Annotated in this window: 229 protein-coding genes, 9 pseudogenes and 3 riboswitches (2 of these 241 cut by a window edge); of the genes and pseudogenes, 85 read left to right on the top strand and 153 right to left on the bottom strand. The window is 37.1% G+C overall.

Going from position 1 to position 230,686, the window contains the following annotated elements; translation table 11 throughout:
• On the top strand, positions 1–534 hold the 3' portion of the coding sequence (locus NP781_RS04135) for an enoyl-ACP reductase FabI (protein WP_004232559.1). 249 nt of this gene lie to the left of the window's left edge; only the last 534 of its 783 coding nucleotides appear in the window; the start codon falls outside the window, past its left edge; its stop codon occupies positions 532–534.
• 52 nt (positions 535–586) lie between these two features.
• Here NP781_RS04135 and NP781_RS04130 read toward each other — a convergent pair whose 3' ends face one another.
• Both NP781_RS04130 and NP781_RS04125 read right to left on the bottom strand, forming a co-directional pair.
• Positions 587–1,315: a sulfite exporter TauE/SafE family protein gene (locus tag NP781_RS04130; RefSeq protein ID WP_221680588.1), complete on the bottom strand. Its 729-nt coding sequence runs from the start codon at positions 1,313–1,315 to the stop codon at positions 587–589.
• Positions 1,316–1,329: 14 nt separating this feature from the next.
• Positions 1,330–2,529, bottom strand: a complete 1,200-nt coding sequence (locus NP781_RS04125) for an MFS transporter (RefSeq protein WP_221680587.1) — start codon at positions 2,527–2,529, stop codon at positions 1,330–1,332.
• A 299-nt stretch (positions 2,530–2,828) separates the two neighbouring features.
• Here NP781_RS04125 and NP781_RS04120 point away from each other — a divergent pair, with 299 nt between their 5' ends.
• Positions 2,829–3,653: a methyl-accepting chemotaxis protein gene (locus tag NP781_RS04120; protein WP_004232551.1), complete on the top strand. Its 825-nt coding sequence runs from the start codon at positions 2,829–2,831 to the stop codon at positions 3,651–3,653.
• A 17-nt stretch (positions 3,654–3,670) separates the two neighbouring features.
• Positions 3,671–4,216 (top strand): GNAT family N-acetyltransferase, encoded by a 546-nt coding sequence (locus NP781_RS04115; protein ID WP_257521443.1) that lies wholly within the window; start codon positions 3,671–3,673, stop codon positions 4,214–4,216.
• A 48-nt stretch (positions 4,217–4,264) separates the two neighbouring features.
• On the opposite strand, the gene NP781_RS04110 is transcribed toward NP781_RS04115, so the two are convergent.
• Both NP781_RS04110 and NP781_RS04105 read right to left on the bottom strand, forming a co-directional pair.
• Positions 4,265–5,797, bottom strand: coding sequence for a flotillin lipid rafts scaffold protein FloT (locus NP781_RS04110; protein ID WP_257521442.1), 1,533 nt, complete (start codon positions 5,795–5,797; stop codon positions 4,265–4,267).
• 15 nt (positions 5,798–5,812) lie between these two features.
• Positions 5,813–6,343: an NfeD family membrane protein gene (locus NP781_RS04105; protein ID WP_004232545.1), complete on the bottom strand. Its 531-nt coding sequence runs from the start codon at positions 6,341–6,343 to the stop codon at positions 5,813–5,815.
• A 154-nt stretch (positions 6,344–6,497) separates the two neighbouring features.
• On the opposite strand from NP781_RS04105, the gene NP781_RS04100 reads away from it, so the two are divergent.
• Positions 6,498–6,875, top strand: a complete 378-nt coding sequence (locus NP781_RS04100) for a hypothetical protein (protein WP_221680585.1) — start codon at positions 6,498–6,500, stop codon at positions 6,873–6,875.
• Between the two features lie 147 nt (positions 6,876–7,022).
• Here the strand turns inward: NP781_RS04100 and NP781_RS04095 are convergent, their stop codons facing one another.
• From NP781_RS04095 to NP781_RS04075, 5 genes are all read right to left on the bottom strand, one after another.
• On the bottom strand, positions 7,023–7,757 hold the full coding sequence (locus NP781_RS04095) for a hypothetical protein (protein WP_221680584.1): 735 nt from the start codon (positions 7,755–7,757) through the stop codon (positions 7,023–7,025).
• A 317-nt stretch (positions 7,758–8,074) separates the two neighbouring features.
• On the bottom strand, positions 8,075–8,866 hold the full coding sequence (locus NP781_RS04090) for a GNAT family N-acetyltransferase (RefSeq protein WP_257521441.1): 792 nt from the start codon (positions 8,864–8,866) through the stop codon (positions 8,075–8,077).
• On the bottom strand, positions 8,859–10,658 hold the full coding sequence (abc-f, locus tag NP781_RS04085) for a ribosomal protection-like ABC-F family protein (protein ID WP_257521440.1): 1,800 nt from the start codon (positions 10,656–10,658) through the stop codon (positions 8,859–8,861). Before abc-f ends, NP781_RS04090 begins: the two co-directional genes overlap by 8 nt.
• 104 nt (positions 10,659–10,762) lie before the next feature.
• Complete coding sequence (locus NP781_RS04080; RefSeq protein WP_004232534.1) at positions 10,763–10,903, bottom strand: RAxF-45 family protein; 141 nt, start codon at positions 10,901–10,903, stop codon at positions 10,763–10,765.
• A gap of 156 nt (positions 10,904–11,059) precedes the next feature.
• On the bottom strand, positions 11,060–12,088 hold the full coding sequence (locus NP781_RS04075) for an AbrB family transcriptional regulator (protein ID WP_221680581.1): 1,029 nt from the start codon (positions 12,086–12,088) through the stop codon (positions 11,060–11,062).
• A 204-nt stretch (positions 12,089–12,292) separates the two neighbouring features.
• Here NP781_RS04075 and NP781_RS04070 point away from each other — a divergent pair, with 204 nt between their 5' ends.
• The 6 genes from NP781_RS04070 (at position 12,293) to NP781_RS04045 (ending at position 16,198) form a co-directional block, all read left to right on the top strand.
• Positions 12,293–12,742, top strand: coding sequence for a LytTR family DNA-binding domain-containing protein (locus NP781_RS04070; RefSeq protein ID WP_221680580.1), 450 nt, complete (start codon positions 12,293–12,295; stop codon positions 12,740–12,742).
• 1 nt (position 12,743) lies between these two features.
• Positions 12,744–13,145 (top strand): DUF3021 domain-containing protein, encoded by a 402-nt coding sequence (locus NP781_RS04065; RefSeq protein ID WP_257521439.1) that lies wholly within the window; start codon positions 12,744–12,746, stop codon positions 13,143–13,145.
• Between the two features lie 6 nt (positions 13,146–13,151).
• Positions 13,152–14,072, top strand: a complete 921-nt coding sequence (locus NP781_RS04060) for an ABC transporter ATP-binding protein (protein WP_221680578.1) — start codon at positions 13,152–13,154, stop codon at positions 14,070–14,072.
• Positions 14,072–14,947: an ABC transporter permease gene (locus NP781_RS04055; protein WP_221680577.1), complete on the top strand. Its 876-nt coding sequence runs from the start codon at positions 14,072–14,074 to the stop codon at positions 14,945–14,947. The genes NP781_RS04060 and NP781_RS04055 overlap by 1 nt, the downstream gene beginning before the upstream one ends.
• A 135-nt stretch (positions 14,948–15,082) precedes the next feature.
• On the top strand, positions 15,083–15,838 hold the full coding sequence (locus NP781_RS04050) for a DUF2087 domain-containing protein (protein ID WP_221680576.1): 756 nt from the start codon (positions 15,083–15,085) through the stop codon (positions 15,836–15,838).
• An 18-nt stretch (positions 15,839–15,856) separates the two neighbouring features.
• Positions 15,857–16,198 (top strand): GIY-YIG nuclease family protein, encoded by a 342-nt coding sequence (locus NP781_RS04045; protein ID WP_257521438.1) that lies wholly within the window; start codon positions 15,857–15,859, stop codon positions 16,196–16,198.
• 39 nt (positions 16,199–16,237) lie between these two features.
• Here NP781_RS04045 and NP781_RS04040 read toward each other — a convergent pair whose 3' ends face one another.
• From NP781_RS04040 to NP781_RS04005, 8 genes are all read right to left on the bottom strand, one after another.
• Positions 16,238–16,618 carry an MmcQ/YjbR family DNA-binding protein gene (locus tag NP781_RS04040; RefSeq protein ID WP_221680574.1) on the bottom strand — a complete coding sequence of 127 codons (381 nt, stop codon included), beginning with the start codon at positions 16,616–16,618 and terminating at the stop codon, positions 16,238–16,240.
• 79 nt (positions 16,619–16,697) lie between these two features.
• The gene (locus tag NP781_RS04035) at positions 16,698–17,516 is read right to left on the bottom strand and encodes a YitT family protein (protein ID WP_257521437.1); all 819 of its coding nucleotides are present in this window, start codon (positions 17,514–17,516) and stop codon (positions 16,698–16,700) included.
• Between the two features lie 87 nt (positions 17,517–17,603).
• Entirely contained in the window at positions 17,604–18,902 is a 1,299-nt protein-coding gene (locus NP781_RS04030) for a M48 family metallopeptidase (protein WP_306832325.1), read from the bottom strand.
• Between the two features lie 157 nt (positions 18,903–19,059).
• Positions 19,060–19,866, bottom strand: a complete 807-nt coding sequence (locus NP781_RS04025) for a hypothetical protein (protein ID WP_257521435.1) — start codon at positions 19,864–19,866, stop codon at positions 19,060–19,062.
• Positions 19,859–20,929, bottom strand: a complete 1,071-nt coding sequence (locus tag NP781_RS04020; protein ID WP_257521434.1) for an MBL fold metallo-hydrolase — start codon at positions 20,927–20,929, stop codon at positions 19,859–19,861. Before NP781_RS04020 ends, NP781_RS04025 begins: the two co-directional genes overlap by 8 nt.
• Complete coding sequence (locus NP781_RS04015) at positions 20,922–22,583, bottom strand: ABC transporter permease (RefSeq protein ID WP_221680569.1); 1,662 nt, start codon at positions 22,581–22,583, stop codon at positions 20,922–20,924. Before NP781_RS04015 ends, NP781_RS04020 begins: the two co-directional genes overlap by 8 nt.
• A 57-nt stretch (positions 22,584–22,640) precedes the next feature.
• A complete protein-coding gene (locus tag NP781_RS04010; RefSeq protein WP_257521433.1) occupies positions 22,641–23,666 on the bottom strand; it encodes an ABC transporter substrate-binding protein in 1,026 nt (341 codons plus the stop codon).
• Positions 23,663–24,628: an ABC transporter ATP-binding protein gene (locus tag NP781_RS04005; protein ID WP_221680567.1), complete on the bottom strand. Its 966-nt coding sequence runs from the start codon at positions 24,626–24,628 to the stop codon at positions 23,663–23,665. The genes NP781_RS04010 and NP781_RS04005 overlap by 4 nt, the downstream gene beginning before the upstream one ends.
• Before the next feature lie 138 nt (positions 24,629–24,766).
• On the opposite strand from NP781_RS04005, the gene NP781_RS04000 reads away from it, so the two are divergent.
• The 8 genes and pseudogenes from NP781_RS04000 (at position 24,767) to NP781_RS03965 (ending at position 33,113) form a co-directional block, all read left to right on the top strand.
• Positions 24,767–25,678, top strand: a complete 912-nt coding sequence (locus tag NP781_RS04000; protein WP_221680566.1) for a LysR family transcriptional regulator — start codon at positions 24,767–24,769, stop codon at positions 25,676–25,678.
• A 61-nt stretch (positions 25,679–25,739) separates the two neighbouring features.
• Positions 25,740–26,198 (top strand): PTS sugar transporter subunit IIA, encoded by a 459-nt coding sequence (locus tag NP781_RS03995; RefSeq protein ID WP_257521432.1) that lies wholly within the window; start codon positions 25,740–25,742, stop codon positions 26,196–26,198.
• Positions 26,195–26,458 carry a PTS sugar transporter subunit IIB gene (locus tag NP781_RS03990; protein WP_257521431.1) on the top strand — a complete coding sequence of 88 codons (264 nt, stop codon included), beginning with the start codon at positions 26,195–26,197 and terminating at the stop codon, positions 26,456–26,458. Before NP781_RS03995 ends, NP781_RS03990 begins: the two co-directional genes overlap by 4 nt.
• Positions 26,459–26,490: 32 nt before the next feature.
• A pseudogene (locus tag NP781_RS03985) lies at positions 26,491–27,758 on the top strand (PTS ascorbate transporter subunit IIC).
• A gap of 242 nt (positions 27,759–28,000) precedes the next feature.
• The gene (locus NP781_RS03980; RefSeq protein ID WP_257521430.1) at positions 28,001–28,987 is read left to right on the top strand and encodes a BMP family lipoprotein; all 987 of its coding nucleotides are present in this window, start codon (positions 28,001–28,003) and stop codon (positions 28,985–28,987) included.
• Positions 28,984–30,645: a methyl-accepting chemotaxis protein gene (locus NP781_RS03975; RefSeq protein WP_257521429.1), complete on the top strand. Its 1,662-nt coding sequence runs from the start codon at positions 28,984–28,986 to the stop codon at positions 30,643–30,645. Before NP781_RS03980 ends, NP781_RS03975 begins: the two co-directional genes overlap by 4 nt.
• A gap of 531 nt (positions 30,646–31,176) precedes the next feature.
• On the top strand, positions 31,177–32,175 hold the full coding sequence (locus tag NP781_RS03970; protein WP_257521428.1) for a permease: 999 nt from the start codon (positions 31,177–31,179) through the stop codon (positions 32,173–32,175).
• Between the two features lie 11 nt (positions 32,176–32,186).
• Entirely contained in the window at positions 32,187–33,113 is a 927-nt protein-coding gene (locus NP781_RS03965; RefSeq protein ID WP_257521427.1) for a TIGR03943 family putative permease subunit, read from the top strand.
• Positions 33,114–33,147: 34 nt separating this feature from the next.
• Here the strand turns inward: NP781_RS03965 and NP781_RS03960 are convergent, their stop codons facing one another.
• Positions 33,148–34,410 (bottom strand): NtaA/DmoA family FMN-dependent monooxygenase, encoded by a 1,263-nt coding sequence (locus tag NP781_RS03960; protein ID WP_257522494.1) that lies wholly within the window; start codon positions 34,408–34,410, stop codon positions 33,148–33,150.
• A gap of 201 nt (positions 34,411–34,611) precedes the next feature.
• Between NP781_RS03960 and NP781_RS03955 the strand changes: the two genes are divergently transcribed.
• On the top strand, positions 34,612–35,079 hold the full coding sequence (locus NP781_RS03955) for a hypothetical protein (RefSeq protein ID WP_257521426.1): 468 nt from the start codon (positions 34,612–34,614) through the stop codon (positions 35,077–35,079).
• A gap of 5 nt (positions 35,080–35,084) precedes the next feature.
• Here NP781_RS03955 and NP781_RS03950 read toward each other — a convergent pair whose 3' ends face one another.
• From NP781_RS03950 to NP781_RS03905, 10 genes are all read right to left on the bottom strand, one after another.
• Entirely contained in the window at positions 35,085–36,215 is a 1,131-nt protein-coding gene (locus tag NP781_RS03950; protein WP_221680557.1) for a CamS family sex pheromone protein, read from the bottom strand.
• 374 nt (positions 36,216–36,589) lie between these two features.
• A complete protein-coding gene (locus NP781_RS03945) occupies positions 36,590–36,985 on the bottom strand; it encodes a VOC family protein (protein WP_221680556.1) in 396 nt (131 codons plus the stop codon).
• 288 nt (positions 36,986–37,273) lie between these two features.
• Entirely contained in the window at positions 37,274–38,191 is a 918-nt protein-coding gene (locus tag NP781_RS03940; RefSeq protein WP_257521425.1) for a D-alanyl-D-alanine carboxypeptidase family protein, read from the bottom strand.
• An 88-nt stretch (positions 38,192–38,279) separates the two neighbouring features.
• Positions 38,280–39,461, bottom strand: a complete 1,182-nt coding sequence (locus NP781_RS03935) for a sensor histidine kinase (RefSeq protein ID WP_257521424.1) — start codon at positions 39,459–39,461, stop codon at positions 38,280–38,282.
• The gene (gene vanR, locus NP781_RS03930; RefSeq protein WP_221680877.1) at positions 39,397–40,089 is read right to left on the bottom strand and encodes a VanR-ABDEGLN family response regulator transcription factor; all 693 of its coding nucleotides are present in this window, start codon (positions 40,087–40,089) and stop codon (positions 39,397–39,399) included. Before vanR ends, NP781_RS03935 begins: the two co-directional genes overlap by 65 nt.
• A gap of 221 nt (positions 40,090–40,310) precedes the next feature.
• Positions 40,311–40,898 carry a pyridoxamine 5'-phosphate oxidase family protein gene (locus tag NP781_RS03925; protein WP_257521423.1) on the bottom strand — a complete coding sequence of 196 codons (588 nt, stop codon included), beginning with the start codon at positions 40,896–40,898 and terminating at the stop codon, positions 40,311–40,313.
• 188 nt (positions 40,899–41,086) lie between these two features.
• The gene (locus NP781_RS03920; RefSeq protein WP_257521422.1) at positions 41,087–41,869 is read right to left on the bottom strand and encodes a DUF817 domain-containing protein; all 783 of its coding nucleotides are present in this window, start codon (positions 41,867–41,869) and stop codon (positions 41,087–41,089) included.
• A 204-nt stretch (positions 41,870–42,073) separates the two neighbouring features.
• Positions 42,074–43,501: an amino acid permease gene (locus tag NP781_RS03915; protein WP_257521421.1), complete on the bottom strand. Its 1,428-nt coding sequence runs from the start codon at positions 43,499–43,501 to the stop codon at positions 42,074–42,076.
• A gap of 268 nt (positions 43,502–43,769) precedes the next feature.
• Complete coding sequence (gene rocF / locus NP781_RS03910; protein ID WP_221680551.1) at positions 43,770–44,675, bottom strand: arginase; 906 nt, start codon at positions 44,673–44,675, stop codon at positions 43,770–43,772.
• Between the two features lie 375 nt (positions 44,676–45,050).
• The gene (locus NP781_RS03905) at positions 45,051–45,638 is read right to left on the bottom strand and encodes a TetR/AcrR family transcriptional regulator (protein WP_257521420.1); all 588 of its coding nucleotides are present in this window, start codon (positions 45,636–45,638) and stop codon (positions 45,051–45,053) included.
• A gap of 129 nt (positions 45,639–45,767) precedes the next feature.
• Here NP781_RS03905 and NP781_RS03900 point away from each other — a divergent pair, with 129 nt between their 5' ends.
• The gene (locus NP781_RS03900; protein WP_221680876.1) at positions 45,768–46,757 is read left to right on the top strand and encodes an NADPH:quinone oxidoreductase family protein; all 990 of its coding nucleotides are present in this window, start codon (positions 45,768–45,770) and stop codon (positions 46,755–46,757) included.
• A gap of 288 nt (positions 46,758–47,045) precedes the next feature.
• A complete protein-coding gene (locus NP781_RS03895; protein WP_257521419.1) occupies positions 47,046–48,173 on the top strand; it encodes an acyltransferase in 1,128 nt (375 codons plus the stop codon).
• A gap of 749 nt (positions 48,174–48,922) precedes the next feature.
• Here the strand turns inward: NP781_RS03895 and NP781_RS03890 are convergent.
• Together NP781_RS03890 and NP781_RS03885 are read right to left on the bottom strand one after the other, a co-directional pair.
• Positions 48,923–51,394 (bottom strand): S-layer homology domain-containing protein, encoded by a 2,472-nt coding sequence (locus NP781_RS03890; protein ID WP_257521418.1) that lies wholly within the window; start codon positions 51,392–51,394, stop codon positions 48,923–48,925.
• Positions 51,395–52,060: 666 nt separating this feature from the next.
• On the bottom strand, positions 52,061–52,597 hold the full coding sequence (locus NP781_RS03885) for a TetR/AcrR family transcriptional regulator (RefSeq protein ID WP_257521417.1): 537 nt from the start codon (positions 52,595–52,597) through the stop codon (positions 52,061–52,063).
• A gap of 133 nt (positions 52,598–52,730) precedes the next feature.
• Between NP781_RS03885 and NP781_RS03880 the strand changes: the two genes are divergently transcribed.
• Positions 52,731–53,471, top strand: coding sequence for an SDR family oxidoreductase (locus NP781_RS03880; RefSeq protein WP_257521416.1), 741 nt, complete (start codon positions 52,731–52,733; stop codon positions 53,469–53,471).
• 95 nt (positions 53,472–53,566) lie between these two features.
• Here the strand turns inward: NP781_RS03880 and NP781_RS03875 are convergent, their stop codons facing one another.
• The 3 genes from NP781_RS03875 to NP781_RS03865 all read right to left on the bottom strand — a co-directional run bounded on the left by NP781_RS03875 (position 53,567) and on the right by NP781_RS03865 (position 55,816).
• A complete protein-coding gene (locus tag NP781_RS03875) occupies positions 53,567–53,878 on the bottom strand; it encodes a cupin domain-containing protein (protein ID WP_257521415.1) in 312 nt (103 codons plus the stop codon).
• A 41-nt stretch (positions 53,879–53,919) separates the two neighbouring features.
• Positions 53,920–54,906: an ABC transporter substrate-binding protein gene (locus NP781_RS03870; RefSeq protein WP_257521414.1), complete on the bottom strand. Its 987-nt coding sequence runs from the start codon at positions 54,904–54,906 to the stop codon at positions 53,920–53,922.
• 82 nt (positions 54,907–54,988) lie between these two features.
• On the bottom strand, positions 54,989–55,816 hold the full coding sequence (locus tag NP781_RS03865) for a helix-turn-helix transcriptional regulator (RefSeq protein WP_221680545.1): 828 nt from the start codon (positions 55,814–55,816) through the stop codon (positions 54,989–54,991).
• Between the two features lie 596 nt (positions 55,817–56,412).
• Here NP781_RS03865 and NP781_RS03860 point away from each other — a divergent pair.
• On the top strand, positions 56,413–57,033 hold the full coding sequence (locus NP781_RS03860) for a flavin reductase family protein (protein WP_257521413.1): 621 nt from the start codon (positions 56,413–56,415) through the stop codon (positions 57,031–57,033).
• A 175-nt stretch (positions 57,034–57,208) separates the two neighbouring features.
• Here NP781_RS03860 and NP781_RS03855 read toward each other — a convergent pair whose 3' ends face one another.
• The 5 genes from NP781_RS03855 to NP781_RS03835 all read right to left on the bottom strand — a co-directional run bounded on the left by NP781_RS03855 (position 57,209) and on the right by NP781_RS03835 (position 61,785).
• A complete protein-coding gene (locus tag NP781_RS03855) occupies positions 57,209–58,150 on the bottom strand; it encodes an alpha/beta fold hydrolase (RefSeq protein WP_255600979.1) in 942 nt (313 codons plus the stop codon).
• Between the two features lie 269 nt (positions 58,151–58,419).
• The gene (locus NP781_RS03850; RefSeq protein WP_257521412.1) at positions 58,420–59,352 is read right to left on the bottom strand and encodes an EamA family transporter; all 933 of its coding nucleotides are present in this window, start codon (positions 59,350–59,352) and stop codon (positions 58,420–58,422) included.
• A gap of 385 nt (positions 59,353–59,737) precedes the next feature.
• Positions 59,738–59,947: a hypothetical protein gene (locus tag NP781_RS03845; protein WP_257521411.1), complete on the bottom strand. Its 210-nt coding sequence runs from the start codon at positions 59,945–59,947 to the stop codon at positions 59,738–59,740.
• 231 nt (positions 59,948–60,178) lie between these two features.
• On the bottom strand, positions 60,179–60,832 hold the full coding sequence (locus NP781_RS03840) for an MBL fold metallo-hydrolase (RefSeq protein WP_257521410.1): 654 nt from the start codon (positions 60,830–60,832) through the stop codon (positions 60,179–60,181).
• A gap of 29 nt (positions 60,833–60,861) precedes the next feature.
• On the bottom strand, positions 60,862–61,785 hold the full coding sequence (locus tag NP781_RS03835) for a DMT family transporter (RefSeq protein WP_221680540.1): 924 nt from the start codon (positions 61,783–61,785) through the stop codon (positions 60,862–60,864).
• Positions 61,786–61,898: 113 nt separating this feature from the next.
• Here NP781_RS03835 and NP781_RS03830 point away from each other — a divergent pair, with 113 nt between their 5' ends.
• Positions 61,899–63,317: an aminotransferase-like domain-containing protein gene (locus NP781_RS03830; RefSeq protein WP_257521409.1), complete on the top strand. Its 1,419-nt coding sequence runs from the start codon at positions 61,899–61,901 to the stop codon at positions 63,315–63,317.
• Between the two features lie 439 nt (positions 63,318–63,756).
• Positions 63,757–64,227: an inner membrane protein YiaA gene (gene yiaA, locus NP781_RS03825; RefSeq protein ID WP_221680538.1), complete on the top strand. Its 471-nt coding sequence runs from the start codon at positions 63,757–63,759 to the stop codon at positions 64,225–64,227.
• Positions 64,228–64,348: 121 nt separating this feature from the next.
• Here the strand turns inward: yiaA and NP781_RS03820 are convergent, their stop codons facing one another.
• Both NP781_RS03820 and NP781_RS03815 read right to left on the bottom strand, forming a co-directional pair.
• The gene (locus NP781_RS03820; protein ID WP_221680537.1) at positions 64,349–65,398 is read right to left on the bottom strand and encodes a 2,3-butanediol dehydrogenase; all 1,050 of its coding nucleotides are present in this window, start codon (positions 65,396–65,398) and stop codon (positions 64,349–64,351) included.
• Positions 65,399–65,417: 19 nt separating this feature from the next.
• Positions 65,418–66,056 (bottom strand): GntR family transcriptional regulator, encoded by a 639-nt coding sequence (locus tag NP781_RS03815; RefSeq protein WP_048391171.1) that lies wholly within the window; start codon positions 66,054–66,056, stop codon positions 65,418–65,420.
• Between the two features lie 279 nt (positions 66,057–66,335).
• Between NP781_RS03815 and NP781_RS03810 the strand changes: the two genes are divergently transcribed.
• Entirely contained in the window at positions 66,336–67,733 is a 1,398-nt protein-coding gene (locus NP781_RS03810) for a hypothetical protein (protein ID WP_221680536.1), read from the top strand.
• A 36-nt stretch (positions 67,734–67,769) separates the two neighbouring features.
• Here NP781_RS03810 and NP781_RS03805 read toward each other — a convergent pair whose 3' ends face one another.
• The 5 genes from NP781_RS03805 to NP781_RS03785 are packed head-to-tail and all read right to left on the bottom strand — an operon-like array spanning position 67,770 to position 70,112.
• The gene (locus tag NP781_RS03805) at positions 67,770–68,168 is read right to left on the bottom strand and encodes a GntR family transcriptional regulator (protein WP_257521408.1); all 399 of its coding nucleotides are present in this window, start codon (positions 68,166–68,168) and stop codon (positions 67,770–67,772) included.
• A gap of 21 nt (positions 68,169–68,189) precedes the next feature.
• The gene (locus tag NP781_RS03800) at positions 68,190–68,765 is read right to left on the bottom strand and encodes an ABC transporter permease (protein WP_257521407.1); all 576 of its coding nucleotides are present in this window, start codon (positions 68,763–68,765) and stop codon (positions 68,190–68,192) included.
• A complete protein-coding gene (locus tag NP781_RS03795; protein WP_257521406.1) occupies positions 68,726–68,968 on the bottom strand; it encodes a hypothetical protein in 243 nt (80 codons plus the stop codon). The genes NP781_RS03800 and NP781_RS03795 overlap by 40 nt, the downstream gene beginning before the upstream one ends.
• Before the next feature lie 6 nt (positions 68,969–68,974).
• A complete protein-coding gene (locus NP781_RS03790; protein WP_221680533.1) occupies positions 68,975–69,877 on the bottom strand; it encodes an ABC transporter ATP-binding protein in 903 nt (300 codons plus the stop codon).
• Positions 69,861–70,112: a PLD nuclease N-terminal domain-containing protein gene (locus tag NP781_RS03785; RefSeq protein ID WP_004232404.1), complete on the bottom strand. Its 252-nt coding sequence runs from the start codon at positions 70,110–70,112 to the stop codon at positions 69,861–69,863. Before NP781_RS03785 ends, NP781_RS03790 begins: the two co-directional genes overlap by 17 nt.
• Before the next feature lie 183 nt (positions 70,113–70,295).
• Here NP781_RS03785 and NP781_RS03780 point away from each other — a divergent pair, with 183 nt between their 5' ends.
• Together NP781_RS03780 and NP781_RS03775 are read left to right on the top strand one after the other, a co-directional pair.
• Complete coding sequence (locus tag NP781_RS03780; RefSeq protein WP_257521405.1) at positions 70,296–70,835, top strand: transcriptional regulator; 540 nt, start codon at positions 70,296–70,298, stop codon at positions 70,833–70,835.
• 32 nt (positions 70,836–70,867) lie between these two features.
• Entirely contained in the window at positions 70,868–71,728 is an 861-nt protein-coding gene (locus NP781_RS03775) for a YitT family protein (RefSeq protein WP_004232402.1), read from the top strand.
• Between the two features lie 40 nt (positions 71,729–71,768).
• Here NP781_RS03775 and NP781_RS03770 read toward each other — a convergent pair whose 3' ends face one another.
• On the bottom strand, positions 71,769–72,932 hold the full coding sequence (locus NP781_RS03770; protein ID WP_257521404.1) for a YbfB/YjiJ family MFS transporter: 1,164 nt from the start codon (positions 72,930–72,932) through the stop codon (positions 71,769–71,771).
• Between the two features lie 100 nt (positions 72,933–73,032).
• Here NP781_RS03770 and NP781_RS03765 point away from each other — a divergent pair, with 100 nt between their 5' ends.
• Entirely contained in the window at positions 73,033–73,911 is an 879-nt protein-coding gene (locus NP781_RS03765; protein ID WP_257521403.1) for a LysR family transcriptional regulator, read from the top strand.
• Between the two features lie 128 nt (positions 73,912–74,039).
• Here the strand turns inward: NP781_RS03765 and NP781_RS03760 are convergent, their stop codons facing one another.
• Complete coding sequence (locus NP781_RS03760) at positions 74,040–75,641, bottom strand: Na/Pi cotransporter family protein (RefSeq protein WP_221680874.1); 1,602 nt, start codon at positions 75,639–75,641, stop codon at positions 74,040–74,042.
• Between the two features lie 278 nt (positions 75,642–75,919).
• Here NP781_RS03760 and NP781_RS03755 point away from each other — a divergent pair, with 278 nt between their 5' ends.
• Complete coding sequence (locus NP781_RS03755) at positions 75,920–76,225, top strand: hypothetical protein (protein ID WP_221680528.1); 306 nt, start codon at positions 75,920–75,922, stop codon at positions 76,223–76,225.
• Positions 76,226–76,229: 4 nt separating this feature from the next.
• Here NP781_RS03755 and NP781_RS03750 read toward each other — a convergent pair whose 3' ends face one another.
• The 5 genes and pseudogenes from NP781_RS03750 to NP781_RS03730 form a co-directional block, all read right to left on the bottom strand.
• Positions 76,230–77,741, bottom strand: coding sequence for a HAMP domain-containing sensor histidine kinase (locus tag NP781_RS03750; RefSeq protein WP_221680527.1), 1,512 nt, complete (start codon positions 77,739–77,741; stop codon positions 76,230–76,232).
• A pseudogene (locus NP781_RS03745) lies at positions 77,725–78,425 on the bottom strand (response regulator transcription factor). Before NP781_RS03745 ends, NP781_RS03750 begins: the two are co-directional and overlap by 17 nt.
• 53 nt (positions 78,426–78,478) lie before the next feature.
• Positions 78,479–79,066, bottom strand: a complete 588-nt coding sequence (locus NP781_RS03740; protein WP_221680525.1) for a DedA family protein — start codon at positions 79,064–79,066, stop codon at positions 78,479–78,481.
• Positions 79,066–79,638, bottom strand: coding sequence for a class I SAM-dependent methyltransferase (locus NP781_RS03735; RefSeq protein ID WP_221680524.1), 573 nt, complete (start codon positions 79,636–79,638; stop codon positions 79,066–79,068). Before NP781_RS03735 ends, NP781_RS03740 begins: the two co-directional genes overlap by 1 nt.
• Before the next feature lie 510 nt (positions 79,639–80,148).
• Entirely contained in the window at positions 80,149–80,526 is a 378-nt protein-coding gene (locus NP781_RS03730; protein ID WP_257521400.1) for a hypothetical protein, read from the bottom strand.
• Between the two features lie 284 nt (positions 80,527–80,810).
• On the opposite strand from NP781_RS03730, the gene NP781_RS03725 reads away from it, so the two are divergent.
• From NP781_RS03725 to NP781_RS03710, 4 genes are all read left to right on the top strand, one after another.
• A complete protein-coding gene (locus tag NP781_RS03725) occupies positions 80,811–81,710 on the top strand; it encodes a hypothetical protein (protein ID WP_257521399.1) in 900 nt (299 codons plus the stop codon).
• Positions 81,711–81,847: 137 nt separating this feature from the next.
• Positions 81,848–82,483 carry a TetR/AcrR family transcriptional regulator gene (locus tag NP781_RS03720; RefSeq protein WP_221680522.1) on the top strand — a complete coding sequence of 212 codons (636 nt, stop codon included), beginning with the start codon at positions 81,848–81,850 and terminating at the stop codon, positions 82,481–82,483.
• Between the two features lie 21 nt (positions 82,484–82,504).
• Entirely contained in the window at positions 82,505–83,392 is an 888-nt protein-coding gene (locus NP781_RS03715; RefSeq protein WP_255601033.1) for an ABC transporter ATP-binding protein, read from the top strand.
• Positions 83,389–84,186, top strand: a complete 798-nt coding sequence (locus NP781_RS03710; RefSeq protein ID WP_257521398.1) for an ABC transporter permease subunit — start codon at positions 83,389–83,391, stop codon at positions 84,184–84,186. Before NP781_RS03715 ends, NP781_RS03710 begins: the two co-directional genes overlap by 4 nt.
• 40 nt (positions 84,187–84,226) lie before the next feature.
• Here NP781_RS03710 and NP781_RS03705 read toward each other — a convergent pair whose 3' ends face one another.
• Entirely contained in the window at positions 84,227–84,823 is a 597-nt protein-coding gene (locus NP781_RS03705; RefSeq protein ID WP_221680519.1) for a TetR/AcrR family transcriptional regulator, read from the bottom strand.
• Positions 84,824–84,939: 116 nt separating this feature from the next.
• Between NP781_RS03705 and NP781_RS03700 the strand changes: the two genes are divergently transcribed.
• The 6 genes from NP781_RS03700 (at position 84,940) to NP781_RS03675 (ending at position 90,631) form a co-directional block, all read left to right on the top strand.
• Positions 84,940–85,668 carry an ABC transporter ATP-binding protein gene (locus NP781_RS03700; RefSeq protein ID WP_221680518.1) on the top strand — a complete coding sequence of 243 codons (729 nt, stop codon included), beginning with the start codon at positions 84,940–84,942 and terminating at the stop codon, positions 85,666–85,668.
• The gene (locus NP781_RS03695; RefSeq protein WP_221680517.1) at positions 85,665–86,681 is read left to right on the top strand and encodes an ABC transporter permease; all 1,017 of its coding nucleotides are present in this window, start codon (positions 85,665–85,667) and stop codon (positions 86,679–86,681) included. The genes NP781_RS03700 and NP781_RS03695 overlap by 4 nt, the downstream gene beginning before the upstream one ends.
• Before the next feature lie 159 nt (positions 86,682–86,840).
• A complete protein-coding gene (locus tag NP781_RS03690; protein WP_257521397.1) occupies positions 86,841–87,713 on the top strand; it encodes an ABC transporter ATP-binding protein in 873 nt (290 codons plus the stop codon).
• Between the two features lie 18 nt (positions 87,714–87,731).
• Positions 87,732–88,430 carry an ABC transporter permease gene (locus NP781_RS03685; protein WP_221680515.1) on the top strand — a complete coding sequence of 233 codons (699 nt, stop codon included), beginning with the start codon at positions 87,732–87,734 and terminating at the stop codon, positions 88,428–88,430.
• A 32-nt stretch (positions 88,431–88,462) separates the two neighbouring features.
• Entirely contained in the window at positions 88,463–89,182 is a 720-nt protein-coding gene (locus tag NP781_RS03680) for a response regulator transcription factor (RefSeq protein WP_257521396.1), read from the top strand.
• A gap of 9 nt (positions 89,183–89,191) precedes the next feature.
• A complete protein-coding gene (locus NP781_RS03675; RefSeq protein ID WP_257521395.1) occupies positions 89,192–90,631 on the top strand; it encodes a sensor histidine kinase in 1,440 nt (479 codons plus the stop codon).
• Between the two features lie 13 nt (positions 90,632–90,644).
• Here the strand turns inward: NP781_RS03675 and NP781_RS03670 are convergent, their stop codons facing one another.
• The gene (locus tag NP781_RS03670; RefSeq protein ID WP_257521394.1) at positions 90,645–91,403 is read right to left on the bottom strand and encodes a DUF4184 family protein; all 759 of its coding nucleotides are present in this window, start codon (positions 91,401–91,403) and stop codon (positions 90,645–90,647) included.
• 158 nt (positions 91,404–91,561) lie between these two features.
• On the opposite strand from NP781_RS03670, the gene NP781_RS03665 reads away from it, so the two are divergent.
• A complete protein-coding gene (locus tag NP781_RS03665; protein ID WP_221680511.1) occupies positions 91,562–92,320 on the top strand; it encodes an ABC transporter ATP-binding protein in 759 nt (252 codons plus the stop codon).
• A 3-nt stretch (positions 92,321–92,323) separates the two neighbouring features.
• Positions 92,324–94,708 (top strand): ABC transporter permease, encoded by a 2,385-nt coding sequence (locus NP781_RS03660; protein WP_257521393.1) that lies wholly within the window; start codon positions 92,324–92,326, stop codon positions 94,706–94,708.
• A gap of 39 nt (positions 94,709–94,747) precedes the next feature.
• On the opposite strand, the pseudogene NP781_RS03655 reads toward NP781_RS03660, so the two are convergent.
• Positions 94,748–95,091: pseudogene (locus NP781_RS03655) on the bottom strand (DUF523 domain-containing protein); the annotation flags it as partial.
• 89 nt (positions 95,092–95,180) lie between these two features.
• Between NP781_RS03655 and NP781_RS03650 the strand changes: the two are divergent.
• A protein-coding gene (locus NP781_RS03650) for an IS3 family transposase (RefSeq protein WP_257521392.1) occupies positions 95,181–96,322 on the top strand; the annotation gives its coding sequence in 2 pieces (ribosomal slippage) (positions 95,181–95,454 and positions 95,454–96,322; 1,143 coding nt in all).
• A 40-nt stretch (positions 96,323–96,362) separates the two neighbouring features.
• Here the strand turns inward: NP781_RS03650 and NP781_RS03645 are convergent.
• Positions 96,363–96,473 (bottom strand): annotated as a pseudogene (locus tag NP781_RS03645) (DUF523 domain-containing protein); the annotation flags it as partial.
• Between the two features lie 84 nt (positions 96,474–96,557).
• Between NP781_RS03645 and NP781_RS03640 the strand changes: the two are divergent.
• Both NP781_RS03640 and NP781_RS03635 read left to right on the top strand, forming a co-directional pair.
• Positions 96,558–96,971, top strand: coding sequence for a GrpB family protein (locus NP781_RS03640; RefSeq protein ID WP_257521391.1), 414 nt, complete (start codon positions 96,558–96,560; stop codon positions 96,969–96,971).
• A 148-nt stretch (positions 96,972–97,119) separates the two neighbouring features.
• Positions 97,120–97,605, top strand: coding sequence for an NUDIX hydrolase (locus tag NP781_RS03635; RefSeq protein WP_257521390.1), 486 nt, complete (start codon positions 97,120–97,122; stop codon positions 97,603–97,605).
• A gap of 48 nt (positions 97,606–97,653) precedes the next feature.
• On the opposite strand, the gene NP781_RS03630 is transcribed toward NP781_RS03635, so the two are convergent.
• From NP781_RS03630 to NP781_RS03620, 3 genes are all read right to left on the bottom strand, one after another.
• Entirely contained in the window at positions 97,654–98,169 is a 516-nt protein-coding gene (locus tag NP781_RS03630) for a DUF6886 family protein (protein WP_257521389.1), read from the bottom strand.
• Positions 98,170–98,182: 13 nt separating this feature from the next.
• Positions 98,183–98,923, bottom strand: coding sequence for a class I SAM-dependent methyltransferase (locus NP781_RS03625; RefSeq protein WP_257521388.1), 741 nt, complete (start codon positions 98,921–98,923; stop codon positions 98,183–98,185).
• Between the two features lie 185 nt (positions 98,924–99,108).
• Positions 99,109–100,293 (bottom strand): YbfB/YjiJ family MFS transporter, encoded by a 1,185-nt coding sequence (locus NP781_RS03620; RefSeq protein ID WP_257521387.1) that lies wholly within the window; start codon positions 100,291–100,293, stop codon positions 99,109–99,111.
• A gap of 117 nt (positions 100,294–100,410) precedes the next feature.
• Between NP781_RS03620 and NP781_RS03615 the strand changes: the two genes are divergently transcribed.
• The 4 genes from NP781_RS03615 to solA all read left to right on the top strand — a co-directional run bounded on the left by NP781_RS03615 (position 100,411) and on the right by solA (position 105,506).
• Complete coding sequence (locus NP781_RS03615; RefSeq protein WP_221680503.1) at positions 100,411–101,301, top strand: LysR family transcriptional regulator; 891 nt, start codon at positions 100,411–100,413, stop codon at positions 101,299–101,301.
• 194 nt (positions 101,302–101,495) lie between these two features.
• Positions 101,496–102,863: a guanine deaminase gene (guaD, locus tag NP781_RS03610; RefSeq protein WP_257521386.1), complete on the top strand. Its 1,368-nt coding sequence runs from the start codon at positions 101,496–101,498 to the stop codon at positions 102,861–102,863.
• 50 nt (positions 102,864–102,913) lie between these two features.
• Positions 102,914–104,263, top strand: coding sequence for a uracil-xanthine permease family protein (locus NP781_RS03605; RefSeq protein ID WP_221680501.1), 1,350 nt, complete (start codon positions 102,914–102,916; stop codon positions 104,261–104,263).
• A 127-nt stretch (positions 104,264–104,390) separates the two neighbouring features.
• A complete protein-coding gene (solA, locus tag NP781_RS03600; RefSeq protein WP_257521385.1) occupies positions 104,391–105,506 on the top strand; it encodes an N-methyl-L-tryptophan oxidase in 1,116 nt (371 codons plus the stop codon).
• A gap of 42 nt (positions 105,507–105,548) precedes the next feature.
• Here the strand turns inward: solA and NP781_RS03595 are convergent, their stop codons facing one another.
• The 4 genes from NP781_RS03595 to NP781_RS03580 are packed head-to-tail and all read right to left on the bottom strand — an operon-like array spanning position 105,549 to position 109,070.
• Positions 105,549–106,112: a 5' nucleotidase, NT5C type gene (locus tag NP781_RS03595; protein WP_257521384.1), complete on the bottom strand. Its 564-nt coding sequence runs from the start codon at positions 106,110–106,112 to the stop codon at positions 105,549–105,551.
• 16 nt (positions 106,113–106,128) lie between these two features.
• On the bottom strand, positions 106,129–107,214 hold the full coding sequence (locus tag NP781_RS03590; protein ID WP_257521383.1) for an FAD-dependent monooxygenase: 1,086 nt from the start codon (positions 107,212–107,214) through the stop codon (positions 106,129–106,131).
• Entirely contained in the window at positions 107,211–108,323 is a 1,113-nt protein-coding gene (gene ribD, locus NP781_RS03585) for a bifunctional diaminohydroxyphosphoribosylaminopyrimidine deaminase/5-amino-6-(5-phosphoribosylamino)uracil reductase RibD (RefSeq protein ID WP_221680873.1), read from the bottom strand. Before ribD ends, NP781_RS03590 begins: the two co-directional genes overlap by 4 nt.
• 15 nt (positions 108,324–108,338) lie before the next feature.
• Complete coding sequence (locus tag NP781_RS03580; RefSeq protein WP_221680497.1) at positions 108,339–109,070, bottom strand: GTP cyclohydrolase II; 732 nt, start codon at positions 109,068–109,070, stop codon at positions 108,339–108,341.
• 269 nt (positions 109,071–109,339) lie between these two features.
• Between NP781_RS03580 and NP781_RS03575 the strand changes: the two genes are divergently transcribed.
• The 4 genes from NP781_RS03575 (at position 109,340) to NP781_RS03560 (ending at position 113,148) form a co-directional block, all read left to right on the top strand.
• Positions 109,340–109,975, top strand: a complete 636-nt coding sequence (locus tag NP781_RS03575) for a GntR family transcriptional regulator (protein WP_004232302.1) — start codon at positions 109,340–109,342, stop codon at positions 109,973–109,975.
• A gap of 158 nt (positions 109,976–110,133) precedes the next feature.
• The gene (locus NP781_RS03570; RefSeq protein ID WP_221680496.1) at positions 110,134–111,333 is read left to right on the top strand and encodes a quaternary amine ABC transporter ATP-binding protein; all 1,200 of its coding nucleotides are present in this window, start codon (positions 110,134–110,136) and stop codon (positions 111,331–111,333) included.
• Complete coding sequence (locus NP781_RS03565; RefSeq protein WP_016991840.1) at positions 111,326–112,180, top strand: ABC transporter permease; 855 nt, start codon at positions 111,326–111,328, stop codon at positions 112,178–112,180. The genes NP781_RS03570 and NP781_RS03565 overlap by 8 nt, the downstream gene beginning before the upstream one ends.
• 83 nt (positions 112,181–112,263) lie before the next feature.
• Entirely contained in the window at positions 112,264–113,148 is an 885-nt protein-coding gene (locus tag NP781_RS03560; RefSeq protein ID WP_257521382.1) for a glycine betaine ABC transporter substrate-binding protein, read from the top strand.
• 42 nt (positions 113,149–113,190) lie between these two features.
• Here the strand turns inward: NP781_RS03560 and NP781_RS03555 are convergent, their stop codons facing one another.
• The 3 genes from NP781_RS03555 to NP781_RS03545 form a co-directional block, all read right to left on the bottom strand.
• Positions 113,191–113,505: a DMT family transporter gene (locus tag NP781_RS03555; RefSeq protein WP_221680494.1), complete on the bottom strand. Its 315-nt coding sequence runs from the start codon at positions 113,503–113,505 to the stop codon at positions 113,191–113,193.
• Complete coding sequence (locus tag NP781_RS03550) at positions 113,505–113,846, bottom strand: DMT family transporter (protein WP_221680493.1); 342 nt, start codon at positions 113,844–113,846, stop codon at positions 113,505–113,507. Before NP781_RS03550 ends, NP781_RS03555 begins: the two co-directional genes overlap by 1 nt.
• A gap of 125 nt (positions 113,847–113,971) precedes the next feature.
• Positions 113,972–114,068, bottom strand: a riboswitch (guanidine-I (ykkC/yxkD leader).
• A gap of 30 nt (positions 114,069–114,098) precedes the next feature.
• On the bottom strand, positions 114,099–115,241 hold the full coding sequence (locus NP781_RS03545; RefSeq protein WP_221680492.1) for a PstS family phosphate ABC transporter substrate-binding protein: 1,143 nt from the start codon (positions 115,239–115,241) through the stop codon (positions 114,099–114,101).
• 251 nt (positions 115,242–115,492) lie between these two features.
• Between NP781_RS03545 and NP781_RS03540 the strand changes: the two genes are divergently transcribed.
• Positions 115,493–115,966, top strand: a complete 474-nt coding sequence (locus NP781_RS03540; RefSeq protein WP_221680491.1) for a YbaK/EbsC family protein — start codon at positions 115,493–115,495, stop codon at positions 115,964–115,966.
• A gap of 593 nt (positions 115,967–116,559) precedes the next feature.
• Here the strand turns inward: NP781_RS03540 and NP781_RS03535 are convergent.
• The 3 genes from NP781_RS03535 to NP781_RS03525 all read right to left on the bottom strand — a co-directional run bounded on the left by NP781_RS03535 (position 116,560) and on the right by NP781_RS03525 (position 119,679).
• Complete coding sequence (locus NP781_RS03535; RefSeq protein ID WP_257521381.1) at positions 116,560–117,810, bottom strand: glutathionylspermidine synthase family protein; 1,251 nt, start codon at positions 117,808–117,810, stop codon at positions 116,560–116,562.
• A 26-nt stretch (positions 117,811–117,836) separates the two neighbouring features.
• Complete coding sequence (locus NP781_RS03530; protein WP_257521380.1) at positions 117,837–118,493, bottom strand: hypothetical protein; 657 nt, start codon at positions 118,491–118,493, stop codon at positions 117,837–117,839.
• A 136-nt stretch (positions 118,494–118,629) separates the two neighbouring features.
• The gene (locus NP781_RS03525; RefSeq protein WP_257521379.1) at positions 118,630–119,679 is read right to left on the bottom strand and encodes a DUF418 domain-containing protein; all 1,050 of its coding nucleotides are present in this window, start codon (positions 119,677–119,679) and stop codon (positions 118,630–118,632) included.
• A 182-nt stretch (positions 119,680–119,861) separates the two neighbouring features.
• On the opposite strand from NP781_RS03525, the gene NP781_RS03520 reads away from it, so the two are divergent.
• On the top strand, positions 119,862–120,125 hold the full coding sequence (locus tag NP781_RS03520) for a phospholipase A2 family protein (RefSeq protein ID WP_257521378.1): 264 nt from the start codon (positions 119,862–119,864) through the stop codon (positions 120,123–120,125).
• 40 nt (positions 120,126–120,165) lie between these two features.
• Here NP781_RS03520 and NP781_RS03515 read toward each other — a convergent pair whose 3' ends face one another.
• Positions 120,166–120,936 carry a GNAT family N-acetyltransferase gene (locus tag NP781_RS03515; RefSeq protein WP_257521377.1) on the bottom strand — a complete coding sequence of 257 codons (771 nt, stop codon included), beginning with the start codon at positions 120,934–120,936 and terminating at the stop codon, positions 120,166–120,168.
• 132 nt (positions 120,937–121,068) lie between these two features.
• Between NP781_RS03515 and NP781_RS03510 the strand changes: the two genes are divergently transcribed.
• The gene (locus NP781_RS03510; RefSeq protein ID WP_257521376.1) at positions 121,069–121,575 is read left to right on the top strand and encodes a GNAT family N-acetyltransferase; all 507 of its coding nucleotides are present in this window, start codon (positions 121,069–121,071) and stop codon (positions 121,573–121,575) included.
• Between the two features lie 50 nt (positions 121,576–121,625).
• Here NP781_RS03510 and NP781_RS03505 read toward each other — a convergent pair whose 3' ends face one another.
• The 3 genes from NP781_RS03505 to NP781_RS03495 all read right to left on the bottom strand — a co-directional run bounded on the left by NP781_RS03505 (position 121,626) and on the right by NP781_RS03495 (position 123,936).
• On the bottom strand, positions 121,626–122,129 hold the full coding sequence (locus NP781_RS03505) for a pyridoxamine 5'-phosphate oxidase family protein (RefSeq protein WP_257521375.1): 504 nt from the start codon (positions 122,127–122,129) through the stop codon (positions 121,626–121,628).
• A 167-nt stretch (positions 122,130–122,296) separates the two neighbouring features.
• A complete protein-coding gene (locus NP781_RS03500) occupies positions 122,297–123,160 on the bottom strand; it encodes an AraC family transcriptional regulator (protein ID WP_221680485.1) in 864 nt (287 codons plus the stop codon).
• Between the two features lie 581 nt (positions 123,161–123,741).
• Positions 123,742–123,936 carry a hypothetical protein gene (locus NP781_RS03495; RefSeq protein ID WP_257521374.1) on the bottom strand — a complete coding sequence of 65 codons (195 nt, stop codon included), beginning with the start codon at positions 123,934–123,936 and terminating at the stop codon, positions 123,742–123,744.
• Positions 123,937–124,102: 166 nt separating this feature from the next.
• On the opposite strand from NP781_RS03495, the pseudogene NP781_RS03490 reads away from it, so the two are divergent.
• Positions 124,103–125,433, top strand: a pseudogene (locus tag NP781_RS03490) (IS3 family transposase).
• 53 nt (positions 125,434–125,486) lie between these two features.
• Here the strand turns inward: NP781_RS03490 and glnA (NP781_RS03485) are convergent.
• A complete protein-coding gene (gene glnA, locus NP781_RS03485; protein ID WP_221680483.1) occupies positions 125,487–126,821 on the bottom strand; it encodes a type I glutamate--ammonia ligase in 1,335 nt (444 codons plus the stop codon).
• A 584-nt stretch (positions 126,822–127,405) separates the two neighbouring features.
• Between glnA (NP781_RS03485) and NP781_RS03480 the strand changes: the two genes are divergently transcribed.
• The 4 genes from NP781_RS03480 to NP781_RS03465 are packed head-to-tail and all read left to right on the top strand — an operon-like array spanning position 127,406 to position 131,115.
• A complete protein-coding gene (locus NP781_RS03480; protein ID WP_004232231.1) occupies positions 127,406–128,539 on the top strand; it encodes a response regulator in 1,134 nt (377 codons plus the stop codon).
• A 6-nt stretch (positions 128,540–128,545) separates the two neighbouring features.
• On the top strand, positions 128,546–128,965 hold the full coding sequence (locus tag NP781_RS03475) for an ATP-binding protein (RefSeq protein WP_221680482.1): 420 nt from the start codon (positions 128,546–128,548) through the stop codon (positions 128,963–128,965).
• A 27-nt stretch (positions 128,966–128,992) separates the two neighbouring features.
• Positions 128,993–130,690 (top strand): methyl-accepting chemotaxis protein, encoded by a 1,698-nt coding sequence (locus NP781_RS03470; protein ID WP_257521373.1) that lies wholly within the window; start codon positions 128,993–128,995, stop codon positions 130,688–130,690.
• Between the two features lie 38 nt (positions 130,691–130,728).
• Entirely contained in the window at positions 130,729–131,115 is a 387-nt protein-coding gene (locus NP781_RS03465) for an STAS domain-containing protein (RefSeq protein WP_009370722.1), read from the top strand.
• Between the two features lie 55 nt (positions 131,116–131,170).
• On the opposite strand, the gene NP781_RS03460 is transcribed toward NP781_RS03465, so the two are convergent.
• The 14 genes from NP781_RS03460 to NP781_RS03395 form a co-directional block, all read right to left on the bottom strand.
• The gene (locus tag NP781_RS03460; protein ID WP_255600956.1) at positions 131,171–132,517 is read right to left on the bottom strand and encodes a sodium-dependent transporter; all 1,347 of its coding nucleotides are present in this window, start codon (positions 132,515–132,517) and stop codon (positions 131,171–131,173) included.
• Positions 132,518–132,737: 220 nt separating this feature from the next.
• Positions 132,738–133,325, bottom strand: coding sequence for an ECF transporter S component (locus NP781_RS03455; protein WP_221680480.1), 588 nt, complete (start codon positions 133,323–133,325; stop codon positions 132,738–132,740).
• 217 nt (positions 133,326–133,542) lie between these two features.
• Positions 133,543–133,728: riboswitch (FMN riboswitch) on the bottom strand.
• A 143-nt stretch (positions 133,729–133,871) separates the two neighbouring features.
• On the bottom strand, positions 133,872–135,158 hold the full coding sequence (locus NP781_RS03450) for an RNA polymerase subunit sigma (RefSeq protein WP_257521372.1): 1,287 nt from the start codon (positions 135,156–135,158) through the stop codon (positions 133,872–133,874).
• A complete protein-coding gene (gene sigX / locus NP781_RS03445; protein WP_009370717.1) occupies positions 135,155–135,688 on the bottom strand; it encodes an RNA polymerase sigma factor SigX in 534 nt (177 codons plus the stop codon). Before sigX ends, NP781_RS03450 begins: the two co-directional genes overlap by 4 nt.
• Before the next feature lie 78 nt (positions 135,689–135,766).
• Positions 135,767–137,542 carry an ATP-binding protein gene (locus tag NP781_RS03440; protein WP_202341593.1) on the bottom strand — a complete coding sequence of 592 codons (1,776 nt, stop codon included), beginning with the start codon at positions 137,540–137,542 and terminating at the stop codon, positions 135,767–135,769.
• Complete coding sequence (locus tag NP781_RS03435; protein WP_004232215.1) at positions 137,535–138,251, bottom strand: response regulator transcription factor; 717 nt, start codon at positions 138,249–138,251, stop codon at positions 137,535–137,537. Before NP781_RS03435 ends, NP781_RS03440 begins: the two co-directional genes overlap by 8 nt.
• A 115-nt stretch (positions 138,252–138,366) precedes the next feature.
• Positions 138,367–139,548 carry a c-type cytochrome biogenesis protein CcsB gene (gene ccsB, locus NP781_RS03430; protein WP_305068587.1) on the bottom strand — a complete coding sequence of 394 codons (1,182 nt, stop codon included), beginning with the start codon at positions 139,546–139,548 and terminating at the stop codon, positions 138,367–138,369.
• On the bottom strand, positions 139,545–141,221 hold the full coding sequence (locus tag NP781_RS03425; protein WP_221680478.1) for a cytochrome c biogenesis protein ResB: 1,677 nt from the start codon (positions 141,219–141,221) through the stop codon (positions 139,545–139,547). Before NP781_RS03425 ends, ccsB begins: the two co-directional genes overlap by 4 nt.
• 6 nt (positions 141,222–141,227) lie before the next feature.
• The gene (gene resA, locus NP781_RS03420) at positions 141,228–141,767 is read right to left on the bottom strand and encodes a thiol-disulfide oxidoreductase ResA (protein WP_004232210.1); all 540 of its coding nucleotides are present in this window, start codon (positions 141,765–141,767) and stop codon (positions 141,228–141,230) included.
• A gap of 317 nt (positions 141,768–142,084) precedes the next feature.
• A complete protein-coding gene (locus NP781_RS03415; protein ID WP_004232209.1) occupies positions 142,085–142,816 on the bottom strand; it encodes a pseudouridine synthase in 732 nt (243 codons plus the stop codon).
• Positions 142,817–143,116: 300 nt separating this feature from the next.
• Positions 143,117–143,689, bottom strand: coding sequence for a hypothetical protein (locus NP781_RS03410; RefSeq protein ID WP_255600954.1), 573 nt, complete (start codon positions 143,687–143,689; stop codon positions 143,117–143,119).
• 118 nt (positions 143,690–143,807) lie between these two features.
• Positions 143,808–144,878, bottom strand: a complete 1,071-nt coding sequence (locus NP781_RS03405; protein ID WP_221680477.1) for a D-alanyl-D-alanine carboxypeptidase family protein — start codon at positions 144,876–144,878, stop codon at positions 143,808–143,810.
• Positions 144,879–144,949: 71 nt separating this feature from the next.
• On the bottom strand, positions 144,950–145,543 hold the full coding sequence (gene scpB, locus NP781_RS03400; RefSeq protein WP_221680476.1) for an SMC-Scp complex subunit ScpB: 594 nt from the start codon (positions 145,541–145,543) through the stop codon (positions 144,950–144,952).
• Positions 145,515–146,294: a segregation/condensation protein A gene (locus NP781_RS03395; RefSeq protein ID WP_004232198.1), complete on the bottom strand. Its 780-nt coding sequence runs from the start codon at positions 146,292–146,294 to the stop codon at positions 145,515–145,517. The genes scpB and NP781_RS03395 overlap by 29 nt, the downstream gene beginning before the upstream one ends.
• Before the next feature lie 55 nt (positions 146,295–146,349).
• Between NP781_RS03395 and NP781_RS03390 the strand changes: the two genes are divergently transcribed.
• Entirely contained in the window at positions 146,350–146,856 is a 507-nt protein-coding gene (locus NP781_RS03390; protein ID WP_221680475.1) for a DUF309 domain-containing protein, read from the top strand.
• Here the strand turns inward: NP781_RS03390 and NP781_RS03385 are convergent.
• The 12 genes and pseudogenes from NP781_RS03385 to NP781_RS03330 all read right to left on the bottom strand — a co-directional run bounded on the left by NP781_RS03385 (position 146,853) and on the right by NP781_RS03330 (position 157,577).
• Positions 146,853–147,222: pseudogene (locus NP781_RS03385) on the bottom strand (GNAT family N-acetyltransferase). The gene NP781_RS03390 and the pseudogene NP781_RS03385 sit on opposite strands and share 4 nt — an antisense overlap.
• A 199-nt stretch (positions 147,223–147,421) precedes the next feature.
• Entirely contained in the window at positions 147,422–148,741 is a 1,320-nt protein-coding gene (gene lysA / locus NP781_RS03380) for a diaminopimelate decarboxylase (protein WP_004232188.1), read from the bottom strand.
• 212 nt (positions 148,742–148,953) lie between these two features.
• The gene (locus NP781_RS03375; protein ID WP_221680474.1) at positions 148,954–150,402 is read right to left on the bottom strand and encodes a spore germination protein; all 1,449 of its coding nucleotides are present in this window, start codon (positions 150,400–150,402) and stop codon (positions 148,954–148,956) included.
• A 15-nt stretch (positions 150,403–150,417) separates the two neighbouring features.
• Positions 150,418–151,209, bottom strand: coding sequence for an RNA polymerase sporulation sigma factor SigF (sigF, locus tag NP781_RS03370; protein ID WP_257521371.1), 792 nt, complete (start codon positions 151,207–151,209; stop codon positions 150,418–150,420).
• A gap of 10 nt (positions 151,210–151,219) precedes the next feature.
• Positions 151,220–151,660 carry an anti-sigma F factor gene (gene spoIIAB, locus NP781_RS03365; RefSeq protein WP_004232182.1) on the bottom strand — a complete coding sequence of 147 codons (441 nt, stop codon included), beginning with the start codon at positions 151,658–151,660 and terminating at the stop codon, positions 151,220–151,222.
• A complete protein-coding gene (spoIIAA, locus tag NP781_RS03360; RefSeq protein ID WP_004232181.1) occupies positions 151,653–152,006 on the bottom strand; it encodes an anti-sigma F factor antagonist in 354 nt (117 codons plus the stop codon). Before spoIIAA ends, spoIIAB begins: the two co-directional genes overlap by 8 nt.
• 239 nt (positions 152,007–152,245) lie before the next feature.
• Positions 152,246–153,496 (bottom strand): thymidine phosphorylase, encoded by a 1,251-nt coding sequence (locus NP781_RS03355; protein ID WP_221680473.1) that lies wholly within the window; start codon positions 153,494–153,496, stop codon positions 152,246–152,248.
• A gap of 14 nt (positions 153,497–153,510) precedes the next feature.
• Complete coding sequence (gene deoB, locus NP781_RS03350; protein WP_016992981.1) at positions 153,511–154,692, bottom strand: phosphopentomutase; 1,182 nt, start codon at positions 154,690–154,692, stop codon at positions 153,511–153,513.
• A gap of 98 nt (positions 154,693–154,790) precedes the next feature.
• Positions 154,791–155,693 (bottom strand): site-specific tyrosine recombinase XerD, encoded by a 903-nt coding sequence (gene xerD, locus NP781_RS03345; RefSeq protein ID WP_257521370.1) that lies wholly within the window; start codon positions 155,691–155,693, stop codon positions 154,791–154,793.
• Between the two features lie 174 nt (positions 155,694–155,867).
• Positions 155,868–156,332 carry a ferric iron uptake transcriptional regulator gene (locus NP781_RS03340; protein WP_004232171.1) on the bottom strand — a complete coding sequence of 155 codons (465 nt, stop codon included), beginning with the start codon at positions 156,330–156,332 and terminating at the stop codon, positions 155,868–155,870.
• A gap of 265 nt (positions 156,333–156,597) precedes the next feature.
• Entirely contained in the window at positions 156,598–156,966 is a 369-nt protein-coding gene (locus NP781_RS03335; RefSeq protein WP_257521369.1) for a hypothetical protein, read from the bottom strand.
• A gap of 53 nt (positions 156,967–157,019) precedes the next feature.
• On the bottom strand, positions 157,020–157,577 hold the full coding sequence (locus tag NP781_RS03330) for an NUDIX domain-containing protein (protein WP_004232168.1): 558 nt from the start codon (positions 157,575–157,577) through the stop codon (positions 157,020–157,022).
• Between the two features lie 76 nt (positions 157,578–157,653).
• Here NP781_RS03330 and NP781_RS03325 point away from each other — a divergent pair, with 76 nt between their 5' ends.
• Complete coding sequence (locus NP781_RS03325) at positions 157,654–158,553, top strand: aldo/keto reductase (RefSeq protein WP_221680470.1); 900 nt, start codon at positions 157,654–157,656, stop codon at positions 158,551–158,553.
• The gene (locus tag NP781_RS03320) at positions 158,550–159,029 is read left to right on the top strand and encodes a VanZ family protein (protein ID WP_221680469.1); all 480 of its coding nucleotides are present in this window, start codon (positions 158,550–158,552) and stop codon (positions 159,027–159,029) included. The genes NP781_RS03325 and NP781_RS03320 overlap by 4 nt, the downstream gene beginning before the upstream one ends.
• A 16-nt stretch (positions 159,030–159,045) precedes the next feature.
• Here NP781_RS03320 and NP781_RS03315 read toward each other — a convergent pair whose 3' ends face one another.
• The 3 genes from NP781_RS03315 to NP781_RS03305 form a co-directional block, all read right to left on the bottom strand.
• Positions 159,046–159,552 carry a GNAT family N-acetyltransferase gene (locus NP781_RS03315; RefSeq protein WP_257521368.1) on the bottom strand — a complete coding sequence of 169 codons (507 nt, stop codon included), beginning with the start codon at positions 159,550–159,552 and terminating at the stop codon, positions 159,046–159,048.
• A gap of 178 nt (positions 159,553–159,730) precedes the next feature.
• A complete protein-coding gene (locus tag NP781_RS03310) occupies positions 159,731–159,997 on the bottom strand; it encodes a YqkE family protein (protein WP_257521367.1) in 267 nt (88 codons plus the stop codon).
• Positions 159,998–160,019: 22 nt separating this feature from the next.
• On the bottom strand, positions 160,020–161,204 hold the full coding sequence (locus NP781_RS03305) for an acetyl-CoA C-acetyltransferase (protein ID WP_221680468.1): 1,185 nt from the start codon (positions 161,202–161,204) through the stop codon (positions 160,020–160,022).
• A 207-nt stretch (positions 161,205–161,411) separates the two neighbouring features.
• On the opposite strand from NP781_RS03305, the gene NP781_RS03300 reads away from it, so the two are divergent.
• The gene (locus tag NP781_RS03300) at positions 161,412–162,383 is read left to right on the top strand and encodes an alpha/beta hydrolase (protein ID WP_257522492.1); all 972 of its coding nucleotides are present in this window, start codon (positions 161,412–161,414) and stop codon (positions 162,381–162,383) included.
• 48 nt (positions 162,384–162,431) lie between these two features.
• Here NP781_RS03300 and NP781_RS03295 read toward each other — a convergent pair whose 3' ends face one another.
• From NP781_RS03295 to sirA, 3 genes are all read right to left on the bottom strand, one after another.
• Positions 162,432–162,935 (bottom strand): S-ribosylhomocysteine lyase, encoded by a 504-nt coding sequence (locus tag NP781_RS03295; RefSeq protein WP_221680467.1) that lies wholly within the window; start codon positions 162,933–162,935, stop codon positions 162,432–162,434.
• 110 nt (positions 162,936–163,045) lie between these two features.
• Complete coding sequence (locus NP781_RS03290; protein ID WP_004232154.1) at positions 163,046–163,264, bottom strand: YneF family protein; 219 nt, start codon at positions 163,262–163,264, stop codon at positions 163,046–163,048.
• Positions 163,265–163,363: 99 nt separating this feature from the next.
• Positions 163,364–163,789 carry a sporulation inhibitor of replication protein SirA gene (gene sirA / locus NP781_RS03285; RefSeq protein ID WP_004232148.1) on the bottom strand — a complete coding sequence of 142 codons (426 nt, stop codon included), beginning with the start codon at positions 163,787–163,789 and terminating at the stop codon, positions 163,364–163,366.
• Between the two features lie 340 nt (positions 163,790–164,129).
• On the opposite strand from sirA, the gene NP781_RS03280 reads away from it, so the two are divergent.
• The 5 genes from NP781_RS03280 (at position 164,130) to NP781_RS03260 (ending at position 167,578) form a co-directional block, all read left to right on the top strand.
• Positions 164,130–164,504 (top strand): lmo0954 family membrane protein, encoded by a 375-nt coding sequence (locus tag NP781_RS03280; protein WP_257521366.1) that lies wholly within the window; start codon positions 164,130–164,132, stop codon positions 164,502–164,504.
• Positions 164,501–165,139: a PspA/IM30 family protein gene (locus tag NP781_RS03275; protein WP_009370701.1), complete on the top strand. Its 639-nt coding sequence runs from the start codon at positions 164,501–164,503 to the stop codon at positions 165,137–165,139. Before NP781_RS03280 ends, NP781_RS03275 begins: the two co-directional genes overlap by 4 nt.
• Before the next feature lie 111 nt (positions 165,140–165,250).
• On the top strand, positions 165,251–165,934 hold the full coding sequence (gene liaF / locus NP781_RS03270; RefSeq protein WP_255600943.1) for a cell wall-active antibiotics response protein LiaF: 684 nt from the start codon (positions 165,251–165,253) through the stop codon (positions 165,932–165,934).
• A complete protein-coding gene (locus tag NP781_RS03265) occupies positions 165,931–166,971 on the top strand; it encodes a sensor histidine kinase (protein WP_221680465.1) in 1,041 nt (346 codons plus the stop codon). The genes liaF and NP781_RS03265 overlap by 4 nt, the downstream gene beginning before the upstream one ends.
• Positions 166,946–167,578, top strand: coding sequence for a response regulator transcription factor (locus NP781_RS03260; RefSeq protein ID WP_257522491.1), 633 nt, complete (start codon positions 166,946–166,948; stop codon positions 167,576–167,578). Before NP781_RS03265 ends, NP781_RS03260 begins: the two co-directional genes overlap by 26 nt.
• A gap of 45 nt (positions 167,579–167,623) precedes the next feature.
• Here the strand turns inward: NP781_RS03260 and NP781_RS03255 are convergent, their stop codons facing one another.
• From NP781_RS03255 to NP781_RS03245, 3 genes are all read right to left on the bottom strand, one after another.
• A complete protein-coding gene (locus tag NP781_RS03255; protein WP_257521365.1) occupies positions 167,624–168,271 on the bottom strand; it encodes an HAD family hydrolase in 648 nt (215 codons plus the stop codon).
• 109 nt (positions 168,272–168,380) lie between these two features.
• Positions 168,381–170,375 (bottom strand): transketolase, encoded by a 1,995-nt coding sequence (tkt, locus tag NP781_RS03250; protein WP_036080190.1) that lies wholly within the window; start codon positions 170,373–170,375, stop codon positions 168,381–168,383.
• Positions 170,376–170,502: 127 nt separating this feature from the next.
• The gene (locus NP781_RS03245; RefSeq protein WP_004232132.1) at positions 170,503–170,736 is read right to left on the bottom strand and encodes a DUF896 domain-containing protein; all 234 of its coding nucleotides are present in this window, start codon (positions 170,734–170,736) and stop codon (positions 170,503–170,505) included.
• Between the two features lie 187 nt (positions 170,737–170,923).
• Here NP781_RS03245 and NP781_RS03240 point away from each other — a divergent pair, with 187 nt between their 5' ends.
• The 5 genes from NP781_RS03240 (at position 170,924) to def (ending at position 173,371) form a co-directional block, all read left to right on the top strand.
• On the top strand, positions 170,924–171,457 hold the full coding sequence (locus tag NP781_RS03240) for a GNAT family N-acetyltransferase (protein WP_221680462.1): 534 nt from the start codon (positions 170,924–170,926) through the stop codon (positions 171,455–171,457).
• Position 171,458: 1 nt separating this feature from the next.
• A complete protein-coding gene (locus NP781_RS03235; RefSeq protein ID WP_255600939.1) occupies positions 171,459–171,599 on the top strand; it encodes a hypothetical protein in 141 nt (46 codons plus the stop codon).
• Between the two features lie 20 nt (positions 171,600–171,619).
• Positions 171,620–171,991 (top strand): DJ-1/PfpI family protein, encoded by a 372-nt coding sequence (locus NP781_RS03230; RefSeq protein ID WP_257521364.1) that lies wholly within the window; start codon positions 171,620–171,622, stop codon positions 171,989–171,991.
• A gap of 620 nt (positions 171,992–172,611) precedes the next feature.
• Entirely contained in the window at positions 172,612–172,803 is a 192-nt protein-coding gene (locus NP781_RS03225; RefSeq protein ID WP_066036592.1) for a helix-turn-helix transcriptional regulator, read from the top strand.
• Positions 172,796–173,371: a peptide deformylase gene (gene def, locus NP781_RS03220; RefSeq protein ID WP_257521363.1), complete on the top strand. Its 576-nt coding sequence runs from the start codon at positions 172,796–172,798 to the stop codon at positions 173,369–173,371. Before NP781_RS03225 ends, def begins: the two co-directional genes overlap by 8 nt.
• 28 nt (positions 173,372–173,399) lie before the next feature.
• On the opposite strand, the gene NP781_RS03215 is transcribed toward def, so the two are convergent.
• Together NP781_RS03215 and NP781_RS03210 are read right to left on the bottom strand one after the other, a co-directional pair.
• Positions 173,400–174,065, bottom strand: coding sequence for a YneB family resolvase-like protein (locus tag NP781_RS03215; RefSeq protein WP_257521362.1), 666 nt, complete (start codon positions 174,063–174,065; stop codon positions 173,400–173,402).
• Positions 174,062–174,376 carry a cell division suppressor protein YneA gene (locus NP781_RS03210; protein WP_066036589.1) on the bottom strand — a complete coding sequence of 105 codons (315 nt, stop codon included), beginning with the start codon at positions 174,374–174,376 and terminating at the stop codon, positions 174,062–174,064. Before NP781_RS03210 ends, NP781_RS03215 begins: the two co-directional genes overlap by 4 nt.
• A 167-nt stretch (positions 174,377–174,543) precedes the next feature.
• On the opposite strand from NP781_RS03210, the gene lexA reads away from it, so the two are divergent.
• Positions 174,544–175,161 carry a transcriptional repressor LexA gene (lexA, locus tag NP781_RS03205; protein WP_004232118.1) on the top strand — a complete coding sequence of 206 codons (618 nt, stop codon included), beginning with the start codon at positions 174,544–174,546 and terminating at the stop codon, positions 175,159–175,161.
• A gap of 107 nt (positions 175,162–175,268) precedes the next feature.
• Here the strand turns inward: lexA and NP781_RS03200 are convergent, their stop codons facing one another.
• From NP781_RS03200 to NP781_RS03150, 11 genes are all read right to left on the bottom strand, one after another.
• A complete protein-coding gene (locus tag NP781_RS03200) occupies positions 175,269–175,991 on the bottom strand; it encodes a gamma-glutamyl-gamma-aminobutyrate hydrolase family protein (protein ID WP_257521361.1) in 723 nt (240 codons plus the stop codon).
• Positions 175,992–176,024: 33 nt separating this feature from the next.
• Complete coding sequence (locus NP781_RS03195; RefSeq protein ID WP_257521360.1) at positions 176,025–176,777, bottom strand: prepilin peptidase; 753 nt, start codon at positions 176,775–176,777, stop codon at positions 176,025–176,027.
• A gap of 65 nt (positions 176,778–176,842) precedes the next feature.
• Positions 176,843–177,535, bottom strand: a complete 693-nt coding sequence (locus NP781_RS03190) for a hypothetical protein (protein WP_257521359.1) — start codon at positions 177,533–177,535, stop codon at positions 176,843–176,845.
• Positions 177,532–178,125, bottom strand: coding sequence for a PilN domain-containing protein (locus NP781_RS03185; protein WP_257521358.1), 594 nt, complete (start codon positions 178,123–178,125; stop codon positions 177,532–177,534). The genes NP781_RS03190 and NP781_RS03185 overlap by 4 nt, the downstream gene beginning before the upstream one ends.
• The gene (gene pilM, locus NP781_RS03180) at positions 178,125–179,099 is read right to left on the bottom strand and encodes a type IV pilus biogenesis protein PilM (protein WP_016991996.1); all 975 of its coding nucleotides are present in this window, start codon (positions 179,097–179,099) and stop codon (positions 178,125–178,127) included. The genes NP781_RS03185 and pilM overlap by 1 nt, the downstream gene beginning before the upstream one ends.
• 112 nt (positions 179,100–179,211) lie before the next feature.
• A complete protein-coding gene (locus tag NP781_RS03175) occupies positions 179,212–179,661 on the bottom strand; it encodes a prepilin-type N-terminal cleavage/methylation domain-containing protein (protein WP_257521357.1) in 450 nt (149 codons plus the stop codon).
• A gap of 56 nt (positions 179,662–179,717) precedes the next feature.
• Entirely contained in the window at positions 179,718–180,194 is a 477-nt protein-coding gene (locus NP781_RS03170; protein WP_054550585.1) for a prepilin-type N-terminal cleavage/methylation domain-containing protein, read from the bottom strand.
• 125 nt (positions 180,195–180,319) lie between these two features.
• Entirely contained in the window at positions 180,320–181,525 is a 1,206-nt protein-coding gene (locus NP781_RS03165) for a type II secretion system F family protein (protein ID WP_257521356.1), read from the bottom strand.
• Positions 181,522–182,568 (bottom strand): type IV pilus twitching motility protein PilT, encoded by a 1,047-nt coding sequence (locus tag NP781_RS03160; RefSeq protein WP_257521355.1) that lies wholly within the window; start codon positions 182,566–182,568, stop codon positions 181,522–181,524. Before NP781_RS03160 ends, NP781_RS03165 begins: the two co-directional genes overlap by 4 nt.
• 11 nt (positions 182,569–182,579) lie before the next feature.
• Positions 182,580–184,250, bottom strand: a complete 1,671-nt coding sequence (locus tag NP781_RS03155; protein WP_373880536.1) for a GspE/PulE family protein — start codon at positions 184,248–184,250, stop codon at positions 182,580–182,582.
• A gap of 17 nt (positions 184,251–184,267) precedes the next feature.
• Positions 184,268–185,599: a G5 domain-containing protein gene (locus NP781_RS03150; RefSeq protein ID WP_257521354.1), complete on the bottom strand. Its 1,332-nt coding sequence runs from the start codon at positions 185,597–185,599 to the stop codon at positions 184,268–184,270.
• A 552-nt stretch (positions 185,600–186,151) separates the two neighbouring features.
• On the opposite strand from NP781_RS03150, the gene NP781_RS03145 reads away from it, so the two are divergent.
• From NP781_RS03145 to NP781_RS03130, 4 genes and pseudogenes are all read left to right on the top strand, one after another.
• Positions 186,152–186,514, top strand: coding sequence for a type II secretion system protein (locus NP781_RS03145; protein WP_257521353.1), 363 nt, complete (start codon positions 186,152–186,154; stop codon positions 186,512–186,514).
• A 96-nt stretch (positions 186,515–186,610) separates the two neighbouring features.
• Positions 186,611–187,782, top strand: a pseudogene (locus NP781_RS03140) (IS256 family transposase).
• 179 nt (positions 187,783–187,961) lie between these two features.
• A complete protein-coding gene (locus tag NP781_RS03135) occupies positions 187,962–188,396 on the top strand; it encodes a prepilin-type N-terminal cleavage/methylation domain-containing protein (RefSeq protein WP_257521352.1) in 435 nt (144 codons plus the stop codon).
• A complete protein-coding gene (locus NP781_RS03130) occupies positions 188,396–189,685 on the top strand; it encodes a hypothetical protein (RefSeq protein WP_257521351.1) in 1,290 nt (429 codons plus the stop codon). Before NP781_RS03135 ends, NP781_RS03130 begins: the two co-directional genes overlap by 1 nt.
• Positions 189,686–189,756: 71 nt before the next feature.
• Here the strand turns inward: NP781_RS03130 and NP781_RS03125 are convergent, their stop codons facing one another.
• The 5 genes and pseudogenes from NP781_RS03125 to NP781_RS03105 all read right to left on the bottom strand — a co-directional run bounded on the left by NP781_RS03125 (position 189,757) and on the right by NP781_RS03105 (position 195,523).
• Complete coding sequence (locus NP781_RS03125) at positions 189,757–191,838, bottom strand: DUF2339 domain-containing protein (RefSeq protein WP_257521350.1); 2,082 nt, start codon at positions 191,836–191,838, stop codon at positions 189,757–189,759.
• An 81-nt stretch (positions 191,839–191,919) separates the two neighbouring features.
• Positions 191,920–192,171, bottom strand: coding sequence for a phage holin (locus NP781_RS03120; RefSeq protein ID WP_048391360.1), 252 nt, complete (start codon positions 192,169–192,171; stop codon positions 191,920–191,922).
• Between the two features lie 351 nt (positions 192,172–192,522).
• Positions 192,523–193,878 carry a YjiH family protein gene (locus tag NP781_RS03115; RefSeq protein ID WP_257521349.1) on the bottom strand — a complete coding sequence of 452 codons (1,356 nt, stop codon included), beginning with the start codon at positions 193,876–193,878 and terminating at the stop codon, positions 192,523–192,525.
• Between the two features lie 381 nt (positions 193,879–194,259).
• Positions 194,260–194,586, bottom strand: coding sequence for a monooxygenase (locus NP781_RS03110; RefSeq protein ID WP_004225776.1), 327 nt, complete (start codon positions 194,584–194,586; stop codon positions 194,260–194,262).
• Between the two features lie 14 nt (positions 194,587–194,600).
• Positions 194,601–195,523 (bottom strand): annotated as a pseudogene (locus tag NP781_RS03105) (DsbA family protein).
• 166 nt (positions 195,524–195,689) lie between these two features.
• Here NP781_RS03105 and NP781_RS03100 point away from each other — a divergent pair.
• Positions 195,690–196,262 (top strand): TetR/AcrR family transcriptional regulator, encoded by a 573-nt coding sequence (locus tag NP781_RS03100; RefSeq protein ID WP_257521348.1) that lies wholly within the window; start codon positions 195,690–195,692, stop codon positions 196,260–196,262.
• Positions 196,263–196,323: 61 nt separating this feature from the next.
• Here NP781_RS03100 and NP781_RS03095 read toward each other — a convergent pair whose 3' ends face one another.
• The 5 genes from NP781_RS03095 to NP781_RS03075 all read right to left on the bottom strand — a co-directional run bounded on the left by NP781_RS03095 (position 196,324) and on the right by NP781_RS03075 (position 201,140).
• On the bottom strand, positions 196,324–197,085 hold the full coding sequence (locus NP781_RS03095) for an IucA/IucC family C-terminal-domain containing protein (protein ID WP_257521347.1): 762 nt from the start codon (positions 197,083–197,085) through the stop codon (positions 196,324–196,326).
• Positions 197,082–197,909, bottom strand: coding sequence for an ABC transporter ATP-binding protein (locus NP781_RS03090; RefSeq protein WP_221680440.1), 828 nt, complete (start codon positions 197,907–197,909; stop codon positions 197,082–197,084). The genes NP781_RS03095 and NP781_RS03090 overlap by 4 nt, the downstream gene beginning before the upstream one ends.
• A gap of 47 nt (positions 197,910–197,956) precedes the next feature.
• Positions 197,957–198,997, bottom strand: a complete 1,041-nt coding sequence (locus NP781_RS03085; RefSeq protein WP_221680439.1) for a FecCD family ABC transporter permease — start codon at positions 198,995–198,997, stop codon at positions 197,957–197,959.
• Positions 198,990–200,006, bottom strand: coding sequence for a FecCD family ABC transporter permease (locus tag NP781_RS03080; RefSeq protein WP_221680438.1), 1,017 nt, complete (start codon positions 200,004–200,006; stop codon positions 198,990–198,992). Before NP781_RS03080 ends, NP781_RS03085 begins: the two co-directional genes overlap by 8 nt.
• A 123-nt stretch (positions 200,007–200,129) precedes the next feature.
• Positions 200,130–201,140, bottom strand: a complete 1,011-nt coding sequence (locus tag NP781_RS03075; protein WP_257521346.1) for an ABC transporter substrate-binding protein — start codon at positions 201,138–201,140, stop codon at positions 200,130–200,132.
• A gap of 558 nt (positions 201,141–201,698) precedes the next feature.
• Here NP781_RS03075 and NP781_RS03070 point away from each other — a divergent pair.
• Complete coding sequence (locus NP781_RS03070; protein WP_004225802.1) at positions 201,699–202,010, top strand: CotD family spore coat protein; 312 nt, start codon at positions 201,699–201,701, stop codon at positions 202,008–202,010.
• Between the two features lie 98 nt (positions 202,011–202,108).
• Here NP781_RS03070 and glnA (NP781_RS03065) read toward each other — a convergent pair whose 3' ends face one another.
• From glnA (NP781_RS03065) to NP781_RS03055, 3 genes are all read right to left on the bottom strand, one after another.
• A complete protein-coding gene (gene glnA, locus NP781_RS03065; protein ID WP_004225810.1) occupies positions 202,109–203,443 on the bottom strand; it encodes a type I glutamate--ammonia ligase in 1,335 nt (444 codons plus the stop codon).
• A gap of 55 nt (positions 203,444–203,498) precedes the next feature.
• On the bottom strand, positions 203,499–203,876 hold the full coding sequence (locus NP781_RS03060; protein WP_004225812.1) for a MerR family transcriptional regulator: 378 nt from the start codon (positions 203,874–203,876) through the stop codon (positions 203,499–203,501).
• Between the two features lie 154 nt (positions 203,877–204,030).
• Positions 204,031–205,284 (bottom strand): methionine gamma-lyase family protein, encoded by a 1,254-nt coding sequence (locus NP781_RS03055; RefSeq protein WP_257521345.1) that lies wholly within the window; start codon positions 205,282–205,284, stop codon positions 204,031–204,033.
• 341 nt (positions 205,285–205,625) lie between these two features.
• Here NP781_RS03055 and NP781_RS03050 point away from each other — a divergent pair, with 341 nt between their 5' ends.
• Entirely contained in the window at positions 205,626–206,231 is a 606-nt protein-coding gene (locus NP781_RS03050; RefSeq protein ID WP_257521344.1) for a trimeric intracellular cation channel family protein, read from the top strand.
• A gap of 97 nt (positions 206,232–206,328) precedes the next feature.
• Here the strand turns inward: NP781_RS03050 and cobT are convergent, their stop codons facing one another.
• The 6 genes from cobT to NP781_RS03020 all read right to left on the bottom strand — a co-directional run bounded on the left by cobT (position 206,329) and on the right by NP781_RS03020 (position 213,922).
• Positions 206,329–207,384 carry a nicotinate-nucleotide--dimethylbenzimidazole phosphoribosyltransferase gene (cobT, locus tag NP781_RS03045; RefSeq protein WP_257521343.1) on the bottom strand — a complete coding sequence of 352 codons (1,056 nt, stop codon included), beginning with the start codon at positions 207,382–207,384 and terminating at the stop codon, positions 206,329–206,331.
• A gap of 91 nt (positions 207,385–207,475) precedes the next feature.
• Positions 207,476–207,652, bottom strand: a riboswitch (cobalamin riboswitch).
• Between the two features lie 96 nt (positions 207,653–207,748).
• The gene (locus tag NP781_RS03040) at positions 207,749–209,443 is read right to left on the bottom strand and encodes an ABC transporter ATP-binding protein (protein ID WP_257521342.1); all 1,695 of its coding nucleotides are present in this window, start codon (positions 209,441–209,443) and stop codon (positions 207,749–207,751) included.
• Positions 209,444–209,482: 39 nt separating this feature from the next.
• Positions 209,483–210,745, bottom strand: coding sequence for an ABC transporter A family member (locus NP781_RS03035; protein ID WP_257521341.1), 1,263 nt, complete (start codon positions 210,743–210,745; stop codon positions 209,483–209,485).
• A gap of 676 nt (positions 210,746–211,421) precedes the next feature.
• A complete protein-coding gene (locus tag NP781_RS03030; RefSeq protein ID WP_221680431.1) occupies positions 211,422–212,285 on the bottom strand; it encodes an ATP-binding cassette domain-containing protein in 864 nt (287 codons plus the stop codon).
• Positions 212,269–213,681, bottom strand: a complete 1,413-nt coding sequence (locus NP781_RS03025; protein ID WP_257521340.1) for a PapB family radical SAM/SPASM ranthipeptide maturase — start codon at positions 213,679–213,681, stop codon at positions 212,269–212,271. Before NP781_RS03025 ends, NP781_RS03030 begins: the two co-directional genes overlap by 17 nt.
• A gap of 82 nt (positions 213,682–213,763) precedes the next feature.
• Positions 213,764–213,922, bottom strand: coding sequence for a freyrasin family ranthipeptide (locus tag NP781_RS03020; protein WP_156113266.1), 159 nt, complete (start codon positions 213,920–213,922; stop codon positions 213,764–213,766).
• A gap of 283 nt (positions 213,923–214,205) precedes the next feature.
• Here NP781_RS03020 and NP781_RS03015 point away from each other — a divergent pair.
• Positions 214,206–214,400, top strand: a pseudogene (locus NP781_RS03015) (response regulator transcription factor); the annotation flags it as partial.
• A gap of 182 nt (positions 214,401–214,582) precedes the next feature.
• Positions 214,583–216,156, top strand: a protein-coding gene (locus NP781_RS03010) for an IS3 family transposase (RefSeq protein ID WP_257521339.1) whose coding sequence is annotated in 2 segments (ribosomal slippage) — positions 214,583–215,225 and positions 215,225–216,156 — 1,575 coding nt in all. Because the reading frame shifts where the segments join, the coding sequence is not laid out codon by codon here.
• 125 nt (positions 216,157–216,281) lie between these two features.
• Here NP781_RS03010 and NP781_RS03005 read toward each other — a convergent pair.
• The 12 genes from NP781_RS03005 to NP781_RS02950 all read right to left on the bottom strand — a co-directional run.
• Positions 216,282–216,584 (bottom strand): rhodanese-like domain-containing protein, encoded by a 303-nt coding sequence (locus NP781_RS03005; protein WP_009371183.1) that lies wholly within the window; start codon positions 216,582–216,584, stop codon positions 216,282–216,284.
• A 95-nt stretch (positions 216,585–216,679) separates the two neighbouring features.
• On the bottom strand, positions 216,680–216,910 hold the full coding sequence (gene hfq, locus NP781_RS03000) for an RNA chaperone Hfq (RefSeq protein WP_004225825.1): 231 nt from the start codon (positions 216,908–216,910) through the stop codon (positions 216,680–216,682).
• A 97-nt stretch (positions 216,911–217,007) separates the two neighbouring features.
• Positions 217,008–217,910 carry a tRNA (adenosine(37)-N6)-dimethylallyltransferase MiaA gene (miaA, locus tag NP781_RS02995; RefSeq protein WP_255601689.1) on the bottom strand — a complete coding sequence of 301 codons (903 nt, stop codon included), beginning with the start codon at positions 217,908–217,910 and terminating at the stop codon, positions 217,008–217,010.
• Positions 217,897–218,814, bottom strand: a complete 918-nt coding sequence (locus NP781_RS02990) for an alpha/beta fold hydrolase (protein WP_257521338.1) — start codon at positions 218,812–218,814, stop codon at positions 217,897–217,899. The genes miaA and NP781_RS02990 overlap by 14 nt, the downstream gene beginning before the upstream one ends.
• A gap of 3 nt (positions 218,815–218,817) precedes the next feature.
• The gene (locus NP781_RS02985) at positions 218,818–220,464 is read right to left on the bottom strand and encodes a glycerol-3-phosphate dehydrogenase/oxidase (RefSeq protein WP_221682700.1); all 1,647 of its coding nucleotides are present in this window, start codon (positions 220,462–220,464) and stop codon (positions 218,818–218,820) included.
• Positions 220,465–220,482: 18 nt separating this feature from the next.
• The gene (glpK, locus tag NP781_RS02980; protein ID WP_221682701.1) at positions 220,483–221,976 is read right to left on the bottom strand and encodes a glycerol kinase GlpK; all 1,494 of its coding nucleotides are present in this window, start codon (positions 221,974–221,976) and stop codon (positions 220,483–220,485) included.
• A gap of 18 nt (positions 221,977–221,994) precedes the next feature.
• Complete coding sequence (gene mutL, locus NP781_RS02975) at positions 221,995–223,857, bottom strand: DNA mismatch repair endonuclease MutL (RefSeq protein WP_257521337.1); 1,863 nt, start codon at positions 223,855–223,857, stop codon at positions 221,995–221,997.
• A gap of 15 nt (positions 223,858–223,872) precedes the next feature.
• Entirely contained in the window at positions 223,873–226,443 is a 2,571-nt protein-coding gene (gene mutS / locus NP781_RS02970) for a DNA mismatch repair protein MutS (RefSeq protein ID WP_257521336.1), read from the bottom strand.
• A gap of 128 nt (positions 226,444–226,571) precedes the next feature.
• Entirely contained in the window at positions 226,572–227,225 is a 654-nt protein-coding gene (cotE, locus tag NP781_RS02965) for an outer spore coat protein CotE (RefSeq protein ID WP_221682704.1), read from the bottom strand.
• Positions 227,226–227,359: 134 nt separating this feature from the next.
• Positions 227,360–227,797, bottom strand: coding sequence for a YlbF/YmcA family competence regulator (locus NP781_RS02960; RefSeq protein WP_004225842.1), 438 nt, complete (start codon positions 227,795–227,797; stop codon positions 227,360–227,362).
• Positions 227,798–229,342, bottom strand: coding sequence for a tRNA (N6-isopentenyl adenosine(37)-C2)-methylthiotransferase MiaB (miaB, locus tag NP781_RS02955; RefSeq protein WP_257521335.1), 1,545 nt, complete (start codon positions 229,340–229,342; stop codon positions 227,798–227,800).
• Positions 229,343–229,546: 204 nt separating this feature from the next.
• On the bottom strand, positions 229,547–230,686 hold the 3' portion of the coding sequence (locus NP781_RS02950) for a carboxylate--amine ligase (RefSeq protein WP_257521334.1). Its footprint extends 129 nt past the window's final position; only the last 1,140 of its 1,269 coding nucleotides appear in the window; its start codon lies beyond the right edge, outside the window; it ends in the stop codon at positions 229,547–229,549.

Here is a 230,686-nt window from a genome sequence, read left to right as displayed (position 1 = left end):
ATCGGCTCAAAGGTTGGCGTTATTCATGGGATTGTCCATTCAGTGGCTTTTGCGCATGCAGAAGATTTACACAACCGCTTCCTTGAAACAACTCGAGAAGGCTATGCATTCGCACAAGATACAAGCGCCTATTCACTTATTTCCACAGCAAAAGCAGCTCATCCATACATGACAGAGGGTGGCTCTATCGTTACGATGAGTTACTTAGGTGCAGAACGAGTACTTGATGGCTACAATGTGATGGGCGTTGCAAAAGCTGCATTAGAGGCTTCTATGCGCTACCTTGCTGCTGATATTGGCCAAGATAATATTCGCGTCAATGCTATCTCAGCTGGTGCTATTCGTACACTTGCTGCAAAAGGTGTTCCTTCCTTTAACACAATTTTACACAAAATTGAAGAAACAGCTCCTTTAAAACGTAATGTTCAACAAGATGAAGTAGCAGATATGACGATTGTTATGCTATCTCACCTATCACGTGGTGTGACTGGTGAGACGATCTACATCGACGCTGGCTACAATATTATGGGTTAACAATAAAGAAGTATGGGAGGATGTATCATCCTTCCATACTTCTTTTTGTTGTTTATAGCATTGACCATAAACTTTGGATCAACAAAATTAAGCCTGCTGCTACTAATAGAAAATAAATTAAGATTTTAAACAATTTTTGATTTAATCGAGTAAATAGCATTTGTCCAAAAATAAGTCCTAAGAAAACAATTGGCAAAGCATACATACTATATACCCAAACCATTTTACTTGTACCCTCAAAAATGACTTGAGAAAGTAAGCTAATAAGATAGATAAATATATAGTAGGCTAGTGAAACAGCTCTAATGGTTTCTTTATTTCTATGTGTGCTCGCAAAATAGAGCAACAGTGGTGGTCCAGCCATCCCAATACTTGTTGTGAACATTCCTGATATAAAACCAACGCCATAATCTCTACTCCTTGTTTGTTGAATAGAGAGATTTTTAATCAACAGAATCGTAAGCCCTATAAGAAGGATGGCGATGAGCAGCTTAAATGTCGTCACATCGACTAAGGCAAAGAGTATACTACCAAAAGGAGCACCTACAACACTACCGATCATCACCTTTTTAAGCAACGCTACATCAATATCATGTCTCACCTTCCATATGAGAGAAAACGAAATAACAAGGGACAGTATTATATTTATTTGCATCGCCTCTTGTGGTGTAAAAAGCAACAGTAAAAAAGGCGTAGCCATAACGGAAAAGCCAAAACCTGTACTGGTTTGTAAAATAGAAGCTGCTAGGATAATGAAAAAGTATAAAAATAATTCCTGCAAAATGACACCTCACATCATGTTGTGATACGTTGTCTAACAATGAATCTTTTTAATAAAAATGATAGGACACAAGCAATGAATAAAAACAGAGCAATCATCACGATAACACCCATCCACCCATATTTCATCCAAAAAACGCCTCCTACCGTTCCTCCAACACTTGAACCAAAATAATAGAAAAATAAATAGAGAGAAGATGCTTGTGCTTTATCGTGGGATGCTCGTTTGCTCACCCATCCACTTGCGATTGAATGAGCTGCAAAAAAGCCAAAGGTAAAAACTGTTATCCCTATAACCTTTAAGGTAAGGAGCCCATTAAGCGTTACTATAGCTCCAGCTAACATAATGGCAATGGCCAGTAAAAGCATTCGTTGGCGACCAAAACGATCGGCTAAACTGCCAAACCATGCTGAGCTAAATGTCCCAACTAAATAAATGACAAATATCCAACCTACAATTGTAGCACTTAAATTATAGGGAGGCGCCATTAGTTTAAAGCCAATATAATTATAGAGTGTGACAAAGCTTCCCATTAAAAGAAACCCCATCCCATAAAGACACAGCATAGAAGGATCTCTTAAATGTTGCAGTAGGGTTTTGGTTAATGCTTTTAATTGTAAAGGTCGCGCGCTGAAATGTTTGGAGCTTGGTAACATCCAGACAAACAACAAACTAACTAGCAGGCTGATTCCTCCTAGTACTATCATGCCTGTATGCCAGTTATAATGGTCCGTTAAGGTACCAATAATAACGCGGCCACTAAGTCCCCCTACTGAATTACCGCTAATATATAAGCCCATAGCAACCCCTAAGCTTGCTGGTTCCATTTCTTCTCCCAAATAAGCCATAGCGATTGCAGGTAAACCAGCAAAAACGATGCCTTGTACAACACGCAAAACTAAAATTGTTTCAAAGTTAGGTGAAAATGCAAGAGCTAGGGTCAGGACAGAAGCTGCAAAAATAGAAATCGTCATCAATGATTTTCTTCCCCATGCTTCTGATAACGAACTGACAATGATTAAACTCACCGCTAATGCAAAGGTAGTTACCGAAAGAGATAAACTTGCTACAGCTGGTGAGACGTCAAATGCTTCTGAAAACGTTGGTAGTAATGGTTGCGTTACATATAGGTTAGCAAACGTAATAAAGCCTGCTAAAAATAAGGCCCAATTCGCTTTATGAAACGCCCTCGTACCCTTTTGTATATAGTCCATGAAACTCTCTCCTTAGCTTCTTCCACATGCTACTATTATTCTAATACAATATTTCGCAAAACACACGTCTCCTTGTCAAATTTCAGACAAAAAGACCCACATTTCCACCTATGAATCACAAAAAATAATTGACAAATAAAAGCATATCAAATTTGTATAAACGTCTTTTAATAAAAAAATAAATAGTTATTTTGACTTGGCAAATATTGTGCTACAGTAAAAGTAATCATCTAGAACCATTGTCACAATGAAGATAGATGACACAACCATTTTCATTGACGAGACTTGGAGGAATTTTTATGAAAATTATTGAAGCTTTAGCCCTCGCAACACCTTATATTCATCTAGCATTAAAGCAAGAAGCCATTGTAGCTGTTGTTGAAAAGGAAAGTGAAACAGTCGTTAAATATTTAGCAGGTAAACGTGTGGATTCCGGCTACCATGATGGACAAAAAGTTAACGCCAATGACCAAAATGTTTTCATCGCCTTTAATGGACAAAATGCAGATGTGGTGATACCAGAGGATGTTTATGGTGTAGCAATCAATGCTTTTTCATTCCCCATTCGTGAAAATGGTCAAGTAGTAGGCGCATTAGCTTTTGGCTTACCAATAGATAATGAGCTCAAACTTGAAGATTATATGGCTACGATGGATAAGATCGTCAACAGTCTACAGGATAAAGTACATACAATCGCTTCCCATTCTGAGGAATTAGCGGCCACTAGTGAGGAAATTAATAAGCAAGCACAGCATGCCCTAGAAGACTCTGAAAAAACAAATGCCGTGACAGATTTAATTAAAAGTATATCTCGCCAAACTAATTTACTAGGTTTAAATGCATCCATCGAGGCTGCACGTGCTGGACAGCATGGCGCTGGCTTTAATATTGTGGCACAAGAAGTTCGAAAACTGTCCTTTGAGACATCTAGTGCTACCGAAAATATAGAATCATCATTACGAAATATCAATAGAAATCTTGATAATCTCAAGCAAAATATGGGACAAATCAATGATGCAACAAATGAGCAAGCACAGCTCGTACAGGATTTCAGCGAAATTATAGAAGAATTAACTTTACTTAGCCGAGAAATGAAAGGCTTTATGCACAATGCATTAAAATAAAAATGAGGTGAACAATAATGCAGATTACCATTAACCAAGATTTAGTTTTACGGATGATCACACCTGAGGATGCAGAGAAGGTTTTTGCATTAACGGATGCCTCGAGGGAATATCTGAAAGAATGGCTACCATGGCTGGATTTTACGAAAGAACTGGCGGATACAAAAGCCTATATTGATAGCTGTATTAAGGGGCATGAAGCGAACAGTAGCCTCTCCCTGGTCATTCTCTTTAAAAATGAAATTGTTGGCATTGCGGGCTTTAACGCGATTAACCCGAGCAATAAAATAGGCACTATTGGCTATTGGTTGAGCGAAGGAGCACAAGGACATGGCATCATGACGAAAACGGTAAAAGCTTTATTACAATATGCCTTTGAAACATTTAAGCTTCATAAGGTTGAAATTCGCGTTGCTGAAGCCAATCACAAAAGTCGCGCAATCCCAGAACGTCTTGGTTTCATGCAAGAAGGAACAATTCGAGCTGCAGAATGGCTCTACGATCATTATGTAAATCACGTTATTTATGGCATGCTTGTAAGTGAATGGCAGCAACAACAATAAAAAAAACGACCTGATGATCTCATCAGGTCGTTTTTTGTTAGGATTGTTCTACCGCTTCTTTCGTTTCTTCAGGTGCCTGCTTTTTTCAAGACCTAAAGCAATCTGCTCTAATTCTGGACGCAATGTGTGCTTCCCAGCATAGCTTTCGATCAGCTCTTTTACATCAAGACCAGAAGTTTCCTTTAATGTTTCTTGAAGTGTAGACATTAAATTGGTTGCATAAGACGTCACCTTATTTGCTCCGCTACCTTCTCCACCACCAGTATCGACCACTGTAATCTTATCGATATTGCCAAGTGGGCTTGCAAGCTCTTTTGCATACTCTGGCATCATGCGCACAACCATATCCAGCACAGCTGCTTGACCATAGTATTCAAAGGCTTCGGCAATCTTACGTTTAGCTTCAGCTTCCGCCAGACCGCGTAAACGAATGATATCTGCCTCCGTTTCCCCTTGTGCTCGCTCTGCATCTGCTTTGGCAAGACCATCCAAACGAATTTTCTCTGCCTCTGCTTTTGCTAATGATTCAATACGATATTTTTCCGCATCAGCCTGTGCAAGCTCGCGCATCTTTTCAGCTGCGGCATTTTGCTCCACTGCATAGCGATCTGCATCTGCTTTCTTTTTAACCTCAGAGTCATATTGCTTTTCTCTACGTAAAATTTCTTTTTCTTCTAATTCAATTTGCTTTTGACGCTCGATAATGCGAATTTGCATTTCTTGCTCTGTTACTTCCTGCTTGGCACGAGCAGTTTCAAGCTCATACGCTTGGTCAGCACGGGCTTTCGCAATATCCTGCTCACGTCGGAACTCAGCTACTTTTAACTGATTTTCTTTTTCTGCTTCTGCAATTTCCGTCGCACGCTCAAGTTCTGCCTTTTGTGCTTCCTTAGACGCTTCTGCACGTTTAATACGTGTTTCTTTTTCTGCATCTGCTGTCGCAATATCAGCATCTCGCTTTACCTGTGCGATTCTCGGTTTCCCTAGTGAGTCTAAGTAGCCATTTTTATCTCGTACATCCTTGATCGTGAAGGATACAATGACAAGACCCATCTTTGCTAAATCTTGTGAAGCAACACGTTGAACTTCCTGTGAGAATTTATCGCGATTTTTGTAGATTTCTTCAACCGTCATAGACCCTAAAATGGAACGTAAATGACCTTCTAATACTTCACGTGCTTCCCCTTCGCGCTCCGCTTTTTGCTTTCCTAAAAACTGCTCTGCTGCTGTCGCAATTTCTGAAATGGAACCGCCAATTTTAATAATGGCTGTACCGTCTGCCATAACAGGAACACCTTGCTCTGTATATACCTCAGGCGTTGTCACTTCTAGTTTACTAGAAAGTAAGCTTAACGGCTGTGCTTGTTGGAAAATAGGGAATACAAATGTACCGCCCCCACGTATGATTTTAATGCGATTTCCCGACTCATCCTTATGTACATTTTTAGAGCCGAGATAGCTACCTGTCACAATCAGTGCTTCATCAGGACCCGCCGTACGATACTTTGTCACATATAAGCCGACTAGGGCAATTAATACAAATGCTACAATTCCTAAAACAATTAAGATATCGGTTGACATAGACATATCTCTCCTTTAAACAAATTTTTTCTCATACGTTCTAACAAAAAGTGTTCCGTCCTTCACATCCACAACAAGAACCGTTTCATCATAGTCAATGGCTTCATTATCATAGCCCGTTGCCCGTTTTGAAATCATGCCACTTGTCGTTTCGATAACAACCTCGCCAAAACCATCTACTGGAATTGGCACAATAACTCTTCCTAATTGCCCGCCTAGCGATTCCTCTGTGTAAGCTAAAGAAACATCAGCGGAGCGGAGCGGAACGAGAACAAATAAATAAAAGATGGAACTTAAAATAGCACCGATGATACATGCAGCAATAATGTTCCAAACGCTAGAGAACCAGGCTAGTTTTTCTAAAATAAAACCTGCTGCTGACATCAACGTAATGAAAGATAGAATGACACTCGGATTAAAAATGGGTAGTCCTTCCCCAATACCTTCGACTGCATCACCAAAAAACATAACCAATACTGTGGCAAGGCCAGCGAAAATCAAAACCACCAAAAAGATCTGCTCGAGTGAATAGCCAAATAGCGTCAAGTTGCTCACCCCTTTTCATCATATTACCTACTATACGGATGTACCTCAGGAAAAGTTTCAAAATTTTTCAAACTCTTCTTTAAAGTATTATTTTTTGCTTTCATTAGAACCATGTTACAATAGAAAAGTATTCTGACAACTAAGGAGAAACGGCATGAAGCTTTCGACAATCTTAAATTTTGTAATTCTAGTATTTTTCACGTTATTATTCGTTAATGATTTCTTCCCTGATACAGCTATTGCTGCGATGCTGACTAAAAAAATAATATTGCTTATATTAGTTGTGCTTGTCATCATTCAGCTAGCCTTCGACAAGGGTAGATATAAAAAATTATCAAAAAAGGCTTATATCGGATTAACATTGTATACAGTTGGATTATGGATTGTTTTAACATTACTTGGCGGTCAGTCACAAATTGGCCTATCGTTCACAAGTCCTCTATTCTATATTATTGTTGTGCTGCTTGGATTGGATTTAATCCGCCTTTCACGCCAAACTAAGCGGGATCAAACAGAGGAGAAAGCGAAGTAAAGCATAGCTATCCGTCAATCTTACGAAGCTATCCACCACTTTCGCACTGCTAACCGCTACATTCACAGCACTAACCGTCACTTTTGTCCTTCTATCCGACAACAACATAAAAAGCATGTCTCCGATTTTGACAGAGACATGCTTTTCTTATGATTCTAATACATTTAAAATGGCATCCAGTTCATGGACAGCTAGATCTAAGCGTTCCTTCGCTTCGATATTTTGCTGTTTTAAGTGACTAAACTCTAGTAAATTTTTCTCATGTTTTAACTTAATAGATGATAAACGTTCGATTCGTGCTTCTACTTTTTCTATTGCTTGCTCACAGACTGTTGTCCATAGCTTTTCTGATTGTTGCATTTCCGTAGTAGATGGGTTGTGCTGACGCATAATTCGTGCGTAAACCATTTCTATTTGTTCAATTAGCTCCGAATAAAAATGGCGCTCGACGCGTGTTGTTTGGAATGTTGGATGCTCTACCTCTTTGGCATATGGCGTTATTTGACGAAGTAGCTTGCCAGCATTTTCTCCAAAAGCATGGGATAAATTCAAGACATTCATTAATTGCAATAATAAGCGTATTTCTTCTAGATTAATAAGTTGAGAATCGATGCTTTCCTTTAACTTTAATGACTCCATGTAGCGTCGATCAAAATGTTCAATTTCACCGTTGCGCTGCTCTACTAAATGGACACTTGCATTGTCTTTCAAGCTTTTAATATAGCGAATGGCATGGTTTTTTAGCTCCTCTTTTGACAGCAAGTTATCATTGTCTTGTTGTGGTTTTCCTCGTTGAACATACGCAAATGCATCCATTTTTTTGGGCCATTGTGCTGCTGGGGTTTCATCTGAGACATTATAGCGTATATAAATTCCGTGCATTTCATATCCTCCAAGTCCATTAAACAAGTATCTCTAAAGACAATAAATCGAATACGGCATTTTTTCAAGTAAAAAACTTTTAATAATTGAAAATCCTTCTTTTTAACAATAAAACAAAAATCCCGAATAGTCGATACTATTCAGGATTTTACTAGTTTTCATTTATTCCTACTTATCCTTTAACACCTATCCACCTGCTCCAACTAAGCCATGTATAGTTGCATCTCGCAAATTCATATCAAAGCGATAGATGACAATGGATAAACAATGCTGTTAACTGAGACCTGAGGAATTTGGCGAGCTTTATGTGTAGCTATTTAAGCCTGTTGGCGGATGTCTTGAATGCTCTTCCCTTCTGTAAACGCATGAATCGATGCTATGGAGCCAACTGATTTAAAATTTGCCTTTTCATATACTTTGGCAACCTGTTCACTAATCGGTAATATCCAAAGATCGTCCAATCCCAGCTTGACTGATTGCTGTTGGATATACTGCAGCATATAGCCAATTAAACCACGACCACGATAGCTTTCAGTGGTTGCTACACTTTCAATCCTTCCTTGATTTCCTGACACAAAAATAGTTGCTGAGCAGCACGCCACCCCATCTAGTCTTAGTAGATAATACGTAAAATGTGACGAATGATAGGTTTGCTCAAATGCCTTTTTTATTAATGAAGGCTCCCCAAATGCAGAAATACTCATTTCTACTGCTAATGCTTCCTCCATATTTGCATCCGTTACACGCTCAATTTGAATGGCAGGGTTAGGTGGAAGTATCGCATATTCACCGTCCCAATATTGAATTTCATTGACAAAATGCTCATATTGAAAGCCATGCGTCTCTAATGCCTCTATACATAGCTGATTTTCTTCCAGATTATATAAATAAATCCGCGGAATCAGAGACTTTGATTGGTAGAAATCTTTGATGTCTTGTAAAAATAAATCAGGTTGTTCAATCTTTCTCCAAATCTGTGCATGATTTGCATCATAATAGGATGGGATAGCCTGATTATAAAATAAGATCCCCTCCCTACAAACCTCCACTTCACTGAAACTCTTCACATACTCTATATCAAGCTGCATAATGCGTTCTAAATTAAACATGCTCTGTGCCTCCTTCTAACCATCTTTCATATAAATTTTCTAATTGAAGTTCAAGCTTCTGCCGCTGTTCTTTAGCAAGCGATGGTTGTTGTAGTTTTGTCTCTAATTTTTCAATTTGCTGTTCAATCGGTAATTCTTTTTTAGGTGGCTGCGTTTTATTGGCTGGTTGTTTTTCAATCGTTTTCATTGCAAGTTCCTGTCGTTTTTCTCTAGCCCACTCATAATCTCCCTCAAAAACCTGAATAGCCTGGTTTTCAATCCACGCTGTTTTCGTAAAAATTTTCTGTAAGAAATAGCGGTCATGTGAAACTCCAATAATCGTGCCTTCAAAGGATTCTAGTGTCTCTTCCAATACTTCTCTTGCTTCAATATCTAAATGGTTCGTTGGCTCATCTAAGATTAAGACATTGATATCCTCATGCATTAATTGTGCTAAACGAAGACGCATTTTTTCTCCACCACTTAAGTCCTTCACTTTTTTAAAAACATCATAGCCATAGAACAAAAATCGTGCGAGTATATGGCGAGCTTCCGCCTCAGACACGGCGACACTTTCACGAAAGGCATCGATTAATCGAATAGCAGGATTTGGATGTTCAAATTGCTGGGAAAGGTAGCCAAATTTCACATTGCTTCCAATCTGACACATTCCCTGATTAGGAATGATTTCCCCTAACATCATTTTTAATAATGTAGATTTTCCACTACCATTGCCCCCAACAATTGCTAATCTTTCGCCAAAATAAATAGCTAGATTGCTGTCCTTCAATAAAGGCTTATCAAAGCCATGATCAATGGCTTGCAATAGCACAACCTCTTTACCACTGCGTTCAGCCATCGTTAACGCTAAATTCATTTTCTTTTTAGTGAGGGGCTTCTTTACTCGCTCGATACGTGCTAATGCTTTTTCCATACTCTTAGCACGTCGATGCATCGATGCGTTTGGTGGATTCGCCTCATTTGCCCACTGCTTTAATCGTTTAATTGTTTCTTGCATCTTTTTAATTTTCTTTTGCTGCTCTTCATAATTTGCAAACTGTTGCTCAATTTTTGCTTCTTTTTGTGCTATAAAAGCATCATAATGGCCGTTATACGTAAAAGCCTCCCCATCCTCAATTTCAATAATCTTCTGGGCTACTTGATTCATGAATTGACGATCATGGGATACGACAATGACAATCCCCTCAAAGTTTCGCACATAATGTTCAAGCCACTCAATGGCTTGCATATCCAGATGGTTAGTTGGTTCATCCAATAACAAAATAGAGGGCTTTTTCAATAAAATTTGTCCAAGCATAACCTTTGTTTTTTCCCCACCACTTAAACTACTAAATGGCTGCGCTAGCATATCTGAAATACCCAGTCCATTTGCAATCATTGCCAGCTGCGCATCTACTTCATAGCCCCCTAATAGCATAAATTGCTCCTGCAATTGTCCATATTGCAGTAATATTTTATCCGTGACCGTCGACTGCATCTCTTGCTCAAGTGCCGTCATTTTTGCCTTTATTGCATAAATATCCGCAAATGCTTCCTCCAGCACTTCTTTCACAGCATGTAGTGGATAATGTGGAATCTGATGTAAATAGCCAATCGTCGCTTCTTTACTTTTAATTATTCGTCCCTTGTCAGGTATCTCTACCCCTGCAAGCAGTTGTAATAAAGTCGTTTTACCACTGCCATTTACACCAACAATCGCCACGTGTTCGCCACTATTTACCTCTAGCTGTAAGTTCTCGAATAATATATTTCCACCCATAATTTTTTGGATTTGTTCAGCTTTCATTTGCATCGTTTTTTCCTCCAATGAAACGTGCGAAAACATCTTTAGAACACAAAAAAGACTGCTCATTAACAAGCAGTCCTCTTCTCAATTAAATGTGTGAAAAAGAATGGTTAATTCGCTACGTTTGTTATTTGATTTTGCTTAAAAATGGACAGACCTATCCCGTTGTTCGCAAAATCGAAAGTAATCACACGTGCAAAATACATAGCCGTATCCACTTTTACACATGTTTTCGTAGCGTTTTTATTCATTCCTTCTCACCTCCGTTCATAGTAGTTATGGCTATCATAACATTATTCGGATTATTTGGAAAGGGAAATTTTAACGTTCGTTTATCATTATTCAAAAGTTCTATTTGATCGAAATTCGCACAAAGAAAAACATAAGAGATTGATTCGTAGCCCCCCTCATGTTTTCACTTTTTTCACAAACATTTTTACCACAGGCACCAGGAAAATCGAGACAACTAGTACACGAAAAAGCTGAAAGGCCGTGACAATCGTGACATTTGCATGGACCGAAGCGGCAATAATCCCCATTTGATCAAGACCACCAGGAACAATACTTAAAAAGCTTGTCCTAAAATCAAGGCTGTACAACGCTGCCATCACAAATGTTAAACCATAGGCTGCCCCTATAAAAATGCCCGCTGAAACAAACGCATAAAAGATATGCTTCTTCGATAAATGTAAATCCTCTTTTTTCAATAATAATCCGATATAAATTCCTAGCATGAGTTGAGCAATATGCAGAAGTGATAATGGTAATTTTGGTACTTCTATCCCTGCCATATTAATGCCCATTAGTAAAAACACTGGGCCTAGCATATAGCCTGTTGGAATTTTTAGCTTTTGTGCTAGCCATCCTGCGCCACCACATACCACAAGTATGCCAACAAGGTTCCATGTGTATGTTCCATCAATCATAGAACTATTGCCACCTGCTCCTGCCACCATTAAAGGAACAAAGCCAACGATTAAAAGAACGCGAAGGATTTGAAAGAATGTGATGACCACCATATCCATCTCTTGTTGCTCTTCCGCAAATGCCACAACCTGCGACATGCCCCCAGGAACACAACACGTTAAGGCAGTCGCAAAATCTAAATCTGTACGCTTGGCAACAAGGAAACTTACCGCAAAAAACAATAAAATAAATATGATATTTAACACGACCATGCTTCCTAAAAAAAGCTTGATGTCCTGTACAGCTTCTGGTGTAAAGGCATAGCCGATAGAATAACCTGCTACGACTAAACCAAAATTGCGGAAAGAATGATGCCATTTTAATTGGACATTGGTGGATAGCTGCACGATGAGCACCGCTGTAATCGCTCCTAACAGCCAAGGCATCGGTATATGGAAAAATTGAAAAAATACAGTACCTATTAAACCAATGCATAATGTGATGAACATATGCTTATCAAAAATAAACATGGTAGCAACCCCTTCAACTCGATAAGCCTATTATGACCTTTATAAACCGCTTTTTCTACTGGACCGACTTTTGAGCTGTTTGCTATCGTTGAAAAAGAACCTGTTATCCATCAAATAAAACCTCTTATCGAACAATTTATCCTTGCTAAAATTTTCTATGCTACATTAGTAATACCTGATTCAGCGTTTTTAAGGAGGCCTCCTATGAAAATTCATTTAACCATCAATCATGAGCTCGAGGAAACTGAGGTTCATATTCATGTCAAGGAATATAATGAGCAAATTGAAAGATTGATGAGACAGCTTCAAACATCCCAAACTACGATGCTAGATGGGTATGACCAACAAGAAATTCATCTCTTAAAAATTTCCGATATTTATTCCATTTACGCAGAGGATGCCAAAGTATTTTTACAGACAGATGAGCAAGAGTTTGAGTCCAAGCGAAAATTATATGAGCTTGAGGCTCAGCTAGCCAAAGATTTTGTGCGCGTGAGTAAGTCTACACTCGTCAATATCCATAAAATATCCTCTATTCAAATGGGCAAAATCGGCACTACACAGCTATTACTTGAAAATGACGTAGCCATTCATGTCAGCCGAAAATATTTAAAAGAATTAAAGAGACACTTAGGTATTGGGAGGGATTCATAGCATGAAGTATTTACGTATGATGATTATCGGTCTACTCATTTCCCTTAGCTCTTCTTATGTCTTAGTGACGTTTAGCCTCCTATCAAATAATGCGGGGGCGTCAGGAACAGAATTATTGGAGCAAATTGTTATCGCGGCCATTCTTGGTATTGCCATTGGTTTGCTATCCGTCATTTTTGATATGGAGCAATTGCCTTTTACAGTTCAGATTCTTCTACACTTAGTAGCGGTGACAGCATGTGTATTAACAGCAGGCTATTTTGGTAGTTGGTTTGATTCAGGTGTATGGTATGTACTTATTGCGGAAGCCATTATTTACTTGATTGTTTGGTGTATTCTGTATGTTTTTCAATTAAATGATATTGAAAAAATCAATAAAGAAATTCAAAAGAGAAGGGATTAAACACTTATGACGTTTGCGATAAAAGTTGAAAATTTATGTAAACAATATGGAAAACAGCAAGCTGTCAAAGGCATTTCTTTTACAGTCGAACAAGGCACCCTATTCGCTTTTTTAGGTGAAAACGGTGCAGGTAAATCTACAACGATTGAAATACTTTGTACTTTACTAAAAAAATCGAGTGGTCAAGTAACTATTAATGGTTTCACACTCGACGCAAGCAATGATAACGCGGATATCCGTAAATCTATTGGTGTCGTTTTCCAGCAAAGTCTATTAGATGAGCGCTTAACTGTACGTGAAAATATCCTCCATCGAGGGAAAACATATGGTTTATCGAAAACACAGCTTACCGATAACTATCAATTTGTTTCCACCTATTTGCATTTAGAGGATATTGAAAAGAAAAAATATGGAACATTATCAGGTGGACAAAAAAGGCGAGCAGATATTGCTCGGGCACTGATTCACCGTCCAAGTATTTTATTTCTGGATGAACCTACAACGGGTTTAGATCCACAAACACGTCAATTTGTTTGGCAGGCAATTAAGCAGCTTCAACTGGAAACCAATATGACTGTTTTTTTAACGACCCATTATATGGAGGAAGCGGCAGTCGCTCACCAAGTCACTGTCATAAAGAAAGGAAAAATTGTCGCACAGGGAACGCCCGATGCACTAAAAACAAAATATGCCTATGATTCAATGGCTCTCGTTTTTCAAAATGCACAGGAGGGTGTAAAGTTTCTTGAAGAAAATGCAGTCTCCTACACAGAGAATCAAGGGATATACACCATCCGTTTATCTTCTACCTTACAAGCACTTCCCCTTTTAAAAAAAGCTGAGCCACTTATCGCCTCCTTTGAAGTCATTAAAGGATCAATGGACGATGTCTTTCTTCATATTATGGCAGAGGAGGAGGTTGCATAGTGGAAGCATTATTTAGTTTAGTTCTGCGTAATAACAAAATTTTTAGACGGGATAAAACACAGGTGTTCTTCTCCCTACTGTCAGTCATTATTGTCATTGTGCTGTACGCTGTTTTTCTCCAAAAAATGCAGGTAGATGCCATTGAACAACTAACAGAAGCTACACCTGGATTGATCACCATGGTCAATGAATGGCTAGTAGCAGGCTTACTCTCCATGATTGCTGTTTCGACTACACTTGGTGCTTATGGTATCGCTGTTAAAGACCAAGAATCCAAGGTACAAGCCGACTTTTTAACAGCTCCCCTTTCTCGTGCAACCATTCAGTTGAGCTATGTGCTCAATGCATTTATTATCGGCTGTATTTTTTCCTTTATCGCGCTCATCGGCTGTGAAATCTTTATTGTCACAACGGGAGGTAAGCTTCTAAGTTTCGGAGATTTTGTTCAGGTATTGAGCATATTGTTTTTATCTGTCTTGCTTGCAAGTGTTTTTAATTTATTTCTTTCGTTATTTGTGTCGACCCAAAATGCTTTCTCAACACTTGGCACAATTGTTGGTACATTACTTGGATTTTTATGTGGTGTTTATGTACCTCTTGGAGCTCTACCAAGCTTTGCACAACATGTAATCATGTACTTCCCAATTAGCCATACAACACTATTATTACGCAATGCATTTATGGAGAGCTCTATTGCAAATGTTTTTGATGGTGTGCCCGTTTCTTATGTGGAGGATTATAAAATGAATTATGGCATTGTTTATGAACTAAATGGACATATACTTAGCTCCACAACAAGTCTAATTGTGATTGCCTGCACAATTGTAGTTCTTTCTCTAGCATCTATGATCTTATTTAAGAGAAAATATAACTAAATATGAGCCAACAATTTTACACATCGTTTAGTATACGATGTGTTTTTTATTGCATTATAACAAACAATTTGTTATTTTAAATATTAAATAACAAACAAATTTAAAATTCGTTTGTTTTACCAAGGAGGGGTTGCAATGGATGTAAATGAATTATTTTGGCAAGCTCCTATCGATGATCTTAAAAAGGGATATATCGATCAAGCGACACACTTCACCTGCCTACTATGCGGTGAAAAAGTAGAAAAAGGCATTATTTATCCTCAAGAGGGCTTATTATATGAAGCAGAGAAAATGATGCAACACCATATTACATTGGCTCACCATTCTGTTTTTCATTATTTAAACGGTCTCAATAAAAAAATGACAGGCTTAACAGAACATCAAAGTCATATTTTACGCTTATTTTATGAGGGAAAATCAGATCAAGAGATAAAAGAAGAATTAGAGATTGGCAGCGCCACAACGATTCGCCATCACCGTTTTGCTTTAAAGGAAAAGGAACGCCAAGCTAAAACATTGATGGTGATGATGGAGTTACTAAAAGAACAAGATCAGAAGGAGGAACCATTTGTGCCTATTCATAAAACAGCTACTATGGTTGACGATCGCTATAACGTAACCCTCACGGAAGAACAGCAATTATTAGAGAAGCTATTTCCAAACGGTGTTGGCAAGGAACTGGTACGCTTTCCAAAGCGCGAAAAACAGAAAATTGTAGTACTGCGTGCAATTGCAAATCTTTTTGACGAGGAAAAGCATTATACTGAAAAAGAATTAAATGAAGTGATTAAACCGATGTATGAAGACTATGTTCATATACGTCGTTACTTAATTGAATACGGTTTTCTTGACCGGAAAGCAGATGGCAGTGCCTATTGGGTAAAAAAATAAGAAAGTAGGTTAATAATAATGGATCATAAAAAAGAGTTAAAAGAAATGTATAAAGAGCTGAAAATTGAAGCTGGCGTCTTTACAATGACCAATACACAAACAGGCAAAGTTTTTGTGGGGAGCTTTAATAATTTAAAGCGTTTAAATGGCTTTCAATTTATGCTAAAAACCAATACACATACGAACAAGGAGCTTCAGGCAGATTACAATTTATATGGTCAAGAAGCTTTTGAGGTGGAAATCGTTGAATATTTAAAGAAAAAAGAAGAAGGCTATTTCGATGAAAAAAAAGAACTCGAAAAGCTGGAGCAAAAATGGCTTGAGACACTAAAGCCTTATGGTGAGCGTGGTTATAATTAGTCATTAGCGCATTTGCCAAAAAGGTAAATGCGCTATTCATTACTTGTTTGATGCATTGCCAATCAATTGAATTTCCTGCTGTGCTTTCTTCGTTAGTTTATTGAAAACAAGCTCATAGGAATGTTGGATAAGATTCTCTACCAAATCCATCGGGACATCCTCAGCATCCATATAAATGGAATTCCAATGGGTTTTATTCATATAGTAACCAGGTATAATGCTTGCATAGGCTTCTCGTAATTCCTCCGCTCGAGAAGGCTCACATTTCAATGTAAGAACAGGTTTACCTGTTCTATTTCCTCCAAGCATGGCATACATTTTTCCACCGATATGATAGCGATCTGCTTGCCACTCCTCTTGGTAGTCATACGTTGTTCCATGAAGCTGTATACAGTAAGCATGAATTATTTCTTTTTCCATCTTTACGTTCCCCTTCCCCAAATAAAAACACACGTTCGATTATGGTAAGTATAACCTAAAACGTGTGTAGAGAATAGCATTATTTAGTTGTACCACGATCAAACATCCCGATTACTTCCGTCGTCTGTAAAATATTCACAAACGACTTTGGATCAGTTTCCTTAATCGTGCTTTTCACATCAGCTAGTTGGTAACGCGTAATAACAGTAATTAATACTTTCCTACCCTCGCCTGAATACGCTCCCTTTGCATCGATAATCGTTACCCCACGATGTAGCTTTTCTAATAGCTGCTGTTTGACCTCGTCCCCTTTACTCGTAATAATCATCAGCGTTAATTTAATATGGCTCGTATGAATTGTATCCACTACTTTTCCAGTTGCATAAATGGACACAAGGGTTAACAACGCCGCATCCCAGCTAAAGACAAAGCCAGAAGCAGCCACTACGATTCCATTCATAGCGGCAATTAACGTACCGAGCGGAAAATCACGTTTCCGACTAAGTAGCATAGCAATAATATCAAAGCCCCCTGAGGAGCCAGCTGCTCGGAAAATCATGCCCATTGCAAACCCTACAATAACACCGCCAAATAAGGACGCTAGGATCGGCTCTTGTGTCGTTTTGTGTATTGGAATAATATATAAACTCACTGACAACACAGCCACAGAAAGAATGGTGTAGCTAATAAATCGCTTGCCGAGCTTCATCACACCTAAAATCAGTAAAGGCAGGTTAAGCAGTAAATTTAACACGCCTGTATTCAAAGGGGTAATAATCCCAAGCATGATGGCAATACCACTCAACCCACCACTCAAAATTTCATGGGGAATCAATAAATAATTATAGGCAAAGGCCACTAAAATGGAAGAAAGTGTAATTATAATCACATTTCGCATATTGCTATCCCCTATCAATCAACGACCAAATTTTGATACATCTTTGTCATAGACTACCCAATTTACTCTCCTGAAAAACCTATCCTCTTACTTTTTCTTCTGTTCTTCCTTTAAAGGCATATTTTGTTTAAGTTCCCCGGTATCCGCAACTTTATAGATTCGCTCAAGCATCGGTGGATGTGTATAACGGAACCACTTCACTAAAAGTGGTGGGTTCACTTCACTTAAGCCTGAAATCGTTAGCTTTTGAAATGCTGTTACAGCCGCTTCTCGATCATTCATAAGGTTAATCGCATATTGATCGGCTCTCGTTTCCTGATATCTCGATATAAAATTGGATACTGGATTGGAAGCAAATAGTAAAATAGAAGTAATGAGTAAAAATAATGGATAGGAACGAATGCTACTGATTTTATTAATTTTTAAAACCTGTCCATATCGTGAAATCAAGCGACGCATAATTTTCGCTGTTAGCCATAGCCCTATTAACATTAAGAATAAATAGCCTGCAATGCCAAAATAAATATGCTTCTCTACATAATGTCCCATTTCATGTGCCATGATAAATAAAATTTCATTGTCCGTTAGTCTATTTAATGTAGTATCCCATAGCACAATTCTCGAATTGCTCCCAATTCCTGTCACATAAGCATTTAAGGCATTGGTCTTTTCTGCCATGTTGACCTCATAAACATGCTCTGCCGGAATATTGGCCTGTGTAGCAAGTGTAAGTATCTTTGTTTCCAGCTCTTTATTTTTTAGTGGATAAAAATCATTGTACAAAGGATCAATGACAACAGGCTGAATGAACATCACAAAGATTGTAAAAGGGATAGTTAAAAGCCAAGCATAGAGCCACCATCTTTTTTCGCTCTTTTTAATGAGCCAATAAATCACTGTAACAATAATCAAGCTAGTGCCAAAATTCACCCAAAAATCAATGACACCATCTTTCATCCAAGATGCAAATGCTTGTGTACTAATGCCATAGCTTTTGCTAAGATGATAGCGATAATAATCAAGCGGGAATAGCACAATATAGAGCAATAAAGATAATAAGAATAAGTAACCTGCATTTTGCAACAGCTTCCACTTCGTTTGGGAGGTCGTCACTTTTTCAAAATAACGAGATACGCCCAATAGTAAAATCAAGAAGTAGATAAGCCATTCTAAAGGTGTGGCTACAAAGAATACAAAGTTCCGTATTTTTGAATATTCACCACTTAAAAAAAGCTCCTTGCCAGACATAAACATCACGGGATCTGCCGCCGTTCCTTGTAAGGCACTTGGTATTTTACCACCACCGCTGTGGAATATATACCAGTACATACAAAGCACGTAAACACCGAAAAGTAGTAGTGTAACAATGCCCATTTTTTTCGCTATGTTATTTCCCCCTCATATCACCCAAAGTTCGTCCTATAGTAAGTGTAAGCGAAATTATCAAAGTTAGAACAAACATGGACCTACTTTTTTAATCTCTCTGTTGCCAAAGAAAAATTTCGCCTCATTTCTATATGAGGCGAAATCATTATTGTCCTATTCATTTATCCATAACAAATGCCGTTTTACCTCGTTGATCCGCGCTTAAATAGCCAGTGGATAATAGTTGCTCATACCATTGCTTTTCTATAGTAGCTGCTTGAGCCACATCATCTACCTTCGTAGAAAGTTCAACCATAATGTCTCCTTTGTACTGCCACATCTCTATATCCGCTTCATGTCCTAAAAAGCTTCCTTTATAGGTCATAGCATTAGCAGGCCCATATACGACAACTTGAGACAACGTATTTTTATACCATGCTTCAGAATTCCAATTTACAATTTTCTTTGGCGCATTTTCAAGAATGAGTTTTTTCGCAACATTTGTAGGAACTGAATCATAAGAGACCTCAGCTGATGTCTTCAAGGATTCCTTCCGGCTAATCGTAAATGTACGATGGTCTCCCTTAATATCTAGCTCAAACTTATAATTTGATTCAGAACCAGTAAAACCATGATTCATTGTTTCTGCTATTGCTTCACTTAAGGGTGTGTTTAAAAAACGCTTTTTGTAGGTTATATCCATTTTATTACTGCCCTTATAGACACGTAAGCGATGTATATAATCATTAAGAAGAAACGATTGGTCAAGCGTATCATAAAAATAAACTTTTACATCATCCTTTTTAGTTGCTTGAAAAACCTGGACAATAGTTGATTCCTTAAAAATCTCAGGTTTAATATTGAATTTAATTTCATGGCCTGGCACAATGGCTGCTTGCGCTTGTGTTGTATTCACACTCATCATACTAATCAACATCAAGCCCAAGACACACAGATAAAATGCCCATTTTTTTAGTTTAGTCACGCTTTAATTCCTCCTTCGGAAATGTGGTTGTTAAATTTGTATGTGTACTGTGAAAATAGATCGTTTGTCGTGCACGAAGTCTCTGCGACAGTGCCACTATATCCCAATAGTCTGGATGTGTTTTATAAAAGAACTCCTCAGAGAAATGCTTTAAACTAGCTGAATTGTATGCATGACGAGAATAGCCTGTATGAACAAAAATTGCTGTAGGATACTCCTTTGCAAGCGCCTCCACTTGAGCCTCATCCTGCTCTGAGACAAAATACAGTACATGATCACTGTCCTGTTTTTGCTTGAGTCGTTCTAAAAGCATCACTTTATTCGGCCAAATATTTTCATGTTCTTCATCATAATACGCCAATAAAGGTTGTAGCTTGGCATCTACCCTAATTGCTCGAGTTGTATGTTCGGAAAGATACGTCATAATATCGACTGTTTTGCCCGAAAAAGAGGAGGGGAATATAAATGAATGATTGGGATGAGCCTTTACATACATAGCCATTTGCTGTAACACCTCAAGATTTCGAATGCATTTTTCCGCATGTCCACTATCAATAAGCGCTACATCATAAACCGTTCCATCCCCCTCTGGCAAGGTCGCCTTTAATAAATACGAATCGACTACATAATCACCAGAGAAAAAAATCATTTCCTCAAAGAAACGAATTTTGTACCACACGCTTCCAATTAAATGCCCACTATATCCCCATTGAAAGGCAAGATATTCATTGACCTCTATCCATTTTCCAATCGTATCTGGATAGAAAGTTCGGATTTGTGGAATAGGCAGTGGAAGCTGCTGAGCAGTTGTATGACTCATTAGTATCGGTCCGGTATAGCCCATGTTCTTTAGTAATGGCAATGCCCCCACATGATCAATATGTGAATGAGAAATAAAGACAGCAGCTAGCTTTTCAATATGATTAGATGTAATATTTGGTGGCGTTTTTTGTGTATTTTTCATAATGCCACAATCCAATAAAATGGCCTGTCTCTGATTTTCAATATAAAAACAATTGCGCCCATATTCGCCTACACCACCTAAAATTTCAACACTAAGCATTTGCCTGCCCTCCTCGTTTTTGCAGCCAACCCAATAGCAACATAAAAATGACAGTCATAAGGACGGTTATAACAGCTACTGCCATTCCAACTCCTACATTACCTTGCTCAAATTGGCTATAGATAAAGGTTGCCCCAGTCTCTACGGATGGTGGCAAAATTAAAAGGCCAGCTACAAGCTCTCGCATTGATATAATAAAAGTCATCATCATTCCTGTTAAAATACCCTGCATCAAAAGTGGTAGGATGATACGACGGTAAACCGCAATGTTACTACGCCCAAAAATAGCAGCTGATTGAAAAATAGAGGCATCTAATTGTGAAAAAGAAGATTTTATATACTGCACCGAATAAGGTAAAAACAGTACACAGTATGTGACTACTACCATTGCCTTTGTGTTATAAATTGTTGCGGGAAGCCAAGGAGCATTCCAAAACATAATTAAACCTACAACAAAGACAATCCCCGGAATAATATTAGGCATTAAACTAAAGAAGTCTAATATTTGCTGCTTTCTAGTTTCTCCTTTTTTAATATAAAGAGCGATGAATAAACCTATTATGGCGGTTATCAAGGCTGTCATGATAGAAAAAACGATGCTATTTAAAAATGCTGTCAATCCTGCACTTCCACTGGTGAAAACCTCTTGATAAGAAGCCAAACTGAAATTCCCTGCCTGTAAACCATCTCCCCGAACCTTTTGCAAAGAGGTCACGATAATAGAGAAATAAGGAATGCCGATCGATAATAATAGGACAAGCCCTACAAAAGTCCACGAAGCTGTTTTTATATACCATTTATCTTTGATCTCACGTCTAGCAGGCGTTTTTCCTGATAGCACACCATATGTATACTTGCGTCCAATGAGATTCTGGAAATACCAAATGACTAAGCAAACAGACAATAAGAATAAGGATAGCGAGGTTGCCATGCGAATATCGACTGGCCATCTTGATAAATAGGAATGAATTTCGGTTGTAAACACTTGAAACCCAATCCGACTGCCGAATGTAGCTGGCGTTCCAAATTCAGCAAGCGTCTTAATAAAAATAAGCAGACTTCCCAAAACATAGCTTGAAAGTAAAAGGGGTAACACAACCTTTAGCCAATTTTGCCAAGAGCTTCGCCCAAAAATCAGCGTTGCATCTAGAAATGAACCATTTATGCGAAGCAATGTATTTTTCAGCATTAAATACAAAAACGGAAACAGGTGTAGACTCATGATCACTACCATGCCAAATAAGGAAAAGAAGGAATCTGTCATCCAAGCAGCACTTGGAATAAGCTGCTGTAAAAAACCATTGTGCTGCATAAACAAAATCCAGCCCATTGAACCAATATAGGGAGGTGTCATAAATGGAATCGTTAACACAATATCAAGCCATTCATATTGATATAAACTTGTTTTCGTGCGAATGAAAGCCATAGGTAATGCGATAATTGTTGTCCCAATTATCACGAAAACCCCTAAAACCATCGAATTTCCAAGCGTTTTCCATAGTCTATCATGTGCAAACAATCGACTAAACTGTGATATATCAACATGTCCCTCTTTTATAAAGGTATAAAATAAAATGGCCATCAACGGAGCGATAGCAAATATGATGACAATTGTCAGTAAAAATCCAAAAGCTCGTCTTCCTTCCATTATCATGACGATTTCAACCCTTCTCTCTGAAAACTAGAAGGAGGTATATCAACCTCCCTTTATTTAACGAAATAAATCCGTAAACTTTGTTAGTACTTCCAGCTGTTTCGCTTCCGCACCCATCCAATCAACTGTTAACTGTGGAATCTCATCTAATGCTGCACGATTTTTCACAGCAATATCTTTATTCCCTGGTAATAAGTAAGCATCTGCTACTAGCTTTTGCCCTTCATCTGACAATAAAAAATCAACATAGGCTTGCGCAGATTCTACATGTTGCGCATCCTTTAAAATACCTACTGCTCTTGGACTAACCACTGTCCCACTCGTCGGATAGATAATTTCCACTGGCTCACCGTCTGCTTTTGCTTTATAAGCCATATAATCTACACCTGCAATCGTGGCATTTTTCTCGCCTGTAATAACCGCATCCAAGGCTTCTTTATTCGCACCATTGACTTGTAAGCCATTTTTCTTCCAACTATCAATCGTGCTCCAAGCTGTTTTTTCTGCTGCTGTGTAACCAAATAAGAAATCAACAGCAGAGCCTGACAGACTTGGATCGGGAATATTAATTTTATTATGCCAATCAGCTTTTGCTAAATCAGACCAATCCGTAGGCGCCTGTGTCGTATTTTTCGTATTATAGGCAATCCCTAAAGCAGAGGCACTGTAGCCATAAAAATATCCATCTTGATCCGACCAATCACTGTTGATTTTGTCCTTGTTTTTAGCCTCTTCGTAGCTTTGCAATTGATCTGTTGCTTTTAACCCATCCATTGAGGCAACAGAGGCAAGTACAACAATGTCAGCTACAGGATTATTTTTTTCCGCTTCTAAACGAGAGAGAATTTTACCCGTAGTTCCTTGAAACATTTCCACTTTAATCCCTGTTTTTTCTTCAAATGCTTGCTGAATATTTGCAGCTAAACCATCTGGCCCAGCAGAATACACTGTCAGTACTTTCTCCTCCTGTGTCTTTGCACTTGCTTCATTCGTCTCTTTTGCCTCTTTATTACCACAGCCAGCTAATGCTAAGGTCAATAAAATGCCAGCAGTTGCCCATAATTTAAAATGTCGTTTCTTCAATGTAAACCCTCCAATTGATAGATTTGTTTTTCATCAATAAAAACTTGCAATCTTTTTCCATGCTCTAATGGCTGCTTCTCATAAAAGCTCCAAGACTGTCCTTCTACCTGTGCTTGTACTAAATAACGATCGCCAACAAATGTACTTTTCACAATCTGCGCTTGTTTAGCAATCGTCCCAGGACGCGATACTCTCGAAACACCTTCAGGTCGCACAATTGATTGTCGATTGTGAAGCCAATTCACTTTGCCAATAAAATCTGCCACATAGGGCGTTGCCGGAGCACGATAAATTTCCTCAGGCGAGCCAATTTGAGCAATTCTTCCTGCCTCCATAACGATAATTTGATCAGACATTGTCATAGCCTCTGTTTGATCATGTGTTACGAAAATGGCTTGGCAATTAAGCTCATGAATGAGGTGCATAATTTCATCTTGCATTTGCTCTCTTAGAACAGCATCAAGAGCAGATAAAGGCTCATCAAATAAAATCAATTGCGGTTTGGTTGCTAAAGCTCTTGCTAATGCCACTCGTTGCTGTTGTCCACCCGATAATTCACCTGGCTTTCGTTGCTCATAGCCTTGCATTTTTACCAATCGCATCACATGCTCGACTCGTTCAGGAATAGCTGATTTTGGAATAATGCCCTTTAAGCCAAAGGCAATATTTTGGAAGATGGTCATATGTGGCCATAGAGCAAAATCTTGAAAAACCATGGCAATATTACGCTTATTTGGTTTGACATTTTTACGAGACGCCGAAGAATAAATGACGGTGTCATCAAATCGAATTTCTCCTTTTGTTGGTTGTTCAAGACCAGCCATCAACTTTAATAAGGTTGTTTTGCCACAGCCTGATTGTCCTAGGATCGTAATAAATTGCTGATCTAACTCCACATCAATCGGCCATAATGCTTGAAACTGCCCATATTTTTTCTCGATATTTTTTAATGAGATTTTCATAAGTATCCTCCTCGTTACTTACAACTATAAATTCCAGATATTTAGAAAATATTAATCTACTATTAATAACACGTTAAAAAAAATCTAATAAACTAAAGCAAATACAAGATTTTTTCTAATTTCCTTTAGGAGGATAAAATGAACAATAGTAAATTACAGGCATTTTGCTTACTTGTAGAATTAAAAAAATTAGCCCCTGTCGCCAAAGCACTTGGCATTACAGCCCCCACCGTATCCTTTCATATTCGCTCTATAGAGGAGGAATACGGTATTCGTTTATTTCGAACAAATGCAGGAGGATATCGTTTAACAGAAGCGGGCGAAGGTGTGTATCATTACGCTCGTCAAATGGTTCAACTTCAAAAGGATATGGATCGTTTTATTGAAAATCTTTTAGCAGGCCATATCGGTTCATTACGACTTGGGGCGAGTGGCTTACCTGCCCATATTTTTATGCCAGATTTAATTCATCAAGTTTCAACGACCTATCCTGAGATTCGCATTTCACTAGAAGTAAAAACAGCACCCGAAATTGAAAGAAAGGTAGCACTACAAGAATTAGATTTCGGGCTCATCATGGAGACTAAGCAGGAAAATCCTTTACTTCAGTACGAAACTATCGGTGAAGATGCACTTGTATTGGCATTTAGCCCATCTCACGAGCTAGCAGCACAAAACGACATCACCAAAGAAGATATTCTTAAGTACAAGCTATTGTTGCATACATCCTCTAGCTCCACGAATCACTTCATTGAAAAGTGGATGGACCCATTTCAGCCTTCTATTTACACAATTGAGCTAGATTCTGTGAGCACGATTAAAAAGATGCTGACCTTTGGCAAAAACTTGGCGTTTCTATCTGTTTCCTTAATAGAAGAAGAATTAAAATCAGGTGTACTGATGAAGAAAGATCTACATGATGTAACACTGAATAGAAAAATTCAATTGATTTATCCGAAAACGCGCTTAGACCATAAAATGGATGAATTTGTCAAAGTGTCGGTTTATGAAATAGCAAAGCAATTAAAAATGTCTTCTACGATGACATAATTCCACATACAGTCGTAATAACATGGAATGGGAAGATATTTTTATGAAAGGAGGGTTGTCCTTGCTAACCAAGCTGTTGACAAAAGATTGTATACAGCTTGCAAACTTTGTCCGATCATGGCAAGAAGCAATTCATTTAGCGGCTAGCCCATTAGTACAACAACACAAAATTGAACAGCGCTATGTCGAAGCCATGATTCGATCTATTGAACATTATGGTCCTTACGTTGTCATCACACCCAAAGTAGCCATTCCTCATGCACGGCCATCTGATGGAGTTCATGAACTAGCTATAAGCTTGCTACGTTTACAAAAGCCTGTTTTTTTCAGCCCTAATCAGCCCGTCTACCTACTAATTGTGTTAGCTGCCATTGACAATGCTTCACATCTACAGGTGTTGGCTGATTTGGCATTAGTCTTACAAGAACCCGATCAGATTGATGACCTAATCGCCTGTCAACATGCGGACATGATATGGGAGAAAATCAAACAATATACGACAAAGGAGTCAACAGAATGAAAATTTTAGTCGTGTGTGGAAGCGGTTTAGGAAGTAGCTTTATTTTAGAATTGAATGTTAAAAAAGCATTAGAAGTATTGGGGAAAGATGCAGAGGTAACGCATACAGATTTAGCGTCTGCCAAGGCGGAGAAAGCAGATATTTATTTAGGGGCAGCAGATATCGTGAATGAATTAGCGAAAGACAAAGGAATCATTGTGAGCATCATTAATATGATGAGTATTTCAGAAATAAAAGAAAAGCTTGAACCGTTGCTTTAAGCATAAAAATTTGGATAGGATGAGGTGTTGGTATGTTAGATGTTATCATGCATGACATTTTAGGAACACCAGCTATATTAGTCGGCCTATTCGCTTTTATTGGTTTACTCATTCAAAAAAATCAAGTTCCACTGTTCTGTCAGGTACATTAAAAACGATAATGGGCTTTGTCATCCTCGGAGCTGGTGCCACTGTCTTAATTGGCTCTTTAGATCATTTTAGTAAAATGTTCGATCATGCCTTTCAAGTACAGGGAGTCATTCCCAACAATGAAGCCATCGTGGCAGCTGCTCAGACTAATTTTGGTACAGCTACTGCATTAATCATGGTATTTGGTATGATTATGAATCTACTATTTGCGCGATTTACGCCATTAAAATATATCTTTTTAACTGGACATCATACATTATTTATGGCTTGTTTAATCGCTGCTTCATTGTCAGTTGGAGGGATGAGTGGTACACCACTTATTCTTGTCGGGTCTATTATTCTTGGGCTTTGTATGGTCGTGTTCCCTGCCATTTTACAGCCGACAGTTCGGCAAATAACAGGTAGTGACGACTTTGCTGTTGGTCACTTTGGCAGTGTTGGCTATTATGTTTCAGCAAAGATTGGTAAGCTCTTTGGTAATAAAATGAAATCCACAGAGGATATACAGGTTCCGAAATCATTAGGCTTTTTACGAGATACCTCCGTTGCTATTTCTTTAACAATGAGTGTGTTCTTTGTGATTGTTGCCCTTTTCGCTGGCCCTTCCTATATTGAGACTCAATTATCTGCAGGCTCTAATTTTATTATTTTCGCTATTATGCAAGCGATTACATTTGCAGCAGGTGTTTATATTATTTTAGCAGGTGTACGGATGTTAATTGCTGAAATTATTCCAGCCTTCAAAGGCATTGCAGATAAACTTGTACCAAACACAAAACCAGCACTTGATTGTCCAACCATCTTCCCTTTTGCACCAAATGCCGTTATTATTGGTTTCATTTTTAGTTTTATAGCAGGACTGGTTTCCATGTTTATTCTCCCCTTCATCGGACTAAAAGTCATCGTGCCAGGTCTTGTTCCACATTTCTTCACAGGTGCTGCGGCGGGTGTCTTTGGAAATGCTACTGGTGGTAGAATTGGTGCGATGTCCGGAGCCTTTGCCAATGGTTTATTAATTAGCTTTATTCCAGCCATACTCCTTATCTTTATGGGAGACATTGGTTATGAGGGCACAACCTTCGGCGATTCAGACTTTGGGGTAATTGGCATTATTATTATAAATTTATTAAAATTATTCGGCGCTGTTTAGAACATGTAGTAAAGCCTAACGCTATTTTCGTTAGGCTTTTATAGTACTGTACATAGAAGAAGTGCTACGGAAACCTTTTATTAGTAATCTTGCTTTATATTATTAACTTATTATGTATATAGAAATGAATCATTATTCTTAGACATGCTAAAAAATTTATTTTTATGGATGTCTGACATCAGACTAAAAATATTAAGTTTTTGCCGATATATATTTTATACACAACAGGAGGTACACATAATTTGAAGAAATTAATCACTAGCTTTCTTTTGATCACACTGTTGATAGCAGGCTGTTCCTCAGCACCGACAGAAACATCAACGAAAGGATATAAGATAGGGATTTTACTATCAGATGCAGGACTAGGAGATGAATCATTTAATGATTCTGCTTTTAAAGGCTTAGAAAAGGCGCGCGATGAGCTAGGTATTTTGTTTGATTACAAAGAGGCTCCTGATGGTAAATACGAGGAAAAGCTGAATGAGCTTGTAGCAGAAAAATATGATATCATCATTGGTCTCGGGTTCTCTGTGCAAGAAGCACTAGAAAAGACAGCGAAACAAAATCCCTCTCAGCAATTTATACTGATTGACGGACAATCTGAAATTGACAACATCATATCAATTACTTTTAAAGAACAAGAAGGTAGTTTTTTAGTTGGGATGATTGCCGCTATGACAAGCAAAACAGGAAAAGTTGGCTTCATTGGTGGAGCAGATGCTCCTGTTATCCACCATTTTGAAAATGGTTTTATCGAAGGAGCTCGTTATGTAGAGCCATCGATTGAAATTATGAGTGATTATGCTGGTACCTTTGACGATACCCAGGCTGGTGCAGCAATAGCAGAAAGGTATATCAAAAATAACGTTGATTTTATCTACCATGCAGCAGGCTTTACTGGCTTTGGGGCGATAAAAAAGGCCGAGGAAATGGGGATCTATGCAGCGGGTGTTGATATCGATCAGTTTTTTGTTGCAGAAAAAACAGTTGTCACATCCATGCTTAAAAATGTTGACCTTGCCGTCTATCAACTTGCAAAGACATTAGTCGAAAATGGAAAAATTACGGAAAAATCCTTTGCATTAGGTTTAGCGGATCAAGGTGTGGGACTAGCAGATATTCGTGTAATTCAACTGACAGCTGAGCAACAGACAGCCATCGAAAAAGCCAAAGAAGCCATTATTTCAGGTACGATAAAAGTTACTGCGGAAAAGGGGAATGACCAGTGACACTACGTAAGAAATTATTTATGAACACATTGATTCCAATCGTACTGGCTATGGCTATGATTGGCTTTATTATCCTACAAACATTTACGATCCAAACAACAGCACAGGATGATACGAAACTTTTACTTGCAGTAAAAGAACTAGAGCAAAGCTTAGTTGTTGCCAGTCAATCTTTAAATAATTTTACCTACTTAGATAGTGAGGCCAATAAAAATGAAGCGCTCGCTATTTTACAAGAAACAAAAAGTAATTTAGAGGCATTAGCCTCTCTAACGAGATTACCTGAACATCAGAAAATCGTCGAAAAAATAGCTAGTAAATTTGAAAATCTAGAAAAGGCGACTGAAAGCGGGTTTCAAGAAAACAATCGCTCTGAAATTAAAAAGCAGTCCATCCGAATTAAAGGAATTTTAAACGATATGCATTTGCTCAAAAAAGAAACAAACGAATGGTATCAAGAAATGATCCAAGTAACGAAGCAAAAAATAGGTTTCATTACAACCACTACCATCATAGGTAGTGTGCTATTAATTATTGCTACGATACTTTATTCCTATGTGGCTGCGAAAAGAATTACCAAACCCATTAATCAGATTGTAGATTGCGCACAGGCCGCAGCAACAGGAAACTTAACTATTGATACCTCCACCCTTTCCTATCAAGCTAACAGTCGATATGAGATTGATCAATTAACAAAAAACTTTGCAGACATGATGAATAATTTAAAAAGTACCGTACAATCCATCGATTATATTGGAAAGGATGTTAATTTGTTTACACAAGAAGTAACGAGCCATATGAACAATATTCATGAAAGTAGTAATCAAGTCGCTACCTCAACCGACGAATTAGCAAAAGGCAGCTATACGATGTCAGAAGACATTCAATCAGTGGCACTCCAAATGAATACTATGGCAGATCAATTTAAGGATGTAATGCGTACAAGTGAGCAATCGGCTGACACTGGCAAACAAGCTCTGGAGGCTGTTCAAAATGGTCAATATTCATTAGAAAAACAATCTTCCATTGCAAAGGATATTTCAACGACATCACTTGATATTAAGGAAGCTGTAACTCAATTCTCTCAATTTACTTCGGAAATTGAAGGCGCAGCCAATGCTGTCCATACGATTGCCAGCCAAACAAATTTATTAGCCCTAAATGCTGCCATCGAGGCTGCACGAGCTGGAGAAGCAGGCAAAGGGTTTGCCATTGTTGCCGAGGAGGTTAAAAAGCTCTCTACTGAAACGGAGAATGCTACGAATTTAATCACCTCAATGGTCTCGCATATTCAAGATGGCATTATGCACATCCTTACTACGGCTGAACGAGGTTATCTGCTATCAAATGAGCAATCTCAATCCATGGTAGAAACAGAACAATCATTCTCAGTTATTACCATGCACATAACAAATATCTATCGCGATTTACAAAATCTCACAAAAGAAATGGCACAAACGAATGAAATGAGCCAACAAGTAAATAGTACTATTGAAAATATTTCTGCTATTACAGAAGAAACGGCTGCTGGCACAGAAGAAATATCGGCATCAACGCAAGAGCAGCTACTATCCTTACAAAAAATTAGTACTAAAATAGACGAGCTTCAAGCTATGACGGATACATTGATGAATGAGCTCAAAAAGTTCACCCTATAGCATATTAATTCATTACCTAAAGAAATCCAGTGAAAATGTTTCACTGGACTTCTTCATGTTGTTAAAAAAGCTCATGTCTCTAACAGAAAAAACCCTTTAGCAAGGTGAGGGATTGATTTCCGTTCCGCCAGCGTCCTTTCCAGGGGGCGTCCGTTGAGCCGCTTTACTCCAATCAACATTTCTGCAAAAGTGTCTTTTCTTATCTTTCGCACTAGCTGTAGAAAACAAAATAGCCATGATTTGTATAATTAGAGTAAGAATAGGCTCTTATTTCAATTTGGAGAAGCGATGAATGACACCACCCTTCAAAAAAAGAACAGGGAAAATCTTTGCTAAAAAGATACATTTTTCTAGGATTACCCCTAAACAATATAGAACTAAGTATTCTCATAAATAATTCGATATAGAGGGAAAGTAAAAAGATGGTAGGTATCAATTTTTACTTTCTCTTTCCTTTTTTGAAGTACTAACAATATCATCTATGTCATATCTTAAATTAAAACGTAACCATTACACTTTAAGGAGGTCTATGTGGAACGTCTCCATTTTTCCAAATATGTATTGAATTTTTGGTTGCTCTTCATTCTATTCATAGGCATGCTACCACTACTGTTATTCAATGTTTCAGCACTAAACGACCTTAGTTCCTCTCTACTCAATTTAAATACAATATTTTTAAGTATTTTAATTGAAGCATTACCATTTGTCTTAATTGGAATACTGATTGCTGGCTTTATTCAGATTTTTATAACAGAGGAACATATCCAAAGGTGGATTCCTCGAAACCCTGTGATGGCCGTTATCATGAGTTGTCTTGTAGGTGCATTATTTCCAGCCTGTGAATGTGGGATTGTTCCGATTGTTAGAAGATTGATTGTCAAAGGTGTACCTATACATGCAGCTATAGGCTTTATGTTAACTGGTCCACTTATTAATCCCGTTGTTATTCTTTCTACTTATATGGCATTTGGAAATGATTTAAGAATAGCGAGCCTTCGAATGCTTGTTGGCTTTGTCATCGCTATTGTAGTAGCATTACTTATCAGTTTATTTTTTAAAGGCTCCCAATTTAAGAGCTCTTTACAGCCCTACTCATTAACAACCTCTAGTCAACAGATATCCTTCTTCACCAAATTATTAAATATGGTAAAACATGCCATCGATGAATTTTTTGATATGGGTAAATACTTAATTATCGGGGCATTTTTAGCTGCCTTTGTACAAACCTATGTATCTACCAAAACACTTGTAGCCATTGGAGAAGGTGAACCCTCCTCCATTCTAGTTATGATGGGCTTAGCCTTCATTCTGTCACTTTGCTCTGAGGCAGATGCCTTTATTGGTGCATCCTTTAGTGCCATTTTCTCCACCCCATCCATTCTGGCCTTTCTTATTTTTGGCCCTATGATCGATTTGAAAAATACCATTATGTTGATGAGCGTATTTCGTTTAAAATTTGTTTTTTGGTTAATCGCCTTAGTGGCTATAGTTGTCTACATTAGTATATGGATTCTTTCAGCGTATCTCTAAGGGGGAAAACCATGAAATTTCACGTTCAACAAGCGCTAAGAGCCTTAATGTTACTCGCCTTTTCGGCTATGATTGCCAACCTGCATTGGACCGGAGAACTAGCAAAATTTATCAACCCTAAATATGAAGGGCTGAGTAAAACAGCCGCCATTTTATTTTTTATACTATTTCTTGTTCAAGTGACAAGAGTTATATCTTTTTCAAAGGTTCCCCATTCATGTGATCAAACGGGACAAGCATGCTGCTCCCATCACGATCATGGTCACACAGCCTTTACCCGAAAAAAAATAATAGCCTACCTCATTATTATGACACCAATAATGACAGGCTTCTTCGTGCCAGCAAAAATTTTAGATGCATCCATCGCTGATAAAAAGGGTGGTGCATTTATTCTCACTCAGCAAAACCGATCAACTAAAATTGAGGATTACCTCACTTCAAATGAAACGATTGATGAAAACATCTATGATGAGCATGATGCTGATCCCAGACTGATGGAAGAAAAACAGGAAATGACAAAAAAGCAATATGACAAATTAAAGCAACAGTTATCCCAACAATCTATGCTGAAAATGACTGATGAGGACTATACGATCTATTACGAGGAAATTAATCAACATTTGGCTAACTATTTAGGGAAGAAAATACAGTTGAAGGGCTTTGTTTTAAAAGAAGAAAGTTTTACAGAAAAGCAACTAGTGATTTCAAGGTTTCTTATTACGCATTGTGTCGCCGATGCCAGTATCGTTGGCTTTCTGACAGAGTTTTCGGACGCTCCTACACTCACAGAAGATACATGGATTGAAGCGGTCGGTACAATTAGTCAAACAACATATGAGGGTGCAAGCTTACCTGTTATCCATATTGATGATTGGGTAACAATCGAACAACCCGAATCACCTTATCTTTATCCTATTAATATTCGAATGAGTTTCTAGCAACAAAAGGGCAAAGCTTATGGCTTGCCCTTTCTCAGCTATTAATGGGAGAGCGCACATCTAAGCCTAAATGGGAACGTAATGTGCTACCTTTATATTCAGCTCTGAATAACCCCCGCTCTACTAACATGGGAATAACGTTGCTAAAGAACAAATCCAAAGATTTTGCAGGTCCACCTGGTATGGCAATAAAGCCATCCAATGCACCCTCTTCATAAAAAGTAACGATTTGATCGACAATATCCTGTGGTGTACCGATTGCTACAAGGTGGGCTGAGCCAATTACCTCTGGACGTGCTAACAATACTGCGACAGTTGGTTCATTGTTTATAATATAACGACGTACCAATTCTGCATGTGTTTTACTACGTACTTGTTGATCTTTTGATGGCAGCATATCAACCGTTACCTGATCTTCAAGTGCCAAATGACGAACATCCATACCAATCACAGATTCTAAAGCTCTGTAGCGTCGCTCAAGTGTTAAATGTGCATATGCTTGTCGGTGCATTTCGAGTGCTTCTTCATATGTATCCCCTATAAAGAAATAGAGTCCAGGTAATAAGCGAATATCGTCGGCTGAACGACCTACTTCTATAGCCTGCTGACGTAAATCATTACGCATCTCAATACCCACCTCCATGGCTGGTGTAGCCGCAAAAATCGCATTGGAAACCGTAGCCGCAAATCGCCGCCCAACATCCGACGCACCTGCTTGGAAGAGCGGAATCTCTCCTGCTGGATGCATAGGTAGATTTAGGGGACCCTTTATATGGAAAAATTCGCCCTCATGCTCAATTGGCTTAACAAGCTCTATTATTTTCTCTAATTTTCCATCCATTTCTAATGTTTCATAGGGATGACTATGCCATAGCTGCTTGACCACCGCTGTACATTCTGCAGCTTTAGCATAACGCTCCTCGGAAGAAGGCATGGGCTCATTGCTGAAATTATGGGCGCCATCTATAGAGGTGACGATATTCCATCCAACTCGTCCTTCGCTAATCCAATTTAAGGATTGCAATTGACGCGCAATCAGATAAGGTGGCGTAAAGGATGTGGAAATCGTTGTTACTAAGCCAATCTGTTTCGTTTCTCTTGCCACCATCGCCATTAAAAAGCTAGGATCTAAGCCAACTGTTCCTTTCATTTTAGCCATTAATTCTGGATGAGCTATTAAATAATCCGCTTTAAATACAAAATCTAATTTCGCTGCCTCAGCACGCTGCGCAAATGCAATATGTTCGTCTATCAAGGCGCCCTGTTTGCCATGATTCCCGTAAACAGCTAAATGCATTCCAATAATAAGGTGTCTTTTCATTGCTACTCTCCTCCTCTATAATTGAAAATGATTATCATTTTCATAATAACTATTCGTGGCAGAGATTGCAATAAAATACACTTTACAAATGAAAAATGCATATACAAAATAATATTTACTACAAAGTTAAATAAAGGTATTATTGAGATAATTTAATAATATTTAAGCGGAGGAATCATGAGAAAATTTGCCTCTTTATTTATAGTTACTCTTTTAATATTTCCAATTGGTGGAGCATCTTTTATAGAAGATCCTATACACAAATCATCTATTCCGCCAAACCTTGGTGCTTCTGCTGAGGAATCTCATTCTACCCTCACAGCTGAAAAAAGTGATTCTCTTCTTACAACGTCTTCTACCTTTCCAACTGGCCAGGGTTCGATGAGCTTTAATTTTAAAGCGCCTAGTAATGGCACTGCTACAATTCAAATTTATGTGAAAAATAACAGCTCACAATCTATTAGGTTTATATTAACTGCACCTAATGGAACGGTTTGGATAGACGGAGAGATCATTAAATCTGGACAATCATTGACTTCAACTTACGAGTTGGATGCAAGCCAAGCTGGTCAATGGTTCATGAAATTTGATAATAATGATGGTTCTTCAATTACAGTCGATATAAATACAAGTTACGAAATTTAAAATATTCAAATAGGTGATGCAAAAATTTGTTTTTCCGTTGGGTCCCAGAGAACAATTCCAACATCCTGCTTCTGATCGATTACCCGAATGGTAATGGGGATATAGTCAAATAAAATTGTATTTATTTTTGTACTAGTGAGCTGTAACAAGCCAATTAATTCAATATCGTTAACCAGTGGTACATGTATTTCTAGATTAATATCTGTTAATTTACCATCTTCATAACGAAGTTTTCCCATGATTTTAGGATTTAAATGTTTAAATCCACCTTGAATATCCTCTTTAAAAATTAATAATTTATTATACATATTTTGGTCCAAACTATATAAAGCATCTGATGGGAATACATAATGCTTTTTATCTATATCAAGCCATTTTGTTATGGTATCTGCATCTTTAGGTATAAAGGTTTCAGCTAAAAATATGCCCGGAATAATATCGTTTATATTAGATTCTTGATATAAAGTTAAATAAATAGGAACTCTCGGATATTTTTCATTTTTTCTAATATCCTCAAGAATCCTTTTAGCTACTTCCTTACCGTAATTTTTAACGTCGTTGATATCATCATCATTTTGGTCTACTTTCACTTGGCCTGTGTAAATTAAACCATTGGCATCGGAAACTCGTATATCATAAAACTCATTTAATGAGATGGCGATTGACAGCCCCTCTACTTTGTTATTTTCCTTATTAATAAAATTTTGTTCTAACACATGTGAGAGAATCAAAGGATACTTTTTTTCATCCTCTAGTACATTGTCACTTCTAGTTTCAATGGCTGGATTTAACCCAATACCTTCCTCTGTCTTTCTACTTAACCATTGGTTGATCGTTTTCTCTTCTAAATATTGGCCTTGCTGCATATAAAACTTGTCTGTTGAGAAATGATTCACCGATAAATTCATGAGTCCTCTTTCTATTTCATTAATATTTAAAGCATTATTCATATTTTTGATAAATGAACCTCTAGCAATATTGACTTTTGCAGGCTGTTGAATCTCATATACTTCCTTTTTCTGAATCGATGAAATATACTTTTTCTCATTAGCAGTAACACTTTCGTCCTCACTACTACAAGATGCTAAAATCAATATTGGTGCGAATAAAAATAACATACGCCTTCTTTTTTTCATTGCTATTTCTCCTTGCATATTATGTATCATTTGATAACTTACCTCATTTAACGATACCAAATTTACCAAAATAAAACATTACATATTTACAAATCTCCACATTTACCTATCGGATGATCAAAAAAGACCTATGCTCGTTTTCTCGAACATAGGTCTTACTGCTTTATAGTTTTTTCAACTTATGAGTGGGTTTTTCACTACTTTGGAGCGGCTCTCAACTCTTTAAGAGCGAGTTCCCGCTTCTTTGGAGCGACTCTCACACTTTTAGGAGCGGGTTCTCGCTTCTTTGGAGCGGCTCTCACACTTTTAGGAGCGGATTCCCACTTCTTTGGAGCGGCTCTCAACTCTTTTAGAGCGGATTTCCCCCCTCAATACTATTTGGCATTTTTATCGGGCTGGTGAATACCAAATACATTGCCTTCCGTATCAAGATAGTAGCCTTGCCATGCCATTCCTGGTAGTGCGTACTTTGGCATGGCTACTTTGCCCCCGTTTTCAAGAATTTTTGCTTCCGTTACATCATAACTTTCAACACCCATTGTACAAGCAAAGCCATTCAACGCTTGGTTTGTTTCTGGTGAAGGACCTTGACGTTGCATTAAAGCACCGTTAATCCCAAGTTCATCATCTTCACCTGTCACAGCACCGAAGTAAGGCATTCCTGCATATTCACTCCAGTCCTGAAATGACCATCCAAAAACTTCCCCATAAAAATCCTTTGCCCGCTCCATATCACTTACATGAATTTCAAAATGAACTAATCTCCCCATAGTATCCTCCTTAAAGATGAATGTATTTGATCATATTTACTATATATCATTTTTCTGAAAATTAAAATTAATAAATTATCTATCTATTAATGTACCTTCCGATTCGAATGATTCCACAATAAATCAGATACTACTCCTTTAAACGGCTGTCAGAGGCATCTTTATTTCTGCAATACCAACAACAAGTTGGTTTATAGAGAATTATTATAACTACAAAAAAATGTGTGATTAGAAAATGAAATATTCTCCAATCACACTCTATTAGGGGCTAGCAATTTAGTAATGAAGTTATAATTGACTAAAAACCGAAATGGCATCGGTAATATTATATTGCTCCGTTCTAGGGCTACCGTCCGCTCCTACTGTCACTAGCACATATTCTTGTCCATTTATAAGAGCTAAGCTTGCTAAACATAAGCCTGCAACTTCTGTATAGCCAGTTTTTCCACCTAAAAATTCCCCTCCTGGCAATGCACTTGATGTCATATGTTGAAACATGCGACTGGTAAAAGTAATGCCTTCAGGATGAAGGTTTGTTGATTTTATAGAATATCTTTCTGCTGTATAAACATTTCGAAAATCATCGTTTGTTAAGGCGTATTGTAAAAGTAAAGACATATCCTTTACAGTTGTATAATGATCTGAATGGTGCAGTCCAGTTGTATTCACAAAGTGCGTATTTTTCATGCCTAGTTGCTGCGCCTTTTCGTTCATCAGTTTCACGAATCCACGTTCTGACCCGGCAACATATTCAGCTAAACCTAGTGATGCCTCTGCACCTGATGGCAACATAGAGCCATACAACAAATCTTCTACTGTCAGCTTTTCATTTGGGAGAAAGCCCGCCACTGACGCATTTTCCTCTAATAAATCCCGAAAGATATGTTTAGGTAAAATGATTTCTTCTTGTAAATTGGATATCTGCTCAATCGCGACTAGAACCGTCATCATTTTTGTCAAAGAAGCAGGATAAATCTTTTCCTCACTTTTTTTATCTAAGAGAATTTGATTTTCATCCAAATTCACTAAAATTGCATTCGAACTGTATAAATCAAAATCGAGCATATGCTGACTGGCTGTTTGAACTACTTTTGATGCTTGATCTGTTTCCTGACGTAAAGTCATTGGCGATTCTTTCAATTGAAAATAAATAAATATCATCATGAATAAGAACAATAAACTCAAAATACCTTTTCTCTTGAACATAAAAACAACTCCTTCTCTTTATGCTTTTATTCAACCATAAAAAAAGGAGCTTATTTTTAATTTACTATTAGTGAATTCTTAAGGTTTCTTAAGAATTGGTTGGAATCATCACGGTGAATACGGTTGTATCATTACTAGAAGTTGCGGTAATCGTTCCGCCATGGGCCTGTACAATTTCATTAGAAATGGCTAAACCAAGCCCAGCACCTCCTGTTTGGGTAGACCTTGCACTATCTAAGCGGTAAAACTTTTCAAATATCATTTTTAATTTTTCAGGAGGGATCGTCTTCCCTGTATTCGTAAACGAAATAAATGTCTGATTATTTTCGCTTTGCGCACTAATTTCAATTGTACTATTTGGATCACTGTAGGCAATTGCATTTTTTAAAATATTATTAAATACCCTTGCTAATTTATTACCGTCTGCATAGATAGTAATAGCTTCATCTAATTTGACGATGGCTTTTTGACCCTTTGGTGCGAGCAATGGATAAAACTCGTCGGCCACTTGCATTAACATATGATGTAAAGGAATAGAATCTTTCTCTAAAATGATGGATTGTAAATTAAATCTGGTTATTTCAAAAAATTCATTGATTAGTTGTTCCAGTCTATAAGCTTTTTCTAATGTAATCGTCACATATTTTTCCTTCTGCTCTACAGGCATATCCCTCGCTTCATCTAAAAGACTTAAGTAGCCAATAATGGATGTTAAGGGTGTTTTAATATCATGCGCTAAATAGACAACTAAATCATTCTTTCGTTGCTCAGCTTCTTGCGCATCCCTTGCACGCTTTTCTAATTTATATTTCACGTTATTTAATTTTTTCTCCAAAAAATCGAGTTCGGCTGGGAGCTCAATTTCCTTTCCTGACTCATCTGCAAGCATGGTAATACTTGAACTAATTTGATGAAAATATCGGGTAAATCGAGACAAGGCGATATAGAAAATAATCAATAATAATAAAATAAATCCTATCGCTAGCCAAAGCGATTTATTTTGTCGAAATAACACATGATAGGCATTGCTTGCAGCATAATAATCAAGTTGCAAGACATTTTCACAAAAAGCAATAAAAGCATCTGCAAAGGGAGCTTGTAAGACCCCATCAATAAATGCAAAATTGATAAAAAGGCCTATGATGCTAGCTATGACAAGTATCGAAATAATTTGTAAAACCATTTTCCTTTTCAGTTTGCCAAACTCATTTTTCAATGGTATACCCCACTCCCCAAACCGTTTTAATATACTTTGGGTTCTCCGCAGCATCCTTCATTTTTTCCCGTAAATGTCGAATGTGAACCATTACCGTGTTATTACTGCTAAAGTACTTTTCCCCCCAAATTTCTTGGAATAATTGCTCTGAGCTAATAACTGTCCCTCGATTTGCGCATAAATACCAAAGAATAGCGAATTCCGTAGGTGTAAGGGATATGGGCCTTTCATTTAAAAAGACTTGTCGTGTGTTTTTATTAATCACCAAGCCAGCAAAATCAATGATATCTTCTTGCTGCTTCGAACCTTGGTTGTAGAAAGTAAATCTTCGTATTTGTGCCTTTACACGAGCAACCAACTCTAATGGACGAAATGGCTTTGTTATATAATCATCTGCTCCCAGAGAAAAGCCATTTATTTTATCGATTTCTTCTTCCTTTGCCGTAAGCATTATCACTGGAAAATTCAATGTTTCTCGGATTTTTCGTAAAATAGTAAAGCCATCTATATCAGGCATCATAATATCCAGAACAGCTAAATCTACTTTCTCATGCTCAATACATGCCAAAGCCTCTTGAGCTGTATAAAACTTAAATACATGATAGTTTTCATTTTTTAAGTAAAGTTCTATTAAATCTGCAATTTCCTTTTCATCGTCAACAACTAAAATATTCAACCGTATTGCCCTCTCCTTCTTCCCACTTGTTTTCCAATGATTTTTCACTGGGATTATAGCACTTACGCATGACTATATCTATTATTAAGGTAGTTAGATGAAAACATCTTTCCAACTCTACTTTTGATAGGTTTATGTTAGCAAACTCATAGATAGTTTCATAATGAACTATAACTACATCAAAAATAGGCTTAGGTAAAATCCCAAGCCTTACATTTTTCCGATAATTAATTTGTTGGATTGTTTGCTGTAGCAGTAGATTTTTGACTCATATCCTGTGTCACCACTCTGCCTGCGTAATATAGCATTTGTTTATTTAATTTATTCTCCTTTGCAGTTATACTGCTCGGTTTCACTTTCAGAATAAGGGTCGCACTCCCTAAAGATGATTGATATTTTTCGATATGCTTTTTTGATAAAGGTGCTTGGTAATAATTTGGCACATATTTATCAAGCATTGCCTGCATAGCAGCAGTAGCTTCATTTAAATCTGTAACAATTTCCACTAAACCATTTGCAACTACACTCATATAAGCAGTATCAGTCTTAGCAGGAATAGGGTCTACCGTAGTTCCATAATTTTCACTTATTGTAATACATGCATTTTGATTGGTTGTTAAAATGTCTATTTTTCTTCCCTCGTTGGCACCATGGAAATAAAAGCTTCCATCTTTGTAGACATAATTTAGCGGAATAACATATGGCATATGTTGATCCACTAAACCAAGAAATGCAGTTTGTGCACCTTCTAAAAATTGCTTAATTTGCATTTCATCTGTACAAGCTCGTTTTTTCATTCGAATATCTGTTACCATCCTATTTCCCCCTATCCTCTTCTAAAAAGGAGTCTACAGCAGTGTTGCACGCTAAAAAAGGGACAGTTTGATGAAAGGACATGGGTACAAGGTAAAAAAATACTAGTTTATCAGAAGCCCATACTATCTTTCTTAGACGCTTTGCAATTCTCTAGTTCTACAAATGAATCTCATATATTGAATGATTTCTACTCCAAATTTCCCTCTACATCACGATAGAATAATTTAAGTTGTGCAACAATCATAATGCTAATGACTACAAGTAAAAACCATGAACTGATTTTACCAAAATGAACAATCGACCAAGACGCCTCTTGATTCGGATATGACCAAGCTCCAAAGAACGTCGCAATATTTTCAGCAATCCAAATGAAAAAGCCAATCAAAAAGAACGATGCAACGATGGGCATTTTAAAGATTTTGTTCCGTACTGTAAATTTTACAATAGTACGATAAAACACAATAAATAGTAGTGCCATTAACAGCCATCTAAAATCATAAATAAAATGGTGTGTGAAAAAATTCAAGTAGATTACGGCTCCAAGTGGAATAGCTACATAACTTTTTGGCCAACTTACAATTTTTAAATCAAACCTACGCCAGGCTTGGCAAATATAACTTGCCACACTCGCATACATAAATCCACTATATAAAGGCACACCCCCTATTTTTGTCCACGCCTCTTCAGGATATGACCATGAATTGAAATTCACTTTATATAATTCGAGCACGAGCCCAATAATGTGAAACAAGCAAATGACTTTTATTTCATCCTTTGTTTCTAAACCAAATTTATACATCAAGTACTGAGTCAATAGACAGATTGCCAGAATAAAGTCATATCTTCCTACCCCAGGTATTTGAATGGCTTTAGATAGCGCAAGTGTAGCAAATATCACAACAGGAAAAATACACGATAATGATTGATGATACGTAAAGACTCCTAAGTTTTTAATAAAATTCTTCAACATGAATCCACCTCAAATAAACTTGTTCAATTATTTAATTGCTTCTTGTATGAAGAATAAACGATAAATTATCTTATTTCAATATTTTTTTATCGAAAAACAATAAATTTTTTCTCTTAACACTGGAACAATTCCTTGTTAAATACGTCTTTGCTGTTGCTTATCTATAAAGAAAAGAGTAGCCATATAAGTGGCTACTCTTGGATATTAAAGATATATTTTTTGATTTAATTTTAATTGGACTTCTTGTTGGTTTATTTCTAGGTTTGTCACTTTTTTCACTTTTAAATAATAAACGATATAACAACCAATGAAGAATGCTCCACCACAGTAGAGTGCTAAACGTTGAGCTGGATCAAAAGCCAAGCTTGCCATAACAATACAGTTCGCTAATAAACCTAAAATAGGGATTACTGGATACAATGGCGCTTTGAATTTTAAATCCTCTACTTTTCCTCCTTGGCGTATATAGGAGCGTCTAAATGCAATTTGAGATGCTGTAATCGCAATCCAACCAATTTGTGCACCTAAGCCTGCTAGAGATAATAACCACACAAAGACTGTATTAGCAGCAAATACACTTGACAGTAATGACAGACCTGCTACAGCGAGTGTGATTAATAACGCATTCATTGGAATACCTCTTTTATTAACTTTCCCTAAAACGGGACTTGCCATCTTTTCGACAGATAGTGAGAACAGCATACGTGTTGCAGCATAAAGACCAGAGTTTGCGACAGATAATAAGGCTGTTAGGATAACAAAATTCATAATATCTGCTGCATATGGAATACCAATGCTATCTAATACGACTACAAATGGACTTTCCACCACCCCTGCTTTATCCATTGGTATCATTGCTGCAAGTACAAATACGGATAACACAAAGAAGAACAACGTACGCCAAACAGTTTGCTTAATAGATTTAGGGATAGTCTTTTCAGGATTTTCACTCTCCCCAGCAGCAATACCAATCAATTCTGTACCCTGAAATGAAAAATTCACGGTAATCATTGTAATAAGCAGTGCTGTTACACCATTAGGAAATAATCCTCCCTCATAAAAATGTGTAAGGAATGGGGCATTTGTTCCATCTTTCATATCGATTAGCCCAAACATAGCTGCTCCACCAACCGCTAGGAACATAATAATTGCCAATATCTTAATGCTGGAGAAAACAAATTCTGCTTCACCAAATGCTTTTGCTGATAAACCATTCAATACAAAGAGTAGTGCAGCAAATACTAGGCACCACATCCATACCGGTGAATCAGGAAACCATCTTTGCATAAGTTGTCCAGCCCCTAAAAACTCAAGAGCAACAGTTACTGCCCAACCTAGCCAGTATAGCCATCCAACGGCAAAACCAGTAGCAGGACCGATAAACTTTGTTGTATACGTTTGGAATGAGCCTGATACTGGCATAGCAACAGACAATTCACCCAAACATAGCATTGTTAAATACATAACTGCTCCGCCTACTAAGTAAGCTAGGATGGCACCAGTTGGCCCAGCTTGGTTAATCGTGTAGCCTGATCCAAGAAAGAAACCAGTTCCAATACATCCGCCAAGTGAAATCATAAATAAGTGTCTTGCTTTCATACTTCTTTTTAATTCATATTGTTCTGCTGCCATAAAAAACTCCTTACATTCATTATCTGTGTAAGCACTTTCTTTTTTTCGTGCAAAAAAGATAACAATCAAAATTTGAATGATTAATAGATAAACTGTTTTATATATTTTATGAACTGTCAATTTTCTGACAAAATAAAGGCTATTGATTAGCTAAATTATATTGTAAACTTACTATAGGGAGAGCTACTTTCTTATAGTTGGTTGTCGCGACCTAATTTTCTAAGAAAAGTTCTTCCTTTTGAGATACCAAATGACTTCTATTCATGGCTTAAAGTAATGTATCGCCAAATAGTGAGCTGATTAAAGCTACCGCAGCAATAGCCGTTTTATTGTATTGATCTAATACTGGGTTTGTCTCAACAAATTCTGCTGAAGTAATAATATTTGCTTCTGATAGCATTTCCATAGCCAAATGACTTTCACGATAGCTAATACCACCTGCTACTGGCGTGCCTACGCCTGGTGCATCATTTGGATCAAGTCCATCTAAATCTAATGATAGGTGAACACCGTCTGTGCGCTCCTTTAAATAGTCAATCGTTTCGGACATCACTTTCGTCATTCCTAAACGATCAATTTCATGCATCGTGTATACTTTAATACCAATTTCCTTAATAAGCTTTTTTTCTCCTGGATCTAAATCACGAGCACCAATAATAACAACGTTTTCAGGCTTTACTTTTGGAGCATAGCCTCCGATATTTGTAAGTGCTGGATGACCAAGACCCAAGCTTACAGCTAAAGACATGCCATGGATATTTCCTGAAGGAGATGTTTCACCAGTATTTAAATCGCCATGGGCATCATACCAAATGACACCTAGATTCTCATAATGCTTGGAAACTCCTGCTAATGTTCCAATAGCAATACTATGATCTCCACCTAATACTAAAGGAAAACGATTTAAAGAAATTTCATGGTCTACTTTTTGGCCTAGCTTCTCGTTACTTTCTGTGACAGTTTTTAAATTTTTTAAGTTTGTCTTTCCTTCTGCGTCTTTATCTTCGTGTACAAAGTCAATAGTTAAATCCCCTTCGTCATAAATCGAATAACCAAGGCTCTCAAGTCGTTCAGTTACCCCCGCATATCTGATAGCACTTGGTCCCATGTCTACGCCTCTTCTTGTTTGACCTAAATCCATGGGCACCCCAATAATTGTCACTTCTTTATTCATGATGTTTTCTCCTCTCCAATAATTACTTTCACAGTATAAAGAAATTGCAACATTGACTCAACTCGACATTATTTTAAATTTTTATACAGTTTTAATTATTAAAAACATAGATTTATTCTTGTATAAACGAATGCATAAACGCTATTTCAATGCATAACAAAACATTTTTTCCCTATTAAATACGTTTTTTTGTAAGAAATTACTAAACAAAATATTAAAACTGTTCTTTTTTTATAGTTTTTTCCGAAAATTTTGACGGTAATTTTATCTATAAATGCAATATGTTCATAATTATTTTCCAAAATCACTCAATTATTCTTCTTTTTAACGGCAAAAAAAAGCCTTACTACAATAGTAATAAGGCTTTTCAATTACCTATTTTAATAATCGCACAATACTATTCAAACAGGTTTCTTTATAAAATTTATGTTGTTCTTCTAAATCGCAGGTTAACCACTGAATTAATGAACCATCAATCATTGCCCGCATCATTTTTGCATAGGTTAAGGAATCAATGTCTGAACTAAAGACCCCTTCTTTTTTTCCTAATTCAATAATTTCTTCTCCAATTCCCCAGCAATTCTCATAAAATTTTAAGTTAATTCTTTTGTACTCTTCATTGCTATTTGCCTGAGCTAAAAAATCTAAATAAACTCTGTAAAATTTTTTATTTTCTATAGGGGATACAAATACAGCACTTAAGTAAGCATGAAGCTTGTCTATAGCTGTTTGATGCTGGCCTATTTCTTGTATTTCATAGCTGTAGATTTTGTTCGTAGTGGATTCAAGTAATTCTAATAAAATGTTTTGTTTGCTTGTAAAGTAGTAGTGAACTACTCCTTTTGAGACACTGGCATGATTGGCTATGTCTTGTAGTGTAACCTTATCATAACCTAATTGTGAAACAGCGTTAAACGCTGCTTTCATAATCTGTTTTTTACGTTCTTCCTCTTTCTTTTTCATAGGAGCCTCCGATGACTTGATAGAAGTTATTATACATGAAGAGTAGCAACAATCCAATTTTATATTGACCGGTCAGAATAATTTTGGTACTGTTTAATGGAATAAAATTGTAGGGGGACGTTTACGATGATGGCAGAAAATTTTAGTGCACTAGTAGTCAATAAAGATGATACATTTACAGTGAAAGTGAACAAATTAACTTTAGAAGATCTACCAAAGGGTGAGGTATTAATTAAAGTTAGTTATTCAGGTATTAATTATAAAGATAGTCTTGCCTCTATTCCTGATGGTAAAATCGTTGCGTCTTATCCTTTTGTCCCTGGTATTGATTTAGCTGGGACTGTTGTTTCTTCAGAGGATCCACGCTTTAAAATTGGTGACGAGGTCATTGCAACTAGCTATGAAATAGGTGTTTCCCATTTTGGTGGCTTTAGTGAATATGCCCGCATCCCAGCACAATGGATTGTACCGCTTCCAAAAGGACTTTCCCTTAAAGAGGCTATGGTAATTGGTACTGCAGGATTTACAGCTGCATTATCTGTTCAAAAGTTAGAGGAAAATGGTATTCATCCTGAAAAAGGGAAAATTCTTGTGACAGGGGCTACAGGTGGTGTAGGTAGCTTTGCCGTCTCTATTCTTTCAACACTGGGTTATCAAGTTGAAGCGAGCACAGGAAAAGAATCTGAACATGAATATTTACAATTACTCGGAGCTACTACAATCGTAAATCGTGAAGAGGTTTATGATGGAAAAATTAGAGCATTAGGAAAACAAAAATGGGCTGCTGCTGTTGATTCTGTTGGTGGAGAGCCACTTGCCTCATTATTAAGCCAAATTCAATATGGTGGGGCTGTTGCAAGTAGTGGTTTAACAGCAGGTACACAGCTTCCTACAAGTGTATTTCCCTTTATTTTAAGAGGCGTAAATTTACTTGGAGTTGATTCTGTTTATTGCCCAATGGACATTCGATTGAACATTTGGCATCGTTTAGCGACTGATTTCAAACCAGCCAACCTTAATGATTTCATTCAGCAAGAAGTAACACTACAACAACTTCCTGATGTTTTACCTATTTTACTGAAGGGTCAAGCAAGAGGTAGAATCCTTGTTGCATTATAAGGAGTTTCATCAAGCTCCCTTCTCCATTCTATTTCCCAGAAAATAATTCTAGTTGTCAAATAACAACATAAAGCTTCTACGCATAGCGAGCGTGGTAGCTTTTTTTATTGTTGACATCTCCCTGACATATAAGCACTTTATAGTAACTCATGAACGCCCAGCCTGTTTCCTTTAGACAAATTTAGGCAACAAAACTTGTCTAAATTTGTACGAACAAGCATACCAATAGAGTATGTAGGCAGTATTATGGGAATTCAATACTATAATTAATAATTTGGAGATGATCGTATGAAGCGAGCACATATTAATGAATTAGCTATTACACGGGCTTTAGCCATTCTAGCTGTTCTTCTTATTCATTCTACTAGTACACCTGTAACGGCTTTATCTAGTGACTCAAAATTATATCCATTTTATGTATTTTTCAATATCGCCCCAAAATTCGCTGTCCCTGCTTTTATTTTTTTAAGTGGCTTTGTATTATTTTACAATTATATACAAAAGGATTTAACAAAGGAGCTTATCATTCATTTTTATAAAAAAAGAGTGACCCAAATACTCATTCCTTACCTCGTTTTTTCTATTTTTTATTATGCAGCTATGCAATTTTATGGAACACATGATTTAGCAGACACTTGGCGCTCCCTATTTAGTGTCGAATTTCTTGAAAAACTATTGCTAGGCAAAGCATATACCCATCTATACTATATATTTATAATCGTCCAATTCTATCTTATGTTTCCATTATTCCTATATATTTTAAAGAAAAAACCAGCCCTATCTCCTTATTTAATTTGGATTGGGTTTGTTCTTCAATGGGTCTTTATTCTATTAAACGCAGAGTTTTGGCAGTATCCCTATAGAGGGAGTATCGCTTTCTCTTATCTCTTATATTTCTTAGCAGGGGCATTTTTAGGAATTTATTTTGAAAAATACAAAGGATGGCTTCAAGTAAAAAAAGAAAATTTTCCAATCACGATACTTTTTCTTTGGTGTATATGGCTAATTTCTACTATGTATAATGTTTATTTATATTACTTTGTTTATTCATCCCAATCCTATTTAGTGAACAGCAACGTATTTGAATTAGTTTTTCAGCTACAATCTTTTACAGCCTGTATTGTCTTCTTACAGCTTTCTTTCTGGATCTATGATAAATGGAACCAAGCTGTTGTAAATGGCTTAATCAATCTGGGAACAGTATCATTTGGCATCTATCTACTACATCCATTTTTCCTTTTCCTTTATAGACAATTAAATACTGGTGGTAATAGTATTATGTATCATCTTTGGAGCATGGGGGGCTTTATTTTTGCCCTTTTCGTTCCATGGATGGTCGTGCTATTGATGGGCAGATTCTTTAAGTACCATTGGATTGCCTTTGGTCCTATCCCGAGCAAATTCCCTTACAAATAGCTGTTCAATATGCACAGCCAGTCGTCGATTAGTTTCCGTCAACTGGCTGTGTATTTAGTTGAGAACCTGTTATTTTGTGCTTACCGTTACTGAAATACTAGTGTTTCTTCTGTGGTACATTATTAAACTAAGAAGAAACTAATTAAAAAGGCCCTGTGGAAATCTCCCAAGGGGTTTCATAGTGTTAAAAAAACAATCAATAAAATTTTTGTATAAAGTGAAAATGAATTTCCGTTGCAGGCTACTTACTTTCCTGTGGGCGAGCGCCGAATTGCTTCCTCCGCTACCACTCCGTTTAGAGTTTTGCCTGTCTTGCTATCCCAAGAGAGTCAAGTAGCCCTCCCCTCACCCACAAAAGTGTTACCTTTTTAGCAAAGGTTTTCAAATAAAGTGAAGGTTTATGAAGAGGTGTTGTCACGCATCACTTCTCTACATTGAAAATAAAAACCTATCCTTTCTCTAATCATGCAAATCATGGGCTATTTTGATCGCTACCGCTAGTATGAAAAATAAGGAAAAAATACTTTTGCAGAATGGTTGATTGGAGTGGAGCCAGCGTCACTCTTAGGGGGTTTAGCATCACAGTGAAGCGGGCTGCTCATCGGACGCCCCCTGGAAAGGACGCTGGCGGAACGGAAATCAACCTCTCGCCTTGCCTAAAGGTCTTTCTCTCCTATTAGCATGATCTTATTTAAACACTAAAAAAACCCTGTGGAAATCTCCACAGGGCTTTTCAATGAACGCTTTAATTATTTTGCAATTGAACCGTCTTTTACTTTGTTGTTATTAGCATCAACTAAGTTTGTTGCTTTGAATTCAACTACAATGCTGTCTGTTAATGCATAGTCAGCTTTAGTTGTTGCAGTAAGTTTACCACCAGCTACTGTAATAGAAGTAAGTTCTACAGTTGATCCTGCAATTTTAACAGTAACACCTGTTGGTGCAGCTTGATCAGCAATATTTTCAGAGAAATCTACTGTAAATGTTTTGCTATCTACTGCAGTTACTTTAGTAGCAACAGGAACAATATTTTCTTTAAGTGCTACTTGAGTTGTCACTTTTCCACCTTTAAGAGTGTTACCTTTTGTATCTACTACATTGCTAGCTTCAAGTACATAATTACCATTAGCTGTGATAGAACCTTCTGGTAAAGTGAATCTTACTTTCTTAGTACCATCTACAAACTGAAGTTGCGTACCTGCAGGAAGTTCTTTTCCTCCAAGTGTATAGTTAGCAGCATTTGTTGCTGTTGCAGTCACATCTTTAGCATACTCAACTGTGAATACGTTATTGTCAGTTACAACAACTGGAGTAGCTCCGAATACTAATGAATCTGTTGGTGTTTCAGGTGTAGCTTCAAATACGCCTGTTGTTACATTGAACGTAACAGTATCAGCAGTTACATTGCCAGCTAAATCTGTTACTGCTTTAGCAGATAACTCGAAAGTGTATGTTGAATTGCTATCTAGATCAATGTCAACTTTTACAGTGTTTTTCTCTGTACCCTCGATTTTACCGTTACCATCTACATCGAAACCAGCATCTGCTTTTACTGCTGTTTCTTTTCCAGTAGTGTAAGCAATACCATTTTGTGTTTTAACTGTTAATTTTCCGTCTACTTTTACTGGCTCACTAAAAGTAAGGTATAGTGCATCAACGTCTGTAGTAGCATTCACATCATCAGCTACTAACATTTTAGTAGCAGTAGCTACAAGTGTAGCAGGCGTTAAATCTTTTGAAAGAATAGCATTGAACTCAAATGCATCGCCTGCATTACCAGCTAAATCTTTTTGTCCTTCAACTTTAATGTTTGTATTAATGAATGTAGCTGTACCTAAAGCAGATTTAGCATCAATCGTGAATACAGTTTTATCCTCAGTATCTTTAATATCAGCATCTGTTAAATAGAATACAGTTGATCCTACTGTTACTTTTGCATATTCTTTAGTCTCTGCATCTGCATTAAGATTTTGTTTCATTAATTCTTCAGAGAAATCAAACGTAATTTCTGTACCATTCACTGCTGTAGAAACAGTTGGTTTTGAATTATCAACGTCTGCTTTCAAAACTGTGAAGTTAACTGCGATAGGATTTGCGATATTATTAGCGAAGTCAGTTGCACCAACAATGTCTACTTTATAAGATTGTTCTGCTGTTAATCCAGTAATTGTTAATTTCTTACCAGATAAAGTATAGCGATCTTTTGATAGTTCTGTACCATTTAAGCTGATTGTTCCTTCACTTTGTACAGGCTCGTCGAAAGTGATAACAGCTGTAGTGCCTTTCGCTTCTACAGAATTAACGCTTACAGGAGTCGTATCTGCAAATGTGATTAATTTGTTAAACTCTTCAGTTAGAACTTTAGCATCCGCTTTTGTTTTAATTGGTTTTACAGTTACTTTACCATTTGTTAATTTTACTTCTTTATCTGTTGTTAAAATAACAGTCATACCGTCTTCAGATACTACTGCGTTAGTGATTGCTACACCTTCAACAGCATATTTCGTTGTGATTGCTGCATCTTTTGCATCAACAGCTGTGTTGAATTTCACTTCAAGTTCTTTTGCATTAAGCCCTTTTACAGCTTCTACAGCTGGTGTTACTTCTTGAACTGCATCAATCGTACGTTTTACCATTGTAGCGAATTCTTCGCGGCTAATTTTATCTTGTGGTGCTAATAAAGAGCCTTTCCCATTGATTACACCATTTTCTACAGCTGTTTCTAAGTAAGATACAGCCCATTTAGAAGCTTTAGAAGCATCTGCAAATTGGCTAAGATCTGCTTTACCTGTTAATTGGTAGCCTTGAACGATAACTTTAGCAGCTTGTTCTCTTGTTAATTGAGCTTTAGGCTCAAATTTACCATTGCCCATACCATCAAATAATTCTGGTGAAGTTGCAAGTACTGCATTATAGAACCAATCATTTTCACTAACATCAGAAAAATCTTCAGTGCCAGTAGCTTTTAAATCTAATGCTTTTGATAAAATTTCAGCTGCTTCTGCACGTGTAAGTGTACCAGCTGGGTTGAAGTTTCCTTTTTCATCGCCTTGGATGTAGCCTTTATCAGCTAAAAATTGTACAGCTTCTTTTGCCCAAGTTGAAATGCTAGCTGCATCTTGAAATTCAGCAGCTGATGCTACTGGTACGATTGCTGATGCTACAAGTGCTGCTGTAGCTGTAGTTGCGAAAAATTTACGACCTTTGTTTTGTTTTGTCATAGTATATTCCTCCAGAATTTTAATAAATTATATTATTCTGTGAGAACAATATTATCGCGCTATTTAATTATAAGATTATAAAAATATGTATAAATCGTTCCCACAAATAATAATTCAACCAATTATATGTAAAGCAATCTTCTAAATTTTTCATGATTAAATATCCCAATCAAACTGTAATTTGCTTTACAAGACAATAATATAACTTCATTACCAATAAATAAACGCTAAAAATAAGGTAATTTTAATACTGCATTGGTTATATAGGGAATCTTTTCATAAAAAATTTCTATAATTTAGAAATGTTATATCCTTTAACGACAAAAGTATCTGTTTCAATCAAATTTACAAATAACTCCTTTTTCAGTCTAATCCGATTTCGTTATTATTTTGATATAACGATGTACCGTATCATAAATTACTATCCTCCTGAAGTTACATCTACGATTTTAAGCTTCTATTCAATTGAGTATCTGAAAATAAACTATTTGCTTTGATTGCAAATTCTTCATTTAACACATTATCCTATCTTCCATAAAGAATAGATTGCCTTAGCTGAATCTATTAATAAAAAGAAACGGATTGGGAAAATGCTATTTCCCAATCCGTTTTATAATTTTGAGCATAAAAGCGCAACAAGCAGTACTTACTTTGAAAGATCCAGTCTTAATGAGATCTACTAACAACAGACCAAACTTGTTCAAACAAATGTAGATGGTCCCCCTGATTCCACCGCTCAGCAAAATACGGATTATGGAAGTAAGTAAAAGCGATAATAACTGCCATCCCCTTATTTTCCCAACCACTAATTTCTTCAACTTTTTTGGCAAGATGCTGGAGGTGATCTTTAATTAAATCTTTATTTGTTTCTATATAATTTGTATACAGCAGAAACATTTTTTGATGATTTTCATACAGATTTCTTTTAGTTACGTGAAGAAGCCATAGCCAATCATGTAAAGCGATTTCCGCATCAACGCCTTTTTTAGGACTCCATTCAAACAAATCTTTAGAAGTATTATCCAACCACTTAAGGGCAAGCTTTTGGAGCAAATCTTCTTTATTCTTATAGTGTTTATAAAGCGCAGCATGTGTAACGCCTAGCATCTTTGCAATATCTGATAATGTTGTTTTATTTATACCTTTGCTTAAAATTATTGCTTCAGCCGTAGAAAAAATCTTCTCTTCTGAAAGAATAGCCATTAAATATACTCCTTTCACTTCTCGTAGTTACATTTTGTTGACAATGTAACTATAACATGTGTAATATACAATAACAAAGTTACAAAAAATAAGAATTGTAACTTTCAATACTGGATTGTGGAGGATGAATTTTATGGTGAAAGAAATGTATAAACGTGTTGCTTTGGTATTAGGCGGATCTGGAGGAATAGGACGTACTGTTGTAACAAAATTAGCAGAAGAAGGTTATGCAGTTGGCGTTCACTTTTCTTCAAGTGAATCAAAGGCTAATGAATTAGTGGAAGAAATATTAGCTGATAAAGGACATGCTATAAGTGTGGGAGGTGATGTGGCAAATGAAATAGAAATGAGTATGGCTTTTGACCAAGTGGAAAACGCTTTTGGTGGTATAGATGTCGTGATAAATACAGCGGGAATCATGTTACTTAGTCCAATAGCAGATTTGAATTTAAGTGATTTAGATAAAATGCATCGCACAAACATCCGAGGTACATTTGTTATCTCACAATTAGCAGCACAACGAGTAAGGAGAGGTGGCTCCATAATTAATTTCTCTACCTCTGTTACTCGTAGCCAATTTCCAAACTATGGTGCTTATGTAGCAAGTAAAGCAGCTGTTGAATCTATTTCAATGATTCTAGCTCGTGAATTAAGAGGAAAAGATATAACTGTTAATGCAATAGCTCCGGGACCAACGGCAACACCTTTGTTCTTCCATGGAAAAGATGAAAAACAAATTCATCATTTAGCAAATGCTGTACCATTAGAAAGACTAGGAGAACCTAGGGATATTTCAGAAGTTGTTTCTTTTTTAGCTGGTCCAGCACGTTGGGTAAATGGACAAGTAATCTTCGTAAATGGTGGTTTAGCTTAATAACGAACTAAATTCCCAAGGTAAATACCCCTTTAGATTAATCGAAAGGGGTATGATAAAAAATTATCTATCTCTTTTTGTTAGTCTGGTAATGCCTACTTGACCTTAGGCTCCACAAGCATAATATGGCATTCCTTTTCAGCAAAAGGCATTTGTTCCGCTCCTCCAGGAACAATAAACATCTCACCTTTGGATATTTTCACCTGACCATCCCGAAAAGCAATGAACATCTCCCCTTCGAGCACAATAAATACCTTATCAGCTCCTTGATGTTCATGCCATATAAAATCCCCAGCAATCTTCACCACTTTGAATTGAAAATCGTGTATTTCGCCAATAATTTTCGGTGACCAAAGCTCCTTTAATTCCGATAATTTCTCATTTATATTGATAACTTGATGTTGCATATTCATCTCTCCTTATTTACTTTTGGAAAAGGTTTTTCCTATTATTCGTCCTTTTGTAAGGCTTCTGTTATATTTTGCAAAGCATATTCGATAGCTAATGGACCTCCAGTAATAGCGGAAGTATCCATTAAATGAATATTCCCTTTTTTTACGGCATTCATATTATTCCAGACATTGCTTTGATTTAACTCATTCATTAATGCTTCCTTTTTTGTAATATCACCAATAAGGAAAATATGGTCTGCTTGAATAGTTGAGATTCCTTCAAATGCAGCGAATTGGTTATTCTTCCCCTTAAATGTCTGATCTGGTGTTAGACCCAAGCCCTTTTCTTTATCAAAAGCAAGTGTATAAACAGGGTTATCTTCACCAAGAACATTAAACGTTTTTCCATCCCAAGACAAAATAAGTGCTACTGACTCTCCTTGAATTGACTTTAATGCTTCACGTCCTGTTGAGATAGCTTTCATCATTTTATCAATTACTTTTTCCGCCTCATCGTCTTTTCCGATAATCTCGGCTACTGTACGAAGTCCATATTGCCAGTCTTCGTAGATGTCCTGAGATTGCAACGTAATGACTGGGGCAATTTTTTCTAGTGATTCATACAATTTTTCATGATGTTCTGTTGCTAATATATAATCAGGACCAATCGATAGCGTTTTTTCAATACTAGGAGACAATTTATCACCTAATTCCTCTGTTGAATCTAGCTTACCGTTTAAATAAGACAAAGTGGATAAATATTCTTTATCAGTAGAAGCTGTAGGTGGCTCACCTAATGCAACTAAAATTTCAGGGTAAAAATACCATAATGAAACAATTTTTTCTGGTTTTTTCTCGATGACAAATTCTTTATCTAGGGCATCTTTAATTGTTCTAGGCCAATCAGTTGCTTCTACATCCACTGCTGATGAAGATATGTCTTCTGTAGTTAACGCCTTATTTTCTGCAGGTGATTTATGGCAACCTCCCAATATACCTGCTAGTAATAGCAATAAAAATAACAGTCCTTTAATCTTTTGCATTGAAATTCCTCCAACATAAAATCTCTGATATACACTTAGTATAGTAAAGTCATGTTTGGCGGAGAATGGATGCTTGCTGAACTTAGCATGGATTATTGATGAACTTATCTCGATATTCAGTAGGAGAGATACCAAATTGCTTCTTGAATACTCTACTAAAATAAAAGGGGTCAGTAATTCCCACCGTTTCCGCAATTTGTTGTACAGGCACATCACTTGTAAATAGCATTTTTTGAGCCATGTTTATACGATAGTTTAATAAATATTCTGCTGGACCCATCCCTGCATGCTTTCTAAATATATAAGTTAGTCGATTTCGATTGACGTTATATTGTTCGGCAAGAGAGGTAATGGAAAGGCTTTGATAATAGTTTGCATGAATATATGTAGTTATTCGTTCGAATAGAGTGTATGATTCACAGCTATTTTGTCGATTAGCTACACATAATAATGCTTCATTCAGTACATCACGAAATAGCATTTCGGTCTGAAACATTGATATACCGCCTCGCTGATTATATACATGCCATAGACGCATAATTAACTCCATTAGTCGAGGAGATTGTCCTATCGGTAATTCAAAATGCTGATGTGAAAAGCTTGTCTCTGCCAATTTCTCCGTACATATCCTGTATAAAACCAGAATATATTCCCAATTTGTATCATCAAAATTTTTTTGATTGAGTTTCATCTTCGCTCCCCCGTGCACAACTTTTCCTGGCGAAAAGATATAAGGGGTGCCATTAAAGTGAAATTCTATTTTTCCAGAAAGAGGAAAAACAAATCCTGGAAAAGAATCTGTATAATCAGCGTAAGGTACACCTGTATTTCTAGAATATCGATAGATTCCTTTTACTTGGAAAGGTGTGTTTGCTAAATGCTCGGCAAGCTGATTTACGTCGATTTCCATACTTATATACCTCATTTCAATAATAGTTTGCTTGGAAAACCATAATTTGTCATACGGCAAACAGCAAATAACATAATAAGTTACTGCTTTTTCAAGGTGTAGTCCTCTGTAGTTGGGTTCAATTATAGTTTTCAACATATTCATTACTAAAAATATGAAAAGGTAAGAATGACGACTCTCACCTATCCCCACCTTATCGATAACGATTATCATTGTCAATTAAATTAGAGCCTCCCTTTTATACCTGAACGATCCATCAACCTCACTCATGTCATTTCTCTATCTTTTGTCCTCTTCCTAAAAGCAATTCCTTGCAAATCTTCTCTATTTCTTGTGAAAAAGATTTTATGTGGAAGGCTTCTGTAAACCTTTGATTCCCAGATAAAGCTACTATTTATAACAATTTTACTTCATAAGTTTGTACAAAATGATCAAGCGTCGGACTCAGGACTTTCGCAATATGGAGACTTTAAATTTCTTTGCTCAATATTATTAGTTAGAAGTATTAATTTTGTAATCAACACTTCGATGAACGTCGAAATGTTTATATTTTACAATAAGTCTGACAGTGAAAACATTTATGGGAGGAACTAAAAATGAAAATAATGAAACAAATGCCAAATACAAAAATAATAAATCCTAAAATTTTATATTATGGATTTCCTGTAATTTTACTAAGTACGTTAAATGAGGATGGAACAGTAAATATTAGCCCTTTATCTTCTTCTTGGGTATTAGGAGACTGTATTATCTTAGGGATTGGTCTTGGAGGAAAGGCAATTGAAAACTTAGAACATCATCCTGAATGTGTCATAAATATCCCAGACCCCTCTCTATGGGAAAACGTGGAACAGTTAGCTCCTTACACAGGAAAAAATCCAGTTCCAGATTTTAAGAAACAGATCGGTTTTACATTTAGAAAAGAGAAATGTGATATTAGTTGCTTAACACCTATTGGGTCCACAACGGTTATTCCTACTCGAATTATGGAGTGTCCTATTCAAATCGAAGCAAAGGTAAAACATATACGTATTCCAGATTATTCTCCTAATTTTGCTATCGTCGAGACCCAAATGACACAAGTCCATGCCCACGAAGAAATAATTATGGATGAAAATCATATTGATCCAAATAAATGGAGTCCACTCATTTATAATTTTCGTCAATACTTTGGTTTGGGTAGCGACCTTGGTAATAACTTCCGTTCTGAGAGCTAAACATGGGGCTTAAAACATATGGTTCACAAAAAAAGACCAGGTTCTCATTTGAGCGCCTGGTTATTTGTTAAAACTTCCTATAATTAGGTGCAGAATAATATGCTTGCTGCACATACAATACAATAGTTAAATCTGTTTTTTTCCATTTATAAATGTAAAATCTTTCTTAGAACAGTCACTTTATCTCTTTCATAAATTCTCTAAAGTTTTCAACGATGTCTTTTGCTTTTGTACGATATAAGTAATGATCCCCTTCAAATGTCATCACTTTCCCATGGATAGAATTGACTATTTGTCTTTTATGCTCTGGTGTCCATCTGTCCGTTACTGGATGGTTCTCTTGTATAAAGAAAATAACTGGGAGATTTTTAGGAAATGTTAAACTTTCAGCCGCTTTAAAGTTAGCATACATCATTTCAGCTTCATTTAACTGGCTGAGATTATACATATTTTTGTGCTTAAGAATTTTCATTTGTTCTTTTGTTTTCTCATCATAGGGTAGTTCGGTATATGGGTCATCACTAAGCTTCACCTGCAATCTAGCTAAACCTGATTTTTTTAGTAGTTTTAAAGTAGTTATTACTAAAGGTTCAATCTTTCTTTCACTTATCGTTGGAACACTACTATCAAGCCCGACAAATGCACTTACTTCGTTTGGATATTTGTTCACATAATCCAATCCGTAAAGGCCTGAAATGGAATGACCCATTAGAATATAACGCTCAATATGAAGGCGCTGTAATGCTTCATGGATTTCACTAACAATATTCTCAGTGCTTCTTTCTTTTTCGGTAAGAGCACTTAATCCATAACCAAAAGGCTCAATGACCACAACTTTGTAAAATGGAGATAATTCATCTACTAGTAGTTGAAAATCAAGTGCTGGTGCTGCTGTTCCATAACCAGGTAAGAGTACGACGGTTTCTTCTCCTTTTCCCTGAATGAAGACATTCATTTTTTTCCCATCTACGGTTACAGACTGACCATAAGTTTCTAGTTTTCCTTGCTCCATTTTGCTACAAACAATATGAACAAGGAAAACAACCGCTAAAAAAAGTAATATGGCTATAATTAAACCTACTACTATTTTACTTATAAAGGTTATCGTTTTTTTCATTATATTGGCACGAGAGTGTAGAACGGCAAGCGATAACCGTGTTTTCCTTTCTTCTCGTACCGCACCTCCCTTTCATACTCTCTTTTCTCTATCAATCTATCTCGGCTACTTTCATAAACCGTTAAGGATAGCTTATACAATGAAGGTGTACTGCCTATGACAACAAAATGAACAGGGTATGAACAAAAAAATAGTATGTCATTAAATAAATAAAGGACCCAATGATTCTTTTGCTATGACATTGCTTAATTGACATGAAAAAAGGATCTTCAAATCGAAGATCCTTTTGCTACTTTGTCAGATTTTCTGTATTTAGATTTTACATTTTTTAACAATCCATCTTTATCAAGCAAAGTTGGTAAACTGATACCGATAACGATTGTGACAATACCTGCTATCTGCAAAGTTGTAACCGTTTCGCTTAAGAGGATAACTGATACCATCACCGCGATTGGCAATTCAACAGCACTCAATATGGATGACATACCTAATCCCACTTTAGGCACTGCAATTGTGAATAAGAAAACCGGTATAATCATGCCAAATAACCCTAATGCTAAACCATAAATCCACAGTCCTTCGTTAAACAAAGTGCCATTCCAAATAATTTCTGGAGACTGAAAAGCCGCAGTCGTCATGAAAGCAAAGAAAGAAACCAATACTAAACGATTAGAGGTTGTCATACTTGCTGTTGTCTTTCCGTTTACATATAAAAATAAGGAGTAACAAAGAGCAGCTGCTAAACCCCATAACCACCCTTGAAAAGGTATTTGAGACAAATCAACATCAATTATGCCTGCAGCTGGTATCGTTCCAGCTACTAATATAATTAAAGAGATGAATTCAATTCTACTTGGAACTTGCCGTTTTATAATACAAGAAATCAGCATACCAATCCATGTAAATTGGAACAGTAATACTACTGCCAAGGAAGCAGTCAAAAAGTTTAAAGAATGACCATATAAAATATTTGTTAACCCTGTTAACATACCTGCAAATAGAAGGATTTTAACACCTTTAAAGCTAAAATTTGATCGATTTGTAACTAAGGAAATACATACTGCTATACAAAAGCCGATAAAAAACTGACTTGTAACTGCCTCAGATACAGAAAAGCCACTACGCATTGCCAGTTTTATAATAGTTGAAACGATACCAAAACTACTAGCTGCAATCACTACTAATAGGGGATAAAGATACATCTTGATTATTCACTTCCCTCTCAAAACTTGTCTTGATGAAATTTTGTCTATGATTTTGAGATGTCGAAAAAAATCATAATCTCCAATATATATCACTGATTGTTATTTTACAATCTTTTTTTCGTTAATAATGAATCCTCCCATAGAGGAAAGTCTAATTTTAAAAATGATAAAAAAGCCAAAACCCGCATGTATCAAGGGCTTGGCTTTTATCTTTGTATCTCATAAATAAGAATGTTAAATTGAATATTTTTTCTCAATTTTCTTCAGCATGATCAATCTTATTCTGATAATCCAATCAAAAAAACATCCCCCTCTATAAAGAATATAGAAGTGAGATATTTTTAATGTTCACTAATATTATTATTGAACGGCCGCAAAGCGTTTAGCGTGACTCTTTTGGCGGTTGGCATACATCACATTTTCGTTGGTTTTTATTTTTAAATTTCGTAAATGTTTTTTCAAAGTTATTACCACATGCACATTTAAATAGTAGCTTTTGAGAAAAACCATGGTATTCAGTCGTTAGCAACTTACTTTCTGAATTGTTCGCAACAAATTTCTGAATTTCACCAATCGTCCAACGTTTATTCATTTCCTTACACCTCCATATTTGATCGTTCTGCGGAGGCTTTTCTTGGCATCCGTTATAAAAAAGTGCTTAAGTATCTTAAGTGCCTCATTATAACATGACCTGACTCACATTAAAATAGATGTTTGACAAGCCTTTGACTAGTACTGGAGGTGATACTCTTGCATGTTACGATTCGAGCTAGCCTCCTAGCACTTGGCATTCTATGGAACCTTCATCTTTAATTTTTAAGATTCAAAGCTTTTGAATCTGCTCTTTAATATCCATCTTGCATATTCCTCCGTGATAACAAATCACAGATTCAATGTCTAGGTCTGCATATTTCTTTAAAGATTGTTGAGCAACCTCTATATCCAAAGTGGTTGGAACATGAATCCCTCCCAATACACCATTTACACTATACATCGAATCGCCTGCAACAAGCGTTTTACTTTGCTTCAAATATAAACTAATATGGCCAGGCGTATGTCCTGGCGTATGGATAACTTGTATTCCCCCACAATATGGTAGTTCTTGACCGTCTTTCAAGGTCTCATCCACTTTCCCCTTGGGTGGATTCTCTATGTGCCCGTCTTTCAAAAGTGGTAAATCCCCCTGAATATAAGGCTTATCTAGCTCGTGTGCATAAACTTTTATATGACTACCGCAATTTTGCAATATTTCAGGAAGACTGCCTATATGATCGATATCCTGATGTGTCAAAATCACAACTTTGAGTTGGTTGAACGACACGCCTACCTTTTCCATTGCTATACGTAAATCTTCCATTTGACCTGAACATCCAGTATCAATTAAAACAGCCATCTCCTGATCCCATAAAAGCGTTGGATAAATGAAAGCTCCATTAAATTCAAGCTCCAGAATCTCTACTCCTCTAGAAATTTTCATCATTTCATCCCCTTTATCATTAGATTTTATTATTCTTTTACATCCTGAAGAACAGTCCTCTTCCGCCAAAGCAACTCTCTCAATGTTTCAAAATTGACTAGAATCGTTCCAACAATAATCGTCAGAGTACCTATTCCTGTTAGCCACGAAAGATATTCATGATAGAAGGTAACACCTAATATAACGGCAATTACTGGTGAAATATACAGCCATGTGGACGGAAAAACAGGATTTGTTCGTGACACAAGCCAATAATAAATGCTGTGACCGATCATTGAACCAAAAATAATCAAATAAAAAAGAGAACCAATTGAAGCTGGACTTAAAAGATGCTGTAGCTGAATGTTCTCAGTTAAAAGTGACAAAATGATTAATAAAATCCCTCCATACATCATTTGTGCCGCATTTAAAGCAATTGGAGATGTTGTTCCAAATTTTTGGATGACATGCTTCGTATAAATTGTTCCAGATGCGTAAAAAACTTCACCTAAAATAATAGCGAAACAACCAACCATCCAGAAGGGACTAATCTCTATTGCAAAACTTGGTAAGATTAAGAACATAACACCAATGACTCCGACAACACATCCAATAAATGATTTTCGGTCTCCTTTTTGCTTCAATATAAATGTCTGAATAACAATTATCATCATTGGACCTGTAGCAGATAAGACAGCTGCGATTCCAGATGTTACATACTGTTCAGCCCAGTATAATGTGGCAAATGTTCCAAAGGTTAAGCCCATTCCTGTAAAAAACATTTCTTTCCGAAATAATAACCGAATTGTCGTTTTTTTGCGCCAAACCATAAAACTAAATAGTAGTAAACCGGCAATGAGAAAACGAAGACCAGCTGATAAAAACGGAGGAACTCCTGCATCAACACCAACTTTAATTGCTAAAAATGTTGTCCCAAAAATCAAACACATAAAGAAATAATTAATCATTACCATATCAAACTCCCCCTCTTTTTCTATCATAAAAGAAGTTGGATAGAACAGATTAAAAAGGATAGAACAGATCAGTTTGGTTCGTGGTACAATCGGTGTGAATAGGAGGAATCGATGTGGGCAAAGCAATTCAAAATGAAGATTATCTTTTTAAGAAAGTCTATGATGATGTACTGCACCGAATAGAGCGAAAAGAATGGAAAGAACATGAAAAGCTTCCCTCCGTCCGGCAATTAGCATCTGAAATGAATGTCCATCGGCTAACGGTATTAAAAGCTTATCAATTATTAAAACAGCATGACAAAGTTTATGTAAAAGATAAATCAGGCTATTTTGTCCAATCAACAGTAACAAAATATATTGAATATCTAGATCAGGACAATCCCATTGTTTCAGCATATGTAAAAAAAAATCATTTATCCGAAATCCATCAACCATCTGTTTCCTATCATTTTTCTCAGGCATTGATTGATCCCAATCTTTTGCCTAATCACTATTTTTCAAATTACGTGAAGGAAGTGTTTGACCTTTATCCGAAAGTACTGGCAACCTACTCAACGGTGCAAGGTGATTTAGAGCTACGTGAGACACTGACCCAATATTTTATCAACCACTATAAAACACATTTGAGTCCAGAAGAACTGTTAATAACATCTGGCTCACAGCAAGCCATTCACTTAATTGCTCAAGCTTTTATTAAGTCACGGGACGTCGTTTTATTTGAACGCCCAAGCTATAGTGCTGCGATTGATATCTTTAAAGCACAAGGCGCACAGATTGTTACGGTTGATATCCATCCTGAGGGCTACGATTTAGAACAGGTCGAATACTATATTAAAAAATACAAGCCCCGCCTATTTTATCTTAACCCCTCCTTCCATAATCCAACTGGTTATACGGTTTCTGTCGAGCAGCGTAAAAGATTAGTGGAATTAGCTGAGCACTATCGCTTTCTATTAATAGAAGATGATGCCTATCACGACATTTATTTTGACCAAGCCCCACCACCTCCAATTTACACATTTGATAGTGCTGGGACGGTCATTTACATCCGAAGCTTTTGCAAATACATCTCTCCTGGTTTGAGAATTGCAACTGTTATTTGTCCATCATCATTAATGAAATCACTATTAACAGAAAAATCGCTAGCTGATAATGGCTCACCACTTCTCAATCAAAAAATTTTTCTCCATTACTTCTCCTCACTAAGATTGCAACAACATTTGGAGAAAATTCGGATTGCCCTACAGATTCGAAAGGAAATTATGGAAGAGGAGCTAGCTGTAACAGGCTGGCGATGGAACAGTCCAAAAGGCGGTCTAAATTTATGGGTACAGCTCCCAGATGATTTTCCAACTGAATTATTATTATCTAAAAGTATCGAACAATCGATATCCTTTGTGCCTGGTCAAGTTTGTGATCCATTAAAACAACTATCCTCCTGGATACGTTTAAGCTATTCCTATGCAAATGAAAAACAACTAAGAGAAGGAGTAAAAAAGTTGGTTACAGTGGCGCAATCGCTTTCTATGTGAGCGGACTAGCGATTTATTTTCATCTAAAAACGGTGGTATTCACAGCTTTATCAACCATTTCAATTATTTTGTTCATCAGTGGCACAAATCGTAATAAGCGGTGGACACAGCAACAACAGGCAGACATATACATCTAACATATTTAGCTGTCTATTTGAATAATATAGAAAAAGTTAGACACGTAGCTCTTATTTGTACAAAATAATTGCAGCAAAAAGGTTCTCCGTGTAGGACACAATTTTACCAAGGAATGATAAGAGAGCCTTCAGATTTGATGAAGCCATATTGACTCTTTATTCCAGCAAAATAAAAGCCAAATTAAAGCAGCCTCCTTTAAGGAGAATATTGAAGAACGAGAATTAGAGAAATTTCTATTCTCATAACCTCCCTGTAGAATGATAGAATGTTTTTATACAGTGATAGAAGGAGGAGAAAGATATTGTCTAATCAAAATGATTCTTCATTAGATAAGGAAAAACAGCCTGATCCGAAAATTAAAGTAGAAAGAAAAGAGGGAGAACCAACTGCTGCTTTCAAGGGGGCTTCCTGGGCAGCATTGTTAGTAGGTGTTACGGCATATTTTATAGGCTTGTTTAATGCAACGATGCAACTAAACGAAAAAGGATATTACATAGCTGTTTTAGTATTTGGACTCTATTCAGCAATATCCTTACAAAAAGCAGTAAGAGATAAAGAAGAGGGAATACCCGTTACTAATATTTATTATGGTATTAGTTGGGTTGCACTTATTGTATCTATATCATTAATGGGCATTGGATTATATAATGCTGGGAGTATTGTTTTAAGCGAAAAAGGGTTCTATGGTATGTCATTTGTTCTAAGTTTGTTTGCATCCATCACGGTTCAAAAGAATATTAGAGACACACAGAGAGCAAGAGAAAGAGATTAAGTTACTGAAAGAGTCGAGAAGTTCATTCTCGATTCCTTTTGTCATTTTTTCTTAAGCTCCCTGCTCCTCCAAACTATAAAAAAGAGCATGGCTGTCATCAGCCATACTCCTCTCAATTTTATTAATTTTCTCCGCTTATTTCGACTAAAATTTTAGATTGTGTTTTGTCATTCGTTAACGTTTTGAATCCTTTTTCAACAATCTCATCTAGTTCAATTTGACTTGTGATGATCCCTTGTGGATTAAGTTGACCAGCGCTCATTGCATCAATTGTTCTTTGGAAAATTGATGGTGTATAAACAATGGAAGATAATACATTAACACCTGTGTTTGTAAGTTGCATTGGATTCCATTCGATTGGTCTTGCAAAAATCGACACAATCATCATGTTACCACGGGGTTTTGTTACATCAATTGCTTGTTTAAAGGTAGGAGCAACTCCTGCCACCTCAAAGGATACATCCACCCCATCTGCAACAATCGCACGAACTGCTTGAACAGGATTTTCTTTACCTGAATTAATAGCATGTGTTGCACCCAATTCTTTTGCCTTTTCTAATCGATCATCGGATAAATCTAATACGATAACTTTGCTAGCACCTGATGCTTTTGCAGCGATTACTGTTAATAATCCAATTGGTCCAGCCCCAAATACAGCAACAGAATCACCTAATGTAACCCCAGCATCCTTGACAGCTTGTACTGCAACAGCCATTGGTTCTACCAATGCACCATCTTGTAATGTTAAGTTATCTGCTAAACGATGTATATTCGTTACAGGGACATTAACATATTCTGCAAATCCACCATTTCCATGTAAACCGATGAAGTTAAATCCATCATAACGATCGACTTCTTCATGTTTATTTCTATATGTTAATGTAGGATTGATGACAACTCGGTCCCCAGCCTTAAAGTCAGTAACCTTAGAGCCAACTTCTTCGATGATACCAGCAAATTCATGTCCCATTGTAAGTGGGGCAACTTCACCTGTTAATTCAGCTTTTTCATCAACTGGTACGAAAACCGGACCTTCTTCGTATTCATGTAAATCACTTCCACAAATACCAGCCCACGCTACTTTTACTTTCACTTCTTCTTCTCTTAAAGCGCGTAATTCAACCTCTTCAACTCTAATATCTTTCACACCATGCCAAACTGCAGCTTTCATTTATGTTACCCCCATAAAATTATTTAAATTGGTACCATAAAATAACATCCTTAATAGCTACTCGTGCATGATCAAAATCCGACACTTCTATACACTTGATAAAAGTATTGATGGACATATGATAGGATTCAACTAGATTCATCTTCCATTTTGTTTGTGCAGCTACATTTGTAACAAATATTGTTTCTTTAAAGAATCGTAGCATAGCAATATTTCCTGTAACATCAAAAAACAATTGTAACAAGTGGGCAAACGAAACAACATATTCATAAATATTTTCAGCGGACTTTCTTTGTTTCATAGCTTCAAATCGAAATAATAGTTCATTTTGCAAATCAGCAGTCCATTTAGATTCACATTTGGTTAGTGCTATATCCAATAGATGATAAAGCGCTTCCAAATAATCCTTTAATTCCTGATCCGTTATAATCTTCACTCTTACACCTTTATGTTGTACTTTTTCAACTACACCATCTTTTTGTAAAAGATAAAGGGCCTCACGGACAGGTGCATGACTTACTTGTAACTCCTTTGCAATTTCTGCCTCTATTAAGCGCTGACCTTGTTCATAGTAACCAGAAAATATGCGGAATAATAATCGTTCAGCTATTTGCTCAGAAATTGTTTTTTTTGAAATTGAATTTTCATCAAACCCCATTAAACCACTCCAATAAATTTATATCTTTTTATTTTAACATAGTTCAGTGTATAGGGTGATTAGCTAAAAGCGTTATATATTATGGATTATAGATTATCGATAATCTATAAAAGTATTTTAATCTATAACTTCATTTCTTTCAAATATCTTGTTTTGGGTGTAACTTAAAATACCTTTTTGGTTGTTGTTTCGCTTTCGCCCAAGTTAAATTTTTTAAAATCATCACCATCTTTTTTTATCTTCATATTCTATAGAATCAGAATATTGAGGGGGAAACGTATGGGGATTGAATTCACAGCTCTCCATTGGATTTACGTGGTCTTTATTGTGCTCATCATCGGATTTATGGTTAAACGTCGTGATACCACCCTCATTTGTGTAGTAGGCATCTTTATGCTAGCGATTGTTGCGACTGGTGATTTTACCTCGTCCATAAGTGGTGTGTTTAACAGCTTTATTTATGCCATAACTGAGCTGCTATCAACGATTCTTATTATTTCGATTATTGTGGCGATGAGCCGGGTCATGATGTCTTCAGGTATTAATGAGGTTATGGTGGCCCCTTTCACAAAGATCATTAAAACACCCGCACTCGCTTATTGGACGATTGGACTATTAATGATGTTTATTTCTTGGTTTTTCTGGCCATCACCTGCCGTAGCGCTATTAGGAGCAGTGCTCTTGCCTGTTGCCATTCGGGCGGGTCTCCCAGCACTGGGGGTTGCCATGGCGATGAACTTATTTGGTCATGGTATTGCGTTATCGAGTGATTTTGTCATTCAAGGGGCTCCAAAATTAACGGCTGATGCTGCTGGTATCCCTGTTGGAGATGTTGTTTCAGCCAGTATTCCGCTTGTGATCACAATGGGCGTTGTAACGACAATTGTTGCTTATATTTTTTTACGACGTGATATGAAACGAGGAACGCTACTTTTAAATACTGGCAACAATGAAGAGGAGAATGGTGAACAAGAGACTGCGGAAAACTTACTGTCAATTGGGCAAAAGCGATTCTTCGCCGTCCTTATTCCTATTGCTTTTATCTTAGACGTTATCGCTATGTCAGTATTCAATTTAACGGGCGGAGATGCAACGGCTTTAATCGGGGGAACCTCTGTTTTTATTTTATTGTTGCTTAGTATGGTTGCTCATAAATCAGCGGGATTAGAAAAGACAACAAGTTATTTGATTCAAGGATTTCAATTCGGCTTTAAAGTCTTCGGACCCGTAATACCAATTGCTGCTTTCTTCTATCTTGGAGATGCTGGCTTTACACAAATTCTCGGCGACCACCTCCCCGCAACTTCACACGGTATTGTCAATGATCTTGGTGTCGGTCTTGCAGCAATAGTTCCGTTAACAAAGGAAATTGCTGTTGTCACGCTAGCAGTTGTTGGCGCTATTACTGGATTAGATGGTTCTGGCTTTTCAGGAATTTCTTTAGCAGGTTCGGTTGGTAGTCTATTCGGGAATGCCATTGGTGGGGGAACAGCCACTTTAACTGCTTTAGGACAAATCACAGCTATATGGGTAGGCGGCGGTGCACTGATTCCTTGGGCATTAATCCCAGCAGCTGCTATTTGTAATGTCAGCCCATTTGAGCTAGCAAGACGAAATTTAATTCCTGTAGTCATTGGTCTGATTGTGACAACGATAGTTGCTGTGTTTTTGATTTAATTTGATAAAATTGTAAAAGAGATGGTCACTAGATTATCAGTAGCCATCTCTTTCACTCTCCGTATAATACTTTTGTAAAATGTCATAAAACATTTCTTTTAGTTGAGATTTTTTCATGCCTAAAATATAAGCCTCTAACAATAATTGCTCCACATTCGTAGCTATTTGGTGAAATGAAACAGTCGTTGCTTTATTAGGATCTACGATAACAAATGCTCTAGAATGAGCTTTAATGGTGATGATTCCCTTTTTTTGAAGCTCTTTGTAGCTTTTATGAACTGTATGCAGATTGAGGTTTGTTTGTGCCGCTAGCTGGCGTATAGAAGGCAAATGGTCCCCCTTTTTTAAATTTCCAGTCGCTATGGATAAAAGCAGCTGCTGTGCGAGTTGTTGATAATATGGAATTTTGCTTCTTCGATTTACTTTTACATTCATTTGTCGAGGATTTCCTCCATATTAAAATTTCTTTTTGGCAATAAAATGATGCATGATAGCCATCATGAATAGTACAAGTAACAGTGTGACAACAATATGAAAGCTATACCATGTTTCTATGTCACCTGTCATTATTATCGTTGTAGCATACAAACTATTACTAGCTGGATTTATGACATCTAAGAATGGATGTAAGCCAGCACAAAAACGACAAATAAATAAGACACCAATACTGATTAAAGCGATAAATGGTGTACTATTAAAAAATGTACTCATCATGGCAACAAATGTAATGACAAACAACAGCCAAATACAATAAAATGCTAAAGCTATCAATGCGCGCGTTATCGGTACAGAGGTAAATAAATAAGATGTATAGCCAAGGGACATTGCAAAGCCAAGCGTAATACATAGAACAGCTAAAACATAATGAGTAAGCAGTTTACTGTTTAAGTATGATGTGATAGATACTGGCCTTGTTAAAATGAATGCCATCATCCCATTGGCTTTTTCTCCTTGAATAATTCCCATCGTTGCAATAACAAGTATGATTATACCTAATTGATCAAATTGCGAATTAAGGGTTGAAGCAAGCACTTCTTCTCCCCTGGCTTTGTCATTGATGGATCAATTATAATCCCTTCTATACCACCCATTGATTGTAAAATAGCAGGCAAGAAATACATCATGATCGGCTGAGTTAAACCTAGGAGAATATAAACGATTGGTAGCCAAACGACTTTATATTCCTTTGTCATTTGATTCATTTCTTTTTTTCTTAGTGCGATAAACGTATTCACTTTAAATTACACCACCAATTCTAAAAATATTTCTTCTAAGCTTTCTTGAAGATCAAGATCAAACTTTGTAAATAGTACATTTGAATCCAATCCGTACTGTAGCAATCGATGGGCGTCTGCTTCCAAGTGATTGACATATACTTTAAAACCATCCCCACAATTTTCGACTTTCTTTACATAAGGTAAATTTTCAATCGTTGTTAGCCATTTTACATCTTTATTTTGAACCGCTAAAAAGATAGCTGAATCTTGATAGCGATTTAGTAACTCTAATTTTGTTGCATCTTCTATTTTGTAACCATTTTTAATTACCACAAAGCGCTCACAAACTTCTTCCGCATCGCCTAAAATATGTGTAGAAAGTAGTATGGTCGTTTCTTTTTTTATATCTTTTAATAGATTCAGCACTTCACGTCTACCGATTGGATCTAGGGCTGATACGGGTTCATCCATAATGATGAGAGCTGGCTTGTGTAATAAAGCTTGTGCGATACCAAGACGCTGTTTCATACCTCCTGAAAATGTTCCAACATGAGCATGTGCTTCTTTCCCTAAGCCTACCTTTTCCAGAAGAATTGGGATATCTTTTTGTAATTGATTTTTCGAAATACCCGAAAGTGTCCCCATAAAGGCTAAAGTTTCTGATGCTGTCATCCACGAGAAGAAATTAGGATACTGTGGTAAATAACCAATATGATTTTTCATCTTTGAAATTTTTTGTCCATCAAGTACAATGTCCCCTTCATCTGCATAAAGAATATCAGCAATGATCTGAATTAATGTGGATTTCCCTGCCCCGTTTGGTCCAATAAGCCCTACACATTCATTCGAATCAATAACCATTGAAAAACTACTTACTGCCGTTTTCTGTTTAAATTTTTTCGTTATATTATTAATTTCTAAGCGCACGTTTATTGACATCCTTTCTACCTATCACGAAATATAGAACAGAACCAATTGTATTAAAGAACAAAATAATAATTGCCCACATTAGTATGTTTTCTCTGCTATCTCTATGTTTATATAAATCTATGAGTGCAACAGTGATAAGTAAAAAACCTACGAGTACAAATGGTAAAAGGATTGGTAGTATGCTTGCCCAATCAATTTGATTTAAGTCTTCAAAACCATAGTGTAATTTCATTTTTATAACCCCTTTCATTATCATTATCAATAATGATAACAAAAGAATGAAAAAATTTCATTACCTTTTTACTGTACATCTTTAAAAAAACGCTATAGTATATTTTTTGATAATGTTCTCAAATTGATAACATTTGAATGCTTCCCTTGATACTATCTCATTTTCTGGTAGGAGGATTGGTTTATGCGAAATAAAGCAGAGGTATTAATGCACCCTGTGAGAATGAAAATTTTACAAGCTCTGATGCACAATAAAGAAGAGGGTTTAAGCACATTGGAGATGATTTCTGTCATTAAAGATGTACCACAAGCCACTCTATATCGTCACATCCAAATTTTAGTCGATGAAAATATTATAAAAATTGTGAAAGAGCGAAAAGTTCGTTCTGTTACAGAGAAGTTTTATGCATTAAATGAAGGAGCAGCAAAACTTAGTAAGGAGGATTGGACGCAACTCACAACCAAGCAAAAATTAAATTATATTTCCTACTATCAATTGGCTTTACTATCTCAATATCAAAATTATTTACATTCACTTGATGAAAAAGAAAGCACAACAGATTTAGCAACTTTTTCTTTAATCGACCTAACGTTAACGGACGATCAATTCAAAAACTTTGAAATTGAATTAAACGATTTATTAACTAAATACTATAATATGACCGAGTCAAATAAAGGTTTTGAAACTAAAACAATTGCTTTAAATATTATTCCAAAACCTTAGGTACTATTGACGTAAAGAAATGGAGAAGATTTATGAAAAAAGGAAAGTCACTAGAAAATATACGAAAATTAATTATGATCATTATTGGGGCAGTTATAGCCGCTTACGGACTAGAGGCCGTGTTAATTCCGAATGCTGTCATTGATGGCGGTGTAACAGGTCTTAGTATTATGGGCGCGCACCTCTTTGGTATCCCATTAGGCGTACTGCTCTTTGTCTTAAATATTCCGTTCATTTATATTGGCTACAAGCAAGTCGGAAAAACCTTTGCCTTAATGAGTAGTGCTGGTATTGCAGCTTTATCGATTTCTACAGTGCTTTTACATGACGTCAAAACCATTTTAGGCCCAAATGATCCCCTCCTAATTGTTTTATCTGGTGGTATGCTTCTTGGTGTGGGGATTGGGATTGTCCTACGAAATGGTGGCGCTTTAGATGGCTCAGAGGTTTTAGCTGTACTATTGTCACGTAAGATTCCATTTTCAGTCGGCGATATTATATTATTTATCAATGCCTTTATTTTCATAGGGGCAAGCTTTATCTTTGGCTTAGAGAGTGCTCTTTACTCAGCGTTAACTTACTATATTGCCAAAAATGTTATCGATATAATCCAAGTTGGTTTAGAAAAATCAAAAGAAGTTCGTGTGGTTAGTGGAAAATCCGAGGAGATTGGAGACGCTATTCAAGCCCGCTTAGGCCGTGGTGTTACCTATACACATGGACGTGGTGGTTTCTCCAATGAACCAACAGAAATCTTAAACTGTGTCATTAACCGTATGGAAGAAAATAAATTAGTTTCGATTATTAAAGACATCGACGAAGGCGCTTTTGTTGTCATTTCTGATGTATCAGAAGTTCGTGGTGGTAACTTTAAGAAACGAGATATCCATTAATTTCAAAGTAAGTAAGGCGCAACATACCTTACTTACTTTTTTAGGTGCTTCTATCATATTTTATGCCACCTATTAAACATAATCCTCCCAGCATTACAACTAAGGAAGCCCCAACTAAGGCGTACTGATAGCTATTTGTGTAGCTTGCAAGTGTTCCTGCAATGGATGGACCAATCATTTGTCCGAGCGCATAGCCAGCGGTTAAATAGCCTATCATTTGATGACTATTAACTGGTGCAAGTTTCCTCGCTAATGTTGTACAAACAGTTGTAATTCCCATAAAGGTTGCCCCGAAAATAAAGGCACTAGCATAAAGGGTCATCGAATTTGTAGCTAACGCAGGTAAAATAATACCTATCGCTTGCAGTAGCATAGAGATGAGCAAAATTTTCACATAGCCATAACGCTGTGCTAGCTTAGACCAGACGATACATGAGGGAATTGCTGCAACACCCACAACAAACCATACAAAGGCTGCATCTCCATGAAAGCTTGTCGACTCCTGTGCAATTGATACAATAAATGTACCTGTGACAATATAGCCAAGTCCCTCTAAGCTATAAGCGATGATTAACCATTTCATCCAAGACTGAGGAGGCGTTTTCTGTGAAATTATCTGGCTTTCCACTAGTTGTTTACTTGGTGTAATAGGCTTGATGAATAGCACAATCAAGACAAACAATACAATACTAAATAAAGCTAATACGATCCAAGTTCCATTCCAATGGAAAACTGCTTGGATTGGTGAAACAATCACCGCACTTAATGCAATCCCTACTCCCACCCCACTATAGAACAGCCCCGATAGATGCATATGACTACTGCTAGCTAACTGGTCTAGTATTAGGCTTGTTATAACAACAAAAATAAAAGCACTCACAACCCCCGAGATAAATCGTAATAAATACCAAATGATGATTGCATTTGTAAAGCCCATGAAGGCTGTTGTTAAAATGCTGATAACAAGGGTAATTTGCAAAAAGAGGATTCGTTTATTCCCTATTGGTAAACGGCCTGCCACCCAGGCTCCAACCAAATAGCCTAAGTAATTACTCGTTGCTAAGTAACCTGCTGTTGCTCGGCTAAATTCAAAAGCTTCTTGCATATAAGGTAAAATAACCGTATACGAAAAACGGCCGATCCCCATAGCGATTACTAAAGCAAAAATGCCCCCGATTAAATATCGTACTGTTTGCTTGTGCATATCATCACTCCTTCTATTTCACTATATCGAATATCTAGGTATCAAAAATAGATCCAATTCTTTATAATAAGTATCAATAAAATTGATAGCTGGAGGGCATATGAATATTAATGATTTAACGATTTTTCGAACAGTCGTCCAAACAGGTAGCTTTTCTAAAGCTGCCACGGCACTTAATTACACGCAATCCAACATCTCTATGAAAATACAAAGTCTTGAGGCGCTCTACGAAACAACCTTTTTTTATCGTGGACATCGAGGGATACGGCTAACACCAAAAGGAGAACAATTCTACGAGTTAGTCCTAAAAATGCTTCATCTCTATGAAAAAACCTTTGAGATCATACATGATACGGAGGAACAACGAGGCGTTTTACGAATTGGTTCGATGGAAACAACTGCTGCATTACATTTACCAACTTTGTTAAGCACATTTCATCAAGCACATGAACAAGTGGATATCACCATATTAACAAGCCCTTCTCAGCACAATATTGAACGGGTTGAAAACTATGAACTAGATGGCGCATTTGTTACCGGGCCTGTTTATAAAGAAAATATAATGATGAAAGAGTTTGTCTGTGAAGAGCTTGTTATTCTCACTTCTAACAAGCATAAGCCTATTAAACATCTACAGGATTTAGAGGGAAGCTCCGTGATTACATTCCGCCATGGCTGTTCCTATCGAGCCATCTTGGAACATTGGTTACATGAAGAAGGAGTTCGACCACAAAATCGAATGGAGCTTGGTACGCTTGACGGTATTATTGGCTGTGTTACTGCTGGGTTAGGTATTACCTTACTACCACGTGCCATTGCAGAAAAACACATGGCAACACAAGCATTAACTTTGCACAAGATAAAGAACAAGCAAGCACATATTCCTACATGGTTTATTTATCGTAAAGACGAAGTAAAATCCCCCATCCTAATGTATTTTTTAGAAGCCATAGAAGCTTATAACTATCCGACAGTTTGAGGGTTCTATCCGTCAGTTTTGAAATTCTATCCGTCAATTTTAGGAATTTATTCCGTCAGTTTAATAATTCTATCCTTCCCCAAAAAAAAAAGCTGTTCAGCAGATTATCTCCTCTGAACAGCTTTATATTAGGCAATAACGGTTTCCGCTATGTTAGAAGCATGATCACCGATTCTTTCTAAATTACTCACAATATCCGCAAATACAATACCTGCTGAACCTGAGCAAACTCCTTCATTTAATCGCTTAATATGCAATTTACGTAAACGTCTCTCCATATTATCAATTTCATTTTCTTTTTCTATCACTTGCTGTGCTAAGGAAAGATCACGCTTATCAAGTGATTCGATAGACATTTTCACAGTTTCTAATGTAAAAACAAACATATCCTCTAACTCCTGCATCGCTTGTTCACTTAAACGAACGCGATTACTATCCTTGTATTGTAGCAGCTCTATTATATTTTCTACATGATCACCAATTCGTTCGATATCACGAATATTTTCAAATAATGCATGGTGCACTTGGGAATCATGGGTTGATAAAGATTGTTTTGATAACTCCACTAAATATTCCGTTGATTTGCGATCTAAATTATTAATGGCTTCCTCCAATTGGTTGACCTTACCTATTAACTTAGCATCATCCGTTTTCAAAATCTTTAATGTTTCTTCTAGACCTTGAATACTATACTCGCCCATGCGTACTACTTCCATTTTTGCTTGACCTAATGCCACTGACGGTGATTTGATAATTAAATTTTTATCCAAAAATTTTGGTTTGTATTCAATGATTGAATCTTCGCCCGGAATTAGTTTCGTTACGACATAAGCCCAAACACCTATGAATGGTAATTGAATGATTGTATTGAGGACATTAAACGTTCCATGTGCAAAGGCTATTTGCATTTTCGGCTCTAAATTGAGCACCCCTGCAATCCATTCCACATAGTTCGTAAATAATCCTAATATGAGCATAAAGATAATTGTACCCACTACATTAAATAGTAAATGTGTGGCAGCTGCTCGTTTTGCTGCAATGGAAGCACCTAAAGCTGCTAGGATGGCTGTGATCGTTGTGCCAATATTATCTCCAAACAAGACAGGTAATGCCCCATGTAATGTTATCAAATCTTCAGCATAAAGCCCTTGTAAAATCCCTACTGTAGCCGAGGAAGATTGAACAACCAGAGTGAATATCGTTCCTACTAATACGCCTAAAATCGGCACATCAGACATTTGTACAGTTAAATCTAAAAATGGTTGCCAATCTCTAAGCGGCTTCATTCCACCACTCATCAGCTCTAAACCAATAAATAAACCTGCAAAGCCAAATAATACTTGCCCCATATTTTGAATGAAACTTTTCTTAAAGAAAAATAAACATATTGCGCCCACTGCCATAATTGGATATGCGTAAGCACCTACATCTATTCCTATAATAAATGCAGTAATGGTTGTCCCAATATTAGCACCCATAATCACGCCAATTGCTTGGCGCAGTTTCATAAGTCCTGCGCTCACTAGTCCAACGGTAATAACAGTCGTACCTGAACTTGATTGTATGAGAACTGTAACTACAATACCAACTAGTACACCCATTAATGGGTTTGTTGTAAATTTATCTAAAATATCTCTTAGTCGATCACCTGCAGCCTTCTGCAAGCCATCTCCCATAAATTTAATAGCGAAAAGAAATAAGCCTAACCCTCCAAGAAATTGGAAAATCATCTCCTGTACATTGATAGCCAATCTATTCAACCCTTTCCTTGTTGTCAGACTTTATTATTAATAGTTTTAAGCTAGCTGTACATATCATTTACAATGGATTAAATTAATATTTACACGCCCTTTACAATTAGTCCAAAAAACGGACATATTCAAATCAAATTCAACAAAAAACAAACAAAAAAACATGAAAAAATCTTCAATCAGATTTTCACATGTTTTCTTTTGACGACTGTATGCATTTCCATTAGGCTGTAATTAGACACTGAAGGGAGTTTTTTATGGATATTTTTATCGCTAGTAACCGCCAATTACCTATCCGCTACTATGTGCAGGAAGCAATTTGGATTCGACGTGGCGGTAGTATTAAGCTACCAGATTTAACACTGCCATTTTTCGTCGAGGTAGAGATTAAAAATCAATATAATTTACATATTATTGCAGATTATATTCTGGACTTTCAACGACAATACAAGCAGACAGAAATCCAATTATTAATCAGAAACACAGCTACCCTAGCAACCCTACAAGATATGCTTTCACAACATAAACAAATACAACATGCCATTACTATTCTTCCATTGTAGTCAGTTATGAAGCTGCTAATGGCAAGGTGATAATAAAGTACAGTGTCTCGTTTTTGTATTTTGCGTGAATCGTTCCTCCGTGAAGCTCCACTATGCTCTTCGCAATCGCTAGTCCAAGCCCTGAGCCCTCGGTTACATTTGTTCTCGATTGATCTTTTTTATAAAATCTCTCAAATAAACTAGCAAGCTCCACAGATGTAAAGGCATCACTTTGGTTCGCTACACAAATACGCACATGGTTTGCTTGTCCATCAAGGGAAACCATAATTTTTCCTTCAGCTGTACTATAATTGATGGCATTGATGAGTAGATTATCAAATACTCGTACAATTTTTTCCGAATCCAGGGCAGCAAAAATTCGTTTCTCTGGAAAATTTTTTATAAAAATACGTTGTTTCTCCTCTGCTATTGGTACTAATTCCTCCATTAGTTGTTCGAGTAGCTCATTTATACAAACCTGTTGTCGCATTAAAGTATTTTTATCATTCGTGAGCTTAGTATACTCAAATAAATCGTCTATTAAATTTTTTAATTGCTCGGATTTAGAAAAGGCTATTTTCAAATATTCGTCATATTGCTCTTTCGTCTCATACTTCTCCTCTCTTAATAAACGCAAATAACCCATGATTGAGGTAAGAGGTGTTCTAAGGTCATGTGAAACATTTGTAATGAGCTCGTTTTTTTGTTGTTCAATTTTCCTCTCCATCTCGATACTTGTCATAATTTCTTCTGCCATTTGATTAACATTATCCGTGAGTAAAGCAATTTCATCCTGGCCTTTTTTCTCAATACGAAAGGCTAAATTTCCTTTTGCGATTTCCATAACCCCCTCCGCTAATGCCTCAATTTGATTCATTTTGCGTTTTGTTATAGAGAAAAATGATACGATAAACAACATAACACCAATGAAAAAAGGTATGGGGCCTTCATTCGTACTTGTGATGGCTTCTCCTTGTGGAAGCCCACTAACAAAGAAATAATAATTTTTATCTTGTAAAGTTAGTGGCACTAATGTTGTAAACTCCTCACGAGACGTTTCGATCACATGATAGGCATTTTCAAAAGGTTGATTCATTGTAAAGTCCATGACATGCCTTATCTCTTCGTGCAAATCGATTTGTTGCTCCTTCACCTGCTTTGTTTTATATAAGATCTTCCCTGTCTCATCTGTGACGACTATTTTTAATGCATTATCCTCATTTTCTATTTTTCCATTTTCTTGATCGATCAATTCTCTTAATGCTTTAACACTATTTTCTTGAGTTGCCATTGCTGCTGTATCCTGCGCATGATAATACATCAACTTCATACTACCACTATAATCCACAATCACTGTCTCATTGATATTCTCAAAAAATGGCACTATTGCACGTGCCACTAAAAAACTGCCGAGTGCACATAATAAAAACGTTGTAAATAGTTGAATACGAATGCTACGTTGAATATTATTTTTTATTTTCGCACCAATATGCTTCAGAAACCTTGGGATCTTTAAAAGCCTAAAGAACTTTTTCAACTTTATACCCTACTCCCATACGGTTTTAATATATTGTGGATTCCTTGGATTTGTCTCAATTCGCTCTCGAATTTTTCGAATATGTACCATTACAGTATTTTCCGATTGAAATGCTTCCTCTTTCCAAACTTTTTCATAGATTTGCTCTGCACTCATGACAATGCCAGGATTACTAACAAGCAATTCCAAAATAGCAAATTCCCTAGGTGTCAGCTTTACTCTTTCATTGTTAACAAAAACTTCATGTGTCGCCGTATTGATACGTAAATCACCAACTTCCAGCTCCTCTTTATAGCTGCTATGTAAGCCACTCATTTTCAGATAGCGACGAAGCTGTGATTTAATGCGGGCAATCAGCTCTAACGGATTAAAGGGCTTCGTCACATAATCATCAGCACCTATTGTTAAACCACCAATCTTATCCATATCTTGAGATTTGGCAGTTAGCATAATAATAGGCATTTCTGCTACTTCTCTTACCTTCATACACATTTTAATGCCATCTACTTTAGGCATCATTAAATCCAATACAATTAAATGTACTTTATGCTTCTTTACTAACTGTAAACCCTCTTCTCCATCACATGCCTCTAACACCTGAAACCCCTCATTTTTCAAATAAATTGAAATCAGATTTCTTATCTCTTTTTCATCATCTACAATTAAAATTGTTTCATTACTCATCTAATCCCACCATTAATCAAATATTTTCCATTCAAAATGTTCCTCCATTTTAGCTATTTTTTAAATTTCCGTATATAAAAATAATAAATACAGCTAACAGTCACGATGAATAACCCAAAGTAAATACCATATTTCGTAGCAATAACAGAAATATATTCAATTTGACTGCCGAACAATAAACCTAGTGTAAAATAAATCAATGTCCAAACAAAGCCTGTTGTATAGGAAAATAAGGCATATGTTTTAAAAGGCATATTATTCATTCCCACCAAGTAAGGGAGAATATGTCGAACAATTGGAATAAAGTAACTCAGGACTAATGCAAAACGTCCATATTGATCTAACAATTCTTTTGATTTAGATAAGTACTTTGCCTTTTTCTTTTTCACAAGTTTATCGAGTACACGATGACCAAACAGTTTTCCAAGTATAAATCCTAGAGAAAGCCCTGAAACAACGCCTAAATAAGTAAGTAAAAAAGATTTCCATATGACCAATTTTCCTAGCGAAGATAGAAAACCACCACTCATGACAATCATTTCATCTGGTAGCGGCATGCCTATGATCCCTAGCCATAAACTAAAAAACAAAGCAAAATAGCCATATTGTTCTATAAATAATAAAAGATCCTGTAGCTCCATTAGCTGACCCTCGTATTTCCTAACCTACAGCTCAATACATACGCTGGTGGCATATTGATCCATACTTTCTCATGTGAAATATCCTGAAAATAGGTTTGAAAAAATGATTTTTTCACAAGTGAATATTGGAAAGTAATGAATTTTCCATTATACAAACAATCCCTCACATTTCTTAAAATGCAACACGATACTTCCGCCTTTAACGATGTAAATGGCAGTCCAGAAATAACATAATCTATATTTTCGATATTTAAGTCCGTCAAATATTGCTTCAAATTTTCTGCTGAACCATGGATCACTACAACATTAGCTACATGAGCAAATTGCCTACGCAGTTTCTCACAAAAAATCGCATTATGTTCAATGAGAACAAGCCATGTAGCTGGCTTTTTTCTTTTCACAAGCTCCTTTGTAAAGGCCCCCATCCCTGGGCCAAGCTCTATAATGCATTGAGCCGTTTCAAAGCAAATAGGTTGCACCATTTTATGCGCTAATTTCTTAGAACTAGGTGATATGGCGCCTATTGTTTTTGGATGCTTTATAAATTCAGTAAGGAAGGTGATAAGCTGCATTTCGTTGTCTCCTCGCTTTGCGTTCTTTATTGATGGTTTTAACTATAAAGAGACTTTCTTAAAGATTTGCAAGGAGAATTCTTAACTTTTTCTTAATAATTGACATTATTTAGTTAGTAGATTAACACGATACCCTATGGTGAAAACAAAAAAAGTCGCTCACTTTTATTCATGAGTGACTTAATTGCTTAATTTCTATATTCATCTTCATTTTTCGCTCATAAAATTCCATTTCATTAGTATTGAACTCACACCAAAATCATGAATATACGCATATTGACGCTCTATTAAAGAATGGAATGAAGGTGCACATTCAATACCAACGACAGCAAAGCCTATAATGAAACATCTGGATCACAGATTCAACATTTTTAAAAACTGTTGGCCCTTTCATAGCTTGTTCTTCGTGCTCTTCTGCTCACAAGATGATTAAACACAATATAATCTTCATTTTTAGGTGTATCCTCTTTTCTTAACAGCAGTATAAAGACATGATCCTTTCTTATATAACTAATTGTTATTTTCATCATTTACTTTATTTCCCATGATTCCGTTATTAATCCCTCTTATAATTAATTGCCCTAAAACATAAAAGAATGAAACAAAGATAATGGCTACATCTCTTCCAAAAGGCTTAAACCAACTTCCATCATCATCTATAAAAAAATGGCCTAACATTAAAGACAAAGCAGTCATTAAAAAATTTAGGACAATGAACAAAGGTAGATGATCATTTCTAGATACTATGCCAACTCCAATGATGAAAAAAAGAAATAATGGAAATAAGTAGCTAGCCTCTTGATTTGAGAGGTGGCTATTATACTCATAAAAATGAAATAAAAACGGAAATGGAAATAGCGACAAAATACGTTGAATAAATCTTTTCATTTCAGCTACACCTCGATAAAAATATAATATGATTATTAAAGTGTAATTTTACACTAAAAATAATCTTTTATCTATAAAAAATAAAATGTATAGGACGGTAATTCTTCTGCATTAACTTCCTCCTGAACATCAGTACAATTTCCCTTAAGGTTCATAAAAGATTAAAAGGTACTTCGTTCTAATGACAATTTCCTACATAAAATAGGCATACAATTGCTGCCAATCGAATAGAAACCTATATAGAGACCATTAGTCATGGGAAAAATAAAGTGGGGTGTGTAAGGATGCTTAAGGTAAATGATGCAAAAGAAATGGTACTTGAAATTGTGCAAGATGACCCATTGTATGTTGCACTGCAACATACACCTTTAGAGGAAAACCTCTATAATGATGGGTATTTAGCAGAGATCGATGAATCGAAACACTATACAATTGCAGAAGTCGCGGGCTGGTTTGATATTACAGACGCCATGCTTCGCTACTATTTAAAGCCGTTTGAACAGTATATTTTTGACAATGCTTCGCCCAATACAAATAGTAATATTCGTTTAAACCTACCTGCTATATTGAGATTGCGCATGATTTTATTATTGAAGGATGAGTATCGTGTCAGGGGGATTAAATTATTGCTAGGTATTGATGATAACGGACAGCTGCTGAAACACCAAATTACCGCAACGACCATGGATTCTGAGGATTTATCACATAAAATTGATTTGCTTGGAAACGTCCTACAGCAGATGATTCAAACAGGTCTTTTTCAGATTTTGCCGAATGAAGAGCAAGGGACGTTACAAGTTAACATTAATCAGGACTTTCTTGACAAAAACATTCAACGTTTTTCGACCGATTCTGCCCTTCAAGTGGAAGAAATTCAAAAAGAAACGTTGGAACTAAAGCAGGAAAATGAACATCTTCAAAAGCAAATTACCGAGCTGCAAGAAAATAGCGTGAAAGACATTGTACAAAAGATTAGAGAGCGTCATATAGAAAATGAAATCGTTTCTACATTACGAACAGAAGCATTACAGCAATATTCCCAAAATAATAAAGTCGGTTTTTTCACCAAATTTTTTAAGTCCGCACAAATTGAAATGGACAAAGAGCAATTCGTTCTAAGCTATATTTCAAAGCATTTAGAAGAACGTTTAGAAATTGCATTGAACGATTATTATGATAAGTAAACTAGAGCAATGGAGAGCATGAGTGAGACTATTAGAAATGGTCACAATCATGTTCTTTTTTATTTTTCCAAATCACATTGACCATAGTAGTCAATTTCTATATAATGGCATAAAATAGCATGGGAAGGAGTAAAAAATTGTATCAAGCTTTTATGAATTTAACCGAAGAAAAGCGCCAAGCAATTATTAATGCTGCCTTAAGGGAATTTTCACTCAATAACTATGCTACCGCTTCAACAAACAAAATTGTGAGCAATGCTAATATTTCAAAGGGCATTTTATATCACTATTTTGGTAGTAAAAAAAATTTATATCTTTTCTTATATGACTATACAACTACTATATTCTCCGAGGCACTTAATCGCCAAATTGATTTAGCAGAGCCTGATATTTTTAAGCGTTATGAACAGATCATGAAAATTAAAATTGATCTTATGAAGCAATATCATGCGCTGTTTGATTTTTTGAAAAAGGCCTATGCTGAAACAAGCTCTGAGGTACGAGATGAACTAAATCATTACAATGCCGCTTTTCAAAAAAATGCTTATGCAACTGCATTTGAAGGAATTGATACGAGTTTATTCCGAGAAAATTTGGAAATAAAAAAGGCAATTGATACCATTCAATGGGTAACAGATGGCATCAGTCATCGTTATGAGGAAAGATTAAAAGCGCATGCAGATAATCAAGAGCTCTTTAACGAATTAATTGAGCAATGCATGGAGGAGGCTAGTGAATATTTTCTATTTTTGAAAACATTATTGTATCAATAAAATGGGGTGTGTGTCGTGTCCATGATTGAAGTAAACCATTTAACTAAAAAGTTTGGCGATTTTTATAGTATACAAAATGTTCATCTACAAATCCCAAAGGGTGAAGTGTTCGGTTTTTTAGGACCAAATGGGGCAGGAAAATCCACAACCATTCGCCATTTAATGGGTTTTTTACAGCCAACTGAGGGCTCTTGTTTCATTAACGGTTTAAATTGTCGGGAAGCATCTGCAACCATTCAACAATTTGTTGGCTATTTACCTGGAGAAATTGCGTTTATTGATAAAATGACGGGTAAGCAATTTATTCACTTTATTGCTAAGTTAAGAGGTATGAATGATTACACGCATGCCGAGGAATTAATGCATTTCTTTGAATTAGATGCTTCTGGGCTCATAAAAAAAATGTCGAAAGGTATGAAGCAGAAGGTTGGCTTAGTTTGTGCCTTCATGCATCATCCCGAAATTGTCATTCTAGATGAACCTACTAGTGGTTTAGACCCGCTCATGCAAACAAAATTTATTGAATTCATTTTAGCTGAAAAGAACAAAGGAACAACCATTTTTATGTCCTCCCATATGATTGAAGAAGTAGAGAAAACTTGTGATCGTGTAGCGATTATTAATGCAGGTAAAATCGTGGCGACTGAAACCATTACAGATTTAAAGAAACGTAAATCTAAAAAATACATGCTTGAGTTTCAAGATGAGCAAGAGCTGACTCGCTTCCTTGATGAGGAATATGTACTTGAACGAATCTCTTCTACAAAAGTGATGATTACTATAATGGGAGACCTTCAAGCATTTCTCCATACGCTATCTAATTATAAAATTATAGACTTAGACGTTATTTCCCAATCACTTGAAGATATTTTTATGCATTATTACGAAAGTGGAGGTGCTCAATCATGAATTTTACCTTATTCAAGTATGAGTTATTAGCCTCTCTTAAACTATTCACCATTATTATAGGTGTACTAATGCTATATATTGTCAGTGTGATTTATATGTATAACCCAGAAATGACGGATATGCTAAAAAAATTAACAGAAACAATGCCTGAGATGATGGCAGCCTTTGGTATGACCAGCATTGGCGATACCTTGATAGAATTTCTCTCCACCTATTTATATGGATTTTTATTAATGATTCTTCCTATGGTATTTTCTATCATGTTAGCCAATAAGCTCATCATGGGCTATATTGATAATGGTTCGATGGCATATTTAATCGCTACACCGAATACACGTTTTAAAATTGTCTTTACACAAGCACTATTTTTGATCATTAGTCTTTTTACACTTCTTGCTGTTACTACGTTGGTCATGATTGTCTTTGCGGAAATATTATTCCCTAATGAGCTGGACATAACGGCTCTACTGCTGTTAAATTTCGGGCTATTTTTATTGCACTTTGCCATTAGTGGATTCTGCTTTCTTATGTCTTGCAGCAGCAAAGATTTAAGAACATCTTATGCCTATAGTGCTGGCATTCCCATTGTCTTTTATCTGATTGAGGCACTGAGCAATATGGGTGGTTCACTAGACAAATTACAATACATTACAATCTATTCATTGTTCGATTCCGTTCAATTAATCCAACAAAATAGCTCTTGCTGGTGGATGCTAGGTACACTTTTACTTATTGGTTTGCTTTGCTATAGTCTAGCCATTCGTTTTTTTGTAAAGCGAGATTTACATCTCTAATTTCTAATCGCTACAGTTCCAGTACTGTAGCGGTTTTCCATTAAATAGTACCTACTACATTTCCTAAAAAACGTATTAATCGAAAATGTAGAGCGACCATTTCTTCTACCGTTAAGTTCTCGTTCCCCTTGTCCAACCACTGCTGAATGACCCCTAAAATGGCGGATGCTATAAAGGCTTGTATATATTGCTGAAACTCGGGATCTTGTGCTTCCTTGCGTATAAGCGATAATCTGTCCAAAATATGACTCCCAAAGATCATTTTCACCTTTTGTGTAAAGCTAGGACTCCCCTGCTCTCCTAATAACATACGAAAAGCTGGTGCATGCTCTTTTATACACGTTATCACCTTGATAAATGGCTGATAGAGTTGCCCCATTTTTAGCGTTTGAAAAGCATCCAACGGCTGAACATGTTTGACATAGCGCTCCAACTCCATTAATAGCTCTTGCTGCAAGTCCTCCATCACATCATATTTATCTGAATAATGTAAGTAAAACGTGCCACGATTAATTTCAGCTACTAACGCTAAATTCTTTACAGTCACACGCTCAAAGCCTACCTCCTCTACTTGTTGTATAAAAGCATTTTTAATGGCTTGCTTCGTTTCAAAATTCATTTTTTCATGTACAGACACATAATTCCATCCATTTACTTAACACTTGCTGGCAAACTGTTGATTGTATTTGCTCACATGCTACCGTAAAATTTTTATCAAATCAACATTGTGTTCAGTGAAGGAGTGAGGACCATATGGGCAACCAGGCAATCTCTATTCAATCTCTCGAAAAACGATTTCAACATAAGCAAGTTATTGCTCCCCTATCTTTGGATGTTCCTAGAGGACAGTTAATGGGCTTACTCGGTCCGTCAGGCTGTGGGAAAACAACACTAATCAAAATGATTATGGGAATGCTGAAACCTGATGGTGGTACTATTCAAGTGTTAGATTTGAATGTTCCTCATAGACAATTATTAAATGACATTGGCTATATGGCACAATCAGATGCACTTTATACAGATTTAACTGGGGAAGAAAATCTACATTTTTTTGCAAAGCTTTATTCCTTAGCAAAGGCGGAACGAATAGAAAGAGTAGCCTATGCGGCAAGCCTCGTTCGTTTAACAGATGACTTACGACTAAAAGTGGAAAATTATTCGGGAGGAATGAAACGTCGATTATCTCTTGCTATTGCCCTTATTCAAAATCCTAAATTACTCATTTTGGATGAACCAACGGTGGGGATAGATCCTGTCTTAAAAAAGGAAATTTGGCAAGAACTTATTCGTTTAAAAGATCAAGAACAAAAAACCATTTTAGTGACGACACATGCGATGGATGAAGCGGAAAGATGTGATCAATTGGCCATGCTGAGAAGTGGGCATATTATTGCACAGGGTACCCCACAAGAGTTAAAAGATCATTATCAAGCAAAAGACTTTGATGAGGTGTTTGTAAAAGCTGGAGGTGACGTTCAATGAGAATAGGTGCTATCATCACAAGAATCATCCAACAAATGAAAAGAGATAGACGGACACTTGCTCTATTATTTTTAGCTCCACTTCTTGTCTTGTCCTTAATGTATTTTATTTTTAATAGTAACGAGGTTTCCGTCACACTTGTTGTCTCTAATGCGCCCGCCCCATTAATCGACAAATTAAAAGAGGCTGATCTTACCATTATCGTGGACAATGGTTTTTCAAAAAAACAGCTACAAGATAAAGAGTATAGTGGTTGGCTAGCTGTAGAGCAAAATACTAGTAAGTTAACTTTATTAAATGATGATCCTTCTCGTGCAAAGGCTTTAACGATGCAACTTGCTCAAATCTTACAGCCTACACAAGCCTCTATAGGTAGTATGAAAACGGACTATGTTTATGGAGATCAGGATACGGCTATTTTTGATATATTTAGTCCTATGCTCATTGGCTTCTTTGTTTTTTTCTTTGTTTTTTTAATTACTGGCATTGCCTTATTAAAGGAGCGTACTTCTGGAACATTGGAGCGTTTACTAGCGACACCGATTAAACGCTCAGAAATTGTAGCAGGCTATATGGTTGGCTATGGTTTATTTGCGTTCCTGCAAACAATTATTATCGTCCTGTTTGGTATTTATGTGCTCGATATTGTTCATGTAGGCTCCATCTGGCTTGTCCTACTCATCAATATGATGGTCGCTCTTGTATCGTTATCCTTAGGTGCGTTGCTATCTAGCTTTGCCGCTTCAGAATTTCAAATGATGCAATTTATTCCGCTTGTTATTGTTCCTCAAGTGTTCTTTTCGGGTATTTTCCCGCTGGATAGTATGGCGGAATGGCTTCAAAATATTGGGCGTATCATGCCTCTATACTATGCTGCGGACGCATTGAATGGTGTGATGTATAAAGGTTATTCACTTCCTGATATTATAGTGAATCTCAGCATTCTTACTTGTTTTGCCATTGTTTTCATTACATTAAATATTATCAGTTTAAAAAAATATCGTTCGTTGTAATCAATCCTTAAAAGTTCTGCTATTTGAAAGGCAGAGCTTTTTTATGTAATTGAAATAACTAAAAACAGGAAATATAACCAATTTAATTGAAGTGAATGGTCGATTTTCATTATAATTATTTTATGGAGAAGAATTATCCAAAAATAAAGGTGTGTGAAGATGACTACTATTTTGGAAGTACAAAACATCTGTAAACAATACAATGGGAAAAAAATTTTAGAGAATGTATCGTTTTCAATTGCGTCCAATCAAATCATTGCTCTAGTAGGGAAAAATGGTTCTGGAAAAAGCACTTTACTCAAAATTATTGCAGCATTCATTAAACCAGACAGTGGTTCTATTGTGAAGCTTAAAACATCATTAAAAGTTGGCTATGTACCAGAAATAACTCCTACTCATATTTTATTTACGCCTCAAGAATATCTTTATCACATGGGCTGTATACGAGGTATGGCTAAAAAGCAGCTTTTGCAGAAGATAGAAGAATTACTTGAGATGTTTCAACTAAAAGAGGAAAAAGATACAAGGATTGTCCATTTCTCTAAAGGGATGAAGCAAAAGGTGATGATTATGCAGGCGATGCTAGAAGAAACTGATCTACTGATAATGGATGAACCATTGTCAGGACTTGATGCCAAGGCACAAAATGATTTCGAACAAATCTTAGCTAGAGTAAGAAGCAAAGGACTCAGTATCCTCTTAACCTGTCATGAAACCAAATTACTCGAAAACCTTGTAGACTCCGTTTTACTTATTCAAGAGAATACGATCTTTCAGATAGAGGATTTCGATCGCAATCCAACGCATCGATTAATTTTTGAGATTGCTAGCCTATCATTACTCGATGAAATCATACCTTCGATAGAGATTCAACAACAACAACTTTTAGTGAATGGACATTATGAAATAGTGACGATTGTTCCAGCAAAGGATTCAGATCAAATTTTACTGAAATTATTACAACAAAATGCTTCAATTAAATATTTAGCTACTGTCCACTACAAAAAAGAACAATTCTCTTCTCATTTTTGAAAGGAGGAATCGAAAGAGATGAGCAGTTTAGTACGTTATCAATTGATAAATTATTTAAGAACCTATCAATACGTTCCACCTTTTACAATCTTCATTCTATGTCTTATCGTTAATTATACTTTTGTCCCTAATCCAATATTAGATAGTTATTCATTTACATCTCTTGTGCTCTTTTTTTTAATGGGCTGGTTTACTGTTACATTATTTCATGCTGAAGATGAAGGACAAAAAATGATTACTACCCTTCATACGAAAAAAACATTAGACTACAATTTAGGGATATTCATAATTTGTGGGCTGCTTGCCTTTAGCCTAAGCTGTGTTTCTGTCATCTATCCAATCCTAATAGAGGCATTTTTTGAGAAGCCTAAACTATTACATATTTTACTTGGTTTCTTGTCTCATTTTAGTTTATCGTTACTTGCCATTGCACTCACTGCTTTATTTACTAGGGAACTCGTGAAAAATAGAAGAAATACGTGGTGGGGTGTAATAGGCATCCTTATTATTTCTGTCGTTATCGCTACTTTAAAAGATTCTATTCTAACTGGACTTCTTTGGTTACTTCCTCCTCTTCATTTTTCATTAGAAATGATGAGTGTGGGCGATCAAATTGAAGTGATACCCAATGTTTTTTATTGGCAATACACATGGATTATAATTTATGCATTCCTTATCATTGTTTTGTTTTTTTTCCTAGTCAACCGAAGAAAATGATTTAGACATCTTACTAAGGAGAGATAGTATGTATGAGCAACAGGAACATCACAGTACTAATTGTTGAAGACGAAAATGATATAGCTAATATTATAAGGGACTACTTAAGTGTTCATCAGTTCGATTCTCATATTGTTCGAACAGGTCATGAAGCAATCCATTATTTGCAAGAATCTAAACCTGATTTCATTATCCTTGATCTTTCTCTACCAGATTGTGATGGCATTGAAATATGTCGTAAAATCCGTGAAAATAGCAATGTTGCCATTCTTATTTTAAGTGCTAGAGGAAGTGAGACAGATAAAGTACTGGGTTTAGGTTTTGGAGCAGATGATTATATGACAAAACCATTCTCTTTAAGTGAACTTGTCGCGAGAATAAACGCTCATTTACGAAGACAGGATAGATGGCTTCAGCATAATGGTGGTCAAATGGGAGTAGATGTCATTCACATAGATAATATGGTCATAAATAAACAGGAATATATTTTTTTACGTGATAGCAAGCCAATACCACTGTCAGCAAAAGAGTTTGAACTGCTATTTTTCCTAGCTAAAAATAGAAATCAAGTTTTCTCTAAAGGTCAGTTACTTGATGCCGTTTGGGGTTATGAGACCTATGGAGATGAAAATACAATTACGGTTTATATTAGAAGGCTTCGAGAAAAAATTGAAGTCAGCCCTTCTCATCCTGTTTATCTTCAAACAGTTTGGGGAGTCGGATATAAATTCAGTACAGCCAATCACTCATAGGAGAATCAAATGTACCTAAAAAATTGGATGAGTAAGTGGATATGGGCCCTATTAATCTGTGTTGTACTATTGTTTATCGTTGTCCTTTCACTATTCTTTGCAACAGAGCCTTCTCAAGAAGAATCACAAGATAAATATGTTATTAATCAAATTCGTTTATCAGTAAATCCATTATTATTGTACATAGAAGATCATTTTCCAAATTTAGCATTAGATTCGGCTATACGTAGCACGCTACAACAAATGAGTGATGACAAGAATATTGATATTACAGTAGTTCAACTAGATGGAACAGTAAGTTACACTTCAATTAAAAATGATGTTTCAACTATTCATATTAAACATGATATACATTATGATTTATTTACCTCACAACAAGAGCTTGGAAAGATTAATATAGCCTTTCCGATTATGAATGGAGAAAACAATGAACAAATAGGTAATGCTATTTTTTCCCTGAACAAAGACATTCTCTTTCCTTTAAAACAGACGAATTCCAGCTCAATTCTTTTATTAGTCTTTATTAGCTTCTTGAGTCTTTTGATTATTTGCCTTGCCCTATTCATAGTAAGGAAAGTTCATCAAGATATTTTAAAGCCTTTACATGAGCTGAAGGACAACACAGAGGAAATTGTAAAAGGAAATTACGAACAAATTACCATCCACTCGAAAATTGATGAGATTGGTGAATTGTATGCAGTATTTGATCAAATGCGATTAGAGATTAAACAGTTAGCCATCCAGCACAATGAACAAGAGCAAACTCAAAAGAAACTCATATCTAATATATCTCATGAAGTGAGAACTCCCTTAACCACCATCAAAGCATATTTAGACGCTATTTCAGAGGGGATTTGTCGAGATGAAGATTCGCTTATGGCCTATATTCAAATCATGCAGTCTAATACGGATAAGATGTCGAGGCTAGTTGATGATTTATTTATTCATACCTTAAAGGAGCTTGGTCATATCCCGATCCATTTAAAAGAACAATATAGCCAAGACGTTCTTACAAACATTTTGAAACCAATTCAATATTATGTCCAAACAACCAATATTCATTTTATAAGACCTACTAGGATTCCTAATGTCCTTATTCTAGTAGATGCGGATCGACTAGAGCAGGTGATCTCCAACCTTATTACCAATGCGTTAAAGCATTCTTCTCATGAAGATACCATCACCATTACTACCTATATCAAAAATCAATCACTCTATATCCAAGTAATAGATACTGGAAATGGGATGCTTCCCGAAGATATGCCTTTTATTTTTGAACGTTACTTTAGAGGTCGGCAACCTGGAAGTGAATCAGTCATTAAAAATGAAGGAGCAGGACTTGGCCTATCCATTTGTCAGCATATTATGGAAGCGCACCATGGGTCCATTTCATTTCATAGTAAACCTGATGAAGGCACTACCTTTACACTTATACTTCCAATCTCGTAAAAAGACTCCCGTTTTAGGAAGTCTTTTTTTCTTTCAACGTTCTTTTCTTATATGCTAAAAAGAAAGAAAGGGTAAGTATACTACCAAAAAATGAATCGATAATACGAACAACCCATACTCCATAATTTCTTAAAGGAATGCCGTTAATAAGCTGCCATAGACATACATATCCGAGCGTTAAAACAGCTAGTAAACTCCAAAAGATGATTTTTTTCCGTGAAGATATAGCTGGTGTTTTTTTATCTTTGCTTAAAGTTGCTCTGTAATATACATATCCAAAGATTAGCACAATTCCTAGCAATGTACTCCCGTGTTGTAGAAATTTATAAATCGGTATTTGATAGCCAAAGAAAGTATATGTTTGAGTAAGAACTCGGAGTTTTGTCACCATAAGCCCATTTTGATGTGTAAATGAATCCCATATGACATGTGTTAACATGCCCAGCAATGCAGAATAGCCAAAAACAAAGATTTTCCATATGTTATTTCCTGCAATTTGATGGCTTTCTGTATCTTGTAAAAACTGTGGTAAATGGCTCATGATTGGCTGTTGGATAAACCTTTGATAAATCCAGTAGATTAAAAGAACGAGCGGAAGATTGAATAAAAAGAACCCTGCAAAGGTATGACCAATCTCCCCTATCGGCCGACCTCTTAAAAAATATTCAAAATCTGGAGCCATACTTCCTAAAACCAATGCAGAAAAATGGATATATTTACTTTTTCGAGAAAAAGGTAAGACTGCCGCTGGATGAGCAAATGTTAAGGGCATATCTCTAACCTCCTTATTTATTACATCTATTAAATCGCATATTATAACGTTTACTATTAAGAAAGGTTACTCTTCTGTAAGAATTTATTAATAATTTCATAAGGGCTTACTAATAATTACATATTACACTAAAGAAAATGAGTCAAGGAGGCCTTATCATGGAAAAAGAGATACTGATTCGAGCCCAAAATTTATGTAAAACCTATTCAACAGGCAGCGAACAATTCCATGCTATTAAGAATATGAATGTGGACATTTATAAAGGGGATTTCACCGTTATTATGGGGAATTCTGGTTCTGGTAAATCAACGCTTCTTTATCTTTTAAGTGGGCTTGATGCCCTTACAGCAGGTGAAGTTTATTTTCAAGGAGAAAAACTTGATACCTTTTCTGAACGAAAGTTAGCTACCTTTCGTTCACAGAAGGTTGGCTATATCTATCAAAGTAGCAATCTCATTCCAGATATGACGCTACTAGAAAATATTGCTCTTCCTGGATACATTGCGAAAAAAAATAAAAAGGAAGTCATACAAAAAGCGGAGCAACTACTAAGTTTAATGGGACTTGAAAAGCAAAGAAATCGATTACCCTCTCAAACATCAGGTGGACAGCAACAAAGAGCTGCCATTGCTAGAGCATTGGTCAACAATCCTGAAGTGTTATTTGCAGATGAACCTACTGGCAGTTTAAATTTTGATCAAGGTGTAGCAGTATTAGATACCTTAACGAATTTAAATAGAAATGGGCAATCCATTGTCATGATTACACATGATATGAAGGCAGCTTGTCGTGCGAATCGCCTAATCATCATTCAGGATGGAAAGATAGATGGGATCTTAAACTTTGAAAAATATGATCATACCAACATACAAGAACGGGAACACATTATCTTTTCTTATGTTGCCGGGAAGGAGTAAAAAATGTACGCGATTATTACCCTTTGCTCTTCCTATATAAGAAAACGGAAAATACAAAATGGACTAATGGTTGTCCTTATTTTTCTATCAACACTTTTACTGGCGACTTCTGTCACTATACTGACCAATACAAACAATATTTTTGAAAAGGCCCATCATGATTCAAATGGTGCCCATCAAATTTTAACAATGGGTAACAATATTCATAACCCGATCGCTGTAAACGATTGGTGGCAGGGGCAACCAGGCGTGACTACCTCCAGTCTCATACCCTATAGAAATTTATCTAGATTTACGCTCAATGGGAAAGAAATATCCAATATCTATTTATTTATGATGAATACGCCAAATACACCGTTTATAATTGATCAATTACTATTTTCTGAGGGTGAAAAGCAACTCTCTCCTCCTGAGGGTACGATTTGGATTCCCACATCATTGGCATCAAGCGCTACCATTTCGCTCGGTGATGCAATTGAATTTCATACAGGTGAGAGCACGTTTAATTTAACAGTGTCAGGTATTGTGGTTGATATGCCATATGGAGGCCCTTTTACAACAAATGCCCGTATCTGGATGAACAATACTGACTATCAACAGCATTTAGCAACCATAACAGGTTCTGATCAGTACATGATGGCATTACGCTTTAATGACTATCAGCAAAACACCAATTATTGGGCTGATTTTGAAAAATATCTGCAGGGACCTTATCTTGAATCTAAAATGGAATATGAAGAAATGGCTTCTTTTTATTTGATTATTAATAAATTCATTGGCTTTATTATGATCGCCTTTGGTATAGCTATGCTTTTGGTTTCCTTGTTTGTTATTGGTTTTAGCATTTCCGATGCCATTTTAACGAATTACAGAACAATAGGTGTTATAAAATCATTGGGTCTTTCTTCTCGAGAGATAAGTATCACTTATGTATTGCAATTCGGATTGTTGTCTGCTGTCGCGATTATTCCTGGCATCATCATTAGTAAATTCCTTTCCAGAATAATTATAGAAAGCTCCTTATCCTATATGAAGGCAGGAAATCATTTAACCATACATCAAGATACTCTACTCAATATGGTGATTGCTCTCATCTTATTTGGCATTGTGCTACTCACTGCCTATTTCTACTCACACAAGGCTCGAAATGTAGAGCCTGTTCAAGCCATCAAATATGGGATGTCAGAAAGTGCAAATAGTAAAATGAATCGGCGCAGAAACAGCTCGAATAGATTATTTCGATTAAGTAGTCTACCGATTCAACTTCAAATTGGTCTTAAAAGTATCACCAAAAACATAAAAAGTTCTATCCTTGTCATTGCACTTACTTCCATTACATCTGCCATACTAGTCTTTAGTGTAGTCATATTAAATAGTTTTATTTCCATCAAGGAAACATCTCCTTCATGGGGATATGATGACTCACATTTAGTAGTAACAGTATCTAATAAAGAAACCTTCTCAAAACGACATTTTGAAGATTTTTTAAAGGCTGATGAACGGGTTAAGGATCATGCATGGCTTGATCAATTCACAGGCGTACTTCCTAATGACAGCCATCCTCCATTAAATATTAATGTCAATGTAATCGAGGGTAGTTTTGATGCTGCTGGCTATAAAACAATGTCTGGCCGTAATCCAATCAGTAAGAACGAAATCGCGATTGGACTCAATGTCGCTCGCGCTTTAAATAAAAATATAGGCGATATTGTAGAAGTTTATCTTGAGGGGAAACCGCATTTTCTTATTGTGACCGGAATCTATCAATCGATAGCGAACATGTCGAATTCAGCAAGAATTACAGCAGAGGTTATTAAAGTTTATAACACTACCTATACTACTTCAGAGGTAAGTATGATTAATCTTTTAGATGAAACAGTCGCTACGCCATTCGTTGAGGATTTAAATACGCACTTTAAAAGTTCTGTATCAGCTGTCACACAACAGCTATTATTAGATGCCGTCTTTAAAGAAGTCGTGGCCGATTTAGTCATTCCCCTTTCAATCGTTGGTATTTTATTTATCATCGTAACCTGCATTATTATTTTTAGTGTATCGCGAATTAATGTTAGAAAAGAAAGTAGCACGTATGGCATTTATAAATCCATTGGAATGAGCTCTACAAATATTAGATGGTCGATTACAATAGGTATTTTAATTCTATCCATAATAGGTGCATTAGCAGGAATCTTTATCGGGATAAAATTAATTCCTCTTGCACTTCAGTCGATTATTTTAGATTATGGCTTACTCGAACTACCGCTTGTTATCAACTGGCCAACAAGTATCGGTATAAGCTTTGTAAGTGTGATAGCTGCCATTTTGGGCGGCTGGATTTCGACCAAAGTAATTGCTAAAACGTCGCCTCGCATATTAATTGTTGAATAAATATTTTGGCCCCTACTAGTTTAGGGGCCTCTTCTTTAATCATTCCAAAAAATTCTCTTCAGATAGCACGATAATATTGTTTCTTCGCAGCAAAGCCGTAGTTACTCCTTCACCAGCTCGTTTTGTTCCGTTAAACTTACCATTATAAATCTTTGCACTGCCACAGGATGGACTATATTCCTTTAAAATGACATGAGTTGCTCCCACCTCAAGCGCTTTTTGTAAGGTTGCATAGGCTCCTTCAGATATAAATCTGTGACATCTTGTCCAGAACTTTCAACCACTGTTGCGTTGCCATCAAGTACATCTTGTCCATTGCCTCCCACAATTTCAGCGGGCTCACGGGGCGTTGAAAAGCCTCCCATCAGCTCTGGACAAACCGAACTGACCTAGAAAAGTGAGACAAATAAAAACACCTTTCGTTGAAAAACGGGTATAAGCATACCAAACAATCAACGGAGGTGTTTTTTCTATGGGAACAAGAGTAAGCTATCCAATAGAAATAAAAATGAAAGCAATTGAAATGAGATTAGCAGGAATCCCGGTCAAACAGGTATTAGAAGAATTAAAGATTAAAAATAAAACACAATTGAAAACATGGATGTGGTGGTATCGCAAGGGAGAAATACATCGATTACACCAACCTGTGGGGAAACAGTACGCTTATGGAAAAGGGCCTGAACATGCATCAGAAGAAGCTCGTTTACAAGCTGAAAATCGTTATTTAAAACAACAAATTGAAGTGCTAAAAAAGTACGAAGAATTGGAAAGGAAGTGGTTGGACAAGTACTTGTAGAGGCTGTTGAAGAATTGAAGGGACAGATGCCTATTCAGACAATTTGTGAATTCCTAGGGGTTTCACGCGCTACCTATTATCGTTGGAAAAAAGAACTGGGGAAAATCTCTAAAAAAGAGTTGCGTGATCAAGCAATCGGAAAAGTTTGTGCAGCCCATCAATTTCGTTATGGTTATCGCAAAATCGCTACGTTTTTCTCAGGTATTAGCGAAAAGACAATCCAACGTGTGATGCAAAAATATAATTGGTCATGTCGTGTAAAAGTGAAGAAACGAAAACGTACAGGGCAGCCCGCACAAATAGCTGATAATAAATTGGCTCGAGATTTTCACGCAGACCAGCCCTTACAGAAGCTCGTAACAGATATTACTTACTTGCCTTTTGGACAATCTGTGTTGTATCTTTCAAGCATTATGGATTTGTTTAACGGTGAAATTATTGCGTATACAATTGGTCCTGTTCAAGATACGAACTTTGTCTTAGATACGCTTCATCAACTCCACCATCTTCCAGAAAGGGTTACCTTGCATAGTGATCAAGGCTCTGTATATACATCGTATGACTATCAAAAAGCAGTAAAAGAAAAAGGAATTACCATGAGCATGTCTCGTAAAGGCACGCCCGCAGATAATTCCCCAATCGAAACGTTTCACTCCTCGCTAAAGTCAGAAACGTTCTACCTTGACGGCATACACAGCACAACGAATGCATGTGTAAAACAAATCGTCGAAGATTATATTACTTATTATAACAATATCCGTATTCAAACGAAACTAAACAACCAGTCGCCCGTTAAATACCGGCAACTGGCTGTTTAAAAGGTGTTTTCTTACTGTCTCAAAAACGACAGTCAGTGCCAACCGTGACAGCTTTATTTTCTAACACAAGCTTTTGTATTTTTTCATCTAGACTGTTTGTGCCATTATAACGAACATTTAAACCTGCTAAGCAAGCACTTATTAAAATCATCGTTTTCTCACTCCCTCTACTATCTTTATTCCACTATAACACGCGTGCTACAATAATTTTATGAGGACTAAGGGAGGAGATAAAATGCCTGATCCTATTTTGATTTTACCTTATACAGATGAATGGGCAAAGGAATTTCATAGCATAGGCTGTCAATTGAGGGAGGCCTTAGGAAACATAGCGCTGAGAATTGATCATATTGGCTCAACCGCTGTAACCGGCTTAGCAGCAAAACCTGTAATTGATATACAAATATCCGTCGCATCGTTTACACCATTGGCAGCATTTAAAGCTCCATTAGAATCTCTAGGTTTTAGCTATCGAGTAGAAAATCCAGACAAGTCTAAACGCTATTTTCGAGAGGCTTCAGGAGATAAACGAGTACATATTCATGTTCGACAAGCTGGGAGTTGGGCAGAGCAGCTAGCCTTATTATTTCGAGATTTTTTGCGCTGTCATCCAGATTACTGTCATCGCTATGAGCAGGTAAAATATTAATTGGCTAAGAAATACAAACTTAATCGTCAACACTATACAAAATCTAAAGAATCGATTATATGGGAAATTTTAAAACAAGCAAATCATTGGAGTCAGCAGACTGGCTGGTCTCCTGCCAATTCAGATAACTAAAAAAGGAGGAACAAAATTGGCTGAATTTACAATTTGTTTTCTGAAGAAGGGTGATGATATCCTTTTACTAAATAGAGACAAGCCACAATGGATGGGAGCATGGAATGGTGTAGGTGGCAAAATTGAACAGAATGAAACACCATTAGCTGGTGCCTTACGAGAAATTAAAGAAGAAACAGGCATTACGGTTGAGGATATTACCTATAAGGGTAAAATAACCTGGACAGATGGCGTTGTTAATTATGGCTGTATGTATGCATTTATAGCGGAACTACCTGAATCTTTTCCATATGTAACACCGATAAAGGTTGCTGAGGGCATTCTTGATTGGAAGGAGCTTACTTGGATTTTCCACCCTGAAAATGTAGGGATTGCGGACTTAAAATATTATTTACCTACGATGCTCAATGAAACAACTAACTATGATTATATTTTTACCTATCAAGACAAGAAATTAGTCAATATCTCTTCAGCATCAATTGAACAAACATCTACTGTCTAATAAAAAATAAGCCTCGTCCATGCAATAGGTGCATAACGAGGCTTGATTTTAGAATCTCGGTTGTGCAAAGCGCATTCTGCACATCGACCAATTTAAGCTTGTATTTTGGATTTCATCATGTATTTCCCATAAGCTATCTACGATTCGCAATTCAACATTCCGTTCTCTTAATGCTTTCGTTATATCGTTGATCTCAGAGACATTGAAGGGCATTTGTGTTATTTCACTCGTATAATAGCCTGCAATATCATCCTGTAAAGTGAATCCATTACTATCAAACTCATATAGGTAAAGACTTGTAGTCTTCAATACTTCCAACCACTTGTTTTCTATAACTACTACATGTGAAGCTTGAGGTAGATAGTGCTGCCTGTCCTGCTCTGTTGTTTGGTCTCCTGCATGAAAGCAGACACGCGGACAATCTCTTGGCGTTAAATAGTTTGGCAAGCATCTTTCGCTGATTGCCCATACTAGCCCTTTTGTGGCATCTAAATCTGGTCGCTCAGGCAGTCGAGGATGAAAAATCATAATAGTAGGGTCTTCACTGACATGAAATAAACGCATGGCTATTTCTCCTTTATTTCCTTAATTTAAAAACAATAAAATCTGCACAATGCAAATCTTCCACAAATTGAGGATACTTCTCTAGCATGTCTTGTGATGGCTTGGGCTCTACAATAGCCTCAATAGTAAATCCAGCTTGCCTAATTGCTTGCACATAGCTTGTTAATGTTCGATGGTATAGAACGATCGGTGGGTCAGCATCTAGCTGGTGATACTCCCCTTCATAAAAATAACGTTGGACTTTCCAATACTGTTGATCTAGCTGCTCATGTCTTATCCATCCACTATTTGGTGTCACAAAGCATGGGTGTAAAATTGAAAAAATAAAAGTGCAATTAGGTTTTAATAATCGATACATCTCACATAGAGCACCCTGATAATCCTCTAAATCTTGGAGAACCATATTTGAAACAATACCATCAAATTGTTCATCTGCTAAAAATGATAGATTTTCACAATTCCCGTGTAAAAATTGAATAGCTTCCTGCTGTGGTGTTCTTTCCATGGCAATATCTAGCATTTTTTGCGAAAAATCAACAGCTGTTACTCTTGCACCCTTCTTTCCCAGCAATCTGCTTAAATAGCCTTCTCCACATCCTGCATCTAATAGATGCTTTCCATCTACCTCTCCTAGCAAAGAAAAGATAGTGGGATTTAACAGTACGACACGATGTATGTCACCCTGCTCATCGTAGTTAGCTGTATACCTTTCCGCATATCGATTCCAGCGTTGAATGGCTTGTTCTGTGTTCATATAAAGTCCCCATTTCAAAGTAAAATCGTAACGTTACGTTCTTTGTGCACTTGTCTATTTTTCCATATAAAGAAAAAAATATATAGACTTTTATTTTATTTTTTAATATCATGTAGATAGAGGCACGGCTTCTTTAAGTAAATGATAAAGCCAGAAATCCAAATAGGATTTCTGGCTTTTATGCGTTATATAGAAATTGTATGTTCAGCAACAGCTTCTTTTTTTACAGTTAGCCATCTACCAATTACCATAACGAGCAATGCAAGAAACACAATGACACCAGCAAATACAAGTGCTGCTTTATAGCTACTATAAACTTCAACCAGTTTTCCTGCGATGATCGGTCCAATAATTTGTCCAAAAGCATAAAAGGTTGTTAATAAGGAAACAACCAATCCGCTCTTTGTCGGGAAAAGCTGTCTTGCATAGGAAGTAGTTAGCGTGACAATTCCTACAAAGGTTAGACCGAATAAAAACGATGCTAGTAAAACGCTCCATACCGTTTGCGCAAAAACAGGTAGCAGGATACCAACCACCTGCAGTATGTACGCCACAAACAAAATTTTTATAGCTGAAAACTTCTCTAATAAGACCGTCCAAACAGGAGCAGATGGAATAGCCGCTAGCCCCACAATGACCCAGCTATAGGAAGAGTAAGCTTGAAGAGAAGGAATATTATGAATAATATCGACTAAAAAAGTACCTGTAATAATATAGCCTAACCCCTCTAAGCCATAGGATAAAATCAGCCATGGCATAAAACCCTTTGTCATTTTTGTATCAAGAGATTTCGTAACTTTTGTGCTGTCCTGCACCACTAAACTTCTCCATAAATAAGAGGTGATAAATAAAAAAATCGCTGATAAAATTCCTAAGCCCAACCATGCACCCTGCCAAGCAAATCTTGCTTCTATAGCAGGTACACATAAACCTGAAATAGCAATCCCTAAGCCTATGCCACTAAATACATAGCCAGACCATCGTGATAATGAATGCTTCGCCAAGTAATCCATAATAATACTCGATGTTAACACAAAAATAAGGCCCCCTGTAATGCCAGCAATTAAACGCAGAACTAGCCAGACACTATACACTTCTATTAAGCCCATTAATATAACAGATAGGACATTGGTAACAACACTTGCCATTAAAACATTTTTACGTTGACGATAAATGAACCCTGCCCATAATGCGCCAATGAAATAACCAATATAATTGCTTGAAGCTAAAAACCCAGCCACTTCCAATGAAAATCCTACATCATGACGCATAAAGGGTAGAATCGGTGTGAAGGCAAATCGACTAATCCCCATTGCAACAACCAATAATAAAATTCCTCCAAAGACAATCCCTATATGTTGTCGATTCATGATGAACCCCCTCCCATATTATTCTACTGTAATTAAAAGGATACAGAGCGCAAATTAATAAATCTAATATATAATGTATATAAAAGCATAAAAAAAATTTATGAAAGGTGTAACGACATGAATTTACATGCTCTACGTTTATTTACAAAGGTGGCTGAACACAATAGTGTTTCCAAAGCGGCACAGACACTTATGATTAGTCAGCCTGCTGTAACCATTCAAATTCGAAATTTAGAGAAAGAACTAGGTTTGACATTGTTAGAAGCCAAAGGTAGGGGCATTTCGCTAACACAAAATGGTACTTTTTTATACAAACAAGCACAGCGCTTATTTGATCTAGAAACTGATATTGAAAATAAAGTTGAACAGCTTAAAAATACAGGCAATGAAGAATTGCAAATTGCCTCGACACATGTTCCCTCCCATTTTTTACTACCTAAGTGGTTAGCTCAATTTAAACAAGTTTATCCAGCCACACATATTCATTTAAAGACCGCCAATTCCCAGCAAGTGATTGAGGATTTACTTCATTATAAAGCTGATTTAGCTTTTATCGTCAAAGAAGATGGACATCATGCTGATATTAATTATCAATTTCTAATGAATTTGGATTATTGGTTTATTGTGCCGTACAATCATCATCTGGCAGGTCAAACAGTATCCCTTGCAGAACTTATGCAGCAGCCCTTCGTCACAAGGGAGGATGGTAGTTCCACAAAAGAATACTTAAATGCCCTATGTAAAGTGCATAAAATTCCTCCACCGAAAGTAGGTTTACAACTAGACGGGATTAATGAATCCATACATGCCATTGCAGCAGGTTTTGGTACGATGCTAGCACCATCCATAGCAGCTTCTAGCTTTATACTACAGCAGCAAGTTGCCCGCGTTTTTATTAAGGACATTGATATCCAACGACCGATCTACCTTTGTACAAGAAAAAATGAATTGCATCACTCCACATCCTTTAATAACTTTCTTCACATCATCAATGAATCCATCATGTAGTAAGAAGGCACTCTCAAAAAGGTGCCTTCTTTTGTTATCCATCAACACTTGTCAAAGCTGTAAAAATGTAGTTAAAAAGGTGCATGTATTTCTTTAGTCACCATACTAATATTCGTTTTTTTGTAGACTTAATAGTTTTTATAGCCTATAATAATCCGTATTATTATCAATAAACGAACATTAAGGTGGTTTTTATGTCTGAATATACGCATATTTTCAAAGGAACAGCTTTTACTAGTAAATCTGCTACTGACGTTCACATTTTAAAGGATTATTTATTTTTCATTAATGCTGACGGCATGATTGTTAAAACTGTCGCTCCTGAACAAGCTGATTACCAACAACTATTAATTACATATCAAGATCAAAATTACTTCCACGCATTAGCTGAAGGGCAATATTTCCTACCAGGATTTGTCGATTTGCATGTACATGCACCTCAATGGGCACAATCTGGGACAGCTTTAGACATTCCCCTTTACGATTGGTTAAACACATATACTTTCCCTATCGAATCAAAATTCTCCGATTTAGCATTTGCTCAAGAAGTTTATGAGGATTTAGTAAGCACACTACTTGCCAATGGTACAACTACATCATTATATTTCGCGACAGTTCATAAGGAGGCCAGTGTACTTTTAGCGAAAATCTGTGCTGAAAAGGGTCAGCGAGGATTAGTCGGAAAAGTAGTCATGGACGATCCTGAACAGAATCCAGATTTTTATCGAGATGAAAACACAAAAACCGCATTAGAGGATACGGAGGAATTTATTTTAGCTGTAAAAAATTTAGCCAAAGCGACTAAACAGGGTGTTTATCCTGTTGTCACTCCTCGCTTTATTCCAAGCTGTACAGACGGTGCCTTAAAGGGTTTGGGTGAATTAGCTGCGAAATACGATACACATATTCAATCACACTGTAGTGAAAGTGACTGGGAGCACAGCTACGTCAAAGAACGATTCAACAAAAATGATGCCGTTGCCTTACATGACTTTGGTTTGTTAGGTGATAAATCTGTCATGGCTCATTGTAATTTCTTAAGCGATGAGGATGCCAGATTATTTGCTGAAACTGGCACTGCCATAGGCCATTGTCCAATCTCTAATGCCTATTTTGCTAACAGCGTGATTCCAATCGCCCGCTTTCATGCAATGGGCGTTGATATTGGACTAGGTTCAGATGTTTCAGGCGGATTTTCTCCAAGTCTTTTTGATAATGCAAGACAAGCTGTTATGTCATCGAGAATGCTAGAGGATGGTGTAGATACATCCATTTCCGCCGAAAAGCGTGGTGTCCCAAATTCACGCATTACAATAAATGAGGCCTTCTATCTTGCTACAGCTGGTGGTGGAGAAAGCTTAAGTCTTCCAATTGGCCGTTTACAGGAAAACTATACATGGGATGTACAAATTATCGATACAAAAATTCCTACTGCTAGGCTTCCGATTTTTGATCAAAATGAAGGTTTACACGATATATTCCAAAAAATCATGTATCTTGTACGCCCAGAAAATATCCGCGAGGTATGGGTGCAAGGAAATAAAGTTCATACGAGAGGCTAATCATTCTCTTAATCTCTAATAAAAATCTATCATTTTGAGGTGGCAACATCGTGGAAACACAACATAGAAAACTAACTAATCAAACAAAACAAACACAATTAACCGTATTACCAGATGAAAAAATTTCGCTCGGTCAGTCTGCTCTTCTCGGTTTACAGCATGTTATGGCGATGGATGTTTATGTGGTGCCTTTTTTAATTGCCATGCTAATCGGTCTACAAACTGGTCAGGCAAGCGCATTGATTCAATCAACCTTTATTGCTGCTGGGATCGCGACAATTGTGCAAACACATTTTTGTATGAAATTACCGATGGCACAAGGTCCATCTTATGTTCCACTTGGTGCCATTGTTGGGATCTATGCAGCAAGTGGTAGTGGTGATTTAGGCTGGAGTACTGTGTTAGGTGCTAGTTTAATTGGAGCCATTTTGGTTATTATTTTAGGTTATACAGGAATCTTCAATAAAATTGTCCAAACATTTATTCCACCAATTGTTGGTGGAACGATTATCTTTGTAGTAGGACTATCCTTAATGCCTGTTGGTTTAAGTGATAATATTTTTAATGGAGCAGGTGCATCCATAAATCAAAACATTTATTTAGCGCTGATCACAGCATTCGTGTTAATTATTTGTGTCATGTTAGGCACAGTCTTCCATCAAAAAGGACGTCTATTCCGAATTGCTTCTGTCATCATTGCCTTAATTGCTGGTAGTATTGCAGCAAATATCATGGGTGTTTTAGATTTATCTCCTGTATCGCAAGCCAAATGGTTTAGCATGCCACAAATTCCATTTGCAGATTTTAGTTTTAGCTTTAATTTTTCTGCTATTATCACAATGGTCATTATATATATTGTCTTAATGGCAGAAACAACAGGAACATGGTTTGCTATTAGCAATGTCATCGACCAACCTTTGACAAATAAACAAATTAATCGTGGTGTTATTGGTGAAGGAATTGGCTGCTTTATTGCTTCTTTATTTGGTTCCACTCCTGTTACTGGTTACTCAACAAATGCGGGTGTTATCTCTATTACTGGGATTGCGAGCCGTCGTGTCTTTATAGCTGCAGGTATTTGGTTTATCGTTTTCGGCTTCTCTGGTAAACTAGCAGCACTCATCTCAGCAATTCCTTCAGCTGTTATCGGTGGTGTATTTGTGATCGTCTGCGGCATCATTGCCATTAGTGGTTTACAGGTCATGAAAAATGAACATATTGGTGAAAAGGAAATGTATGTCATCGCGATTCCTGTTATTTTAACGTTAGCATTGACATTATTGCCTGATGATTTCCTGTATTCCTTACCTACAACTGTGCAGTATTTATTTGGTTCGCCTATTGCAACCGCTGCGCTCGTAGCGATTTTCCTTAATAAAATTTTACCAAGCTCAAAATAGTAGCTATCTACAACACACAGCATCTTTAGTCCATTCGGATTGCAGGTGCTGTGTCTATTTATTTTCTAAAATTTCTGTTTCCTTTTCTAAAAATCTGTTATACTAGAGCAAAAAAGTAGGGATTAGAATGGACTATGATGTCATAATAGTTGGTGCTGGCTCCATGGGGATGGCGGCTGGTTACTATTTAGCAAAGGAAGGGAAAAATGTACTTATGCTAGATGCCTTTACTCCACCACATGAAGAAGGTAGTCATCATGGGGATACAAGAATCATTCGCTTTGCTTATGGTGAAGGAGCTAGCTATGTACCTTTTGTAAAAAGAGCTGGCGAGCTTTGGCAAGAGCTAGAGTCATTAGCAAATGAAAGCTTATTTTTACAAACTGGTGTAGTTAATATTGGAGCGCCAACATGTGCCTTTATTCAAAATGTGAAGGCTAGTGCTGCGCTCTATAATTTAGCACTTGAACACTATTCACCTGCTGAGGCGATGAACAAATGGCCAGGGTTATTCTTACCAAAAAATTTAGTTGCTTGCTTTGAACCAACTGCTGGTGTCCTTCGTATTGAAGCATGTATCCAAGCCTATAAAAAATTAGCCTTAGAGGCGGGTGCAAGCCTCCGAACAAATGAAAAAGTATTGGCTATCCAAGCTAGTGATATTGTACAGGTACAAACTGTACATAGTAGCTATAAAGCAAAGCAATTAATAGTAACGGCGGGTGCATGGGCAACAGAGCTACTACAAACAGTGGACGTGAGCATACCCGTTACACCAACGCGGAAAACCTTTGCATGGTTTGAGGCAGATGAGCAGCTGTATCGTGATGAAGTTTTTCCAGCCTATTGCTTTGAATTTGCCGATTCAACCTACTACGGTTTTCCAAGTATTGAAGGAGCGGGGTTAAAACTTGGACGACACGATGGTGGTGATATAGTTAATCCAAACGACCCTCTACGTCCGTTTGATGCGTCTGATGCTGTTGACTTACAAAACTTCATTGATCAGTTTATGCCTCAGCATGGAACGCTTAAATACGGAAAAACATGTAAGTATTCGATGACACCAGATGAAGATTTCATTATCGACTTTTTACCTGAACATCAGAATATTGTGATTGCTGCAGGTTTTTCTGGTCATGGTTTTAAATTTAGTAGTGCCGTTGGGGAAGCTCTTGCAGATTTAATTGTAGAAGGCAAAAGTAAACAAGATTTATCTCCCTTTAAACTTAGTCGATTTTAGCAAAAAAGGATTGGTACAACGGTTAGACGTTGCACCAATCCTTTATTTTGTTAACATTGTTTGAAACTGTTGCCAATCATATAAACGTGGAAGATTTACATGCTGGTTATAAGATTGATTCTTTAAGATTACCTTAGTTGTCACATCATGAAGTGTCTCAAGTACTGCTGGTTTATCATCTACATAAATATCTAAAGCAAGCTCTTTTATAATGGCTACTTTTTCTTTATCTTGCATGCCACAGAAAAAATGACCGTCTGTTATTGGAAAGCCCTGTGCTTCCATCCAAGCTTTTGTTTGCGCACAATATTGTTTTTGACGAGATGTAATATAGTAAATGTCATGTCCCTGCTCTGCTAAAGCTTGGAGGGTTTTTAATGCACCATCAAAAGATGGACAGTCCGTAAAATAGATTTCTTCCAATGCGCTATTCCACATGGCTGAACCTTCCCCATCCGTTAATCCAAATGGTTCATGAATTTCTACTCGTTGTATCGCTTGAAAGGTTTCAAAGGAAACATTTTTGCCAAGCTTTTTATTATAAAGCGAAAAGGCATGTGCTCGTAAATCAATTAATGTGTCATCTATATCAAAGCCAAACTTCATCTAGTTGTTCGTCCTTTCACGAAGCCTTGTTTATAAAGTTAGAAGCAAATGTCTGCTCTTTTTCAATTTGTTTTGCTAATACTTCCTCAATGGCTTGCTCACGCATTTGTTGAAAATATTGTACGTTAAATTGTGCTAGTGTATCTTTATTTAGCAAGGATGCAAGACAATCTGCATCTTTTAGTGCACTATTCAGCCCAAAAGCGCCTGTTGGTGTCATTGTGTGAACGGCGTCCCCTAGCAAGACAAGGCCCTTTGTCCCCCAACTATTACAATGGCTACTAAAGACATCAAGCAAAACAAAATCCTGCCAGGAAGTTATCTGTTCCTGTACTGTCTTCGTTAATTCTGGAAATGCCTCCACAAGCTGCTGGATAAAGGGTGTAAATGCAAGTTTTCGAAGCTGAGGGAAACTACCTTGCTCAATATTCCAGCCTATTTGAAGATAACCACCAACTTGTGTAAACAATGACAGCTGCTTATAATCGATGAGTGCCATTTTTATAGATGGTTCCCAATCAGCTGGTGCAGGGATTTTAGCCCACAGTAAATCAAAGCCATGCTTCTGTTTCTGAACATCAATATGTGCTTGCTTACGAATAGTAGAATAACGACCATCCGCACCGATAATTAACTGACTATCGATTTTTATAGGGTCTCCGCTTTTTATCGCCATAACGCCTCTATAATGACCTGTAGCATCCGCAATCAGCTTTGTAACCTTTGTATGTAGCAGGCATGTAAAGTTAGGGAACAGCTGTGCTTTTTGTAAAATTCCTTTTAATAAATTTGCCTGTGGTACATGAATGCCTAAATGTCCTATTGCTTCATCTGGAAGAATTGTTTTAAATGCTCTGCCACCAGCATAATACTCGAGCTTCTCCATTCGTAATATACCGAGTGCCTCGACTGCTTCGAAAAGATGGTGGCTTTTTAAAACAGCCTCCCCCTCCTCATTTAAATGCTCGCCACGAAATGCCTGACCAAGTGCTACATTTTGCTCTAATAAAATCACTGACAGCCCTTTTTTAGCAAGTAGGTAGGATAACAATGCACCAGCAGGCCCTGCCCCTACTATACAGACATCTGCTTGATAGTTCACTTTTCTTCACCCTGCTCTGGATAAGCAATAATACGCAAATCCTCGCCTATTTTATCAAATGAAGCAAACTCAACATTCCATGCCTCATCCATGAGAGAGGGATTATAGCCAGCAAACGGCGTTAACGATAGATTTCCACCCAAAACTTTAGGTGCTATATATACTACATATTTATCGATTGCACCCTGCTGTAAAAAGGAAGCATTTATTTTACTTCCACCTTCTAGCAAAATATCTGTTATACCGTGAATATAAAGTTTTTCAAGCATCTCATCAATCTGTAGTCCATATTCATTTTTTTGTACAGGTAAAACTGTAACACCTTTTTCTGTAAATAAATGAATCTTTTCTTGGCTTACGTCGTCACTACAAACAAGAATCGTTGGTGCATCCTCTGTATTTAAGACATTTGCATTGTCAGGTGTACGTAGAGAACTATCCATAATAATACGTGTTGGATTTTTTCCATATCCTTCTTTTAGTCTTGTTGTTAAAGAAGGATTATCAGCAACGACTGTACCCACGCCAACTAAAATTCCATCTACTTCATGACGAATATTGTGAACATCCTCACGTGCAGCCTCTCCAGTTACCCATTTTGAATGTCCTGTATGCGTAGCAATTTTCCCATCTAAAGTCATAGCGAATTTTGAAATAACAAAAGGACGGTGCTTAAGCATATTGTGAATAAAACGCTCATTTAAACGGCGCGCTTGTTGCTCTAAAACCCCTACTTCGACCACTATTCCTGCATCTTGTAGCAATTGAATGCCACGACCTGCTACAGCTGGATTTGGATCTTGCATAGCAACTACCACTCGACTGACACCAGATTCCTTCACTAAATTGGCACAAGGTGGTGTCTTACCATAATGTGAACAAGGCTCTAATGTTACATATAATGTAGCACCCATTGCATGCTCTCCAGCCATTCGAAAAGCATGCACTTCAGCATGTGGTTCCCCTGCTTTTCTGTGTAAACCTGTGCCTACAATCACACCGTTCTTCACGATTACAGCTCCAACAAGTGGATTAGGGTTCGTATTTCCTTTAGCACTAGCTGCTAAATCCAAAGCCAGTTGCATATACTTTTCATCTACATTCATCATCATCGCAACCTCCACCTATTGCTTTTCACGCATATGTCCAGATTTTTCAACTTTCGTTTCTAAATAAAAACGATTCGTCTCTGTCAAACCGCCCCATAAAGGAACATGCCCTTCCGCAGCCATGCCACGAGCCTGTAATGCAGCCAATTTCTTCGGATTATTTGTAATGAGTGTTACTGGTTTGGTACGCAGTGTAGCTAATACCGCAAGTGCTTCGTCATAGGATCGTGTATCATCTGGAAAGCCAAGTGCATGGTTTGCTTCAACTGTATCGAGCCCTTCCTCTTGCAATAAATAAGCAAGAGATTTAGAGAATAGTCCAATACCACGACCTTCATGATCAGCTAAATAAAATATAGCTCCACAGCCATGCTCAACTATCATTTTCATAGATTCATGCAACTGGTATCCACAATCACAACGCTGGCTGCCAAATATGTCGCCTGTGTGACAAATACTATGCATTCGGATTAAAGCACCTTCTGAATGGGTAAAATCACCATATACAAGCACAGAGGATTGTTGTAAAAATGCTAAATTGGCAGCGGCTAATCCATCAATGATTTCTTCTTTAGTTAAATCCGCATCAATTTTAAGCCAGTTATACCATTGAAAAGTTGCAGAAAAATCACCTTGTTTTACAGGTAATTTCACTGGCCCAACTAGGCAAATATTCTCTGTATTTGTATGCTTTACTAATGTCATTTTATCTTTCACTAAGTCCATCACTTTAGTCGTAATTGTCATATTAATCTCCAACCTTCTATAGAAACAGTTGGCTAAATTCACCAACTGAGCACATGTATTTTCACATCACTTACATAACGTAACTTAGTTTATAATAATAACTAAAAAGTGTCAATCAACAGCTATTACTCTTTCATTATAATTATTAGAGATGAGAATTTTATTATTACTTTTTCATCATATACTACTAGCTTATGGAGATGCTATTTTTTCTGTGCAGGCTAGTCTATAATAAGCTGTGGTACTGTAATGACGAAAGGAAGTTTAACATGAACTTAGAAAAAAATGTTCAACTAAAGCAACCAAAATATCAACAAATAGCCATTGATCTCGCCTCCAAGATTGTTGAAAGAAAATACAGCATTGGCGATAAAATATATGCAAGATCCTCTCTTGCCAGTCAATATAATGTTTCCGCTGAGACTGCAAGAAGAGCTATTGCCGTTTTGCAAGACTTAGAAATTGTTGAAGCTTCAAAAGGTAGTGGTGTAATTATAAAATCGTATGAAAAAGCGGCTCATTTCGTCAGACAGTTTCATGATGTACAATCGATTCATGAAATACAAAATGAGCTTTTGACAAGTATTCAAAAGCAACATCATGAATTGATTAATTTACAAGACAAGGCAAAGCAACTAATTAGCCGCACAGAGCATTACCGATCAGTCAATCCGTTCATTCCTTATCAATTAGAAATGACAGCTGATAGTCCATGCATTCATCAAACTGTACAAGCTTTAAATTTTTGGCAAAATACTTCTAGTACGATCGTAGGTATTCGACGTGGCAATGAATTATTACTATCCCCCGGTCCTTATGTCTCATTTGAAGAAGGGGACATTATTTATTTTGTTGGAAATGATGAAAGTTTCGCTAGAGTTCAAAGCTTTTTATACCCAAATTAAAATCCGTTTAAGCGCTGATATAACAGCGTTTAAGCGGATTTTTTCTTATTTGTCGATTTGACAAAAGTAACAACCCTTTGCTACAGTAAGGTTGTTACTTGTTTATTTTTGGGTATCATTATCCTCACATAGTAATAATCTACGAAAGGAGTGCTTCTATGGAAAAAATTAAAATAGAACACGTATCAAAAGTGTTTGGCAAACATATTCCCCAAGCACTAGAACTCGTTAAGCAACAAAAAAGTAAGACTGATATCTTAAAAGAAACAGGTGCAACTGTTGGTGTATACGATGCAAGCTTTACTGTCAACGAAGGAGAAATCTTCGTTATTATGGGATTGTCAGGAAGTGGCAAATCCACGCTTATACGGCTTTTAAACCGCCTAATTGAACCAACGAGCGGAAATATATATATCGATGGAGAAAATATTTCTACCATGGGAAAAGAAAGTCTACGGTCTGTAAGAAGAAACAAAATGAGCATGGTTTTCCAAAACTTCGGTTTATTCCCCCATCGTACATTACTTCAAAATACCGAATATGGCCTTGAAATTCGAGGTATTCCAAAAGAAGAACGGCAAGCAAAAGCTGAACAGGCTTTAGAAAATGCCGGATTACTCGCTTATAAAGACCAGTATCCAAATCAGTTATCAGGTGGTATGCAACAGCGTGTTGGTTTAGCACGAGCCCTTGCTAATGATCCTGAAATATTACTAATGGATGAAGCATTTTCAGCCCTTGATCCATTGATTCGCAAGGAAATGCAAGATGAGCTACTCGATCTACAACAAACATTGAAAAAAACAATTTTATTTATCACACATGATTTAAATGAAGCATTACGCATCGGGGATCGCATTGCCATTATGAAGGATGGCTCTATCATTCAGATTGGTACGGGAGAAGAAATATTAACCAACCCAGCAAATGATTATGTTAAAACATTCGTGGAAGATGTGGATCGTTCTAAAGTATTGACAGCTGAAAATGTCATGGTACGGCCCGTTTATGTCAATACAGACCTAGATGGCCCTAAAGTGGCACTAAAGCGGATGCGTCAAGAGGCTGTTAGTTTATTAATGGCTGTTGATAAAAATAGACATTTAAAAGGCTATATTACTGCTGACGATGCACTGGCTGCAGCAAAGAAACAAGAGCAAACCGTCCATTCTATTGTGCAATCAGAAGTGTTAACCGTTCCACCAGATATGCTACTACAGGATATTTTAGGGATGATTTATAATTCTCCTACTCCTATTGCCGTTGTGAAAGATGGTCGCTTGCTTGGTGTACTAATTAGGGGCGTTGTCATCCAAGCACTGTCAACTAGCGATGAGGAGGCCGAAGCACATGAATAACTTTTTAGATAATATTCCAACATTACCACTAGCTCCGTGGGTAGAATCAGCTATGGACTGGTTGACGAGTAATTTTTCAGCGTTCTTTAACTCTATTCAGCAATTCGGAAAACTACTCATGAATCAGGTCACTGATTTATTAATTAGTATCCCAGCCATTATTCTTATACTTCTTGTCGTGATATTTGCCTTCTTCGTTTCAGGCAAAAAGTTAGGGCTTGCTGCATTCTCATTAATAGGCTTGTTGTTTATTTATAACCAAGGATTATGGACTCATCTTATGGAAACAACCACGCTTGTGATCTTTTCCAGTATTATATCCATCATCATCGGTATTCCACTAGGTATCTTAATGTCAAAATCAACGGTAGCTGAAAACATTATTAAACCAATACTAGATTTCATGCAAACAATGCCTGGCTTTGTCTATTTAATTCCGGCTGTCGCCTTTTTTGGCATTGGTATCGTACCTGGAGTCTTTGCATCCGTTATCTTTGCTTTACCCCCTACTGTACGTATGACAAACCTCGGTATTCGTCAAGTACCAAAAGAATTAGTGGAAGCTGCAGACTCCTATGGTAGTACAGCTAGCCAAAAATTATTTAAAGTAGAAATCCCACTTGCTAAATCAACCATTATGGCAGGGATTAACCAAACCGTTATGCTGTCACTTTCTATGGTAGTTATTGCCTCTATGATCGGAGCTCCTGGTCTAGGACGTGAAGTATTAACAGCCCTACAACGTACCCAAGTTGGGAATGGCTTCGTTGCAGGTTTAGGTTTAGTTATTTTCGCGATCATTATTGACCGTTTAACACAAAGCTTCAATAAAAAGAAAGCATTATAGAAATGTCATCTTTCTTGCTACCATCCATCCTCCGATGGATGTCGGCAGTTTGATACAAAATGATGAAGAGAAAGGGAGATTCGATGAAACTGAAAACACTATCAAAGTTAGGAATGGCTCTAGGTCTAGGCTTCATGCTTGCTGCATGTAGTGGAGGCGACTCAGGCTCAAGTTCTGGAAAAAACAGTGATTCTAAGGAGGTAAACCTAGCCTATGTTGAGTGGGATACAGAAATTGCCTCAACGAATGTTGTTGGGCAGGTACTCGAAGATTTAGGTTATGATGTAACATTAACTCCTTTGGATAATGCGATCATGTGGGAGGCTGTCTCCAAAGGAGAGGCTGATGGAATGGTTGCTGCTTGGCTACCACATACACATGCTTCACAATATGAAAAATATAAAGCTGATTTAGATGAGCTAGGTGAAAACCTTGCTGGTGCAAAAATCGGTTTAGTTGTACCAAGCTATATGAATGTCAATTCAATTGAAGATTTATCTAATGAAGCAGATCATACAATCACTGGTATTGAGCCAGGTGCGGGCATTACTGCTGCTACCGAAAAAGCATTAGAAGAATATGATAATTTAGCAGACTGGAACTTTATTACTTCTTCTTCTGGTGCGATGACAACTGCATTATCCAAAGCGCTGAAAGATAAGGAAGAGATTATTGTCACAGGCTGGTCACCACACTGGAAATTTGCCAAATATGATCTTAAATACTTAGAAGATCCAAAAGGTGTTTATGGTGGAGAAGAAACGATAAATACATTCGTACGTAAAGGCTTAAAAGAAGATTTACCAGATGTATATTCGGTACTTGATAACTTCCACTGGACAGCAGAAGATTTAGAAAGTGTTATGTTAGAAGTAATGGATGGTAAAGATCCAAAAGACGCTGCAAAAGAATGGGTTGATGCTAATCCAGATAAAGTGGCCGAATGGACAAAAGATGTAAAAAAATAATATAAAAACAGGCACTCCTTTTATGCAGGAGTGCCTGTTTAATTATGATAGCAATTTCAACATTATTGCTGCTCCTAATACAAGGACAATACAAACGATGCGTCGCCAATCCTTAGATTCATTAAAAAACAGCATACCTAGCAACGCTCCTCCAGCTGCACCAATCCCTGTCCAGATCGCATAGGCAGTACCCATTGGTAATGTTCCCATCGCATAGGCAAGGCCTGCAAAACTTAAGGTGAATGCACCAATCAACAGTCCTAAATTTTTCATACTCTTCGTCTTATTATATTTACTAATCATATATACGCCCAACATCTCACATAACCCTGCAACAACTAATGCCATCCATGCCATTATTCACTCACCTCTTGTTCCTTAGGCTCTCCTGTTACTAGCTTTAAGCCTACAACTCCTGCAAGTAACACAACAATACATAGGATTTTTGCTAATTTCCACGGCTCTCCAAATAGCAAGCTATCCGCACATACAGTACCAGCTGTCCCTAATCCGACAAAGATTGCATAGACGGTCCCAACTGGTAGATGCTCACCTGCTTTAATGAGCAAATAAAAACTAATAAAAATGGCAATTGCTGTACCAATCCATTCTAGTACACTTGTTGCATGCTTTAACCCAATGACCCAGCCAACTTCAAAGCAAGCCGCTATAATGACGCTGATCCATTGTTTATTCATCATAAATCCCTCCATTTTATAAGACACGGCCGACTAATTGGATGGTCCAACTACTTTTTCAGCATTCGCCAAATGACTTGATTTTAGCCAAACAAAAAAACCTGAAGAAACTGTCTTTAAACAGTATCTCCCAGGCTTTTATCCTTCCGTGTCACAAAATCAATTTGTGGTTTTCTCTCGGACCAGACTAGCAAGCGCTACGGAACCCTAGAAAACTTTTATTCGATTATTACTCTTAGTATAGCAAACTATTCAATGATTTTCCACTGGTACATAGCCGACCTTTTCTACCATTGCCTGCCCTTCCTCAGAAAGTATCCAATCAATCAGTTTCTGTACATTTTGATTTTCTGTTCCTGCTGTGATGGCATAAAATTCAGACATTAAAGGATATGTACCATTTTGAATATTTTCTTTTGTTGGTGCTACTCCATCAATAGATAGTAATTTGATCTTTTTGTTACCAACCATCTCTGTAGAATAATATCGAAACGTAAAGCCCAAGGCATTTTTATAATTTCGATATTGCGACACTTCACGAATGATTCCGCCCATTCCTGATGCAACATCTTCAGTGGGTGCCTCCATGATAGGCGTATTGCCCATCAGTTTTTCTAGTGTCGTTTGGCTTCCACTATCCGCTGGGCGTTGGAAAGCACGAATGGACTCATCCTCCCCACCTACTTCACGCCAATTAGTTATTTCTCCAGCATATATTTTTTTGACCTGCTCAAGTGTTAAATTATCGATTTTATTTTTACGATGCACAAAAAAGACAAATGCCTCTCGACCAATTGGCGTCATATCAAATGTAAGTCCTTCCTTTTCTGCTTGCCATTCTTGTGAGGTGGACGGGGCTGCCACAAAGATCAAATCAACATCTCCAGCTATTAAATTTTGATAGGCCTCTGGTGTACGACTTACTTGAACTCTACTATTATATGGAGGATATTCACCTTTGGGATAAGTAGCCTCCACAAAAGCCGCATATAAAGGGTACATGGCTGTTGCACCATCTAGTCGTGGTAATGACTCTGTCAATTGTAAGGAAGCTTTATTTTTCACTATTTCATTGCCAGGGACAAATGGCTGATAGACTGTTACATCAATTTCCGCATCAACAGTGGGAATACTCATTTTATAATAATGTTGAATCGGTTTAATGGCTGCAATCAACAGGGCGATTCCCATGACACCAAATAGCAAGCCCCTTCGTTTTTTTGTGTTGGTCCATTTAAACATGCTACAAACAATCCAGACAAATAAACAAACGGGTATAGTAAAGACCAAATTAATTAAATGTAGCCCACCACTTAATGTGATAATGAATGCAACCATTAATGTCACAACGGATAAACCAAATAGTATCGATACTATTTGTATAAACTTAAGCATACAAAACCTCCCTAGTGTAATTTTACACTCCTTACACCAATGGTACCCGAAAGCTAAAGCATTCACAACTATATATTCTGAAAATTATGGTAAAATTAATTTTGTCTTGATTTTAATGAATGCTTTTTGTACGAATGTGGTATATCAAATATAGAAAACGCTCTTTATAGAAAAGGAAGCTTTTCGAATAATCTCAAAAAATCTCGACAACTATGCTAAGGCATAATTGATATAAGTAGGAGGATGTACATATGGCAATTGAAAAAGTACGTCGCCATTTAGCACAATGGCATGTAGAACACAAAATACAAGAATTAGAAGAAAGCTCCGCAACAGTTGAATTAGCAGCACAGGCGCTTGGCTGCGAGCCAGAGCGCATAGCAAAATCTTTATCTTTTCTTGTAAACGATGGAGCGATCTTAATTGTGGCTGCTGGTGATGCTAAGATCGATAATGCAAAATATAAAGCCGTATTTGGTACGAAGGCAAAGATGTTATCCAAAGATGATGTAGAGACGATGATTGGTCATGATGTCGGAGGTGTATGTCCTTTTGGTGTGAACGAGGGCGTAGCCATTTATTTAGATGAATCTTTAAAACGTTTTACTACAGTATTTCCAGCGTGCGGTAGTAGTAATTCAGCCATTGAGGTAACCATTTCAGAACTTGAAACATATGCTCCCTATAAAGAATGGATTAATGTCTGTAAAGGCTGGAATGAATAAGGACCAAACGATTGGCGAGACTTTTAAAAGTCTCGCCAATTCATGTTGTTGAAAAAAGATAATATCGCTAGGAGAAATAATACCTTTTGGCAAGGTAAGGGTTGATTTCCGTTCCGCCAGCGTCCTTTCCAGGGGGCGTTCCAATGAGCCGCTTCTCTCACTTACGTTTGCTCCAGGGACTCATCAGTGACGCTAAATCTCCTAGGAGTGACGCTGGCTCCTCTCCAATCAACCATTCTGCAAAGTGTCTTTACTTTTTTAATAGTAGCATAGTAATAAAATCGCCCATTATCTGTATTCATAGAGAGGGGATAAGCTCTTATTTTCAATGTGGAGAAGTGATGAGTGACAAGAAGTGAACACCTTCACTTTATTTGAAAACCTTTGCTAAAAAGATAACATTTTTGTAGGTTGGAGTGGAAGGCTACTTGACTCCCGTGGGATAGCGAGTCAGGCGAAACCCTGCACGGAGCGGAGCGAAGGAAGCGGTTCGGCGCTCGCCCACAGGAAAGCAAGTAGCCTGCAACGGCAATCCATTTTCACCTTCTAAAAAAATTTTATGGGTGGTTTTGTTTTTCAGCACGATAGATTTGCTATTCCTTGTAACCAACGGCTAACCAATGTGAATCCCATTCTGTAATTTGATTGCCTACCCGACAACTTAAACCACATGCTCGATTATCAGCAACAAATGAGCCAATTAGCCACTTCTTAGCGTGATATCCTTCTTTTAACTGCACTGTTATGCTAGGCATCTCCACATATTGTTGATAAATAAACAAATTATCAACATAGTGCTTGGATGTGGAAGCATTTACTCTCCGCCCACTTCCTGCGTAAATTTCTACTGTATTTCCCTCACGTGAATAAACAGGCTTCTTGACATAAGGTACATCATCTCGAATAAATGGTTCTGCTGTAAGGTATGTAGGAAGCATATATTGCAAAATAGCTGCTCGTTCCTCGGAAGTAAAGAGCAATGGATCATTTCTCCGCTCCCATATTAACCATAATAAGATTTTCGATTGTAATACATAGGCAGCAGGTGGATTAATAATTGCCAGCTGTCGTTTTTTGACAAGCTCTAAAAGATGCAATCCAATGCGATCACCATCCGCTGCCACATCATCTATTAAAAACTCTACAGGGTGTGCGGGTCTAAATAAAATATCAATTTTCTCCATTGTAGGTGTATAAAGACCTTGTGCTACCTCAGACGTGTCACTAGAAAAGATGATAAGTTCTTGAATGGGCACATACTCAATGGCAAAAGGAATACAGGACTTGATAAACTGTACCTGGCAATACTCTTCGTAGTCCTCTTTCGCTGTTTTTCCTGTGATGACAATCTTTGGCTTTTTGACATTATGTAAGTATTGGATGGCAGCAAAAAGGGCGCCCGACAATGCTTTTTGTAAGGCTGTTACATCATTAGGATTTTTATAGCCAAAATGCTGACATAATGCGTCATTCATCTTGAAGGTTTCTTGTACAAGAAAAGGTGTTTCTCCATTTAGCTCTAAACATTTAATGTAGCCCTCCTCTGTACAAATAAAATCAAAGCGTGCCAGAATTGATTGCTGCTGTAAATAATCTAACTGAATATATGGGATCATTTCCGGTCGAATACCTAAGGCTAAGAGCTGATCGACCGATAAATGTTTAAATTGTTTCCCGACTTTTAAAAAGATGCGCCAAAGTATTTGTGTTGCATAATGAAGTTGATCAATTTGTTGCTTTGGCAATTCTAAAACATCATATAATGCATACTCTAAATCCTCAAAGTCAGGAAAGAAGTCAGGGAATTTTGAGTAAAATGCTTGTCGTTGCTGTATGTGATTCATCTTGTTCTTCACTCCCTATCCAAACCTTACGAGGAGGACGAGCCGCCACGAGATGCCCCACCAGAACCAAAGCCCGATTTCCCTGTGCTTGAGGAAGAGCTATTGGAGTAGGAATTGGAACTCTTAGATGAACTATCCGTCGAATAGGAGCGTTGTCCACTCGAATAAGAATTTGAACCACTTGGAGTTGAGCTACCTGAAGTTGAACTAGCCTTATTTTGCGTACTGTTTGTTATACCATTTGTTGGTTTACTTTCATCCTTAGCGTTTGTTGACGATCGTGGCACTGCTGAGCCGCCACCATTGCTTTGCTCATGTCGATCTGTACCATTTTTTAAATTGCGACTTTTATATATCGCACTTCCTATCATAGCTCCAGCCGTTGCATACATCAAACCATTAAAGAAATGCTGTGCATAGTAAGGTGAATTTTCATCGATACATTCAAAGGAACCATCATCACCTTCTTGCCATTCATCACAGGCATCAGCTATTTCACTATTGTAAACACTTTCTATTTCATCACTTGTAATTGCTTGATTTTGATCTTCAGTTACATGATTAGAAGTAGCTAAAGGGTATTCTTCTGTTGTCTGAGTTTCACTATTTCCACATGCTGCTAGCTGTACAGCCATTAAAGATGCCGTTGTCACAGCCATATATTTTTTTATTTGCTTTGCCATATTATAAACGCTCCTTTATTTCTGGTACCTAGTTTACGATTATCTCCTATTTTAGGTTTCATTTTTTACAAAAACATACAATTTATTTTAGCAGAAAAAATCCCAAACAGTAGGATTGTTTGGGATTTACAGTGTTTTATGATTGTTTTGACACAACTTTTTTTCCATAAGTCATATATCGCCATAATTTTTCAAATGGTCCTATTGTAAAGAACTTAAACCAAATCACGCTAAAAATTATTTGAATGAGAAACGTAATACTCGCTATCACTACAATATCTGATGGTGAAACTACTTCTAGCCCCATTAATGAAATGAAGGCTGTTCCAATAAAGCTTTGCGCCAAATAATTTGTAAAGGCCATTTGCCCCACACGTCCAATTGGCTGAAGTAGCTTCGCTATTGTTTTATGTTCTAATAGAATAAACAAACAACTTAGGTAAAAATAGGTTGTCGGAACAACCCCTAAGCCAATGATAGATTGAAGCTGTTGGTCATCTGCTTGTGAGGCAAACCAAATCCATAATGAGAATCCAATAAAGAACGGGAAAGTACTATAAAGCAACCATTTTATTTTTTGACTATGCGCTCCCATGTGCCCAATCCAATCAGCTTTTGCTACTAAAAATCCACTTAAAAACATAATAAATATGGCTACGGCATCATTGCCTAAAAAGCCAAATATAGCTGAAGAAACCGCATTAGACGGCATATACATTTGTCCTAATAATGTCAGAATATGCAGTGTGATAATCGTAAACAACCATTTAGAAATGGTTGAAACCTTCGCAGAGTAAAATGGTAGCAATAAAAAACCAATCACTGCGTAAATGGCTAGAATAGAGCCCCAAAAAATAAAAATATGAATAATACCTATAACCAATAAAGCAACTAAGCGTCTTGCAAAGCGCATTCTCGGTCTATCGCCTCGCGCTTCTGCACGTGTAGCAAAAATATAAAAACCAACCCCAAATAGGAATGAAAAGATTGAGAAAAATTTCTTTTCTATAAAAATATTAATAAGTGAATCAATAACCCCATTGATTCCACTCATATCAGGCATTGGTGCACCCTCTATTATGAGCTGATAGGCACCTACATTAATAAATAAAATACCAAATAACGCTAATCCTCGTATAATATCCAAGGAAATGATTCGTTCTTTTTGTGTAACGGATGGCTTCATGCTGAAAAACTCCTTATCTTTTATGCTATAGCTAGCATAACTCCCCATCCTTACAACTAATTATTTTTAAGCTTACAGGAACCTTACAAATCAAAAAGAATAGTCTTATAGTTTTTTATCCTCTTCTACGATGAAATATTACATATTTTATAGTAAAAATATCGAAAAGAGAGGTTTAGGAGATGAATAGAAATCGCAAGCTCGGTTTTTGTTATCCTGGCTACCGATACTGTGGCCCTGGCTGCTCAGGATCAGGCACCCCTACAAATGCAGTGGATGCTTGCTGTAAACTGCATGATGAATGCTATGAACGCCACGGTAGCACAAAATACTGTGATGAATTGTTTCAACAATGCCTCCGTCCCCATATGAACGCTCCAAATAAAATGGCTAGAGACGCTAGACTGTTCTATCGAGTTTTTGAATTACGCAATCGTTTCTTTTAAAAGCAGATAAAGCTCACGATGTTTTTAATAACCGCGTGGGCTAGCTTTTCGTATAGATAGCATATTTTTGTGGACTCTTAAAACCAAGTTTTGTGCCTAGGTGAATGGATCCTGTATTCGAAATATCACAATCCCAACAAGGCTTTAGCTGGTTGACAAGACAATGGTCTATAAATGTTTCTGCAATGTTACTTGCTAATCCTTGTCCTCTAAAATTTGAATCTGTCATAATATCAATTTCTGCATACTCATTTGATTTAAATATAGAGACGGCTTCGCTAATGATTTGTTCTTTATGTACGAAACAAAAGCCAAAGCCATTTTTGAGGAAATTAGAGGTAGAATCCCAATATTCCTCATAATATATCTGATCAAATTCCAGTGAATTTTTAATCAGGGGTTCAGTAATAGATTTGACTTCGTAATCACCTTCCCCACGCTTCTCTCGATGATTATAAATATTCTCATCAAATGTAAATGTATAGCGTTCTAGCTTTCTCAGCTGATTATTTAACAATTGTTCGATTTTAGTATTCCACTGTTCCGAATAAGAAAATAAGGTAAACCGTTTCTGTTGTTCTATAGCCTGTTGAAAGCCATAGGTAAGCTGATGATCAATCGAAGTCTTACTTTCATCGCCATATACATAGTATATCCCTGATTTCGTGTGGAATAATAATGTTCGAAAAGCAGCTGTATCGGAATAGACAGCTCCTTCTATCATTCGATCTAGTATACTATAAACAAATGTCGGGGCTCTTGAAATAAATTGTTTAATAATAGGATATTGCTCTTCCGAGACTTTTATCATGCTATTTCCTCCAGTATTTTGCAGTATGTATCATTTCTATTATAATAAACTTAAATTATATGAAGGGACTGAATTATGTGCAGATAGCAATATTTTTCATCCAACATCATCATAATTTTGGAGGTAAAAGTATTGATTGAAAATATCGACACGGAAAGATTACGGTTACGAAAAATGGGTAAAGCTGATGCTAAAAGTTTATTAGCTATTTGGTCTGATCCCGATGTAACCAAGTATATGAACATTACTCAGTTTACACAAGAAGAGCAGGCCTTGGAAATGATTGAACTTCTAGAACAATTAGCTAAGCAACACAAGGCAATCCGCTTCTCTATTTTTGACAAGGCATCCAATCATATCATTGGCTCATGTGGCTTTAATATGCTTGATTATGACAATGCTCTGACAGAGATTGGCTATGATTTGGGCAAGGAATATTGGGGAAAAGGCTATGCAACAGAAGCTATAACTGCTTTAATTGATTATGCCTTTAAGCACTTAAAAATGGAAAAAATTGTGGCGGAAGTTGACGCTGCCAATATCAATTCAATCAAGGTTTTAAAAAAATTGAATTTCATTTATCAAGAGAAGCACAATACTGAAGATACTCTACAACTTTACACTTTAACAAAATCGTAATAAGAAAAGGCTAAGCATGGTAGAATTCAACCAATACTTAGCCTTTTTGATTAATGATGCATGCCGTGATTAATTTTCCCTGTCAGCTTTTCTATTTGTACTTCAAATAGTTCAATTTTTGGCATAATCGGATAGCCTTCTCTTTCAAATGTCCATTCAGGATTGCCATACTTCTCCAGTAACGCATCAAAGAACCATTCTTTTTTAGATTCCTCTTCAATCCTTACAATATGCCCAAACAGCACCACACTTTGATAAACTAGTGCGGATTGACAGGCATATTTTTTGCCTGGATGTAGATCACCCATTTCGCAAACTTCTATACAAATTTTAGGATTATGTTTGATATTTGACCAAAAGTGACTTTCTCGAAGATTACCAATATGCAAGTATAGTTTGTCCTCCCCTTCATATACATAGACAAACGGAATAACATAAGGAAAACCTTCCTCATCAACTGTTGCAACATGCGCCACTTTTCCCAACTTTAAGTATTGCTGTGCGTCCTCTTGTGAAATTTCCACACGTTTGTTTTGAATCGTACCTCTCATCATTTCTTAACCCCCTCATGAAAATATGTACCGATTAATAAACGTCGTTAAACCGTTTATTCCAAACATATATATATTTTACATCTTTAACAAAACTAAAAAAAGGGTAAATTTTTCAGTAGAATAATAAAAGCCAAGGATGCACTAGTATAGCATCCTTGGCTTTCTTGTTATTTAATTGGAATCCAAATTTCTGAATACGAATCAGGGCTATAAGCATCCTCTTCAGGATAAACCTCCAACTCCGCTGTTCCTGCTGGTTCATATGGGTTGGATGGAAACCACTCTGAATAAATTTGTTTCCACGTATTTTGCATTGCATCAGGCATAGGTCCATGTACTTCAAAGATAACCCATTTGGATGCAGGTACTTCCATTGTTAAGAGATCTTCTCCTACTTCTCCTACATGATCAGTAGCAATCCAATAATCAATGAAGCCCTTTTTTCCCTGTTCAGTATTTGGTACACAAACACCTAATACGCCATTAACCGTGCCATTATTTAATTGGTATAGCTGGTGATCAAAGCCACTTTGGTTTACCTCTTGCCAAAATAGAGGTATTTCCGTTGTGTTCTCCCCATTTTGACAGTTGTATGTTCTTTTTACACCCACAATTTGAAACTTGTCTTTTTCAATAATTTTATATTTCATTGGTTCTGCTCCCTTCAAGCTTACCTGTATGACCAGGCGATTATATGATTGTAATGGTCCTTGCTTCTTTCTTGCTTCACTAGGCGTAACATGGTGCTGTTTTCGAAACGCTTTAGTAAAGGCTTCAGGAGTTTCATAGCCGTATTTGTAGGCGAGATCGATTATTTTTTGTTCAGTACCCAGCAATTCTTGTGCAGCTAATGTTAATCTTCTTCGCCGCAGATAATCTGCAATAGACATATCTGTCAAAATGGCAAATGTTCGTTGAAAATGAAAGACAGATGAATTAACCTCCTGCGCAATCTGTTCAATCGTAATATCTTCTAATAAATGTTCCTCCATATAATTAATGGCCTTTTGTATCGACTCAATCCAACTCATTGCTCTCACTCCTTGATTCCATCTTAAAATAGATCTTGCTATATAACCTGTCTTTTTATGCTAACTTCGGACAGGTTAAGATCTAACCGTATTGTTAGTATCTCTCCTTTGCTTAACCAACATAAAAAATATTGTAGGCTATAGAATGCATATTTTATAGTTAAGTTTAGTATAAACAGAAATGAAATGGAGGTTTTTTCTTGGTAAAATGGAAAGATCTGCTACTATTTGCTTGAACGAAAGACAATCAATTATTAATTGTTTTGGAGGAAAAAAAAACGTGGGCTGATCCATCAGGTGGTAAGAGGCAGTAGACACTTTGAGGCACGCTACATTCGGGAGGATTTATAAAGAAACAGGCTATCTCATAAAGATTATTAAAGAAATTATGAAGTTGTGGATGTTCATGACTTTGAAACTGTCCTTGTTGGGGGGAAATAATCCAAGATCCAGATGAATTAATTTATGACATTGCATGGAAATCAAAGGGAGGAGGAAACCCGATTGCCATTAACCTTTCCAAACAATCGAGTATATTTTTTATTAAAAAAAGTCACGTCTCATCGACATGACCCCTCTTGTTAAATGGTGTAATTGTTTTGCTGATAAATAATTAAAGCGGAATGGATGACCGTCTGCTCTCCAATAAAGAGCGTATTGTATTTGATATCAAGTATGAAAAAGCTTTTTAAATCTACTAAAGCTCGGTTAATATCAAGTTCAAATTGCACAATATCATTGTTTTGTATTGTCACAACTTGAGTTATCTGTGTCATTGTCCACACTCCTTTAATCTTATGATAGAGCAAAAAGAAGTACATGTCACATAAAAAAGTTGGAGCTAAAAATAAACTGTACCCTATAAGATAGACACTTGAAAAAGGTCATCTTATAGGGCATTTTTGTTTATAATTGAAAAAAACAAGATTCGGAGCCACTACTATGACTAAGAACTTTTTAACACCCCACCAACAAAATGAATTAAAAAAGAATCCTTATGTAAAAGCTGTGAGCGATAAAGCGATTACGTATACGGATGAGTTTAAACGCTTATTTATTGCACAATCTGAAACAGGAAAATTACCAAGAGAAATTTTTGAAGAAGCGGGATTTGACGTGGAAGCGATTGGTATAACACGTATTCACAGAGCAGGTACTAGGTGGAGAACAGCTTATAAAAAACGATGAATCACCGGTTTAGAAGATTCTCGAAAACACAGTACAGGACGTCCTATCGAGCGAGAATTAAGTATAGAGGAAAAGTATGCACGACTTGAAGCAAAAATGCGTTTACTAGAAGCGGAAAACGAACTATTAAAAAAGGTCGATTTACTCGAAAGGCAGATGTTGAAAAAGAAATAAAACTCGCACCAGAACTGAAATTTGAACTGATTGGTCAAACGATTGAAACGTATGGATTGAAGCGAATGGTACGCTATCTTTGTGAAGTGTTGGAGGTATCACGCTCAGGCTATTATAACTATTTTAAGGAAGAATCTCTTCAAAAAAGAGCGATGAAACACCAAGCAGATGAAGTCGTAAAGGAAGTGATTTTAAAAGCGTATCGATTCCGACGACGTCACAAAGGAGCACGTCAAATCAAAATGACGCTTCACCATCAATATGGTATTACCTATAATCTGAAGCGAATTCGCCGCATTATGAAGAAGTTCGGGGTTATCTGTCCAATTCGTAAAGCGAATCCTTACCGTCGTCTAGCCAAAGCCACACAAGAACATCGTACGTGTCCACATATGCTCGAACGCCAATTTAAACAAGGCGTGGCTGGTAAAGTCCTCTTAACAGATATCACGTATTTGACATATAAAAATGGTAAACGTGCTTATTTATCAACGATTAAAGACGCTGAGACGAATGAGATTTTGGCGTATGAAGTAGCAGCTAGCATCACAATGGAAATTGTGCTCCACACTTTGAAAAAATTGAAAAAGCTAAAGCATCTAGCTCAGGACGCCCTCATCCATTCAGACCAAGGTTTTCATTATACCAATCCAGCGTTCCAAAAACTCGTGAAACAAATGGGCTTAGGTCAATCGATGTCACGCCGAGGAAACTGTTGGGACAACGCACCTCAAGAATCATTCTTTGGGCATTTTAAAGATGAGACGAATATAAAAGATTGTGAGACATTAGAAGATGTAAAAAAAGAAGTGAAAAGCTATATGATCTATTATAACCATTATCGAGGTCAGTGGAATTTAAAAAAGCTGCCGCCTGTAAAATACAGACTGCAGCTTCAAGAAGTTGCCTAACCTTTTTCAAAATGTCCTTTACAAAGGGTACACTTTAAAAAGCCCCAACACCTTTAGTACATCGTTAAATATTCCTCACGCTCCCAGTTATGGACACGTGTGCGATATTTATTCCATTCAATTTCTTTGGCAGCTGTAAATTTATCATAAATATGGTCACCCAATGCATTACGAACAATGGCATCCATCTCTAATTCGATAAGCGCAAATTCTAATGAGGATGGTAAACTATCAATCCCGTTCAACTCCCGATCTGCTGCTGTCATTTTATAAATATTACGGTCTACCGCAGCTGGTGGCGTTAAATCTTTTCGTATGCCATCCAGCCCAGATGCTAGAATAACAGCCATTGCTAAATAGGGGTTTGCTGCTGGATCAACTGAACGCAATTCAATTCGTGTAGATAGTCCACGTGCTGCTGGAATGCGAATTAATGGTGAGCGGTTTTGAGCAGACCACGCTACATAGCAAGGGGCTTCATAGCCAGGTACTAATCGTTTATAGGAATTGACAAGTGGATTCGTGATAGCCGTAAAGCCATGCACATGCTTCATAACTCCTGCCATAAAGCTACGTGCGGTTGTACTTAATTGCAAGTCTGCATGTTCATCGTAAAAGGCATTTTTATCACCTTCAAATAATGAGAGATTAAAATGCATTCCTGATCCATTGACCCCAAATAGTGGCTTTGGCATAAATGTTGCGTGGAGACCATGCTGTGCAGCAATCGTTTTTACTACCAGTTTAAATGTTTGGATATTGTCACATGCCTCAATAGCACTCGCATACTTAAAGTCGATTTCATGTTGGCCTGGTGCTACCTCATGATGAGACGCTTCAATTTCAAAGCCCATTCCCTCTAGCTCTAAAACAATATCACGACGACAGTTCTCTCCCAAATCAGTTGGCGCTAAATCAAAATAGCCCCCACTATCATTTAATTCCAGTGTCGGATGCCCCTTTTCATCCAACTTGAATAGGAAAAATTCAGGCTCTGGCCCTAAATTAAACGACGTAAAGCCCAGCTCCTCCATTTCCTTCAATACGCGTTTTAAATTGGAGCGCGGATCTCCTTCAAACGGTGTGCCATCTGGTCTTGCAATATCACATATAAAGCGAGCTACCTTCCCCTTTTCAGCAGTCCAAGGAAAAATCACGAAGGTATTGATATCAGGCTTTAAATACATATCTGATTCTTCAATACGCACAAAGCCTTCGATTGAAGAGCCGTCAAACATAACTTTATTATCTAGCGCTTTTTCTAATTGGCTGACAGGAACTTCCACATTTTTGATTGTCCCTAAAATATCCGTAAATTGTAGGCGAATAAATTTCACATTTTCTTCCTTCACTCGGCGTATAATATCTTCTTTGGTATAATGTTTCATTCTTCACCACTCCAATGTAATTTTAATTAACACGTATTTTTATAACTGATCTTAAAATACATTAAATTTTTAGAATAAGCAATATTTATGTAAGGTTTTATAACATACATTTTATCGAATATATTAATCCCTATTTTAGATTAATTTTTCTAACCACATTCCATCTCAAATAGCGATCTTTCATCTTTAAATAAGGGCAAAATTACTACTTTTTACAAAAGGCCTTTAGTCTTACAAAATTCTCCGTCCCTCTAAAAACAAACAGTCTAGTATCATGACTAGAGAGGAGGGATTCATTTCTTCCACATGTATCAAATGTAGATATATCAAGAACATCGTTAAAAAGATAACGCGTGAACACGATCCAAGAACCAAGATGTCAAAAATCCTATTGATTAAGTTTTACTTTATATCACAAAAGCCTTGTATAATGCGATATTTATTGGTAAATTTATAGCAAATTAGAATTTTATTTTATTCATATTATAAGTAAATACGGAGTATATAATTATGGTTAGAAATCATTATGTTGGCTTCCAGGAAATATTTAGTTATAGATACATAAGGCGGTGAATTTAGTAGGCATGTCAGTATTAATTATTGGCAGCGTAAGTAATGATGTGCTACGTCTGCAAAAGTATTTTCATCGTATAAGCATCCCAAATATTCATTGCTTTTCAACAACGGAAGCAGCAATGAACTATTTAGTAGATTCATCTTTGAAAGATGAACTGGAATTAATCGTACTTGACACTAAAATGACACTCAGCAATTGCGAGGAAATTTGTCAGCACATTCATGTACTTAAAAATTGGATAGATGTCCCTATCCTACTATCTACTACCTACGAAAAAAACATAACAATCGATAGGGTTTTTGAAGCAGGAATTTTCGACTTTATTTTAAAGCCGTTTGATTTTACTCATTTTAAGACTCGAATTCAAGTAGCCTTAAAATATCAGAGGGAAGCTAAGCTTCGAAAGCAGCAAGAAAGTATGATTCAAAAAGATTTGTTTGTTGCAAAAAAATTCCAAAAGAACGCACTATCTCCTCCATTAAATCTTGAGCAACTTCAGGTTGATGGTCTTTATGTAACATCCAATACACTAGGAGGTGACATGTACTGTTGGTTTAAGATTAATGACCATTTAACCGCCATTCTTCTGTACGATGCAATGGGGCATGGCATAGCTGCATCACTCGTTACTATGTCTATCAGATCATTACTAAAAGGAATGATTACTAAGTTAATTGATCCAGTAGCAGTAATCCAAGAACTTAACCGCCAAATATACGAGCTATTTTCTGATGAAGATATGGACCGTTTTTTAATGACAGCAATCTACATACTTCTAGATACAAAAAACGGAACTTTGCACTATGTGAATGCGGCTCATCCTTCTGGTTTTTTATTTGGAAAATATGGAGAAACAGTCTTCCTCCCAGCGAATACGCCTATCCTCGGACTATTCCCTACTATTCAAATAAATAAAAAAACAATACCTTTATCAGGCTGGCATCGTATTATTCTTTATACGGATGGACTATTAACATTGAACGAGCAAAACTCAATTGATATGGACTTTTTCTACGCTTATGCTTCACAGGATAACAGCTATGCACTACAAAAGTTTTCTCAAAAGTACAATTTATTTGATAATGATTACAGCGATGACATCACAGTCGTTTCAATAACAATTACATTAAAGGGTAGGTGATTGAAGATGGAATTCACACTCAATGTAAATCCTGATACACAAGCTATAGCCTTTATTGATCAAGTTATGGAGAATTATACAGATTTATATAATCTACCTTATAAACGAGAATTAAGATTTGTTGTTCATGAACTAGTCATCAATGCCGTAGAGGCTATGGGAAAAATTAATACACCCGTTCAAAAGGAGATTCAAATACATGTAGCCCAATCAAACGAAGAAATAAAAATAACAGTCACTGACGAAGCAAAAGGCATTGACCAAAAGGACTGGGACAAAGTTCTTCAATTCGATTTAGACAAACTTGATTATGCTGATCGTGGACGCGGTTTATTTTTTGTCAAAAATATGGTCGACCATATTTGGTTCGAAAATATTTCTAAAACAAAATTTTTAGTTGGTATTTCCAAAAAGATTCATCTATAAAGTAAACGTAAAATTGGGGGCGTTTTAATGAAGTTATCTATACGAAAGAAAATGAATCTGCTTATATTTGGGTGTATTATTTTACTTACTTCCCTTTTAGCAGGAGTCAATTTTTTTGTTGCCAAGAACAATCTATTAGAAAGTGCTGATACAAAGCTTTTATCAGATATACAGTTAAGCTATGAATATTTAGACGCTAAATATCCTGGAGAATGGTCCATTAAAAACAACCAACTCTATAAGGGCGATATCAATATGGTAGAAAACTTTGAGGTAGCTGATAAAGTTGGAGAACTCACAAACGGGAATGCTGTCTCCATCTTTCAAAACGATACGCGTATAAGTACCAATATAGTGGATAATGGTCAACGCGCTTTAAATACCAAGGTTTCCGACGAGGTTGCTACTGTTGTGCTAGGAGAAAAAAAGCGCTTTATCGGTTCTGCAAATGTCTTAGGAAGCTTGCATCAAGCAGCCTATGATCCGATTGTAAATAGTCAAGGCGAGGTTATCGGTGTATGGGCAACCGCTGTCCCTACCGCTCCTTATATAAGCATTGCCACAAAATCAGCACTGGAGAATGTAGCTATTTCCTTAGTAATCGCCATTGTAATGATCGGAGGAATTAGTTGGTTCTTACAAAAGCAAATTGTTAATCCTATTAACATTCTAAGTACCAATGCCAAGGAACTAGCAGAACTAAATTTAAATGTTAAACTGTTAAACCCTAAAGGCAAAGATGAAATCGCTGAATTAGCTCGCGCATTTAGTAGTATGAAAAATCATTTAACAGAGACGATAAAGATTGTGGCTGGTAGTGCACATCAAATTGCAAAGTCGTCACACACTTTGGCAGAATCATCACATCAAACAAGTGAAGCATCTAATCAGATCGCACTAACAATGAATGAAATCGCCGTTGGTACTACCACTCAATCTGATCAGGCTGAGCGAATAGTTTCAATGATGAAAAAAACGATTGAAGAAGTATCAAAGAGCTTACAAAAGGCCGAAATCACTTTAAACAGCGCTATCGAATCCACACATATCGCGCGTAAAGGAGAAGAAGCCATCAATGAAGCGATTATGCATCTAAGTGATGTTACGAAAACAGTGTCTTATGCAACTGATTCTATCCAAAAATTAGGCAAGCGCTCTGAAGAAATTGGTGGTATTATTACCGTTATCACTGGCATCGCAGAACAAACGAATCTGTTAGCACTCAATGCGGCCATCGAGGCAGCACGAGCAGGAGATCAAGGAAAAGGTTTTGCTGTCGTTGCATCAGAGGTTCGTCAGTTAGCTGAACAGTCAAGTTTAGCAGCTGGACAAATTACTAATCTTATTAATGATATCCAAGCGGAAACATCTGTGACCGTACGGACAATGGAAAGTAATTTACTAGCTGTCGAGGAGCAAGTAACAATCATCAATAAAGGCGGAAGTGCCTTAAAAGAAATTGTGGAGAAAGTTGTCGAAACTGAAGAAGGTGTCGAACAAATGAAAGTGGCATTTACACATGTTAACGACAACTCCTTAGGTGTGCAACAGGCTATCCAAGATATTTCTCGCATCATCGAGGATGCTGCAGCAGCTACAGAAGAGATTGCCGCAACCTCAGAAGAGCAATATGCGACTGTTGCAGAAATTACACAAAGCTCAGATGAGTTATCATCAATTGCTGATAAATTACAAAATGAAGTGAATAAATTTAAGTTTGAATAAATCCCCAAACAAGAAAAGAAAAATGGAGGCGCTATAGGATGAATCAGAAGAAAATTGCAATGAATATTGACACAAAGGCTGATTATATTGTGATTGCGTTTACAGGCGATTTAGAATACGGGATGATTGAAGAAATAAAGTCAGAGCTTCAAACACTTAGCTTAGACACAAAACACGGATACATTATCGATATGCAAAGGGTAACAAATATTGATAGTACTGGATTCGGTATGATCGTTAATTTCGCTAAGAAGGTGTCTGTAAAAGATAAGAAAATCGCCATTATTGTCGTCGATGATTTCATTCGCAACTTATTCGCTATTTCACAGGTTGATAAAGTATTCCCTATTGCCGAAAGTGAAGAACAAGCAAGGAAGATTATTAAAGAAGATTGGCTAGGTGAGCTATCGCTTAACGACTATTAATTTTTGTTATTCTAATAAAAAGGTGTATTCCGTCTAATAGGAATACACCTTTTCTTTAATACTGCAGTAGCATATTAACAAACACAACTAGAATGATAATCGGTACAACAACTAACATTAACATACGATATGTCGAATAATAGCCTTGTCCCATTTGACTACCCGTTAGCAATTCTCTCTTCACAAATTCTTTATCTACTACATAGGCAATAAAAATAGCAATGAATAAATTCCCTAGTGGAAGCATGATATTTGACACTAAAAAATCAGTTGCATCAAAAATACTTTTCTCAAAAATCATTATATCCGACAAAACACTCGAAGAAAGTGCAGCTGGAATAGCTGCAATAAATACGACTATACCAAGTAAAAGTGTCCACATTGGACGGGATTTCTGACTATTCTCCATAAATGCTGCGACAATAATCTCATATAAACTAAATGATGACGTTAATGTAGCAAATAAAAATAGCAATAAAAACATAGCTAAAAACACTTCACCGAATGGCATTTGACTAAAAGCTGTTGGTAGCACCATAAATAGCAAACCCGGACCTGCTGCTGGCTCTAAATCAAAGGCGAACACCACAGGGAAAATTGCTAATCCTGCTAAAAATGAAACAAGCACGGTTAACAACACTACAGAACCTGCTGAATTCGGCAGACTGACATCTTTTTTTAGATAAGAGCTATATGTAACTAGACAAGAAAAGCCTACTGCTAACCCAAAGAACGATTGCCCTAGGGCTTCTAATAATGCCTTACCCGTAATATTCGAGAAATCAGGCCATAAGAAGAATTTTACCCCTTCCATTGCCCCATCTAATGTAACAGCACGCACAACAAGGACAATGAACATTATGAAAAGTAACGGCATCATCCATTTATTGGCCTTTTCAATCCCATTTTGTACACCTAATGAAATCACAAGTACGTTGACCAATGTAAACAACACTAGACCAACTAGCGTAATCCAAGGTGTGCCTATAATTTTTCCAAATAATTCAGTTGGATCTACTGCCGGATCAATTACCGCGCCAGCTACACCTAGCCCACTATAAATAAAGATCCAACCTCCAACTACGCTATAAAAAGTTAATAATAAAAAACAACCTAGCACGCCCATTCGACCAATCCAAGCCCAGCCTGGCTTAGTTGGAGCAATTTTTTTATACGCTGTTACAGCCTCGGATTGTGTACCACGTCCTAAAACATACTCGGATAATAACATCGGTAGCCCTATTAACAAGGTAAATAACACAAAGATAAGGAAAAATGCTCCCCCACCACTTTGTCCTGTTACATAGGGAAGTTTCCAAATTGCCCCTAGTCCGATCGCTGCACCAGCTGATGCTAAAATAAAACCTAATTTACTAGACCATTGTCCTTTTTTTCCACTCATCTCTTCAAACTCCTCAAACATTCTAAACTCTTCTCTATTTTACATGAAAATGTAGCTTTCGACTAGGTTATAATCATAAAGTACTATTTAGCTATTTTACTCTATTACTTTTTTCTATATTTATCCGTTAGTTTTGCCTTTCTATTCTTCACACCTTTTCCTATCCATCGTTCCTTCCAACAAAAAAACCTCAGGTATATTGACCCGAGGTTAGTAAAAATTATTTTGTTATATAGATAGAACGCTGGCGGTCGATCCATTTGCGCATTGTTGTAAATAAAAATGCCATAATAGCCGTTAATAAAATACCTTTCACAATGTTAAATGGTAAAATCCCAGCGATAATCATTTTATAAAGTGAGTCACCTACAACAGGCTCCATACCTAAGAAGTATGTGTACATTGGTAAAAATACTGCGTAATTTAAAATACTCATGCCTACTGCCATTACAACTGTCCCAGTCGCTAAACCTCCAACAAGACCAGCAATTGTTTTAAAGCGATTAAAAATAAAGCTTACTGGTAAAATAAATAAAATACCTGTTGCAAAGTTGGCCATATGACCTACTGGCACACCTGTTGGCGTTCCAGAGAAAATCCAATCCAATACATTTTTAAATAATTCTACTAAAATACCAGCTACAGGCCCCATTGTGATGGCTGCTATTAATGCAGGCATATCACTAAAGTCCACTTCCAAAAATGCTGGGAATGGTGGAATTGGGAAATTAAAAAGCATTAATAAAAACGAAATACTGCTCAGCATGCCAATCGTAATAAACGATTGGAGTTTAACATTTTTCTTCATAGAAAACTCTCTCCTCTTTGCTGATTCAATCTCGCAAGAAGAAAGGTGACGATCTTTCAATTGTTAGCACGAAAAAACCCTTATGCATGAAGAGCACAAGGGAGAAAGGCATGACGAATAAGCGTCAATTTAAACTATTTTTGAGCACCATTTAAAAAGCCATACAAAAAAAGCGCTCGGTCATAGTTTATTTCATAACAATGAATGACGATCGTACCTCCATCTTCTCCCATCCAGACTTTAACTGTCGGCCTCGGAATCACACCAAGTCAGCCATGCAAATAAATTTGCACAGGTCGCGGGCTGAAGAGCGAAGCATAAACCATTCGAGTTAATGGAAACATTAACGGTTCACCACTCTATTACCGCCGGTCGGGATTTTCACCCTGCCCCGAAGATGAATCATATTATTTTATACTACAACCTTACTATAATTAATTATTAAGAAAAAGTAAATAGTTCTGCTTAAAAAAATCCGATTAGATTTGTATGTATTATAAAAATGGAGCATTCCATGTTACAGGGATGCTCCATTTTTGATTCTGACTAAGGCATAGATTGTTTATTTGGCCCCACAGGCTTTGGCAAATACGTTTTTAAATCGAATCCTTCCCAGCTTTCTTGGACCACATTATCTAAGCGTAATTGTTGGTCAAAGCTAGCAGCAGTTAACATCATAGCTTCAATCAATTGGGTAGCGCGAATTGGCTCCATCGATGCTAAATCTAAGGGAATATCGAATGTTACGACTACACCTTCCGCTTCCTCTTTCACGGTATATGTTACGTTTTCAGGAACCACTGTTACATAAACATCATCATTTTTGTTTTTCATTAGTGTAAGTGCCTCTGTAACATTAGCAAATGTTTGACGGAAATCTGGTGACAGATATTCTGCCCCATTACCATCTTGGTATAAATAATAATTAAAATGCTTAGCGTTTGTTAATGACATGGCTTGACTTGGCTCACCCTCTTGAGAAAACTCATAAGGTGTGCCATCTTCATTTTGAATCTCAACTTCCGTATATTCAGAATCCGAGAAGGTATCCTCTAAAGTCCCTTTGTATTCATTAACGGTAGCTGATGCAACATCATAGTCATTGTCCTTTGGTAAAACGTGGACAAGCTTGTCTTCCTTCTCCTTCAGTTCACCTTTAAAAGGATGATATTCCGTAAACCCTTTGGCTTCTTCATCTATTTGAGGAGCATATTTTTCATACATCTGTAAGGTAGAAGGCTTTTCTGTTCCAAAATCAGTTGCTACACGCTCATTTGGTATCACATATGTCATCGGAACACTTTCTGCATCGCGTCCTGCCAAACCAATACGGAAAACGACAGCATCTTTCACATCTTCCTCATAGACAGACGACCGTAAAGATAACATACGCTCATGCTCCGATACAATACTGGATTGAAGTGCCTCATCCTGGGTTGCTGCCTCTTTAGCAGAACGATCTTCCTGTAACGTAGCGTAATTAGCCTTTTCTGGCGTACTAGCGAGATCTTTTTGGCTAGCGCCATTATTCATGAACATGAAGCCAACGAGTACCGTTATCGCGAAAACTGCTGCTACACTCGTAAAAATCGGCATTTTTCGGAACTTTAAGCGTGATGATCGTTCATCTTGAATTAAAGGTTTACTTTCTGGTTGTGCTTCTTCATTCTCTATAGGTTGTTGTATTGCTTCTTGAAGGTGACTATTATCCTGCAAGCGAGCATCTGCCATTAACCGATTTAATATTTCTTCTTTTGAACGGCGGTCAGAAAGCTTAGGGGCATTGTTCAAGACATGTTCAAGCTGTTCATCATCAAATGGCTTATGTGTCATTGCCGTTTCGCCTCCTGTTCTCTAATCGGCTGTAGCTGTTGCCTTAAAAATTTAATGGCTCGATGCTGGGTCGTTTTTACCTTAGCTTCTGTCCAATCTAGTATTTGCGCTGTTTCTGCAATCGATAAATCTTGAAAATAGCGCATTATAATGACCATTTTTTGGTCGCCTGTGCAGTTTTCAAGTGCTGATTCTACCTGCATAAATTCATCACTGGCCTGTAGCATATCTTCCGGTGATGGCGTGGTTGAATGGAGCTGTTCCGTTTCCCAGTCAAAGAAATCATGTGAATGCTTTTGACGTACAGCTTGCTTTCTAAAATGATCAATCGCTACATTTTTAGCAATAGCAAATAGCCAAGTTTTCTCACTACTATTCCCTGCAAATTGATCGTATGAGCGCAACACTCGTACATAAACTTCATGTGCTAAATCTTCGGCAAGTGTACGGTTTTTTACTAAATAGATTAAAAACTGAAACACGTCTTGGTGATATGCATCGTATAGTCGATGGAACACGGAGTCATTCAAAGCACTCCACCCCCGTTCTATAATATTTGTCGTCTTACATTCATAGAAGTTACAGCCAATTAATAGCAATACTTGTTATTAATCGAACGGTAAATAAAACGTGAAGGTCGTACCCTCTTTCAACACACTGTCTACCATAATATTACCTGAGTGTGCCTTCACAATATTTCTAGCGATGGCTAAGCCGAGACCAGTTCCACCCTTGGAACGAGTACGTGCCTTATCGGCTTTATAAAAACGTTCAAAGACATAGGGTAAGTCCTCTTGAGGAATGCCATGTCCTGTATCTTGAACAGATATTTTAGCAAATGTCGGCTCCTGCTCTACTTTCACAGACACAGACCCTTCATCTGTATGTCTAAGGGCATTGTCGACTAAATTTGTAAGCACTTGTTCAATGCGATCCTCATCTATATTAATCATGGCCTCGTCATTAAATTCACTTTCAAACAACAAACGAACGTGCTTTTCTTTTGCTACTTGTGAAAACTTTTGTGTAATACGTTCAAATGTAGAATTAATTGGTAATTCATCTTTATAAAGCGTCATATGCCCTGATTCCATGCGTGCCAAATCTAATAGATCTGTCACAAGGCGGCCCATTCGCTTCGATTCATCATAAATAATCTTGGTAATCTCATTTCGCTCTTCCTGATCCTGAATAAAATCGTCATCCATTAATGCTTCCGAGTAACCTTGAAGCATGGCAATCGGTGTTCGGAGCTCATGGGAGACATTGGCAATAAAATCGGATCTTAGTTTTTCTAAGCGATGCTGTTCAGTCATATCACGAATTACAGCCACAGCGCCACGTATCATTTCACCACTATAAAGGGGACTAATAGTAAATGTATAATAGCTGCCATCCATTTCAATTTCCTCTTCTAGTTTATCCTCAAACATCAGCACATGATCAAGCATATGATACAGCTCTGGCGGGATAGGTTTTGCACTTTGTGAGCCTTTATTCACAAACCACTTTTGCATTAGACGTTCAGCTGGTGGATTACTTAATAATATTGTACGATCCCGATTAAATGTAATCACTGCATCTGTCATGGATGTCAAAATATTAGAAAGCTGTTCGTTTTCTTGATTGATAACCTCTAAATTATGCTTTAATTGACGGCCCATTTGGTTGAAGGCAACGGCAAGCTGACCAATTTCGTCATTTTGGGTAGTAGGCATTTTTGCTTCAAAATTCCCTTTTGCAATTTCAAAAGCTAATTCACGCATTTTTCTTAATGGCGAAGTTATACGTGAAGAAAGGAAGAATGCGAAGAATGTCGTCAACACAAATGCTATGAAGGCTGCTAAAAAGACAATTTTCGTTGTTTCCTTAGACGTTTTATGTAGCGCATCTGGGCTTTGATAGATGAAGACAGCTCCATGTACTGCATTTTCCACATTTAAGGGAAAACCAAGTACGACATAAGATTCCATCTTTTCTTGATCAGTTGAAGAAGGCATCATCATTTCTTTAATAATTGGTTCATCTGATTGAAACACTTCATGAAAAGATTTATTGGCTAAAATAGTATCTTGTATTTCTTTTTTGTTGACACCCTCTTGCATCGCAAAAGACACTTCAACATGACTGATCGCGATCAATGCATTGGTCCCTGTAGGTAAAATATCTTTTAATAATTCCGAGGTAGATTCGGCTGTTTCATTGTCATCTACTATACTTGCTACCGTTGCAGCTGTTTGTCGCAATGAAATTTCCGCTTGCTGCATATGATAATTTTGAAGAAATTCAAGCATTAATACCGTGAAAACAAATAATACAAATGAAACGAGAAGCAATATGGTTACCCATAGCTTCCCGACAACACTATTCCATATTCTATTCATTGACAACCTCAAATTTGTATCCAACGCCCCAAACCGTCACAATCATTTTAGCAGCGTTTTCAGAAACTCGGTTGAGTTTTTCACGTAAACGTTTTACATGTGTGTCCACTGTACGTAAATCACCAAAGAAGTCATAATGCCATACCTCTTTTAGTAGTTGTTCACGGTCAAATACTTTGTCTGGTGATTTCGCTAAAAAGTACAGCAATTCATACTCTTTCGGTGTTAAATTAACCTCAATGCCCTCTGCAGTCACACGGTGTGCATCATGATCAATCATTAAGTGTTGGAACACCACTAAATCTTTTGAAGAAGACGCATTAGTCGTTGGTGAGAAAGCCTGTGAACGACGTAAAATAGCCTTCACACGTAACACAACCTCACGAGGACTAAATGGTTTTACGATATAGTCATCTGCACCAAGCTCAAAGCCTTGTACACGGTTTGCTTCTTCGCCTTTGGCAGTTAATAAAATAATTGGCGTTGCTGCGCGCTCTCGAATTTCTGCACACACTTCTAGCCCATCTTTTTCAGGCATCATAATATCAAGTAAAATACAGTGATACTCTTTTTCTAAAGATTTCTCGATCGCTTGTTCTCCGTTTTCGGCCTCGTCAACAAGGTATCCTTCTCGCTCAAGATACATTTTTAATAAGCGGCGAATACGATCCTCGTCATCTACTACTAATACTGAAATATTTTCTGACACTTTCACGATCCCTCTCTTCCAATCTTTCTCTAACTTCTATTGTACATGGTGTGACACATATTGAAAAGAAAAGAAAGCCTCTTCGCTACAGCGAAAAGGCTTGTTGCTTCACAGGTTACGCGTAGGAGTGTAAACCTGCAAGAATTAAGTTAACAGCAATTAGATTGAATAAAATAATCCCAAAACCAATTAGTGCTAACCAAGCAGATTTTCGACCTTCCCAGCCTTTTGATAGACGTAAATGCAGGAATGCTGCATAGAATAACCATGTAATAAGAGCCCATACTTCTTTTGGATCCCAACCCCAGAAACGACTCCAAGCAATTTGTGCCCAAATCATCGCAAAGATTAAAGCACCAAGGGAGAATACAGGGAAACCAATCAGCACTGAACGATAACCAATTTCATCAAGTAATTGTAAATTGACACGTTTAACAAGTGGTTGGAAAATGGCACTAATTCGACGGCGAGCAATTAAACGAATTAATAAATACAACACAGATCCTACCATTAATGACCAAACAACAGTTGTTAATTTTTTAGCATTAATTAACGCTGGCATTTCTACTAATGGTGACATGCCATGTTCTTCTATCACTTCATATTCATTCATACCGAATACTGGAGGTAAATTGTAAATAATTTTACGAGTAGTTCCTTCTTTATCCACATAATTATAGCTAGACTCATAATCCATAGCACTAAATGTAGATGTTACCGCAACAAATCCAATAACTACTACAAGACAGTACATGACTGCTTCTAACCAAAAACGTTGTTTAGAGGGCTTTGTTAAATCTACTACTTTTAATAAGTAAATAAGTCCTGCCACAGCACTAATGGCTAAAATAGATTGCCCTAATGCTGCTGTAATAACGTGAATTGTTAACCAATGACTTTGTAATGAAGGCACTAATGGACTTACTTCTTTCGGGAACATTGCTGCATAAGCAATAATTAAAAGCGCTACAGGTAATGCCACTAATCCAAGTGCAGTCAAACGATAAATAAAATAAATTAAGATAAACGCGCCAACAATGAACATACCAAAGGCAGTTGTAAATTCAAACATATTACTTACTGGCGCATGTCCTGTATAAATCCAACGCGTAATAAAATAGCCAAGCTGTGATAGGAAACCAATAATAGTAACCACAATGGCAAGCTTGCCCCATTTGCCAGTATTTTTACCAGTAGCATTACCTTGCTTAATTGAACCACCAAATAATAATGTCGCAACTAGATAAGCAATAAACGCTACAAATAGTAAGTTTCCACTTAAGTCAATCAAACTCATAAGGTGTTGTCACCTTCCTTTTCTTTAATGCCACCATTAGTGGACTCTTCGCCAGCCTCATCTTTCTCTAACTGATCTTTATACGGAGGCAATGCAGCAAATGTTGTAACAGCATCTAAATCCTTTTTCATGCTGAACATATTTTTGTTGACATGGGCAGCCATTAACACACGGCCGTCTGGTTCCACTTGAAGCCATAAACGACGATGATTCCAGTAAGAGCCAATGGCAACACCGATCATAAAGATGACCCCACCAACAAACAGAATAGGGATGGTGCTATCTTTTCGCACCGTAATACCTGACATATCACGCATCTCTGCACTAGCAAATTTCATTCTATATTTATTTTCACCCAGTGGTTCTAAAGGAGGCTGCATAATTTCAACAAAGCTTACTTCTCCTTCAGGTGTTTCTGGTGTAGTCATTTTAAATAAAAATGCAGGATTATTTGGAATAGACGTTTTTGTCTGAGGTTCACCATTTTCAAATCCATCAAAATCAGGTGTATAGACAAGAATTTGAACGGATGAACCATTCCCTAAATCATATTCTTTTTTAGGATTTGTTAAATCAATCTCTACCTTACCTAATGATTTCTCTGTCGTCTTATTAATTAATTCAAAGTTCATCTGTTTTAATTCATTTAGACGATAATCCATCTGGTAAAGAGCAAAGCCATCTTCTTTCAAAGGATGGTTTACACGAATGGAATAGTCTTTTACTTTTTCTAGATTTTCCGTATCCCCAGGCAATGCGTCTTCAGGTTGCTTGTATAGTGTAATATCGGTTTGGAAGTTTTTAGCCACTACATTCACACCCTGTTTAACTTGCTCACCTTGAGGTGTATTATCATGTGTTTCTAAAACAAAATCACGGTTTTCAATGAAATAGCCTTCCATTCCAGTGATAGCACGTGTTTCACCTTCACGCACCCATATCGATTCATCAACATAGAATCCTGGGACTAGACGTAGCATGACCCCACCTAAAAAAATGATGAGACCTACATGGTTTATGTACGGACCGTAACGAGAAAAGCGTCCTTTTTCAGCTAAGAGAGCGCTACCATCTCGACGAACAGAATACTTCATCTCAGTCATTTTTTGAGCCACTTTATCAAGCGTTTCCTCCGCACTTGCTGACACTTGTCCTTCTGCAACAATGCGCTGACGCTTCATAAAGCTTTCATGTCTTTTAACACGTTGATTCTTTAATGATTTATAAAGTGGAATGCCTCGGTCAAGACTTGCCACTATAATTGATACCGCTAGCATACCAACCAAAATCTGGAACCACCATGAGCTATATAAATCCGAAAGCCCCAACGTATAATAGATTTTACCGAATGTACCATATACGTCTGCGTAGTAAGCCCCCTTCTCCATATCAGAAGCTTTTACGTAAAACTCTTGTGGTAGTAATGTTCCGACTGAAGCAGCAATTAATGTGATAATAATTAAGGATATACCAACTTTAACACTGGAGAAGAAATTCCATATTTTATCAACAAATGATTTGTTATATGTTTTGGAGCGAATGGCCATACCATCATAGCGCATATCAACAACCTTATTTTGTTTTTCTTCTTCAGTTAAAGGACGACCACATTTCTCACAAAGCTTCGTGCCGTATGGATTACTATGACCACAAGCACAAATGATTTTTTCCATCGTCATTTACTCCTTATTTGGCTTCACTAATTCCATGTACGAAGCAATATCTTTCTCCGTCATTTCACCTGTAATAATTTTGGCCACTTTGCCTTCTGGATCAATTAGCACTGTTGCAGGTAATTGTCCTACATTATAAGCAGTCATAACACTTTTTGTTTTGTCGATAACTACTGGAAATGACAACCCATATCGATCGACAAAATTCTGTACTTCAAAATCTGTTTGAGCAATATTAACAGCTAATGTTTGTACACCGTGATCTTTAAATTCTTGATACTGATTGTCCATTGCGGGCATTTCTTTCTCACAAGGCTTACACCAAGTTCCCCAGAAATTTAAAAATACCCCTTGTCCTTTATAATCCGACAATTTATGTTTTTCACCGTTTAAATCTACTAACGTGAAGTCAGGTGCCTCAGAGCCCACTGCTACTAACTCTACTTTTTCCTTTGTTGCTGTTCCATATACTGTGTACCCGATTGCCAACGCTAACACAGCTAAAATGACAGTTCGCAGTACAAGACGCTTTTTCTTTTTCTCCAAGTTAATAAACCCCCTATCAATTACGGCTTGCGTTGTTTTTACATATTGAAGAGACAAATAGAACTTTTTCACTCTCTATACGTCTATAAGTATGTAAAAACTTCTTTCACATTGACGTCAACAATACCGGATTAAATGTGTTACAGCTTATTTGAACAAACTGCTACTAGGTGTACTATTCTCACCTATTATAGCAAAATGATACAAAAACACTTAGCTATTAATTATGAATGATTTATGAACGATTTCACCACAAAGAAAGTGTAAACATCCAAATACCTCTTGTGGTATCCACACTTTCTTCTAGCAAAATTGCATTAATCAAGCTTTCCTGTTTCTGCTAACACACGTAGTTGCTTTACTTCATGCTTTGATAATTCACGGTATTCTCCTGGAGCAAGGCCAAATAAATCTAAGAAAGCAAAGCGTTCGCGTTTTAATTTAACAACGGGTGTTCCAATCGCTTCAAACATACGACGAACTTGGCGATTGCGCCCTTCATGAATCGTGATTTCACAAATAGCTTTGCCCGCTTTTTCATCGAAAGATGTCATACTTACCTTAGCAGGTGCTGTCTTACCATCCTCTAATTTGATCCCTCGTTGAAGCTTTTTAAGCCCTTCAATTGTTGGCACACCTTTGACACGAGCGATATATGTTTTGTCAATTTTAAATTTCGGATGTGTCAACATATAGGAAAATTCTCCATCATTTGTCAATAGCAATAATCCAGATGTATCATAATCAAGACGACCAACTGGGAAAATACGTTGCGGAATATGATGAAATAAATCTGTGACAGTTTTGCGTCCTTTATCATCTGTAACTGCAGAAATTGTTCCACGTGGTTTGTAAAGCAAGAAATATACCTTATCTTCTTTTTCTAGTTTCACACCTTCTACTTCAATTGTATCGGAATTAGATACCTTTGTTCCTAACTCACGTACCACTACACCATTTACTTTAACTTTACCTTCTAAAATCAATTGCTCTGCCTTGCGCCTTGACGCAACGCCTGCATAGGCAATGACCTTTTGTAATCTTTCCATTTTTTCACCTCTAGTTTTCTTTCACATTGACACGTTCGTCATCATTCGATTTCGATCCAATGAATAGGGTTATTTTTCCCGCTAATCTGTGAAAATTATGTCATACTTTTAGACATTATTAAAGAAAAACAAATTTCACATTTTTTAATTGAGTATTCCAAATAATTTTTCATTCGCTAATTTCTCAACATTTGAACCCGGATTTTGTTTTGTTTACTAGCAGTATGCACATTTGGTAATCATGCGAATCGATTGTAAAATGTTTATTTTGACAGAAAAAAAGCTACCATTCGGCAGCTTTTATTTGTAAACATTTTCAATTGTTAGACCACGCTGCTTTAACTCATTGGCGATATAGTTTTTAGCCAACATCATTTTACCTGCCAAAGGTTCCTCAATTGTTGAACCGTCTTGTAACGTAAAAACTAATCGATCAGGCTTTGTCACACCACTTTTTTCTAGATTAACCTGCTCAACTTTCACTATTTCTTCCCACTCGATAAAATTTACTTTTAAACTAAATAATGGATTCATATGAATACCTCTTGAATCTATCCATTTATAAGTATTAAAGCTTAATGCGATGAAACCTACGGCAATTAATAAGGAAGTAGACACCAGACCACGTTGAATATTCTTGCTTTTTTGCGTTTTAGGTATGATCAAATAATTGATTAGTAGTATGAGGGCCATGACAAATAAAGAGACCATAAAGATAAGATAAGCATTAAAATAAGGTGCAAAATAATAAAATTCATTAGGTCGATATAGTATCTCTTGAATTGGATATAGTAGAATGACAGGGACAATTAAACTTGATAAGAATAAGATAATGATTAGACCAAACTGAATTTGCCTACCATTACTTTCCATAGAAGCATTCCTCAATTTCCTCACCATCTTTCCGAAAATTAAGAATTTTACATTCATTATCATTTTACCAAATTTAATAGCAATTAATCAAATAATGTAAAAAATCAGCAAATCGTTTTTAACGATCCGCTGATTCAACTTTTACTGGTGTTGCATAAATACGTTCTTCTCCAATAAAGATCGACAAGACTGCTTCTTGGCGTTTCCTTGAAACATGTAATACTTGCCTCACCTGTTCTTTTTCCTCTTTATTTAACTGTAGTCGAACGGGCTCTTGTAAACGAATAGCCAACTTTTTATTGACATTGTATTTACCCTTTTTCACTACTGTTTCAAGACTATAATCTTGCCATACTTTATTGGATAAGCCTCGATGTACATTCCAATCGTCTGATTCATTTAATGTAACGACAATGCAGATTTGCCCGTCCTTTTGAAAGGCCGTTGCAAGTGTTCGTCCAGCAACCTTAGTAAAGCCCGTTTTTCCAGCGAAAGCAGTACCAGTGGCTGACTTTAAGGAACTTACAGGCTGTTCTGTCTCATCATCTATATCTGCCGCCATTCCTGAGCCTTCTCTTAATAGTCGGTGTTTATTTTCCCATAGCATTCCATTTACTGTATTTGCCCGATAAAGTACCGTTGAAGCAATTTTCTCAAATGTTTTATTTTGCAAAGCAAGTCTTAACATCTCAGCAGTATCTCTTGCAGACGATAAATGCTCATCATGATGAAGACCAGAAGGATTCATAAAGACGGTATTGGTAAGACCTGCAATAACAGCTCTTTCATTCATTAATTTGACAAAACCCTCTAGAGACCCTCCTACATGTTCGGCTAAAGCTGTTGCAGCATCATTGCCGGAACGTAGCATTAAGCCGTACAATAACGTTTCAACTGTCACCGTTTCACCAGCCTGTAAGTAAATAGAACTCCCCTCAGCCATAGCAGCCTTCGGAGATATGACAACTTCTTCCTGCAAGTCACTATTTTCAATTGCCACAAGTGCTGTCCAAATTTTCGTTAGACTAGCAATAGGTAATCGTTCATCGCTATTGGACCCTATTAAAATCCGTCCAGTCTCGCCATCTAAGACAGCATAGCCGCTTCCTCCTCTTGCTAAACTAGTCTGAGGAAGCATTACCATTAACACAATGATCATAAACAGTGTTAAACGAAATAACCGAAGCAAGGAGCCACTCCTTATTCAATGTGATAGGAAATTATAGATATTATTTATGTTGAAGACAACGCATTATAACATTATTTTGCCACACTAAATGTTTCTTGGAATTTGGTCATAAATAAATCTGTTTCTTGTTCTGTTTCAACAAGATCCTCCTCAGGTAGAGGAGGCATTTCTTCTATACTATTTAAGCCAAAATAATGTAAAAACTCTTTTGTTGTTCCATATAAGATGGCACGTCCAGTCCCTTCTGACCGACCTACCTCTTTAATTAATCCTCGCGAAACTAACGTCTGGATTGGACGCTCACACTTGACACCGCGCAAATCTTCTATCGCTACACGTGTAATGGGCTGTTTGTATGCCACTATTGCCAACACTTCGAGGGAGGCCTGGGATAAGGATTGCGCAGTTGGATTTTCTACTAATCTTTGAATCGTATCGGCAAACTCAGATTTTGTAATGAGCTGATAGACGCCTGCAATTTCTTTCACCGTAATTCCTCTTGCTAAATCTTCATCATACGCTTCCCTTAATGTATTCATTGTTTGAAGGATCAACTCTTCCTGTTCTCCTAAAAGTTGTGAGAGTTGTTTAATCGTTAAGCCATCATCTCCCACAACAAACAATAAGGCTTCAATTCTACTCTGTAACATTGATGTTTTCGTCATCTTCCCATTCCTCCTTCTGTAAGGTAACCGTTAATTCTTCAAAGTTACCATCTTGCTCTACGATGACGACCTGACGTTTCATCAGTTCAAGAAGAGATACAAACGTCAGAATAAGTGTTGGCTTATCTTCATAGGGAAAAAGCTCGAAAAATGATGCACGTCCACCTGTTAATCGTAACGAATCCACAACAGAGCGCATTTGATCTCTTACTGATCGCTCCTGCCTTGCTACAGTAGTTTTTAATGGTTTTTTTAATTTTTTGCGACGCATCAATTTTTGAAATGCGCCAAGCATATCATAGATATTCACATTCAAATCAAATAAAGCCATCTGTTCTTCTGAGGCTAATCCTGTTAAATCAGCAGGTGGCCTCGTAAATACCTGTGCTCGGTCTGTTTCAAGCTCCTGCAAATTACTAGCTGCTTCTTTGTATTTTTTATATTCGATTAAGCGTTGCACCAGTTCTTCACGAGGGTCAGGGCCGTCCACTTCTAATTCTGCGTCCTCCATCTCTCCTTCGTGAATTGGCAATAACATGCGGCTTTTAATTGCCAGTAACGTTGCTGCCATCACTAAATATTCACTTGCTTCATTTAACTCTAGTACTTGCATTGCGTGTATATGGTCGATATATTGTTGTGTAATTTCAGCCATTGGGATATCATAGATATCAATTTCCAATCTGTGAATTAAATGCAATAATAAATCAAGAGGCCCTGAAAAGGCTTCTAATTTTACTTCATAAGACATTATTTTACCACCCTGAGATTCTATGTTCTTTAAGTATAGTGGAAAGGAGTCCAAAATGCATCCACAGCATCATACTTTATTTATAGATTACTGTGCCTATTTTAATGGCAATCAAGATTTTTTTGAATGCCATGAAGTGCTAGAGGAATATTGGAAGGAAATTGCACCTGGCGATAAAATGCATCCACTTGTCGGCTATGTGCAGCTGGCAACAGGTTTCTATCATTGGCGACGTGGTAACAACACTGGTGCTATACGAATACTAGAAAAAGCACTTCATAACTTTCAAGAAAATGAAGGGCATGTTTTTTTCCAAGAAATTGATTATCTTGAACTCCTAACACAAATAACAAAAGCTATCACTTCGATTAAAACGGGCAAGTCCTTTCAAACTTTCCAGCTCCCTCTTTCACCTCACTTGCTGGATTTAGCCCTAGCACGTATAAAGCTTTTGCCATCAAATAGCTCAAATTATCTTCTTCATAAACATATGCTTCGAGATCGCTCACATATTCTTGCAGAGCGACAAGAAAGCAAACAAAGAAAAAGCAGACGTTGTTAATCGTCTGCTTTTTCATCGATACAATGAATACATTTTTGAACAAAACTACGTGTTTCATCTGTAGCACGCATACTTTCATATTGGCCAAGTTCCGCCACTTCTTGAAGCATCTCCGTTGCTACCCTCTCCCCTATAGGAAGGGATCACCGACACGTGTTGGATTGTAGCTATATTATGCTCGTCAACAACAAGCCCTACAATGCCAACATATTCATCATTCTTTTTCCATAAGTATAAAACCCAATTATCGTCATTTTCATAGGAGTGGATGGTTTCTGTAAGCTTTTTTACGTCTTTTTCGTTAGGCATAAATGAAAGTAGCCCCATTGCTATTTTCTCTAAAGCTTTTTTATATCGAATTAACATATTTGTCTATTCCCTCTTTTTCTAGCTGTACATAATCTTTGACTATCCTACACGATTTGTACTTTTACCGCAAGCCAATTTCTGTCTTACGAACCAGGTCCGAGAATACCTTTCGACGCCAACACCCAATAGACTACGCCCCATAATAAAATAAATGTTGTAATGGACGCTAGTAATACCCACTTATTTTTCCTCAAATTTACTCACCCTTTTTTAAAGTTAGCGGGAGATCGTTTTGCACAATATCTTCATAACTTTCGCGGCGAATAGCTAGTTGATGCTGTCCATCCTCTACAAATACAACTGCAGGTCTTGGTACACGATTATAGTTACTAGCCATCGAATAACCATACGCACCTGTACAGAAGATGGCTAACACATCACCTGAAGCAGCATCTTGTAGTTTAGCATCAATAATTAATTTATCGCCAGATTCACATAATTTACCAGCAACTGTATAGAGCTCATCTTTCGGCTCGTTCGCCTTACTTGCGATGACTGCCTCATACTTAGCGTCGTATAATGCGGGACGGATATTATCGCTCATACCTCCATCAACAGCAATATATTTTCGCACATCTGGCACAGTTTTTTGTGAACCGATTGTATAAAGAGATGTTCCTGCATCACCTACAAGTGATCGACCTGGTTCAATCCAAATTTCCGGCATCTTCAGTCCAAGAACAGTTGCTTTATTTTTGACAACTGTAATCATATCCTCTACATATACTTGTGGTTCAAGCGGTGCATCTTCTTCAGTATAACGAATACCAAAGCCCCCACCTAAGTTTAACACAGTACATGTAAATCCGTGAGTCTTGTTCCAATCAGAAATTTTGTCAATCAATTTTTCTCCAGCCAACCCAAAACCTGCAGTGTCAAAAATTTGTGAGCCAATATGGCAATGTAAACCAAGTAGCTCTAGGAATTCATGGTTAAATGTTTGTTGGAATGCTTCATCTGCTTGACCATTGTTTAAGTCAAAGCCGAATTTTGAATCTGCTTGACCTGTCGTGATGAAATCATGCGTATGTGCTTCAACACCTGGTGTAACACGTAATAATATACGCATTTTTTGCTGACGGCGCTCCGAAATATCTTTTAAAAGCTGTATTTCATAGAAATTATCTACAACAATACATCCAATCTTGGAGTCAAAAGCTAGCTCTATTTCAGCAATGCTTTTATTGTTACCATGAAAATGAATGCGCTCTGCAGGGAAACCAGCCTTTAAGGCCGTAAATAATTCGCCACCAGATACAACATCCAATGATAAATTTTCTTCTGCTGCTAATTGATACACCGCTACACATGCAAATGCTTTTGAAGCATAAGCTACTTCTGCTTTTACACCTAGTTTTTTAAACGTATCGATAAAGCTGCGCGCACGCTTACGAATAAGTGCCGTATCATACACGAAAAGTGGTGTACCATACTCTTTTGCTAGCTCTAATGTGTCTACCTGTCCAATTGTTAAATGACCATCTTCAGAAATCGCTTGTGTTCCATATAAATGCATGTGCATCTCTCCCTTTTCACATCGTTCCATCTTGTTATTTTTACGGTTTGAAAGTGGAATGGTTCTTTACTATATTAGAACCATTCCATCAAAAAAATTATTTCCTTCAAATGTATAGTTCTTGCTTTTTCTTGAATGAAAATAATTTTTGCAAAAATCACAAAATACTATATGTGAACTTTATCACATGAAAAAAACGAGTGCAACGGCTCCTATGATCTTTTTCGCTGTTTGGAAGCGACTACATAAGGTCTTAGTGCATCCGCTGTCATTGGGAAACGAATAATGACGCGAAGCATTGCGGTTGGAAAGAATGGAACAAGCGGCCATAAATAAGGTGCCTGCATTGGTCGTAATGAACATAAATACGTAAACAATAAAAATAAACCAATAAATAACCCATTGACACCCCAGAGACCCGTCATCAGAAGTAACAGTAACCTAAAAATTTTAATGGAGATACTAAGCTCATAGGATGGAATAATGAAAATAAGAATGGCTGCAACTGCTGTATAGAGAACCACCTCTGAAGAGAATAATCCAACATCAATCGCAATTTGACCAATGATTACCCCCGCAACCAACCCCATCGCTGTGGACAATGGTGACGGAGTATGAATGGCGGCCATCCTCAAAAACTCTATTCCAATATCTGCAATCAAAATTTGTAGTAATAAAGGTACATGCGATTTCTCCTCTGTTCCTAAAAAGGAGAGGGCATCTGGAAGTAGGGATTCATTCGTTGCAAATACATACCACAATGGCAATAAAAGTAAACCCATAATGGAACCAAAATATCGCATTAAACGTACAAATGTCCCTACAGTTGGCGCCTGTCGATATTCCTCTGCATGCTGTAATAAATGAAACATGGTAACAGGCACTAAAATAACGGATGGAGAAGTATCGACTAATATAGCTATATGCCCTTCAAGCAGATGAGCTGCAGCAATATCGGGTCTCTCCGTATAACGTACAAATGGAACTGGGTGGAACTTTTGTTTAAATAGCCATTCTTCTAATGATTTATCGGCCATCGTCAAGCCATCATGATTTATTTGTCCAAGACGCTGTCGTATACTTTCGAGCATATCTTCATTGGCAACATCCTTCATAAACGCGATCGCCACGTCGGTTTGACCGATTTTGGATATTTTATGTAGCTCGAAACGTAGATTACTATTACGAATTCGCCTACGTATTAAGGCTGTGTTTTGAGAAATCCCTTCTGTAAAGCCATCTCTTGATCCACGGATAACTTTTTCATTATCTGGCTCTTCTGGAGAACGCCCTGGATAGTTTCTAAGCTCTGCAACATAGCAATAGCCACTTTTAGTAATAAAGGTGACTTGTCCACTTAAAATGGCTAGTAAATAGGCTTTACGCTCTGTTTCTTCTGAACGTCCATGGAAATTAAAGTAAGACTCAAAATATTCCTTCTCATCCTCTACATCAATTTCAATGTCCTCATCAGGAAGCATGCTAGACAGTAACTGTGTTAAAGCTTCTCCATCTACAAGCCCGCTAATATATGCACAAAGGACCGGCAAATCTTTGACATATAAGTGTTTAATACCAACGTCAAACGATTCGCCGTCACCAAATTGTTCTATAAGAAAATCTTCGGCTTCTTCTAAGCTGTTAAATAATTTATTTGTCATGCTGTCACCATTTTCTTAGATGTCTTTTTTTATTATTTCCTGCTCCACTGTTGCACTTGTTGCCATCCAACTTTTCAGCTGGGCAAGGATTTTTTTCTCTAAACGGGAGACCTGTACCTGCGAAATACCTAATCTATTTGCAATTTCAGTTTGCGTGCAATCTGAAAAATAGCGAAGATATATGATAGACTGCTCTCTTGGCTCAAGTCTCGTTAGTACTTCTTTCAATGGGATGTAATCAAAGGGTTGCTCGGATTTTTCATCCTTCATTTGATCCATTAGTGTAATGGAATCCCCCTCACTCTCATACAATTGCTCATGAAGAGAGGCAGGGTCTCTCAGTGCATCGGATGCGGTAACAATTTCCTCTGTTGTCACACCAAGCACCTGAGCAAGCTCTTGAATGGTTGGTGGATGTTCGTTCTTTTTAATAAATTCATCTGTAGCATGACGGATTTTAAAATTGAGCTCACGAATAGAGCGGCTCACCTTCACCATGCCATCATCCCTTAAAAAGCGCTGAATTTCTCCAATTATCATCGGTACAGCATAGGTTGAAAATTTCACATCATAGGTTAAATCAAATTTATCCACAGATTTCATGAGCCCTATGCAGCCAATCTGGAATAAATCCTCAAGCTCAACACCTCTCGTTGTAAAACGTTGAACAATGGACCACACAAGTCTCGTATTGCCTTCTACCATTCGTTTACGAGCCTCGTGATCGCCCTGCTGTGCGCGTGCAATTAAATCACGCATTTCCTCCTGAGACAATAGCTTATCGGACGACTGTTCTAACGGCTTCACGGGTTTAACCTCACATTACCGCTGTGCGAACTGTGTAAAATTTCTTCGTGAATGTTACAGTTGTTCCTTCTTGCCATTTTGATATAACTGTCAGCTGATCTGAGAAGCTATCCATAATCGTGAAGCCCATACCCGAACGCTCCATCATACTTTTTGTTGTAAATAATGGTTCCATCGCTCGACTAACGTCTTCAATTCCTATCCCTTTATCCATGACAGATACTGTCACAATATCATCCTCACGTTTAGCATGAACTGTCACAACACCCTTACCATCTTCTTCATAGCCATGAATAATAGCATTGGAAACTGCTTCTGAGACAACTGTTTTAAATTCTGATAGCTCATCAATAGTTGGGTCTAATTGTGCAATAAAGCCTGTAACAGCTACACGCGCTAAAGCTTCATTTTCACTAAGTGCCAAAAAAGTTAATGTCATTTCGTTATCCATTTACAATCCCCCTTACGCGATCAATCGCTTGTTCCTCTGTTGCATCCATCATCCACGGTCCTAACCCTGAAAATTGAAATACTTTTCGCATTGTTGGCGATGGATTCAATAATATAGTTCGCCCAGCAACTGCCTCTAACTCACGCATACGACCAAGCACTAAACCAACTCCCGAACTATCCATGAAAGATAGTCCTTCCAAGTTCCAAATGATGGTCGTCACAGTGCCTTGAAAAATTGCTGCAGAAATTTTCGCTCGAATTTGTTCAACGGCATGATGATCGAGCTCCCCAAACAAACGTATAACGACTGTCTCTCTTGTGACCATTTCTAATTGATAATGCATGAACATCGCCTCCTCCTCGTGCAATTCCACATTCAATAGGTTGAATCCTTGTGGCTGACAGAACTAGTGCAAAGTCTTCTGAAATAGTGTCTAATCGACATACTTATAGCTTTTTAGGTTAAGTGCAGTATGGGATAAATCTACAATTTCTAAACGCTATCGAGCTCTAAATTTTGGCGATTCATCGAACACACAAAAAAGCGAGAACCCTCATAAGTGAGGGCTCTCGCTAATAATCTTTATGCAATTGTATAAGCTTGCTGAATTTTATTAATTGTCTCTTCGTCAATCGGCTGATTTGAATACAAATAAGCAATCGTATCGCCATTAGTGACATGATCACCTTTTTTGGCGATTAGCTGAATACCTGCATCATAATCTAGCTTTGATTCTTTCGTTAAACGTCCAGCGCCTAGACTAACACTTGCTTCACCAACTAATAAAGCATTTATAGTTTCCACAGTGCCTTCTGAAACCGCTGTCACTGCAACTTTATGAGCTGTGTCATTTTGAACAATATCAGTGACTACTCCGCCTTGCGCCACAATAAACTCCTCGAATTTTGCAGCTGCAGAGCCATCTGCTAGCACTCGCTTAACAGCAGCTGTCGCTTCCGCTTCATTCACACCAGCCGCAATTTGGTACATCAAGGAAGCGATGACAACACATTCATCAACCAAATCTTCATGCGTTTCTTCCAAGCGTCCACTTAATAGGGCATAAGCCTCTACTACCTCAAGCTTATTACCAATCATTTTCCCTAATGGATTATCCATATCACTAATATGTGCGATGACTTTACGGCCAAGTTTTTCTCCAATGGCCGTCATTGTATCTGCTAAACGCTGTGCTTCTTCCTGCGTCTTCATAAACGCACCTGAGCCACATTTTACATCTAGTACAATACCATCGGCACCACTAGCAATTTTTTTACTCATAATTGATGCGGCGATTAGTGGAATAGAATCGACAGTACCTGTCACATCACGCAATGCATATAATTTTTTGTCGGCTGGTACAAGATTACCTGTTTGTCCAGCAACTGCAATTTTATGCTGATTGACATTATCAATGAATTCCTGGGATGAAAGCTCTGTTTTAAAGCCCTGAATGGATTCAAGTTTATCAATTGTTCCCCCAGTAATCCCTAAGCCTTTACCACTAAATTTCGCAACAGGAATTCCGAGAGCAGCAATAATTGGCGTAACAACAAGTGTGACCTTGTCACCAACTCCTCCTGTTGAGTGTTTATCAATTTTAAAGCCTTCAATAGATGTTAAATCAATGACATCGCCTGATTCGATCATTGCCTTTGTTAAATAAAATGTCTCATCATCTGACATGCCTAGTAAACGTATCGCCATTAATAAAGAGCTTGCTTGATAATCTGGGATTGAGCCTGTCGTATAGCCTTCAACAAAATACTGAATTTCAGCTTGAGAAAGCTCTAATCCTTGTTTTTTCTTTTCAAACAATTGAACCATATTCATACAAAAAAACCCCCTTATTTCAAATCATGTAAGAAACTTTTACCGAATGGTGGTGCTTCTACATGAAAGTTTTCTGCAACTGTTGCCGCAATATCAGCAAAAGTTTCTCGAAGCGGAAGTTCCGCTCCACCTTTGAAACGTGGTGAATAGACAATTAGTGGTACATATTCACGTGTATGATCTGTCCCTGGGAAGGTTGGATCATTGCCGTGATCTGCTGTAATGATTAATAAATCGTCCTCTGACATTGCCTCTAGAATTTCTGGTAGACGCGCATCAAATTCCTGTAATGCCTGTCCATAGCCTAGTGGATCACGACGATGGCCAAAATTGGCGTCAAAGTCCACTAAATTTAAGAAGCTCAGACCGTGGAAGTCACGACGTACAACTTCTGCAAATTGATCCATACCATCTCTATTATTTTTTGTACGTACAGAATCTGTCACACCTTCACCGTTGAAAATATCCGAGATTTTTCCAATAGCAATCACATCTAATCCCGCATCCTTCAAAACATTCATCGTTGTTCGACCAAATGGCTTTAACGCATAATCATGACGATTGGATGTACGAGTAAAGTTTCCAGGCGTACCTACAAATGGTCGAGCGATGACGCGACCTACTAAATATTCAGGTTGTAATGTTAATTCACGAGCAATTTCGCAAATTTTGTATAGCTCTTCTAGTGGAATGATTTCCTCATGAGCAGCAATTTGTAAAACAGGATCGGCTGATGTGTAAACAATAATCGCACCTGTTTCCATATGCTCCTTCCCGAAATCTTCAATTACTTGTGTACCACTTGCTGGCTGATTGCATAGCACTTTGCGACCTGTACGTTTCTCTAGCTCATCAATTAGCTCCGCTGGAAACCCATCTGGATACACTTTAAATGGTTTATCAATATTTAATCCCATGATTTCCCAATGGCCTGTCATCGTATCTTTACCAACTGATGCTTCTTGCATTTTACCGTAGTATGCTTTAGGGTCAGTAGTTGCATGCATTCCATGCAATGGTTCAATATTCGCTAAACCAAATGACTCCATTACTGGCATTGTAAGCCCATTCATTTTTTCAGCGATATGTCCTAGTGTATGTGCGCCAACATCCCCAAAATTTGCAGCGTCTGGCGCTTCACCAATACCTACGGAATCCATGACAACAACATGGATTTTGTTAAATGGTTTATTCATAATGGTTGCCTCCTAATCTCATGACTCTATTTTACCAAAAAAATGCGAAAAATAAAGGTCAGACATCCGACTGAAATATAATTTTTTCCTATTAACTTTTAAGCACGTGGATGGAATTGCTTATAGACCTCAGATAATCTTGTTTTGCTAATATGTGTATAAATCTGCGTAGTAGAAATATCTGCATGACCAAGCATCTCCTGCACCGCTCGTAAATCGGCTCCATTTTCAACCAAATGAGTGGCAAAGGAATGACGCAATGTATGTGGTGTTAATTCATGTTGGATGCCTGCCTTTAACGCATGCTCCTTCATTAATTTCCAACAACCCTGCCTTGTTAAACGTTTCCCTCTTTGATTAATAAAAAACGCATCTGTTTTGGGGTACTTTCCCTGTAATTGACCACGAGCACCATTTAAATAGGCATTTATTGCCGAAAGTGCGCTTTTGCCGAGCGGTATGATTCGCTCCTTGCCACCCTTCCCAAATACACGTACAAAGCCCATGGTTAAATGAATATCAGCTAAATCCAGTGCAATAAGTTCACTGATGCGCATACCAGACCCATATAATAACTCCAGCATGGCAAGATCACGTATACCTTGTGGCTTACTTTTATTCGGAGCTGTTAGTAAAGCTTCAATCTCTTCGATAGATAAAATATTAGGTAATTTTTGCTCAATTGTCGGCATCTCCAAATGGACTGTCGGATCAGTTTCTGCGCGCTTTTCTCGTAGTAAAAATTGGTGGAAACTCCGAATCGATGAAATATGACGGGCAACGGTACGACTAGTCTTTCCCTGTGCCCGTAATTGCTCTAAATGGCGTAATATAGTTGTCCGTTCCACCACACTAAAATCAGACATACCTTCTGCTTCCTGTAAAAAATGTACATAGCTTTCTAAATCTCGGCGATAGGATGCTAATGTATTAACAGATAACTGCCTTTCCACCTGAATAAAATGGATATAGTCCTCTACTGCATATTGAAATTCATTCATCACAACGCCCCCTCACTGTCAATTATTCTCTATTTTAGCATGGCCTTAAGAAATGTGCTAAAGGACCCTCCATTCGACATAAACCACCAACCATAATGGTGTCTATACTTCAATAAAAAAACAAAAAACTGCCCGATTCAATCTATACCAAAGATTAAAACAGACAGTTTTTCGTTATTTTTCTTCATTCGATTCGTCGTTTTTATCATGACAGCGCCAGCATATGCCGTGGAAAGTTAGTCGGTGATCTTTTATGATAAAGTTCCAACGTTTTTCAACAACGGCTTCCACATCTTCAAGTAAATCTTCTTGAATTTCATCAACAGCACCACATTCGATACAAACAAGATGATGGTGGAAATGGGCAGCTCCCTCTTGGCGTAAATCATAGCGCGATACGCCATCGCCAAAGTTGATTTTGTCGACAATTTTGAGCTCAGTTAATAATTCTAACGTTCTATAAACAGTAGCTAGACCAATCTCAGGTGCTTTTTCTTTTACTAAAAGATAAACATCTTCAGCACTTAGGTGGTCCTCTTCGTGCTCAAGCAAAACAGCAACTGTTGCTTCTCGCTGCGGCGTCAGCTTGTAACTAGCACTATGCAACTGTTTTTTTATACGATCAATTCGGCTCTCCATGTGACGCCCCCCTAAACTCTTTCCATTATACCAAAGGAGTAAATCCTATTACAAGATAGTGAATAGATTTCTAACATGCTTCTACTTTTTTATCTGATCACAATTTTGGTCTATTCAATCCATCATTTTAACACATAAGAAATAACAATAAACTCAGCAACTATTATGATGAAAAATGCGATAAAATTCAACAAAATTGTCCGACCAGATACTTGTTTCCCGATTTTTCGCTTTGACCAAGCGGGTACAAGTAAATTGCATAGGACTAGCAACAATATACAATAGATGAGCTGAAATGGAAACCACCAAATCGTATAAAGCCAAAAAGCTTCAAGTTTTTGTAATAAAAAAACCGAACTAAAGCCAAAAAAGTGGCACGCATGGCTACAGTCACACGCACTAACACCTTTAAGACGCTATGTGTTGCTAGTAATAATATAAGACCTATGGAAATAGCAACAGGCAGTACTAAACGAAAAATGGATTGCCTGTCCCCATCTGCTAAACGAGGCTCTATAAATAATATAAAGGGTTCCGCTTTCGGTCCACCAATAATATGAAAGAAAATAACGCCACAAACAAAACTTACTGCAATGATGGAAGCGTGATAAAAAATAGACACCGTACGAGACATAAACATGCTCCTTTTCTATCAAGGTTTGTACAGCTTATGCTCGTCCGTCTCTATTATGCTAAAAGATTATTTTCTAAATTTGCAGCTAGCCATAGCACTGCGAATGCTGTTTTAGCATCATATATACGCTGGTCAGCCACCATTACTTGTGCTTCTTCCAACGAAACTTCTAATAGTTCGACAAATTCATCCTCATCTAAATCTGCTTTATTGTCTATTGTATATAATCCCTTCGCCACAAATAAATGAATAACTTCATCCGCAAAGCCTGGTGATGTTGCAAATGTTTGTAAAAAAGTAAGTTGATGCGCGCCATAACCTGTCTCTTCCTCTAATTCTCGACGTGCTGTCATCACTGGCTCCTCACCTGGCTCAAGCTTTCCAGCCGGAATTTCAATAATAGAACGCTCCAGCGCTTTGCGATATTGCTCTACTAACACTAGTTTACCCTCGTCCGTAACAGCAATCACTGCTACGGCACCTGGATGCTTAATTATTTCACGCTTTGCAACCTGTCCATTTGGTAAAGTGACATCATCAATTTGTAGTTTTATTATTCTTCCGTCATAGATCGGTGTCGTTTTCGTTGTTTTTTCCTCAAACTTTTTCATTGACGATAACCTCGCTTGTTCTTCAGATATGTTCATTGTACCATTACAAGTAGAGAAATCGAAGGAGGTCATTCGTATGAAAAAAAGACAGCTTGGTACAAGTGAATTGTTTATTTCAGAGATTAGTTTAGGAGGCATGTCTCTTTCGACAGATAAAACACAAGCAGCTGCCATTGTCGATATGGCATTAGATGCTGGCATTAACTATATAGATACAGCTGATTTATATGATTATGGTGCAAACGAAAAGATCATTGGCGCAACGTTAGGTAAGCGTCGTCACGATGTCATTCTAGCAACAAAGGTAGGTAATCGGTGGGCAGAAGGGATAGATGGCTGGCATTGGGATGCATCACCATCCTATATAAAAGAAGCTGTCCATGCTAGCTTACGACGTTTAGGAACAGACTACATTGATGTATATCAATTACACGGTGGTACAATCGAAGATGATTGGGACGGGATAATTGATACATTTGAAGGACTTAAAAAAGAAGGGCTTATTCGTGAATATGGTATATCCTCCATTCGTCCGAATGTATTGCAGCGATTTTTACCTGCAAGCTCGGCTAGAAGCGTCATGATGCAATACAGTGCCCTCGATCGCCGCCCTGAAGAATGGTTTAACTTTATTGCGAAACAGGGTGCATCTGTTGTCACACGTGGCACAGTGGCAAAGGGCTTATTAACGAATAGCTGGCAACAACGTCTACAACATGTTAATGGTTTTAACACCTATACTGCTGAGGAGTTAACAACAACGTTAACAGACTTAGCTTTACACTATGATGACTTGCATGCTTTGGCTATCGCTTTTAATCTGAAAGAGCCAACAATCGCTTCTACGGTCATTGGCGCAAGCTCACAACAACAACTAACACAAACACTTGCTTCCTACGAGAAAATTAATTCAATAGCAGATTTCAAAATAGCTAATGAGCTAACAAAAAATGAGTACTATCATGAACATCGATGAAAAAATGGCTAATTTTGCTCATTTGTCTAGTAGTACTAGTAATCTCCTCTAGTATGACCTATGAGCAACAGAGTATACTACCAGAATTAGAAGATTTGCTCGCCAATAAACCTTTTGAAAAACAACTATCTATTTTAAAAATTCCCTATTGGGGAACCATCGTTTCAGTGGAAGAGCGAGGTTATTTTCCATTTGTAGAGTTTTTAATTCGTAAATTGACACACTTCATAGGATTTGGATGCATCGCACTTGGCCTTTACTTTGCCTGGGGAAAAAGGCGTTTTGCAGCAAGTATTGCTATCGGTGGAACAGCTATAATTGCGGTGCTTGATGAATTTCGTCAAGGCTTTACGCCAGGTCGTACAATGAGTGCTCAAGATGTGCTTGTCGATACAGCTGGAGCCATTGTTTTTGTTAGTCTCGTTGTTGCAGTAAGAAAAATACTCAAAAACAAAAGACAAAAGGCTCAATTATAGCCTTTTGTCTTTTATTTTAAAGGTGGAACCGCCAAAAATAGAGAGACTTCGTTTCTTTAAACAAGACAGCCCCTGCTTTTTCCAAAACTCGATGGGAAGCCATATTTTCTTTTTCCGTGTCAGCGATAACGTATTTTGCATTTGGCTGATGGAGTAACCAGTCTTTAAGAGCTATGATTGATTCTGTCATATAGCCCTGCCCCCAATAAGGAGGTAAAGTATAATACCCGATCATAACTTCCTCTTGCTCATTTGGCGTACCTTTTAGCATGATGCCACCAACAGCACAATTTTTTTCTTTTAATACAAGTAACCAATTCGTGTGCCACAGATAATTTTGCTCATCTTCTAATACTTTGGAAAGTCTAAAATACAACGCTTGTTTAAGCTCGCAATCTAAACCCCCTACACCTTTACTCAATGACAACTCCGCCGCCATTTGCTCCTCATGCTCTATTAGTAACTTTAGATACTTGGCGTTTAAAGGAATTAATCTTATTCTTTCTGTTTGTAATTCTACCATGTTGTTCTCCTAACATAATTTAATTGATACTAAACTATAATTAGGTATATGTTATTGGCAGCGTCTCCCGTTCCATTAATTTCAAAAATCACTCCCTATATATCGACCACAACCATATAGATTTTATGCTGTAAAATATAAAACAGTGAACCCACCTATGTGAATTCACTGTTCTCTCTTAATATTTAGTACCTTTATCGCCGTATTCGTTCAAAAGTTCTTCAAACGATTTGTTTTTTTCTCGTTGTTTACGTTCAAAGGCTAGTTTTGCCTGACGCTCTTCTTCTGCCGCCTGCTCTTTAGCAGTTAAATCTTGCTTCGCTGCCTTTAGTTTTGCTAGCACATCGCCACCTAGCTGATCTGCTAATGTAACGGCCTCTTGCTTAGGTAGACTAGCTGTTATGCTATTGTCAGTATGTTGTTGCTGTTTAAGTTTCTTTCCCATTTTATTCACCTTCTTATTGACATCAAGGGCGCTTCACAACTGTTGCTACGCCTTGTCCACCACCGATACATAATGTGGCTAAGCCCGTTTTCACATCACGCTTTTCCATCTCATGTAATAGCGTTACCAAAATCCGAGCACCACTAGCACCGATTGGGTGACCAAGAGCAATGGCACCCCCGTTAACATTTAGTTTATCATGATTAAAGCTTAATTCACGATCTACAGCAATTGATTGTGCTGCAAATGCTTCATTTGCTTCAATTAAATCGATATCGTTTAAAGTAATCTCAGCCTTTGTCAGCGCTTTTTGTACTGCTTTTACAGGACCTGTACCCATAATTGCAGGATCTACACCAGCACTAGCATTCGCTGTAATGATCGCCATTGGTTGAATGCCTAGCTCTTGTGCTTTTTCCTTTGACATCACCACTACCGCTGCCGCACCATCATTAATACCAGACGCGTTCGCCGCTGTGACAGAGCCATCCTTTTTAAATGCTGGTCGTAGCTTACCTAATGATTCCGCTGTCACACCTGCTCGTGGAAATTCATCTTTATTGAAAAGAAGTGGCTCTCCCTTGCGCTGTGGAATCTCGACAGCAACGATTTCATTTTCAAACTTGCCCGCTGCAATCGCTGCCTCTGCACGTTGCTGAGAACGAGCTGCAAAAGCATCCTGCTCTTCTCGAGAGATTTGATACATATCACATAAATTTTCAGCTGTAATGCCCATATGATAATCGTTAAAAGCACACCATAGGCCATCATGAATCATTGTATCTACTACCTTTTGGTCGCCCATTCGGAAGCCTTCTCGTGCATTTTTTAAGACGTATGGAGCCTGGCTCATATTTTCAAATCCACCTGCAACAACAATCTCTGCATCTCCCGCTAAAATCGCCTGTGTTGCTAAATGAACAGCCTTTAAACCAGATCCACATACTTTATTAATTGTTAAGGCTGATACCTCTTGAGGTAACCCCGCTTTAATTGCCGCTTGACGCGCTGGATTTTGTCCAAGTCCAGCCGATAAAACATTCCCCATAATGACCTCATCGACCTGTTCTCCTGCTACGCCAGCACGCGCTATTGCTTCTTTAATGACAATGCTACCTAACGTTGTCGCTGGTACGTCTTTTAATGTCCCCTGAAATGAGCCGATTGCTGTACGCACCGCACTCACGATTACTACCTCGTTTGTCATAATCATTCTCCCCTTTTCCCCGTTCAAGAATCAACACTGCATGCATATGCTACTAGCAGATATGTATATTTTAACAAATATTATGACGATTTTCGATAATAGAAATAATCGCAGTTTTGCCAAAGATATTGTAAAATGTTGACGTGTTTTAAACAATCTTAGTTGGGAACATTACAAATAAGAAACAGCATGTGGAGGTGTTTTATGATGAAAAAGAAGATGCTTTTATTCTCTGGTATTACAACAACGCTAGCCGCCGCTGCAACAGGTCTGTTCGGCTTCGCGCTTTCCAATAAATTAATGTATATCCAACAAAAAGACCCTGAATTTATACGGGAACGAGAAACGACCGCAAAGCGCTTTGATGAGGCTTGGTACAATAAAAACTTGAAATGTGCACTGAATATTGATTCTCCAAGTGGCTATACAATTCGAGGCATTATGTTTCAGCCATTGCAAACAAATAACACGATCATCATTTGCCACGGTGTTACCGAAAATAAAATAAATTCCGTGAAATATGCGCGTCTTTTTGAAAGACTTGGCTATAATTCTGTTATATTTGACCACCGCCGCCATGGTGAATCTGGAGGCAAGACAACAAGCTATGGCTACTATGAGAAAAACGATCTTGATGCTGTAGTGAAAACAGTAAAAGCCATGATTGGAGAGGATGCTATTCTTGGTATTCACGGGGAATCGATGGGTGCTGCAACCATGCTCCTCTATGCAGGAACAGTCGAGGATGGAGCTGATTTTTATATCTCAGATTGTGCGTTCTCCGACTTTTCTATGTTACTCAAACAAATTGCAAAAACTGAATTTAAATATGGCTCCATTATTCCTATTCGTTTTGCTGACTTTTTTGTTCGTCTCAGAGATGGTTACTCATTTAAAAGTGTAACACCTGCAGAAGCTGTCACACATATTGAAAAACCTGTGCTCTTTATCCATAGTATTCCCGATACGTTTATTCCAGCTTCCATGTCACTTGATCTCTACAATAAAAAATCCGGTCCAAAAAAATTAAAACTTTTTGATACGGGAGCACATGCACAGTCCTTTAATGAAAATATGGATGAATATGAGGATTTAATTCATGATTTTTTAGACAATTTTATTTATCAAAAAATCAATCGAGATTCTTCTTCTTCCAATGTCATTCCATTCCATTTTTAGTGCATTGAAAAACCTTGCGTCATTTTACTCGCAAGGTTTTTATTTTATTCAATCTTCAAAAATAATATGCCATTCATTACGTTTCGCTAAAAACTCTTTTGCTAATGCTTGAGCTCCTTCTAAACTATGGCTAGCAGCCCAGCCACATTGCACTTCATTGCAGGCAGGAACTGCGGTTGCCTTTGTAACATCTGTAAATGTGTTCTCTAAAATCGTTAATAAATCCTCATAATCATTATGATTGATCAATGATACATAGAAGCCTGTTTGACAACCCATTGGACTGAAATCAACAATATGATCAGAGTAATTACGGATAATGTCAGCAGATAAATGCTCTAAAGAATGTAATGCAGGCATTTCCATATGCTCCTTATTTGGCTGTTTAAAGCGAATATCATATTTATAAACTTCATCGCCATTTTTGCCAGTTTTAACACCTGCTAAACGAACATAAGGTGCCTTCACTTTTGTATGATCTAGATCAAAACTTTCTACATTTGTTTTTTCTTTTTGCAAAATACGCAACTCCCTTCCGTATAGTAACTCCATTATACATAGTTTCCCGATAGAGTTGTGTGATTTTTAAGAATTATTTAAATACTATTAAAAATAAAAAAACAACTAGTTAAGCTTGAACTAGTTGCTCTGATCATTCCAAATTACTTCTGGAATTTATTCATTTGCGCCATCATTTGACGTACTTGCTTTTCAGACGGCGTACGACCCATTTGCGCCATCATCATACGAATCATTTGCTCATTAATAGGTGGGTTTTCTTTCAAATATTTCATCATAGCTTGACGAGCGAAATAGAAACCAAGTGCTGCGCCCGCTGCTAATGCGATAATTACGATAATAATCCAGCCCCATGTAGGCATACAACCAACCTCCTCCACTACAATATACCGAGAAAAAACTCTCCACGCTCCATTATACACCAAATAATAGCGTGTTACTATATATTGTAGTGAATTTTCCTAGTGCATTGTATACTTCATCGGCTTTAACCACCCACACTCATTATCCTGTTTATTAAAAGCAATAAAACGTTCACTCATTTTAGCAAGCATTTGAAATAAATCTAAATCTAGCATTCGCGAACCTTCACAATAAACACAAATTTTACGATCTACTAAATAAATAGCCATTTTACCTTTTATCGGATGTTCTAAAAACAAAGCATTACGAGCTCTTTCTAGGTGTGCATATTTGGAATCAAGTTGATGCTCTAACATGGCTGCAATCTCCTCAAAACGAACGGATTCACATATATATGCAAGCTCTTTTAAGGATTTCTCATTGGCATCTTCACAACCTTGCATCATCTCTAACAACTTACGCTCTCTGCCAAAAATAAACGTTAAATGCTCTTCTTTTATCTTATATATAGAATAGGTTCTCACCAGAAATCCTCCTTCGCTCAGTTTCTTTTTCATAAGTATAGCTCATTCAATCTTGTTTATTTGTCAAACGAAGGAGGGATCTCTCTTCTATTTTTGTCGAAAAAATTCTAGTTTCGGGTCTATAAATGACTTTATGACAAATGGTATTTCCATCCAAAAAATAATTAATATTTTTCCAAAAACAAGAAAAAAAGCTTGTTAAACACGGTCAAAAACCTTTTATTGCGGTTGCTTAGATGACTCTCAGCCTCAAGACCTAGTTCAAAATCAATTTCGAGTCCGTTTTAGACAATCTTGTAAATAGGTAACATAAAGGTACAAACGAAAGGAGCTAAAACAAATGAAAAAATTTCTTTTATTAACAGGAGGCGTCATTGCAGCATGTGTTGCACTAGCGTTAATTGGACCACTGGCAGGGTTATTATTCTCTGGATTATTTGTAGCACTGGGCATGCACTTCTACATTGCTAGTAAGTCATCTTTCGGTAAAATTTTCTGGTTTACAGTTGGTCTAATCGGTGTCCTATCAGCAGTGTCTAACATTCCAGCAATGGTGGGTCTTGCTGCGATCGCCATTATCTATGTTATCTATAAAAAATGGAATGGCGAAGATGTAAAAATCCCAACAATTGAAGGGAAAAAGAAGAAGATCCATTTACAAACTTTGAAAAAGAATGGTCAAATTTATCAAAATAAAAGGAGCGATTTTAAATGAACTTATTTCAACGTTTTAGATATACAGTAGAGGCAGACTTACACCAGTTATTTGATAAGAAGGAACAAAAAAATCCGATTGCGATGTTAAATCAATACATTCGTGAAGCAGAAAAGCAAACAGAACAAACAGGAAAATTATTAGAGCGACAAGGGCAATTAAAAGAAAAGCTAGAGCAAGAATATAAAGAGAACGCTGATTTACTAGCAAAGCGTGAATCTCAATTAGCATTAGCAAAATCTAGCGGAGAGCAGGACTTAATTGATTTCGCTACGGATGAAGTAACAGCTTATTCAGCTCGTAACCTTACATTACAAGCTAGCATTGAAGCAAGCACTCGCGAATACTTCGAGCTTGAGCGTAAATTTGAAACAATGAAGCATAAAATTAAAGATATGAAAGTGCGTCAATTACAGCTGATGGGGAAAGAAAATGTAACTCGTGCCCATCATCAAATGGATGGAATGATTGCCAAAAATAATAAAACAAACTTTGAAGATTTAGAAGCATATATCGATAAATTAGCTTATCAAATCGATAAAGACCATGAGCTTACAACTTTTGAGGCAAGACTGGCAGAATTAGAAAAAAAAGCAGTAGAAGAAAGCTCACCACTGCTAATTGAAAATAAATAACATGGTATAATGAAACCAATGCGCCAACATTAAAAGGCGCATTCTTTCACGTTTAAGAATAGAGGGTCCATTCCCTCTCTTATACTATTAGTAGAAGGAAGGGTGACCCTCATGCAAAATTTCACAACAAATAAGCTCACATTTTGGGTTCTTTGCTTCTTTTTACTCGTCTTTGTGGAGCTAACTATATTTAATAATGGTGGCGCCTTCTGTTTATTGATTGGGGCTGTACTTCTTTATTTAAGTTTTTCCAAAAAAGTTCGATTTTTTAAATGGACAGGAATTTTCTTTATTGCCATTGCTTTGTTCACGATGTGGAGCTTACGTTTATTTATCGTCATCATGCTCTTATATATGCTCTATCAATACTTGCAAAGAGAAAACGAGCCAAAAGTAGTTGGCGCAGAGCTTTTTGAAAAACTCCCTGCGATTAAAAATGACTTAATTGGTACAATGCCAGCGCCTATAGAAGCTTATAAATGGCAAGATGTACAAATTCAGCGCCTCGCTGGAGATATTACCATCGATACAACGCAAACGATTTTACCAGCTGGCACTAGTCTTATTACAATTCGACAAGGTATTGGTAAAGTTCAAATTTATGTTCCTTATGAAATTCCATTCCGTTTACAGTATACGACGTTATTTGGTGAGCTTACCTGCTTACATGTAGGGCCGCAACGTATAGTAAATGAAAGTATTACTTTCTCAGACGGCAACCCTGAGGATGCTAAACGTGTACTGATTATTCATGTCGCAACCTGGCTTGGAGATTTGGAGGTGCTACGAAAATGATTGCCTTTATCTCAAGATTATTTACATTATTTTTTGTTTTAATGAGTGCTGTTTTCGGTCTTCTTGTTGCACTATGGGGCAATCCTGATGAAAAAACATGGCAGCCCTTATGGCAGCAGAATTACGATAATATCCCTCTAGGTGGCATCATCATAGTTAGCCTGTTTATACTTAGCTTCCTGTTTGCCAGCTGGATTAGTATGACGGCAAGGGCACGAGAAGCGCAGGCAACACGAATAGTGAAACAACTGATCGAGCCTGATTTTGTTTTTCCTAAAAAAGAAGCTCTTCCGAAATCGTTAAAAAAGGCACTTGTCCAAACGAGTGAATTAATCGATACGCAACGTAAAAGTCTACAGCGCTTGTCCAATGAACGGGCTGAGGCCAATGATAAAATTATTCAGGAGCGTATTATTGCTGAACGCCAACGACTAGCTAGAGAACTACATGATTCTGTCTCACAGCAACTATTTGCTGCTTCTATGTTACTCTCTGCATTAACTGAAAATGACGAACATGCTACTAGCTTAAAACAGGTGGAGAAAATCGTTCAGCAGGCACAGCTAGAAATGCGTGCATTACTGCTACACTTACGACCTGTAGCTTTACACAATAAAACATTGGCACAAGGCTTAGAGGAATTAATTATTGAACTTCAGCAAAAAGTTTATTTCCATATAGAATATGAATTAGAAGAAATGGCCTTAACTAAAGCAGAGGAAGATCATTTATTTCGTATTGCACAGGAGGCTCTCTCCAATACGCTGCGTCATGCCAAAGCAAGTGAGGTGGAATTACTTCTTGTGGCACGAGACGACTTAGCTATTTTACGAATTCAAGATAATGGTTTAGGCTTTGATGTGGAGGAAGATAAATCCACATCATACGGTTTACAAAATATAGCTGAACGAGCAGTTGAAATTGGCTGCACCTATAAAATTGTATCAGTGCCTGGTGAAGGAACAATTGTAGAGGTTAAAATTCCTTTACAAAAGGAGGAGGTCAATGTCGATGATACAAGTGCTCATAGTGGATGATCATGAAATGGTACGGATTGGTGTGTCAGCCTATCTTTCAGCACAGCCAGATATTACGGTTGTAGGTGAGGCTGAGAACGGTAAAGAGGCTGTGGAACGTGCCTTAGCGCTAAGGCCTGATATTATTTTAATGGATAATGTGATGCCTGTTATGACAGGAGCAGAGGCAACAGTGGAAATATTAGCAGCATGGCCTGAAGCAAAAATCATGATGGTGACTAGTTTTTTAGATGATGATAAAGTATATCCTGCCTTAGAGGCTGGCGCGGTAAGCTATATTTTAAAAACATCTAATGCCAAACAAATTGCAGATGCTATTCGAAAAACGATGGGTGGCGAAACGGTATTAGAGCCAGAGGTCACTTCCAAAATGATGCACCGCATGCGACACGGCAATAGTACGCCACTATACGAACAATTGACTGAACGTGAAATGGAAGTATTATTGTTAATGGCCCAGGGTAAAGCCAATCAGGAAATCGCTAATGAGCTATATATTGCCTTGAAAACAGTAAAAACGCATGTTAGTAATATTCTAGCAAAGCTAGAAGTTCAAGATCGTACACAAGCCGTCGTCTACGCATTCCAAAATGGACTTGCTAAATAACCCTACATAAAAAAACTGCATGCTGACATGCAGTTTTTCGTGTTTTTAGAGGTATTTTAGGAGATCATTTACATGGTCCACAATATATGTAGGCTCTTCATTTTTTAATTCTTCTAGTGACCCAAAACCATATGTCACACCGATGGCATCGATTTGATTTTCCCGAGCGCCGATTAAATCATATTTTCGATCCCCAACCATAATAAATCGCTCTTTTCGATAGGAGTCAAACTGTTGAAGCACTTCTTTAATAATCTCACTTTTGTCAGACCGGGAACCATCTAAGTGGCTTCCTACGACAAGATCGAAATAGGACTCTAGCTGAAAATGCTTTACGATTTGTTCCGCAAAGACAGTTGGTTTTGAAGTGGCAATAGTCAGTATATATCCTTGTTGCTTTAAATGAGCTAACAAAGCAGGAATATCTTCATATAGTTTATTTTCAAACATTCCCCTTTCCGTAAATCGTTCTCGGTAATCACTAATTGCTTGCGTTATTTGTGCAGCATTGAATCCATAGATTTCTTGAAAAGATACTTGTAAGGGTGGTCCGATGAATGGTTCCAGTTCATCCAAATCATTCACCATGATGCCCGCCTTCTGTAAAGCATGTTGCACTGATTTAGTGATTCCTATTTTGGGATCAGATAATGTTCCATCTAAGTCAAATAACACAACGCTATAATTCTTCATTCGCTCACCCTTCCTATTGAGTTTTTACATGACTATGTTTGCCGCTAAAAAAGTACCACAACACTTAGCTGATGTTTATTCCGCTGAGTGTTGTGGTATTTGTTGTAAATTATAGTGCTTTCACTTTTGCTACTACGTTTTCAACAGTGAAGCCGTATTTTTCCATTACTAATTCACCTGGAGCAGATGCACCGAACTTATCAATTGCTAGAACATCGCCTTCAAAGCCAGTATATTTATGCCAGCCGAATGATGCCCCCATTTCAATTGCAAGACGTTTTGTAACAGCTTTTGGTAGAACAGATTCTTTGTAAGCGGCGTCTTGTTTTTCGAAGCGATCCATAGATGGCATAGAAACAACTGCTACATCTATACCGTCTGCTTTTAATGCTTTTTGTGCTTCGACAGCAAGCGAAACCTCAGAGCCTGTTGCAATTAAAATAGCATCTGCCACTTCTTTTGTAGCTGGAGACACTGTGTAAGCACCCTTTGCTACGCCCTCACGTACTGTTTCAATAGAGGCGTCAAGAACAGGTAAGTTTTGACGAGATAATACAAGAACAGTTGGTGTTTTTTCTGCTGCTACTGCAAGCTCCCATGCAACTGCTGATTCATTTGCATCCGCAGGGCGAATAACAGATAGGTTTGGCATTGCACGTAATGATGCAAGGTGTTCGATTGGTTCATGTGTTGGACCATCTTCCCCTACTGCAATCGAATCATGTGTGAATACATATGTGACAGGAAGACCCATTAATGCAGATAGACGAATTGCTGGACGAACGTAATCAGAGAATACGAAGAATGTACCACCGAATACATTTAAACCACCGTGAAGAGCCATTCCGTTCATAGCAGCACCCATTGCAAATTCACGAACACCGAACCAGATGTTACGTCCAGCATAGTCGTCTGCTGAGAAATCTCCTGCACCCTTCATCGTTGTTTTATTGGAGCCAGCAAGGTCAGCTGAACCACCAAAGAATGAAGGAGTTTTCTTCGCAATAGCATTAATTGCATCGCCTGAAGAAGAACGAGTTGCTACAGATTTACCTGCTTCATATACTGGTAACTCAGAAGCAAAGTCTTCTGGTAATTCACCATTCATCGCTTTCTCGAATTGAGCTGCTAACTCTGGGAATTCTTCTTTGTATGCAGCAAATTTTGCATTCCAAGCTTCCTCTGGCTGTGCGCCTTGCACTTCAGCAGCTGCATTAAATGTATCGTAAACTTCTGCAGGAATTTGGAATGGTTCATGTGCCCACTCATAGGCAGCCTTCGTTAAGACAACTTCATCTGTACCAAGAGGTGCACCGTGAGAATCTGCTTTACCAGATTTATTTGGAGAACCAAAACCAATCACTGTTTTCACTTCAATTAATGTTGGCTTGCCAGTAGATTTTTTGGCTTCTTCAATGGCTGCATTAATAGCATCTACATCTGTACCATCTGCCACTTTTAAATAATTCCAACCATAAGATTCAAAGCGTTTTTGAACGTTTTCTGAAAATGACTTTTCTAAGTCACCATCTAAAGAAATATCATTAGAATCGTAAAGCACGATTAATTTTTCAAGTTTTAAGTGACCAGCTAATGAAATCGCTTCTGCTGCAACACCTTCCATTAAGTCACCGTCGCCACATAACGCAAATGTGTAGTGGTCAACAATGTCATGACCTGGTTTATTGTAAGTAGCCGCTAAATGGCGCTCAGCCATTGCCATACCAACAGTCATAGCGATTCCTTGTCCAAGAGGACCAGTTGTTGCCTCTACCCCTACTGTATGACCATATTCAGGATGTCCTGGTGTTAATGAATCCCATTGGCGGAAGTTTTGAATTTCTTCCATTGGTAAACCATAGCCTCCAAGGTGAAGTAAGCTGTATAAAAGCATTGAACCATGGCCTGCTGACAGTACAAAACGATCACGGTTAAACCATTTTGGATTTGCTGGATTATGGCGTAATTGTTTTGTCCAAAGCGTATAAGCCATTGGCGCTGCTCCCATTGGTAAACCTGGGTGACCAGAATTTGCTTTTTCAATAGCATCGATTGACAAAGTTCGGATAGCATTAATTGCTAAAAGATCCGCGTGTTGAGTCATTATATTGTGACATCCTTTCTCGTCCTATATATTGTTCTTTTACAGTTTAGTCAACATTGCTTTAGAAAACAATGCTTTTTGTTATACTATTTGCGTTTTCATACATACTTTATTGAATTGTGTCACATTAATTTAGAAATTTATTTTTTTGTGCTTGTTTTACCTTCTCAGGCGTTACATCATTTCCTTCTGCATCGACCACTTTAACGTTTTCAATCGTATCTCGCATCGTTGCTCTAAACGTATCTAAATACTCCTTGCGAAGCGCTGTGCGCTCCTTTGCTTCTTCCTCTGTTAATTGTCCGCTTTTCGCTTTAGCAGATAATTCATTAATTCGGTTAATTTTTTCCTTTGATAACATGGTTACACACCTTTCAGTACCTAGCTTAATGACCTCAGTATGCAAAGTATAGCATGGTTTCCCTTAAAATGCAGTTATACCAACCCTTAAAAACACTTCTTAGCCATTCTTTACATGACTTCCAGAAGTTAGAGGTGTATAACTAATAATAATAGGAAAAATTTGATAGATAATAGGAGGAGCTACCATGAACATCACAACACCTAGACTACTTATTCGAACATTTGAAGCCCAAGATTGGCAGGCTGTTTATAGCTATATGTCAGATAAAACAGTCATGCACTATATGCCAGAGGGTGTGTTGAATGAAGATCAGGTTCAACATTTCATAACAGAGAATAGTAACGAGCAAGCAAAACATTTCGCCATTGTTTTACGTGAACAACAGCGAGTCATTGGTCATCTTGTTTTCCACAAATACTTTGGCGACCATACGTATGAAATTGGATGGGTTATGAATCCTGCCTATCACAATCATGGTTATGCTTCTGAAGCTGCTCAGGCCCTATTAGATCACGGTTTTAATAAAATGAAACTTCATCGAATTATTGCCACATGCCAGCCAGAGAATATTGCTTCTTACCGAGTCATGGAGAAAATCGGGATGCGCCAAGAAGGATTTTTTAAAAAATGCATACCTCATGGAGAGACTTGGTGGGATGAATACTATTACGCTATTTTAGAGGAAGAATGGAACGATCTAAAGGTAAGAGGTGTATGAAATGAAGAAAACTGCGGTGTTATTATACCCACAATTTAGTGAATATGAATTGAGTGTTGCTTTGTCCATATTAATGCAAGGCGGTAAACCCATCATCACACTAGGATCGAATACCAAACCTATCAGAGAAGAGCTGGTTTAAATTGTATAGCTGATTTATCCGTGAATGAAATAGAGCTTGACGATATTGATAGTCTACTATTACCAGGCTGTATGGATATTTCTACATTACAACTTGAAGAGAGCTTACTAGATTTCATTCGTTATCTATCTGCAAAAGGAGGAATGATTGCCAGTATTTCTAGCTCCCCTTACCTCTTGGCAAAAGCAGGTGTCTTAAAAAACAAAAAATATACAGTAGGACTACCTTTTGATGGTATGAAACAGTTAGGGTGCTTTGAGCTTCATAACTATTCAGATGAACTAGTGGTACAAGATGGAAATATCATTACAGCAAGAAGAAGAGGTTTTATTCCTTTCGGTATTTGTTTCGGGCATGCGTTAAAGCTAAATTTTGATGAAAATTGGTATTAAGTGATGATTTAAAACCCAAATGTCTAATTAATCGGGCATTTCATGTTGTTGAAAAAAGATGATGTCATTAGTAGAATGAGACCTTTTAACAAGGCGAACGGTGTTTTCCGTTCCGCCAGTGTCCTTTCCAGGGTGAAGAGCAGCTTTACTCACTTTCGTTCGCTCAAGGGTCTCATCTGTGACGCTGGCTCCTCTCCAATCAACCATTCTGCAAAATGTCTTTACTTCATACTAGCAGAGCAATCAAATAGTCCAATATCTGTATTCTTAGGGGGATGGGATTTTTATTTTCAATGTGGAAAAGTGATGCGTGTCTCCCCCTCTATAAAGAGTAGTGAACACCTTTACTTTATCTGAAAACATTTGCTAAAAAAGATAAATATTTATGGATTGGAGTGGAGGGCTACTTAACTCCCGTGGGATAGCGAAACAGGCGAAACTCTAAACGGAGCGGTAGCGGAGGAAGCGATTTAGTGCTCGCCAACAGGAAAGCAAGTAGCCTGCAACGGAAATCCATTTCTACCCTTTAATTGACTGTTTTGTTTTTCACTAAGAAATGTCCAATTAATTGGACATCCATTGTATATGTCTAATACTTTGGACAAAATGGAGGGATAATTCTGAAGAACATCATCAAAATTTTAAGAAAAAAATTAGGCATTACACAAGCTGCACTTGCAAAAGAATGTGGAGTTGTGAGACAGACGATTAATAGCATTGAAAATGATAAATATGATCCGACTCTTGAATTAGCTTTTAAGATTGCTAAGGTTCTTAATAGCCGTATTGATGAGGTGTTTATTTATGACTAAATTTCACCCAAATTATATGATTACAATGAAGGACTTCGTGAAAGAACACTCGGCAATTTTAAGAAAACAAACTCAAGAAGTGTCGATACCAGTGACCACTGAGGATCGAAATACCCTCCTAGCCATGCTACAATATCTGAAAAATAGCCAAAATCCAACGCTAGCAAAAAAATATAAGCTTCGCCCTGGAAGTGGACTCTCTGCTAATCAAATTGGCGTAGATAAACGAATGTTTGCTGTACTCTTTGATGACCAAGAAATGATGCTCATTAACCCTAAAATAATAAGTCATTCCATCAATATGATTTATCTACCGGAGGGAGAAGGCTGTCTATCTGTAAATCGACCTGTTCCTGGTTTTGTACCGAGATATGAGAGAATTAAAGTCAAAGCTTATGACATCGATGGACATGAAATCATTGTACAGTTACAGGGCTATGGGGCCATCGTTGTACAGCATGAAATCGATCATTTAAATGGCATCATGTTTTATGATCGAATAAATAAAGAGCATCCTTTCCAACTGCCTAGTCATGTTATCATCGAAAGCTTTTCTTCCCTTCAGTAGTTTTTTACAGAAAAAATTAGCAGGAATATTATTTTCCTGCTAATCTTTCTTGGTGCTCCTGGAAACGACGATGTACAGTCGCCTTACTTACCTCAAAGCCTAACCCTCTAAGCGTTATAGAAATTTCTTCAAAGGTAAATCCACGTTTGCGTAGCTTCACAATTTCCTCTACAGGTAGATCTTTACGCTCCTGCCCCTGCGGATTACCTCGGTTCGATAAATTATTTTCTGGACGATAACCGTTTTCTACAGCACGTCGCATACCTCGTCGAATTTTAGCATTATGAATTCTACGCTGATATTCCTCTACAATCGCTAAAATTTCAAGCAGCATCGTATCCATTTCATTTAATTGGACTGGGCCTGCATCACGCATAGAAAAAACGTCAGTTGCTGACTTTTGTAATAAATGTAATACAGCCATCCTTGCATTGCCTCGTCCTAAACGAGTTTCATCTTGGACAAAAAGAGCATTAATGTTCTTATCTTTTATAAAATCAAGCATTTCTAGTAAGCCTTCACGTTCTACATCATAGCCACTATGTTGATCTTTGAACACGCCCTTCACTGCATAGCCTTGCTCAGCAGCATAGCGCAGCAACTCTTCCTGTTGGCGCTCTAATGAGGAGCTTTGTGTTTCTTTTTCGGTACTTACGCGACAATAGACAACAGCCGATAGTTGATTATTTATCATTGTTCATTTCTCGCAATTTCGATAGTATTGATGGGACTGGCTTGATCACTCACTACAGGAATAACTAGAGATTTTCCTGCTACAATTTTAATATCTGCTAGTTCATTTTCAGTTTTTACAAGCTTTATCCAATCATCAGTACTCATTTTACCACGATATTGCTCGGCTAACGACCACAAGCTATCCCCATGTTCGATTTGAATTTCTGCGTAACTAACTTTTCCTGGATCAGTAATGTAAAGGTATGCTGCAAATAATAAACAAGCTCCTATTAAAATTGAGATATGTGTGTTTTTCTTCAACCATGTCATAATCATTACCCCTTTTTAAGAATGTTTGTTCGGAATGTATGTTCCCATAATAAAGCGAACAAACATTTTTGTCAAACACTTTTCGAACCTATGTTTGCATACGTGTTCGCATTCTGTTATACTATCAAATAAGAAGAATGATTTTAGAAAAAAAGAGGTGAGCACTCATGAAAAAAGTTTCGAAAAGACAAGAGGACATTTTAGCTTTCATTAAGGAAGAGGTACGAGCTAAAGGATATCCACCATCAGTACGCGAAATTGGTGAAGCAGTTGGACTTGCTTCCAGTTCAACTGTTCATGGACATTTAGCTCGATTAGAACAAAAAGGCTTTATTCGTCGAGATCCAACAAAGCCACGCGCAATTGAAATTTTAGAGCCTGAAGAATCCATCCAAAAGCAACAGGTGATCCATGTTCCACTTGTCGGGAAGGTTACAGCTGGTTCTCCAATTACAGCAATTGAAAACATTGAAGAATATTTCCCATTACCCGATACGTACGGCACAAGTGAAGATCAATTGTTCATGCTAGAAATTATGGGAGAATCAATGATTGAAGCTGGGATTTTAGATGGAGATTTAGTCATTGTAAAACAAAAGGCAACAGCTAATAATGGGGATATTGTTGTAGCTATGACAGCTGAAGATGAAGCAACTGTAAAACGTTTCTTTAAAGAGAAAAACCATTTCCGTTTACAGCCTGAAAATTCTTCTATGGAACCTATTATTGTCGATCAAGTTTCTATTTTAGGACAAGTTGTAGGTCTTTACAGACGTGTACATTAACTATTAAAGCAGGTTTTGAGGATTATGTTCCTTCTAAGAGCATGTATCCTCTTTTTTACGCAAAAAAAGAATCCACATACGATTGGATTCTTTGTACAATGCCTCTTCTAAGCTTCCTTCTTAAATTTTAAGCTCGCTTCCACAAAGGCTGAAAATAGCTTTTGCGCACCCTCATCTCCTGCTATGGCTAGTTCCTCAGGATGCCACTGAACAGCCAAGCAAAATGGCATCTCCTCATGAACTACCGCTTCGATAATACCGTCGTTAGATTTTGCCGCTACTTTTAATTTTTCTGCTAAAACATTCACCGCTTGATGATGAAATGAATTCACTGCTATTTTCTCTTGTTCAACGATAGTCGCTAATAGATTGTCAGCAATAACCTGAACAGAATGGGTAGCTACAGCTCGACCTGATTGCTGCATATGTTGAAGTAATTTAGTGCTAAAATGATCACTATCAATATCCTGATATAAAGTACCACCTAAAGCAACATTTAGTATTTGAATTCCTCGACAAATCCCGAAAATAGGCATCTTCCGTTGGAATGCGGCTTCAATTAATGCTAACTCAATCGTATCTCGCGCTGGATGAATTTTTCCAAGCTTTAATGAAGGCTCAGCCCCGAATAGAAATGGGTGCACATCATGACCACCAGATAATAATAATCCGTCTGTAAGGGCTAAAATCTGTGCTGCCTCTTCTTCTACCCCAATTGGAATAATCAATGGAATTCCACCAGCTTCAATGATGCTTTTGCTGTAAGCCACATTTAATCGAGAGGATAAATCATCCTCAACAAAGGCTGTAATACCAATAATCGGTTTCACTTGCTTCCCCCCACATTCCTGAAAATTGAACAATTACCAAAAGCTTATATACCAATTGATTAATAGATCGCCATAGAAATAAACAATAACTGCAGCCAATGCAATAGATGGCCCAAACGGAATGGGTGTTTTTCTCCCCTGTTTGTTTTTCGATAACATGGTAATCCCGACAACCATACCAATAACTGCAGCTAAAAATAGCGTTAACAGTGTATCAATCGTACCCAGAACGAGACCAATTAAAAAGAATAATTTAATATCGCCTCCACCCATGCCACCGTTCGATAGCACAGCAATGATATATAATATGCCAAAACCAACCACAGCACCCACAAGAGAGTCCCACCACGGTGTTAATGGTGACAGCACTCGTCCAATAGCTAGCACAGGTAAAAAGAATACTAACACCTTATCAGGAATTAGCATATAGGCCAAATCTGACACAACGATAATAACTAATAAGGAGATAAAAAGGAACGCTACTATCAATTCTATGCCCCAGCCTAGCTGCCAATAAGCAAAGGCAAATAATACACCTGTCATTAATTCTATGACTGGGTAAACCCAAGAAATTTTATTGCCACACCCCCGACATTTTCCTCCTAAAAATACATAAGACAAAACTGGTACTAAATCAAGCGCCGTTAGTCGTCTCTGGCATTTCAGACAATGTGAAGGAGGATGTACAATCGACTCCTTCTGTGGTACACGTAAGCCAACTACATTATAAAAAGACCCAAAGACAAGTCCAAATAAAAAAATAAAGATCGTATAAGCCATTTCCAATTTCATGTCCTCCTAAACCAATAGGCGCCCATACAAATGAAGTATGGCGCGCCTATAAAATAAAGTTATTGTTGTTCTTCGTAATAGAACGTCGTCACTTGCACTGTTGCCTTTAACGTAAGATCTGCATCTTTCTCAAGCTGTGCCTGCTCTCCAGGCAATTTAAATTCAATCTTATCGGTTTTCATGACACGCTCTAATTGTTCAACCTCCTGTAAAAAGCTTTCAAGAGAATTAAAATCAAGCGCACCCACCTCTAATATAAAAGTAATAAGCTTTAAATTAGCTGGTAAAGAGTCCTCCGAAAGAGAGGCAATCGGTGTAGTACTCTCCTTGTTCTCCTGATCACCATTGACCTCTGCTTCAGCCTGCTCCAACATATTGAGGTCATTCGATACATCTGAAGGTGTCACAGTGCCGTCCTCACCTTGAACCGTTAAAGACAGTATACGAGTTCCTGTCACCTCTTCAATCTCAGCTAAATCAAGAATAATCTTTTCAACGGCTCTTGTGGCAGGTAGCTTTTGTCTTAAGGCTAATATATTGATAGTAGGCTGTCCCTGCTCCTTGTCTAATTGTGCTAGTTGTTCTTTGACATTAGCTAATTCTTGCTGCACCTGCAATACATTACTCTCTTTTTCATTCACTTCATTCAATTTTGGTGACAGCAAATAATAATACAGCGCAAATAAAATAGCAGCTATCAGCGCAAGTAACAAAATCATAGATGAATTTTTACTACTCGTTAATTTATTCATGAGCGTCGTCCTCCAGCTAAATACATAAAATCAATTGTCGCTGTGATAGACACTGAATATCGCGGTACTTCTTTAAATTTTTGTTGGGGTGTTAACTCCCTTTGTTCACCTAGCTCTATTTCGAAGTTTGAGACCGTGTTAATTTGAGCATCTGTAAAATAGCTACTCATTAAAAGTCGCTCCACATATTTCGATATATCTGTCATCGTTTCAAAATCCACTTCAATATTCACCGAGTTCTCTCCGAAAACATAGCTACGTAAATAGGAATGAGTTGGTAATAAAGTTTTTGTTTCATCAATTAACGGTGTTACAGGATAAGAAACGCTTTGAATAAAAGTCACAGACTCTTCCAACGAACCCTGATCGACACTTTGTCGTGCGTCTAGCTCCTGCTGCAATTGATCAAGCTGTGTTGTTAATGCCTGTTCCTCTGCAGTCAATCGTGATAATTCACCTTTTGATGTAAAAAATAAAAAAAGTAAATAAGCTACAATAAGTCCCACAATGACAATCACCAAGCTATAAAAAAGCTTGGGAGAGGCTGTTCTTTTTTCAAGTTGTGGTAAGAGGTTTATATCTGGAACCATTAATGAACCTCCTTCAAAGCTAAGCCAAGCAACGTTGAAAATTCTCGCTTAAAGCGAGGAAATGATTTCTCGATCTTTTTCCCATCGACGACTCTTAGCGGTGGTTCTAAATTAGAAGCAAGTAAGTTTCCAATTGATTTCAATAATGGGTTATCGCCAAGCATAATAATTTCATCCACTGCTTTTTCACCTTTATGTAAAGAAAACTTAAAGAAATTCATCATCCGATCAATCTCTAGAACCTGATCCATTACAACCATTTGATAATTCTCTGCTTCGCCATTATAGATAAATTGATAGTTAAACTCATTCTCTTTCTTCCCCTGCCATTGCGTCATATCTACTTCAATAGATTGATAGCGCAAAAACTCCACTTGGCCATTGGAAAAAATACTGATAGATAGCTCATTAATCGACCATTCCGCAATCAAATACGTTTTATTAGGCACTAATAATGACATATGCTCTAATAAGCGTATATTGCAAAGCGCACGAATATCGGCAGCTTCAGGTTCTAATGAAACATCTAGCAACATCCCTACCATTTTCGTTATCTCTTCGGAGGGCGCTGCAAATAAGATAGCCTTGCCATCCTCGGCATCAGCATCATAAACATCAATTAAAGGGTCTTGAAATGGTAAATGAATGGAATGTCCCAATTCCATTTCAGCATATCCTCGTAATTCCTGAGGCTTGACATCTTTAGGGTGCTCAAAGTTTTTTAATAGAACCGTCGTATCAGGGACAAACATACGGACAGCCTGTTTTTTCCCTGTCCATTTCATTACTTGCTCTTTAATCACCTCAAAAAGAGCTACCTCATCGACGATTGTTCCATTTTCAACGATTCCAGCTGCTAAAGGGTATTCATAGCCTTGCCACTGATTAGGCTCTGGTCCTTTCGCCACAATCGCACGCAGCACATAATCCTTCAGTTCAATCGAAACATGCGACTTTCTTTTTCTCTTAAACATGTGAAAAGACCTCCTTATCCTATTCAGTATAAATGATTTTTTCAATTAGTCATCCATTTCCCAGCCAGAAACGCAAATTTTCTTGCGCTTCTGAGTGGGTTGGGAGGACTGATTATTGCTTTGGAGTTTCTGAAGTAGACGCAGGTTTTTCTCCTGCGCTTGTTAATGCTTCATTTAATTCTTTTTCAGTTACTTCAGTTTTTCCTAATTTGAGAGCAGTTTTCATACTATCAAATTTAGGATACTTAATTGACCATGTGTCCTTTTCAAAAGTAACTGAAGTATCTTTTAAATCAATTCCATCTACAAATGGTTCTAATGCCTTTGCATTACATTTACCATCAGTACATGCCCCATCAATATAAGCAATTTTAGCCCCTGCTAGAATATTTGATGCCTCCGCTAAAATTGCACGGTCCTTCGACTTATTAATAATATTACCAATTGCAGGTACAGCGATTGCTGCGATAATTGCTAGGATAACAATTACAGCTAATAGTTCAACTAATGTTAAACCTTTCTCATTTTTCAATAGTTTTTTATTTTTCCATTTTTTTAACATAATGAAATCCTCCTTAATAGTTTTATATGAAGTGTGTGTACACGCGCTTCTGAACATTATGGCGAAGCTGCACAATCTCGCCCAATACATTTGCCACCTGTTCCTTTGCTTCCCTTGCGAATATCGTCTGCAATATGCTGTAATGTGGCATTATCAAAATTTATATATTTTCCATTGCTGTAATAAATCGCATGCGCATTGAAGTAGTAGGTGCCTTCGATAAATTGGACATTGGCACTCTGACCTTCTTTATCTGCCTCTAATATTTTACCGGCACTGTCTAGATACCCGTCGGATACTAATTTTTCCACTTCGACGATTTGCCATTGATCAGCGGTTGGATGCTCCATAAAATAAAACTGTGCGGCATGAATAACATTGATGGCATCTGCCTTTAATGCCTTATAACGTGAATTATCAATGACATTACTTATTGCTGGAATTGCAATGGCAGCAACGATAGCTAGAATAACAATGACTGCCAATAACTCGACTAATGTCAAGCCCTTTTCGTTCTTTACCCTAATTTCCATGTCCAGTCTCTCCTTTAATACTTAACCATGAAGATACCTACTTGCCGCTTCCTTTTGTTAGCAAATCTAAGTAGATATTTTCCATTAAGCGGAACAAACGGGCATCCATATAAACATTGTAAATATTACATATTTTCATATAGTTGGAACATTGGTAAGAATATAGCCGCTACAATTACTCCTACAACTAGGGCCAATACCACAATCATTAAAGGCTCGATAAGTGACTTAATGGTATCGACGGCACGGTTTACTTCTTCTTCATAAAAATCAGCAATCTTTTCAAGCATGTAATCCAAGGACCCTGTTTTCTCACCAATTGATGTCATTTGTGTAACAAGCGGTGGAAATAGCCAGCTTTTTTCAAGTGGCTCTGATAATGTGCCACCCTTTTCTAAATTATCGCGGGCTTCCAGTACTACTTTACCCATTACTGGATTACCACCAACCTTTTCTACAATTGTTAAGGCTTGTAGAATTGGCACGGAGCTGCTAAAGAGTGTTGACAAGGTTCTTGTCATTCTCGCGATAATATCCTTTTGCAACAGCTGTCCAAAGATTGGCATACGCAGTAAAAATACATTGACGGCATAATGAAACTCTTTATTATTTTTATAGAAATAGTGTAAACCCACTACTAACACCAATAGTCCCAAAATCAAAAGGTACCAAAATTGAATGAGCCAATCACTAATACCTACTACAATGACCGTTATTAACGGCATTTCCAAATTCATTTCTTTAAATGCATCCATAAAGGTTGGCACAATGAACACCATTAAAAACATACCAACCACCAGTGTTAAAAGTGATAAAATCGCTGGATAGGTCATGGCAGATTGAATTTTTTTCTTGATGTTATATTGCTTCTCTAGTGTGCTTGCAAGACGATCTAATGTATCATCGACGTTTCCTGTAGCCTCACCAGCACGCATCATATTGACAAATAGCAATGGAAACACTTTTGGATGTTTACCTGCTGCATCTGAAAATGCCATCCCATTTCGAATATCCTCTTCAACCTGCATCAATGCTCGTTTCAGTGGTTTACTCCGCGTTTGCTCACCCAAAATATGGGTTGCTTCAACGACAGGAACGCCAGCACGAATTAATGTCGCATATTGCCGACAATAAATAACAAATTCCTGGTGCTTTACTTTTGTCCCAAAAGCAATATCTTTATGTAAAATGCTATTTGATTCTTGAAGTTCTCGTGCATTAATTCCTTGTGCTCGAAGCTTTTCCATGGCTACCTTTTTATTTGGTGCCTCGATAATGCCCTTTTTAGGTGCTCCTGTTTTGGTACGACCACTATAACGAAATATCGTCAACTATAATCACCAGCGTTCATATATGGTCGTGCATCCTCAAGTGAAATCTTACCTGTCGTAATTAAGTGTTGCATCGAATATTCCAATGTGTGCATACCTAATGCTTTACTTGTCTGCATCACACTTGGAATTTGATGGATTTTTTCATTACGAATTAAATTCGAGATGGCAGGTGCCTGTACTAAAATTTCTGTCGCCGCAATACGCCCTTTTACATCCTTACGTACAAATAAACGCTGAGAAACAATACCTTGCAGTACATTCGCAAGCTGCACACGAATTTGACTTTGCTGATGTGGTGGAAATACGTCTATAATACGGTCGATCGTTGTTGGTGCACTACTTGTATGAAGTGTAGCCATGACTAAATGTCCTGTTTCAGCAGCTGTAATAGCCGTTGAAATGGTTTCGTAATCTCGCATCTCCCCGACTAAAATAATATCTGGGTCCTGACGTAGTGATGCACGTAAACCATTTGCAAAGCTCATCGTATCGACACCAATCTCACGCTGATTGATGACAGATTTCTTATGTGAATGCAAGTATTCGATTGGATCCTCTAATGTAATAATATGTTTTGATCTCGTTTCATTAATATGATCAATCATTGCTGCCAAGGTAGTTGATTTTCCTGAGCCTGTTGGGCCAGTCACTAAAATTAAGCCTTGTGGTTTTTCCGCAAGCTTATATAACACTTGTGGCATATTGAGCGCTTCAATAGAAGGAATTTTAGCCTCAATTAAACGAGCCGCAATCGTTACTTCATTTCGCTGATGGTAAGCATTGACACGGAATCGACATTTCCCAGGCAATGAAAAGTTAAAGTCCGTTTCTCCTTTGTCCTCAAATTCCTGTTGTTTATGTACAGGGAGAATGACCTTTACCATTTCCTTCAAATCCTCTGTTTCAAGTGGGACTGTGCCATAATGCTCCAGCTGCCCATGAATACGATACACTGGTGGAATATCTTTTGTTAGATGTAGATCCGATGCTTTCTCTTCAAATGCACGTGTTAATAATTCAACGATTGAATATGCTGTCATTTCTTTCACCCCTAGTCTGCACTTGCAACACGTAATATTTCTGATGTTGTTGTTTTGCCAGCTACAACCTTTAGTAATCCATCTACTAATAAGGTATGGAAACCTTTCTCATTCATATAATCACGTAGAACGCTATCACCAACACGATTTAAAATCATATCCTTCATTTGACGATCAACAGGGAGGATTTCATGAATCGCCATACGTCCTCGGTAGCCTGTATGATTGCAGGCAGGACATCCACGACCTTTTTTACCGTGCGTTACGCCCTCCACTCCATTTTCCTCAAGTATTTCAAGTTCACGTGAAGTGAATACATATGGCTCAGCACAATCACGACAAACTTTACGTACAAGACGTTGTGCCATGATTCCTACAAGGGAAGAGGATAGTAGAAATGGCTCAATCCCCATATCATGTAGTCTTGAAATAGATTCTATGGCACTATTAGTGTGCAGCGTACTTAACACTAGATGGCCTGTTAGTGAAGCACGAATAGCAATTTGAGCTGTTTCAAGGTCACGAATTTCCCCCACCATCACAATGTCAGGATCCTGTCGTAAAATCGATCGTAAACCTACCGCAAATGTTAAGCCGACTTCCTCTTTTACTTGTATCTGGTTGATACCATCTAATTGATATTCCACTGGGTCCTCAACTGTAATAATATTGACGCCTTCTTCATTTAAATGAGAAAGTGCCGCATATAAAGTAGAGGACTTCCCTGAGCCTGTTGGACCAGTAATCAACATCATACCGTTTGGATGGGCTATCATTTTCCTAAAAAGTGCCTCATTACTTGCACTAAAGCCTAATTTATCAATATCATTGGCTGAATTGGTTAAATCTAAAATACGCATCACAACCTTTTCACCATAGACTGTTGGTAATGTGGCTAAACGGATATCGACAGGTCTAAAATTAACATTGGTTTTAATACGTCCATCCTGTGGGATACGATTTTCTGTAATATTTAAATTCCCCATAATTTTAATACGAGCCAATACGACATTTTGCATATGCTTGGGCAAGGATCGTTCAGTACGAAGCACTCCATCTACTCGATAGCGGACACGAAGCTCTGTTTCTTGTGGATCAAAATGGATATCACTTGCGCGCTGTGCGACACCATTGGCAATAATTTGATTCACTAAACGAACAATAGGTGAATCCTCATTTTCAATTTCTTCTTGTGTTTCCGTACTAGTCGCAGCCAAATCCAGCATGGCCGCATCCATTGATTCCTGTAAATCATAGTATTTTGTTATCGTCCGATATAAATCATCTTTTGCTGCAATACTTGTCTCGATTTGACAGCCTGTCGTCATACGAACTTCCTCAATGGCAAAATAATCCATCGGGTCTTCCATTGCAATAAACAATTTATTTTTTTCTTTGCGAATCGGCATAATATTTGTCCGCTTCGCAAGCTCCGCAGGAATTAGCTGTAATAATTCGGGACTAATTGAAAACTGATTCAAGCTTATATGAGGAATACCCAGCTGGAATTCTAAGACCTCAATAAGCTGCTGCTCTGTTAGGAAGTTTTCTTTAATAAGGAAATCTCCAAGCTTCTCATTTTTCATCTTAGTAGTTAATGCGTACTCTAGCTGGTCAGCTGTGATAACACCTGATTCAACCAGTAAATCCCCTAAACGTTTACGCCCTGGCTTCATTGCCATAAACATACCTCCAATCGTTATGGACTTGTTTGTACAAAATTGCCACCCTTGTCATAGTAGCCATAGACAATTTCTGGTCCATCTTCTTGCTTTGTTTCCTCTGGTGTTGAAGGTTTCACATCAGGCAAGCCATTCCCATCTAAATCCACTTCTAAATCAGGATCTGATGTTCCTGCCCCTACGTTTTGAGTAGGTGTTGTGATCGTAACAGGCTCCTGCGATGAACGCGTAACAATTCGATTTTGAGGTGCATAATAATCTCTACTAATGAATTGTTCTTCTGTTGCTCCGTTCTCTACAATGGAACGATACACTTCCACTCTTGAACCCTCTTTACCCTCTTGCTCCACTCGTTCTTGTCCAGCTTTTAAATCCTCCGAATAGCGATAAATAATTCGTGGCTTCACGATTTTATCCTTGCTGACGCGAACTGTAATGTCCTTATCTTTCGCTGCTGCAAAAACTTCTATCTTTAATTGATTACCTTCCATAGATGCTTTCATTTTACCAAGCTGTTCGGAACGATTAATAAACTGTAAGTCTTTTACTAATGCTGCATTGATATCTGCTTCAATGCCCTGCTGCAAATAGCTTGGATTTATTTCCTGAGAATGTCTTTCTAAAATTTCGTAATCCGTTTGAAGAATTACACTATATAGCATTGATGCCACAAAATCTAAACCTGCATCATTGACAACCCCAGCCTGTTCACCTAAAAGTGTAAGCAAAGAGATTGATTGATTTGGAACTAGATTTACATCATTTATTAACGGAATGATTTTCGCTACTCCTTGACTATTTGCTGATAGCTCGGCAATCTGAAAGGCAATCCTTTCCCCGGTTTGCATGGAACCTTCATTGATAACGGCTTCGACCTTATGCTCCTTCAAATAGCTGGCTTGTAAGATTAGTTTCTGGAGTGTTTTATCGGTATCCCAAACCCCTGCTTCATCTATTTGCTGCGTAATTGCTTCATTGACGGTAACAGGAATGGGAATATGAACTACTTTTTCTTTATGCCAAAAAGCATACCAAGGCTTTTTTGTCAGCATTTCGTACTGAGCAATAGCTGCTAATGGATCAAAAGCAACTTGTTTCGAGTCAATGGTTTTGACTATACCCTCACTAACAATTTCCATTTCGGTACCTTGCCATTCTGAAATTGCATTTTGTAGCGTTGTTGCTAAATCTGCGGTTTTCACATCATTGATCTCAATACCTCCAATGGTTGAAGATTTAGGACCTTCTTTAGCAAAAACTGTGTCATTTAGCACAAATGATGGAACAAAAAATCCCACGATTAGAACAATTACCAAAAACAAGCTAATTATTTTTATGTATGTTTTCATCCACATCATCCTTTATTTAACTTAGTGGTTTTTCTATTTATATACAAATGATACTACAACTATGGTATTCTGGCACTACTAAAAATGCAACTTTCTTCCGATTTTACTTTTGATTTTTATACAAAAATTCAAAAATAATTCAAAAAGTAGTTCTATAGAATCACAAAGTGTTTTATAATTCTATAGAAACAACTTTTTAATTTGTTATAATATCCTAGATAGTAATTTTTATCTAAATTTTTTTAAGTATGTAATCCCGTTGTATGATATTAGGATGTAAATTATTAAAAAATTAAAGCCATTTGCTGTTTATTAAGTGAAATGAAGCTGTAGGATTTATTTTCCCTTATTTATCTTTTCCATTCATAGTTGTAACGTACTATTTATATCAAGTTAAAGTTTTATCCTTCGAACCCAAAATATCAAATTGTGATTATGGAAGAATAGACCAATTTTAATAGTTCACCAAGATTTCAATTTAATTAAATACATAAATTTAGTACTATCATTAGTTAGTCTTCAATTTTTTTATCATGGAAAGGTGTTGAAGAAATGAGCCCCAAAAAGATATTTAACGAACGTGGTATTTCATTAATAGAGGTTGTTGCGTCTATCGTCCTTCTGGCAATCATACTGGTTTCTGTAATTAATTTACTTCCCCAAATGGGTAAAAAAAATAACCAAAATGAAGATAAACAAATCGCTGTAAACCTTGCATCAAAAGAGCTAGCTTATTGGCAATCAACGTTAAAGAGTGAAATTAAAACTTTGTTGGCAAATCCAAATGCTACGTTTTCATTTATCGAATCTGGTGACAAGCTTACTTATGATGGTGATGATACGATTATCATTAAAACATCTAACACTAGATCAATGTCATCAAAATATTATACTGAGATTAAAATAACAAGATAAAGTCCGTATAATTGTGTAAAAGTAAAAAGGCCATATAACAGTCCTTTTACGGTACAATGTTTTTAACGACAAAAACATACCCAGGAGGACTTTTACATGACCCAAGTACATTTTACACTGAAAAGCGAAGAGATTCAAAGCATTATTGAATATTCTGTAAAGGATGACGTTTCTAAAAATATTTTAACAACGGTATTTAATCAACTAATGGAAAATCAACGAACAGAATATATTCAAGCAAAAGAATATGAACGAACAGAAAACCGACAAAGTCAACGAAATGGCTATTATGAGCGCAGCTTTACGACACGTGTAGGCACGCTAGAATTAAAAGTACCCAGAACACGTGATGGCCATTTTTCACCCACAGTGTTTGAACGTTATCAACGAAACGAAAAAGCCCTCATGGCTTCAATGTTGGAAATGTATGTATCAGGCGTTTCAACTCGTAAAGTATCAAAAATTGTGGAAGAACTTTGTGGTAAATCCGTCTCTAAGTCCTTCGTTTCTAGCTTAACAGAACAGCTAGAACCTATGGTTAACGAGTGGCAGAATCGTTTATTATCAGAAAAAAATTATCCTTACTTAATGACCGATGTACTCTATATAAAAGTACGAGAAGAAAATCGAGTACTCTCAAAAAGCTGTCATATAGCGATTGGAATAACCAAAGATGGCGACCGTGAAATTATCGGCTTCATGATTCAAAGTGGCGAAAGCGAAGAGACCTGGACAACATTTTTTGAATACCTAAAAGAACGCGGTTTACAAGGTACGGAACTCGTTATTTCTGATGCGCACAAAGGATTAGTCTCTGCCATTAGAAAATCCTTCACCAACGTAAGTTGGCAAAGATGCCAAGTTCACTTCCTAAGAAATATCTTTACCACCATTCCTAAAAAAATTCAAAATCTTTCAGAGAAGCTGTTAAAGGAATTTTTAAGTTCACAGATATTAACTTAGCGCGTGAGGCTAAAAATCGATTGATTCATGATTATATCGATCAACCAAAATATTCAAAAGCTTGCGCATCATTGGATGATGGATTCGAAGACGCCTTTCAATATACCGTACAAGGAAATTCCCACAATCGACTAAAGAGTACCAATCTAATTGAACGACTGAATCAAGAAGTACGCAGAAGAGAAAAGATTATTCGCATCTTCCCCAATCAAACATCAGCCAATCGCTTAATTGGAGCCGTTCTTATGGACCTACATGATGAATGGATTTATTCTTCAAGAAAATACATCAATTTTGATAAGTAGAAATGGTAAAAACATTGTATAGCATTTTACACAGGAGTCTGGACTTGACTAATAACAAAAACACCAGATCTAGATTCACAGCCCACAGAAGCCAATCAGATTAGTATTTTTATATATAAAAATAACAATATTTTAGTAGCAGAAACTTATGGTTATGTCTTTTATTGAGGGTGAAAATTATGAAAACTAATAACGAAAGAGGACTTACTTTAGTAGAAGTGTTAGCAACAGTGATTATTTTGTCTATAATATCCATTTTGGCCTGGAGTATATTTTTTCAAGGCACAGAATTTTCAAAGAAAGCTGTCTCTAAAAATCAAATGCAACAAGAAGCTAATATCATTATTGCTAGTTTAAACTCAATTCATAAACGTTCAATTGAATATAGTATTGATTCTAGTAATTGTAAACTATCGGTTCAATATACTACCCAAAGTACAACAAAAACAGAAGTATTTGAAAATAGCCAAATGTGTATCCAAGCAAATGATTTTACTATAACTCCCAAAACAACTGATGCAGATATAAATATAACAATTGAAGAAAAAGGTAGACCTAAAAATAAAATTCAAATCAATTCTTTATTAAGTCGATTAAAGGAGGAGAAAAAATAATGAGAAATGTCCTAAATAATAATAAAGGTTATGCATTGGCGTTTGTATTAATTATATCTATATTATTCACCGTGATTTTTTTCTCATTTCTAGCAATTTCCTCCAATACAACAAAGCAACATAACATTGTGGAAAGTACATTCCAATCTCAAACTATAGCAGAGATGGGTGTAGGTTATTTTCAAAGCGCCATGACCAATGAAATTATTTCAAATCAAACTCAAATTATTCAAAATGTAATTACTCAAAGAGACCAAGATAGAAAAAAAAATATTATAAAACAGGATGCTTACTATGTTGCTTTAGCAATGTCCACTATGCAAAATAGATTACAAAACATTGCAAACACATTAAACAAAACTGTCACTATTCATCAAAATGATAAGAATTCTTTTAATATTAATCCTACTAATGAAGGAAGTTTTTTCGCAAGACAGGGTGATAGGATTATTATTGCTTTTACAAGCACAGGATATGACGAAATCAAACATGCGGAAATAAAAGGCACCATTACAGTTGATTTTTCCAATATGATTGTACCAAAAACTAATGAAGATACTGATAGTAGCGCTATTCCTACAGGAAATACAATTGCTGATCCTGGAACGAATTTAAAAATCTGTCCATCAGGAAAAAAAGAAAATTTATCAAATGAATCTTGTCAAATACAAGGAAGTATTACTTATCATCAGAATGAGAATTTAATACTATCAAATACAACTTTTCGAGTAAGTGGTGATTTTAAAGCTGGCAATATGAATAATGATAGACTTGAAAACTCGACCCTTTATATACTTGGAAGCATGATGACTGGAAATTTAAATACGACGAATAATTTAAAATTACATGTTAATGGTGCGCTTACAGTTGGTAATTTTAACGGTAGTGGTTTATCCAACTCCGTTATTGAAGTGGGCGGGAACGCTTCAATGGGGGTTATTAAATTAAATAAATCTACTATTTTTATTAATGATGGAAGATCCTATTACGATCCAACAATAAAACACATAAATGACATGCAAGATTCTATTATTTTTATTAACTCCGATACAGTAATCGGAGATACGCAACTTGGTAATAATGCAAAAATTTGCGTAAACGGACATTTGAAAATAGGTAATATTAATAATAATTTTAAGAAAACGAGTAATATTTATGCAAAATCATCAAATAATCCTTCAGTCATAACTAACCATGACGAATTCGAAGCCGCATGTGTTGGAGGAGCAATCCCTACCCCTTCTCCTGGCTCAATTGACTATACTACTGAATATGAATACTCATATTAAGAGCTATACTTGTAATAATTAAAGGTTACTTAGAGTGCTATGATGAATGAGCACTCTAAATAACCTCTTTTCTATTTCCTCAACAACCTACCCGACAACAGCATCCCAATACCACCAATGGTAATAAATAGAACAGCTCTAATTAATAAATCAAGGGCAGATAAGTCAAAGAAAATTAGCTTAATAAATGCGATAACTAAAATAATAAAGCCTGTTGTGCGCAATGTTTTTAAATGTTGTGTGGAACTAATCCATAGTGAAACACTAGCTGTTAAGAATAATGTAATAGTTGTAAGGGCGATACTTAGCTTCCAATCAAGGGCGTTGTTAAACGTGAACTGATGGATCAGCCCCCATATCGAAATCATCGTGAGCACGATACCCGTACTTACAATGGCGTCCACATATTTCCCCAGACGGTCCTCGTACAATCGATAAATAATTCCTTTTACAAGCACATCAGCGACAACCGCTACAATCACTGCTATATAAATTAATCTAGTGATACTGTTTAAGCTTTCCAACATTGTCACTCTAGTGCTAATCATCAAGGAGACTAGTAGGAAAAATGCGCCAAGTACTGGCGTTAAAGCACGTCCTTTGTAAGTTTCCTCTACAAATAAAGAACCAGTAAATAAGGCAGCTAATACGATACACACCATATATGGAATGCCATTTGTGGCTGTAAAGTATACGGCATCTAGCTTGCTAATATAGGCTAAGAAATAGCCAGCTGTGACCACTGCTAAAATATCGATTACATACAAATCCTTCATGACCTTTTCAAAAGGTGAAAGTGTCTCTTTTGGACGTCTTGCATATAAATAAATAATGATGAAATAGATGATTGGCATAAATAAGCTTAAATGATCGATGCTGAAAAATGGACTTGGTTCATGGAAAACATAGTTTAGTGTAAATGTCATCACAAGGGAAAGTGAAGTAACAACCTTCATCATACTTGCACGTATTCGTAAGCTCATCATCACGCCTGCAAATGCAATCAAAGGATACAATAAATCATCCACTTTATTCGGAATATTCAATAGAAGTATCATATTACAGAAGGCGATAAACATGAGTGTCACAGCACTATCCAATACCTCCTGCCATTTTTGACGATAGCTATAAAAGGCTACAGCGCCAAATAAAGCCATTAAAATGAGGAGTAGCATTTCTCCATTTTCAAGAGAACGAATGATCAGGTTCAGCAGTAATAAACTAAATGAGCCTAAAGAAAATTGGAGTCCGATGTGAAGTGGCTTCCATTTGGATTGTGCGTTATACAGTAAACACCATATTGCGTAAAAGATTGCTAGAATCACAAGTAAGCCAAGTGCAAAAACTACTTGCTGATCACTATTCATAAATGCTACAACACTCACTGCTAGCACTGAAAAGAATGTGGCGATATAAAGGGCTATTTTTTGCTTGTGCTGGTAAATAACTAATTGCAATGCAGCAAACAATACGACCACAAATAATAAGATAATGACAGCACTAAAATCCATATATTCTAGTAAGTAAGGTAGTAATAATGATGTAAAGGCAACAAAAACAGTTAGTGCTTCATTTTTCTTCAAATAGCTAATGGCAATGCCATAACCAATATAAAGCAGCGTAATGCCTAGTGCTGGGATAAGACCAATGATTTCATATAATATGGCACTCGCTGCGGTTGTTAAAATACCGACAATAAATGCCCCACCATATAAAGAAATCGTTATAGCTATTGAGCCTACTTTCCTACGCTCTAGTACATAGGCAATAACCGCCAATCCCACCGATAGTACATAGGCAAGGATGATTTTCACGCCATCCGATAAATAGCCATAGTCACTGACAAGTTTTAGACCCCAAAGTACACCCATTACTAAAATAACCATGAATACTTTTGGAAGTGCCCACATAACACGTTCCTCCATCGATGGCTGTGGTTGCACTTCTTTTTCCGCTACTTTAGTCGGGATAGGCTTCGACTCCAGTACTGGTTTTGGTTTAATTGGTTCTGATTGCTTGATCATCGACTGTCTGGCATCAAGAGTATTAATTTTTTTAGTGCTTTGCGAACCTTTTAATACTGACAACTCCTGACGTAAATCTGCCATTTCCTCCTCGAGCTTCGCAATTCTGCGCTCCAATTCAAGGGACATTCAATCATCCTCCCCACTTTATCAATTTTCTAACATTATAACATATTTATCCTTATTGTAAAATTACACTTTTCGTTCATTTTATCTCGGTCTCCGATACATTAAGGCACGTTCACTATCACTAGTGCCCCGTGTGGTTGGATCGACAATGACCCCCATTAACACAAAAATGGATAAGACTGTATTTAAAATAGATGATATTTGTTCACTCATCACACCTGTAAAATCATAGCCAAAAATTGCAGCCACTTGTTGTGCAAGTAAGAGCAACAATGAAAATAGCCCTAGTAGAAATGGAATATGTTGAAGACGAACCTTCCAGTTAATTCTCATAAAAGCTCACCTCCCCCCCCTCTTGCCACAGTATATGCATAGTGGTTATGTGACACATATGCAAAAATGGAACTCTTGCCAAGTTACTAGGATTTTTTGATAATATTTTGCGATGCAAGCTATTTTCAAAAAATAGAAGGCATGGGGAGGTTTATCATGAGTAACATATTCATATATTTTGTAAGGTTGCCTCGATTTCGAGAAGAATAATGGAAAAGGAGTAAGTGAAACGTCCCTACCAATACCAGCTACCTTCCCATTTTTTATGGTGTCAAAAAATTTTCTACCGTTGATATTACCTTTTTTAACAACATGAAAAATGCCAAGTCCATTTAAGACTTGGCATTTTAGTTAGAAGAGTAGGTGACCAACCAATGCAGCGATTGGAAGAGAAATAAGCGTACGTAGTATAAATAAGACGACTAAATCCAAAAATTTCAATGGAATTTTTGTACCTAAAATAAGTCCACCTACCTCAGACATATAGATCAGCTGTGACACAGAAACAACTGCAATAACAAATCTAGTAACATCCGATTCAATCCCTGCACCTAAAATAGAAGGTAGAAACATATCGGCAAAGCCAACGACCATTGTTTGCGCTGCTTCAGCCGCTTCCGGCAAGCCAAGAACGGTTAAAATTGGCTCGAACGGTTTTCCTAAAATCACAAAAATACTTGTAAATTCAGCAAGCATTAAGGCAATTGTCCCAAAAGCCATAACGATAGGGGCAACACCCACCCATAAATCAATTACATTTCTAGAGCCATCTTTGAAAAATTGTCGAGGATCACGATTTGCATGCGCAATAGCAAGTGCATTTTCTAAGCCATGTGAGACAGAATTATAGCCCTCTGGTAATTTCTCACGTGAATAATCTACTGGTGTCCCATCTATGTACGTGTCCTCCTTTTTCGCAAGGGGATAGATTCGAGGCATAATAATGGCTAATACAATTCCACAAAGTACTACTGTCAAATAATAAGGAATAAAATAGCGTGCCAAATGTACAGTATCCAATACAACGATACAGAATGTGATGGACACTACTGAGAAACTTGTGGCAATAATCGCAGCTTCTTTTTTTGTGTAGTTCCCCATCTCATATTGTTTACTGGTCATTAACACACCTATTGTGCCATCTCCAACCCATGACGTAAGAGCATCAATTGAAGAACGTCCTGGACTTTTAAACAGTGGCCGCATAATTTTCACCATCATTGTCCCGAAAAATTCAAGTAAACCGAAGTTTGTTAAAAATGGTAAAAGGAAACCTGCAAACAAAAAAATGGTAAATAAAAACGTCACAAGCCCCTCATTTGGATCCATTAGGAGTCCACCCGTATTTTCATTATTGATGGCAGAAGGTCCAAAATTGAAGACCACCATTGAAGCAAAGGCTAAACCGATAATACGAGTAATTGTCCAAAACCAATTAACATAAAACAATGTATCTAAAATACTAGGTTCTTTAGTATTTTTACGTGGTATAAATTTCGCTATGAGTGCACCAATTGCAGAAATGGCGAACATTCCAATTGTAAAATAGCTAATGATTGGAGCCACTATCCCCGCTAAAACATTAGCTAATATGGCAATGGGTACTTTCCATCCCTCTTCCGTTAAAATGGGGGTCATAAATAGAAAGATACCAATTAAAGAAGGAATAATGAAGGAATAATATGTAGCAACAGAATACTTTTTCATTTTTTTCTAAAACCTCATCTCTTTTTATCTCAATAATTTATGTATTTTGCATTCCAACAATTAAAATAGTGTTTATAAGAAACATTTATTTATCAATTGTTGTACTACTATACAAGCAAAAATATGTTGTTTTCATTCAACATCTCATCCCTCCTTCTGTTATAGGACTATTATAAAAGCTTTGAAGTATTGAGCATTAAATAGAATAACACTCACATTATTCATGTTTTTATACCATAAACGTGTTATAAAACTATTGTAAACGCTACAACATATTTGGTTCAACCTCACAATATTCTGAATATTTATTCATCCTTAAATATAGAAAAGTCTAACTTCTTAATTAGAAATTAGACTCCTTTGATTTAGCTAGCAATTCTACTATGCATCAGCTTTTTTTAATTGTTTTACTGGACCCTTCGTGACTTCAGTTAGTTTTGAATTGATAGCAAAGATTTTTGCGTTGATAGTAGTGATTCCAAATTCAGCTAGCCTTTTGGAATGCATTTCTATATATTGTTCAGCTGTGCGTTTAGATTCGAATAGGTAGATGCCGCCTGCTTCGTTTGTTTCAGGGCTCTCTGTCCAAATTTTCCACAAAAGTCCTTCCTCTTCATAAATACTTTTTGCTAAATCAGAAAACGCTTCTGCCATCTCATCACCAAATGGTCCATCCAATTTAAAATCTACCTGTAATACGTATGTCATTGCCATTCTCCTCATTATTTAGTAGTAATATAACATTCACCGAGCATTTCCTTCATTTCATATTGATCTGATGAAAGCTCTTTTTCACATAAGCTATAGCCTCTGACTTTTCCCAATCATACATGACTTCAATTTCTTTAGAAAATAGAAGTTTTTCTTTTTCAAGTAAGCTTAAAAGAGATGGCTGTTGTTTTGGTTGCAGCTCTTCAAAATTGAGAACTTGTTTTAGTCCTTCAACATAGTTTACAAATGGACGTCCACCAACAATTTTTAAGCCTTTATTATCCTCATTCATCATAATAATAGTTGGAAATCCTCTTACGCCTAGATTTCTTGCAAGATCAAAATCTTCATTTAATAACTGTTGCCCGCTTGTTTGTTCTGATTCATGTACAATAGCCCCTCCATCAAGCCCCAGCTTATTTACAATGTCAATCATAACGGATTCCTCTGCAATATTTTCATTAAATATGAATAACGCTTCTCTTGCTCTGCGCAAATATTCAAATGCTGTAGCATCATGCTGATTTTTTTGAATCACTTTAAAAACACGAGATGGCGGATAGGATGATTGCACTGGATTATTCATCATCACTGTTCCATCTATTGGCATGCGATAATATTCTCCAACTTCTCTCCAGTGTCCTACCACGTCCGCAGGTCCTGATATTCCATTTGCAGGGTCTACTGGACCATCACCCCATTTTTCTAGTAATCCTCCCATAATCGTATGAAAGTTAAAATAGTGTCCGTACTGCTCTATAAAACGTCGAAGAACGGGTTCGAGTGCCCAACAATGAGAACATATTGGATCAGTTACATAGTATACTTCAACGGATTTCTTTGGTTGATTAAAATCAATCATCCCCAATTCATCCTCGCTAGCTACTCCACATACACCTGTCTCTAAATCACAAACCATTGGATGATTCTTCAATTGACTATCCCCTTTTCTTACTTTCGTTAAGAATAAATATATAACGCTCTTATTTGCCTTACAGTTGTATTTTATTCATAATAAAACCATCATTAAACCAATAATTTATTTGAATTGTTGTTTATACAACACTTTTTAGAAATTGTTTAAAAAGGAGTGCTAAGTAATGACCTCATCTAAGACAGATCTTCGTGTTATACGGACTCGTAAATTAATCATGGATTCTTTCATTGCACTTTCTAGTAAAAAAGAGTTCAAGGATATAACGGTTAAGGATATTACGACAGAGGCCATGATTAATCGTGCGACTTTTTATTATCACTTTGAAGATATATATGATTTGTTAGAGAAGGTACTGTCAGAAGTATTATTAATTAATTTGAATGATGACTTTCTACAGTATAACGAACTTAATGAAGGCGCTTTCATTATTCTCTTTAAAGCGATAACTAATTTTCAAAAGTCATTGTCTAATCGTTGTCATAGAGGCTATGAAGAGACAATTGCTCGAATTATTAGAGAGCAGCTTGAAATTATCTTTTACAAAATGTTATTGAAACAAAATGCAGCGACAGAGAACGAAGCGCTAAAAATGACTGCTGTAATATTAAGCTGGGGAATCTATGGGGCTTCTATAGAATGGAGAACTAGCAATCAGGAGATACAACCCGAAGAATTTATCAAACCTGTAATTCCTTATTTATTGGCAGGTATTGATGATCAACATAAAAGTGAGTAAACACTTATGAAATGATATAAGTGTTTACTCACTTTTGGTGGTTAGAGATTTTGTGTTATGATCATCTTTTTATTTTTGGACAGGAGATACAAAAATCATTTGCTTCATCAGAGGTATGATAATAGAAACAACATGTTTTTCTCAAGCGTACAGGTTGCTCCGATTCCATAATTTTCACTTTAGGACCACAGTAGTTCGTCAAAGGATTTTTCCTTTCTCCAAAAATGGAGCCTGGTGCTAGGTTTACAATATAGTGATAATCCTCTTGTATACGAGCCTTTTCTTGCTCGCTGGCCCCTTCCCCTATTTTTGTTTCATAGAGCCAATTCACATAAATAGCTGTGTTTTCCCATAAGATTGTTTTTGGGATTTTACTTATTTTCGCTAATGACCGCCAAACCTTCGCTAAATTATTCGCAAAGATTTCTCCAAGAACCTCATCACGCCATTTTTCACGGTCTTCAGTAGGTATTGACACTGTGCGATCAATTAGCCGAATAGTAGGAAGCCAAGGTTTTGCATATTCCGCTTCTACCCACATATTTTCAATTCTGCAATGTAGTCCTTTATCGTATCTGGACATAGCATAGAATGCTGAAGCTATCGTTAAGACACTATAGCGCTTCGCAAATAACGATGCCGTAACTAGGATAGAGGGCGATTGAAAGAAATGGGCAATTTTTTGTAAATAATCTAGAGCTTGTTCATTGTCCAATAAATTTTTAGCATATAAAGAGTATGTAGCATCTACTGCAGGCTCTATCGCCAATCGATAGTCTCTTAGTAACACTGATGTTTCTTCAGCTGACAGTGTGAGGCTCAACAGATCCCTACCTCCTCTAATTCCACTGATTGAACTGTTCGCCCCTTGCCATGTGGCACACATAAAGGTGTACCAAAGAGCGGGTCTTTAATAATGGTACAATCCATACGAAAAACAGTCTGGACCATCTCTGTTGTCACCACTTCCTCTGGCTTCCCTTGGGCATAAACCTGTTTATTACGCACCGCCACAATATGATGGGCATAGCGACAGGCTAAGTTTAAATCATGTAATACCATAACGATGGTACGCCCTTCATTTTCATTTAAATCAAATAGTAAATCTAAAATTTCTACTTGATGAGCCATATCTAAATAAGTTGTAGGTTCATCTAGTAAAATAAGATCTGTTTTTTGAGCCAATGTCATAGCAATCCATACACGCTGCCGCTGACCACCTGATAATGCATCTACTGGACGATCGGCAAATTCAGTCATCTGCGTTACTGCAAGCGCATTGTTTACAATATTTTCATCCTCTGTAGACCATTGCTTTAACCAGCTCTGGTGTGGATAACGACCTTGCTTAATCAATTGCTGAACAGTTAATCCTTCTGGTGCAACAGGGCCCTGCGGCAGAATAGCTAAACGTTTCGCCACCTCTTTCGTTGAAATGGCCTCTAGTTTATTCTCATCTAAAAAAATTTCACCCGACTTCGCTTTTTGTAGTCGTGCAAATGTCCGAAGTAGTGTAGATTTTCCACAACCGTTGGCCCCAACTAGTACTGTAATTTTTCCTTTTGGTATTTGAAGATTCAAATCCTCTAAAATAAGATTTTCTCCATAGCTTACATGTAAATTTTGTGCTTCTAAGACATTTTTCAAAATCCTGTCACCTTCTTCTCCCGCTTTTAACTTTTTAACATGGAGCTTTATTGATTGCGCGTTCTAAATAATAAATAAATAAAGAATGGTGCGCCAATTGCAGCAGTAAAGACCCCTGTAGGTAAATCCTTTGGTAAAAAGGCTGTGCGTGCCACAATATCAGCTACAATGACAATGATTCCACCTATAATAGCTGCCACAGGAATTAATCCTGCAAAGGAACGCCCTACAAGCATTCTGCTCATATGAGGAGCCACTAATCCAACAAAGGCAATGCCACCAGCAAAAGCTACTGCAGAACCAGCTAGCATTACACTAATGAGTAGAAAAAGTACACGATACACTTGTACTTTTACGCCTAGCCCTATCGCTATTTCATCGCCTAATTCCTTCACATTCACCGTTCTTGCTAAAATAAATGTTAGTGGCACTAAAATGACTAGCCATGGTAATAGCAAATAGACATCCTGCATATTAGCCCCATACAAACTACCTGTCAGCCATAAATAAGCCTTCGTTGTAGCGGCTACATTACTGATCACAAGCAGCATCGTCACAACTGCCTTTGCTAAGGCTGAGATGCCAATTCCAATTAATACCATACGAATGGGTGTGACTCCTTTTCTCCATGACAGTAGATAAATGATGAAGGAGACAATACCAGCACCTAATATAGCAGCTAACGGTAAAAATTGAATGCTGACTGATCCCATAAAGTACACGATAAAAATAATTGCACCCATCGATGCTCCGCTCGTTACACCAATAATATCTGGGGCAGCAAGAGGATTACGAATAATTCCTTGTAAAATTAAACCGGCAACTCCCAGCGCAGCACCAACTAATAAGGCCATTAAGACACGCGGGAGCCTTAATGTATGTAAGACAAAATCATAATCTCCATTCCCATAGCCCATCAATTCTTTCACCACTGTCACTGGATGAATAAACTCACTACCAGCAGATAAACCCAGAACCGTTATGATGACTAATAATAAGCTTAATAGTAATAGTATCCAAGCCGATCTTTTAGCAATTTGAAAAGATATACGATTAGATTTCGTTCGTACTGTCACATAATTAGGCATTTTTTGCTAACCCCTTTCGTGCAATATAAATGAAGAAAGGAGCTCCGATTAAGGCAGTCATGACACCAATCGGCATTTCCAATGGCATAATCACATATCTTGCCGCAATATCAGCCAACAGTAGCAATATTGCTCCCAACACGGCACTGTAGGGAATAATCCAGCGATAATCCGTGCCAACAAGATGGATCGCCATATGAGGGACAATCAAGCCAATAAAGCCTATTGAACCTGCAACAGCTACTGAACTACCTGCAAGTATGATAATAATTATGCCTAGCGAGATTTTCGTGATCATTGTTCGTTGTCCTAATCCTTTGGCAATATCATCTCCTGATTGTAAAATATTGATTGAACGCCCCATAAATATTGCCACAACTGTCACTCCTAAAACAAACGGTAGGACAGGCACAAGCATTTCAATACTACGCCCCGATACAGAACCTGCTAACCAAAACAGGACACTTTGTAAACCTTGTTCATCGATGACTAAAAGCCCCTGCGTAAACGAGACAAATAGAGCTGTAATCGCTGCACCAGCTAATACTATTTTTATCGGTGTTAACCCATCTCTTCCTAATGAGCCTAGGAAAAAAACCATTGCTCCCGCTGCACCTGCCCCTAAAAAGGCAATCCACATATAGCTCATTAAAGACTGAACGGAAAAAAGAGTAATAGCACTGACAATAAAAAATATGGCCCCTGCATTAATACCTAAAATATCAGGAGCTGCTAAAGGATTTCTTGTTAATGCTCGCATTAATGCACCCGCAATGGCAAGGCTTGCGCCAACTACTGTAGCGATCACAGCTCTTGTAAATCTAGATGTTCGAATAATGACATGCTCCTTATTAGCAGCATCAAAATGAAAAATAGCATCATAGATTGACGAAAAAGGTATGGACGTTTGACCAATAGCTATGCTGATTATAAATGCCAGCAAAAGAATCAAACAGCTGATGAGTAAACCTATTTGTTTCATCGGTCTACTGGAAAGAATAATTCTCATGTTATGCCAACTTTCTTGATCCACAATTTATCTTATGTAGGTTTCAATTATGCTCAAACACTACAATGAGAGGGCTGTTATTCAAGTATTCTCTAACACTTTTAACAGCCCATCCTTCATTCACTATTTTTCTAATTCAAACTTGTCATAAATATCATCTAACATTAAATTAGCACTAGTAATACCACCTGCTAGATTCCAATTGATTTCATCTACCTGATAAACTTGATTCGCTTTCACTGCGTCAAGCTCTTTCCAAAGTGGATGGTTTGTCCAATCTTTATAAGTTTTTTTCACTGTCTCATCATTTTCCATAAACATATAAATAACATCAGCATTCATTTGGGTAATACTTTCCTTGTCCGTTAGCTTCACAATTTCTAAAGAATCATCTGTTAAATTTTTAGGACCTTGGAATCCAAGCTCAGATAAAATAGAACCCGCATAACCTGTCACATAAATACGAGCATGGTCTGCTCTGAAGTTGACAACAGAAACATGGAATGGCCATTTATCGCCAAGCTTCTCTTTGATTTTTGTTTGGAAATCAGCTACTCGCGTATCCCAATCGCCAAGTAATTCTTTCACCTTATCTTCTTGATTCATTGCTTGACCCATCATTTCAGCTGTTCCTTTGAAATCGAAAACTGTTTCATGAGCAACTGTTGGAGCAATCTGCGATAACTGATCATAAATTTCTTCATGACGTACTTTAGAAGCAATAATTAAATCTGGTTTAAGCTTTGCAATTTCTTCAAGGTTTGGTTGTGTTTCTTGTCCTACAATTGCAACGCCATCAAGCTCATTCTTCATATAATTATAAACAGGCGCTTCAGCCCAAGATTCTACTACCCCAACTGGCTTAATGCCCATAGCTACTGCAACATCTGTTGCGCCTTGATATAGTGTAACGATTTTTGTAGGTGTGCCTTCAATCGTTGTAGTACCCATTGCATGTGTAATCTCACGACTAGAAGATTTTGATTCTGTGTTACTTTCTTCTGCTTTGTCGTTCTCTTGTGAACTACTGGAGTTCGATGTTTTCTCCCCACACCCAACTAATAATAACGCGAAGGTTAATAGTAGTGTGAACAGTACAAAAAAGTTCTTTTTCTGCAGTGATAATTTTGGCATACATTTCCTCCTAAGAAATAATCGACAACGATAATCATTATCAATTAAAGAGTATACTGTACGATTGTTTTATTGACAATATCTATTTTTTCAAAAAACATACTTTTTCAATAAAAATTTATTTTACATTATGCCGCTAGGAAGAACGTTATTTAAAAAACCTATTCATCGCGTTGAAAAAAAAGCAAGTGGATGGTTGTTAGAGGCTTTTACTTTTCACTTCGAAAATATGTGCTATTTTGTTCACTACTGTTAGTATGAAAGAAGTTTTGCAGCATGATTGAGGGGAGGATCATCGCCCTTTGGAAAGGACAATGATGGAACGGAAAATGCCTCGCCCGCAAAATTGCTTTTCCTGCCGTTGACATCATCTTTTTTCAACAATATGTCATGCTTTCATTTCACTCAAAGACGTAGGCAAATTGATTATAGATTTTCTACTATTTTAGTTACTTGTTAGATTTACCTATGCATTAATAGGCAAATAAATAGACCCTATCGACGTATATCTCATATCTTAATAATGAACTACAACTTATCAAAACAGGAGGTAATAACATGTTTCAACGAAGACGCCATCCGGCAAAAGGTCCACACTGCTGTCCGCCACAAATGATGCCAATGCAATATGATCCACCACAATTTTTACCACCAGAGCAATATGTACGCACAAATTATATCCATACGGTTGTTCCACACGTACAACCTGCACATGTTACAACAGTCAACAAACATATGATTGATCATCAGTACTATTTCCCATGCACAGAATCTGTCGTGAATGAATGCTGTGAAACACATACAATGTGCGGTATGCCACCTAACCCTTGCCATATGCCTATGCCACACCATCATAAACATATGCGCTAATACTAAAATAACGATGGGGTTGTCATATGACCCCATCGTTCCTAATATGTTCAGAAAAAAACCGAGTCACCTTTATCAGGGACTCGGTATCTTTATGATTAATACATTTTTAAATATTGATCGCGTTCCCACTGATGAACAGTTGTACGGTACATATCGAACTCGATTTCTTTTGCTTCTTTAAAGTTTGCATAAATATGCTCACCTAGTGCTTCCTGTGCTACTTGATCTTTAGCAAGTAATGTTAGTGCATCATCAAGTGCTGCAGGTAGGTTTTCAATACCATTTGCTTGACGCTCTTCTTCCGACATCACATAGATGTTGCGGTTAATAGCAGCAGGTGGAGTTAGGCTTTGACGAATACCTTCAAGACCTGCTTCTAAAATAACAGCCATCGCTAAATATGGGTTTGCAGAAGGGTCTACAGAACGTACTTCAACACGAGTTGAAAGGCCACGCGCAGATGGAATACGAATTAATGGTGAACGGTTTTGTGCAGACCATGCTACATAACATGGTGCTTCATAACCTGGTACTAGACGTTTATAAGAGTTAACTGTTGGGTTTGTTACAGCTGTGAAACCTTGTACGTGTGCAAGAACACCCGCCATGAATTGCATAGCTGTTTCAGAAAGACCTAATTCTGTAGATTCATCATAAAATGCATTTTCTTTACCTTTAAATAGCGACACGTTAAAGTGCATACCAGAGCCTGCTTCACCAAATAGTGGTTTTGGCATAAATGTAGCGTGCAAGCCATGTTTACGAGCGATTGTTTTAACCACTAATTTGAATGTTTGGATGTTATCACACGCAGTAACAGCATCCGCATATTTAAAGTCGATTTCGTGTTGTCCTGGAGCTACCTCATGGTGTGATGCTTCAATTTCAAAGCCCATTTCTTCTAGCTCTAACACGATATCACGACGGCAATTTTCACCAAGATCTGTTGGCGCTAAATCGAAATAACCACCATGGTCATTTACTTCTAAGGTTGGTTCGCCTTTTGCATCTAATTTGAATAAGAAGAACTCTGGCTCAGGCCCTAAATTAAAGCTTGAGAAGCCCATTTCTTCCATTTTTTTAAGAATTCGTTTTAGGTTGTTACGTGGGTCACCAGCAAACGGTTCGCCTTTCGCAGTGTATACATCACAGATAAAACGTGCTACTTTCCCTTTTTCAGAAGTCCAAGGGAATACTACGAAAGTATCAAGATCAGGATATAAATACATATCAGATTCTTCGATTCGAACGAAACCTTCAATAGATGAGCCATCAAACATCATTTTATTTTCAAGTGCTTTGTCTAATTGACTTACAGGAATCTCAACATTTTTGATAGTGCCAAGAATATCTGTAAATTGTAAACGAATAAAGCTTACGTTTTTTTCTTCGATGAGACGTTTAATGTCCTCTTTTGTGTATTTACCCACAGTTTTCCACACTCCTATAATTTGTCTAGCTTTTATGTTTACCCTACCCTATTTATTAATAGAATCGAGATAAATCCCCTCTTCGGATGGACGATTTTTGCATGCGCTGTGCTTGACGCATTTCTTCGCGCATAATTTGTCGTAATTCTGAATCACTTAAGTCTTGCTCATCAGTTGTTGCAACAGGATTTTTCTTTTTAGCAAATATTTTTTTAATCTTCGCCATATTCATACCCTGTTCTAAGTAGTCTTTAACCTCAAGCAATGTATCGACGTCATTTAGTGAAAACATACGTCGATTGCCTTCTGTTCGGTGCGGCTCAATTAAATGGTGTTCTTCATAATAACGAATTTGTCTTGCCGAAAGCTCTGTTAATTGCATCACGATACTCATCGATAATAACGGCATAGTTCGTCTAATTTCACGACTCATTTAAGTCCTCCTCCAATACCCGCTTATCATATAACGAAATTTTTTTACTGTCAACCAACCATGTAAGGTTATCTAACATGGTTGGCACTATTTTTTTCAATCAGATTAAAAATTGTAAAAAACTATTCATATTTAGGCTTTATCTATTGTCTTGTTATGCTTTTTGAATGGCTTGAACCGCACTGCAAATTGCAAATTTAACGTGTTCATATGTTAGTCCGCCCTGGATAAATGCTGTATATGGCGGTCGTATTGGGCCATCCGCTGTTAGCTCAATGCTAGACCCTTGAATAAATGTCCCCGCCGCCATAATGACATCATCTTCATAGCCTGGCATATAGGCTGGTTCAGGAGCATAATGGGCATTTATCGGTGAGTTCGCTTGTATTTCCCGACAAAAGTCAATCATTTGCTGTGCTGTTTGGAATGATACTGATTGAATTAAATCTGTACGCTTCGCATCATAGCTCGGAGAAGTGCTCATGCCGATTTCCTCGAGCATTGCAGCTGTAAATATCGCCCCTTTTAGTGCTTGCGATACAACATGTGGTGCCAGGAAAAATCCTTGATAAAAATCACCTAGTGTATTTAATGTGGCCCCCGCTTCTGCGCCAATACCTGGAGATGTCATACGATAAGCACATTTCTCCACTAAATCTGCGCGGCCAGCAATATAGCCACCAATTTTAGCCAAGCCTCCACCTGGATTTTTAATGAGCGAGCCTGCCATTAAGTCAGCACCGACCTCTGTAGGTTCCTGCGCCTCTACAAACTCGCCATAGCAGTTATCTACAAAAATAACAGCTTTCGGGGCTATTTTACGTACCTTTACACACATATCTGCAATTTCTTCAATTGTAAAGGATGGACGTGTTGCATAGCCTTTTGAACGTTGAATCGCGATCATTTTGGTTTGTGCTGTAATGGCCGCTTCTACACCTACCCAATCAATGGCCTGGTTATCTAGTAAATCCACATGTCGATAACCGATTTTATAATCTTTTAGTGAACCTGTATCTTTATCACCACCATCGACAATGGATTGCAATGTATCATATGGCTGACCAGAAATATAAAGCAGCTCATCACCAGGACGTAAAACACCAAATAGACTAAGCGTGATTGCATGTGTGCCTGAAATAATTTGTGGTCGGACTATGGCTGCCTCTGCACCAAATACTTCCGCATAAACACGCTCTAGATTATCCCGTCCCTCATCATCATAGCCATAGCCGTTTGATGGATGTAAATGATAATCACTTACTTGATGCTTTCTGAAAGCTGCTAGCACCTTCTGCTGATTGTAGAATGCCATTTCTTCTACCTTGGCATGATAAGGCCGAACTTGCTCCTCTACTTTTGCCGCTAACGATAGCGTTTCTATTGATAAATTTGATGTAAACGTCATTCTTTCTTCTCCATTTCACAATGTCTCGCATTTCAATCAGTAAGATTTATTAACTATCTAAATTGACTTCAATCACTCTAGAATTTCCTAACCAACTACTGGTATATGAACGCTTTTGACGAATGTTTTTCTTTATTTTAATCACATTTTATCAATTTGTATGTGCACCTGTAAAACTTGCCTATTGTTTCTAAGAGGATTTTACGCTAAGCTAATGTGCGGACTCATTTCAAGAAGCGTATTTAATGACCGATTTTGGCTATTAAATTCATAAATTCTGTTACGTAAAACGTCTTTTAACTTTTAAAAAAGTTTATTTATTGATAGAAGGGGTGAAAGGGATGGCTTGGGAGGTTTTTAGTATCATAGGAACAATTGCCTTTGCTATTTCTGGGGCAATTATTGCCATGGAAGAAGAATACGATTTATTCGGTGTATATATACTTGGTATTGTGACTGCTTTTGGTGGAGGAGCTATTCGAAATTTACTCATTGGACTACCTGTCACAACACTTTGGGGACAGGATATGATGTTTCAAATAGCGCTTGCTGCGATTACGATATTCTTTATTTTTCCACATCATCTGATTCAACATTGGCATCGTTGGGGTAACTTCACAGATGCGATTGGCTTATCAGCATTCGCTATTCAAGGCGCACTCTATGCTGTCAAGCTTGATATGCCAGTGAGCGCAGTCATTGTAGCTGCTGTTTTGACAGGTTCAGGTGGTGGTATTGTACGAGATTTATTAGCTAGAAGAAAACCATTAGTTCTCCGTGATGAAGTTTATGGAGTTTGGGCAGCTCTTGCTGGACTGTTAATCGGCTTCGAGGTTTTTACAGGGGACATTTTCCTTTATATTTTATTCGCAGTGATTACAGCTTTACGTATTCTTTCCTATATGATGAAGTGGCGCTTGCCATTACGTAAATTAAATCAAGCATAAACACCATTCAGCCAATGACCAAAAATTAAGTCATTGGCTGTTTTATTGTTTTAGCTAATGTTTCATTCCTTATATGATTAAAAAAGAGACATTTAACTTACCTTTTTAACAACTGCATTGATTCTTCTAAAGTCACCATGTTTTTCATCATCGAGCAAGCTGCATCTAAAATAGGAAAGGCTAATGCTGCTCCAGAACCTTCACCTAAACGCATATTCATGTACAACATTGGTTCAATGCCAAGTAATGCAGCGGCAATTTTAGCCCCTGGTTCCTCTGAGGCATGGGAAGGAATAATATAATCTTTTACTTTTGGTTCTAGCTTATAAGCAATGAGCGCGGCAATAGTTGAAATAAATCCATCAATGACAACAGGTTTACGATGGACAGCAGCGCCAAGTATAATGCCTGTCATCGCCCCTATCTCTAATCCTCCAACCTTAGCCAGAACATCAATAACATCATTTGGATTAGGCTTATTTAAGGTAATTGCTTTTTCAATAACTGCTGCTTTATAGGCAATGCCTCCTTGGCCTACTCCTGCACCAAACCCCGTTACTTCGATAGGCTTGCATCCCGTCAAAACAGCTAATATCGCAGCACTTGGTGTTGTATTGCCGATGCCCATTTCTCCAGTCCCAAGTACATCAGCACCTTTTATGATTTCCTCAGTGGCCACCTGGATTCCTACTTCTATCGATTGAATGGCTTCTTGTTTGGCCATAGCTGGACCTTGTGCCATGTTATCGGTACCGTATTTAATTTTATGAATAAGGACTCCTGCATCAAGTGGAATATCTTCTTTTACCCCAACATCTACTGTGACAACCTTTGCATTGGTAATGCCCGCAATCGCACAAACGCCTGTACCTCCCTCAGGAAAATTTAATGTTTGAAAGACCGTCACATCTTGTGGATTCGTGGTTACACCTTCCTCGCAAACACCATGATCTGCAGCACAAACAATCATCACCTTTTTGTCGATCATCGGATATAAGTGTCCTGTTATCCCAGAGAGCTGTACAGCAAGTGATTCTAGTTTACCCAAGCTACCTGGGGGCTTACAAAGCCCATCAATCCGTTTTCTAGCCTGCTCCATACTTTTCATATCAACCCCTTGAATATTTTGAATCGTATCTTGTAATAATTGCATGATTATTTCTCCTCTCGTTCTCATTGAGACAAAATAAAAAATCTGTAGTTTATTGTCATGACAAATAAACTACAGACTTTTCCATCATCTATATCTTCTAAAGCATGTAGGCAGGTCTCCTGGCTCAAGTTCAACATCTCATAGCACCTTCCCAGCAATTCGCTAGTGGCATACACTATGAAACTCCCTTATACAGTGGCGGGTCCGCTAAAGCTTTTCACTTTATTCCCTATTCTCCCAAGTGGGCACCTATTGCTTTTATGTAATTATGTTAAATCTACTTTACAACTTTTTTAGTGTCAAGAGGAAAAATTTTTTTGAGTGTTAACTTAGTACAACCAGCTATTCAAACAATTTAGGCTTATTAAGAGCTTGTAACAACAAATGAATCCCTCTCGTTCACCTGATTGTTATTAACTTCAAATATTTTATCTGCTTCACTTATTAAAACAGGGTGATGAGTAACCAATATAACAGTCTTTTGTTTTTCTTTATTTAAATATAAAAGTAATGTTTCTATATTTATTTGGTTGTCTTTATCAAGCGCAGAAGTAATCTCGTCAAACAAATAGATATCCGCATCTCTTAGAAGCGATCTTGCTATTGAAAGTCTTTGCTGTTGCCCAGTAGATAATTCAAGCCCATTATGCCCAATAAGAGTTTCAAATTTATAGTCCAACGTTTCTATATATGAATAAATGTTAACCATTTTACAAATTTGAATTAATTCTTCATCCGTTGCATTCGGCTTTGCTAATAACAAATTTTCCCTTATTGTCCCTGTCATTATAAAATGCTCTTGCGTTACCAAACATACCCTTTTTCTATAAACATCATTAGGAATATATCTAATATTTTGATTGGATAGAAATATTTCACCCTGATAATTAATGTATAAACCTGATAATATATTCAATAATGTCGATTTACCTGATCCGCTTTCTCCCTTAATCAATACAATTTTCTTCAAAGGTATTTGGAAATTTATATTTTCTAAAACTGGAGATAATGCATTAGTATAGGTAAAGCTTACATTCCGTAACACTATTTTGTCTTTTCTAAAATGATGCGATGAATTTACATAGTCTGATACTATCAATTTCCTTATATTGTATTTATTGTCTCCCATTAAGTTTTTTACTCTATTTACAGACACAATTGCTTCTTGTAAAAAGGAATTTAGTTGAGAAAATCTTAAAAATGACTGACTAAAGTTATTGGCATAGGTTGTGAATGCTATTAATACTCCTAAGGTGAGGCTGCCTTTATAAATAAAGTAGGCACCTATAATAAGGATAATCAAATAACTTGTAAAGTTTAATAATTCTATTATTGATCCTGATTTTATACTTAAACGCATTTTATCAAGAGTATTTTTGTATAATAAGGTAATTCTCTTTTGATAGTTATCTATGGCGTTTATCTCATTATTAAATATCTTAAATAATTTAAATGATGACAGTATTTCTCCCAGATAGGTTAAATAAGAATCTAAATCTTTTTTGATGGCAGTATCCGTCATCCTTATTTTTTTTCCATAATATTTAAAAATGATAAGTGCTAAAGGACAAGCAATGAATAAAATACTAGCTAAAATAAAATTAAGATTTATCAATATTACGAACACAATTATTATACTGATAAAATCTACAACAATATTTAAAAACTCTGATACTACTTCAGAAAATGCCTTTGTATCATTTTCTATTTTATTCATCAGTTCACCTTTTGCTTTTAATTGATACTCATCCATGTCCATAGCCATGATTCTTTTTATTATCTTTAACTTAATATCCATTTGTAGATAGCAGGCAAATTTCGTTAAATAATATTTTTGGATTACTTTAAAAAATAAATTAAAAAGAAACAAAAAAGCCATAAACACTATAATTATGAATGCGGAATTGAGGTCTTTTACTGTTATAGAATCAATAAATTTACCAAATAAAAGGGGGTGTACTATACTTAAAATCATTGAAATGCCCATCAAAATATTTACTTGAAATAATTTTGCTTTGTATGGCTTTGTATATTTAAATACCTCACCTAATATTTTCATGAAATAATACTCTGTCTCCCTGATTTAGTTAAGGTTTTCTTATAACCTTTTGATATACAGATAAGCATTTTTCGGTTCTTCTTGTAATATTTGTAGAAACTTTTCCATATACGGATCTTTTTCATTACTTATGAACAAGTTTTCTACTGACTTCTTTTTCGCCTCACTAAAGAGCATGCTTTTGTTGGTGTATATAACCTTTTGCTCAATTGTTCTTTTTAAAACCTCATAGCAATTAGTTTGTTCCTTGGTTTCCCACTGTTCATCCATTAATGTATTTATCATGTCTTCTATAATATTATAGCCATAATTAAATTCAAAAAATTTATTAGAATACGGGCGTATTTCAATGATGTTGCCAGAACTACTAATAATATTTTCTAAACTATTGTTATCTGGAAGGCTAAAAACCCTCGTTATTTTCAGCGTGTGATACGGAATGTTGTTGACACCGAAGCTCTCCATTATTTGAATAATGTCTTTATAAACATTCGCATAATTCTTCACTTTTTCTATACTCACACCTTTGTATTGGATAGTAAGCCCGTTATATTGATAATTTTGATAAGGTTTATTTAACAGTTCCTCTTCTTTATATCCATTATAAAAATGTAAGCTTAATAGAACGAAAAGCATCATACTGGTGATAATTCCAGCAATCCACTTTTCCGTTTTATTTGTGGCCCTCCTGCTGAATAAAATCGCGAACAATATAGAGCACAAACAAACGGATAAAACACCTATAACATTTAAGTAATGAATGAAATCTGGATACATAAAGTTAAGAGTAGGAGCTATATATTGAATCGTTTCTAGTCTATAACCATGCATTAACATTAATAAAAAATAAATGATGACAATTAAAATTATAGACACTGCTTGATTTTTAAAAATTGTTGCCATCAAAAATGGAATGGATATAGTAAATAGCTGAAAAACAAAAACAATAAGGAGAATTTTATATATCGGTGTCTCTACATATACAAACTTTACAAAACCAACTAATAACATAATTGCAGGGGTGGTCAAAATAAAGCTGAAAACCCATTGCCATAATAAAAGCTTTCCATTCGATATTGGGGAAATCATTAAAATTTTCTCTACATGATACCTTTGATGCAAAGTTATAATTTGAATCGTTAAAACACTTGAGAAAATCCCATATAAAGGAATCAATGCTTGAGCATCACTGACTGTAAAGAAATACTGAGAGATACATAATAGAATGACGATAGCATAATAAGTCAACAAATAATCACTTCGTAAGACCACTTTCGACCAAAATAAAAAGATATCTCTCATTTGTCATTCACCCTTCTTTTAAATAGCAACACATTTCCAAACATAAATAGTATGCCAATACTTAGAAAAATACCTCTCTTTACATTAAATAGCAGGTCAGTCATTTGATGTTGTATAAAATCAGGATTAAACCATATAGAAAAATAAGGAGAATTTAAATAAATGCTGAATACCAAATATATTATTAGTAAAATGTGTAGATATACAGTACGTTTCAAATAAAAGGAAATGAAAAAGCTAAAGGTAATGCTGTAGAAAATAGAAAGGAAGACTTGAAACAATGTAATTAATAGAATGCTAATAGGAACTTTATTTACATAAAAGATAAAAAAAACTACGTAGAAGAAAAATAGATACACTGAAACAAAAAGAATAACTGCTACGATTTTTCCAACTATATACATCGATCTATTTGTCAATTTTAGTAGGATGACTGCTCTTTCAAAAGATTGAAGATACCCCTTCCAAACATAAGAAACCATACTCGGTATTAAAATAAGTAAAAATACCATTTGTAACTGAAGTGTTCCATACCATTTTTCAATCAAAGTTTCCTGAGTGTCTAAGTTATTCATTATAATTGGAAGAACCAACATTATTAGTATAAGAATGACGGAAATAGCTCTACTTTTTATGAGTCTTTTTAATTCAAAGTTTATTAAAAAAGGTAATTCTCTCATATGGATAACTCTTTTCTATTTATATAAATATATGCATCCTCTAGAGTAGGCTCTGTCGATATACTTCCTTGTAACGGACTATCTGCAATGTAACGAATCTCAATACTGCTGCCTTTATCTTGTAAAGATACAAATAAATCCACATGAGGTATTTCATCATCTAAAACATTATAAAGCCATACCTTCCCTTGAACTTTATTAATAAGGTCTATTGTACTACCTAAGTAATTCACTTTTCCTTTTTGTAGCACCATCAAATTTTTACATGTAGAAGCAATATCTTGTACAATATGGGTTGAAAGCAGAATAATTTTATCTCGACTAATCCGAGTAATTAAATTTCTAAAGGAAATGCGCTCATGAGGATCTAAACCTACTGTTGGTTCATCAATAAGTATTATTTTGGGATTACCAATTAAAGCTTGAGCAATGCCAAATCTTTGTTTCATACCACCCGAAAGTTCTTGAATATATTTTTTTTGTTCGCTTAATAGCCCCACCTCTTGAAGTCTTAAGTTTATTTCCTGTTTTCGGCTTGCGCTATTATTCATTCCTTTTAATTTACATAAATAATCAAATGACTCTTCTAAAGTAACCTTAGGGAAAAAATCGAACTTCTGTGGAAGATAACCTAATATTTCACAAACCTTAAGTGGTTCTTTTTTTACGTTTAGCCCTGCAACTTCAATTTCTCCGTCATCAAATGGAAGTAATGTAGAGATTATTTCCATCAATGTTGTTTTTCCTGCTCCATTTTCCCCTAATAAACCAAATACACCATTATGAATTTCTAAGGAGACATTATCTAGTACCTTTTTATTTTTATAAATTTTTGTTAAATTCTTAATTTTGATTTCCATTTTTAACAAACTCTCTTGTATTTTTCTTTTCTAATAATAGTTCTCTTTGTTCATCTGATAAACGTAAATATAAATGCAAGGTAGCTTCTAATTGCTTTTGAGTTAAAATGCAATAATGTAAAGGTGGTGTCGTTACTTTACCTGTTGATTCTAAATTTTCATGGTGACACCCACCCCCACATAAATTTTTTGCCCAGCATTTATTACAATTTAATCTATTTGAAACATGTGCTTCTTCTAAAAATTTTGACTTAGCAATGGAATATGTTCCTTCAAAAATATTTCCTTGTTTATACTCTTTATTATTGACAAAACGATGACAAGGATATAAATCACCATTAATATCAACTGCTAAAAAATTAACCTCTGCACCACAAAAATATGTTGATTCGTGTCCAATATGAATACGTTCTAAATTCTTCATTATATTATTGAGTTTGACTGCTTTATAATATTCTTTTTTATTTACCAAATATTCGAAATAACAAATTAATTCATCATAACTTTTAGACAATTCAATGAATTGATCTTCTGTAAACATCTGCATAGCTGGGGCAGTATAGATACTCCTAAAATTCAAGTCGAATAGATGCTCATATATATTTACCAAATCAACATTATTCGGAGTAATGGTTGCCCTAACTCCTAGTTGTTTTTGCTCCCTTAATTCTTTTGTTCTGTTTAAAATAACATCATAACTTCCCTTTTTATTTCCGTAAAAACGATTTATGTCATGCTCGCTTTTAGTCCCATCAACACTTACTTGAACAGCGATGTTATTGTCTAAAATAAATTTTGTGATTTCTTTATTTATTAGCGTTCCATTACATGTCATACTAAAGCCAATTTTTTTATTATGTAATTTTACTTTGTGATTTGCATATTCTACTACTTGCTTAATTACTGGAAAATTTAATAAAGGTTCACCCCCAAAAAATACAATGGATAGATCATCACGATCACCTGACTGTTCTAGCAAATAGTCTATTGCTGATTTTGCTGTAATTATAGACATTCTGCCTTTTTCGTTATATTCTCCGTCACCAGCGTAACAATATTTACATCGTAAATTACATTCTTGGACCATCATTAATGTGAGTGCACTTATGTTTTTAACATTTTCTTCGTTAACAGCATTTCTATCAGTAGTATCATTGATAATCCTATTTTCTATTAGTGATTCAATAATATTATTAAATTCATTTTCAGCTATTTTATCTTTTAATTGATTAAAAACTTCCACTATGCTTTTATTGTCACTTGATAAAATAGAATAAATAATATCATCTATTTCAAATAAACCATTAGTATTCGGTACATAAATATATTTTTTATGATTAACTTCTAACTCTTTAAAATTTGATACTTTAATTTTTTTCTCCATAGATTCAATCATAAATACCCCCCATTTCTTGATACAATGTAGAGTAAATAATGATTTTACTCTACATTGCCAAATAAAAAATTAAGCACTTGTTTTAACCGTCTGTATCTTTTCTAAAACAAGTTTCCCAGCCTCCAGCACATCCCCAATCCATAGCATCACACTTATTGCAATAATCTTTTGCATCACAAAAAACACACCATTTAGATCTAGAGCTAGCACTATTAAAACCATGATTAATTCTCTTGAGCATTTTTTCACCTCCTCAAATCCCTTATAACTCCAACAAAACAATTAATTATTAGGTATTAATATGTAAATATTAATTTGTTTTGTAGTTCAAATTTAACAAAATTTCTCAAATAAGGTATCCGTAATTTCCGCAACCTTAGTGAAATTTAATTATTTTTTTGAAAAATTGTCACTATTTACATTTGATTAAACGATATTTTTTATCCAGAATATAGAATAAAATGGAATTTATTGATACGATATCTTCTGAAAATAAATGGGGGGGATTATTACATATGATAAAGTTAACACCTAAAGAATATGAGATTTTAGAACGTATTGCTGAGGACAAAACCAATAATGAGATTAGTTTAGAATTAGGTATGAGTAGGAGAACAGTGGAATATCATATATCTTCTATTATTCGCAAATTAAATGCAGAAACTCGTTTAGGTGCTGTTGTAACAGCTATTAAACTAGGCTTACTAAGTATTAAATAAATTTTTCCTCTCATAAAAGATTTAATTTTGGAGAAATCCCTGTATATGAGACTCCATTAAACTGCTCTGTTAGTTAGAACGAACAAAACAAAAAAATAGACCAAACATATTTTAGTGATATGCTCCCTATTAGGTAGACAGATGAAAAAATAAAATCTGTTTATCTAAGGGGAGTATTTTTTATGGGGCGAAGCAAACATTCACTCGAGTTGAAACTATATATCCTTCAATTGTTCGAAGAAGGTCACTATTCTATCAATGAATTGTGTGAAAGGTTTTCAATAGATCATCAAACTTTTCATAGATGGAAAATGAAATTTGAGGCAGGTGGACGTGAAGGATTACAAGAAGCTACTTCATGTAAGTTCTATTCAAAAGAGTTAAAATTAGCGGCTGTGGAGGACTACATTCAACGAAATTATTCACAGATGGAGGTGTTGGCGAAATACGAGATTAGCAGTACCTCCGTTTTAAAAAGCTGGGTAAAAAAGTATACTAGTCATAGTGAAATAAAAGATTCAGGTAAAGGAATGAGTCAAGCTATGACCGAAGGAAGAAAGACAACTTTTGAAGAACGTATTGAGATTGTCGAGTACTGTTTGAAGCACCAGAAAAATTATCAGTTGGCAGCGCATACCTATGGTGTTTCGTATCAACAGGTATATCAATGGACGAAGAAATTTGAAACGAATGGTGAAGAGGGATTACGTGATCGTCGTGGTCGCACAAAAGATGAAGTCGAATTAACCGTTGAGGAGAAATTGAAATTAGAGATTCAACGTATTGAACGTGAAAATGAACGTTTACGTGCAGAAAATTTATTTTTAAAAAAGTTAGAGGAAATCGAAAGGAGGCATCGTTAAGCCAAATACGTCTACAGCAACGCTATTTAGCGATTCAAGATTTACATCGAGAGGAAGAACTTTCGATTCTTTTACTATGTGAAATAGCTGATGTTTCGCGTGCAGCTTACTATAAGTGGTTAAGTCGCAAGCCTTCTAACAGAGAAGTTGAAAATGAAGCCATTTTAAAGGACATTCATCTCCTTTACCAACAAGTAGATGGTATTTACGGCTATCGTCGTACAACGTTGACAATCAATCGTCAGCGAAAAGAAAATAATCAAACGATGGTTAACGAAAAGCGTATTTATCGTTTAATGCAGATTAGTGGATTGAAGTCTGTTATTCGTAGAAAGCGCAAGCCTTATCGTAAATCCCCAGCACATCATGTGGCGGAGAACGTATTAAATAGAGCATTTACATCGAAAAAGCCCAATGAAAAATGGTGTACAGATGTCACAGAGTTTAAGTATGGAAATGGGAAAAAAGCTTATTTAAGTGCAATTATCGATTTATATGATGGTTCAATTGTGAGTTATGTGTTAGGTCATTCGAATAATAATTCCCTTGTTTTCAAAACAATAAAATTAGCTATTCAATCATTACAATCAGGCGAACAGCCCTTAATACATAGTGATCGAGGTTTTCAATATACATCAAAGGAATTTAAGCGAATTGTGGAAACTGCCAATATGACACAGAGTATGTCCCGTATTGGTCGATGTATTGATAACGGACCAATTGAATCATTTTGGGGCACATTGAAGTGTGAGAAATATTATTTACATAAGTACGATTCATATGAAGAGTTAAAACTAGCGATTGATGATTATATTCATTTTTATAATTACGATCGTTATCAGAAAAGGTTAAGCGGCTTGAGTCCGTTAGAATTCAGGACTCAAGCCGCTTAATACATTTTTTATTATTTCCACTGTCTACTTGACGGGGTGCAGTTCACATAATATGTCTGGTCTATTAATTTTAATAGGGTTGAAAGTTGTCATTCCAAGATAAGGAACTCTTTTTTACTCACACTTTATTTAAATTCTAATTCTCCATCATAAGCCAGCATGCCGCCTTCAAGGTTTGTTACATCAAATCCTTGTGCCTCTAAGTAAGCACACGCATTGGCAGAACGAGCCCCAGCCTTACATACAATAATATATGGCTTTTCTACATCTAATTCCTCTAAACGTTCAGGGATAGTTCCGAGTGCAATATGTTGAGCACCTGGGATCATGCCATGTGCTACTTCATCCTCTTCACGAACATCGATAATATATAGGTCCTCATTTGCATCTAACAGATCTAATAATTGTGTTGTTTCCATTGTTTTCATAAACTTTGTCCTCCAAAATATAAAATTCCACTATCATTATAGCTTGTAGAAAAAAAAACAGCCAGTGTGAGTACACTAACTGTTTAACAAACTTATTATACTTCTGTCTCTAAAAACTCAATTTGTTTTGCTGGTACGAATGTAGAAATGGCGTGCTTGTAGATTAGGTGCTGCTTATTTTCAGCATCAAGTAGTAATACTGTAAAATTATCATATGATTTCACAGTCCCTTTTAACTGAAATCCGTTTAACAGAAATACAGTTACAAAAACACTGTTTTTACGTAGTTGGTTCAAGAACGTATCTTGCAAATTGATTGATTTCATCAAATAGCCTCCCTACTAACTTTCTACCTCTTCATTCCTATAGTAGCATGTTCTACCAATTTATCAATTAGTAATTTTTAGAAATTTTTCTTATTTCTTATAATCGATCATCAGGCGTAATAAAATGGACATCCATTTTATTACGGAAATAAGTAAGCTGTCTTTTTGCATAGCGACGGGAATTTTGTTTTAAGCTATCAATGGCTTCCTCTAGGGTACATTTACCATCTAAATAATCATATAATTCTTTATACCCGATGGCTTGTATAGACTGCACACCACGGATATTTTGCTGCCATAATCCCTTCACCTCTTGCAGAAGACCATTTTCCATCATTAAATCAACACGACGATTAATACGGTCATATAGCACGTCACGAGACATGTTTTGACCTAACCCTAAAATAACATGTTGGTAAAGGGGTACTTCCCCTCGATTTTGCGCTTCAGCTGCTTTTGATACCCCGCTTAATTCCAGCATTTCTAATGCACGAATAACACGACGTGTATTGTTTGGATGGATTGTCTCCGCTGTTTGAGGGTCTAGTTGCTTTAATTTGTCATGCATTGCCTCAGGGCCAAGCTTTGCTAATTCCTCATAGTAGGCTTTTCGTGCTTCTTCATCTACTTTTTCATCAGTAAATTGGAAATCATAGAGGACAGCTTGTACATATAAGCCAGAGCCCCCTACTATTATAGGTAATTTTTGACGAGATTGAATTTCCGCGATCTTCGCACGTACTAATTTTTGATAATCTGCTACCGAAAAAGATTCTGTAGGCTCTAAAAAGCTTAGTAAATGATGAGGAACGCCCTCCATCTCTTCTTCGGTAATTTTAGCTGTCCCAATATCGAGCCCTTTATAAACTTGCATGGAATCACCATTAATGACTTCACCGTTATATTTTTTTGCTAGTTCAATGCTTAATGCCGTTTTACCAGAGGCAGTCGGCCCCACTATTGCTACGACCTCTGCCTGCTGCAGTTTAGTTTCTATCATATTTTTCTAACCACCGTAATAAAACTTGAAAGACCGCTTCTTGATTGTCTTCATTTAAAATTTCATGTCGTTTATCCTCGAATAAATAAACCGTTACATCCTCTACACCCACTGCTGCTAACTGTTCAGCAACTTTGTAAACGCCTAGCCCCTGTTCACCAACTGGATCTTTACTGCCACTAATCAAGAGAATAGGGAGGCCTTTTCTTACTTTTGCTAATTCTTTTTTACGATTTAGTGTGGCAAAGCCAGTTGTCAAATCCACGAAAAATTGATTCGTTGGAATAAAGCCACAATAGGGATCATCGATATACCTTTGCACCTCTTGTTGTACTGAACATAACCAATCATAGGCAGTCTTCGGATTGGGAAATTGCTTATTAAAGCTACCAAAGCTCAATTGATTTAACAGCTTACTTTCAGTTTCTTTTCCTAGTCCCTTAGCTAAAGCCTTAGCTACTAGATTTCCTACAGCATGCAAGGCTGTCACATTTCCAGTGCCACAGAGAATAACATTGTCTACTTGCTCTCCATATAATTGAATATAGCGTCTAGTAATGAAGGAACCCATACTATGGCCAAAGAGAATAAATGGTACATTAGCGTATGGTACGTGAAGTTGTGTAATCACTTCATGAGCATCTTTTACAACACGCTCAAAGCCGTTTTCTTCAGCAAAAAAGCCCAATGTCCCATTATATGCTGCCGTTTCACCATGCCCACGGTGATCGTGCATCGTCACAACATAGCCTGCTGCGTTAAGTGTTTTTGCAAAGGTTAAATAGCGACCGCTGTGCTCTGCCATGCCATGCAAAATGTGAATATGTCCAATACATGGCGTTGAAGGCTCCAATGTTCGAGTGAAGACAAATTGTTCATCCGACATTTGAATATAACGCTCCATCCCTTACTCCCCTTCTTTCACAAAATTTGTTGCATCGTTAATGGCTTGCTCTAATTCAGCAATATACCTATTTTTTTGTTCCTCCGTATAATTTAAACGTTGTTGCATCACTTGAATCACTTGCTGTTTATAAAGCTTTACTGCTTCAATATCGAAGTATAATAAACCAGTCCGACGAATAAAGAAGTCGCTTGGTGTATAGACCATTTCGGCTTCAATGCCATACAGTAGCATCGCATGTAAGGCAAGAGGCATTGTACTGCCATGTTCATGTAAAAATTTCACGCGATCGAATAAGGCATCTACATTCGTGCCATACTTTTGTACGAGATGCTTGGCTTCGTCATAATTTAAGCCATACTGTACGCCTTCTCGTGCTTTATAGGCAATATAGTCAGGGAAATTAATAGCGTTGATTCCCTTTGCACCAGAAAGTGCTAGCTCACGTGTTAAACAGGCACTTGCATGCTTGTAGCGACGGGCCTTCACAATTTTATCCACAATCGTTTCAGCCATTTGGCGATAGCCCGTTAGCTTTCCACCCGCAATCGTCATTAAACCACTTGGCGCTGTCCAAATTTCATCTTTCCTTGAAATTTCTGATGGATCCTTGCCTTTTTCATAAATCAGAGGTCGGACCCCTGCCCAAGAGGATTCAATTGTGTCTCTTGTGATAGTAGCAGTTGGAAAGATCTTTTTTGCAGCCTCCATTAGATAATCCACATCTTGCTGTGTTGCCACTGGATGTACAGGATTACCTTCATAGACAGTATCCGTAGTCCCTACATAGGTTTTGCCATCTCGTGGAATGGCAAAGGCCATACGACCATCAGCAATATCAAAATAAACAGCTTGCTTTAGCGGAAAATCCTTTTGTTTGAAGACAATATGAACGCCCTTTGTTAGACGTAATTGCTTGTTATCTGCTACTTTATCTTTTTGTCGTACGTCATCAACCCAAGGACCTGTTGCATTCACAATTTGGGCGGCATGGACATTGAGCATTTTCCCTGTCACATGATCCCTCACTTTAATGCCAACAAGCTTTTTCTTTTCGTAGATAAATTCCGTCATTTCAGCATAATTGAGGCAAAGCGCTCCATATTCTACAGCCTTTTTTAATACTTCAATTGTTAGGCGGGCATCATCTGTACGGTATTCTACATAATAGCCACCGCCGACTAAGCCCTCTTGATTGAGTAAAGGCTCTAATGCCAAGGTTTCCTGAGCATTTAACATCGTTCTACGTTCATGTTTTTTGACACCTGCCAAGCGGTCATAGACCTTTAATGCCATAGATGTTGTGAAGGGACCGAGTGAACCCTTTTTATATAATGGTAATAGCATTTTTTCAGGCGTTGTGACATGTACAGCATTATCATAAACAATTTCACGCTCTCGCCCTACTTCGGCTACAACTCCTACATCAAATTGCTTTAAATAACGTAAACCACCGTGAATCAATTTGGTTGAACGGCTCGACGTACCAGCTGAAAAATCCTGCATATCAATTAATGCAACAGAAAGGCCTCTTGATGCGGCATCTAATGCAATTCCTGCACCTGTAATACCGCCACCAATTACTAATACGTCAAAGCTATAGTGCTCTAGATAATATAAAATTTTTGGTCGCTGCTCAAATGAAAACATACCTTTCTCCCCCAATAGCTATGATTTAAAAATTCGTGTTGCCTCTACAGCCTTCTGCCATCCTGTGTACAGAGCTGTGGCTTGTTCTTCATCCATGTGAGGTTGATAGGTTTCCCCACTCACCCATAATGCCGATAAAGCCTCTTGGTTTGGCCAGAAGCTTGTCGCCAGCCCCGCTAAATAGGCTGCACCGAGTGCTGTTGACTCATTCAATTTTGCTAGCTCTACTTGTAGCTGTAAAACATCACTTTGGAACTGCATTAAAAATTGATTTTTGACAGCTCCACCATCTACACGCAGTACTTCAATCGGAGTACCTGCTGCTTCTTCCATTGCGTCTAGTACATCTTTCGTTTGATAGGCTAATGATTCTAGTGTTGCTCGAATAAAATGTTCTTTTGATGTTCCACGTGTTAACCCAAAAATTGCGCCACGTGCATCTGTATCCCAGTAAGGCGTACCTAGCCCAACAAAGGCAGGGACAACATAAACCCCATCGGTATGATCTACTTTTCTAGCATAGGTTTCAGAATCCTCTGCTGTACGGATCATCCTTAGTCCATCGCGTAGCCATTGAATAGCTGATCCTGCTACGAAAACGCTACCTTCCAATGCATAGGTCACTTTCCCATCTATTCCCCACGCAATGGTTGTCAATAAACCATTTTCTGATGTCACTGCCTGCTTTCCTGTATTTAATAGCATAAAGCAGCCAGTGCCATACGTGTTTTTAGCCATTCCTTTGCTAAAACAAGTTTGTCCAAAAAGTGCGGCTTGCTGATCACCCGCAATCCCAGCTATCGGAATTTTTTCTCCAAAAAATATACTTGGAGCCGTTTCTGTATATATTTCTGATGAATTTCTCACTTCTGGAAGCATGGAAATTGGGATAGCTAAAAGCTCACAAAGTTCCTCATCCCACTTCAATTCATGAATATTGTAGAGCATTGTTCGAGCTGCATTTGAGTAATCGGTCACATGAGCCTTTCCCTTTGATAATCGCCAAACAATCCACGAATCAATCGTCCCAAATAATAAATCGCCATTGTCTGCCTTTTCACGAGCACCTTCAACATTATCTAAGATCCATTTAATTTTTGTCGCTGAAAAATAAGCATCTAAGCGAAGCCCTGTCTTTTGCTGAAAATGTTCTTCATGTCCTTGTTCTTTTAAGGTATTCACAATGTCCTGTGTTTGGCGTGATTGCCAGACAATCGCATTGTAAATCGGCTGACCTGTGTGTTTATCCCACACCACTGTTGTTTCGCGCTGATTGGTAATACCAATCGCATGAACCTCACTTGCTTCATGGCCACTTTCAGTTAATACTGCCGCAATAACGGACAAGATAGAACCCCATATTTCATTGGCATTATGCTCTACCCAGCCAGCCTTTGGAAAAATTTGTTGAAATTCTTTTTGTGCTACATGAACAATTTGACCTTTTTTATCAAATAAAATGGCTCTTGAACTTGTCGTTCCTTGATCAATCGCTAAAATAAATTCGCCCATCCATTTTCCCCCTCTTCCTTACATAACCCGTTTGAACATTTTTTCCACTTCATATGATGTAAAGTGAATAAGCACTGGACGTCCGTGTGGGCATGTAAATGGATTATCTGCATTGCGTAAATCACGCAGCAATGTTTCCATTTGCTCTTTTGTTAAATAATGATTGGCTTTGATTGACTTTTTACAGCTCATCATAATCGCGGCTGCCTCACGTAGTTTTTTGATATCAGCCTTTTTAGTTGTCAGCACCTGTTCAATTAAATCCTCAATGATTTCCTGTTCCTCCCCTTGTGGGAACCAACTCGGATGCTCACGTACAACAAAAGATGATTGTCCAAATTCCTCTAAAAACACGCCTACAGCTTCTAATTCATGCCTGTGTTCTCGTAAGATCAGTGCTTCATCGGCTGCATAATGAAATGTTAGTGGTAACAATAATGCCTGACGTTCATGAGGATTAACTTGACCGACTTTTTCACGGAAGAATTCGTATTTAATGCGTTCCTGAGCAGCATGCTGATCAATTAAATAAAAACCATCCTCCATTTGCGCGACAATGTATGTGCCATGTATTTGCCCCACTACTTCGAGTTCAGGAAAGGGTTCCTTTGTAGGCATTTCTTCCAATATTTCCGACTGTGCAGCTATTGTTACTTCATCAATTGTTTCAGCCTCTATTTGTGGTGTAAGCTGCCAACTTTCATCTCGAACCGTAGAAATAGGCTTAGGCTCAACTATCTGTTCAAGATTGTTTTCTTGAATGGTTTGGACATCATATAATTTTTCTACGATGGCATTCATTTTCTCCACATCAATCTTTGGAGCAGGCTCCCATATGTTTAATTGTTCAGTAGCTGGTTTAACTATTTTTTCTTTCTTTTCCATTTGTGGAACTCGAATAATGTTGCGTATTGTTTCACGAATGGTTTCCTCTATTAACTTCAAAAGCTCAGCCTCTTTACTTAAACGAATTTGATGTTTTGCAGGATGCACATTCACGTCTGTTAAGTAAGGATCACCCTCTATATATAGAACAACTATTGGGAAGCGCTCGATAGGTAAATACGTATGGTAAGCATCTACAATAGCCTTTTGTACTAAATAATGCTTGACCCAACGACCATTGACAAATAGAGTCATATAATTTTTAGAAGCACGTGTTACCTCTGGTAAGGATACAAAGCCAGAAATTCGATAATCATGTGACTCGCCTTGGAATGGCACCATTTTCTTGGCATTATGTATTCCATAAATAGCTGCAAGCACTTGTTGTACATCTCCTCGGCCATTTGTTTGCAGTAATTGTTGACCATTATGCAATAATCTGAATGCTATTTGTGGGTTACCAAGTGCGAGGCGATTCATCAGGTCTATTGTATGCCCAAGTTCGGTTTGAATGGTTTTCATATATTTTAAACGGGCGGGTGTATTAAAGAATAGCTGGGAGACTGTTAAATCAGTCCCTTTACGCAACGGACCAGGTTTATGAGTGAGGATATGTCCACCTTCAAGGTCTAAATGTGTTCCGGATTCACCATTTGATGTAATCAATGTCATTTTAGAAACAGAGGCAATGGATGCTAGAGCCTCACCACGGAAGCCAAGTGTTCGAATACGAAATAAATCATGTTCCTGATGAATTTTACTAGTAGCATGACGAGAGAATGACATTAGTGCATCCTCTTCATCCATACCGCTACCATTATCTATTACTTGAATGGAAGTGAGACCTGCTTCTAGTAAAAAAACATCAATGGACGTACTCCCAGCATCAATAGCATTTTCCACTAGCTCTTTGACAACAGAGGCTGGCCTTTCTACTACCTCTCCTGCTGCGATTTTATTGGATAGCCATTCGTCCATAATTTGTATGTTTCCCACTAACGTATCACTCCTTTATTTTTTAGCGTTCACTAGTTCTTGCTGTAGCTCATATAAAATATTCATTGCCTGCATCGGTGAAGTACCTAGAATATTTACCTTTTCCAATTTCTTTAGCACCATTGTCTCGGCTGGGGAAATCGGTTCCTCCTCTGCAAATAAAGACATCTGTACTGGTTGTTCAGCTATCACCTGTGTTTCGGCAACTACTTCTTTCCCTGCCTCAAAGTTCTCAAGTAATACACGTGCTCTAGCTAAAATTTCCTCAGGTAATTGAGCAAGCTGTGCCACATGTATACCATAGGATTTATCAGCCGCTCCTTTTTTCACCTTATGCAGGAAAACGACCGTACCATTTTTTTCAGTGGCTGAAACATGCACATTTTGTAAGCGTGGCAAATCCTTTTCAAGTGCTGTCAATTCATGATAGTGCGTAGAAAATAACGTATTGGCCCCAATTTTATCATGAATATATTCCATCATCGATTGTGCCAAACTCATTCCATCATATGTCGATGTTCCACGTCCAATTTCATCAAATAGCATCAAGCTATTTTTTGTTGCATGCGTAATTGCATGTTGCGATTCAAGCATCTCCACCATAAATGTAGATTGCCCTGCCGCTAAATCATCAGCCGCTCCAATCCTAGTAAAAATTTGATCAGTAATCGGCAGCTTCGCTTTTTCAGCGGGTACATAGCAGCCCATTTGTGCCATAACAACAATTAATGCAACTTGGCGCATATAAGTACTTTTACCTGACATATTCGGCCCTGTAATAAGCATCATATTATTCTGCTCTTCTAGCACACAATCGTTTGGTACATACATTTGCTTGTTCAGCATTTTTTCAACGACAGGATGGCGTCCTTCTATAATTTTAAGGGCACGTCCACCATGAAATTCTGGTTTCGTAAATCGATATTTTTCTGAGACGCTTGCAAAGCTTAATAAGACATCCAATTCACTAATGTTTGCTGCTAGTGCTTGGACACGCGGAATATAAGTTTTTAGTACATCACGAATTTCTACAAACAGGTTGTACTCTAATGTTAAGCTTTCTTCTTCAGCATTTAAAATCAATGCTTCTTTTTCTTTTAGTTCCTGTGTAATATAGCGTTCCGCATTCGCCAGTGTTTGTTTGCGCTCATAGCGTGTTAAATCTGCTAAATGAATATTTGATTTTGTAATTTCTATATAGTAACCAAAAATGCGATTATAGCCAATTTTTAAATTTTTAATACCCGTTTTCACACGCTCTTCTTGTTCAAGTTGGGCAATCCAATCCTTACCATTACGAGCAGCATAGCGAAGTTCGTCTAAGCGTTCATTATAGCCGTCACGGATAACATCCCCTTCTTTAATGGTAATAGGGGGATTATCTGTAATCGCTTTTGCTAATAATGCCTCGACATCTGAACATGTATCAAGTTCCGCACCTAATTGTTGTAATGTTTCTTTATTTGACCCCATCAACTGCTGTTGAATAGTTGGCACTTGGCGTAAAGAATCACGCAATTGGGCTAAGTCTCGTCCACCCACATTGCCAAAAGCAACACGACCAGCCAAACGCTCTAAATCATATACTTGTTTTAAGGATGCTTGAAGCTCTGTTCGTACAAAATATTCTTCCAACAAATCCGTAACAATCGCTAGTCTAGCCTCTATTGCTGACCGTGTGGCAAGCGGTTGGTGTAGCCATTGCTTTAATTTTCGTCCACCCATCGCTGTCACGGTGTCATCTAATAGCCATAAGAGGGTACCTTTTTGATCGCCACCACGAATCGATTGAATCAGCTCTAAATTGCGCTTTGAGCTAGAATCAATGCGTAAATAATTTTTAATTTCATTAAATGTGAATGCCTGAATATGTGATAAAGATCTCATTTGCGTTTGGTCGATATAAGCTAACAATCGAAGACATGCAATTTGTAACGGTTTTGGTACAGCTTCTAGATAACTTGCTGCTTTGTCCATGGGCATTTCATTCACTTCAATTGAAAGTACGATACCAGCATTGACGGCATGCTCTGCTAATAATAGCTGCAAACTATCCGTTACAATCAGCTCTCGAATTCCGTAAGCCTGCATTTGCATTAATAAGGCTTTGCCATCGCCTTCAATAGAAGATGCTACTGCCTCACCTGTGGATAAATCTAAATAAGCATAGCCAAATGTTGTGTCATCTAATTGCTCTGCCGCTCCAATAAAATGATTAGATTTACCATCAAGAGCCTTTCCTTCCATAATTGTTCCTGGTGTGATAAGCTGAACCACTTCACGTTTGACCACACCTTTTGCTTGCTTTGGATCTTCTGTTTGTTCACAAATAGCCACTTTATAGCCTTTTTGCACAAGTGTTTCAATATAATTTTTAGCCGAATGATGCGGCACACCGCACATTGGTATTCGTTCTTTTGCGCCTGCATCTCGGCTTGTTAATGTAATTTCTAAAATTTGTGAGGCATTAATTGCGTCCTCAAAAAACATTTCATAAAAGTCACCTAATCTAAAAAATAAAAAGGCATCTTTGTAATCTTCCTTTACCTGTAGATACTGTTGCATCATTGGTGTATATGTTGTCATATCACTATTTACCTCGCTCTTGCCTTATAGATATATTTATTATAACAAAAGATACATGCGAAACGCTTCATTCACCTTTTTTAAGATGCTAGCATTTCGCATGTATCAAAAAATGATGTTTTTTAGACTTATCTTGGTCGTTCATCAGGAAACGATGAAGACTCTAACACATACCTGCCTTCTCCTTCAGAACTTGAAGAGGAGCTAGAACTAGAGCTTGATGAGGATGAAGATGAACTTTCATCATTAAGGCTCCAATCTTCTTCATAGTCTAGTGGATGGACACTAATACAAATTGTTGTTTCACCCATTACCTCAACAACTACTTCACGTTCCACTACAATTTCAAACTTTGTACCACATGGAGAGATAATCGCTTCAATACAATTTGGTTCTTGTATCACACGTACACGAACATCATCACCAACGCTAATTTCACCGTCTCGATAGTGAAGCTTCACTTTGTCTTTATAGTGAATCGTTTCAGAAAACACAGCTGTTTTCGAATGATTACTATAGGCATACCAAACATTGACATCAAATTTCCCTGTTACTTCTACAAATTTCCCGACTCTTTTTGCAGAGCAAGTGTGATTGATTACCCAGCACCCTAAAATACTTGTCGGTTTATTTGTTGGTGATAATGTTACACGTTCTTCCGTTCTCTTCTTCCCTTTGGCAACTACTGCTTTCGTCACGATTTGTCGTAAACGTTTCAGCGCAATTCCTCCTTCGACTCTTTTCACTCCATCATATGCAGGTAGCGCCCATTGGGTGAACATATATTTTTAGAGAATGAAATGGATCATTTAAAACTTTTCGATGAGAGGTCTATTATAGCAGCTGAATGCTTCAATAGAAGAAGACGTAAAAAAAGCTCGAATGACAGCATTCGAGCTTTGATTTCTATAATCTTTTAAGAGCAGCTACCTGGTTGAGTATTTTCTACGTATGAACCCGTTTCACCACGAAGCACATCGCCACCAGTTGAGCGAATAATTTCATTTGTAACATTATTTGCAATTGTATTTGAAACAAGTTGCAATAAATCATTTACATCGCCTTGTGATTCTTTAAATTGTTGCACAACAGGGATGGCATTAATTTCTTCCTCGATTTTAGCAATTTTATCTTCAATCATTTTTAGAGCTTTTTCTTTTCCTAAGTGTTGGAAATTAACCGCTTGTTTTTGTAAGCTTTTTAAGCTTGCAATACGTTCACGTACTTGTTGATTTTCGTTAATTTGCGCTTCTGCCTTTTTGAAAAATTCAACCTCTGGCGTATTTGCAATCATATGTGCAATTTCATGTGATTTTTTAATTAAATCTTCTTTTGTATATAAGACTTGTGTCATTTATGCTTCCACCTTTTCATTTTTTACGACTTCCAAAAATTCACCAGTAAGTGAATAGGATGTAGTCTCTGTTATTTTTACTTTCACTAATTGACCAATTACTTCTGCTGGTGCTTTGAAGTTAACTAAACGATTCTTCCTCGTATAGCCCGCTAAAACATCGTCGCGTCGTTTACTTGTGCCTTCAACTAATACTTCGACAACCTGACCATTTAAACGCTCTAATGCTTTGCGAGAGTATTCACCCACCACTTCATTTAAACGTTGAAGACGCTCTTTTTTCACCTCTTCAGGTACATTGTCAATCATTTTTGCAGCTGGTGTACCTTCACGTGGCGAATAAATATACGTAAACGCTGCGTCAAAGCCAACTTCACGGTATAAGGACAATGTTTCCTCAAACTGCTCCTCTGTTTCATTTGGATAGCCCACGATAATATCTGTTGTTAAGGTTACTTCAGGTATTGCCGCTTTAATTCTATCCACTAAACCAAGGAAATGCTCGCGTGTGTATTTACGCGCCATAATTTTTAGCACGTCATTCGAGCCCGATTGTACTGGTAAATGAATATGCTCCACTAAGTTGCCACGCTTTGCAAGAACTTCGATTAAATGATCATCAAAGTCACGTGGATGACTCGTTGTAAATCGAATCCGCGGAATATCGATCTTTCTTAATTCATCCATTAAATCGCCAAGACGATAATCAATATCCTCAAAATCTTTACCATAAGCGTTGACATTTTGTCCCAATAACATAATTTCTTTGTAGCCCGCTGCCGCTAGCTCACGAACTTCAGCAATGATTTCCTCTGGTCGTCGACTGCGCTCTTTACCACGTGTATAGGGAACGATACAATACGTACAGAATTTATCGCAACCATACATAATATTAACCCAAGCCTTAATGGAGCCAAGACGTTTCTTCGGCAGATTTTCAATGACATCGCCTTCTTTAGACCAAACCTCTATGACCATTTCTTTAGACATGTAGGCTTCTTTTAAAATGTTTGGCAGACGATGAATATTGTGTGTACCAAACACCATATCGACGTGTGGATAGCTTCTTAAAATTTTATTAACCACAGATTCCTCTTGCGACATACAGCCACAAACCCCTATTAGCATCTCAGGGTTTTTTCGTTTATATTTCAGCAGGAAACCAAGTTCTCCAAATACTTTGTTTTCTGCATTTTCACGAATAGCACATGTATTTAGCAAGACAACGTCAGCCTCTTCAATCACCTCTGTTGGTGTGTAGCCTAGCTGCATAAAAATCCCGGCCATTACTTCTGTGTCATGCTCATTCATTTGGCAGCCATAAGTACGAATATAGAAGTTGCGATCTTTGCCCATTCCTGCGAACTCTTCTGCAATGCTAAAATCCTTATGATACTTCACATCTTCTTTCCCACGTTTTTTAGCATCTTTTAAGGATGGAGCTGTAAAGACCCTCTCAAAATATTTACTATAATCCTTTTCAGGCTTGTCTTCTTTTTTTGGTTGATTGATTTGTTGATTAGCTAAGCGTTGTTCCTCATTCATCGCAATCAGGTAACTCCTTTCAAACGAAATCCATGCACTTGAATTCCCATTTTATTATTATACTGAATAGTTGATACTTCCTACAAGGTTTGCGCCTCAAATGTCGAGGTTTCGACTTAATTATATGAAGCTAGGCGTAATTATCCATCAGCTCTGGCGTTCTATCCTGAAAGTTTTAATGACCTATCCATCAGTTCACATTTGCTATCTATTGCTCTTGTTAAAATACTTGCTGTATTTTACCTGTAAATATGAATGATACAATTTCAGCTTTATCCAGCGCTTTATATTCATATCTTCTTTATATAGTAATGCATCCGTGTATTGCCCTTCTTTCATTAATCGCTTTGCTTCTATTTTTAATTTTTCATTCTTCATGTATTTAAATAGCGTTTTTGAAGGAAGTAGTGACCATACATGCTTCGTCTGGACATATGTTCGTTCATGATTAATCTGGAATAAATAATCATCCACCACATATTGCATTAAATTATACCCGCTTGCGGTCACATAGTAGCTTGAAGCCCCTGCTCGCAAATTCATTTCAAATAGCTTATATTTCCCGTCCCTGGCATCGTATTTCATATCAAAATTAGCAAAGCCCGTATAGCCGATGTCCTCTAAAAAATGCCGAATGGATTCCATTAGCTGTTCATCATAATCGGTCATAACAGCTAAAGAAATACCTTTGTTTTGTGGAGATGGATCTTCGAGTAGTTTATTGCTTACACACATTAATTTTACTTTTCGATCCCTTCCTACATATACATCTAGAACACGGATATAGGAATCGTCGCCTGTAATAAATTCTTGAACGATTAAGGTGTCTTGATAGCTAGAACGATAAATACAGCGAATGATGTGCTGCATCTCATCTGCATCATATACTATATATATTTTTTTCTTTTCAGGAAAGGAACAGTTCGTATAGGTCACGGTATTGGAGGGTTTAATAATAATGGGATACTGGATTGGAATTTCTCTATTTAGATGATGTTCCTTTTTTATAATGATGGTTTTGGGGTATTCTAACTGATATTTATCACAAAGCTGGTAGAACTTCTCCTTTGTTTGGACAATTTTTAGTAAAGCCTGATCAATGTAAGGTAAAATAAAGTACTTTTCAAGCTGCTCTTTATTTTCAATGATAAGCTCTGCATAATAGCAGTCACAAACTAATAAAATCAATTTCTTTTGTTGGCACTGCATAGATAATCCCACTAGAGCTTGTACAAAACGGGTAGGATCATCTAAATGTTCAACATATTGAAAATCCAGAATACTGCTATTCTGTGTGGCAATTCCTTGAGAGCCTCCCAAAAGGAGTGAGCGCATCGTTCTCCC

The organism is Lysinibacillus sp. FN11, assembly GCF_024628845.1.
Taxonomy (GTDB): domain Bacteria; phylum Bacillota; class Bacilli; order Bacillales_A; family Planococcaceae; genus Lysinibacillus; species Lysinibacillus capsici.
Note: the sequence above shows the minus strand (reverse complement) of the source record. Positions and strands in the feature narration are given on the sequence as shown.

Excerpts from the sequence above, each read along its gene's own strand:
- NP781_RS04125 (WP_221680587.1), bottom strand. The coding sequence starts at position 2,529 with ATGGACTATATACAAAAGGGTACGAGGGCGTTTCATAAAGCGAATTGG.
- NP781_RS04120 (WP_004232551.1), top strand. The coding sequence starts at position 2,829 with ATGAAAATTATTGAAGCTTTAGCCCTCGCAACACCTTATATTCATCTA.
- NP781_RS04115 (WP_257521443.1), top strand. The coding sequence starts at position 3,671 with ATGCAGATTACCATTAACCAAGATTTAGTTTTACGGATGATCACACCT.
- NP781_RS04110 (WP_257521442.1), bottom strand. The coding sequence starts at position 5,797 with ATGTCAACCGATATCTTAATTGTTTTAGGAATTGTAGCATTTGTATTA.
- NP781_RS04100 (WP_221680585.1), top strand. The coding sequence starts at position 6,498 with ATGAAGCTTTCGACAATCTTAAATTTTGTAATTCTAGTATTTTTCACG.
- NP781_RS04095 (WP_221680584.1), bottom strand. The coding sequence starts at position 7,757 with ATGCACGGAATTTATATACGCTATAATGTCTCAGATGAAACCCCAGCA.
- NP781_RS04090 (WP_257521441.1), bottom strand. The coding sequence starts at position 8,866 with ATGTTTAATTTAGAACGCATTATGCAGCTTGATATAGAGTATGTGAAG.
- abc-f (WP_257521440.1), bottom strand. The coding sequence starts at position 10,658 with ATGCAAATGAAAGCTGAACAAATCCAAAAAATTATGGGTGGAAATATA.
- NP781_RS04080 (WP_004232534.1), bottom strand. The coding sequence starts at position 10,903 with ATGAATAAAAACGCTACGAAAACATGTGTAAAAGTGGATACGGCTATG.
- NP781_RS04075 (WP_221680581.1), bottom strand. The coding sequence starts at position 12,088 with ATGTTTATTTTTGATAAGCATATGTTCATCACATTATGCATTGGTTTA.
- NP781_RS04070 (WP_221680580.1), top strand. The coding sequence starts at position 12,293 with ATGAAAATTCATTTAACCATCAATCATGAGCTCGAGGAAACTGAGGTT.
- NP781_RS04065 (WP_257521439.1), top strand. The coding sequence starts at position 12,744 with ATGAAGTATTTACGTATGATGATTATCGGTCTACTCATTTCCCTTAGC.
- NP781_RS04060 (WP_221680578.1), top strand. The coding sequence starts at position 13,152 with ATGACGTTTGCGATAAAAGTTGAAAATTTATGTAAACAATATGGAAAA.
- NP781_RS04050 (WP_221680576.1), top strand. The coding sequence starts at position 15,083 with ATGGATGTAAATGAATTATTTTGGCAAGCTCCTATCGATGATCTTAAA.
- NP781_RS04045 (WP_257521438.1), top strand. The coding sequence starts at position 15,857 with ATGGATCATAAAAAAGAGTTAAAAGAAATGTATAAAGAGCTGAAAATT.
- NP781_RS04040 (WP_221680574.1), bottom strand. The coding sequence starts at position 16,618 with ATGGAAAAAGAAATAATTCATGCTTACTGTATACAGCTTCATGGAACA.
- NP781_RS04035 (WP_257521437.1), bottom strand. The coding sequence starts at position 17,516 with ATGCGAAATGTGATTATAATTACACTTTCTTCCATTTTAGTGGCCTTT.
- NP781_RS04020 (WP_257521434.1), bottom strand. The coding sequence starts at position 20,929 with ATGCTTAGTGTTGAAATTTTAGGTGGTGTAGGCGAATATGGGCGCAAT.
- NP781_RS04015 (WP_221680569.1), bottom strand. The coding sequence starts at position 22,583 with ATGATAATGGAAGGAAGACGAGCTTTTGGATTTTTACTGACAATTGTC.
- NP781_RS04005 (WP_221680567.1), bottom strand. The coding sequence starts at position 24,628 with ATGAAAATCTCATTAAAAAATATCGAGAAAAAATATGGGCAGTTTCAA.
- NP781_RS04000 (WP_221680566.1), top strand. The coding sequence starts at position 24,767 with ATGAACAATAGTAAATTACAGGCATTTTGCTTACTTGTAGAATTAAAA.
- NP781_RS03990 (WP_257521431.1), top strand. The coding sequence starts at position 26,195 with ATGAAAATTTTAGTCGTGTGTGGAAGCGGTTTAGGAAGTAGCTTTATT.
- NP781_RS03965 (WP_257521427.1), top strand. The coding sequence starts at position 32,187 with ATGAAATTTCACGTTCAACAAGCGCTAAGAGCCTTAATGTTACTCGCC.
- NP781_RS03960 (WP_257522494.1), bottom strand. The coding sequence starts at position 34,410 with ATGCATTTAGCTGTTTACGGGAATCATGGCAAACAGGGCGCCTTGATA.
- NP781_RS03955 (WP_257521426.1), top strand. The coding sequence starts at position 34,612 with ATGAGAAAATTTGCCTCTTTATTTATAGTTACTCTTTTAATATTTCCA.
- NP781_RS03950 (WP_221680557.1), bottom strand. The coding sequence starts at position 36,215 with ATGAAAAAAAGAAGGCGTATGTTATTTTTATTCGCACCAATATTGATT.
- NP781_RS03945 (WP_221680556.1), bottom strand. The coding sequence starts at position 36,985 with ATGGGGAGATTAGTTCATTTTGAAATTCATGTAAGTGATATGGAGCGG.
- NP781_RS03940 (WP_257521425.1), bottom strand. The coding sequence starts at position 38,191 with ATGTTCAAGAGAAAAGGTATTTTGAGTTTATTGTTCTTATTCATGATG.
- NP781_RS03935 (WP_257521424.1), bottom strand. The coding sequence starts at position 39,461 with ATGCTGCGGAGAACCCAAAGTATATTAAAACGGTTTGGGGAGTGGGGT.
- NP781_RS03925 (WP_257521423.1), bottom strand. The coding sequence starts at position 40,898 with ATGGTAACAGATATTCGAATGAAAAAACGAGCTTGTACAGATGAAATG.
- NP781_RS03920 (WP_257521422.1), bottom strand. The coding sequence starts at position 41,869 with ATGTTGAAGAATTTTATTAAAAACTTAGGAGTCTTTACGTATCATCAA.
- NP781_RS03915 (WP_257521421.1), bottom strand. The coding sequence starts at position 43,501 with ATGGCAGCAGAACAATATGAATTAAAAAGAAGTATGAAAGCAAGACAC.
- rocF (WP_221680551.1), bottom strand. The coding sequence starts at position 44,675 with ATGAATAAAGAAGTGACAATTATTGGGGTGCCCATGGATTTAGGTCAA.
- NP781_RS03905 (WP_257521420.1), bottom strand. The coding sequence starts at position 45,638 with ATGAAAAAGAAAGAGGAAGAACGTAAAAAACAGATTATGAAAGCAGCG.
- NP781_RS03900 (WP_221680876.1), top strand. The coding sequence starts at position 45,768 with ATGGCAGAAAATTTTAGTGCACTAGTAGTCAATAAAGATGATACATTT.
- NP781_RS03895 (WP_257521419.1), top strand. The coding sequence starts at position 47,046 with ATGAAGCGAGCACATATTAATGAATTAGCTATTACACGGGCTTTAGCC.
- NP781_RS03890 (WP_257521418.1), bottom strand. The coding sequence starts at position 51,394 with ATGACAAAACAAAACAAAGGTCGTAAATTTTTCGCAACTACAGCTACA.
- NP781_RS03885 (WP_257521417.1), bottom strand. The coding sequence starts at position 52,597 with ATGGCTATTCTTTCAGAAGAGAAGATTTTTTCTACGGCTGAAGCAATA.
- NP781_RS03880 (WP_257521416.1), top strand. The coding sequence starts at position 52,731 with ATGGTGAAAGAAATGTATAAACGTGTTGCTTTGGTATTAGGCGGATCT.
- NP781_RS03875 (WP_257521415.1), bottom strand. The coding sequence starts at position 53,878 with ATGCAACATCAAGTTATCAATATAAATGAGAAATTATCGGAATTAAAG.
- NP781_RS03870 (WP_257521414.1), bottom strand. The coding sequence starts at position 54,906 with ATGCAAAAGATTAAAGGACTGTTATTTTTATTGCTATTACTAGCAGGT.
- NP781_RS03865 (WP_221680545.1), bottom strand. The coding sequence starts at position 55,816 with ATGGAAATCGACGTAAATCAGCTTGCCGAGCATTTAGCAAACACACCT.
- NP781_RS03860 (WP_257521413.1), top strand. The coding sequence starts at position 56,413 with ATGAAAATAATGAAACAAATGCCAAATACAAAAATAATAAATCCTAAA.
- NP781_RS03855 (WP_255600979.1), bottom strand. The coding sequence starts at position 58,150 with ATGAAAAAAACGATAACCTTTATAAGTAAAATAGTAGTAGGTTTAATT.
- NP781_RS03850 (WP_257521412.1), bottom strand. The coding sequence starts at position 59,352 with ATGTATCTTTATCCCCTATTAGTAGTGATTGCAGCTAGTAGTTTTGGT.
- NP781_RS03845 (WP_257521411.1), bottom strand. The coding sequence starts at position 59,947 with ATGAATAAACGTTGGACGATTGGTGAAATTCAGAAATTTGTTGCGAAC.
- NP781_RS03840 (WP_257521410.1), bottom strand. The coding sequence starts at position 60,832 with ATGAAAATTTCTAGAGGAGTAGAGATTCTGGAGCTTGAATTTAATGGA.
- NP781_RS03835 (WP_221680540.1), bottom strand. The coding sequence starts at position 61,785 with ATGGTAATGATTAATTATTTCTTTATGTGTTTGATTTTTGGGACAACA.
- NP781_RS03820 (WP_221680537.1), bottom strand. The coding sequence starts at position 65,398 with ATGAAAGCTGCAGTTTGGCATGGTGTGAAAGATATTAGAGTTGAAGAG.
- NP781_RS03815 (WP_048391171.1), bottom strand. The coding sequence starts at position 66,056 with ATGGGGTTTGATGAAAATTCAATTTCAAAAAAAACAATTTCTGAGCAA.
- NP781_RS03810 (WP_221680536.1), top strand. The coding sequence starts at position 66,336 with ATGGGGATTGAATTCACAGCTCTCCATTGGATTTACGTGGTCTTTATT.
- NP781_RS03805 (WP_257521408.1), bottom strand. The coding sequence starts at position 68,168 with ATGAATGTAAAAGTAAATCGAAGAAGCAAAATTCCATATTATCAACAA.
- NP781_RS03785 (WP_004232404.1), bottom strand. The coding sequence starts at position 70,112 with ATGAAATTACACTATGGTTTTGAAGACTTAAATCAAATTGATTGGGCA.
- NP781_RS03780 (WP_257521405.1), top strand. The coding sequence starts at position 70,296 with ATGCGAAATAAAGCAGAGGTATTAATGCACCCTGTGAGAATGAAAATT.
- NP781_RS03775 (WP_004232402.1), top strand. The coding sequence starts at position 70,868 with ATGAAAAAAGGAAAGTCACTAGAAAATATACGAAAATTAATTATGATC.
- NP781_RS03770 (WP_257521404.1), bottom strand. The coding sequence starts at position 72,932 with ATGCACAAGCAAACAGTACGATATTTAATCGGGGGCATTTTTGCTTTA.
- NP781_RS03765 (WP_257521403.1), top strand. The coding sequence starts at position 73,033 with ATGAATATTAATGATTTAACGATTTTTCGAACAGTCGTCCAAACAGGT.
- NP781_RS03760 (WP_221680874.1), bottom strand. The coding sequence starts at position 75,641 with ATGATTTTCCAATTTCTTGGAGGGTTAGGCTTATTTCTTTTCGCTATT.
- NP781_RS03755 (WP_221680528.1), top strand. The coding sequence starts at position 75,920 with ATGGATATTTTTATCGCTAGTAACCGCCAATTACCTATCCGCTACTAT.
- NP781_RS03740 (WP_221680525.1), bottom strand. The coding sequence starts at position 79,066 with ATGGAGCTACAGGATCTTTTATTATTTATAGAACAATATGGCTATTTT.
- NP781_RS03735 (WP_221680524.1), bottom strand. The coding sequence starts at position 79,638 with ATGCAGCTTATCACCTTCCTTACTGAATTTATAAAGCATCCAAAAACA.
- NP781_RS03730 (WP_257521400.1), bottom strand. The coding sequence starts at position 80,526 with ATGAAAAGATTTATTCAACGTATTTTGTCGCTATTTCCATTTCCGTTT.
- NP781_RS03725 (WP_257521399.1), top strand. The coding sequence starts at position 80,811 with ATGCTTAAGGTAAATGATGCAAAAGAAATGGTACTTGAAATTGTGCAA.
- NP781_RS03715 (WP_255601033.1), top strand. The coding sequence starts at position 82,505 with ATGATTGAAGTAAACCATTTAACTAAAAAGTTTGGCGATTTTTATAGT.
- NP781_RS03710 (WP_257521398.1), top strand. The coding sequence starts at position 83,389 with ATGAATTTTACCTTATTCAAGTATGAGTTATTAGCCTCTCTTAAACTA.
- NP781_RS03700 (WP_221680518.1), top strand. The coding sequence starts at position 84,940 with ATGGGCAACCAGGCAATCTCTATTCAATCTCTCGAAAAACGATTTCAA.
- NP781_RS03695 (WP_221680517.1), top strand. The coding sequence starts at position 85,665 with ATGAGAATAGGTGCTATCATCACAAGAATCATCCAACAAATGAAAAGA.
- NP781_RS03690 (WP_257521397.1), top strand. The coding sequence starts at position 86,841 with ATGACTACTATTTTGGAAGTACAAAACATCTGTAAACAATACAATGGG.
- NP781_RS03685 (WP_221680515.1), top strand. The coding sequence starts at position 87,732 with ATGAGCAGTTTAGTACGTTATCAATTGATAAATTATTTAAGAACCTAT.
- NP781_RS03680 (WP_257521396.1), top strand. The coding sequence starts at position 88,463 with ATGAGCAACAGGAACATCACAGTACTAATTGTTGAAGACGAAAATGAT.
- NP781_RS03675 (WP_257521395.1), top strand. The coding sequence starts at position 89,192 with ATGTACCTAAAAAATTGGATGAGTAAGTGGATATGGGCCCTATTAATC.
- NP781_RS03670 (WP_257521394.1), bottom strand. The coding sequence starts at position 91,403 with ATGCCCTTAACATTTGCTCATCCAGCGGCAGTCTTACCTTTTTCTCGA.
- NP781_RS03665 (WP_221680511.1), top strand. The coding sequence starts at position 91,562 with ATGGAAAAAGAGATACTGATTCGAGCCCAAAATTTATGTAAAACCTAT.
- NP781_RS03660 (WP_257521393.1), top strand. The coding sequence starts at position 92,324 with ATGTACGCGATTATTACCCTTTGCTCTTCCTATATAAGAAAACGGAAA.
- NP781_RS03640 (WP_257521391.1), top strand. The coding sequence starts at position 96,558 with ATGCCTGATCCTATTTTGATTTTACCTTATACAGATGAATGGGCAAAG.
- NP781_RS03630 (WP_257521389.1), bottom strand. The coding sequence starts at position 98,169 with ATGCGTTTATTTCATGTCAGTGAAGACCCTACTATTATGATTTTTCAT.
- NP781_RS03625 (WP_257521388.1), bottom strand. The coding sequence starts at position 98,923 with ATGAACACAGAACAAGCCATTCAACGCTGGAATCGATATGCGGAAAGG.
- NP781_RS03620 (WP_257521387.1), bottom strand. The coding sequence starts at position 100,293 with ATGAATCGACAACATATAGGGATTGTCTTTGGAGGAATTTTATTATTG.
- NP781_RS03615 (WP_221680503.1), top strand. The coding sequence starts at position 100,411 with ATGAATTTACATGCTCTACGTTTATTTACAAAGGTGGCTGAACACAAT.
- guaD (WP_257521386.1), top strand. The coding sequence starts at position 101,496 with ATGTCTGAATATACGCATATTTTCAAAGGAACAGCTTTTACTAGTAAA.
- solA (WP_257521385.1), top strand. The coding sequence starts at position 104,391 with ATGGACTATGATGTCATAATAGTTGGTGCTGGCTCCATGGGGATGGCG.
- NP781_RS03595 (WP_257521384.1), bottom strand. The coding sequence starts at position 106,112 with ATGAAGTTTGGCTTTGATATAGATGACACATTAATTGATTTACGAGCA.
- ribD (WP_221680873.1), bottom strand. The coding sequence starts at position 108,323 with ATGATGAATGTAGATGAAAAGTATATGCAACTGGCTTTGGATTTAGCA.
- NP781_RS03580 (WP_221680497.1), bottom strand. The coding sequence starts at position 109,070 with ATGACAATTACGACTAAAGTGATGGACTTAGTGAAAGATAAAATGACA.
- NP781_RS03575 (WP_004232302.1), top strand. The coding sequence starts at position 109,340 with ATGAACTTAGAAAAAAATGTTCAACTAAAGCAACCAAAATATCAACAA.
- NP781_RS03570 (WP_221680496.1), top strand. The coding sequence starts at position 110,134 with ATGGAAAAAATTAAAATAGAACACGTATCAAAAGTGTTTGGCAAACAT.
- NP781_RS03565 (WP_016991840.1), top strand. The coding sequence starts at position 111,326 with ATGAATAACTTTTTAGATAATATTCCAACATTACCACTAGCTCCGTGG.
- NP781_RS03560 (WP_257521382.1), top strand. The coding sequence starts at position 112,264 with ATGAAACTGAAAACACTATCAAAGTTAGGAATGGCTCTAGGTCTAGGC.
- NP781_RS03555 (WP_221680494.1), bottom strand. The coding sequence starts at position 113,505 with ATGGCATGGATGGCATTAGTTGTTGCAGGGTTATGTGAGATGTTGGGC.
- NP781_RS03550 (WP_221680493.1), bottom strand. The coding sequence starts at position 113,846 with ATGAATAAACAATGGATCAGCGTCATTATAGCGGCTTGCTTTGAAGTT.
- NP781_RS03545 (WP_221680492.1), bottom strand. The coding sequence starts at position 115,241 with ATGCTTAAGTTTATACAAATAGTATCGATACTATTTGGTTTATCCGTT.
- NP781_RS03540 (WP_221680491.1), top strand. The coding sequence starts at position 115,493 with ATGGCAATTGAAAAAGTACGTCGCCATTTAGCACAATGGCATGTAGAA.
- NP781_RS03535 (WP_257521381.1), bottom strand. The coding sequence starts at position 117,810 with ATGAATCACATACAGCAACGACAAGCATTTTACTCAAAATTCCCTGAC.
- NP781_RS03530 (WP_257521380.1), bottom strand. The coding sequence starts at position 118,493 with ATGGCAAAGCAAATAAAAAAATATATGGCTGTGACAACGGCATCTTTA.
- NP781_RS03525 (WP_257521379.1), bottom strand. The coding sequence starts at position 119,679 with ATGAAGCCATCCGTTACACAAAAAGAACGAATCATTTCCTTGGATATT.
- NP781_RS03520 (WP_257521378.1), top strand. The coding sequence starts at position 119,862 with ATGAATAGAAATCGCAAGCTCGGTTTTTGTTATCCTGGCTACCGATAC.
- NP781_RS03515 (WP_257521377.1), bottom strand. The coding sequence starts at position 120,936 with ATGATAAAAGTCTCGGAAGAGCAATATCCTATTATTAAACAATTTATT.
- NP781_RS03505 (WP_257521375.1), bottom strand. The coding sequence starts at position 122,129 with ATGATGAGAGGTACGATTCAAAACAAACGTGTGGAAATTTCACAAGAG.
- NP781_RS03500 (WP_221680485.1), bottom strand. The coding sequence starts at position 123,160 with ATGAGTTGGATTGAGTCGATACAAAAGGCCATTAATTATATGGAGGAA.
- NP781_RS03495 (WP_257521374.1), bottom strand. The coding sequence starts at position 123,936 with ATGACACAGATAACTCAAGTTGTGACAATACAAAACAATGATATTGTG.
- glnA (WP_221680483.1), bottom strand. The coding sequence starts at position 126,821 with ATGAAACATTATACCAAAGAAGATATTATACGCCGAGTGAAGGAAGAA.
- NP781_RS03480 (WP_004232231.1), top strand. The coding sequence starts at position 127,406 with ATGTCAGTATTAATTATTGGCAGCGTAAGTAATGATGTGCTACGTCTG.
- NP781_RS03475 (WP_221680482.1), top strand. The coding sequence starts at position 128,546 with ATGGAATTCACACTCAATGTAAATCCTGATACACAAGCTATAGCCTTT.
- NP781_RS03470 (WP_257521373.1), top strand. The coding sequence starts at position 128,993 with ATGAAGTTATCTATACGAAAGAAAATGAATCTGCTTATATTTGGGTGT.
- NP781_RS03465 (WP_009370722.1), top strand. The coding sequence starts at position 130,729 with ATGAATCAGAAGAAAATTGCAATGAATATTGACACAAAGGCTGATTAT.
- NP781_RS03460 (WP_255600956.1), bottom strand. The coding sequence starts at position 132,517 with ATGAGTGGAAAAAAAGGACAATGGTCTAGTAAATTAGGTTTTATTTTA.
- NP781_RS03455 (WP_221680480.1), bottom strand. The coding sequence starts at position 133,325 with ATGAAGAAAAATGTTAAACTCCAATCGTTTATTACGATTGGCATGCTG.
- NP781_RS03450 (WP_257521372.1), bottom strand. The coding sequence starts at position 135,158 with ATGACACATAAGCCATTTGATGATGAACAGCTTGAACATGTCTTGAAC.
- NP781_RS03440 (WP_202341593.1), bottom strand. The coding sequence starts at position 137,542 with ATGAATAGAATATGGAATAGTGTTGTCGGGAAGCTATGGGTAACCATA.
- ccsB (WP_305068587.1), bottom strand. The coding sequence starts at position 139,548 with ATGAGTTTGATTGACTTAAGTGGAAACTTACTATTTGTAGCGTTTATT.
- NP781_RS03425 (WP_221680478.1), bottom strand. The coding sequence starts at position 141,221 with ATGGAAAAAATCATTTGTGCTTGTGGTCATAGTAATCCATACGGCACG.
- NP781_RS03415 (WP_004232209.1), bottom strand. The coding sequence starts at position 142,816 with ATGGAAAGATTACAAAAGGTCATTGCCTATGCAGGCGTTGCGTCAAGG.
- NP781_RS03410 (WP_255600954.1), bottom strand. The coding sequence starts at position 143,689 with ATGGAAAGTAATGGTAGGCAAATTCAGTTTGGTCTAATCATTATCTTA.
- scpB (WP_221680476.1), bottom strand. The coding sequence starts at position 145,543 with ATGACGAAAACATCAATGTTACAGAGTAGAATTGAAGCCTTATTGTTT.
- NP781_RS03395 (WP_004232198.1), bottom strand. The coding sequence starts at position 146,294 with ATGTCTTATGAAGTAAAATTAGAAGCCTTTTCAGGGCCTCTTGATTTA.
- NP781_RS03390 (WP_221680475.1), top strand. The coding sequence starts at position 146,350 with ATGCATCCACAGCATCATACTTTATTTATAGATTACTGTGCCTATTTT.
- lysA (WP_004232188.1), bottom strand. The coding sequence starts at position 148,741 with ATGCATTTATATGGAACACAAGCGATTTCTGAAGATGGTCATTTAACA.
- NP781_RS03375 (WP_221680474.1), bottom strand. The coding sequence starts at position 150,402 with ATGACAAATAAATTATTTAACAGCTTAGAAGAAGCCGAAGATTTTCTT.
- spoIIAB (WP_004232182.1), bottom strand. The coding sequence starts at position 151,660 with ATGGATAACGAAATGACATTAACTTTTTTGGCACTTAGTGAAAATGAA.
- spoIIAA (WP_004232181.1), bottom strand. The coding sequence starts at position 152,006 with ATGCATTATCAATTAGAAATGGTCACAAGAGAGACAGTCGTTATACGT.
- NP781_RS03355 (WP_221680473.1), bottom strand. The coding sequence starts at position 153,496 with ATGAATATGGTTCAATTGTTTGAAAAGAAAAAACAAGGATTAGAGCTT.
- deoB (WP_016992981.1), bottom strand. The coding sequence starts at position 154,692 with ATGAATAAACCATTTAACAAAATCCATGTTGTTGTCATGGATTCCGTA.
- xerD (WP_257521370.1), bottom strand. The coding sequence starts at position 155,693 with ATGAATGAATTTCAATATGCAGTAGAGGACTATATCCATTTTATTCAG.
- NP781_RS03340 (WP_004232171.1), bottom strand. The coding sequence starts at position 156,332 with ATGGAGAGCCGAATTGATCGTATAAAAAAACAGTTGCATAGTGCTAGT.
- NP781_RS03335 (WP_257521369.1), bottom strand. The coding sequence starts at position 156,966 with ATGTCTCGTACGGTGTCTATTTTTTATCACGCTTCCATCATTGCAGTA.
- NP781_RS03330 (WP_004232168.1), bottom strand. The coding sequence starts at position 157,577 with ATGAAAAAGTTTGAGGAAAAAACAACGAAAACGACACCGATCTATGAC.
- NP781_RS03325 (WP_221680470.1), top strand. The coding sequence starts at position 157,654 with ATGAAAAAAAGACAGCTTGGTACAAGTGAATTGTTTATTTCAGAGATT.
- NP781_RS03320 (WP_221680469.1), top strand. The coding sequence starts at position 158,550 with ATGAAAAAATGGCTAATTTTGCTCATTTGTCTAGTAGTACTAGTAATC.
- NP781_RS03315 (WP_257521368.1), bottom strand. The coding sequence starts at position 159,552 with ATGGTAGAATTACAAACAGAAAGAATAAGATTAATTCCTTTAAACGCC.
- NP781_RS03310 (WP_257521367.1), bottom strand. The coding sequence starts at position 159,997 with ATGGGAAAGAAACTTAAACAGCAACAACATACTGACAATAGCATAACA.
- NP781_RS03305 (WP_221680468.1), bottom strand. The coding sequence starts at position 161,204 with ATGACAAACGAGGTAGTAATCGTGAGTGCGGTGCGTACAGCAATCGGC.
- NP781_RS03300 (WP_257522492.1), top strand. The coding sequence starts at position 161,412 with ATGAAAAAGAAGATGCTTTTATTCTCTGGTATTACAACAACGCTAGCC.
- NP781_RS03295 (WP_221680467.1), bottom strand. The coding sequence starts at position 162,935 with ATGGAGTTACTATACGGAAGGGAGTTGCGTATTTTGCAAAAAGAAAAA.
- NP781_RS03290 (WP_004232154.1), bottom strand. The coding sequence starts at position 163,264 with ATGCCTACATGGGGCTGGATTATTATCGTAATTATCGCATTAGCAGCG.
- NP781_RS03280 (WP_257521366.1), top strand. The coding sequence starts at position 164,130 with ATGAAAAAATTTCTTTTATTAACAGGAGGCGTCATTGCAGCATGTGTT.
- NP781_RS03275 (WP_009370701.1), top strand. The coding sequence starts at position 164,501 with ATGAACTTATTTCAACGTTTTAGATATACAGTAGAGGCAGACTTACAC.
- liaF (WP_255600943.1), top strand. The coding sequence starts at position 165,251 with ATGCAAAATTTCACAACAAATAAGCTCACATTTTGGGTTCTTTGCTTC.
- NP781_RS03265 (WP_221680465.1), top strand. The coding sequence starts at position 165,931 with ATGATTGCCTTTATCTCAAGATTATTTACATTATTTTTTGTTTTAATG.
- NP781_RS03260 (WP_257522491.1), top strand. The coding sequence starts at position 166,946 with ATGATACAAGTGCTCATAGTGGATGATCATGAAATGGTACGGATTGGT.
- NP781_RS03255 (WP_257521365.1), bottom strand. The coding sequence starts at position 168,271 with ATGAAGAATTATAGCGTTGTGTTATTTGACTTAGATGGAACATTATCT.
- tkt (WP_036080190.1), bottom strand. The coding sequence starts at position 170,375 with ATGACTCAACACGCGGATCTTTTAGCAATTAATGCTATCCGAACTTTG.
- NP781_RS03245 (WP_004232132.1), bottom strand. The coding sequence starts at position 170,736 with ATGTTATCAAAGGAAAAAATTAACCGAATTAATGAATTATCTGCTAAA.
- NP781_RS03240 (WP_221680462.1), top strand. The coding sequence starts at position 170,924 with ATGAACATCACAACACCTAGACTACTTATTCGAACATTTGAAGCCCAA.
- NP781_RS03235 (WP_255600939.1), top strand. The coding sequence starts at position 171,459 with ATGAAGAAAACTGCGGTGTTATTATACCCACAATTTAGTGAATATGAA.
- def (WP_257521363.1), top strand. The coding sequence starts at position 172,796 with ATGACTAAATTTCACCCAAATTATATGATTACAATGAAGGACTTCGTG.
- NP781_RS03215 (WP_257521362.1), bottom strand. The coding sequence starts at position 174,065 with ATGATAAATAATCAACTATCGGCTGTTGTCTATTGTCGCGTAAGTACC.
- NP781_RS03210 (WP_066036589.1), bottom strand. The coding sequence starts at position 174,376 with ATGACATGGTTGAAGAAAAACACACATATCTCAATTTTAATAGGAGCT.
- lexA (WP_004232118.1), top strand. The coding sequence starts at position 174,544 with ATGAAAAAAGTTTCGAAAAGACAAGAGGACATTTTAGCTTTCATTAAG.
- NP781_RS03190 (WP_257521359.1), bottom strand. The coding sequence starts at position 177,535 with ATGAATAAATTAACGAGTAGTAAAAATTCATCTATGATTTTGTTACTT.
- NP781_RS03185 (WP_257521358.1), bottom strand. The coding sequence starts at position 178,125 with ATGGTTCCAGATATAAACCTCTTACCACAACTTGAAAAAAGAACAGCC.
- pilM (WP_016991996.1), bottom strand. The coding sequence starts at position 179,099 with ATGTTTAAGAGAAAAAGAAAGTCGCATGTTTCGATTGAACTGAAGGAT.
- NP781_RS03175 (WP_257521357.1), bottom strand. The coding sequence starts at position 179,661 with ATGTTAAAAAAATGGAAAAATAAAAAACTATTGAAAAATGAGAAAGGT.
- NP781_RS03170 (WP_054550585.1), bottom strand. The coding sequence starts at position 180,194 with ATGGAAATTAGGGTAAAGAACGAAAAGGGCTTGACATTAGTCGAGTTA.
- NP781_RS03160 (WP_257521355.1), bottom strand. The coding sequence starts at position 182,568 with ATGACAGCATATTCAATCGTTGAATTATTAACACGTGCATTTGAAGAG.
- NP781_RS03155 (WP_373880536.1), bottom strand. The coding sequence starts at position 184,250 with ATGGCAATGAAGCCAGGGCGTAAACGTTTAGGGGATTTACTGGTTGAA.
- NP781_RS03150 (WP_257521354.1), bottom strand. The coding sequence starts at position 185,599 with ATGAAAACATACATAAAAATAATTAGCTTGTTTTTGGTAATTGTTCTA.
- NP781_RS03145 (WP_257521353.1), top strand. The coding sequence starts at position 186,152 with ATGAGCCCCAAAAAGATATTTAACGAACGTGGTATTTCATTAATAGAG.
- NP781_RS03135 (WP_257521352.1), top strand. The coding sequence starts at position 187,962 with ATGAAAACTAATAACGAAAGAGGACTTACTTTAGTAGAAGTGTTAGCA.
- NP781_RS03130 (WP_257521351.1), top strand. The coding sequence starts at position 188,396 with ATGAGAAATGTCCTAAATAATAATAAAGGTTATGCATTGGCGTTTGTA.
- NP781_RS03125 (WP_257521350.1), bottom strand. The coding sequence starts at position 191,838 with ATGTCCCTTGAATTGGAGCGCAGAATTGCGAAGCTCGAGGAGGAAATG.
- NP781_RS03120 (WP_048391360.1), bottom strand. The coding sequence starts at position 192,171 with ATGAGAATTAACTGGAAGGTTCGTCTTCAACATATTCCATTTCTACTA.
- NP781_RS03115 (WP_257521349.1), bottom strand. The coding sequence starts at position 193,878 with ATGAAAAAGTATTCTGTTGCTACATATTATTCCTTCATTATTCCTTCT.
- NP781_RS03110 (WP_004225776.1), bottom strand. The coding sequence starts at position 194,586 with ATGACATACGTATTACAGGTAGATTTTAAATTGGATGGACCATTTGGT.
- NP781_RS03100 (WP_257521348.1), top strand. The coding sequence starts at position 195,690 with ATGACCTCATCTAAGACAGATCTTCGTGTTATACGGACTCGTAAATTA.
- NP781_RS03085 (WP_221680439.1), bottom strand. The coding sequence starts at position 198,997 with ATGCCTAATTATGTGACAGTACGAACGAAATCTAATCGTATATCTTTT.
- NP781_RS03080 (WP_221680438.1), bottom strand. The coding sequence starts at position 200,006 with ATGAGAATTATTCTTTCCAGTAGACCGATGAAACAAATAGGTTTACTC.
- NP781_RS03075 (WP_257521346.1), bottom strand. The coding sequence starts at position 201,140 with ATGCCAAAATTATCACTGCAGAAAAAGAACTTTTTTGTACTGTTCACA.
- NP781_RS03070 (WP_004225802.1), top strand. The coding sequence starts at position 201,699 with ATGTTTCAACGAAGACGCCATCCGGCAAAAGGTCCACACTGCTGTCCG.
- NP781_RS03060 (WP_004225812.1), bottom strand. The coding sequence starts at position 203,876 with ATGAGTCGTGAAATTAGACGAACTATGCCGTTATTATCGATGAGTATC.
- NP781_RS03055 (WP_257521345.1), bottom strand. The coding sequence starts at position 205,284 with ATGACGTTTACATCAAATTTATCAATAGAAACGCTATCGTTAGCGGCA.
- NP781_RS03050 (WP_257521344.1), top strand. The coding sequence starts at position 205,626 with ATGGCTTGGGAGGTTTTTAGTATCATAGGAACAATTGCCTTTGCTATT.
- cobT (WP_257521343.1), bottom strand. The coding sequence starts at position 207,384 with ATGCAATTATTACAAGATACGATTCAAAATATTCAAGGGGTTGATATG.
- NP781_RS03040 (WP_257521342.1), bottom strand. The coding sequence starts at position 209,443 with ATGAAAATATTAGGTGAGGTATTTAAATATACAAAGCCATACAAAGCA.
- NP781_RS03035 (WP_257521341.1), bottom strand. The coding sequence starts at position 210,745 with ATGAGAGATATCTTTTTATTTTGGTCGAAAGTGGTCTTACGAAGTGAT.
- NP781_RS03030 (WP_221680431.1), bottom strand. The coding sequence starts at position 212,285 with ATGGAAATCAAAATTAAGAATTTAACAAAAATTTATAAAAATAAAAAG.
- NP781_RS03025 (WP_257521340.1), bottom strand. The coding sequence starts at position 213,681 with ATGATTGAATCTATGGAGAAAAAAATTAAAGTATCAAATTTTAAAGAG.
- NP781_RS03020 (WP_156113266.1), bottom strand. The coding sequence starts at position 213,922 with ATGCTCAAGAGAATTAATCATGGTTTTAATAGTGCTAGCTCTAGATCT.
- NP781_RS03005 (WP_009371183.1), bottom strand. The coding sequence starts at position 216,584 with ATGAAAACAATGGAAACAACACAATTATTAGATCTGTTAGATGCAAAT.
- hfq (WP_004225825.1), bottom strand. The coding sequence starts at position 216,910 with ATGAAATCAATCAATTTGCAAGATACGTTCTTGAACCAACTACGTAAA.
- miaA (WP_255601689.1), bottom strand. The coding sequence starts at position 217,910 with ATGATAGAAACTAAACTGCAGCAGGCAGAGGTCGTAGCAATAGTGGGG.
- NP781_RS02990 (WP_257521338.1), bottom strand. The coding sequence starts at position 218,814 with ATGGAGCGTTATATTCAAATGTCGGATGAACAATTTGTCTTCACTCGA.
- NP781_RS02985 (WP_221682700.1), bottom strand. The coding sequence starts at position 220,464 with ATGTTTTCATTTGAGCAGCGACCAAAAATTTTATATTATCTAGAGCAC.
- glpK (WP_221682701.1), bottom strand. The coding sequence starts at position 221,976 with ATGGGCGAATTTATTTTAGCGATTGATCAAGGAACGACAAGTTCAAGA.
- mutS (WP_257521336.1), bottom strand. The coding sequence starts at position 226,443 with ATGACAACATATACACCAATGATGCAACAGTATCTACAGGTAAAGGAA.
- cotE (WP_221682704.1), bottom strand. The coding sequence starts at position 227,225 with ATGTTCACCCAATGGGCGCTACCTGCATATGATGGAGTGAAAAGAGTC.
- NP781_RS02960 (WP_004225842.1), bottom strand. The coding sequence starts at position 227,797 with ATGACACAAGTCTTATATACAAAAGAAGATTTAATTAAAAAATCACAT.
- miaB (WP_257521335.1), bottom strand. The coding sequence starts at position 229,342 with ATGAATGAGGAACAACGCTTAGCTAATCAACAAATCAATCAACCAAAA.